The organism is Terrimonas ferruginea DSM 30193 (assembly GCF_000425585.1).
Lineage (GTDB): Bacteria > Bacteroidota > Bacteroidia > Chitinophagales > Chitinophagaceae > Terrimonas > Terrimonas ferruginea.
Genome location: NZ_KE384399.1, coordinates 115,344 through 291,968, shown reverse-complemented (window position 1 = coordinate 291,968; position 176,625 = coordinate 115,344). Strand labels below are relative to the sequence as shown.

Sequence of the window (176,625 nt, the reverse complement as noted above, 5' to 3'; positions counted from 1 at the left end):
TTGTTGGTCGGGAGACCAACAAGGGCACTAATCCGGAGATCAACAAAGGCGCAACTAAGAAGCGGGTGAGCGTATTAAGTAAAATAACCGTAATAAGTTGTAAGTTACAAGTAACAGCCGTTGACAATTCACCTGTTCCGTGGTTCGTGTATACATGAACCACGGCATTCACCTATTGACCTATTAACTTACTCACCTCTCTGACTGGTTGTGTTTTCAAACAATTCATGTAACTTCTGCTGCAGCAGCTTCTTATCCGGCAGTTGTGTGTGATATTTTGAAATCAGGGTTGGCGAAAGTGTGCGGTTCAACGCGTATTCGACTACCTCGTTATCCCGGTCTTTACAAAGTAAAATACCGATGCTGGGATTTTCATTCTCCTTCTTGACATCCCGGTCAAGCGCTTCGAGATAGAAATTTAATTTCCCTAAATGTTCTGGTTTAAAATCGTCTGCTTTTAATTCAAAGGCAATGAGGCATTGTAATTCTCGGTGATAAAATAATAGGTCGATATAAAAATCACTCTTACCGACCTGTATTTTGTACTCATCGCCAACAAAAAGAAAATCTTTTCCCAGTTCCAGGATAAAATCCCGCATCTGCTTGATCAGGCCTTTTTGTAAATCACTTTCACTGTACGAATCAGGCAGATTTAAAAACTCAAAAATATAACTGTCTTTAAAGGTCTTACTGATATCAGGATGGTTGTTTGATTTCGGTGCAATTGGTTTTTGATTGCTGATTACCATTCGTTCAAAGAGACTTGCAGATATCTGGCGGTCGAGTTCGCGTACACTGTAATTTTCTTTGACCGTCATCCGGATATAAAACTCCCTTTCTTCTTCAGATTTACATCTGGCAAAAATTGTCCGGTGATGTGTCCAGCTTATTTGACTAAGAATCGTCTTTCTGATATCCTGTTGTTCAAATTGTGGGCGCAGTGAGGCCCCAAATATATCAGGCTGATTTCCAGTCTCCTGTAATTGTCGCCGCAGTGAGGCGACAATTTGGGTATTAGCATAAACCTCATAAAATTGAATCATTCGATACAAGCTGCTTTTATTAAACCCTTTCAATTCAGGGTTGTTCTTCTGAATAAACTCAGCCAATTCCTCCACCGTTTTATCACCCCATTCTGCGGTTGACAGTTTAGTTTTTATATACCCACCGACGTTCCAATAAAGGTTTATCAACTCGGTATTTACTGCGCGTATTGCATTGTTTCTCGACTGACGTATCAGCTCAACAATGTCTAAAAATTGTTTTTCCATTTCGCAATATAGCATCACAAAATGCCGAACGCATCAAACAGCAAAACATTAAAAACTAAGCGTTTAAATATCGTTTGAATGACAAATAGTGACCGCAGTGAGGCCGCTATTACAGAGGAATGGAATAGTAGAATTTATTATCGTTGCTCAATGCAACGAAGCTTATATCATATCAAAACAACATCGTCTGAAACCTATTGGTTAAAATCATCGCACATCACCAAAGGCCTGCGCTACCGCAACTTCCGGTAAAACATGATCATACTTCCATAAACCCGCACCATCGTCAGTATCGGTTCATCACGTTGCACGGGATCCGGACCGTTTTTGCTGTCCATCAATGAACGGGTAAAATCGATCCACCCATTAGGAAGTAATACCAATCTTTTTAAGATAGCCGTGTGCGGATGATCACGGTTGGGATTGGATGTGCGCCAGGCGATAATATCTCCCGGCTGCGCTTCGAAACGATTAACACGGCGATATTCATCCGCCAGTACACGCGCCACATGCCTGCCCGAATAAACCGAATAGCCCCAACGCTCATGCGTTCCCAACGAAAACCCGTGGCACCAGGATTGGTTTTGCGCCTGCGAACCACCGTATGATACCCACGCCAGTACCTGGTTGCCTAAATCGGTACGGACTATATAGTCATTGCCGTTGGCTTCTACCGTTTCTCCCCAGGGCATTCTTTCTGCATCATAAATATTGCTATAGCCGGTATATAAAAGAGGCGACATGATTGCTGTTTTGTTATTGAAAATTACAAAAAAACAAGCATGCCGCCTATCACACAAAGTGGGGATACTATCAGGCTGAATTACGTCCGGCGTTGATGATGCCGAAGGAACAACGCATCACCAGTTTTTCATAAACCGGCCGCAAGGGCGATGTTACCAGTTGTTCTTCCATTTCCCGGATCCGCGTAAGTGCGTATTGCTGAATGGTTACCAGCGGCATCACAATGCGTTCCCGCATCTGGATAGACAGTTGGTCGATTGGGTAATCCTGCATCAGCTCGGTATGTCCGGATAGCTTAAATAAATATTGGCGCGTCAGTTCAAATTCATGGTAGATCATCTGCCAGATCTCGCCAAACTGTTTGTGTCTGGATAAATAACTCGTAAGCGGGAAGAATGATTTCATCATCGCCATCTCACAGTTATCGAGCAGCGTCTTAAAGAACAATGACTCTTTATAGAGTTTCTTCAGCTCATCCAGGCGTCCTTCTTTCTCCAGTTTCTGCAACGCGGACCCTACGCCATAAAAGCCGGTTACATTTTGTTTCAACTGGCTCCAGGAACCCGCGAAAGGAATAGCCCGCAGATCTTTCAATGATATACCCGATGACTTACCACGTTTCGCAGGACGGCTGCCGATATTCGTCTGGTTGTAAAACCGCAGAGGACTTGCATGCACAAGGTAATCGGTCAGGTAAGGATGATTTTTTAATTGTTTATACGAGTCGAATCCAGCTTCGGCAAGTTGCTGCAGCAATTCCGTTTCTTTATCGGAAAGGATCGTATTGCGACTTACAAATAAATCATTGCTGATGCCGGCATTCAACAACTGACCGATGTTGAACTCCGCCGCATCGATGGTGCCGAAGTTGGAACTTACGGTCTGTCCCTGTATGGTGAGTTGTATTTCTTTATTGGAAATATTGCGGCCCATAGATGCATAAAAACGATGTGTTTTGCCGCCGCCGCGTGAAGGCGGGCCGCCGCGTCCATCGAAGAAGATAACGTCGATGCCGTACTCGCGGGAGATGCGTGTCAGTTCTTCCTTGGCTTTGTAAATACTCCAGTTGGCCATCAGGTAACCTCCGTCTTTGGTACCATCGGAGAACCCAACCATGATCGTCTGGAAGTTCTTTCTCCTCTTGAGGTGTTCCCGGTAGGCAGGGTCGCGGTATAATTTTTCCATCACCACCGCAGCATGTTTCAGGTCTTCGATCGTTTCGAAAAGCGGAACGATGTCTATGTTCATTTCTTCTTTCTTCCAGCCCGCCAGCAGGAACAACGCGAATACTTCCATGGCATTTGCGGCGCTGTTGCATTGGCTGATGATATAGCGGTTGCAACCATCTGCGCCGTTGTATTGCTGGATCGTTTTGATCGCAGCCACGCACTCGAGCGTATCGCGTTCCACATCGTCTTTGAATAAAGACGGATCGGCGGTCTCGGTAATGGTAGAAAGAAAACTGATCTTCTGTTCTTCCGGCCATCCGGGATATTCAGCAGGTACAATGTAATTGCTTTCCGCCATCGTTTCGAAGAGATGGGTATGCACACCACTCTCCTGCCGGATGTCGAGTGAAGCAAAGTGTACACCGAAAATATGCACTTTGTTCAGCAGGCTTTCGACCAGGTGCTGAAACAATCCATTGTGTTCATGAATAATAATCTTGCGTACCTGTTCCAGTGTTTCAACGATCTCTTCTTTGGTAAGGTGTGAACGGTAGCCGGGGATGAAAAGGTTGTCGTATAATTTTTTCTCCAGTCCTATGAGCAGTGGTTCGATGCCCTGGAATGTGAGGCGGCGGCGCAGTTTACGCACATCGAGGTAATAACATTTGAGGATGCTGCCACGCAGTGAGTCGGCGACCCGCAGCGTGGTTTCGGTATTGACGAAAGGGTTGCCGTCGCGGTCGCCACCGGGCCAGAATCCCATCTGGAACACCGGGTTTTCGGTACCGACTGCATGTGGGAAAGAACCTTTCAATGCGGCAATGATGCGGCCGGCGGCCGGATAGAATACATTTTCCATGTACCATATCAGGCTCACAGCTTCGTCGTAAGGCGTAGGCTTTTCTTTTTTGAGAAAAGGTGTACGTCCGAGTTGCTGTTGCAGTGTATTAACGAGCGTGGCGTTGTTATCGGCCAACGCTTTGGAAAGATCGTGAATGATGCCGAGTACGGGACCGGGATAAAACTGCGTGGGGTGCGCGGTGAGTACCAGCCTCACGGTGAAGTCTTCCAATTTCTTTGCCAGCTCATCCTGTTTTTCGGTACGTATGATTTCCGACTCAAGGTGTTTGAGTGTACCTACTCCGTTCATGTCATGTACCTCGCGGAAAGCAGAATCTTCAAGTGCGTCGAACAGTACCACCTGTCTTTCGGCATACTGTACAAAGCGGAAAAGCAGATCGAGCTTCTCCTGTTCGTTTACGTAAGCGGTTTGTTTGCTGAAGAACTCTTCGATGATCTGTATAGGGCTTTGATTTTTTTTATAGCCGTCTTCGCAATTGCTGGACAGCAGGGAAAGGAGAATGCCTGTTTTTTCGATCTTATGAAAAGGAAGCGAAGTAAAAAGGCTGTTGTACAACTGGAATCTGATACCAACGAGATTCCTGAATTGCTGCAAAGACTGCGACGAAGTGTGATCCATGTAAACAGTGTTTTAAAAAAGCATCGTAAAAAGAGGCAAGCAGCGGGTCGATGCCTGAAGTTAAACCATTTTGTGACAAACGCCTGTACGGTTAACGCAGAAAAATGATCAAAAAAATGCCCCCGGAAATCCGGGGGCATTATCAAAACCTTGATATAGAGAATTACTCTGCGGTAGTTTCTTCTGCGGCCGGAGCAGCTGTTTCAGCAGCTGGTGTTTCTTCCGCTTTCTTTTTGGCTCCACCTGCACGACGTGTACGTTTGGTAGCGGTTTTCGCTTCATCAGCACCTTTACCATATACTTCGTTGAAGTCAACCAGTTCGATCAGCGCTTTCTCAGCGTTGTCACCAGGACGTGCGCCGAGTTTGAGGATACGTGTGTAACCACCGGGACGGCCACCAACTTTTTCAGCGACAGCGCCGAAAAGTTCTTTGATAGCTTCTTTGTCCTGCAGGTAGCTGAACACGATACGACGCTGGTGCGTGGTATTTTCTTTACCCTTAGTGATCAGTGGCTCTACGAACTTGCGCAATGCTTTGGCTTTAGCCAGGGTAGTAACGATACGTTTGTGCTGGATCAACTGGCAAGCCAGGTTAGACAGCAGGGCCTCGCGGTGTGCTTTGGTACGGCCGAGGTTGTTAATTTTGTCTCCGTGACGCATGACGTTTTAATTTGAGAATTTGATAATTTGAAAATTTGATGATTCTCATTTTATCAAACCGGGTTTTAAAATTTCGGTTGTACCGTGTCAAGGAATTACAACCTACTTACTATTTAATTAGACAATTTGAGAATTTGATAATTTGAAAATTAATTGGCTGATCTTCAAATATCAAATTCTCAAATTAATCAAAGTTCATCTTTATCAACGCCGAGTTTCTGCAGATCCATTCCGAATCCGAGACCTCTTTCGCTGAGTACTTGTTCGATCTCTGCAAGAGACTTCTGACCGAAGTTGCGGAACTTCATCAGGTCTTCCTGTTCGTATTGAACGAGTTCGCTCAGTGAATTGATTTTTGCAGCTTTCAGACAGTTGAAGGCGCGAACAGAGAGATCCAGGTCTTCGAGCGGAGTCTTCAGCACTTTGCGGAGCTGGAGTGTTTGCTCGTCTACGAGGTCTTCTTTCTTCTCTTCTTTATTGTCGAAAGTGATGTTTTCGTCGGTGATGATCATGAGGTGCTGGATCAGGATACGGGAAGCTTGCTTCACCGCTTCTTCCGGATGGATGGTACCATCGGTAGATACTTCCATGATCAGTTTCTCATAGTCGGTGCGTTGTTCCACACGGGTATTCTCGATGCTGTATTTCACGTTCTTGATCGGCGTGAAGATAGAGTCGATCGCGATGTAACCGATAGGCGCATCTTTGGGTTTGTTTTCCTCTGCAGGAACGTAACCACGACCTTTACCGATAGTCAGTTCGATATCCATTTTAGCGGAAGAATCGAGTGTGCAGATCAGCAGTTCGGGGTTCATGATCTGGAAGGAATGTGTGCCTTCTCCGATCATACCGGCAGTGAATTCAGTTTTATTCTTCAGCGACAGAACGATCTTCTCGTTGGCCACCTCGTGTTCTACGACTTTCTTGAAGCGAACCTGCTTCAGATTGAGGAAAATTTCCACAACGTCTTCGCTTACACCTTTCATGGTTGCAAACTCGTGGTCAACACCTTCGATCTTTACACCCACGATTGCATAACCTTCCAGGGAACTCAGCAATACACGACGCAGTGCATTACCGATGGTGACGCCAAAACCAGGCTCCAGCGGACGGAACTCAAACTGAGCTTCGAAATCTGTCGCCTTTTGCAGGATGATTTTATCCGGCTTCTGGAAATTCAAAATTGCCATATTTCAGATTTAATTTTTAAATGTTGGGAATCGCAGCAAAATGACGGCACGTGGCCGTCAGATTTTATTACTTGCTGTAAAGTTCTACGATCAGTTGCTCCTTGATGTTTTCAGGAACACTTTCACGCTCTGGATAAGTGATGAAAGTTCCTTTGAGCTCTGTTTCGTTCCAATCCAGCCAGCTGAATTTAGGGTTCTTACCACGTACCACGCTGGTGATAGAAGTGCGCTCGCGGCTGCCTTCTTTGATGGTGATTACATCACCGGCTTTCAGTTGGTAGGAAGGAATGTTCACTACCTGGCCGTTTACTTCAACGTGTTTGTGGCTAACCAGCTGACGCGCAGCAGGACGGGAAGGAGCAATACCCATGCGGTAGACAGTGTTGTCCAGACGGGCTTCCAGCAACTTGATGAGGTTTTCACCAGTTACGCCTTTACGACGTGATGCCTCTTCAAAAGTTTTGCGGAATTGCTTTTCCAGAATACCATAAGTGTACTTCGCTTTCTGCTTTTCACGCAGCTGAAGCGCGTATTCACCTAGGGTTTTACGCTTGCGTTTTTCGCCATGCTGGCCGGGAGGATTGCTGTTTTTACCCAACCATTTACCATTGCCCAGAATGGGCTCTCCGAAAATACGGGAAATCTTGGTCTTTGGACCTTTGTAACGTGCCATAGTAGTTGTTCATTTAAGCTTTTTTAGAAACCGGTGCAACGATCAGTAAAAAGCTTTTAAAAAATCAATCGTACACCCTTTGTTGGAAATGAAACCAAACCTGGCTCAAATATGTCTTGAGTAATAAGTGATAAGTAGTAAGTTTTAAGTATCGGTTCAAAGAACTTATTACTTATAACTTAAGACTTACTACTTTCTTACACTCTTCTTTTCTTGGGGGGACGGCAGCCATTGTGTGGCAGCGGAGTTACGTCCTTGATCATTACGATCTCGATGCCTGACTGAGACAGCGAACGGATAGAGCTTTCGCGACCGGCACCGGGGCCTTTCACGTAAACGTCTACACGCTTCAGACCAGCATCAAATGCAGTTTTAGCTGCATCGTTAGCGGCCATCTGAGCGGCATAAGGAGTGTTTTTCTTGGAACCTTTGAAGCCCATTTTACCGGCGCTGCTCCATGAAATAACCTGACCATTTTTGTTGGTCAGTGAAATAATGATGTTGTTGAAAGTAGCAGAGATATGTGCATCGCCGTAAGCGTCCACTTTCACTACTCTTTTCTTGGCAGCGGCTTTCGCGCTGTTCTGTTGTGCTTTTGCCATTTTTGTTTTTTGGAGGTAATCTTCTGTTTATTTCACTGATGATTTTCATCACCAGTCCGGACCAATCCTGCTCCCGCACCATTGGGCATCCGAATCCGGTCCGTAAAAAAGGTGCTATATCTAAACAGCAATTGGCAGTAATGCAAACGCATACTGCCAATCACTTATTTGGATTACTTCTTTGTAGCCTTCTTCTTACCGGCAACTGTCTTACGCTTGCCCTTACGTGTACGGCTGTTGGTTTTGGTACGCTGACCACGAACCGGCAGGCCTCTGCGGTGGCGCAGACCACGGTAGCAGGCGATATCCAGCAAACGCTTGATGCTCATCTGTACCTCAGAACGCAATTGACCTTCAACCTTCAGCTCTTCCGTAATGGTTGTACGGATAGCATTCAGATCATCGTCATTCCACTCATTTACTTTCTTGTCGCGACTGATATTGTGCTTGTCAAGAATGTATTTGGCAGTAGCGGGTCCGATACCGTAGATGTACGTCAGACCGATTTCGCCTCTTTTGTTTTTTGGTAAGTCAACACCGGCAATACGAGCCATAGTCTATTTGTTGTTTGTTGTTAGTTTAATTAATCCCGGAAAGTCGTCCGTCCGAAAGTCCTTTCACACAGACCTTCCGTAATTGCAGACACAACCGGTCATCTTAGCCCTGACGCTGCTTGAAGCGTGGGTTCTTCTTGTTAATAATGTACAGCTTGCCTTTACGACGTACGATCTTGCAGTCTGCACTTCTTTTTTTGATGGATGCTCTTACTTTCATGACTCAAATTATTTGTATCTGAAGTTGATTCTTCCTCTTGTCAGATCATATGGCGACAACTCGACGCCCACTTTATCACCTGGCAGGATCCGGATATAGTGCATACGCATCTTACCGGAAATCGTCGCCACGATCTCATGGCCGTTCTCCAGCTTCACCCTGAACATTGCGTTCGAAAGGGCTTCGAGGATCACACCATCTTGTTTTATAAGGGCTTGTTTCGACATATGATTTTTAGGGCTGCAAAGATATGACTATATAGATAAAAAAAGAAATAACCCGGACTCTTTTTCCGGGTTATTCCACAAATGTAAGACTTTTTGCGATAATTTAATCAAAATCAGGCATGTACGAGATCCAGCGGAACCTTCGTCATCTGCATATGAAGGTTCTGCAGCTCATGCACCGACAACGGACGGGAGAAATGACGCTTGTCTTCGCGGTACCACATCTCCACATTGGAAAAGTCATCCTTTACAGGGGTCACCAGCCGGAAAGGCCCTTTCAGGTACTTCATCCCTGCCCCTAAAGGCTCCTTTTCAAAACCCAGCCGCCCCAATTGCGCTTCATCCAGCGGAATGGCAAATAATTTGTCAGGCGCAAACCAGAATTCCTGAATTCCATTGTCTATCAGAACCTTGTGGTCGTCGTTGCTTACGCGAACCACTATTCCCTGCCGATCTACGCCCTCATCATCCACCTTCACCAGATCACCGGCCTTCATTTCGGATAACTTTACCATGGCTTTATCGTTTTTGTTTATCCGAATTTACTGCATTTACGTCAGGTTTCCTGCCCTTTTTTCCACTTTTTTACGAACGCCCGTTCATTCTGCCCAACTCATTACATATCCTTGATTTTCAATATCCAATGCTGCCTTGGTCAACATCAGCGGGTGAAAAGTGTCCACCATTACCGCCAGTTCCTTCGTTTCTTTCGCCCCGATACTTTTCTCCACCGAACCCGGATGCGGCCCATGCGGAATGCCCGCCGGGTGCAAGGTGATCATCCCGCGCGTTACATTTTTCCGGCTCATAAAATCCCCGTCTACATAATATAGCACCTCGTCACTGTCGATATTGCTGTGATTATAAGGTGCCGGAATCGCCTGCGGATGGTAATCGAACAGGCGGGGACAAAACGAGCACACCACAAAATTGTGGGCTTCGAATGTCTGGTGTACCGGCGGCGGCTGGTGCACACGCCCGGTGATCGGCTCAAAATCATGGATCGAAAAAGCATACGGATAACAGCAGCCGTCCCAGCCGATCACGTCGAACGGATGCGTACCGTAATGCAGGCCATATAAAACGCCTTTTTTCTTGGCGCGGATCAGGAAATCGCCTTTTTCGTCAAAACTCGGCAGATTTTGTGGCGGGCGTATATCACGTTCGCAGTACGGGGAATGCTCCAGCAACTGGCCATATTTACTTAAATAGCGCTTTGGATAACGGATGGGGCTAAACGACTCCACAATGAATAACCGGTTGTTGGCGTCCGCAAATTCGATCTGGTAAATGGTACCCCGTGGAATAACCAGGTAATCGCCATAGCTAAAAGGCAACTCCCCGTACATGGTGCGCAATACACCCTGCCCCTCATGCACGAAAATCATTTCGTCGGCATCGGCATTTTTATAGAAATAATCCCGCATACTTTGCTGCGGAGCAGCCAGCACGATATGACAGTCGTTGTTCACCAGCACCGGTACACGGCTTTCCAGGAAATCTGCTTTGGGTTTTACGTTAAACCCTTCGAAACTGCGGTGCTGCAACATCCGCTCTTCCGCTATTTCCGGCGCCACACTGATCTGCGGTTCGGTTTTGATGATCTGCGTGGGCGGATGAATATGGTATAATAAGGAGTAGTCGTTGGAAAACCCTTCGGTAGAGAACAATTGTTCTGAATACAATCCGCCGTCGGGTTTACGAAACTGGGTATGCCGCTTATGCGGAATGCTGCCCAGAGAATGATAATGAGGCATATGCTGATTTGAAAATTTGATAATTTGAAAATGAGGGAGTAATAAGTTTTAAGTCATAAGTAAGACAGCCATTGACTTATTCACTTATTCACCTATTGACTTATTGCCCCGCCGGACGAGTTCCAGCGACACCATGAGGAAATAATATTTCCAGCGGCGCTTATCGATGTAGTAGATAAAATTGCGATGGAAGGGCATGTTCAATCGTTGTCTTTCAAAGTTACGGTTTTCCGGTAGGACAGTTACTTTTTTACAACAGAGAATGGAGGTAATTGGCGGTGGCTTTTAAGCCTGCCTTTCGTAGTTGGTCCAGTACTTCAAATTCATCCATCGCAGGGTTTTTCTTGTTCAACACCATTTCTTTAAATGCGTCTACGGCCTGATCCTGATTGATATCGATAATATCAGTCAAAAAATCATCCGCTGATTTAGCGCTCAAACCAAACGACTGCAAATAGGCTTCAGGAAAATCCCGAAGGTTGTTTGTCACAATAAGATGAGCATTCGTTTTTATAGCTGCTGCCATTACGTGCCGGTCATCTTCATCGGGCAGTTCCAAATGATTGATTAAGGCTTTGTAATTCTCCACCAATGCATCAGGAAAAGCGGCATTAGCTTTATCAATCCTTTTATTGGAGTCCGCTATCGTAACCCCTTTCGCTATCATTACTCTCCTCCATTCATCAAAAATATTTTCACTCCATTTTGGTGTGTAGAGATTGTAATGAGCAAACCAGAATAATATATCCCGGATGATCAGCGGATAGATGACATTGGTGTCTAATACCGCAATAAATTTGACACTATGAATCATACAAACCTGATTCTTCGTCCGCATTCATTATATCGATAATATTTTGCTTTTGCAGGTCTTTCATTTGTTTCTTGTATTTGATAACGTCATCAAATTTTATTCTCCGATGTTTCCCCACTTTAATAAAAGGAATTTTACCTTCCTCCAACAGCTTTATTAAATGCGGTCTTGAACAACCGATAATTTCGGCTGCTGCCTGGGTAGTAACTTCCGTTGCAACAGGAACAATAGAAATTAATTTCCCTTGCCCCATGGCCTTTAATATCTCGCCTAAAAGTTTCAACGCACTCAATGGGATTTTGATTTTATCCCTTGTTTCTTCAATTTCAATTTCCGCCTGGTCAGCATGAATCCGCCCTATAATTGATGTCAGCCTGTTATAAGATTGGCTGGCAATTTTCTGGTCGGCTTTAGACGGCTTTTTTAGTGGCTCTGTGACGCTCATACATTCGATTTATCTAAAAATAAACGAAATATTCGAAATAAACAAAACAAACGAAACAATAGTTAACTGATAACGGCTATTTTTCCCCCATGAAACGCATAGGGCTTATTTCCGATACACATGGTTTTTTAGATGAAAATGTATTCCGCCATTTCGAAGATTGTGACGAAATCTGGCATGGTGGCGACTTCGGCAATATCGCCTTAGCGGATCAGCTCGCCGCATTCAAACCACTCAAAGGCGTATACGGCAATATCGACGGCCGCGATATCCGGGATCGTTTTCCGCTCGAAACCGTTTTTTATTGCGAAGAAGTAAAAGTATTGATGCGCCATATCGGTGGTGCACCACCACGTTACAATCCCGAAACACGTCAGTCACTCGACGAACACCAACCTTTATTGTTCATCAGCGGCCATTCGCATATCCTGAAAGTTATTTACGACCAGGACCGGTCATTCCTGCATATCAACCCGGGAGCTGCAGGCAAACAGGGCTGGCATAAAGTGCGCACACTTGTCAAACTCACCATCGACGGCCTCGATATGCGCGATTGCCAGATAGTGGAACTCGGACGCCGCGGATAATTCCGTATCTTTCTTTTATCAACTATTCGCCCATGCAAAGACGTACCATGCTCCGTCAGGCAGCCCTCACCATGGCAGCCTTTACGCTGAGCCGCGACCTGTTCGCCCGTGAAGCTTTCAACCATCCGGGGCCTTTACCTGTGGAAGAAATGATCCGTCTCGGTTCCAATGAAAATCCGCACGGCCCTTCTCCCCTTGCCCGTAAAGCCATGATGGATGCCGTTAATACCAGCAACCGCTACCCCTGGAGCACGACCTCCGCACTCATCGACAAGATCGCCGGCATGTACGGCCTGAAGGCGGAGAATGTGGTGATCGGCGCCGGCTCCTCCGAATTATTGGGATTAACTGCCGTGCTGGCCGCTTTGCAAAAAGGCAATGCCGTCACTCCCGACCCCAGCTTCCGGCTTTGGGTGCCCGCCGCACGCAACCTCGGCCTGGAAATGCGCACGGTACCACTCAACCACGCTAAACAGATCGACCTCGCGGCCATGAAAGGCAAAACAGATTCGCAAACAAGACTGATTTATATCTGCAATCCCAATAACCCCACCGGTACCGTTATTCCCGCACCCGAACTGGAAGCGTATATCCGGCAAATCCCGGCATCCTGTATTGTGTTGTTGGATGAAGCGTACACCGAATTCAGCAATGAGCCTTCCCTTGCGCGGCTCGTGAATGAATGTCCCAATCTTGTGGTGGCAAAAACATTTTCCAAAATGTATGCGCTGGCAGGTGGCCGCGTTGGGTTTGCCTTAGCGCATTCGCAAACCATCGAAAAGTTAAAGAATCTGCAGCCATGGGCCAATGCAGGCGCGGGAGCCGTATCACTCGCAGGCGCGCTCGCATCGCTGGGCGATGAAGAGTTTGTCCGTTTTTGTAAAAAAGAAAATACTGCAGCACGCGCAGTTTTCTGCGCGGCACTGGATAAAGCAGGAATGACCTATATTCCTTCAGTAACGAGTTTTGTCTATTTCAATACCGCCGGTTACGGACGCGATGTAAAAGCCTTACTCGAATCGCACAATATCACGGGTGTGCGTTCTTTCGAAGAAGGCTCAACATGGCGACGCCTCAGCGTCGGTACCGTTGCTGAAATGGAAAAAGTGGCGGCTGTTTTAAAAAGCTGATCAGGCGGCCATCCCCGGGAACAGCGGACGGGCTATCCCTTCACCACGGAAAGGCCAGGGCACTGCAACGAGGATCATCAGCAAGGCAATAAAAAACAACCAGAAAGCTCTTTTGAATTTTATGTTATCGGCCACAGGCTTTTTAGCCATGCCATAACCAAGCGTAATGAAAATGGTTGCAAGCACCATGAACAACGGATGCTCCACCCAGAAGAAACGGAAGAAAGAATTTTTCATAACCGATTCACCCTCGGGTATGGTGACCTTGAGTATACCGAAACGTCCCCACAGCAGTTGCTCGATACCAATCAGCAGCGTGGTATGTGCAGCGATCAGGGTAAACAACCATACACGGCGGTCGCCGCCGGTAAACGCTCTTTTCTGTTGCCAGCCTGTAAATGCCTTCACGATCGAAAGCAACAACAGGATTAAAATGACCCAACGGAGAAGATTGTGCAGATGGAGTAGTCCGGTATCCATAAATGTGGAGTTGATTTGCGGACAAAGCTAACCAAAAATTTATATCTGGTTCTGAAGCTCATTTTCAACGCACAAACGATTGCGGACGCAGACGTTTTTGATATTTGTCAAAAAGTGATTGACTATCACCATCGCCGATGCAAATACCCTAATTTCCTGTCAGACACAAGGAAAGTCAGGCACCCGATCCTGTCCACACTAACCAGAAAAAACCACTATGTCCTTTTTATTTCGCAAGCTTTTCGATCCATCCATCAGTCTCGCTAACCTTAAAGAAAAACCTGTTGAAAACGGTCTGCTCTATCTGAATGAATTTTTCCGCCACTTTGGTATCGAAGATGAAGAAAAGATCCAACAGGCGCTGGCCTTGTTTGAAACGCGCATTTACCGGAAAAATTCCTGGTTCCTGCGCGAAGGTGATACCGCCGACCGCATTGGCTTTATTGTAAATGGCGCCGTAGAAGCATTCTACACGCAGGACAATAAGCATCAGGTTTTGCTGCTGCTGATGGAAGAAGATTTTTTTACCGACCTGCGCAGCTTCCTGCATCGCGCACCTACCCGGCTGAACATGCGGTTCCGCGAAGACACCATCGTCCTGGAAATATCACATGAAAATTTTGCCGGTTTCATTCTGCAGAATAAACCATTTGCCGATATGTTCATGAAAGTGATGGTCGACATCATGTCCAGTATCAATGAACATAATCAGTTGCTGAAACTGCCCACCCGGTCGAGGTTTGAATACCTGCTGAAAATGAAACCTGAAGTATTCAACCGTTTCCTCCTGCAGGATATCGCATCCTTCATTGGTGTGAAACAGGAAACACTCAGCCGTGCACGGCGATATTTCAGCCGCCAGAAAAGTACGGATGTCGAAGCTCCTTCCCGCTAAATAAGCTACTCTACCCAGTCTGCAATAAAGACATTCGTGTCCCGCGTACCGCCGTTGTTGCGGTTGCTGGAAAATACGATCTTTTTGCCGTTGGGCGAGAACATCGGAAAGGCGTCAAACCCTTTATCACGGCTTACTTTATGCAGGTTGGAGCCGTCACCATCAATGGTGTAGAGATTGAAGGGAAATCCGCGTTTGTATTCGTGATTGGAGGCGAAGATGATGCGCTTGCTGTCGGGCATGAATGAAGGTGCCCAGTTGGCCTGACCAAAACTGGTTACCTGGCGGGCGTTTGATCCATCGGCATCAGCTACCCATACTTCCATGTTGGTCGGAGCCACAAGCCCTTCAGCCAGCAATTCTTTGTATTCCCTGATTTCGGCTTCGGTCTTCGGACGCGAAGCACGCCAGATGATTTTTTTACCATCAGGACTGAACCACGCGCCACCGTCATAACCCAATTGATGCGTGATGCGTTTTTCCTTACCGGATTTCAGGTCCATGATGTATAATTCAATATCACCGTCTTTATCGGAAGTGTAGATCATTTTCTTTCCGTCGGGAGAAAGCGTGGCTTCCGCATCATATCCTTTGGAATTGGTGAGTTGTTTTACGATGTTGCCGTCAAGATCGGCCATGAAAATATCATAGCTGCTGTAAAGCGGCCAGATATATTTGTTGCCGTATTTGGAACGGTCCGGAACCGGTGGACAGGAATCTCCTCCCAGGTGCGTAGAAGCATAAATAATATGTTTGCCGTCTTTGGTAAAGAAAGCGCAGGTGGTACGGCCCTTGCCGGTGCTGACCATTTTGTATTCAAACTTCTCTCCCGGTTGCTGCGGCACTTTGCCCACAAATATCTGATCGCAGTTCAAGCCCTCCTTTGGGTTGGTGCGCTGAAACACGAGGTATTTACCGTCATAACTCCAATAGGCTTCTGCGTTATCGCCGCCGAAAGTGAGCTGCTGCACATTGCGCAGGTGCGTTTCTTCCGGGTAATGCACCGTCGTATCGGAGTTGCCTCCGGCGTGCGATTGGGCCATTACAGTCTGCGATAACATTATTCCTGCCACCAGCGGCAGCATCCATTGTCCTGCAAGTTTTTTCATCTTTTCACGTTTAAATGAGCGCCGCAAAGGTATTTTGATTGACCACGCGGTTTGTCAGAGAATTGTCATAGTCCATTCTTCCCTAGTTTTGCAAAATATGAAACGTTTTATTCCAGCCCTGTTACCCGTTTTAGCGATCGCGCTTTTTTTTAGCTGTAATAATAAGGATGCACAGACGCCCCAGGAAATACTGCTGTCCCAGCCTCCCTATGATACATTGACGGAAAAAATCAGGCTTCGTCCCGAAGACCCTGATCTTTATGCCCGCCGCGGCACTTTGCTCAACGCAGATTATCCCGAGCTGGCCGTTGACGATTTTAAAAAAGCATGGGAACTCACCGGCAACGACCGCTATGCTGCCGCCGTGGGAAATATTTTACTGGAAAGAAAACCCGATTCCGCCGTTGCCTTCCTCGAGGCCGCGCGCGCGCGGCTCAAAGACGGACCGCTGACTAAATTGACGCTGGCTTATGCTTATGATGCGGCCGGTAAAACAGACCTCGCATTGAAGGAAGCCAGCGCATTGCTCGAAGCCAATCCGCAAAACATGGAGCTGCTGCTGATGAACGTAGAACTGCTGCAAAAGAAAAAAGATTCAGCTGCCGCTACTTCCCTCCTGGAAAAAATCAATCAATTGCCCACCTGGAACCAGGAGCTCGGACTGAAACTGGCTTACCAATTCGCCGAATACAAAAATCCACGCACGCTGGCACTGGTTGATACATTGATACGATACGACACGCTCAAAACCGGCGATCCGTATTATGTGAAAGGCATTTATTATACCAATACAGGCAACAAATCCGCAGCGCTTGCGGCTTTCGACGAAACCATACGCGAAAACTATAACTACCTCAATGCTTACATAGAAAAAGGTAAAATATTGCTGGAACAAAAGAACAACGCAGCCGCGCTGAAAACATTCCGCATGGCCAACACCATCAAACCTTCTTTCCCGGATGCGTATTACTGGATCGGAAGGGCGCTGGAGGCCAGTGGCGATAAAGCCGGCGCCAAAGATTATTACCAAAAAGCTTACGGGCTCGATCAGAGCTTTACCGAAGCGCGCGATGCAGCGGCTGCACTCTGACATCCGTTCAGGCATTAAACCTTATCTTGCAAAGCAAAACGATCTACATGCCCCTGGTTGCACCCTCACTGCTGGCCGCTGATTTTTTGCATTTGGAAAAAGCATGTCAGTTGCTCAATGAAAGTGAAGCCGACTGGTTTCACCTTGATGTAATGGACGGCAACTTTGTTCCCAATATCAGTTTCGGTCCCATGATCATCGCGTTTATGCGACCGATGACCAAAAAGCCATTTGACGTACACCTGATGATACAGGAACCCGGACGTTATGCAGAAGAGTTTCGCAAAGCCGGCGCTGATCATCTCACCGTACATCTTGAAGCCTGCCCGCATCTTCACCGCAACCTGCAACAGATCCGCTCACTCGGTATGAAAACCGGTGTGGCTATCAACCCGCATACACCTGTAAGTGCCCTGGCCGATGTGTTGTATGAAACAGATATCGTGTGCATGATGAGTGTGAATCCCGGCTTCGGCGGACAACAATTCATTCCGCATACATTGGAAAAAATCAGGGAACTGCGCAGCATGATCGATCAGCGCGGACTGTCAACACTCATCGAGATCGATGGTGGCGTAACCGAAGCAAATGCTCCCTCGATCGTGGCGGCAGGCGCCGGTGTGCTCGTGGCCGGCAGCACCGTTTTCCATGCAACTGATCCGATGGCCATGATCACGAAGCTGAAAGCCAGTTGAACGCAAGCCCAAAACACGTAACTTGTACTGCTGAACCAATGCAACCAACCCTTCGATCCATACTGCTGGTCCTTCTCACCTTTTGCTTTGTGCTGCCGGCGGCCGCGCAGAAAAATCCCGCTTTTGTTTCCGGCATCGTGGTAGACGAAGAAGATAAACCGCTGGCAGGCGTTTCCATTACGATATTGGGCCGTCAGACCGGCATCAGTACCAATGATTCCGGAAAATTCCGCATACAGGTTGTTCCGGAAAAAGCCTTTGCACTGGTATTCAGCCATACCGGTTTCAATACCGAACAAAAGAATTTCCTGCTCAACGAAGGCGAAGAAGAATCCATTACCGTTCAATTGCAGAAAGGTGCTGAAGTATTGAATGAAGTAGTGATCAGCGACCAGCGCGACCGCCGGGAAGCCGGACTGATCCGCCCCAATCCCAAAACCGTACTCAATCTTCCTTCCGTTACCACCGGTGTGGAAAGCCTTATCAAAATATTTGTCGGCTCCAATAATGAATTGACTTCGCAGTACACGGTAAGAGGTGGCAGCTACGACGAAAACCTCATTTATGTAAACGACTTTGAAGTGTTCCGTCCCTACCTCATCCGCAACGGACAACAGGAAGGACTGAGTTTTATCAACCCGGAAATGGTGCGCAACATCAGTTTTTATAACGGCGGTTTCGCTGCACGGTATGGCGACAAGATGAGCAGCGTGCTGGATATTCAATACAAGAAGCCTCGCCGCTTTGGCGGCTCTGCTTATGTCGGCATTCTCGAACAGGGATTACAACTCGAAGGCACCAGCCGCAAGGAAAAATTTACGTACCTCGTTGGCGTGCGCAACCGCAGCAACCGCAATCTGCTGAGCCGACAGGAAACGCAGGGCAATTACGTGCCGTCATCAACTGATATGCAGGCGTTATTTACTTACCAGATCAGTAAAAAATGGCAGGCGGAAGTGCTCGGCAACATATCGCGAAGCAAATTTTTCCTGCAACCGGCCTACAGCCAGCTCACCACTTCGGTATTCTCGCCTTTCTATACACAAAGCCTCGGGCTCGATGTATATTTCGAAGGACAGGAAAAAGATCAATACACCACCAACATGATCGGCGCATCGCTGACCAACCAGGTAAATAAAAGACTAAGATTGAAATGGCTGGCTTCCCGCTTTGAAAACGACGAAGAGGAAAACATCGATATCGCCGGCGCTTATCTTTTTGGTGAACGCGATTTCGATCAGAGCCAGGCTACTTTCGGCACCATCGTAAATCCATTAGGCGCGGGCATCTTTCATAATTTTGCCCGCAACAAACTCACGATCCGCAACTGGAATTATTCCCACAAAGGAAATTTCGATCTCGATCGTCATGCACTGCAATGGGGAATCGGCTATGACCGCACCACCATCAACGACCGTTTACACGAATGGGAATTCCAGGACTCCGCGGGTTATTCCATTCCTTATAATCCCAATACACTCGAGCTGAGCAAATTGATTAACTCGAGCGCTTCGCTGGAGGTAAATAAATTTTCCGGTTACCTGCAGGACAATATCCTGTTTGGCGATTCGGCGCGTTCGTTTACTTTATCGGCCGGTCTTCGTTTCAATTACAATTCACTCAATAAAGAATTTTTACTTGCACCGCGCATAGGTGCAAGCTGGAAGCCATCCTGGAAACGTGATATCATTTTCCGCGCGGCAGCAGGTGCCTATCACCAACCGCCTTTTTACCGCGAAATGCGTCGCTACGACGGCACACTCAATACCGGCCTGAAAGCACAGAAAAGCTGGCAGGGCGTGCTCGGATTCGATTATAACTTTATCGGCTTTGGCCGGCCGATGCGCTGGACCGTGGAAGGTTATTATAAAAACATGACCGATGTGGTGCCCTATGACATCGACAACGTTCGTATCCGTTATTTCGGAGAGAACAGTGCAAAAGCTTATGCTTACGGCTTGGAAACACGCATCCATGGCGAACTCGTAAAAGATGCTGAAAGCTGGATCAGCATCGGACTGATGCGCACGCGCGAAAACATCAAAGGCGATACCTACAAAGAATATACGCTCGACGATCAAAACCAGCCGATCGACAGCGTGACGCTGGAAAAAGGCTGGGTAAGACGCCCTACCGACCGCATGATCACTTTCGGTATGTTCTTCCAGGATTACCTGGCTACCAACAAGAACATGAAGATGTACCTCAATCTTATTTACGGTACCAATCTTCCCTATAACATTCCCAATAGCGTGAAGTACCGCAATGGTGCAGAGATACCCGCCTATATCCGTGCGGATATCGGCTTCAGCTATTTATTGCTCGACAGCGATCGCAGCAAACGCCGCAGCCACAGTCCTTTCCTGGGTTTTGATAATATCTGGGCCAGCCTCGAAGTATTCAACATCATCGACAGGGACAATACCATTTCCTATCTGCTGATCAAAGATTTTTCCAACACCACTTACCTGATGCCCAACCGGCTTACACCACGCCTGATCAATTTCAAACTCGTAGCGCGCTGGTAAAAAACCGGCAGCACAACACCTATATTTTCCCTTGTTAAGAAATGGCCGTCAAAAGGCTGGCATGGATTTAGAAATGCTTTAACAGGAATTAACATCCTGTGAATAAGTAAAGAGCGGGAATTCAACGTCAAATAAATTATATTTGGAAAGGAAGGGCAAGCTTCTGCAAATGCGCGGAAGACGCACTGGTAACCCGGTTAACCCTTCGCCGGTTTTAAGAACAAACAAGCGCCGGCAACTAACCACCCGGAGCAATTAAAAACCTAAGGAATTGACAGACACTATCATTAACCTCGAGACCGTCAACCCTATCGAGTTTTTCGGAGTCAACAACGGTAAACTGGACCTGCTAAAAAAGAAATTTCCCTTACTCAAGATCCTTTCAAGAGGCACACAGATCAAACTGAGCGGCGCCCCCGAACAGGTGGACGTGGCGAGGGAAAAGATTACCCTCATTGTTTCCTACCTGGAACGCAACGGACACATGAGTGAGAATTATTTCGAACAGATCCTCGGCGGTGATGATGCCGAAACCGTTGACCATTTTGTGGAACGCAACCCTAATGAAGTACTCGTATTCGGGCCCAACGGTAAGTCGGTCCGCGCAAGGACCGCGAACCAGAAAAAGCTGGTTCAGATCAGTGAAAAGAACGACATCGTATTTGCCATCGGACCAGCCGGTACCGGTAAAACCTACACCGCAGTAGCCATGGCCGTGCGTGCACTCAAAAACAAGAACGTTAAAAAGATCATTCTTACCCGTCCGGCTGTAGAAGCAGGTGAAAGCCTCGGCTTCCTTCCCGGCGACCTGAAAGAAAAGATCGACCCGTATCTGCGCCCGCTCTATGATGCGCTCGATGATATGATCCCCGCTGACAAACTGGGATACTACATGAGCACCCGCACGATCGAGATCGCACCGCTGGCTTACATGCGCGGCCGTACACTCGACAATGCTTTCATCATTCTTGACGAAGCACAGAACGCAACCGATCTTCAGTTGAAGATGTTCCTTACACGTATCGGTGCCAATGCCAAAGCGATCATCACCGGTGATATGACGCAGGTAGACCTTCCACGCAACCAGCGAAGCGGTCTGCAAACTGCCGTACGTATCCTGAAAAATATCGACGGCATCGGCCATGTTGAACTGGACGAAGAAGACGTAGTACGTCACCGCCTGGTAAAATCCATTCTCCGCGCCTACAACCAGGAGCACGAGAAGCAGGAAGAACAACGGGAAGAACGCGAGCATCGCGAACGCAGGTAATTCAATTAGTTGCTTACATTTGACGGCAATAGTCACATGCAGCAACGTTTTTTAAAAAATATCTGTTGGAAAAGGTGGCCGGTCGGCTGCCTTTTCTTTTTACTCACAGCGTGTAAACAACACGTGACTCCTGATTATTCAAAACAATACAAGGCTATCCATGCCGCTGCGGAGCTGGTGCATGATGGCGATCTCATCTTCCGCAACGGCACCGATGAAGTGAGTGCTGCCGCACGCAGCATGAATGAAAACGATACCAGTTATTCGCATTGCGGGCTGCTCATGATCGAAAACGACAGTGTTTTTGTTTACCACGCCATCGGCGGTCACTACAATCCAAGCCAGCGGCTGAAACGCGAACCGCTCGACAGTTTCTGCAATCCGGTAGATAATGACCGCTTCGGCATATTCCGTTACGAAATCGACAGCCTCGAATCCGGCAGGCTGAAAAAAATTGTAGCGCAGTATTATGCCTCCGGACTTCGTTTCGACCTGTTCTTCAACTTTTTCAGCGACGATGAAATGTATTGCTCCGAATTTGTGTACAAAAGTCTCAACAAGGCGCTGAAAGGCCGCTTGCAGTTCCTGATCCGCCGCGACAGATGGCCTTACGGTGTTTCGCTGGACGACCTTTTTCTGCACCCCGGCGCCAGGGCCGTTCATCAAATACGCTTTTAGGGGATTTCAGCATTCGAACCAAACGCCTACATTTGCTATTATTGAAAATTTAATAAAATGAAAAAAACAACCCAACTGTTTCTCGCCGTGGCAGCTATGGCCACTATCGTATTCGCCAGCTGTAGCGGCGGAGCCAACGAACCTAAAGCTGTAGTAAAAGCTTTCTTCGAAAAACTTTCCAAGAAAGATGTGGACGGCGCTGCCAAACATGCAACAGCCTCCAGCAAGTCGACCCTGGACATGATGAAAAAAGGTCTGGAAATGGCCGACAAAATGCCGAAAGAATCGAAAGAGAAAGACCCGGCTGAAGAATTCAAAAACATGGAATTTGGCGAAGCCCGGATCTCCGGCGACACTGCTTACGTGCCTGTTGGCAAAAAAGGCGAGAAAATGTCCGACATTCCGCTGGTAAAAGAAGACGGCAAATGGAAAGTGGATTTCAGCATGGGTACACTCATGAAAATGGGTAACGATGAAAAAGATACAGAAGGCGTTAACGAAATGGAAAACCTCAATTCAGACAGCGTTAACCAGGAACTGAACCGCATGACAGACAGCATCACCCAGCGACTCAATACCGTAACACCGAAGGAATAAAGAAAGGGTCTGATAAAGACCGCATTCAAAGATTTTGTACTTTGCAGGGATGAAAAGAAAATTTATTTCCTTTTTGTCCCTGCTTTTATTTTGTGCCGCCTGTAACGAAAGTAAAAAACAGGAACCGGGTTCCATGGACAACGATGTAGTGTCCGCTACCAGCTTTATCCGCGCCGCATTGAAGGGCAACTTCGATCTCGCACGCACCTACATGCTGGAAGATTCCGTGAATAATGACTATATGGACGTTGCCGCCCGCAGTCAACGAAGTGCCGACGATCGTCAGGGCCTGTTCGATGCATCGATCATCATTCACAAACGCGCGGAAGCCAACGACTCTACTACCGTAATCGTATACTCCAACTCCTACCTCAAACAGCGCGACACGCTGAAAATGGTAAAGAAGGGTGACAAATGGCTGGTAGACCTGAAATTTCTTTTTGACCACGACAGCGACACCTCTCTCAATAAATTCCTGGCCGCTATTCCCGATAAAGACTGACCATGCGCTACCTGTTGCTGATAGGACTCGGTGGCGGACTTGGCAGCATGGCCCGGTATCTCTGCCAGCGATGGATGGCCATCCATTATCCGCACAGTTTTCCTTTCGGAACGTTAATCGTCAACATAGCAGGTTGTTTCCTGATCGGTATACTCTGGGGACTGAGCCTCCGGCCAAATGGGATGAATGAGGGCTGGCGGTTGTTTCTGATGACCGGCATTTGCGGCGGCTTCACCACCTTTTCTGCATTCAGTATGGAAAGTCTTCAACTTTTACGTGCAGAAAAAACAGGTCTTTTCATGTTATACGTTGTTTGCAGTGTAATTTTGGGGCTCGTTGCCACCCTGGCAGCATTTCGTTTGACCCAATCTTAAATATTCTGCATGCTAACAGTGAATCACCCCTGGCATGGGGTACATTACGGTGAAAAAGCTCCGAAAGTAGTAAACGCCCTGATCGAAATCCCGCAGGGCTCGCGTTCCAAATACGAAGTAGACAAGGCCACCGGCCTGTTGAAACTCGACCGCGTTATTTATTCTTCCTTCCATTATCCCGTTAACTATGGGTTCATACCACAGACACTTGGCCAGGACGGCGATCCGCTGGACATCCTTGTATTCTGTTCACAATCCATTCAATCCCTCTGTCTGCTGGAAGCGAAAGTGATCGGCAATATGCAGATGATCGATAGCGGCCAGGTTGATGACAAAATCATTGCCGTAGCCTCGCAGGATCCATCCGTGAATCACTACGATCGCATGGAAGACCTGCCTGCACACTTCCTGCTGGAACTGCGCAACTTTTTCGAACAATACAAAGTGCTGGAAAATAAAAAAGTGGAGATCGATAACTTCCAGGACAAAGACACGGCCTGCAAGATCATATCCGAAGCGATTGATTTTTATAAGGAAGAATTTTCGAAGTAATATCCTGTTATTGTCCTTGGGTCCTTCGGCCCTTCGCCCTTCGGTCCCTGAGGCTCTCGAAGGGCCGAAGGGCGAAGGGTTAACGGATAACAGCTTTTACCATGCATAAAATAAGCCCATGAACAAAAACCGGTTGCTGCTCCTGCTATGTTTATTCTTTTCTGCTGCCGCACAGGCACAGGGAGGACTGGAGCGTCTTTGTGGCGCGTATTTCAGATCAAACCCGTACAAATTTTCCTACAGCCAGTTTGTGCCGCATCTGCTCAACGACCCCACATTGAAAAACACGCAACTGACCAGGCGTTCAGGCGATTCCCTGTTTTATTTCGGAGGAGAATACACCACGCACAAACCATTTGATTTTCCGCAGAAAAGAATTGAAATATCCCTGCGCGAAGCCCCCGTAAAAGTATCGGACACCTTATCGCTCGTAGACACAATCATTGTATACACGCTTACTTCAACCGCAGAGAACAAACCGGAAATAGTAAAGGCTGTGCAAAAGCAGGCGGAACGCATTCACCGCAAATACCGAAAGCTATTTGCAGGTACGCAATACCTTACCTTTCAGCAAGCCGGACTTAGTGACGAAGGAGGAATTTATAATTACTATGCGCCTGGTTACCGGCTCGCTCCATTCGCCGTTACCTGGGAAATAACGCCTGATAAAAAAGAAGTACAGCTTTCACTGATCTTCCGTATAAAGATCTATGAAAACGAAGCGGGCATCCCTTTTCCCTATTATAATTAAAAAATTACCAGTAACGTTTGACGGCACGTAGCCTGTGTGTGCGTTTACCGGTATCGGTATTGACAATTCCTTCCTTGTCAATCTTGTCGATCCGCACCTGTCCCGATGCGTGAATGATCTGATCATTGCCAATCATCATTCCCACGTGCACGATCTCGTCGCGGTCATCAAAGAAAGCAAGGTCGCCGGTGAGTGCGTCTTTTAATTTTTTTACAGGATGGCCTTCCTGCGCCTGTTGCCATGCATCGCGCGGAAGGGAAATGCCGATCAGTTTGAATACGACCTGTACAAAGCCGCTGCAATCCACGCCCAGCAAGGTTCGGCCACCCCAGAGATAAGGTGCATTGAGCCACCGCAACGCGATCGCCTTCACCATTTCCGAACCGGGTATCAATTTTGCCGTATCGATAAGTGTGCCTTGATATTGTACCGCGTTATCGCCTTCGGCGATGCGGAGAGAAGAGCCAAGGGGAATATGCATGGTCTGATCGCCGGTCTGCAAAGGTGCCAGCAACTCACCGGCCAGTTTTACGGGTTGTTCACGCAACAGGTTTTTAGCCACAGGTCTGATCATGTTGTACGTGAGCCATCCCTCGTAACTGTCGTAAAGACTGCGTACCTTGATCCAGTGCGCGTCTTTGGTCTTGAGGATTTTGACGGCTTCGCCAAACAATAACTGGTTGATCATTTCGGCGCGGTGACGTGGTTTGCGGCGGACCGGGGCTGCCGGTACGGTAACGAGTGCATACTCCATGCTAAAGCGTTAAGTTTGAACGAAATTACAGGGAACAATGTTATCCTTGTATGAAATTATCGGATTGCCGCATCTAAAGAAAAAATAGCAGCTTTACAGGGTGAACAAGGATAAATACAACCATATCAGTGACCAGGAGCTTCTGCAGCGCTTTCATGGCGACCATGACAACGAATGGCTCGGCATCCTGCTGCAGCGCTACACACTCCTGCTGCTGGGTGTTTGTATGAAATACCTGAAAAATGAGGAAGAAGCCCGCGACGCCGTGCAGCAGGTATTCCTGAAAGTGATCCAGGAGCTGCACAAGTATAAAGTAGATTATTTCAAGTCGTGGCTCTACATGATCGCGAAGAATCACTGCCTGATGAAACTCCGCGACCGGCAGGGCAAAATTCCGGTAGAACTCACCGATGCGCCTGCTGAAGAGACCGATACGGAAGCTTTGTTGCTAAACGATATAACCCTCGACCTGCTGGAAGAAGCGCTGGAAGAATTGAATGCCGAGCAGCAGCAATGTGTAACTTTGTTTTACCTGGAGAAAAAAAGCTACCAGCAGATAAGCGAGGAGAAGGGCTTTAGCCTGATGCAGGTGAAAAGCCATATCCAGAACGGCAAACGAAACCTTAAGATCACCCTGGAGAAAAAATTAAAAGAAAAGGCAAACCGCTGAAATGGCCGACAATAAAAAAGACATATTATCCAACCTGTCTACTGACATCGATCAGGAGAAGCTGTTGCAATACCTGCAGGAACAGTTGTCGGCCGACCAGCAACACCATGTAGAAAAAGGATTGATCGACGATCCGTTTGCAGCCGACGCCGTTGAGGGCCTGCAACAGATGCGCGATAAAAAGAAAATGGAATACATGGTGGAAATGCTGAACCGCGATCTGAAAAAGAAAACGGAGAAAAAGAAAAAACGCCGTCAGCAACTCCAGTTAAAAGATCATTCCTGGCTTTACCTCTCAGTAATCATCGTGATCATCCTGATCGTGATCTGTTATTTCGTGATTCATTACATGAAGTCACGCGGTCAGTAAGACGTTTTGTCTTTCCACTTTTTCCATGCTTCAAAAACAGCGAGTGCTTCAGGATGTGCCACGTGCATAAACGGAATTTTACGCGTTTGCATGTCGGCATTAATCTCGTTGTAAATAAATGCATCGTCGAACTCGATAGCAGCGGCCTCATCACGTGTATTGGCATAAATAACACGGCGCGGTCTTGCCCAGTAAATAGCTCCCAAACACATCGGGCAGGGTTCACAACTGGTATAAATATCACATTCGTTTAATTGAAAGGTCTGCAGACGGTTACAGGCATCTCGGATCGCCACCACTTCTGCATGAGCGGTGGGATCATTGGAAGAAGTAACGCGGTTGTTGCCCTCTCCCACTATCACATTATCTTTTACCACTACGCAGCCAAAAGGTCCGCCATGGCCGTTCTCCATTCCTTCCCGGGAAAGTTCAATAGCGCGCTCCAGGAATACTTGTTCTTCTTTAGTAAGCATGTTGAGTATTAAGTAGTAAGTTTTAAGTTATAAGCAAAGGTGTAAAGCGTAAGGCCCGACACTTCGGGCTAAGGCGTAAGGTATAGGGTTTAAGGTTATAAGCTTTTGTGTCTTTGCGTGAAAACCAGCAGCGTTCCTCTTTTGACTTTTGACTTTTGAATTTTGACTTTTGAATTTTGACTTATTTCCGTGCAAAAATCCTGAATTCCTGTGGATTTCCTGCCAGTTTCGCACAGTTTATTCACCAGAATATGGCCAATATGAAATTAATATTAATTCTTGTCTTTTGTCAAGCCCTGAGCCGCCTAAGAGTGCTACCTTTTGCCCGAGTATTGTTCTCCTAAAATACCCGTTGTATGCAATTGGAAAAAATAACTTCAGGTATCGGCGACAAAGCTTTTGCCTTGCTGAAAAACGGCAGACGGCTGTTAACCTTTGCCTTCCATCCCCGTTCAAATGCCGCGCGCATTGAGTTTGACAACGAAAGACGTGTGTTCCTGCTGCGACGCGAAGGATTGTTTCGTCACCGCATTGTACTCTACAATGAATACGGTATAAAGCTGGGACGCACCGGCATTGAACGTGGCCAGCGCTATATCGATGTAGATAACAACCGGTACTTCATCCGCTCAACAGATAAGGATAATAATGAAGAGCTGACCATCTATCAGCAATCGGCACTTCCGCTCGCCGTGTGCAGTATGGACAAAGCAGCTTCAACCGAAGATCCGGGGATGCTGATGGTCCTTTGCTGGTATCTTTTCAATCCGGCGGCATTGCGGCAACCGGCTATCTGAAAATACTACAACTGATCCCAAACCTCACGGGCAAACGTTTCGAGAGAAGGATCGCGTGCACCCATCAACAACAATACCGTGTCTTTTGTAAAATGCGGACGCATGGTGTCCAGCATGTCATTTCTATCGGCAACGAAGAATGCCTGATGCCCCGCAGCCCGCAGATCATTGATCAGGTCTTCAGCAGAGATATCTTTTACGGCGGTACCGCCGGCATAAAAAATTTCGCTCATCCATATTTCATCACCCGGACGCAAAGCCCTGCCAATCTCTTCCACGAAATCGTGACGAAGAAATTTTGTCGGGCCATAACCATGCGGCTGAAACCAGGCAATTACTTTTGACGCAACGGGTTGGCAGGAGCTGATGGCCGCCGCACATTTAACAGGGTTGTGTGCGAAATCATCCACTACCCAGATACCGTTTTTATTTCCCAATACCTGGTTGCGGCGATAAATGCCTTCATAGGAAGCGAGGGCAGTTGCTGCCGTTGTCAATTCAACACCCAGCCGCGCCGCTACCGTTGCCGCAGCTAACGCGTTTTCCATATTATGACGCCCCGCGAGTTGCAACACAAACGGCACACCATTGATCAGGAAACGTGATTCAAAACCCTGCTGTGTAAAATCTGTGGCTTTGAAAGCTGCATCAGTATCCAGTTCTGCGGCAGCAAAATCGTTTGAAGCGCCGGCAGACAATTCGCGGGCAATGGCATTGCCGCGGTTAACAATGAAATGGCGGCTATTGCTGCGGAAGGTGGCAAACACATCCACCAATACTTCGATCTCTTTGTGATCCTTGTCTACGTTGAGCAGCACACCTATCTCGGGTTTGTATTGTACGATGGAGCCGTCGCTTTCATCCGCTTCGATCACGAGCCATTCGCCGCTACCGACTGCGGCATTGCCGATCTTGCCCTGCCTGATGAGATTTACCAGTCCCGCACCGCTGATGATGCCGGGCTGAAGGCCTGCGTGTTGAAGAATGGCGAAGAGCATGCCGGTAGTGGTGCTCTTACCGCTGGTGCCACCGATAGCGATGGTCTTGCGGCTTGCAGCGATCAACGCCAGGAGTTCTGCTCTTTTTAAAATCGGTATGTTGAGCTCGCGCGCTTTTTTTACTTCGGGAACAGAATCTTCCACTGCTGTAGATACCACCACGAGATCGGTGTCGGCCGTGATGCCATCACCGTTTTGCACGAAACACTGAATGCCTTCGTTCTCGAGTTTGGCTTTTGTTTCATTAAAAACGCCGGGTTGAAAAAAACGGTCGCTGCCGGACACCTGCATGCCGGAGCCCTGCAGGTATTGTGCAATGGCACTCATGCCTGCACCGGCCACACCAATGAAAAAAGGACGTTTGAATTGATTCAGCTCAATCATACGATATGGGTTGATAAATTATTTGTGTTGCTTGTAAAAGCGGATCATTTCCGGATAACCCCAGCCTTTCGCCAACGAAGATACGGCTCTGGCGATGCGGGTTGTGCGGGTGGTATCTGTTTTTGCCGAATCGATCCATTTGCTGAAATAATTGCGGTGACCTGAAGGAAGGCTGTCGAAGAATCGTTTTGCATCGGGTTCGTCGGCGAGGCAATCCACAAAAGCCTTGTTGAGTTCATAACCTTTGGCATCTTCCGACAATTGCACCTCGATCATGGCGCCGTGTTTTTTGCCAATGCCTTTACGCATATCGGCGTTAACGGCAATAATGAAGATGCCGCCACCCATCGGTACGGTGGCTACGCCGGCAATCTTGAAATTATCGAGTTTGCCTTTGACGCGAAACGCTTTTTTAAACCCGGGTTTCAGTTCTTCAGCGAGATCGGGAGGGATTTCGAAATAAGTCCAGCCGGTTTTTTCGCCTTTGGAATCGAACTTTTTTAATTGGGCGGTAAAACGGATCATAATCGGTTGATTAATGGAAATAAAAATAGCGGATTCTGGATGTTAATGAAATACCTGATTGGAAACGCACATAATAATTTAACAGTATGGTGAAACAATTAAATAGCTGCTACGGATTAAAAGCCTTATCTTCGCGTCGTTAATTTGAGTTTGCAGCCCGGTTACTGAACGACGATATTCTGCTAAGCATCTTTTGTCTTATATAAATTTCGCTTCTTACTGCCTCTGTCTTCTCAAGATTTTTTATCGATTAATTTTTTCGAATGAACATTTACATTTCCAACCTGAGCTTCGCTGTAATTGACGAAGACCTGAGAAGTTATTTTGCCGAGTATGGCGAAGTAAGTTCAGCCAAAGTTATCATGGACAAATTCACAAACCGTAGCAAAGGCTTTGGTTTCGTTGAAATGGCTGATGACGCTGCTGCAAAGAAAGCGATTGAAGAATTGGATGGCGCAACAGTTGACGGACGTACCATTAAAGTAATGGAAGCTCGTCCTAAAGAAGATAAGCCGGCTCGTCCGTCTTACTCTAACAACAACCGTTGGTAATACTTTTAAAAAAGCCCCGATAAACCGGGGCTTTTTTAATGTGTAAATGCGGAGATGTGCCCAGCCTTCGGCTGGGGCCATGTGAAAATTAAATACGATCGCCCCTTTCACCCCCAGGTCTGCACATTTACAAACTCCGCTCTCTCCGGCTGTTTACTTATAACTTATTACTTAATACTTACAACGGCTGTTCCCTATACCCTACGCCTTCCACCTTACACCTTACACCTTCTCCCTTCCTCAAAATACCACAAACCGGTAATTGACCGGTATCAAACTATCCAATACCTTTAGCCATAACCTTAAACCTTTTCTTATGGCTAACAAATTCAACGTAGTGGTGGATGCACCGCTTACGAAGGCGCAGGCTTCTGCACTTAACAAAGACATTCAGGCACTCGTACTGAAACACGTCGCCCGCATTGACAACGGAGTCATTGCACAACGGGTAAAATTTCCCAAAGAATGGATCGGCATCTGGCTCAAACAATTTTCGACGCCTGAATTGCTGAAAAAGAATCTTAACTACCGGCAGGTACGCCGCTGATCTTTCAGTGATGATCTGATCATTATCAAATCAGCATATGAAAGCCAGCCCGCTTTTATGCCCGAGTGCCGTATGCGCCGAAGGTGCGCAACTGATAGGCATCGTTAATAACGAAGGGACGGTTGACCTGCTCGCAGATCCGCTGCCGGTAACCAGCGATTTTGTGGAAGCCGCATTTGAAGGCAGGGCGCCGGAACAACGTTTCCGGTTTGCCAACACCTGCGCCAAAAACGGTTGCCAGCAATGGAATGGTAAAGGCTGCAGCATCAGCGACATGGTAGCCGACTTTATCCGTGCAGAAGAAATTGAACTGCATTTACCGGCCTGCGGTATCCGCAAAGATTGCAGATGGTATCACCAGCACGGAGCAACCGCCTGTGCAGGATGCCACCTGGTCATTACCGATAATGCTGCTCAACCGGCTTAGTCAATCAGCAAGGCCTCAATCAAAAAAGTCCCTGCCAGGGCGGGGACTTTTACTTTATGATTTTTTAAAGCGTATTATAGCTTGTTTCAGGCGCGCTGACGTGCTGCCGGAACTTTCTTCTTCGACTTCTTCAACGCCGCATCGATAGCAACGCTGAGATTAGCGAAGGTGGGCTTGCCTTTGAACATTTCTCCATTAATGAAGAATGCAGGCACTTCTTTCACACCCAGGTCGATGCCTTCTTTCAGGTCATCCTGTACCTGCCAGCCAAATGTACCATTGACCAGGTCGTCCAGGAATTTCTTGCTTTTAACACCGGCTTCTTTGGAGTGCAGCTTCAGACTGGTAGTACCCAGGCTGTGGCGGTTCTCAAACAATACATTATGCATTTCCCAAAACTTGCCCTCCTGTGCAGCCGCCACGGCGGCTTCACCGGCTTTCAGGGCGCGCTGGTGTATACGGGTCTGAGGAAAGTGACGGAAATTAAACCGCACCTTACCATCATACTCTTCCAATACTTGTTTAACAACTTCATTCACGCGTGCACAGGCTTCACTTTCGTAGTCGCCGAATTCCATGAGTGTGACAGGAGCATCTTTACTTCCCACAAAAATTTCCTTGGGTTCTATAATAACTTCTGCTTCCTTTCTAAGTGGCATATTATCTTACTTTTTAAATCTGTTTAATCTTAACCCGCGAAAGGTATGTCAATACAACAAAATACTAGAATTTTAGTTCGCTGCAAGCCCTCATCCGGCCAACAACGCGGGTTTCAGCGATAAGAAAAGATTTTTTCTCTTTTTTAAAAACAGTAATCAACTGCAAGTCAACTCATTATCAATTATCGCTCCATTTCTTCTCTTTTTACAAAAGAAAAAAACATTCATATTTTTTTCATATTCAACGCTTGGGCATCATGAAATTTGTTGATCCAACTCAATAGCTGTCAGTACGTTGCAGTTTTATGCCAGGCCTTTAAGACACTAAAAACGGCAATAAGTTGGTTAACATACGCAGTTTTCCCACACTACTTTTACATCATCAAAGGAGCATAACACCTCCGAATCTCATTCTACGCTTGTTTGCCGCCCGGCGATTGTGACCCAGAAACGAAGTTGAAAGTATAGCCTTATTTAATTTATCAAATCAAGCAAAAAAGTAAAGTCATGAAAAACGTACTCCAATTCCCCCGCTTAGCAGTAGTAGCCCTCGCGGCCCTGTTTACCTTCGCCTTCAGCGCACCAGCTTTTGCCGGTAACGAGAATCCTACCGTAGAACTGAAATTCATCGGTAACCTCAACAGCCAGCCTGTTTACCAGCTCAACCTGAACAACATTGAAGATGGCGAATACACCATCGTGATCAAAGACATCGCCGGTGAAGTACTGTACTCTGAAAGAGCAAAAGGTACCAACATCAGCCGCAAGTTCCAGCTGAACACTTCCGAGGTTGACGAAAACGCCCTGCGTTTCGAGATCATCAACCGCAAGAACTTTGAATCGACTGTTTACGAACTGAGCAAAAACACCCGCACCGTTCAGGATGTAGTGGTGAATAAAGTGAAGTAATTCCTAACCGTCCATACTTAAGGATTATCCCTTCCGGCAACCGGAAGGGATTTTTTATGCCTGCGCTGGCAGCGTTGCCGGTATCGTTATCAGCCGTTTATTCTTGATAAAATTCTTATCAACCCCGATTTCCACTCGTTCATTTTCCATTTTTATTTGTAAAAAAATAGAAAACTTTCAATTACATACTTCCGACTTATCCGGGTTTTGATCGCCAACTTAAAAGAACGATTGTCCTCCGTCTATCGCGGAGGGTTTACTTTTAAAACTTGTCAAGATGAAAAATCGCAAAACCAACTTGCTGCATCTCGCATGCGGCGTACTTCTTCTCGGCAGCATCGGCTGTCAAAAGTCTACCAAAGATTTGCTCACAACATCTGTGAACGGCGATGGCGGTAACGAACCCGAAATGCTCGGCCTCGTCGTCACCTTGCAGAACCCAGGATTCGAATCCGACAAAACCGGATGGGGCGATCCCAATTCTTTCGCCATTTCAACCAGCGACAAAAAAAGCGGCGCCAAGTCGGCCAAACTCAGCGCTTCCGGCGATCGCATTCAACAGGCCGTAACAGTTACTGCCAACACGGACTACACACTGAGTGCCTGGATTCTCGGCAAAGGAACCATCGGCGCCAAAGCCGGTTCCACCGTACTCAACAGCCAGGGCGGCACCTACAGTACCTGGACCCAAGTAGTAGTGAACTTCAATTCCGGTTCGGCTACCTCCATCACTTTGTACGGTGCTTACAACGCCGGTGAAGGCCGCTTCGACGATTTTGTTTTGGAAACAGCAGGCAGTACACCAACTATTCCCTCTTCCCCTTCGGGCGCATCCGCCAGTGCAGGAAGCAGTTCCACCGTGCTCATTACCTGGAACGATAACAGCAGCGACGAAACAGGTTTTCAGTTGCAACAAAAAATCGGAAGCGGCGGTACCTGGAGCACCATAGCCAGTAGCCTGGCCGCCAACACCACCAGTTATTCCCAGACAGGTCTCAGCGCCAACACCACTTATTTTTATCGCGTAAGAGCGTTTAATGCCGCGGGCAACAGCACTTACAGCAATGAGGCTTCCGCTACCACGCCTTCATCGGGCGGCACAGTGCCGGCACAGATCCTCGATCTTACCAACTGGAAAATAACGATCCCCGAAGACGGGCCGGATGCTAACTCCGATGCCGACGAAATCAAACAACCTGCATTGGCTACTTATTCCATCGATCCTTATTTTAAAGTGAACAGTGCGCAGAATGGTGTCATCTTCCGCGCACACACCGGCGGTTCCACTACCAGCGGCTCCAATTATCCGCGCAGCGAATTGAGAGAGATGACTTCCAATGGCGCTACCAACGCAAGCTGGTCTTCCGGTTCCGGCACGCACACGATGGAAATCGACCAGGCCATTACCAACCTGCCTGTTGTAAAAAAACATATCGTAGCCGGACAAATCCACGATGGAAGTGATGATGTGATCGTGTTCCGTCTCGAAGGCACGAAGCTGTTCATCGACATCAACGGCACCGATGGTCCCACGCTCACCAGCAGCTATGTGCTCGGCACCCGTTTCAAAGTAAAGTTTGTGGTGTCAAATAACCAGACCAAGTGTTATTATAACGGCACGTTGATGTATACGCATAACCAGTCTTATTCCGGTGCTTATTTCAAAGCCGGTGCCTACACACAATCATCTTGTCAGCCCGGCAAAAACCCCGGCCCCACCGAGTCGTGCAGCGCATATGGGGAAGTGGTTATTTATGGGTTGTCGGTAACGCACAATTGAGGCAATAAGGCAATAAGTGAATCAGTGAATAGGTGACATGCAGCGACCTTGCGTGGTGGTTCGTGTATACACCACAACTATTCGAAACGTTTATGCGCAAGAGTCGCTTCTCATTTTTAAACGTAATGACGGCGTGAGGTATAAGTTAGTGCCCCTTGTTGGTCTCCCGACCAACAAGCAAGCGCCAGGTTTCTTTGACAGGTAAAGGCCCACTTCGTACCTGATTCAGGGATGGGCAGGTCCGTTGGTCCGGAGACCAACGGTGGCGTGAGGTCGGATTGACAGGTTATAAATATCTTCCGAACAGTTGTGTTGTCTGCACGAACCAAGGGAGATGCAGGCTGTTTTACTTATAACTTATTATTTAAAACTTGCCACTAAAAAAGCGCCCCGCGGGGCGCTTTTTCTTTTAAACTTTCTCCGGCGTTTCATTCCGGAACACCACCGTATTATCAAACACATCGACCAATACGGGCTGCGATTTATCTATGTCACCCGCGAGAATGCGCTTGCTCAACTGGTTGACGATTTCTTTTTGGATAAGACGTTTCAGCGGCCTTGCTCCAAACTGCGGATCAAAACCCTGGTCTGCCAGGAACTCCAAAGCATAGTCACTGAACTCAAGACGGATACCACTTTCTGCCACCAGTTTTTTCAGGGACTCCAACTGAATTTTCACGATGCCCATGATCTGCTTTTTGAGCAGCGGCTGGAACATGATGATTTCGTCCACACGGTTGAGAAACTCCGGACGAATGGTCTGCCGCAGCAAGTTCATTACATCCGTTTTGGCTTTATCCGTTACTTCTTCCAGGTTGTTTTCACTCACATTTTCATAGGCGTCCATGATCAGATGACTACCGATATTGCTGGTCATGATGATGATGGTATTCTTGAAGTTCACCACACGTCCTTTGTTATCGGTCAATCTTCCATCATCCAATACCTGCAGCAGCACGTTCCATACATCCGGGTGTGCTTTTTCAATTTCATCCAATAACACCACAGAATAGGGTTTGCGGCGTACCGATTCCGTCAGTTGGCCTCCTTCATCATATCCCACATAACCCGGAGGTGCACCAACCAGACGCGACACAGTATGTTTTTCCTGGTATTCACTCATATCGATCCGCGTCATCATGCTTTCATCATCGAACAGGTATTCTGCCAATGCTTTGGCCAATTCTGTTTTACCCACACCGGTAGTACCGAGGAAGATAAATGAGCCGATGGGTTTCTTCGGATCCTGCAGTCCTGCGCGGCTGCGACGGATAGCGTCTGCAACGGCAGTGATGGCTTCGTCCTGACCAACTACACGTTCATGCAGGTGTTCTTCGAGATTCAACAATTTCTCCCGGTCGCTTTGCAACATTTTGGTCACCGGAATGCCGGTGGCTTTAGCTACGCTCTCCGCAATATCATCCGCATCCACTTCTTCTTTCATGATGCGTGAATGTTCGCTGATCTGGTTGAGCTGGCCTGTATATTCGTCAATGAGTTTTTCCTGTTCTTTTATTTTTCCGTACCGGATCTCTGCTACTTTTCCGTAGTCGCCTTCACGTTCGGCTTTTTCCGCCTCCAGTTTCAGTTGCTCAATGGAAGCTTTACCATTCTGCAACTTCTCCACGATCTCTTTTTCCTGTTTCCATTTAGCGCGGAATGTATCGCGCTCAACCGCAAGATTGGCGATCTCGGTGTTCAGTTGTTTCAATTTACTTTCATCATTCTCGCGTTTGATGGCTTCGCGTTCAATTTCCAACTGGCGGATCTGGCGTTCAAGCCTGTCGAGTTCTTCGGGCATGGAATTCATTTCCAACCTGAGCTTGGCCGCACTTTCATCGATCAGGTCGATGGCCTTATCGGGAAGAAAACGATCGGTAATATAACGGCTGGATAATTCCACCGCAGCAATGATCGCTTCGTCTTTGATGCGCACATGGTGGTGCGTTTCATAACGGTCTTTCAATCCGCGCAGGATAGAAATTGCATCTTCCACGCTCGGCTCATCGATCATCACTTTCTGGAAGCGGCGCTCGAGGGCTTTATCTTTTTCAAAAAATTTCTGGTATTCATTCAGCGTGGTTGCTCCCACTGCGCGCAGTTCGCCGCGGGCGAGTGCGGGCTTCAGGATGTTTGCCGCATCCATCGCTCCTTCTCCTCCACCGGCACCTACCAGTGTGTGGATCTCATCGATGAAAAGAATGATGCTGCCATCGCTGTTGCTCACTTCTTTTACGACCGACTTCAGGCGTTCTTCGAATTCACCTTTGTATTTGGCACCGGCAATCAGCAGCCCCATGTCCAGGGCATAAATCACTTTGGATTTGAGATTTTCGGGTACGTCACCGTTAACGATACGGTGAGCAATACCTTCTGCGATCGCGGTTTTACCTACACCAGGTTCACCGACCAGGATCGGGTTGTTCTTGGTACGGCGTGAAAGAATGTGCAGGGTCCGGCGGATTTCTTCATCACGGCCAATTACCGGGTCAAGTTTACCCTGACGGGCAAGCTCGTTGAGGTTTTTGGCGTATTTGTTCAGCGCATTGAATTCCTGCGTTTGTGTTTGTGAGGTAACCGTTTCGCCTTTGCGCAGGTCTTTGATAGCCGCTACCAACCCTTTTTCGGTAAGCCCGGCATCTTTCAGCAAGCGGGCGGCGTCATCATTTCCCTGTACAATGGCGAGCAACAAATGCTCGGGTGTTACAAATTCATCGTTGAATTGCTTTAATGCGGAGCCGGCGCGCAGCACCACGTTGTTGAGGTCGCGGCTGATCTGTTGCGCCGGATCGCCCGAACTCTTCGGCAGTTTGCCGATCAGTTCTGCCAGACGGGTATTGACCAAATTCATGGTCACATTGTTTTTCTTCAGCAAGTATTCTACGGGAGAATCTTCCTGGTCCAGCAAAGCCTGCAGCAGGTGATCGGTTTCTATGTTGGGGCTTTTAGCGTCAAAAGCCAGTTGCTGTGCCTGCTGGAAAGCTTCAGCTGCTTTGATGGTAAAATTTCCTAAATTCATATCGTTGATGTTGGCCGGCAAGTGCCGGTGTATTTTTATTTATGTTTAATATGGCACAACTATTTTGCCGGATTAACCCGGCTTTTTATTTGCACCGCAACAGTGGTAACAAATCCCAATCCAGCCCCTCAATTCCCGTAACTATGTCATGTATTAGCCGTTTAAACTGCCTGAAGTGCAGTGTCTTAGTCTGTTTTCTGCTATTCTTTCAGGTTTCCCGTTCTCAAAGCTGGGCCGCACTTGACCAGTTGGTAACCGAACGCCAGGGCAAGTTGGGCAAAAATGCCGTCGTACTGGTATTGAAAGGCGATTCCATTGTTTATAAGAAAGAGCTGGGTGACTTCAACAGCAAGACCGTTGCGCCGATCGCCAGTTGTGGCAAATGGCTGACCGCGGCGTTGGTCATGCAGTTTGTGGAAGAGGGAAAAATCTCCCTTGATGATAAAGTAGCAAAATATCTGCCCGTATTTGAAAAGTACAACAAAAACTATATCACCATCCGCCATTGCCTCAGCCACTATACCGGTATAAAAAATGAAACGGTTGTCGGGAAAGTTATTGGTGCCCGCCGGTATAAAACACTGGAAGAGGAAGTGGATGCTTTTGCCGCCCGTGAGATCCGCGTCAATGCCGGAGAAGATTTCAGCTATGGCGGTATCGGCCTCAACATCGCCGCACGTGTACTGGAAGTGGTCAGTAAAAAAAAGTTTGAACAACTGGCCAAACAAAAGCTGTTTACGCCACTCGGTATGCGCAAGACCAGTTTTGCGGAGTCGGATATGATGCGCGCCACCAACCCGTCGGAAGGTGCTGTGTCGAATGCAGATGATTATATGCATTTCCTGCAAATGCTATTGAACAAGGGTGTTTACCAGGGCAAACGCATTTTATCGGAAGCATCTGTCAAACAACTGCGCACGATCCATTCCAAACCGCAGGACATGAAATTTGTACCGAAAGGCGCAGAAGGATTTGACTACGCGCTCGGTGCCTGGGTTGTTGAAAAAAATGGGACATTGGGAACGGCATTGGCCTGCCCGGGTTTGTTCGGTAGCTGGCCGATGGTAGACTGGTGTCATGGCTATGCTTACCTGGTAATCACCAAAAGCCTGCTGGGAGAAGAAAAGGCAGAGCTGCATCTCGACATCAAAAAAATTATCGACGGCATCTATCCTTCCACCTGTAAATGATCCGTGTATGTATGAACGTCACCACGAGCCATTGGCGCCATTGCATGTGTATTACAAACGCATGGCCCGCAACGTGCTCTTTGCCGGCGGCATACTGCTGGTTTGCCTGCTGATCGGCATTGCCGGTTATCATTATACGGCGGATATCGAATGGCTCGATTCCTTGCATAATGCGTCCATGATCCTCAGCGGTATGGGACCGGTAGTCGAGATCAAAACCGTTTCGGGAAAATGGTTCTCGTCGTTCTATGCCTTGTTCAGCGGCGTGGTATTTATCACCAACATCGGCGTGGTGCTCGCACCTGCACTGCATCGTATGCTGCACAGGTTTCATTTACAGGAAAAATAGATCAGAAGGCCTTTAGCGGTGTTTCTGCTTTTACCAATACCACGCGCGCGCGGTCGGCGGTATAAATATCTCCGTAAAATTTCACCAGGTCTGCATAAGAGCCAGCAGGAAATGTTCCGGTGTATTGTTCCTGCAGACGATAATAATAAAGTTTATTATCCTTCAGCACCACTTTATTGCGGTACAAACCGAAGGGTGTTTTGATCTCGGTATCTTTCGGCGCCGATTCGATGGAATAGCCCACGGGAATGTCTATTTCCACCGTATCGATATAGCGGGAAGGTGTATTCAGTTCAACCGGGTATTTACGCGTGGGATCCGGCAAAGGTTTACGGTAAAAACGGCTCATTACATTCGGAAGAATGAAAAGACGTTTGCCGGTAATCGTGGCATAGTTGCTCACCGTGATCTGGAGATTTTCCTGCACCGCAGGTATACGGCCTTTGTGTTCCTGGTAGCTGAACTGATCTACTTCGAATGTCGGGAAGTCCAGTTCCTGCTGTAATTGTTCTTTTACTTTCTGTGGAGAAAGATGGTGTATCAATCCGCTGGCTTCTTCCTGCTCGATGCCCGTGTAGAGAGTGGCAGCATTGATCTGCAGTGTAGCTTCCTGGTCCAGGCGTGCTTTAATGTTTCTGCTTTGTGTGTTGTCTTCGATTGTATACAACGGTGTGCGTACCAGCTTACCTCCGTTTTCATCTACGACCAGGGCATAGCGATTTCCCGTGAATGACCCCATATAACCGGCAGGTGTTGTCTGGCTTGTACATTCGAGCCACATGGTGTCTTTTTGCAAAGGCACGCACAAGATCGCATGATTGAATTGTGACGATGGAAATTCTTCAAACAACTCATCACGGCCGCGGCCCGCATTGATCACTGTATACAGGGAAGGAATGCCCGCTTCTTTGAGCAGGGCCGCCATGTAATTGGACAATGCCTTACAGTCACCGTATTTTTTATCTGCCACATATTTTGCTTCAAAGGGCTGCCACCCGCCGATGCCTAGTTGTATGCTGATATAGCGTGTGTGTTGCTGCATGTATTCGTACAGCAACCGCACTTTCTCCTGTGGCGTATCGATATTGTCGGTCAGTTGGTGCACGCGGTCTTTCACATTCCCCGGCAGCTCATCACGTCCGGCTTTAAGCGCATAGATAAATTTTCCCAGATCCTGCCAGCTCTGCATCGTACCACGGTAATTCTGCATTTCGAAATTGACGGGCCCGAACAATACGATCGGTGTAAGTCTTCTTGCTGCCGGCGCATAAGGTTCGCGAAGAAATGCGGGATAGTTGTTCAACTCCCATGTATACACTTTCGTTCCCTTTTCTGCCACCACCACCGGTTCTTTTTCATATTGATAAGCTTTGTAGCGGAAAGTCTGATTGTCCGGACAGGAAAAGATAAACCGGCTTTGTTGTACCGAAACCCTTTCATCCGATTGCGGAAACCAGGGAGGATAAAACATGGTGCCATTCAGTTTGATCTCGTACTCAAACTCTACGGTATAGGGATATGAACGATGATAAAACTGGAATCGTTTCATCCGGTTATCGTCGATCAGGTTGATGTCATTTACTGCGCTCAGGTCCTGCAGGTCTTTCTTCTTCATCCTGCGGATTACATTTCCCCGGGCATCGTAAAGTGTTCCTTCTACCGACCGTATTTCACGGAACTTATTATAGTACTCAGAGAAGGTTGCGTAATCGTCGCCATTCTCGTGCATAATGGTATAGGCACAATGTATACGGATCACCGCTTCGCCATCCTTCTGCAGGATGAACTGTTGATCTTCGAGTCGCTTGACCACATAAGCGCTCTTGAGAAGCGGCTGTGGTATGTTGGTGACGGAAAATGGCTCCTCTGCTTTTGTCTGTGTTACAAGTACAAAAGCAATTATTGTGAGCAAACAACGCATCAGCTTATTTCTTTTTCTTGAATACAATCTGTTCACTGTGTTTCTTTACTACCAGGTTAAAGAATTCGCGCAATGTTTCATATTCTTCCGGTGCGAAGAAGGTACGGCTGATCACCAGCCGGCAACGCAAGGCGATGGCATTGTCGGTTTGGGAAATGCGGTATTCAAACACACCATCGCCGTCTTCGTTCAGCTTCACCACCATCTGTTTGGGAATTTCATCCACTTCATAACCTTTGGGCACTTCAATGCGCAACAGGTAGGTCTGGTCCATGGCAAAAGGCATCTCGACAGGATACAGACGTTGTGCCGATTTGAATGGATTGTCTTTGAAGCGTTCGTCCAGCAGCGGGTTGAAGTAGATCAGGTCTTCGTCACCCATTGGCATGTTGAACTTGTACTTTATATCAACCGGACCTTCCATTTGTGCCAGGGAATCGATTGATTGCTCAAGGAAGGTCATTTCTGCGCCGGCAGCACGGGATATGTCGGTGAACACCGATTCCTTCCCCTTTTCTTTTACCGCTCTTCTCAACCGGGCAGATTCGAAATAGCCCGCCCGTTTCTGTACGCTGCCAAGCAGCCGGCCGGCAGAATCATTCACGATGAATACGGAAGCGAGTTGTTTTTCCGTAAGCGAATCGGCAGAAAACTCGAGCGGTGTAGCGTCAGCGTTGATCACGCGTGCGTGACCATTGTAACATTTATAAGGAAGGTGACCGAAGCCCATGGAAGGATCGGCCGCATCGAGATAATAAACACTCTCACCTATTCCTATTGCTGCGATAAGGTAATCGAAACGTTCGAGCAGCGGGTACATGGAATAAGTATATCCGTGCGAACGCGTGCTCAGGATGACCGCCTCTGCCGCTATTCCGGCTTTGCGCAACATGGCAATCAGCAGCAGGTTGATGTCTGCTACATTGCCATTCTTCTTACGCAAAACTTCTTTCATTGATTGCGTGGTGCGGTATCCATAGTTGTTGGTACAAGTAAGATTGTCGCGTACCCAGGCATAGATTTTTTTTGCCCGCTGCAGTTTGTCGGTAGTGTTGCCAACCGCTCCATCGACCGCATCGCCGAGCCAGCCGTTGTTGCCGTTGATCTGGCCGATGCCTTCGTCTTTCAGCAGTTCACCCATTACATCGGTCCAGCTGCCCATGATGCGGCGATACTCCAATGGCGGACGATGTTCGGACAACTGGAATTCGATCTTGGAAATATGATTGCGCAATGTGGAGGTAAAGCTTTCCTCTTTCAAGGCAGGCACATCTTTCATGGCCCAGCGTCTTTCCGCGATGCTCGCCTGGAAAGAATAACGTTCGGTAGCCATGGCGGTACGGCTTTCGGAAAGCGTGAAATTATCATTCTTGGTGCTGGTAGTTTCTACCGCAAAAGGATGATAACCCTGCTTCAGCGTAACATAGTTGAAAAATTGCGGAATGGCCACCTGGTACTCGCTCCAGAGGCGCGGGTTCTCACCCTGAAAATACCAGGGTTGTAAATTGAAAAGAAACGGCGATTCAATCGTGTATTCGTATTCGATGATCGAACCTTCGCGGACATTGGGCAGTGTGAACTTCTGGTGAGCCCAATACTTGTTGATCTTGTCTTTGAAAACAGACGACTTTTCGAGTTTGGTGGAAACTACTTTCCCGTTTTCAATATTGTAAGTGGAGGCGCGCAGATTAATCAATTTCTCTTCGCTTTGTGAACCGGTGTAAAGCGGAATGGTTACATCGGCTACGCCATAACCATTTTTATTGAGAATGTGGGCGCGGCGGTATACTTTGAATTCCAATGTAAAACCTCCGGAATTGTTGCCAATAAAACGAGAAATGCCGACTTCGGAAAGTATCACGGCATTGGCACTGCTGTCTACGGAATAAGCTTTTTTCTGGAATTCTTCGGCGTCTACTTTGCCGAATTTGAATTTGGGAGCGTCCTGCGAGAAGGCTGGTAAGGCACATAACAAGGTGGCCAGCAGGAGAATGGCGGAACGGTTAAAAATCATAATTAGTGGCTCGGTTGTCTTGAAAACGCAAATGTACCTCAAAAAGTATTTTCCGGCATGGCTTTTTGCCGGCACGCCGGAGGCGTTGATACATTAGACTTATCTTTACCGCATAGTGAACAGCCTATCGTATAACACCCGCCTGGTACGTGAAGCGGTCCGGGAATTGGGATTTGACTTTTGTGGTATAGCCCGCGCGCGCCGCCTCGACGACGATGCCCGCCGCCTGGAAGAATGGCTGAACCAGGGCTTTCACGGCTCCATGCAATACATGGAAAATCATTTCGACCTGCGCATCGACCCCACCAAACTTGTCCCCGGCGCCAGGTCCGTCATCACTTTATTAAAAAACTATTACCCGGAACAGCAGCAGCAAAACGATACACCCGGCATCGCCAAATATGCATACGGCAATGATTATCATGAAGTAATCAGGGCTCAACTGCGGCAGTTGCTGGAAAAGCTTTCGGCAGAGATCGGCGAGATACAGGGACGTGGCTTCGTAGATTCTGCACCCGTGCTGGAAAGAAGCTGGGCACAGCAGAGCGGATTGGGATGGATAGGACGCAATGGCAACCTGATCACGCGCAGCAGCGGCTCCTTCTTTTTTATCGCCACGCTTATTACCGACCTGGCACTCGAGTACGATGATCCGATAGCAAAAGATTATTGCGGATCCTGCCGCCGCTGTATCGATGCCTGTCCGACCCAGGCAATCCTTCCCGACAAAGTGGTGGACGGCAGCAAGTGTATTTCTTATTTCACCATTGAATTAAAAGCGGAACTGATCCCCGAAGAACAGAAAGGACAATTCAACAACTGGATGTTTGGTTGTGATACCTGCCAGGATGTTTGCCCGTGGAACCGTTTCAGCAAACCACATCATGAACCAGCCTTCTCTCCGATTCCGGAAATATTAAATCTTTCCACGCGTGATTGGGAAAACCTGACGGAGCAGCAATTCCGCGAAGTATTCCGTCACTCTCCCCTCAAGCGTTCGAAGTATAACGGTATACGGCGCAACCTGCGTTTCATCCGGGAAAAATAAGCGATCAGGGAACTTTCACTTCGATCCTGCTCAGCAACCTGATATTGTTGCGATCGGTATAATCGTATTGATAGAGTCCGTCCTGCCCGATGAGCAGCGCATGGTTTCCCGAAGCGATTACATCATAAGCATTCACATTGATGGTTTTCAGCAATACAAGATTCTGCACATCCGCCGCGTTGTACACTTTCAGCCCTGCAATGCCATCACAGATAAAAAGCAGGTCATTGTCTTTGGATAAACCATGCGGATTAGCCATTGGATAGGTCTTAACCAATTGCGGATCGGCGACACTGCCCGAAGCCAACCGGAGAACTTCTAACTGATTAATGGTGGTGTTACAGGTTGTACCGGAACGAAGGGTAACATAGGCGTAGTTGTCATCCGCAATCACGGGATCACAACTTTGCACGTGGCTGAATCGTCCTGCCGCCTGCGGCTGATCCGGATTGGAAATATTGTAAACAAACATACCCGTTGCAGATCCGATGAACAACTGGTTACGGAACGGAAAAATTGTTTCGATGTTCCAGCCAACACTAACCGTTGCGCGTACTACAGGATTCTCGAGTACACTGATATCGATCACCTCGAGGTCGGAGCGGGAAACGGTATAAAGGCGGTCACCGGCGATGGCAAAGCGCGCCATCGAGCCGCCCGTACCGAAGGGAGAACTTTTGACACCGTTGCTGCCACTGGTTGCAATAAAAACACCGCCATCCATTTCGAAGAAAGGCTGCGTACAATATTCAACAACAGAAGTATCCCGTTTTTCCCAGTCGACGATTATCTGATCTGATCCGTTTCCATCCGGATTAAATCCATTGCCATATAAACGATACGGAAAAAGATTATCGATTATTTTTTTCACCGACACCTGGAGCGGATTGGTAATATCGATCGCTACCATATCGGTATAAAGGTCGGCATAGAGCACATTGCCTTTAACGGCGATATCGATATTGCCGGGTACATCGATAAATGCTTTATTGACGGGTGCGGCCGGGTTGGTGTTGTCGATAACATGAATGCCCTTATCTATTTCATTCAGAAAAATATAATTCCCTTTGACATAGATCTTGCCGGGTCGTTCGATGGCTCGCGCAACATTACTGTGAATATTATTGCGCACGGAATCCTTGGTCCTGAATACGGGTTTGTAAATAGTGTAGGTTCGTACCTGCTGACAGTTGTCTTTTGCGCAACCGGCAAACACGAATGCACTCAGAGAAAGAAGCATGAGTCTGGCGGTAATGGCAAGTATACTTCTCATAACGCGATAGTTTAGTACAGGACTGACAACCCAAACTTTATCCGACGTTGCACCGGCGTTAAATTATCGTTGCGGCAGCAGCAGACGCAGCTTCAGCCCTCCGTAATAAAGGAACTCTTTGTCCTGTTCCGCTTTATCGAGGTAAAGGTTAGTGAGATCGAAGCCTGCCTGGGGACCGATTGACCATTGCCAGCGACCTCCCGCATTGAGACGCACGGAAAATCCGGCAGTAAGGTCGAAATGATTTTTATTAAAAAGATCTTTGTCTTTATAATAGACACCACCCTGTGCCACATTGTACAGCAATGCATTTGTATGCAATAAGCGACTGGCGGTAAAACCGATATCGAAGGTTACAGGCGGCATTTTACGTGCCTGGTTGATCTGCCAGTGATAAGCAAGCGGTATGGATACAAAATGGAAACTATTAACGTAATCGTTGTTGGGCTCTCCTACGTTGGCGCGGAACGTTGGATTATATTCCCCTGCTTTCTGAATGGTGCTTGCGTAGGAATAGCGAAGTCCGGCCGAGAAGGTGCTGCGCCGCGTGAGTTGTTTTTCCACCACGGCACCGAGGTTCCAGGCTACATAAGGATTAGCGGCAGTCGGCAGGTAAGTAACGGTACCGGGAACCAGCACGTTGGCCTGTTGTGTAAAGCCGTTGCTCAACACATTCTGCCCGGGTTCTACAGCTTTCATCGAGAGAGGCGCTGCCAATACGCCTGACATGCCAATGCCTCCGTCGATACCGAATCGCCAAGCTTTTTTCTTTTTAGCCTTCGCCTTTTTATCCGGAGTGGCGGCTGTTGCAAGGCTGTCTACCGGTGTTTCGGGCAAGGCTGCGAGCGTGGCAGAAGCTGCGCTTGTATCGGCAGGTGTTGCGCTCAATCCGGGTGCTGTTTCAGCGGTGGCGGCCGGTTCTATGGCAGGTAACTTGCTGATACTATTATCTGGCGCCTGCTGGGTAATAACAGGCTCATTGTTGTCTGCTGGTAGATTTTTGCTGTCTGTTGACGTTGTTTTCGATTGTTGTGCAGTAACCGCAGGCCGGGTATTTTTTCTTGTCCTGGTAACGGCCATTGTTACGGGCGTTGCCGCAGAAGCTTGTTGCTGATTATTGGTAGCAGGAGTAACAGCTACAGGCTGACCGGTTGTGGCGATATCTTTTTGGGTAGAGATTCCTGCATTGGAATGCTTTTCTGTTTGGTTAACAGATGGAGATTGGGTAAGGCTTTTGTTGCCGGTACCATCACCGGTGCCGGAGAAAAATTGCATGCCGGCATAACCACCGGTCAGCAGCAGGAAGAAGAATAAAAAGAAGGCCAGTACACGGCGGCGTTTTTTCTTCCGGATATCGGCCGCCACCCGCTGCCATACTTCGGCAGACGGGCGGAGCTTCAGCTCCTCCAGCCTGTTTTGTATGTCCCTTTCAAAATCATTTACCGGCATAGTTCACTTTTTTAGACGGTACAGAAACATTACGAATCCAACTGATCAGCAGGTTGCGCGCTCTTGCATATTGCGAGCGCGAGGTACTGTCGCTGATACCCAGTATCTCGCCTATTTCCACATGCGAAAAACCTTCAACCGCGTGCAGGTTAAAGATCACCTGGTAACCCTGCGGCAGTTGGCGGACAAGATCTGCGATTTCTTTTGCCTGCAATTTTACGGCAGGATCTTCTTTTTCCACCGGATGCATGTATTCTTCTGTGAAAAACATTTCATCGCGGTAGCGTTTGTTGCGTTTGAGAAAATTGAGGGAGGAGGTGACCATGATCCGGCGGATCCAGGCACCCAACTCCCCTTCAAATTTGTATTGATCTAATTTGGAATAAACCTTGACAAAACCTTCCTGGAGTACATCTTCGGCATCCCGCATGGAACGGGTATAACGGTAGCAGATACCGAGCATAGTAGCGGAATACAGGTCATACAACTGTTGCTGCGCCTGCATTTTGCCTTTGAGGCATTCCCTAACCAGTTTACGCTCGTCTATCATACCGGTGATTCCCTGACACGGGAAAATGTGATTTCGTTGCTCGGGGTAAAATTAAAAAGACCGGGCGTGAATCGTGAATGGTGAATCGTGAATGGTGAATCGTGAATGGTGAATCGTGAATGGTGAATCGTGAATGAGAACAGCCGCGGTGAACTCAGATTTCACCACGGCTGTTTATACATATAACTTAAGACCTACGCCCGAAGTATCTGGCTTAATCCTTATGCCTTAAACCTTAGGCCGACACTTCGGGCCTTACCCCTCAACCTTGTACCTTAAAAGGCACCTGCAAATTGCCCCACCAGATGGTAACCGTTCCTTTTTCATCAATTGTAAAAGTCATCTTTTCAGCGAATTGTGCTGCTTTGCCGGGTTTTACCTTTACACGAAGCGCATCTTCGTCCTGCTTGTATTTGTAAGCGCCCCATTGGTTCCAGGTCTTATTGAAGATGATGGTCCATTCGTTGGTACCGGCAATGCTGAACAGGGAATATTTACCTGCGGGCAGTGTTTTGCCTTCGATTTTTACGTCTTTGGTTACTTCAAAAGTAGTGGCCTCGTTGGCACCGGTGCGCCATACCTCTCCCGCTTTGGGCTCGAGGTCTTTGCCAATGGTTCGGCCTTTAACGGAAGGCTGACTGTAATTGATGGTTACTTCGGTTCCACCAGCCAGTGCCTGCGTAACGGTAGCCGGCGGGCTGGGACGTTTTGATTTGTCCTGATCCTGTGCGGATGCCACCATGGTTGTAACGATGGCCAGTGCGGTAAATAAGAATGAGCGCATGTTATTGTGTTTTTTTAGTACCGAAAAATTACAAATAACAAGCCAGAAGGTTCGTTCTATTGGGATAAACGGCTGCTATCCGTGAGATGACGGATATTTTCCAGTCCTTTTTCCATTTTGGGTCCGTACCAGCGGTCAAACAGGATGCTGGTGAACTTCTCCCAGGGATACCAGCGCAGATGGAAATCCATGTACCATTGTACGGTAGTTGAGTCGCTGCCGGGATGCGAGATCACGTTCCAGCCATTGATGACCGGGCGCATGCTGCTGCGGAATTCGGTGATTACTTCCGTGCCTTTGTTTTCCTGCAATACCAGGCTCACTTTACCATCCGGACTCATATTCACTCCTTTCACTACGCCATTTTCATAATAAAGCGCCGCTGAGTCCAGGCCGGGATACCATTCTTTCCAACGCGCCGGGTCTTGCAGCACCGGCATAATAGCCGAAGGCGGAGCGCCCACATTCGTTGCACGCGATATACGCACATGCGAAGGAATGAATAGTGATATCCCTGTTACCAGGATAAACAGAAAAAGAAAGCTGAAGAAGGCCAGTCGGAGCAGTCGCACGAGGGAGGTATTAAGTTGTAAGTATTAAGTAATAAGTAATAAGTTATAGGTATAAGGTATAAGGTGTAGGGCGTAAGGCGTAAGGTGTAAGGTAAATAGCAGCGGCAATCCCATTCACGATTCACTTATTGCCTAATTTTCAAATCTTCAAATTATCAAATTAACTACTCCCATTTCATGATCCTCGAGGCTACGGCATAACCGACCACCAGCCAGATACCCATGATACCGATCTCCTTCCAGCAGTCGGTGAGATGCAATCCTTCAAATGAAATCTTGCGCATCGCCGTGTTGAATTGCGTGAGCGGCAGGATCTGACAAAGGTCCTGCAACCACTTGGGAAATACTTCTATCGGGAAAAATGTACCGGACAACAACATCTGCGGAAAACCAAACAGGTTGATCATTAACGGAATGGTCGTATCATTTTTTGCCAGACTCGCGATGATCAATCCGATGCCCATCAATAGAAACAACATATAAACCGATAACAACACCATTTCTATAAACGTCAACGCACCATTGACCAGCGTGAAGTTCAAAAAGAAATGACCAAAGAGAATCAGTACGACCACGTTGATCAGTTGAAAAAACAACCGGCTCATGCCAATGCCCAGTAATATATTGATCCGCTTCACCGGCGAGGCATAAAATCTTTTTAACACCAGTTGCTCGCGCAGGCTGAAAAACACCACCGCTATACCAAACAGCGTAGAGAATAAAATGGAAAAGCCGAGCTGGCCGGGCAACACAAAATCGATCTGGCGATAGCGCTTGCCTTCGGTCACCACCGGTTGCACCGCATAGCTGCGTTCGAGATTGGTAACGCGCGCCAGTTCCGTTTTCAACCGCAAATGATCGATTACCTCTAGCAGTACATATAAGTTGGAACCACTTGCGGAAGATGAATGAACGAATACGCGGTATTGTGGAGCCGTACTATCTGCTTGTGGTTGCTTACGTATATCGAGGATGGCTGTCAGTTTTCCTTTCTCAACGGCTTCGTTCATCTTCGCCGTATCGGGATAGTCAACAATACGCAGCAAAGGACTGTTGCGGATACTGTCGAACAGTGCATTGACCGTATCGGAACCGGGTGCCACCGCCAGCGATTGTCTTCCCGGACCTCCGTTGCCAAAAGCGCCGAATATCAGGATAAAGATGATGGGAAACAGCAGGCTGAAGATCACCGACATGGGCTGGCTGAAAATTGCTTTAAAGCTGGCCCTGGTGATGGCCCACAATGCACGGGACTGACTATAGGTTCGTGACATAGAAGGAATTGGCCACAAATGTAGCGAAAACGATTGTACGGCGTGGCTTAACGGATCAGCATTTCAAATGGCATCCGCGCCTGCACGGCTTCACTCATTCGGCGCACTTTCTGCAATTGCTCATACACCCGGAAATAATCGTCACCGAGTTGCTCGCGCATTACTGAAGTATAAGAAGCAGCGGGATCCTTGCGGCCGAATAATTTTTCAAAGAAACCATAGGTTTCCGGCAATTCGCGAACGGTGTAATCGTCCAGTTTGGCCATGCGCGCCGCACATTCGACAGCCTGTTGCAGACCCCCAAAACGGTCTACCAATCCTATTTCCTTCGCGCGATAGCCGGTCCATACGCGGCCTTGCGCAATTTCTTCGATAGCGGCTGTATCTTTTTTGCGGCCTTCGGCTACGCGGTTTTTGAACATCGCATAGATCCGCTCCACATCATGTTGCGTGCGTTGTTTTTCTTCTTCCGTCATCGGGCGGCTTATACTGCCCGTATTTGCGAACGGACCCGTTTTTACTCCATCGAAGGTGATGCCGAGTTTGTTGCGGAAGAATTGCTCCATATCCGGATAAACGCTGAACACCCCGATCGATCCGGTGATGGTGGTAGGCAGGGCAAAGATGCTGTCTGCTGCGCAGGAAATATAATAGCCACCTGAAGCGGCCACATCACCGAAACTCACCACTACAGGTTTTTTGTCTTTACGGGCAAGCGATAGTTCGCGCCAGATATCTTCACTGGCCATGGCGCTGCCTCCGCCGGAGTTTACGCGCAGTACGATGGCTTTGATGTTCTGATCCAGTCTGGCTTTGCGGATGAGGTTGCGGTAGGTTTCTCCACCAATATTTCCTTCCCCGCTTTTGCCGTCGATAATATCGCCTTCGGCATAGATCAGGGCAATGTTGCCGCGGCTGCTGCTGGCCAGCGATGAAGTTGCTTCGCGATAAGTGCCGATGGAAAGGAAATTGATTTTTTCCAGTTTATCGATGTCGAGTTTTGTTTTGATCTCGTCTTTGATCTCATCATCATATTTTACGCCATCCACCAATTTGGCGGCCACGGCATCTTCTGCATAACGGATGGCGCCGGTTGTAGCGAGATTGCGCAACGTAGCGGTATCGACGCTTCGGGCTGCCGAAACAGTTGACAGCAGGTCATTGTACAGGTCATTGAGCCAGATGGTCGTTTGCAAACGGTTGGCATCGGTCATGCGATCGGAACGGAATGGTTCCGTAGCACTTTTGAATTTCCCTGCATAAAAGATCTGCGGCTTGATCTGCAACATATCCAGTGTTCCTTTCAGGAACAGGTAATCCACGCTATAGCCCGACCATTCCAGTGATCCGTGCGGGCTGAGGTAAATTTTATCGGCGGCTGTTGCAATGGAATAAGCTTTTTGCGACATGCGGTCGCCAAAGGCGATCACAAACTTTCCGCTCGCTTTGAAATCGCGGATAGCCGTGCGGAGTTCTTCGCCTGCGGCAAATCCGTTTCCGCTGCCGTTGGCTTTTATATAAAGTCCGGACACATCTTTATCGGTGCGTGCGCGGTGCAGCAACCTGACTACTTCGTATAAACCGGGTACATCTTCGTTGCCTTCTCCGCCGAGGCCAAACATTTTATCCTGCTTTTGCTCGGCAAAATGCTCGGCAAGGTCCAGCACCAGCACCGTGCCTTTGTTCACTTTTGGTACCTGGTTGCGGGCGATCTTACCAACCGTACCGGCCAGCAGGAATACACCGATCAGGGTGAAAATGATGAGAGCAAGTAAACAGGCAAAGAATACCTTAAAAAAACTGCGCATGATAAAAAATGATTTAGGCTCCGACCGATAATCCGGTCCACTACCCGTCAACATTTTGGGTAGAGGGTCAAAAATAAAGATATTTGGGGCGTTCGTGCAGATTACTATATGAATAAGGCTTATTTACTGACCGGTGGCAACCTGGGCAACCGGGAGCAAAATCTATCGCAGGCCAGGGACCTCATATCCCGGCATTGCGGCCGGCTGGTCCGTGTTTCCGCTATTTATGAAACGGCAGCCTGGGGAAAAACCAATCAACCCGCTTTTCTGAACCAGGTGCTGGCCCTCGAAACCACGCTCGCACCGCGAAAGCTACTGGCGGCTTTGCTGGCTATTGAGGCAGAAATCGGCCGCGTGCGATCGGAAAAATATGCGCCCCGCGTGATCGATATCGATATCCTGCTGTTCAACGACCTGCATTATCACGATGAGCACCTTGATATCCCGCATCCGCGCCTGCCGCAGCGGCGTTTTGTACTGACACCGCTGGCAGAAATAGCCGGTGAACAACTGCACCCGGTGCTTCATCGCACCATCCGGCAACTGCTCGATGCCTGTGAAGATCCGCTGCCGGTGGTGAAACTGCATTGATTTTTCCACAAACTATTCATCCCGCTTTTTCCGTAAAACGTATTTCTTTTACCTTGCGGGCTGCTTTATGCGTTACAACTTTATTACAATAGAAGGAAACATCGGAGCCGGCAAGACCACCCTGGCTCATATATTGAGCAAACATTACAATGCCCGGCTGATACTCGAAGAGTTTGCAGACAACCCTTTCCTGCCGAAATTTTACGAAAATCCCCAACAGTTCGCTTTTCCATTGGAATTATTCTTCATGGCAGAACGGTTCAAACAACTGAAAGAACTATTGCAGCAGCAGGACATGTTCCAGGAATTGACCGTTTCCGATTACTTGTTCACCAAATGCCTGCTGTTCGCAAAAGTAAACCTGCCGGAAGATGAGTACCGTCTTTATCAACGACTGTTCGAGATCATTCACCAGCAACTGGTACAACCCGAGCTGCTGATCTACCTGCATGCACCGGTGGATAAATTGCAGGCCAATATCCGCAAACGTAACCGCTCTTACGAACAGCAAATCCCGGATGATTACCTGTTCAACATCCAGGAAACATATACCAATTATATCCGTCAGCAAAATCCGCGGACCTTATTTGTAGATGCTTCCAATGCCGATTTTCTGGGCAATGAAAAGCATACGCAGATTATCTACGATGCGCTGGAAAAGGAGTACGAACCAGGTATTCACTATATCTCGCTTCCCTGAATTGCCGCGTTTCAGTAAATTTGCGTTAACCAATGGACGACAAAGTACCGGTAACGCAGGTTACAAATGATCCTTTTGCCGCAGTGCGGATTCCCGAATACAGATTTCTCCTCTCAGGACGCTTCTGCTTTGTTATGGGCATCCGAATGATGACCACACTCGTGGCCTGGTGGATCTATCATCTCACCAATGACCCGCTTGCGATCGGGCTGGTGGGATTATCAGAAGTCATTCCTGCTTTGTGCATGGCTTTGCCTTCGGGGCATATTATCGATCAGAGTGAAAAGCGAAAGCTGTTGCTCAAGGCCATCTCCTGTTATGTAGTGGCCGCAGCGTTGCTGCTCTTTTTTTCCACTGCTTTTTTTGGTGAACATTTCTCAGGAAGGCAGATCTCGTGGTGTATATATGGAGTATTTTTCTGCACAGGCATTATCCGCGCTTTTGCCGGCCCTACCTTTTCCTCGATGATCGCCAATATTGTGCCGCGGCAGTATCTGCAAAACGCCACTACATGGACGCAGGCCAGTTGGCTTTCCGCCTCCGTTACGGGCCACGCGTTGGGTGGATTTCTCATTGCATTCGTTGGCATTACGGGCACCTTCATCGTGGTCGTTTGCCTGATGATCTCCTCGCTGATCTTTTTGTTCCGCCTTCACCCCAAACCTCCTTCTCCGGAGAAAAAACAACAAAACTCTTTACGCAGCATACAGGAAGGATTGCAGTTTGTATTCCGGACAAAAGAACTGCTGGGCGCCATGGCGCTGGATATGTTTGCGGTATTGTTTGGCGGCGCGGTGGCCATGGTACCGGTGTACGCAAAAGACATTTTACACATCGGTCCGATGGGATTCGGGTGGTTGAATGCCGCTTCTGATATCGGTTCGGCGATCATTGTGGTATTACTCACGCTGGTGCCGATGCGCAAGGCACAGGGCAAAAAATTATTGCTGGCGGTGGGCGGTTTCGGCATCTGCATCATCATTTTCGCCTTTTCCAAATGGTTCCTGTTGTCGTTTGCCGTATTGATGGTTGCGGGTATGCTGGATGGCGTGAGCGTGGTGATACGCGGAACAGTGATGCAATTAAAAACGCCGGATCACATGCGCGGGCGCGTTGGCAGCGTAAGTTCGATGTTCGTCAACTCCAGCAATGAATTGGGACAATTTGAAAGCGGTCTCGCCGCGCGTCACCTGGGCATTATTCCTTCCGTGGCATTTGGCGGATGTATGACCCTGCTCATTTTTATCATTACATGGTTCAAAGCGCCCAAACTCCGGAAGTTCGAATACTGATCAGTAAGTCGTAAACCTGATCGTTGCGGACTTCAGTCGTTGCTGCAACCAGGCAAGCCTCCTGCGCTGCTCCGCGGCAGAGACCGGTTTGGCAAATGATGCAGTTATTGACCAAACGGTGTCATACCTGTTGGTTGCAGGACTGAACACCCGCTCGGGTTGTATGGATATCTCTTTCAGGGATGAGTCTAACGCATACATTTCTTTGGCTAGCTGTTGTTGCAGGGAGTCTGACCTGTAATCGGAACGGAGGGCGCGTTGCAGGCTGTCCATTTTAACATAAATATCTTTTATCGACAAACTCTGTAGCTGCACATCCTGGTTCAGATCATCAAACATTGTACGCGCCGCAGCCTGTGCATCGGGTCCCTGGTAGAGATGTAACTGACAACCCTGAAGCCCGTAATAACGCAGTTTTTTTTCCAACGATTGAATTCCCGAACTATCTATTACATCTCCCATTAATACTACTTCCAGCTTAGATCCGGACGGTTTGTATAAAAGTTGGCTCGTAACAACAATGTGCGTGCGATCCTGGATCTCTTCGCGCACGAAACGGGTTGCCTGCTGTTGAAAAACAGATTTTTTGATGATATGAAAAGTGAGGTAAATGCTGGGGGCAATGGTGAATAAAATAAGTGCTGATATGATCCAGGTAATGCGCTTCTGTTTGTTCTTTTCGCGCTCCGTCACTTTAGGATACCCCAATAAAGTAACCACCAGGAAAGTTGAAATGGCAATCAGCACGCTGTTGATCATGAACAGGTAAAAAGCACCGATTACATAGCTCCAGTTAAAATTGCTGAGGCCGAAACCGATTGTGCAAAGCGGCGGCATCAAAGCCGTGGCAATGGCCACGCCCGGAACCACATTACTTTTCCGCAACTTACTGGCCCCCGCTACAATTCCCGCAACCCCACCTACAAAAGCAATCAGCACATCATAAACAGTTGGGGAAGTACGGGCCAATAATTCTGAACCGGCTTCCTTTACAGGGCTTATGGCAAAATAGACAGTTGAAGTAAGCACACTTACGCCCACCATGATGGCGAAATTGCGGACGGCTTTTTTGACTAATAAAATATCGTTTATTCCCAGGCCAAGTCCGAAACCCGAAATCGGTCCCATGAGTGGAGAAATAAGCATGGCCCCGATGATTACGGCCGGGGAGTTCATATTGAGGCCCAATGAAGCAATAAAGATTGCTGCCACAAGTATCCATACGCTGGGGCCGCTGAATTCGGTTCCGCCGCGTATACTGGCAACAGTAGATTGCACATTCTCCTCGTCGGCGGGCAGTCTCAATTTACGGATCAGGTAGCGTACCGCGGAAGAACGAAGCAGGTTCATTTAGCTATTCGATTGGTGACGGCACTAAAATAGGAAAATTCTCAGCGCTGTGCAGCCATCAGTTTTTCAATCACATAATAGGTAATGGGGCAAAATTCCGTGTTTTTCAATGTGAGCACCGGTCGTTTGATCAGCACGTCCTCATCGGTGTAGGGAAAACGGCGGCAGTCAGATGGCCGGTCTTCGTAAACGGAACAGTGGTTGTCCGCGCCCAGGAAAGGGCAGGGCGATGATTTTACCACAAAATCTCCTTCCTCGTCCACGCGGAGATAGGTTTCGATGAACACGCTTTCGCGCATGCCCATCACTTTAGCGATCCTTTTTACATCGGGAGTTTTGAAGCGGGGGGAAAAGCTTTTGCAGCAGCGGGCGCAGGCCAGGCAATCCACTTTTTCGAATGCTTCTTCATGAAGATCAGGAAGTTGCCTTAAGGTTTTGTTTTTGTCGGCCCTGGCCAGAAATTGTTTGTACAATTTTCGCCGTTCACCCGATTTTTTTTGCCAGTTGTGCAACAGATCTCCCGCCATCGTGCGAAGGTACGGAGGGAATAGTGAATGGTCAATCGTGAATCGTCAATCGTGAATCGTCAATCGTGAATCGTCAATCGTGAATGGTGAATAAAACAGCCGTGAGTCGTGAATGGTCAGTTTGTTTCGAGAGCTTTAGGCCTGAAAACCCAGAACTTAATACTTATTACTTACAACGGCTGTTTTACCTTAAGCCTTACGCCTTAAACCTTTTACCTACAACCTATTACTTACTACCGCCTTATCCACATTCCCCGCCTGTACGAACAAACGCTATTTTTTGTGCTGACAGCATCGTAACTTTGCAGCGCTTTTCGCCAGCCGTCGGTCGACGCGCTGACCTTTCCCGTAGATCTTAAAAATCGCCAATTAAATGAGCTTGTTCGAACAACAATCCAATGAATTCCGTTCCCGCCATATCGGTCCGAGGGAAGGAGACTCCCGCGCCATGCTGCGCGCCATCGGCTCCGCGAGCCTGGACGAACTCATCGACCAGACCGTTCCCGCTGCTATCCGCATGCAATCTCCGCTGGACATCCCTCCCACGCTCAGCGAACATGAATACCTGCGGCATATCAAAGAAGTTTCCCTGAAGAATAAACTCTTCACCAATTATATCGGCCAGGGATATTACGATACCATCACACCCTCGGTAATCCTCAGGAATGTTTTTGAAAACCCGGGATGGTATACCCAATACACCCCTTATCAGGCTGAAATTTCACAAGGCCGTCTGGAAAGTCTGCTGAACTTCCAGACCATGGTCAGCGATCTTACGGGCCTGCCTATTGCTAACGCGTCCCTGCTCGATGAAGCAACGGCCGCCGCGGAAGCCATGAGTATGTTTTTCCATACGCTCAACAAACAGGAAAAACCTGAACGCCCGCGTTTCTTTATCGATAAGGAAATTTTTGCCCAGACAAAAGACGTAATCCGCACAAGAGCCCTGCCACTCGGCATCGAACTCACAGAAGGCGATTACAAAACATTTACACCCGATGGCAGCTTCTTTGGTGCCATTGTACAATACCCCAACGACAAAGGTGCCATAGAAGATTACCGCGCATTTACCGAAGCGGTGCATGCAGCCGGCGCTTATGTGGTAATGGCAACCGACCTGCTCGCACTTACGCTACTTACGCCTCCGGGCGAACTCGGCGCCGACGTAGCGGTAGGTTCCGCACAACGCTTCGGTGTGCCGCTGGGTTATGGCGGACCGCACGCAGCCTTCTTTGCTGTTAAAGATGATTTCAAACGCAGCATTCCCGGACGCCTGATCGGTGTGAGTGTGGATGCGCAAGGCAACCGCGCATTACGCATGGCCCTGCAGACACGTGAACAACACATCAAACGCGAAAAAGCAACTTCTAACATTTGTACCGCACAGGCACTGCTGGCCAACATGGCGGCCATGTATGCGGTCTATCACGGACCCGACGGACTGCGCAATATCGCGCGCCGCGTGGCATTGCTCGCGCAAACTGTTGGTGAAGCGATTGCCGAACGTGGATTTGAATTAGTGTCCAACGCATTCTTCGATACCATCGTTGTGCGTGTTAAAGATGTAAACATCATCCGCGAAAAAGCAGATCGTCAGCAGATCAACCTTCGCTACATCGATCATCAGCATATTGGTATCTCCCTCGACGAAACCACGCTGCCCGAAGATCTGTATGACCTGATCAATTGTTTTGAAAACGATACAGACCCCGTAGCATTCGACATTGCCCAGGATGCGGAACTCGTACATCTGCCTGCTTCACTGCAACGCAGTTCCGATTTCCTCACACATCCTGTATTCAACAGCCATCACAGCGAAAGCCAGATGATGCGCTACATTAAGTCACTCGAGAACAAAGACCTTTCGCTCAATACATCGATGATCTCCCTCGGCAGTTGCACGATGAAACTGAATGCAGCTACGGAAATGATGCCACTGAGCTGGTCGCACTGGGCGCGTATGCACCCGTTTGCGCCACTGGATCAGGCCGGAGGTTATCAATACATCGTGGATGAGTTGTCCCGCTACCTCTGCAACATCACCGCATTCGACGCGTGCAGTTTGCAGCCCAACAGCGGTGCACAGGGCGAGTACGCAGGTTTGCTGACGATCAAAGCCTACCACGAGGCCAATGGCGATCATCACCGCAACGTCATGCTGATCCCCATCTCTGCACACGGCACCAACCCTGCTTCTGCCGTTATGTGCGGAATGAAAGTGGTAGTAGTAAAAGCATTGGAAAACGGTTACATCGACATAGAAGACCTGAAAGTGAAAGCAGCACAATACTCCAATCAATTGTCGGGTATCATGATCACGTATCCCAGCACTTATGGTGTGTATGAGGAAACAGTGAAGGAAATCACCGACGTCATTCACCAGCATGGCGGCCAGGTATACATGGACGGTGCAAACATGAACGCACAGGTGGGCTTAACGGCTCCCGGTCTGATCGGTGCAGACGTTTGTCACCTCAACCTGCACAAGACCTTCGCCATTCCGCACGGTGGTGGCGGTCCTGGCATGGGTCCTATTTGTGTAAAATCACATCTTGCACCACACCTGCCCGGTCACGTATCATTGGCTGGTGAAAAAGGAGTGGTGTCGATGAGTGAAGGCCGTGGCGCGGTATCTGCTGCTCCCTATGGCAGTGCCTCCATCCTGCTGATCTCTTATGGTTATATCCGCATGCTCGGCGCGCAAGGTCTTACCGATGCAACGCGCTATGCAATTCTCAATGCCAACTACATGCGTGCGCGCCTTGCTTCCAAATACGATATTCTTTATACCAATCACCAGGGACAATGTGCACACGAATTCATCGTTGACCTGCGGCCGTTCAAGAAAACTGCCGAAGTGGAAGCGGAGGATGTTGCCAAACGTCTGATGGATTACGGCTTCCATGCGCCGACGATGAGTTTCCCCGTTCCCGGCACCATCATGATCGAGCCTACAGAAAGTGAAGACAAAGCAGAACTCGACCGTTTCTGTAATGCGATGTTGTCTATCCGTGAAGAAATTGAAGCGATTGAAGAAGGCAAAGCCGACAAAAAAGATAATCCGCTGAAAAATGCTCCGCATACGCAGGCGGTGATTTGTTCTTCTAACTGGGAGCATGTCTATTCCCGCGAGCAGGCTGCGTTCCCGCTGCAGTATGTAAGCGAGAATAAATTCTGGCCAAGTGTTGCGCGTGTGAACAATACCGTTGGTGACAGAAATCTTATCTGTACTTGTGAGCCGGTGGAGAGCTATATGGAGACTGAGGCCTGAGAAGGAAACAGCCGCCCGATACTTCGGGCCGATACTTCGGGCATAAGCTATAAGTAATAAGTTAAAAAGCCATGGTGCGTACCCTGAGGTTCTCGAGGGGTGCATATCGTGGCTTTTTATTGACACTTCACTCATTCACTGATGCCTTATTGACCTGTTCATCTTCAATGTTGTGATTCGTATAAACTCCGGCGGCAACAGCAGCAGGAACCAAAACGAAGGAACAAGCTCAAGGTACAGGTAAACAAAAAGACATGCCCACATTAAGATGGGAAATGCCCGGACCAGATAGCGGTGGTAAAAAAAAGTCCCGGGAAACAACGACAGATACCAATGAGCGGCAAAAAGCAGGATGATAAAAACCACAGTACAGATTATGGTGTAAGTAAAAGGGAGGTTGTCCAATGCGGGTTCAGTCGCATTACTCTCCGGCAGCTATAAATACGCTTCTCTGCCTTCATTATAAAATCAGAAAAGCCTCTGCTGAAAAGAACGTTCGATTCCATTGAACGATGAAGATCAGTCTATTCCCGGGTAATGTTATTACATCATTCTCCGGAATTGTTATATAATTCACACATTATTCCCCATTTACCGGACGGTCAGCCATATTTGCCGTAGTATTGTACAGCCAAGTGTCCACTGATAAAAAAGAAGATTTATTATTTCATTTTTTTTCTGATCAGGCGCTGCTGCTTTCTTCGCAGGCATATAACATATTGTAAAAATTAAACGGCTGACCGTTATGCTGTTACTGCGTTTAATGATTCATTGAAAGGAAATAATCACCTCTGCAGTTATCAGCAAAATCTGTTTATAATATTTTTCAATAGCCTCACAATTGTTTGAGATCAAGGCAAACCTGTTTAAGACTGTGGCATGGCAGGATAATTGAGTCTATATATCGAATGCACTTACTGAATCTCCGGGAATATCCGGCTACCTTATTCCTACGCTGCGGCCCAATCAACCACTCCAGTGAAATTGCACATCAAAAATATGGTTTGCATCCGTTGCACAATGGTCGTGAAGGCGGAACTCGAACAGTTGGGATTACACTATACGAACGTGGTGTTAGGCGAAGCAGATATAATTGAAAACATTTCGCCGGAACAATTGGACCAGTTCAAAAGGGCACTTTTGAAATCAGGACTCGAACTGATGGATAACAAAAAAAGTGTACTGATCCAGAAAATTAAAACTGTGATCGTAGAACTGGTACATTATTCGGAAGAGCCGTTGACCATCAAATTTTCGGAATACCTCAGCAGCAAACTGAACCACGATTACACTTACCTGGCTAATCTTTTTTCAGAAGTGCAGGGCACAACGATAGAGAAATTTTTCATAGCGCATAAGATTGAACGGGTAAAAGAGTTGTTGGTTTATAATGAGCTAACCCTTACGGAGATCGCATTCAAAATGCACTACAGCAGTGTTGCGCATTTGTCCAGCCAATTCAAGAAGGTAACAGGTCTGACTCCGACGCATTTCAGACAGCTTAAGGACAAGCGACGTTCGATGCTCGAAGACGTGTGAATTATACAATTCTTTCACAGGATACTGTAACGATAGTACGTTTAAAAAGACTCACCTTTATTACAGCTCTCCATTCAAACTAAAAAAGTGTTCGTGTTTATCATTGTTTCCGTTTCCGTACTATTAATCGTCCTGTTTTTTCTTCGCGTACTCTTCTATTCAAAAAAGAACATTTCTGAAAAATCTTTCTCGATCGCCTTGCAGAGTGAAAATAACGGAGAGTATGAAGACGCCCTGCTCAATTATGAGATCGCACTCGTTCAGGTAAAAAAAATGAAGCACCACAAAGATCTGAAGAGTAAAATACTTGAAAAGATCAAAGTGTTGCATACCGTCATTCAATACCAGAAGAACCTGTTCAATGTGAATAAGAACGCATATTAATAATCATGTACAATACTTAAAAAATGAATAAAAGCAATCTCTTACTCTCCGCACTTTTTATAAGTGCTGCAGTACATTCACAAACGTCTGTTACTACCGTGCAATATAAAACAATGATGCAGCCGGCCCTTACCCTTGAACTGGCCAACAACCAGGAAGATGTAAAAGCCACCATCCTGCAAAAGTTAAAAGATGCAGGCTACAAGCCGCAGACAGAAGGACACCTGTTCTGGAAGAACAATACAACAGACGGGTTTTATGTATTCAACAATACCCAACTTCCTTCCCTGGGCAGCCAGAAGCTGGACATGTATTTTAAAATAACGCAGAAAAACAAAGAAGAAAAAAACAACAGTCTGATCTACTTATTGATCAGCACCGGTAATGAAAACTTTACGTCACCCGAACAGGATACCGTGCTTTGGGACAATGCCCGGGTTTTTCTGAACAGCCTTATCGAAAACACTACGGCTTACAGTCTTGAAGAAGACATCAGGAAGCAGGAAGACGTTTTAGCTGCTTCACGGAAAAAGTTGTCGAATTTTCAGAAGGATGAAAAAGACATGGATGGCAAAATGAAAAAAATGCAGGACGATCTCCGGACCAACAAAGACAACCAGACCAACCAGCAGCTTGAGGTGGAAAATCAACGGCAGGCACTGGAGGCATTGAAATTAAAAAGAAAGGCATAATGGCCCAAAAGCCTGACCTACAGCCCCCTCCTTCCGATGTGGGAATTATATAACAGATCTGTTAAATCGTGTAACAACCGCAAAAAGCCCGATGCTACCTTTACACTGGTTTTTCATAGGATATTGGACTTAATACAGGGCTGGATTTTTATCCTGGCCCTTTTTTATTTTCCAGGCAACCTTACACTCAACGTATCTATAAAAATTCACTTACTGTAAAATACAATTTATGACCGACAAGCATACAGAAGACCAGGAAAACACCGAACTGGAAAAATCGAAAGCGCATATCATCGTTGAAATAATTGAATACATGGCCAATTCAGTGGTAATAAAAACAATTATCAAAAAATCGACCGGTAATATCAGCGTTATGTCATTCGATAGTGGAGAAGGGTTAACGGAAAAAATTTCCCCTTTCGACACCTTTGCCCAGATCATTGAAGGGAAGGCCGAGATCGTTATAGATAAAGTATCCCACCTGGTAGAATCTGGTCAGGGTATTATTATTCCGGCCCATTCATCCAATTATATACGCCCCAACGGCCGTTTCAAAATGATCTCAACTATTATTAAGAGCGGATATGAATAACTTTCTTCCGGTTAAAATCATCAATGGAAAAATTCAGTTTCGTCATCTTCATATTAACAGTGCTCATTACATTATCTGCACTGATAGAAAAGATAAGACTTCCGCATCCCGTCTTTTTTGTAACAGCGGGACTGGCTATCGGTTTTATTCCCATACTTCCCGACCTTGTGCTGGACCCGGAAGTGGTATTCGTCATTTTTCTACCGCCACTGCTATACGACGCCGCTTTCCATATGTTCTGCCGCACCAGCCACACTGTTTAAAGACGCATTAAAGAAAAGATACGAACACCTTGCCCGGCAATTGACCGAAGAAATACAAACACAGGCAGAAAAGGAAAGCCGGCGAAAGGATTTTCCTTCGATAGCACTCACTTCCGTAGAACAAACCCGGATAGAAATTGGCAAATTTCAGCGTCAACTGCTGCTTAAATTGCACAAGGAAGGGCATTTCACCAGTGCCGCAATAAAGCAGGTGGAGAGAAACATGGATATTGATGAACTGCAGTTGGCAAATAAGTTATAAGTTAAACGGCCGTCGTAAGTATTAAGTTACCTTATTGGTGTTGACACCATAAGTGTTCGGAATGTTTATGCCCAGGAGTTGCTTTTCATTTTTAAACGTAATGACGGCGTGAGGTATAAGTTAGCGCCCTTGTTGGTCTCCCGACCAACAAGCAAGCGTCAGGTAGCTTTGATAGGTTAAGGTCAACTTGGTGCATAACTCAACCAGGAGCAGGCCCGTTGGTCTGGAGACCAACGGTGGCGTGATGTCGGAATGACAGGTTTAAAATCTTCCGAACAGTTGTGGTGTTGACACCAACAACGGCGGAGAGCTCATTCACGATTGACGATTGACGAATTTGCTTCATTTTTCACATTTCGCTAGGCGGTAAAGGCATATTATTTGCGCTCTTACTATTAAATTTTTCGCCGGATGAACTGGATCGATTTGCTGTTGGTGGCTGTATTTCTTGTCGCTGTGTGGACAGGCTGGCACCGGGGATTTATTCTCGGCACCCTGGACCTGGTCGTGTGGGCGGGAAGTTTCCTGGTTGCCTATCTCGGATATCCGCACACTTCATCCTGGTTTGAGGATTGGTTTCCCCGTTTGGGGGTATGGCTGTTGCCCGCTGCATTTCTTTCCACCCTCGTAGTCGTGCGTGTATTGCTGGGCGTCATTGCTCACCGAGTAGTGCGCCTGATCCCGCATTCTACCATGAATACCGGCGTTAATAAATTACTGGGCATGCTGCCGGGTGCGGTCAACGGATGGATTTGCACGGTGGTGCTTTCCGCCCTCCTGCTCGCCTTACCACTCAAAGATGGTGTAACGCAGGAAACACGCGACAGCAAACTGGCGGTTACACTGGGCATGCAATCCGAGTGGGCCAACAAAAAACTGGCACCCGTATTCGACCAGGCAGTACGCCAGACAATGAACGGATTAACGGTGCAGCCCTCCTCCCACAAAACCATCCAGCTTCATTTCACCTACAATAATCCGAGAACACGTCCCTTCCTCGAAGCCAAAATGCTGGAGATGATCAATGAAGAACGGGCGAAAGAAGGACTCAAACCGTTGCAGGCCGATCCGGAAATGGCTGCCGTGGCCCGGGCCCATTCAAAGGATATGTTTGCAAGGGGTTATTTTGCCCACAATAACCCTGATGGCCAGGACCCTTTCGACAGGATGGAGGCGGCGAAGGTAAAATTCCGCACAGCCGGGGAAAATCTTGCACTTGCACAAACACTGGAAATCGCCCACACTAACCTCATGAATTCTCCCGGCCACCGCGCCAATATCATGAATCCGGCCTTTGGCCGCGTAGGAATAGGCGTGCTTGACGGCGGATTTTATGGCCTCATGATCAGCCAGGAATTCCGCGACTAACGGGAACGGCATAGTTTTTCTCCTCTTTCCCGTAAAAGGCTTTATGAAATGGGATTGGGAAAAATTTTATGACCGCGCTTACAACTGGGTATTAACCACCGGACCGCGGCTGATCATTGCCGTGGCACTTTTACTTATCGGGCTCTGGCTGATCCGTGTATTTATCGGATGGATGCGCAAGGGCCTGGAACGCAGAAATTTCAACCCCTCGCTGAGGTATTTCCTCCTCAACCTTACGGCCATTTCATTACAGATTGTATTGATCCTGATGGCCACACAGATCGTCGGCATTCAACTCACTTTCCTCACCGCTATTATCGCGGGTTTCAGTGTGGCCGCCGGTCTTGCCTTGTCCGGCACACTGCAGAATTTCGTAAGCGGCATTTTAATCCTCATGTTGAAACCTTACCGCGTCGGCGACAACATCAGTACACAGGGACAGGAAGGTAAAGTAACGGCCATACAAATGTTTTATACAACCGTGCTCACCTACGACAACAAAACCATCACTATTCCCAACGGACAGCTGTCCAACAACGTAGTCGTAAATCTTAGCAAAGAAGGCAACAGGCGTATTGATATCGATCTCAAATTCAGTTATGGCATCGATGAAAATGAAGTAAAAAAAGTAATAGAGAAAACCCTGCAGGATTCAAAGGACATTCTCTCCCAACCTAAAGTACGTATTGGCATTACACTTCTTGAGGCAGATAAATACACACTCAGCGTAAATGCATGGACATCCGCACATGGTTTCATCGATTCAAAAATAGCCTTGCAGGAAAAAATATTGAAAGACCTGCGGGAAGCTGGCATTAAGTTGCCCGGCATGTGATTTTTATGGTACAATAGTTGGTTTTTTTAATTTAAACACCAAACGTTATGAAAGTACAATCCATACTCTTTCTCTTTTTATTTACACTCGTATTCCTGAGTAGCTGCGGCGTAGTAGAAACGGTTTTCAAAGCAGGCATGTGGTGGGCATTTTTCCTTGTAGCGCTTGCCATCGTGCTTATACTCTGGATTGTCGGGCGTGCAAAAAAATAAAAGATGAAAAAAATTAAACTAGCCGGAATTTCGGGCAGTCTCCGCCGCGATTCATTCAATACACATTTATTGAAAAATGTTGCGGACCTGCTGCCGGAAAATGTATCGATGGATATTTTATCTATTGATCTTCCACTCTACAATGCAGATCTCGATATTCCCGAATCAAAAGAGCGCCCCGCCGCCGTACAACAATTCAGAGACGGACTTGCAGCAGCGGAAGGACTGATCATCGTTTCACCCGAATACAATTTTTCTATCCCGGGGCTTCTCAAGAATGCGATCGACTGGGCTTCACGTGGCAAAGATTCTCCCATGCTCAGAAAGCCTGTTGCACTAATGGGTGCTACGCAGGGATTGTGGGGCACCGCCAAAATGCAAGTGGCATTTTTTCCCGTATTCCAGTTCATGGATATGAAGGTTGTTCAACAACCGGAAGTGCTGGTGGCAAAGGCCCAGGAAAAGTTTGATAAAAATGGTAAATTGACCGATGAAACGTCGGTCAAGCTAATCAGGCAGAAGATTGAGGCTTTGCTGAACTTAGTTGCAACCCGATAAATGTCCCCTTGGTGGGCCTCAGAGACCTCATTATATTGACCATTCACGATTCACGTTTGACCATTCACTTAAAAAAACCGATATGAAAAAGAACCAGACTCCCGATAAAGACTCAACCGTCACCAAAGAAGAAAAAGAATTACTGGATGATGCTGCCGACTCTACCGGTTCCGAAGACGATCAGCAACTCAAAGATGCCCGTCTCGACGACACCGATGAGGACGGAGAACCGCTTAATGAACATTCCGAAGACCTGACCGGCGACGACCTCGATGTACCCGAAGATGACGACGACCAGGAAAGAGGAACGGAAGACGATAGTGATGAAGAAAACAGTTCCTACAGCCTCAGCGATGATAAAGAAGACGACATCAATACCCGGCAGTAAACCGTCTCAAAAAATTAACCGGCCCCCGAACCATCGGGGGCTAATTTTGTTGTACCTTTTTTATCAGATAAATTAACTGAGAAATGACTCCCACTAACGCCTATGCAGCACCAGCCGCCGGAGCGGCTCTTGCTCCCTTCCAGTTCAACCGCCGCAATACCGGTCCGAATGATGTTAAAATCGAAATCCTCTATTGTGGTGTTTGCCACTCAGATATTCACCAGGTAAGAGACGAATGGGGCGGCTCCATTTTCCCAATGGTTCCCGGCCATGAGATCGTAGGCCGCATCATCGAAACCGGCAGCGATGTTACCAATTTCAAAGTCGGCGACCTCGCAGGCATTGGTTGCTTCGTAGACTCCTGCCGTACTTGTCCCAGTTGCGCCGCAGGGGAAGAACAATATTGTGATAACGGCATGACCGGCACTTATAACAGCTACGAACGCGATGGCCGCACCCCCACTTACGGCGGTTATTCCACGCACATCGTAGTGGATGAAAAATATACACTTCACATTTCCGATAAATTACCACTCGAAGCGGTAGCTCCTTTGCTCTGTGCAGGCATCACCACCTACTCACCGCTGCGTCACTGGAAAGTGGGCAAAGGTTCTAAAGTAGCCATCGTGGGTCTCGGAGGCCTCGGGCACATGGGCGTAAAATTCGCCGCCTCTTTCGGCGCAGAAGTAACGGTGATCAGTACCTCAGCCGGGAAAGAAGACGATGCACGCAAACTCGGCGCACACCATTTTGCCGTAAGCAAAGACAGCGCGCAGATGCGCAAACTTCGCGGCGAATTCGATTTCATTCTCGATACCGTTTCCGCAGAACACGACTACAATGACTACCTGCAACTGCTGAAGCTAAACGGCACACTGGTAGTAGTAGGCATTCCACCGAACCCTTCAACCGTAAATGCGTTCAACGTTATCGGCAAACGCCGCTCACTCGCAGGCTCCATGATCGGCGGCATCCGCGAAACACAGGAGATGCTGATCTATTGCGCAGAACACGGCATCACCTCCGATATCGAGCTCATTAACATCGACCAGATTAACGAAGCGTACGAACGCATGCTGAAAAACGATGTGCGCTATCGTTTCGTAATAGATATTGCTTCGCTCAACAAAGCCTGAGGGCATTGAGCTTCTGACGATTGCCGGCCTTTTTAAAACAATCAATTATGGAAAAAAGAAAACTTGGCCAGTCTTCGCTGGAGTTGTTTCCCCTTGCTTTGGGCACCAATGTGTTCGGATGGACCGTTGATGAACCTTCTTCGTTTGAATTGCTGGACGCATTCACCGGAGAAGGTTTTAGTTTTATTGACACTGCCGATGTTTACTCCCGGTGGGGTGAAGGAAATAAAGGCGGCGAGTCGGAAACCATCATTGGCAACTGGCTGCGAAAAAGCGGCAAACGCAAGGAGGTGATCATTGCCACGAAAGTTGGCAGCGACATGGGGCAGGGTAAAATCGATTTGACGAAAGAGTATATTATCCGCGCCGCTGAAGATTCCCTGCGTCGTTTGCAGACAGATACCATCGATCTCTATCAAACCCATTTCGACGATAACACCACGCCCGTAGAAGAAACACTGGCCGCTTACGACCAACTGATCCGTGAAGGCAAAGTGCGTTACATCGGTGCGTCCAACCTTACAACCGGCCGCTTGAAGGATTCACTGAAAGCTGCTGAGGAAAAAGGTTTGCCGCGTTATGAATCCTTCCAGCCGGAATACAACCTTTACAGCCGCGAAAGTTTCGAAGGGGAATTGCAGCAACTATGTATCCGTGAAAATCTTGGCGTGATCACTTACTTCTCATTAGCCGCAGGATTTCTTACCGGTAAATACCGCGGCGAAGCCGATCTGCATAAAAGTAAACGAGGCCATGGGATGGATAAATATTTTACACCACGCGGCTTCCGCATTCTCGATGCATTGGACCAGGTAGCAACCCGTTATTCCGTTACGCCCGCTACCATTGCATTGGCGTGGCTGATTGCGCAACCGGGCGTTACCGCGCCCATTTCAAGCGCTACCAGCCTGAAACAATTGAACACATTGACCGAAGCGGCGAAATTGCAACTCGATAAAGAAAGTTTGCAACAACTGACGGATGCAAGTGCATACTAGAGCAGCGACGCAAAGAATTACCTACACCCCACACCTCTATGCCCTCAAAGAATAAAAACGAAAACCTCGCTTACCTGCTCGCACGCGTGGCTGTGGGCATAAGCCTGTTTGGACATGGCGTTGTGCGGCTGCCGAAAGCCGGCGCTTTCAGCGAATGGATGCGCGACCGCTTTGAAAAGAGTTGGCTGCCCGCTCCTGTTGTGGGCACTTTCGGTTACGTATTGCCCTGGATCGAATTCGGTATCGGGCTGTTATTGATCATCGGTTTGTTCACACGATCGGCATTGATCGGCGGCGCCGTGCTCATGATTGCATTGATCGGCGGATGTTGCCTGATCGAAGACTGGTCCGCCATTCCCTCGCAATTGATGCATGCCGGTTTTTGTGCGCTGTTGCTGGTTTTTCTTGAACGATATAATTATTATTCCTTTGACCGTCGCTTTCTGTCGGACAATCCTTAAAATGATTTGTAAAACATGAGCCTGCTCTTTTCACCTTATAAGCTACGTTCGCTGACATTGCGCAACCGTATTGTCGTTTCGCCCATGTGCCAATATTCCGGCGAAGATGGATTTGCCAATGACTGGCACCTTGTACACCTCGGAACACGCGCCACCGGCGGTGCCGCGCTGGTGATCCAGGAAGCAACCGCTGTAACGCCGGAAGGAAGGATCTCTCCGCAGGACCTGGGTATCTGGAAAGATGAACATATTGACAAATTGAAATCAATCACCGGCTTCATCCATAGCCAGGGAGCGGTGGCAGGCATCCAACTCGCCCATGCCGGTCGCAAAGCCAGCACGGCACGCCCATGGGAAGGCGGCAAACAATTGAACACAGCAATGGGTGGCTGGACAAGCGTTGCACCTTCCGCCATTCCTTTTTATGAAAATGATATTGCCCCGGAGGCGCTGAGCGAAACCGCCATTGAAGAATTGATACAGGCTTTTGGCGATGCGGCTTCCCGCGCATTGAAAGCCGGTTATAAACTGGTGGAAATTCATGCGGCCCATGGCTACCTGATTCACGAGTTTCTCTCACCACTGAGCAATCAACGCACCGACCAATGGGGCGGCTCATTTGAAAACCGCACACGCTTTTTACTGCGCATCGTTGATGCCGTGCGTAAAGTATGGCCGGATGAACTGCCGCTGTTTGTCCGCATTTCCGCTACCGATTGGGTAGAAGGCGGGTGGGATCTGGAAAGCTCTGTTAAACTAGCCGCGATACTGAAAGAAAAAGATGTTGACCTGGTAGATTGCTCTTCAGGTGGATTGGCACCGAATGCCATTATTCCCGCTGGTCCGGGTTACCAGGTGGGTTTCGCGGAAACTATTCGTAAAGAAGCCGGTATAGCTACCGGTGCCGTTGGCATTATCGTAACCGCGGCCCAGGCCGAAGCCATTTTGGAGGAAGGGAAAGCCGACCTCATCTTCATGGCGCGTGAACTGCTGCGCAATCCTTATTTCCCGCTGGAAGCGGCACAACAACTTGGGGATGAGATTGAATGGCCCGCGCAGTACGCAAGGGCACGCCGTCCACTCAAATAGCAGGATTTCGTATCTTCGCCACTCATTTCACCTCACCAAGTTGCTCGCCATATTTACCGTAAAGGCAACTTTTTAATATGAAAACCGCTACCGGATTTGTTTCCCGTGTTTATCAACGTTTACTCGCACCCGTGGTCGCCTCGGTGACGCAGCCGGCAACGGATGAAAAAGAGATTCCCCAAAAACATACACGCCTGCAGATACGTATTGCCGTATCCGCTTTTTTCTTTTGCCAGGGAATCAGTTTCGCTTCCTGGGCCAGCCGCATTCCCGACATCAAGTATAACCTGCAACTGACCGATGCCGCATTGGGCAGCCTGTTGTTATTGCTCCCTGCCGGCCAACTTTCCGCCATGCCATTTTCCGGTAAACTGGTCACCCATTTCGGCAGCAAAAAGATCATGCGCATATTCCTCGTGTTGTATGTACTCGCATTGACCAATATCGGTTATGCCTCTTCTGCCTGGCAACTGGGTCTTGGACTTTATTTATTTGGTGTATTCGGCAACATGGCCAATATTTCCGTCAACACACAAGCGATCGGTGCGGAAAAAATGTATGGCCGTACCATCATGACCTCCTTTCACGGCACCTGGAGCGCTGCGGGACTTACCGGCGCATTGATCGGTATGTTGATGATGTCGCTCCGGGTAACGCCGCATGTTCACTTCTGGATCGTGGCAGGTTTTGTGATCTGCACAGTGATGATCGCACAGAATTACCTCGCACCGGGCCGCAGCGCCAGTGCCACTGCGGAAAAAAGACGTTTCTTTTCTTTACCCAATAAAGCATTGGCACAACTGGGCCTTATCGGTTTTTGCAGCATGGCCAGCGAAGGTGCCATGTTTGACTGGAGCGGTGTTTACTTCAAGCAGGTAGTGCATGCCCCCAACGCCTTTGTATTGCTGGGCTATCTGGGCTTCATGGCCACCATGGCAACAGGCCGCTTCCTCGGCGGCAACCTGCTTACCCGTTACGGACGTAAAAAAGTATTGCGTGTCAGCGGCATCATGGTGTCAACAGGTTTATTTATTTCCGTACTCTTTCCTTACCTCCTCACCGCATCACTTGGTTTCATCATTGTCGGACTGGGTGTATCATCCATTGTTCCCATGGTGTACAGCAGCGCAGGAAAAGTGTCCAATGTCTCTCCCGGCATAGCACTTGCATCTGTATCCAGTATCAGTTATCTCGGTTTCCTGATGGGACCACCCCTGATCGGGTATATCGCTGAACTCGCCAGTCTCCGCTGGTCGTTCGCCGTTATTGGTCTCGCAGGATTTACCATTGCTTTGCTCGTATCAAAACTGAAAGTATTGAACGACTGACAACCGGGATAGCCTGTATTTATTCACTTTATTAAAATGCCTGCTATGCGTTATGTTATCGCATTAGGGTTGCTGCTGACAATGGGAACCTTTACCCATGCACAACAATCGACGCCGGTTAACGGCACCAATCTTGAAAACGTATCCTACCCTTTCGACGTGCACTACCTGTCGCTGAACGTGCAGGGTGAACCTCTTCGCATGGCCTATATGGACATAAAACCCGCCAGCCCGAATGGTCGTACGATTGTGCTTTTACATGGAAAAAATTTCAACGGCGCATACTGGGAGCAGACGGCGCGCGACCTCCAGCAGGAAGGCTACCGCGTCATCATTCCCGACCAGATCGGCTTTGGCAAATCATCCAAGCCCAACCGTATTCAATACAGTTTTCCCTTGCTGGCTTCGCAAACAAAAACATTACTTGATACATTGAATGTGACAAAAACCATTGTGCTCGGACATTCAATGGGTGGTATGCTGGCAACGAGGTTTGCCCTGATGTATCCGTCCCTTACCGAAAAACTTGTACTGGAAAACCCAATCGGGTTGGAAGACTGGCGCCAATACGTGCCTTATATGCCGGTGGAAGAATGGTACCAGGAAGAATTGAAGCAGACATACGAAAGTATCCGCCAATATCAACTTACATTTTATTATGATAATAAATGGAAGCCGGCCTACGACCGTTGGGTGAATATGCTTGCCGGCTGGACTACCAACATCGATTATCCACGCATTGCCTGGAACTCCGCATTGCTGTATGACATGATCTTTACGCAACCCGTATGTTATGAATTTGATCAACTGCGTATGCCGGTATTGCTGATCATCGGTCAACGCGACCGCACAGCCCTGGGCAAGAACAAAGCGCCTGCCGGTGTACGCGGGCAGTTGGGTAATTATCCCGTACTGGGTAAAAAAACAGCGGCCCTGATCAAGGGTTCGACACTGGTGGAAATCGACGGCATCGGTCATCTCCCGCATATAGAAGCGTATGAAAAATTTATCGCACCTTTGAAGGCATTCCTGAAAAAATAAAAGCGTATTGAAGAGCACACTCGCAAGATGGGGGATTGATGGTTTTCTGCTGGCGATCGTTGCCATGATCATACTGGCTTACCTGGTGCCCGGGCCCGGCCTGGCCAAAGAACCTTTTTCACTCGAAGAAGCGGCCAACTATGGCGTATCAATCATTTTCTTTTTTTATGGCCTGCGGCTTAGCCCCAGGGCCATGCGCGAAGGACTGGCTAATTGGAAAATGCATGTGCTGATCCAGGCTACCACTTTTATCTTTTTTCCTTTACTGGCATTGGCCGTAAAACCATTTTTCCATTCGGAAGATGGTATACTGCTATGGCAGGCTATTTTCTTTTTAGCGGCCTTGCCTTCCACCGTATCTTCTTCCGTGGTAATGGTATCGATCGCACGGGGAAATATTCCTGCTGCCATTTTTAACGCAGGCATTTCATCGTTGCTGGGTCTTGTGTTTACGCCTTTATGGACCGGATTGTTCATTACCTCCAACAGCGAAGTACATGCGGACACAAGCCAGATCGTTGGCAAACTTTTATTACAGGTTTTGCTCCCGGTAGTATTGGGATTGTTATTGCATCGTTATTGGGGAGCTTTTGCAGAAACCCATAAAAAGAAACTGAAACTGTTTGATCAGACCGTAATCCTGATCATTATTTATACCTCCTTCTGTCATTCTTTTTACCTTCATTTGTTTGACAATTTTACCGCAGGCGGATTGCTGTTGCTGGGTGCGGGTATGCTCACCCTTTTCCTGGCGGTAATGGGCATTGTATATGGCATTTCGCAACTGCTTGGTTTTTCTGCAGCGGATCGTATTACCGTTATTTTCTGCGGTTCAAAAAAATCGCTGGTGCACGGAACGGTAATGGCGAATGTATTATTTGCAGGAAGCGCGGCAACCGGTATCTTGTTGTTGCCACTTATGTTTTATCATGCCTTGCAGTTAATAGCGGCCAGCATACTGGCGCAGGCTGCGGCAAAAAGACAGATCAACTGATATGGCTGCTTTTATCCTGATCGGCATTTGTATTTTGGCGGGATTCCTATTCCGCCGCTCGGGGCTGTTACCGGAAGGATCGCACAAGAGCATTAATGTCTGGATTATTTATCTCGCGCTGCCTGCCGTTTCTTTTAAATATTTACCGCATATCCGCTGGAGCCCTGAATTGATCTTTCCTGCGGTAAGCCCGTTGATCATCTGGCTGGCGGGCTGGTTATGGGTAAAAGTTTATGCATCCCAACGCCGTTTACCCAAACCCGCCGAAGGCGGATTGAAACTGACCGCCGGATTGGCCAATACCTCTTTTGTTGGTTTTCCATTGGTAACGGCCTGGTTTGGGGAACACGAATTGGGAACGGCCATCATTTGCGACCAGGTAACTTTTATTCTCTTATCTACTGCCGGTATCATCGTTGCGATGAATTCCTCCGAATCGCATACGCTGCAACCGAAAGTGCTGGTGCAAAAGCTTATCAGGTTTCCACCGCTGATCGGTTGTATTGCAGCATTGATACTGCCGCATTTTTTTAATCTGCAACCACTGGATCCGCTGTTCAATACATTGGCCGCTACGGTGGGGCCGCTGGCGCTTTTCTCTATCGGATTACAATTGAATTTTCAGGGTTGGCGGGAAGAGGTACACCCTATCGCATTTACTTTATTATACAAACTGATTGCTGCACCGCTCATCCTGTTGCTGATCGCTTTCTTTTTACAAATGAAAGGAGTGATTGCGCAGGTAACCGTGTTCGAAGCGGCCATGCCTACCCTGCTATCTTCCGGCATCATTGCCGATCAATACAATCTGCATCCAAGACTGGCCAGCCTGGTGATTGGCATCGGTATTTTATTGGCGTTTATCACTACAGCGGGATGGTTCTGGGTTATTCAGCAGGTGCTCACCTGATTATTGTGTATTGAAACGTACCAGGTATTCTCCGGTTGTTTGTCCTTCGGCCATCAGATTGGGCGCCAATACAAGCCGGTAGGTTCCGGTTTTCCCCAATTGATAGGTAAGTGTGTTGCCGAACGGACCGTCGGCCGTACTATCGGGTATAAACAATTGATTGAAGCGCAGGTTGAGACCAGGTGTAAGAGCGACCAGTTCCGCTTCGAGGTGAACGGGTTTGTCTACCCGCAGGTAACAGCTTACCACCTTGCCGCTGTCGAGATATCCGTAAATGGGACCGACCGCGGTGTCGGGAGTCAATACGACTGTAAAGCTTGTATCATGAAGAGGTTTCATGGCAGTAACGCCCTCAGGATCCGGAATCGTGGCCTTGGATGGTCCCTTATCGCGGCAGGCGAAAAGACCAAACAGCAGGAGGAATGGCAAGAAGTTTTTCATAACGTTTTTACCACAAATAACTTGCCGTTATCCCGCTACCACTTCGTCGCGACGTTCACCGATCTGCTGCCGCCACATGGCATAATACAGGCCTTTTTGTTCTACCAGTTCTGCATGGGTGCCTTGCTCCGCCACCTTTCCTTTTTCCAGTACAATAATCTTATCGGCATGCAGGATGGTCGATAAGCGGTGGGCAATGAGTATGGTCATAGGATCCCGCTGACTGGAAATAGTCCTGACGGTTTCGGTAATGGCCTGTTCTGTCAGGGAATCCAATGCCGATGTAGCTTCGTCAAATATCAATAAGCGCGGGTGACGCAGCAATGCCCTGGCAATAGCGATGCGTTGTTTTTCACCGCCGCTCAACTTCATGCCTCCCTCTCCCAGCAATGTATCGAGCCCGCGCCCGGAGCGACTTAACAAGCCGTCACAGGATGCGCGATGAAGCGCTTCGATCATCTCTTCTTCCGTCGCTGATGGTTTTACAAAAAGCAGGTTATCCCTTATCGTTCCAAAGAAGAGTTGTGTTTCCTGCGTTACAAATCCGATCTGCCTGCGCATATCATTATAGCGGATACCATCAGAAGGCAGGTCATTGAAATAAATATGTCCCTCGACAGGAAGATACAAACCCACCAGCAACTTCACCAGCGTCGATTTGCCCGAGCCTGAAGGACCGACAAATGCGATGGTCTCCCCTTTTTTTATTTTGAACGACAACCCGTCGATGGCATTCTGGTGTGAGCTCTGGTGGCGGAACACCACTTCTTTAAATTCCAATGTTTCCAACTCGCCCAGTTGCAGCGGTTCCGCCGGGCGCGCTTCAACAGGTTTTTTCATCAGTTTATCAAAATTCATCACCGATGCTTCTGCTTCGCGATAAGTAAGAATAATCGTTCCCAGGTCTTGTAAAGGCCCGAAGATAGTGGTGGAAATAAACTGCATACTGATCAGTTCACCGGTGGTCAATACATGACGAAAAATAAGCCACAATAGAATAAACAGGATAGATTGCCGGAGTAAGGTAAGCGCAGAACTTTGCAGGAAACTCAGCGTGCGCACCTTTCTTACTTTCGTCATCTCCAGATCAAAGATCTTCTGTGTTTGCAACCGCAATCTTTTTACTTCGGGATAAGTAAGCCCCAGGCTTTTTACCAATTCGATATTGCGCAATGATTCAGTGATCGCACCAGACATCTGGTTTGTTTCGCGGTTGATGGAGCGTTGGATCGTTTTTATTTTTTTACTGAGCAATCCGGTCAGGCCACCGAGTACCAGCACGCCGATAACAAATACGGGAATCAGCAACCAATGTTTGGTAACAGCATACCAGATCAGGAAACCTATTCCGATCACGGATGAAAACAGCACGTTGATGAAAGCGCTGATAAAACGTTCGGTGTCTGTGCGCACTTTCTGCAGCATGGACAGGGTTTCGCCGCTGCGCTGGTTCTCAAATTCCTGGAAGGAAAGCCGGAGTGTTTGTTTGAGTCCATCATTAAAAATCTGCAACCCGAAACGTTGCACGGCCAGCCGCATTACGTATTCCTGGAATGTCTTTGCCAGGCGTGCGAGCAAAGCTATGCCCACTGCTACGATCAGCCAGAACAGTACGCCTTTCACAAGTTCATTTTCGGGCCTGTCGCCGGGATGCAGGGCGTATTCATCGATGATTTTTCCGAAGATAAGCGGATCAACCAGCGTGAGCAATTGCGCCAATCCGGCCAGCAGCAGCGACCATATGATCAGGACCCTTTGGGGGCGGAGATAATGCCAGAGTGTTTTCAAAAGTCAAAAAGTGAATGGTGAATGGTGAATCGTGAATCGTCAATCGTCAATGGTGAATAAGTCAATAAGTGAATAGATGTCTACCTACTACTTATTACTTACTACTTACTACTTACTACTTACTACTTACTACTTACTACTTACTACTTACTACTTAATACTTACTACTTACTACTTATTACTTACTACTCAACTAAGGTACAAAAAAAGCCGCCCTTAACAGGACGGCTTTACTAAAGTAAAAAAAACTGCTAGCCTCTTCCGAAGCGGCGTGCGCCACCTCCGTCATTACCTCTGCGTTCGCCGCCACCACTGCGGTTCTCCATGCGCGGCTGCTCACGACGTTCAAACTGCGGGCGCGATTGCTGCTGTGGTTGACGCGGCTGTTCTGTTCTGATCTCGCGGCGCGGCGGCTGTTGCTGCTGCGGGCGATCAAATGTATTGTTACGTTGCGGTGTTGCATTCTCCTGGCGATTGCCGCGGTTGGGCCGGTCAAATACATTGGGCCTGTCTGCGGGACGGTTGTTATCCGTTTGCTCACGACGCGGAGGAGTTGTACGTTCCGGTCTGTTGTTATTGTTGTTATTTCCCCGGTCAAATACATTCCGTCCCGGCGTGTTGCCGCGATCAGGTGTAGCCGGTGTGTTGTTGTTATCGTTTCTGTTACCACGATCGAAACGGTTGGGACGATCGTTGTTGTTATTGCCGCGATCGTTGTTATTATTTACGTCACGGTTAGGGCGGTCAAATACATTGCTGCGGCCCGGACGATCATTGCCATTTGCTCTTTCGTTTCTGTCGTTATTATTACGATTAGGTCTGTCAAATGTGTTACCACGATTATTACCGGCTGTGCGATCATTGCGGTCATAGCGATCGAAACGTTGCGGAGCGAAATTGCGGTTGTTGTCGCGGTTCACCGAAGGTCTGTAGACAGACACCTGGTTGTTGCGGAATCCTGCGCGGCCGGGACGGTCTGCATCACGGAAACGTGCAGGGCGGATGGTGCCTGCATAACGCTCGGCATCTCTTCTCCCCGGACCGCCGGATATAAACACATTCGAACGGCGATTGTAATTATTGATGATGGTTGTGTTATTAATGATCGTTACGTTGCGGCTGCGCGGTACGCAGTAATCATAAATGCGTGGAGAAGAAATATAACGGCGTGGCGCAAAACACCAGTAAGAGGAAGGAGGATTATATCCACCAAATCCTACACTGATGCTGATACCAGGACGAAGCGGAGCCCATCCGTAGTAGTCGCCACCATCGCGCCAGGCAACCCAGGCGGGCGACCACTCATAACCCGGCATCCACATCCAGCCACCATAACCGGCATCATAAAACCAGCGGCCGTAGTGGAAAGGCGCCCATCCCCAATCATAATCAGACACCCACATCCACTCATATTCATCCGTCCATACCCAGTGCCCGCCGGTGCTGTAAGGCTGGAACTCGGGTCCCATATTGGGCATCCACACATATCCGTAATCCGGATAATCGATCCAGCGTCCGTGAGGACTCAGCTCATCGTAGAACGTCTGGTAAGTTACGCTGACACCTACCTGGGCATTCGCCTGCTGTCTGACAGATCCTGCCAGCAAAAAGGCCAAAGCGAGCGTGAGTGTTGCAAGTACGCGTTTCATGGTTAAAAATTTATTTGTTTAAAATCACCGGGGTCGCCGGCAGGCATCGTTGAATTAAAAAGAGCTATTATTATGCCATGCGGTTGCACCTAAAACATCCAGTAACAAGTGTTAGCAAAACTTTTGGCTAATTTTTTTAACAGCCCGAATGTGGTAACTTTAAGTCAAACGAATTGTTAACAGCCCTCGCTAAAAACGTTAAAATAATCAGCATGGATCAGCGTATTATCGACCTCTATGACGAATATACCCACCGTCCGCTGACGCGGCCGGAATTTCTCCGCCGCCTGGCCCTGCTGGCCGGCGGCATGACAGCCGCACTTGCCCTGTTACCGCGCATTGAAGTAAATGCCGCCAATGCCCGCATAACCAACGATGCGGATCTTTTTACCGAACGCATCAAATACAAAGGCGTAAACGGGGAAATGGAAGCCTATGTGGCAAGACCCAAAGAAGAAAAACGCTATCCCGCAGTTGTTGTTATTCATGAAAACCGCGGCCTCAATGCACACATCGAAGATGTAGCGCGCAGGGCCGCGCAGGCAGGTTACCTGGCCATTGCACCCAACGCATTGGCGGTACTGGGCGGTACACCTGCAAACGAAGATGACGCAAGACAGCTTTTCCAGAAACTGGAGCAGAAAGACAGCATTGAGAACTTCGTGCTCGCATTTCCCTATTTAAAAACCAGAAAAGACTACAACGGTAAAGCTGGTTGTGTAGGTTTTTGCTGGGGAGGTGCCATGGCCAATACACTGGCGGTAAGACAGGCGGAAGGTCTGCTCGCGGCAGTGGCATTCTACGGTCGCCAGCCGGCAACAGCCGATGCAGGAAAAATAAAAGCCGCTGTTCAACTGCATTATGCCGGCCTCGATACCCGCGTCAACGAAGGAATGGAGGCGTATGAAAAAGCATTGAAAGAACACAAGATCAACTACGAACAATATGTGTATCCTGATGTAAACCACGCTTTTCATAACGATACGGCTCCCACACGTTATGATGCAGCGGCTGCCAAACTCGCCTGGTCGCGCACACTGGCCTTTTTTGAGCGTTATCTCGCCTGAGAAAAAGGGGCGGGTTATATTTGCGTATGCAACCGCTGATGGATCATTATAAAATCCTCGAGCTGCAACCACCTGTGACGCTGGACGATGTAAAAAAAGCTTACAGGAAAATGGCGCAGAAATATCATCCCGATAAAAACGGCGACGACCCTTATGCACGCGCTTATTTTTATGCGGTAAAAGAAGCCTACGAAACACTGACCGACCCGCATAAAAAACAGGAATACCTGCAACAGCGCTGGTACGAAAAAAGTACCGGCCGCAAACCGGAAGCGACCATCATCACGCCGGAATATATTCTTCAGCAATTCATCAAACTGGAAAAGAATGCAGGAGGTATGGAAATGGCTCCGCATCAGGCAAAAGAAATAAGCAGCCGCATTCAGCAACTGCTTACTTCTGATATTATCGAAAGATTGAATGATTTTAATGAAAGGCAGATCAACGATACCATCGGCGATCTCATTCTCCGCATCACGGTGCGTATGCCCTGGCCTGTGATCAATGAAGCCACTGCCCCTCTCTCCAAATTGCAGGTTTCTTCCCGGATACGCTCATCAGTCGACAAGCAAACTTCGGGCGCTTTGCAGGATTATCGCTGGTCGAAGTTCCGCGTGGCAGGCATCCTTCTCGTCACCGCACTGGTGAGCCTGTTGATCTGGCTGGTGGCTTCTGTATAATTATTCGTCACTTCCCGACAAGGTGTTACCGATCTTGTGCATGATGTTGGAAACCGGACCTTCCATCTTATTGGTGCGGTCGTCCAATGTTTCGTCTTTTAATACGGTGCCCAGCTGTAATGCTGCGGGCAAATGCGCCAGTATATCGTGACGTTCGCCGTTCAGCAAATCTTTCACATTATCGGGTGTTGCGTTATCCCCCAGCCTTTTCTTGATCTCGCTGATGGCTTCGTCGGCAATATTTTCCATATGGCGCTCTGTTTCATCGGCGCCCGCGCCGGCGTAATTCGCCACTTTTTCGACGGCTTGTTTTTCGCGACCATCATAAAGAATATGCAGCCAGTCTTCATTTGTACCGCTTTGAAGCAGGCTTTGGCAATTTTCATGATTACGTGTAAACTTGAATATGCCGGTAAGAACAGCGGGTAACGCAGCCTGTGCAAGATTTTCGCCAACGGTCTGGTGCCATTTTTCCCTGGTCTCCTGGCTGTTGGGACTGATCTTATGCAGTGGAGCATATCCCAGCGTTTCCTGTATTGTTTGAATAAGATGTGTTGCCATAACAAATGGTTTAGAATATATATAATAAAAAAACTGTGCCACAAACCCGGCATGCCGGAAACCGTAAGTCCTTCGTTATCTTTGCGCCATGCATTATGTATCGGTTGAGAATCTCTCCAAATCTTATGGCATCCAGCCTTTGTTCAGCGACATTTCCTTTCACATTGAAGAAGGTGATAAAATTGCCCTGGTGGCCCGTAATGGTTCGGGCAAATCCACCCTCCTTAAAATACTGGCCGGCAAAGAAACGGCCGACAGTGGTAAAGTGTGGATACACAAAGACGTAGACGTAGTTCTCTTTGAACAGGAACCTCAATTCGACGAAGGAAAAACAGCGCTCGACAATATTTTCTTCCATAATCACCCGGTGATCAACGCCATCCGGGAGTTCGAGCGGCTGAGCGAAGCCAATGAGGAGGAAAAGCTGACCGCTGCTATTTTAAAAATGGACGAACTGGGCGCCTGGGATTTTGATGCCAAGGTGAAACAGATTCTCGGCCGGTTAAACATTCAGCCACATCTGAATCAGAAAGTATCTACGCTCAGTGGCGGGCAGCGTAAACGCATAGCATTGGCTAAAACACTGATCGATATCGGCTTCGAGCACAAACACGTGCTGCTGATCATGGACGAACCCACCAACCACCTCGATGTGGAAATGGTGGAATGGCTCGAACATTACTTCGATAAAGAAGGTGTGACATTGCTGCTGGTGACGCACGACCGCTATTTCCTGGATGCGGTATGTGATGAAATATGGGAAATGGAAGGCAGCAACCTGTACGAACACAAAGGCGATTATGCCAATTACCTCGAAAAAAAAGCCGCCCGCCAGGAAAGTGAAGTGGCCAGCATCGATAAAGCGCGCAACACTTATCGCAAAGAACTGGAATGGATGCGCAAGCAACCGCGCGCCCGTACCACTAAATCCAAAAGCCGCCAGGACAATTTCTACGAAATTGAAAAGAAAGCCAAACAACAACTGGAAGACCAGCGGCTGGAATTGCAAATGAAGATGAGCCGCCTCGGCGGAAAGGTGGCCGAGATGAAAAAAGTATACAAAAGCTTTGGTGATAAAACTATCCTCAAAGGCTTCGACTATACATTTTCCAAAGGAGAACGCATCGGTATCGTTGGTAAAAACGGCGCGGGCAAATCCACTTTTATCAATCTGTTGCAGCACCTGGAAGAACCCGACAGTGGCAAGATCAACATCGGTGATACTGTTATTTTCGGCAACTATTCGCAGCAGGGACTGGTGATAAAAGAAGACGTGCGCGTGATCGAGTATGTAAAAAACATAGCCGAACATTTTCCGCTGGCCGACGGCTCCACGATGAGTGCCGCACAATTCCTTCAACTCTTTCTTTTTGAACCGGACAAACAATACACGTTTATCAGCAAACTGAGTGGTGGCGAAAAAAGACGCCTGCATTTGCTGACTATCCTGTTCAGAAACCCCAACTTCCTGGTACTCGATGAACCGACAAATGATCTGGATCTTCCCACACTGAGTGTATTGGAGAATTTCCTGTCAGACTTTCCGGGTTGTTTATTAATTGTATCGCACGACCGTTACTTTATGGACAGACTGGTGGATCACCTTTTTGTGTTCGAAGGTGATGGCGTTATCAGGGATTTCCCGGGTAACTACTCTCAATACAGAGCAGAAGAGCTGAAACCTGCCGCCGCAAAAGCAGCAATGCAGCAAACGCCGGCACCGGTTGCCGAAACAAAACCTGCCGCTGCACCCGCACCGCAACGCCGTCTTTCCTTCAAGGAAAAACATGAACTGGAAAATCTCGATAAAGACATTGCGCGGCTTACTGCGGAGAAAGCGCGTATAACTGCCCTTCTAAATGATAGCAATACACCATTTGAAGAAATGCACCGGTTATCCACAGAAATCGGGGATATAAGCAGTCAACTCGATGAAAAGGAAATGCGCTGGCTGGAACTCAGCGAATTGGATGGAAGATGACAATCCAAATACAACAAGTGGGAAAAAAATCACCACAATTGATACAGCCTGATCGCACAACGTGATCAGGCTTTTTTATGTGCTAACGTTCTCATAATGTTCCAACTGCACTTTCCGGATGCCTGTATCCCGTCTCCCGGCATTCCATTTGCCTTTGCATGAGTGATGACGAAAACAACTGTTTTCGCTAACCCATAAAATTCCAATATCCCTGGTTTATTGTTTTAAATAAATGTTACGTGTATGAACAGGGATTATTCAACAGACAGCCAACTGATCGATAGAATGCAGACAAATGATACGGCTGCGTTCGAAGAAATCTATCATCGTTATTGGTTTTCGCTTTACAATTATTGCTGCGGCAAACTTCACAGCCAGGAAGAAGCCCGCCAAATCGTAAAGAAAATATTTGTTGACCTCTGGGAAAACAGATTTACGATTCCGGTTGACTTCTCAGTGAACCGTCATTTATATAGCTGTGTACGCAGCGCTGTTATTGCTGCCTTGCATCATCAACTCGATGAGGGCACGGCCGTCGAAGAAGAAATTCTGCCCACGTTTGCCACACAGGCATTGCAGCAGGCGCGCAAACCTGTTACGGCTCCTGTCAAAACACGGGAACGTGAAGACACCGTAGTACGCCCCATTCTCTTTTCCCTTCGACCTGAAGAATCTTCTTTTGGATTCCGTCAACTGCGGAAAGCACTTCAAATGATGATGAACTTTTAAATCCCTGCTTATGAAAAAAGAAATCTTACATAAAAAATTATCCCGCTATCTCGATGGCGAAGCTAAGCCGGCAGAAACACGCCAGATTCAGAATTGGCTGGCCTTAGTGGATAAAACAACGGCCGTTGCGTCCGAACAAGAAAAACACCAAATCGGAGAAGAAATCCTGAATGAGATCAAAGCCGAAACAGCGTACCCTCTGTTATACCCACAACAGAAATCGTGGTGGGATCAGCTAACCGATCGTTTCAAATAATGGAGTAAACGCGTGCTGCGATCAAGGCGGGAGTAATGCCTTCCATGCATCCTTCACAGGGCTTGTTGCCGAATACGGAACTTGGCCTGGAAGGATGTTCGATTTGTATAGCTAATGAAGGATCCTGTCCCCAACCATAGAAACCCAGATAAGGATGTGTACCACCCCAGATGGAAACAACCGGTACACCATACAAAGAAGCCAAATGCATATTGGCTGAGTCCATGCTTACCATCGCTTTCAATTGGGCAATGATGGCGAGTTCTTCGGCAAAACTTATTTTACCCGCCAGGGATTTTACACCCGGAATTTCAGCTGCCCAATCCTCCAACAATGCAGCTTCCTGTTTGCTTCCGAACAACAACACTTTTGTGTCAGGGAATCCTGCAATTCTTTTCACCACTTCTTTCATATCATCCAGCGGATACATCTTCGCCGCATGTTTGGCAAAAGGTGCAATACCAACTGTTTTTCCTGAATCCGTTTTAGTAACCGGGTTTATTCCCTCCTGGATGATTAGCTTAACCGGACGTTCCAATGTTGCAAAAACTTCCGCGTGCCGTTCAAACATCGTCGGCAATTGGCGTAGTACTTTGTTGTGTGCTCTTGTCAGTTCTTTCTTCTCTGCGCGGCCTTTGTCGACTACAGCCAAAGGACCCCGTCGGCAGAACTGGCGAAGAATCTTTGTACGCAGCACATCGTGCAGGTCGGCTACGGCATCATAAGCCACTTCTTTTTTCAACCTGCGTGAAAGACGCCACAATCCACGTATGCCTTTGTATTCGCCGCGGATGTCCGCACCCATAAAATGCAAACGTGGAATATGATCAAATAAAGGTTTGACAAAAGGAACCGAGACCATTGTAATGGTGAGGTTCTCGTGTTGCTGCAACAGGCAGCGAAGCACGGGAACGGTCATGGCGATATCGCCCAACGCGGAAAAGCGAAATACCAGGATATGACGAGGTGCCGGCATCAACTATTCTTCTGCTGGTACAATACCGGGTTCAGGCTTTCATCATTGTACATCTTCATCTGCTTATACACTTTCATGTATTTGCGGCCCGCAGCAATGTCTTCGATAAGTTCATCGATGGCTTGTGTAAGATCCTGCCGTTGCGTGAGCAGCACATTTAGTTTGGCCTGGCAATTCTGCCGGTGTTCTGCGGAAGCGTCGGTGCGTTCTGCTTCCACCTGCATATGATAAATCTTGAGTTCGAGGATGGAGAGGCGATCGATGGCCCATGCGGGGCTTTCGGTATTGAAACGAGCGTCGGCTGCGGGAACAACGGTACTGTATTTTTCCAGGAACCAGCTATCAATATATTCGACCAGATCGGTACGGTGTTGATTGGAGGCGTCGATGCGACGCTTGAGGAGCAGCGCTTCTGCGGGATCGATGGCCGGATTGCGGATAATATCTTCGAGGTGCCACTGCACGGTATCCACCCAGTTTTTGAGATAAAGAAGATGCTCCAGCGTACTGGCGGCAAAAGGGTTGTTTACTGGCGTATCCACTGAATCAGCAACGTGATAGTCACGTATACTTTGCTGAAAAATAGTAACGGCTTCGTTGATCTGCATGGAGCAAAAGTAGCATAATAAGTGAATCAGTGAATAGGTGAATGGTGAATCGTCAATCGTCAATCGTGAATGGTGAATAGGTGAATAAGTCAATAAGTGATTGTGCTCCCTGAGCCTTACACCCTACAACTTAAGCCTTAAGCCTCACTTACCACTTATTACTTATTACGGCTGTTTCACTCCTCCACATAATTCAGATCCTTATGAAACGTCTCCTCCGTAAAATATGCCGCCACCAGGGTTATACTCATTACCAGCACTCCCGTGGTAATAGCACTGTTGATCACCGACCAGCCCCAACTCTTCTGCAGCACATCGAGATAAAGCATATTGATCAGCGGTAATGCACCACGTACCATATTGGGAATACTAGTAGCCGCTGTCGCGCGGAGATTGGTACCAAATTGTTCCGCTCCCATCGTAACAAAAATTGCCCAGAAGCCCGTACTGAAACCAAGCATCGCGCAGGCCAGGTACATCGTGGAGTCTGATCGGACAGCACCGCTGAAAAAGAAAATGCCGGATAGAATCGTGAACAAATAAAACAGGTACAAGGCTTTTTTCCTGCTTTTAAAATATTGACTCACCAGCCCTACCAGGATATCGCCCACCGCAATAGCAGCATAGGCGTACATGATAGCACGACCTGAGTCCACTTTGTTATCACCATAAAAAGCTTTTGCAAAAATATTACTGAAGTTGACCAATACGCCAATCACAAACCATGTCGGCAACCCGATCAGTATCGCGAGAATGTATTTCCGGAAACGATGCTTATTCTGAAAAAACATGAGCAGGTTGCCACGCTTCACATTCGTTTGTTTTACCTGGTGAAACATACCACTCTCCGCCACACTGATACGCAATAATAATAAACCAACGCCCAGCCCTCCGCCTATCTTGTAACACAAACGCCAGTCCTGCGTATATTGAAAGGTAAAATAGGCAAACACGGCTCCGAACAAGCCGATCCCCGCCACCAGCGACGTGCCAATGCCTCTTTTATTTTTGGGTAATAATTCACTGACCAACGTGATGCCTGCACCGAGTTCGCCTGCCAGGCCAATACCGGCCGCAAAACGTGCCCACGCATATTGATCAGTGTTTTGCACAAAGCCGGTCAGAAAATTAGCGATAGAGTATAATACGATAGAACCAAACAAGACTGAAAGCCGTCCTCTTTTATCGCCCATAATGCCCCAGCAGATCCCTCCTATCAGCAACCCTACCATCTGCCAGTTGATGATCTTGGCACTTGCGGCCTGCACCGCTTTTAAATCATCCATCGGCACACCCAGATCGCGGAGACTCGGGCCACGTACGATGGTAAATAAAAGCAGATCGTAGATATCTACAAGATAGCCCAGTGCCGCCACTACAACGGCAATGTTGAAGACAGAAGTTTTGTTAGAAGGGGCAAGCGGTTGCATAGTTATCAGGAGGCTTTGTCGGTATCCGGCGTTTCAGGTGCCGGAGGAACAGGCGGATCGATCTTCTTCTTCCCTCCAAACAATTTGATCAGTACCGGCGCTGTGGTAATGAGTACAATACCGATGATAATGATCTCCAGGTGTTCTTTCAGATCAAAGCCGAAGGAAGAAAGTATCCATTTCTGCAGGAAGTGTCCCGCAAAGACCATACTGAATACCCAGGCCAGACAACCAACGATATTATAAAACATGAACTTCTTACGTTCCATTTTTACAATGCCTGCAATGATCGGTGCAAAGGTTCTGATGAAGGGAAGGAAACGCGCAACGATAATCGCTCCGCCGCCGTTCTTTTCATAAAAGTCGTGCGCCTGGTGCAGATACCTGCGTTTGAAAAAGAAGTTTTCCCGCCAGGTATACATGGAAGGGCCGACTTTGCGTCCCGTCCAGTAACCCACGGCATTTCCTACAATGCCACACAAAGAGATCAATCCCCACAATACAAAAAGGTCAACCCATTCATTGTGCACGTTGCCCATGCCCACATGCTTCAGGAACTGGTGCGTCAATCCGGGTTCTCCGTTGTCCAGTTTATGTGCATAGATACCGGCAACAAAAAGCAGCGTATCACCGGGCAGAAAGAAGCCGGCAAATAATCCGGTTTCGGCAAACACCACAAAAAGCAGGAGCCACAACCCTCCGTTCTCAACATACCATTGAGGTTGCAACAATTGTGTCCAGTGAAATCCTGCATCGAGCAATAAATGAAACATTCTTTAAACTTTTAATTCGGAAGTTTTAGGGATAGTAGTTTGATTTAGCCAACAATCGCATCGGCTTTTTGTTCATCGAAGGCGAGGGCTTTTTCATCATCGAACTCTCCTTCCCAGCGTGCGATTACGCAACTGGCAAGTGTATTTCCGATCACATTCACAGATGTACGGGCCATGTCCATCAGCTCGTCGATACCGTAGATCGCCATGATCGGCCAAATGGGAAATTTGAATGAATCGGCTGTGGCAATCAGGATCACGAGCGATGCCCGCGGCACAGCCGCCACCCCTTTGCTGGTAAGCATGAGGGTCAGGCCGATCAGTAATTGTTCGCCAATCGAAAGATCGATACCTGCCGCCTGCGCCACAAAGATGGATGCAAGGGAAAGATATAAAGTAGTACCGTCGAGGTTAAACGTATAGCCGGTAGGAATAACAAATGAAACGATCTTACGCGGCACACCAAATTTTTCCATATTCTCCAACGCCTTGGGCAATGCCGAATCGGAACTGGTGGTGGCAAAGGCTATCGACACCGGCTCGCGGATGGCTTTGATGAATTGTTTGATCGGAATGCGGGCAATGAACAGAGCAACCGGTAAAAGCACGAGTAATATAAAAGCAAACAAGGCCAGGTAAAGCGTAACCAACAGCAAAGCCAGGTTCTTCAGCACATCAATACCAAGGTGGCCAACCGTTACGGCAATAGCGGCTCCAACCCCAAACGGAGCGAAATACATGATGATGTTTGTAAACTTGAACATCGTTTCCGCCAGGCTTTCGGTAAAATCCAGCATTGGCTGTTTCCGTTTTTCCGACAGCAGGGCCAGTGCAATACCAAAGATGACACTGAATACCACGATCGGCAGCACGTTGCCTTCGTAAATAGACTTGATAATATTTTCAGGGAAAATATCAATGATATGATCCTGCCATCCTTTGCCGGGAGCATCGGGCAGCCGGTCGATCAGGCGCGGCGGTACATCAATGCCCGCACTGTCGAGGATAGAGATCATTTTTTGCTGCAATTGTTTCTCCGAAGATTTTGGCAACTCCAGTTTTTCGGGCACCACGATGCCATCACCGGCGCGCGTTACGTTGATAAACACCAGACCTATCACCAACGCGAGTGTGGTAACAATTTCAAAGTACACGAGCGATTTCCACCCCATGCGCCCTACCTGCTTTAGATTGGAATGACTGGCTATGCCCACCACCAGGGTGGCAAATAATAACGGCGCTACGATGGTCTTTACCAGTCGCAGGAATATTTTACTGAGGAATTGCAGGTTTTGAGAAAAATCGCGGAAGTCCAACCCTATTTCAATGCCGATGGCCATGGCCACCAGGATCCAGGTAGTAAGCGATTTTTTATATAAGGCAAAAACGACGAGGCTGGCAACAACCACCCACCGCGAAGCCATCGCAACAGTTGGTGAAATGGCAGCCCACTTATAGAGGTATACCAAATGCAGCAGGGCCACAAGCGTAAAAAGCGCGAGAGAAAGCAGGCCGGCGATGCGTTTGTTCATAATATCAAACTAAGTAGGGTTTCAAAACTAGGGGATTCGGGTGAAATAAAGCCAAAAAACGAACTTAATCACAAGACAAGCAAAAGTTTGTAAAACTTTTGTCTGCCATTTGACAGAAATCACTATTTTTCAGGCTGTTTTTGATAAAACTGCATATTCTCAAATACAATCAAAGCACTTATGAGTTTATTTGTCCGAAAGCCTATCGGCTCACTGCTTAATGAAGCTGGGGAAACGGGAAGTCACACACTTAAACGTACCCTGGGAGCCTGGGGGCTGGTTGCGCTTGGTATCGGAGCCATTATCGGCGCAGGCCTTTTCTCGATTACCGGCATGGCGGCAGCGAATCACGCTGGTCCTGCCATTACCATTTCCTTTATTGTTGCGGCCCTGGGATGTCTTTTCGCAGGGCTTTGTTATGCCGAGTTTGCGTCCATGATCCCCGTTGCGGGTAGTGCGTATACTTATTCGTATGCCACCATGGGCGAGTTCATCGCCTGGATCATCGGATGGGACCTGGTACTGGAATACGCCGTAGGTGCCGCCACGGTTGGCATCAGCTGGAGCCGTTACCTCGTTAAATTCCTCGAAGGATTCGACGTACATCTTCCCCACGACCTTACCGTTGGCCCCTGGGACGGAGGTATTGTAAACCTGCCTGCCGTATTTATCATTGTACTGATGAGCCTGCTGCTGATCAAAGGCACCAAGGAAAGCGCCTTTGTCAATGCCATCATCGTGGCACTGAAAATTGCGGTAGTGCTGATTTTCATCATTCTCGGCTGGAAATACATCAACACCGCCAACTACAACCCTTACATCCCCGACAACACCGGTAAATTCGGCGACTTTGGTTTCAGCGGTATCATCCGTGCTGCGGCCATTGTATTCTTTGCCTATATCGGTTTCGATGCGGTGAGTACGGCCGCGCAGGAAGCCAAAAATCCCAAGCGCGATATGCCGATCGGTATTCTCGGCTCACTGGCTATCTGTACATTACTCTACATCCTCTTTGCCCACGTAATGACGGGTGTAACCAATTACACCACCTTCGCCGGCAAAGATGGAATCGCTCCTGTTGCACTTGCTATCGAAAAAATGGGTACGCCGGATGCAACGGGCATGGTACAACCCGATTATCCCTGGCTGAACCGCGCCATCGTGGTGGCGATCCTGGCAGGTTACGCATCGGTAATCCTTGTAATGCTCATGGGTCAGAGCCGCGTATTCTTCAGCATGAGTAAAGACGGACTGATCCCCAGAATATTCTCTACTGTAAACCCCGTTACACAAACACCGGCCAAGAGCAACCTGCTGTTCATGCTTTTCGTAAGCTTGTTCGCGGCATTCGTACCGGCTCGTGTGGTTGGGGAAATGACCAGTATCGGCACCTTGTTCGCATTCATCCTGGTATGTATCGGTGTATGGGTCATGCGCCGTAAAATGCCGGAAATCCCCCGCTCATTCCGTACACCGCTGGTACCGCTGGTTCCCATCCTCGGCATCTTTGTATGCCTGTTCATGATGGTGTTCCTGCCAATGGATACCTGGATCCGCCTGCTGGTATGGATGCTGATCGGTATGGACATTTACCTCGCTTATGGCGCTAAGAACAGCCACCTCGGCAATGGCACCACGCAGCGTAAGGGCATGAAAATGGCACACATCGTCGGCATCGGCCTCAGCCTGTTGCTGGTAGTGGCGGGTTTCCTTCACCAATACACGGTAGGATTTGAAACTGACCATACACTGTTGTATATCTCTATCATCTTTGCGGCCGTCCACCTCGTGTTGTTCGGCGCCAGAATAGGCAAAGTGACAAAATAACCACCGTTCAACAACGGAAAAAAGCGTCCATCACGGACGCTTTTTTTATTCTCCCGATTGACCAGTAATTTTAACTTACAATCAAAAAAACATGATCCAGACAACAACCGGCAACATTGAAGGCAGAACCATCGAACAATACATGGGCGTGATCTCTGCCGAAGTGATCATCGGTGCCAACGTAATCAAAGATTTCATGGGCGGCCTGCGCGACTTTTTCGGCGGGCGCAGCAACACCTATGAAAGAGTATTCGAGGAAGCACGCAATACCGCACTCAGCGAGCTGTCACAGAAGGCCCAGCAAATGGGTGCCAATGCGGTAGTAGGCGTAAAACTAGACTTTGAAACCGTCGGCCACGGCGGCAGCATGATGATGGTAATAGCCAGCGGCACAGCAGTTCGTTACAGCTGATGCGCGAAAAAGCACTTGTTTTTAGTACATTTGCGCCCGTGAAGAGGCCTGAAGAGGTGGAAGGTGTAGGGTTTAAGGTTATAAGCGGAGCTAGTTATTGACGATTCACGATTCACCATTGACGATTCACCATTGACCATTGACTATTCACACTTTTGACTTTTGAATTTTTACTTTTGAATTACTATGGGACGCATATTTGAAGTACGTAAAGCCACCATGTTTGCCCGCTGGGACCGGATGGCAAAACAATTTACCCGGATCGGTAAAGAAATCGTGATCGCCGTAAAAGCCGGCGGCACTGACCCCAACAGCAACGCCGCTCTCCGCCGTTGCATCCAGAACGCACGCAGCGTCGGCATGCCGAAAGACCGCGTGGAAGCCGCTATCAAACGTGCACAGGGTAAAGAACTCATTAACTACGACGAAATCCTCTACGAAGGATATGCGCCACACGGTGTAGCCATCCTCGTGGAAACCGCTACCGACAACCACGTGCGTACCGTTGCCAACGTTAAAAGCCATTTCACCAAAGGCCACGGCGCCATGGGCAACAGCGGCAGCGTATCCTTTCAGTTTAAAAAAATGGGGGTATTCAAACTGAAACCCGAAGGATTGAACACAGACGATCTCGAACTGGAACTCATCGATTTCGGCCTGGAAGAACTGGGCGAAGGCACCGGCGAAAACGGTGAAGACATCCTGATCATCCGCGTGGGCTTTACCGACTTCGGCAATATGCAGAAAGCGCTGGAAGAAAAAGGCCTCACGCCTATCAGCGCAGAAGTAGAATGGATTCCCTCCACCACAGTCCCTGTTTCCGACGAACAGGCTGAAGATGTGAGTAAACTAATCGAACGCCTCGAACAGGACGACGACGTACAAAAGGTATTTCATAACATGGGCTGATCCCAGTTATTCACGTATAGAAATGCACTCCGGATGGGGTGCTTTTTTTTGTCCTAACTTTGCCGCATGAAACCCGTTATACTATTCGACGGCGTTTGCAACTATTGCAATTTCATGGTCAACTTCGCCATCCGCCATGATAAGAAAGCGCGTTTGCAATTTGCACCGCTTCAATCTGACACCGGCAAAGCCCTGCTTCAACAATACCAGCTTCCGCCAGATACCGACAGCGTAGTTTTTATTGACCAGGGAAAAGCCATGCTGCACTCAGACGCCGCGCTGGGCATAGCACGTTACCTCGACTGGCCCGCTAAAATCCTTTACGGGTTCATCATCATTCCGCGTTTCATCCGCAATCCTTTTTATAAATGGATCGCGAAAAACCGCTATCGTTTTTTTGGAAAAAAAGAAACTTGTATGATACCTACGCCCGACGTCAAAAGCAGGTTTCTTGACTGATCAGAGTGTGATCTCTCCCTTCATATAAAAAACACAATGACCCCCAAGCGATACACGACCGGCTAATTGCTCAACCACCAATTCGCCGCCGCGATGGGAAAGCTGCGCCGCCTTCATTTTTTTCTTTCCAAGTTTATCGCTCCAGAACGGGATCAATTGCGCATGCGCAGAACCTGTAACCGGATCTTCATTCACCCCTACGCCGGGCGCAAAGAAACGTGACACGAAATCATGCTCCCTGCCCGGTGCCGTAATGATTATTTTCAGACCTGTTGCTTTGATGCGCGTGAAATCAGGATCCGCGTTGCGCACATCATTTTCGGTTGGCAATTCAACCAACAAATCCCTGTATTGATAAACGCCCACTATTTCCTTTACGCCCAACATCTCCGCGAGGCCATCCGGCATTTCCTCCAGGCGCTCGGGCTTCCAGGAAGGAAAATCCATTTTGATCAGCCCGTCCTGTTCGCGTGTAACCGTAAGCGGACCACTCTGCGAATGAAAGATGATCTGCGGCCTGTTGTAACCCAATAGTTCATACAACACATAAGCGCTCGCCAGCGTGGCATGTCCGCATAAGTTGATTTCCGCTTCAGGAGTGAACCAGCGTATCTCGTAATCATTTCCCGAAGGGACAAAAAAAACAGTCTCGGAAAGATTATTCTCCAAAGCAAGTTGCTGCATCAATGCTTCATCGATCCATTCATTCAGCGGGATAACGGCTGCAGGATTGCCTTTGAATACTTTTTGGGTAAACGCATCTACCTGGTAAAGAGTAAGCTTCATACGTTGTGTTTGTCGGGATAAAAGCGGGGAAGCGATAACTTAAACCGGAAGGCCACTACCCGCACCGTAAAAATAAACAATATGCAAAGTATCCTGCTGATAAGCGGCTCGAGTACGGTAAGATGAAGGATAAAGTATAAAATGCCGCCGGCGATACAAGCCATTGCATAGATTTCCCGGCGAAAAAGTAGGGGTACATTGTTCAGCAACACATCCCTGATCACCCCACCGAAACAGGCCGTGATTGTACCCAATGCGATACAGGCACCCACACCTAATTCTTTGGTGAGTCCCATTTCAATACCGATTACGGTAAACAGGCCAAGTCCTAATGCATCGAAGAGGAATAAGGTGGTGGTGAGTTGACGCAGGTAACGCCCAAACAGCATAGCGGCTATCGCGGCAAAGAAAATCACCAGCGCTGCCGTTTCATTTTGCAACCAGCTCACCGGCATTTGTCCGATCATGATATCGCGGAGGGTACCTCCACCAATAGCCGTTACGAAAGCGAGCACCAGCACGCCGAACGGATCCAGCTTTTTTTGCATGGCCAGGAATGCTCCCGACACGGCAAAAGCAAAAGTGCCCAGGATATCGATCAGGGTTAGAAAATTGGTTGGCATGATATAGACAGCTATCCTTTTATTCGGCCATCATCTGCCGGATCACATCTTCGATCTCTTCCGCATTGGGTTTGCTGAAGTAATCGCCATCACTTCCGTATGCGGGACGATGCGCTTTTCCGGTAATCGTACGCGGCGACACATCGAGGTAGCGATAACCTCCCTGCTCTTCCATCACCTTGTTAAACATGTAAGCCGCTGCACCGCCCGGTACATCTTCGTCAACAAAAACGATACGGTTGGTTTTCTTCAGCGATTCCAGGATCACATGATTGATGTCGAAAGGCAATAAGGTCTGCACATCCACAATCTCGCAACTGATGCCTTGTTGTTCAAGACTGACAACCGCTTCCTGCACGATACGTAAGGTAGAACCATAACCAACAATGGTAATGTCGGTTCCTTCTTTGAGTATTTCCGGAATACCGAGCGGCACGGTATATTCGGTCAGATTGGCCGGCACTTTTTCCTTGAGACGATAGCCATTGAGACATTCGATCACAATCGCCGGGTCATTTGCTTTCAGCAATGTATTGTACATACCTGCAGCCTGCGCCATGTTGCGCGGCACACATACATGCATTCCGCGAAGCGAGTTAATGATCATACCCATGGGCGAACCGCTGTGCCAGATCCCTTCAAGACGGTGACCGCGTGTACGTACGATCAGCGGGCAGCTTTGCTGACCAGCCGTGCGGTAATGCAGCGTAGCCACATCATCACTCAGCGGTTGCAGACCATATAAAAGATAATCGAGGTACTGAATTTCGGCGATCGGGCGCAGGCCGCGCAAGGCAAGACCGATACCTTGCCCCATGATCGTGAGTTCGCGAATGCCCGTATCAAAAATGCGGTCTTTGCCGTGTTTTTCCTGCAGACCTGCAAAGCCCTGGTTTACGTCTCCGATCTGTCCAAGGTCTTCACCGAATGCGAGTACTTTACTGTTTTCCGCAAACAGTTGATCGAAATAACGGTTGAGCAACTCGTAGCCATTCAGCAAAGGCATTTCATTGTCGAAACGCGCCTTTACTTCTTTCACTTTGAGTGCGCTCTTTTCACCTTCGTTGTAAAGTTGGGAATTATAATAACGCGCATTCTCTTTGCGTAATTCTTCGTAATAATCGCGGGTCCAGAAAGCGCTGTCGTGTGCGCCGGCGATCTGCAAAGCATTGTGCAGGGCTTTCATCACGGAGCGGCGCAGCGGTTCGCGGTTGGCCTGCAAACCGGCAACGATCTTTTTAAGTCCCGTTGCCTGATCGGGTAAGGCATTAGCCATCGCCGCGATCAGTTCAGTGGCGCGGTTCACCTGTGCTTTAACAGGTGTCAGGAAATTTTCCCATGCGCTGTTCTTGCTATCTTTTACAAAATTCTTGGCCTCCGCTTCAATGCGCTCCAGTTCCTCGTTATCGGAAAGTGCATTGGCCACCACCCATTCTTTCATTTTGCGCAAGCCGTCCCACTCGCGCTCCCAATCGAGACGTTCGGGTGTTTTATAACGTTCGTGGCTTCCGGAAGTGGAATGCCCTTGCGGTTGCGTGATCTCTTCAACGTGGAAAAGAACAGGTACGTGTGTTTCGCGGGTCAGGCGGATACCCTGTTCAAATGCCTCGCACATACCGGCATAATCCCATCCTTTCACTTTCACGATGCGGATGCCGTTGGTATCTTCTTCTTTTTCCATACCGCTGATGGCGGTGGAAATAGAACCTTTGGTTGTCTGGTATTTTTTGGGAACGGAAATGCCGTATCCATCATCCCACACAAAAACAGCGAGTGGCACCTGCAGCACGCCTGCGGCATTGATGGTTTCCCAGAAATGTCCTTCGCTGGTGGAAGCATCGCCGATGGTGCAGAAGCAGACCTCATTACCATTATCGGAAAGATGTTTCAGCGATTGCAGGGCAGGTATATGGCGAAAAGCACGGGATGCATAAGCAAGGCCGAGGGAACGCGGCATTTGTGCGGCGGTTGGTGCCATATCCGACGCAATGTTCTTACGTTCGGCCAGCGGCAGCCACTCTCCCGCTTCATCGGTCAGCGGTGTAGCAAAATGACAGTTCATCTGTCGTCCGGCGCTGAAAGGCTCATTCTCCGGATTGGGGTCGGCATATAATTGGGCAAAAAACTGTTCAACGGTAGCGAGTCCGGTTGCGAACATGAAGGTCTGATCGCGGTAATAGCCGCTGCGGAAATCGCCGGGCTGGAAAAACTTGGCCATGGCGATCTGTGCGATTTCTTTACCGTCGCCGAAAATGCCAAACTTGGCTTTACCGGTCAATACTTCTTTACGGGCAAGTAAACTTGCTTCGCGGCTAATACAAGCTACGCGATAGTCGTTGAGCACTTCTTCTCTAAACCGTTCAAACGATAGTTCGGAAGTGGCAGGCATCGTTGCTGGATTTGTATTTTCCATGCGGCAAAAATAGGGATAAAAAATAAGTGACCCCGAATACCGCAAAATCCTGCAAAACAGGGCATTCGGGTAGTGTAAAGAATCACAGAAAATGTTAAAAAAAAACCGAAATGCCTGCAACCCTCATTGGCGGGGAATCATCTTTTAACTAAATTTGACGGCTTCAAACCTCACGGTATGCAAAGAATATTTACCCTATTGCTTGTAATGCTGGCTTTCGGCGCTGCCCGGGCCCAGCAATTACCGGCTACGACTCCTCCTGCAACGCCCGAAGTATTGACTCTCAAAGAGGCCGAGCATGATTTCGGCAAAATTCCGCAGGGCAAGCCTGTTTACTACAATTTTGAAGTGGTCAACGCAGGCACCACGCCGCTTGTACTCGATGATATCCATGCGAGTTGCGGATGTACAACTCCCGAGTGGAGCCGCGACCCCATTGCTCCCGGAGCAACTGCTACCATCAGGGTTGGCTACAATGCGATGGCGGAAGGCTATTTTGAAAAGCCGATTACCATTAATGTGGCGGGGCAAATGAAACAATTGAAAATTAAAGGCACGGTATGGCGGGCGCCTGAAGGACCTGCTCCGGCCAACTCCTCTGTACAATTCTTAAAAAAACAAACGCTCTAAAAATTTCATCATGAAAAAACTGGCATTATTAACTGCAGCCTTTGTATTCAGCGTAGCCGCAATGGCGCAAAGCAAGTCTGACGACGTAGCAAAATTCAACACCGAGAAGCATGACTTCGGTAAAGTAAAGCAGAACAATCCCGCTACTTATTACTTCGAGATCAAGAACGTAGGCAACAAGCCATTGGTAGTGGAGAATGCATCTGCGAGCTGTGGTTGTACCGTTCCTGAAAAGCCGAAAGAGCCGATCATGCCTGGTAAATCTGACAAGGTGAAAGTTGTATACAATGCTGCTGCATTGGGACCTATCAATAAAGAAATCACTATCAAATTTGCGGGTATCGACCAACCTAAGGTTGTTCGTATCACAGGTGAGGTAGTAACGGCTGAAGCATTTGATGCAGCTGCCAAAGGTTCTAAGAATAAATAATCAGGTCAACTGATTTTAACCGAAGAAAGTCCCTGCAGCGATGCGGGGATTTTTTTTAATTCAAAAGCGTGAATAGGCAATGGTGAATGGTGAATGGTCAATGGTGAATAATGCTGCGCATCCCGAAGACGTCGTGGTTTCTGAAGGCTCAATGAATGAAGAAGCGGCGACCGCCTACTTAATACTTATAACTTAATACTTAAAACTGCTGTTTTCACCTTACTTCATACTCCTTACGCCTTCTACCTCCCGCCTTTTCTCCCTTTACCCGAAATGGGGAAAAAAAGCGCATGCATTATGCTTTTATGAAATCAGGTAATTGATGATCAATGGGTAAAGAATGGCCTGTAATTTTCAATAATAATTACCATAAAACGATTACCATGCATGCCATATTTCAGCCGGTAACAGGGCCGGTTAACATAAAAAAAGAAGATCTCTTCAAAACACTCCGCGAGATCGATCATGAATTCTCCTTTGCTGATTTGCGGATAACGACGATTTACCCGGAAGCGACCGAGGTCTATGCGCGCCTGGAAATGGAGGCGCTGATGATGGGAAAGGCCGGGCCGGAGATGGAGGAGAATTATTGAGTGGAAATAGAAATAACTTATTTATTAGCCTTTATCCGGCCGCCGTAAAATAAATAAAGGTTCCTCAACAAGGAGCCTTTTCTCTTGTACAGGAAAGCATCCCGATTCATTTGGATATCAGCCCACAAACAAAAAAGGTCGCCGTAAAACGACAACCTTTCTTTGGTACCGGAGAGCATCCCGTCCCGAATAGTCGGGATCGGGATTGAACTGCCGACCTTCGGGTTAATTTCCAAAAACAAAATCCCCTCCAAAAAGGAAGGGACTTTTATCTTGTACCGGAGAGCAGACTTGAACTGCCGACCTTCGGGTTATGAATCCGATGCTCTAACCAGCTGAGCTACCCCGGCATCCATCGCCAACCTCGGTTGGCGGGGTGCAAAAATAGCTATATGAAGCTGAATTCTGAAAAGATTTTTAGATTATTCCTGCTTTTTTAACCTGCCACACGCTCCGCCGCAACCACCGCCTTCTCCACACGACCAGGATACACTTCCAACGCTTTTTCCAGGCAATCCATCGCTGCATCGATCGCTTCCAGGTTCAATACATAGGCCAGGCGCACCTCATCTTTCCCCAATCCCGGAGTGCCGTAAAAGCCTGTCGCCGGCGCCAGCATCACTGTCTGGTTATTGTATACAAATTCCTCGAGCAACCACTGACAGAATTTATCACTGTCGTCAATCGGCAAACGGGCAATCGCATAAAATGCCCCGCCCGGATTGGGACAGAAAACACCGGGCATCGCATTCAGCCTGCTCACCAGCTTGTCGCGGCGACGCTGGTATTCTGCTTTGGGTTCGTCAAAATAACTATCCGGAAGGTCTACCGCTGCTTCGCCCATGATCTGCGCCAGACCCGGAGGACTCAACCTCGCCTGCGCAAACTTCATGGCAGCATCATACACCTTTTTGTTTTTGGTAACCAAAGCCCCGATACGCGCACCACAGGCACTGTATCGTTTGCTGATCGTATCCATCAGCACCACATTTTCTTCCAGCCCGTCCAGTTGCATGGCACTGATATACTCGCCATCATAACAAAACTCACGATAAGCTTCATCACTGAAAAGGTAAAGATTATGCTTCAGGCATATTTCGCGCAGCGCTTCCATTTCTTCACGGCTATATAAATAACCGGTTGGGTTGTTAGGATTGCATACCACGATCGCACGGGTGCGCGGTGTGATCACTTTTTCAAATTCAGCGATCGGGGGAAGGGCAAACCCGGTTTCGATCCGTGATGTGATCGGTACTACCGTTACACCTGCGGTGCAGGCAAAACCATTATAATTCGCATAAAACGGCTCGGGGATGATCACTTCGTCACCCGGGTTGAGGCAGGTGAAGAATCCGAAAAGGATCGCTTCCGATCCGCCGGTCGTGATCATGATCTGATCATGCGTAACCTCGATTCCTACCCTTTTATAATATTCCACCAGCTTGCGGCGATAGCTTTCATTACCCGCACTATGGCTGTATTCCAATACTTTAATGTCTGCATGTTTTACCGCATCCAGGATCGGAGCCGGTGTTTCAATATCGGGCTGACCGATATTGAGGTGATACACACGGGTACCTTTCTTCTTGGCAGCCTCGGCAAATGGCACCAGTTTCCGGATGGGCGAGGCAGGCATCTGCTGCCCGCGGTCTGAAATTGTAAGCATGCGCCAAAGGTACGCAAGCGCAGCAAGTTGCCAATAATCCGCGGGGACAGATTTTCCTTTGAATCAAAACGTGAAAAAAATAAGATTAAGTGTTTTTCTGTATTGTTTACTTGCCAAACTTCTACAAGGGTATAAGAGCTGTTTTGACAAATGAATCACATCGCGGTCTATTTCCAGCGGCTTGCCACCGCCGTTACTTTGCTGTACAAATTCAACCTTATGCGACAGCTGAAAATCTCTACCTCCATTACCAACCGCGAATCTCCCAGCCTGACCAAATACCTGCTGGAGATCGGAAAGGAAAAAATGCTCAGTACAGAAGAAGAAGTGTACCTCTCTGAACGCGTGAAAAAAGGTGACCGCCGCGCCATCGACCAATTGGTTAAGGCCAACCTCCGCTTTGTAGTGTCGGTTGCCAAACAATACCAGGGTCACGGCCTGCCCCTGCCCGACCTGATCAATGAAGGCAATATCGGCCTGCTGACAGCCGCCAGCCGCTTCGATCATACCCGCGGTTTTAAATTCATCTCTTTCGCTGTATGGTGGATCCGTCAAAATATCCTGCAGGCTATCGGTCAGCAATCACGCATGATCCGCCTGCCACAGAATAAAATTGTCCTGAAAAACCAACTCTCGAAGGCCATGGCCAGCCTCGAGCAGCAACTTGACCGTCAACCCACCGAAGACGAACTGGCCGAAGCACTCAACGCTGATACCGATGATATCAAAGAAATCCTCGGGCACAGCGAATACCACATGAGCCTCGATGCACCGTTCAGCGATGAAGAAGACGGCAGCCTCCTGGATACCCTTGAAAATACCGGATCCGAAAGCACCGACGGTGATCTCGACCACCGCGAATCACTGAAACTTGAATTGAGCCGTTCGCTAGCCTCCCTGAATGAACGCCACCAGCAAATGCTCTGTTCCTATTTTGGAATTGGAGTAGATCACCCGATGAGTTTGGAAGACCTGGGTAAGAAGTATGAAATCTCAACCGAACGTGTACGCCAGATCCGCGACAAAGCCCTGAGCCAGCTTCGCGCGAGCAAAAATCTGAATGTACTCCGCACCTTTCTGGCCGCCTGATCAATAAGCCACCAACTCTTCCAGTATTTTCTGCACCTGAACGGGACCGGGAAGCATTGCTTTCTCGAGTCCCATGTTCATGGGCACCGCCGGCAAATTAAGAGCACCAAGTACACGCACGGGCGCATCCAGGTATCGGAAGCAGGTTGACGCGATCCTTCCGGCCAGCGCCTCTGCAAATGAATTATTTTGTTGCTCTTCCGTCAGCACCAGGCATCGTCCATGACGTTTAACAGTTTCGAAGACCAGCTCTTCATCCAGCGGATAAAGCGTCCGCAGGTCGATGATCTCCACTTTTCCTCCCATTTTTTCTGCGGCTTCCAATGCCCAATACACCCCCATCCCATAAGTGATCACCGCACAGGATTCCCCCGCTTCCAGTGCCGAAGCATCCGCTTCTTTAACAACCCGTCCTTTTCCGAAGGGTAAAATATAGTCTGCATCCGGCTCCGGCGTTTTTGCGCCCTCAGTACCCGGCACTTTGCTCCAGTAAAGCCCTTTGTGCTCAAGCATGATCACCGGGTTGGGATCATAATAGGCGGCTTTCATCAGCCCCTTCATATCTGCTGCGGTAGAAGGATAAGCGATCTTGATGCCCTTGATGGAAAGTAATGTAGACTCCACCGATCCGCTGTGATAAGGCCCACCGCCACCATACGCACCCGTAGGCACCCGCAGGATCATCGATACGGGAAATTTGCCGCAACTCAGGTACGATGATTTGGCTACTTCTGTCACCAGTTGGTTAAGCGCGGGATAGATATAATCGGCAAACTGCACCTCCACGATCGGCCTCAGTCCGGTGGCACTCATACCTGCGGTCGATCCTACAATATAAGCTTCCTGTATGGCCGTGTTGAATACGCGATGGTCGCCGAATTGTTCGGCCAGGGTGGCCGCTTCGCGGAAAACGCCGCCCAGCCTGCGCCCCACATCCTGCCCGTATACAAGCGCCTCGGGATGTTGCTCCATGATTTCACGGATGGCAAATAAAGCTGCATCTACCATCACTATTTTCTCTCGCCCGGCAGGTGTACGCTCACCTTTTTCTTCGGTTACCGGTGTCGGCGCAAAAACATGCGTAGCAACGGTAGCAGGATCAGGTTCTGCAGCAGCCATTGCATCGGCAAAATCTTTTTCCACGATAATGCGGGCTTCTTCTTCGATAGCCTGCAACTCATCCTCTGTTATGCCATTTTCCAATAAATATTTTCGCAGCAACGGACCGGGATCCTGCCTGCGGTGGTTGGTGAGGTCTTCCGCTGAACGATAAAATTCGCGGCGCACGCCGGATGTATGATGCCCCAGCAAAGGAACATTGGCCTGGATGAGGAAAGGGCCTTGCCCGTTACGTACTTGTTCGCATACCTCCCCTATCACACGATACGATTCTTTGAAATCAGTACCATCTACACGCACACGTCCGAGACCGGGAAATCCTCCCGCAAACGTGTAGGCATCCATTACGCGCGCCTCCTGCGCCGTTACGCTGATGCCCCAGTTATTGTCCTGCACCAGGTAAATGATGGGCAGCTTTTTCAATACGGCAAACTGTAATGCTTCGCTCACTTCTCCCTCCGTCATGCTGGCGTCGCCGAGCGAACATACCACCAGCCCGTCCGTTTTACCTTCGTGCAAAGCCGGCATTTTATTCTGACGGCTGTACAACAAACCCTGCGCAATACCTGTGGCGGGTATCACCTGCATGCCGGTAGCACTGCTTTGATGAATGATAACAGGTTTATCAGCTGAGCGAAAATTAGGGTGGGAATAATAGGCCCTGCCCCCGGTAAAAGGGTCATCGCCTTTTGCCAGTAACTGAAGCATCAGCTCGTATGGACGAAAGCCCAAACCCAGCATAATACTCTCATCGCGGTAATACGGGCTGACAAAATCCTGCGGTTGTAAATGAAAAGCAGTTGCAAGTTGGATGGCTTCGTGACCACGGGAAGTTGAATGCACATATTTGCAAACCTGCCGGTTGGCTTCGTATGTATCGGCCATAAAACGGGCCTGCATCATCAGGTGATAGGCCTTGCGGAAAAGGGAATGATCATTCATTGGAAGAGCAAGCTGGAAAACTGCAAATTTAAGGTAAAGCCTGCCGCAAAAACCAACGTTAGTTCATGCTTATTTTACTTCGAGTTTGAATACGCTTTCTTTCTCCACAAAACCTTCGAGTTCATCGCCTACCACTACTTCGCCTACGCCGGCCGGAGTACCTGTGAAGATGACGTCACCAATGTTGAGGGAAAAATAATTGGAGATATAAGAAACCAGGCTATCGAAATCGTATAGCATATCGGCGGAATTGCCTTTTTGGACAGTTTCCTGGTTTTTATTGAGGCTGAAATCAATTTCTCTTTTGTTTTTTAGCCCGGTAACAGGCAGCCATTTACCGATCACGGCAGAGTTGTCCCATGCTTTGGCTTTTTCCCAGGGAAGGCCTTTTGCTTTGAGTTCGTTCTGGATATCACGTGCGGTAAAGTCGATGCCGGCAGAGATGGCATCGTAATATTTGCTGGCAAATTTGTCCTGAATATATTTTCCGTTCTTACAGATACGAAGCACCAACTCGCACTCGTAGTGCAGTTCGTTGGTAAACTCCGGGTAATAAAACGGTGTATGAGCCTGGAGCAAAGCGCTCTTCGGCTTCATAAAGATGACCGGCTCATCCGGGATAGCATTATTCAGTTCTTTAGCATGATCTGAATAATTTCGGCCTACACAAAAAATCTTCATAATAAAAGGTGCTTATTGGTAAAAATACTCACATACCACGGCAAAGGCGCTTTCACCTCTTCTCTTGCTAGTTCATCATTATTGCTACTGGATTTCCGGAAACAGACGGGGGCGCTAAATTAAGTAATCGCCGGGACATCTCATAATGAAAAATCCTTATGGTTTATTTCATTCATGGCGGCGGTTATGCCCCTGGTGGCAAAAGTTTCGATCGTTTCAACCGACTTCCCTATTTTATGCAGGACAAGGGGTTCCTCTTCTTTCTTCCATTTTCCCAATACAAAGTCGGCCTGCATGCCTTTGGGATAGTCGTTACCTATCCCGAAACGCAACCGTGGGTAGGCTGTCGTGCCCAGCAATTCCTGCATACTGCGAAGGCCATTATGACCGGCATCGCTGCCATCTGCCCGCAGCCGCATACGGGAGAGCGGAAGCGCCAGATCGTCCACAATGGTCAAAGTATTTTCCAACGCTATTTTTTCTTTATCCACCCAATATTTAACGGCTTTGCCGCTGAGATTCATATAAGTGGTGGGACAAATGCAGATAAATATTTTGCCTTTCCATTTTACATCGGCTACATATGCCAGCCTGTCTGACCGGAAGCTCCCGCCATGTTTCTGGACAAAAGCATTGACTACATCAAAACCTATATTGTGCCGGGTGTGGGCATATTCATTTCCGATATTGCCCAACCCGATCAGAAGAAACTTCATGGGTTAATTTTAAAAACTGAAACCGCTTGCAAGTTAATCTGGAAATCCGGCATAAAAAAACCCCGCCGGGCGGGCGGGGCTTCTTTTGCTATTGCAGCTTATTTTTTTCCTTTCTCTGCAGCGGCTTCTTCCTGCTTCAACTGGCGGGTCATCACCACAGAAGCGATAGGAATACGGGGAGAGTTCAGTACTTCGTAGTTATCAGCTTTCACATCTTCTACACGGATGTTACCGTTCAGTTCCAGGTCGTCAATAGGAACTTCGATCTGCTCCTGCAGGAACTTGGGATAGGTTTTCACTTTCAGTGACTTGAATTTAGCCACGAAACGACCACCTTCTTTCACACCTTTGGAAGTACCCACGAACTTCAGCGGAATAGTAGCGACAACTTTTTTGTCTTCTACCAGTTCCAGCAGATCGATGTGGATCAAACGGTCAGTTACTTTGTCGAACTGAAGATCTTTCAGGATCGTGCGGTAAGTTTTACCGTCAACGCTAACTTCTGCAATCTGGAAGCTGGGCGTGTATACCAGGTTTTTGAACGCAGCAGCCGGAGCAGTGAAATTCACTTCAGCCGCACCCCCATAAATTACACCAGGCACCAGATCCTGAGAGCGCAGTTGGCGGGTGGCTCCTTTGCCAAAGGCGGTCCTCAGTTGTCCTTCGATAGTAATTGTTTTCATTGTTGTTTGTTTTGCCCTGCCGTAAAAAATTACCGCAGGTTATTATAAATAAAAAAATTGCGCTGTTACAGGCTCTGGCGGCGTTGCGAATGCACAAACAGGCTGGTGATACTTTTATTTTCAAAAGCATTCCGGATAGCTACTGCAAAAAGTTCTGCTACGGAAATCACTTTGATCTTGCTGCCTTTTTCGGGCTGAACCGGAATGGTATCACACACTACCAGTTCTTCCAGGACACTGTTCTCGATATTCTCATATGCCTTGCCACTCAACACGGGGTGGGTGATCAGGGCTCTTACGCTGCGTGCTCCTTTTTCTTTGAGCAGTGCCGCGCTTTTTGCCAGTGTACCGCCGGTATCGCAGATATCGTCAATAATAACGATGTCTTTGCCGGTTACATCACCGATTACCACCATGCTGGCAATCTCGTTGGCACGTTTACGGTGCTTGTCGCAGATTACCATTTCCGCTCCGAAGTAGCTTGCTATCTCCCGGATACGGTTGGTAGCGCCCACGTCGGGGGCCGCAAAGGTAAGGTTTTCCAGCTTTAAATTCTCTACGTAGGGGATAAAAACTGCATGACTGTCGAGGTGATCCACCGGGATGTCGAAATAACCCTGAATCTGGGGAGCGTGGAGGTCCATGGTAATGACCCGATCTGCTCCGGCGGCAGTTAACATATTGGCTACCAGCTTACTACCGATGGCCACCCGGGGGCGGTCTTTCCGGTCCTGGCGGGCATAACCATAATACGGGATGACAGCGATAACCTTGTAAGCAGATGCACGGCGGGCCGCATCGATCATCAGCAGCAATTCCATAAAGTTCTCGGCCGGCGAATAGGTACTCTGTACCAGAAAAACATAATCACCGCGGACACTTTCGAGAAAACTCGGAGAAATCTCTCCGTCGCTGAAGCGCTGTACATGGACTTTTCCAGGCTGGGTTCCGTAACGTTTACAGATTTCCGCGGCCAGGTGTTGAGAGCCGGTTCCGGCAAAAATTTTGGCTGATTCCATGGGAAAACAATGTATGCGGGGTTTGCCCCTTTGGGGGGCGAAGATATTACTATCAGCCCAATCCGCCTTCCCGGATGTCCGGAAAATCAAGAAAAAGATTACCGGAGGGCAACAGCCGCAGTGCTGACCTGTAAAGGCAGATCTTTCTTGATCGTCATCGAGGGTGTTGAATGAGAAGAATTCTGGGCCTCGCCGTTTTCATCCTGAAGACTGTAGAAGATGGAGGAACAGATAAAAATAGACAGAAACAAGGCTACCACATAAACGGTAACGAAAAAAAACAGCGGGTGAAAAGCACCCATGGCGGGGAAAGCGCGATTTTTCATGATCTGGATATTTGGTTTTTCGAAAAAGGAAAATCGTGAACAATGGTGGTGTAAAGACCATTGAAAGAGTAAAAGTAGACCCTAATTTAGTTTCATGCAAGAGCAGAAATACGCAATAAAGGATTGGGCAAAAGACGACCAACCAAGAGAAAAATTACTAATGTTAGGGGCGCCGAGGCTGAGTAATGCCGAGTTGCTGGCTATTCTCATCCGTAAAGGGAACAGGCAGAAAAATGCCCTGGAACTGGCCCAGGACGTCATGCGACTGGCAAAAGACAATGTCGCCGGTCTGGGCAAGCTGACCATCAGCGACATTACCCACGCTACCGGACTGGGCCAGGTAGCGGCCATCAGCCTGATAGCCGCCCTCGAACTGGGGCGAAGGCGCCAGGTGGCAGAACTGGAACCGGGTGAAGAGAAGCCGGTAAAGAGCAGCAGGGATGCGGCGGAATGGCTGCAGATCAAGCTGAAAGACCTGACACACGAGGTGTTCGGACTGCTGCTGCTCAACCGCGCCAACAAGATCATCCGCTTCGAAATAGTCAGCGAAGGAGGCATCACCGCTACCATCGCCGACCCAAGGGTCATTTTTAAAAAGGCCTTGACAGGCAACGCCACAAGTTTGATCCTTTGTCATAATCATCCGTCCGGCAACCTAAAGCCCAGCCGGGCAGATGAAGAACTGACACAAAAGCTGGTACAGGCCGCAGGATTGCTGGATATCCGCGTACTCGATCATCTCATCGTCAGCGATTCCGGTTATTACAGCTTTGCAGATAAAGGATTGATCTGATGTGAAGAACCAGTTACATGATTACGTCTTAAAAAACACAACCCCGTCGTTTTTTGACGGGGTTGTGTTTTTATCAGTGTAATACTATCCGTAAAATTTGTCAGGCTTGTGCAGTAGGACCGCCGAAGTTCAACGGCACCTGGATTTCCTCCAGGTCTTTGATAGTGCCATTCACCGATTCATATTTATTGATATTCTCAATCATCGCTTTCATGAATCGCTTTGCATGTTGAGGCGTAAAGATGATACGGGATTTCACTTTACTTTTCGGAGTTCCGGGCATCACGTTCACAAAGTCGATTACAAATTCCGCATGCGAATGCGTAATAATTGCCAGGTTGGCATAAGTACCTTCCGCCGTTTCTTCCGAGATCTCTATGTTGAGCTGATTGGGCTGTTGCTGATCTGTCATAACATTTTTTTTCAAAGTTAGGCCAACCAGCGCGTGTTACCTAGTTTTAAACCCAACGATACGACGTTACTTTCCGTTGACGGCTGCAACAAGACTGCGCACACCCGCTTCTTTTTTAAAGTTTGTTTTTTGCTCCTCGGCAGTTTTAGCTGCTTCCGGAACACCAGACAATGCTTCTTCAATTTCCTTTTTACTCAGCTTCACTTTTTTGATTGAACCTGTTGCAGGAATATAAATATAGTAGTCTGCATCCTTCACAAATTCTTTTTTATCCGGCACACCCATTCTTTTCTGTTCTGTGATGTAACATCTGTGAAATTTCAATAAATGAACTTTTGGACCTGAAGCCAATATTTCATACAATGAGTTTGTTGTATGACCGTCAATAGCCGGATAACCGCTTTTCAATACGGTTGAAATTTTGGCACCGCCCTCAGCTATGGCCAGGTAGGCAGCAGAGTCCACATCGGGCATCACCATTTCTTTGCCATCCTGGATAAACTGCAATTCATTGTTCATGACCTCAAAACGCAACTTCACCGATTGATAGGTCTGGCCACCGCGAACTTTTACAAATCCCTCGGAATAGTCGTTGAACAAATAAGGACTTCCGTCAACATCGGTTCTATCTAATATAGTGGCAGGACGACCATTGATCATCCGGTTGAGTTCAGATACAGTAGTTGCATTATTGCTACCACCGGTACCTGTGGGGGTCTGTCCCTGCGCACACTGTACCAGGAACATGCCTGCTAATAAAAAGCCTAAACGCATGATTTAATATTTTGCTATAAATATACAAAAAAAGGACGGCCACTGCCCGCCGTGTGCGTTAATGCTTTCTATAAGTTTCCACCCCGTTATTTGCTGCCAAGAGGCCGGTGCGGTCCTTCACCAGACGTTAATCGCATCAGGCACTGCGGTTAACGCAGTCATAGCTTCTTTTTTACTCATCTTTATCTCACGCATTTGGGCTCGTAACATACCGTTCTCATAGACCCGAAAACCACCACTATATTAAAATCGACCACGGACCTGCACAGCCACCGTCACCGGAAGCGGCCCGTTCGTAATTGCGGCAACTGTTCCTGCCCGTAAATGTCCGGCGCATCTTACCGCCACCGACAACTGTTTCGTCAGGTCATAATCTGTCACTACATTCCAGCGATACCCACTTCCATATACCGCAGGGATTCCATAGTTGTAGGGAAGATCTTGTTCGTAAGCGTAGATGCGGGAGTTATACCCTTCGGTCTGATAATATTGCACACGAACGCTCAGCGACCAGGGTTTCATTTTGGGACGAAGCAACGCTTCAACAAAAACAGCATAACCCGTTTCTGCCGCCGTTCCGCCCGGATCATACCACAACATTTCCGAACGCTGACGAAGCTGTAACAGTTTATTTACCATTAACGCAAGGTGGCAACGCAGTGTATACCGCGTCAACAGCGTTCGCATTTCGGAGAATGATGTAAAATTTCTCTCAATTGTTTGTGCCCTGAACCGCAGATAATGCTCTATCCCTTTGGCAGGCGTATGCGTAAGCTGAATAAAAAAATCTTTGCCGGCAGAAGGTGCGTGAACGTTGTATTTCAACCATGGAAACCGGAAGACATCAGCATAACATTCCATCTTCCAACCAGACGAGGGTTTCAATACCACACCGCCAAATAACCCGGTTTCATTACTCACGCTGCTGCTCTCTGTAAAAGCTTGCCCGCCCGGTGCCTGGTATGCCGGAGGAATCCGTCTGTACACAAACGAAAAATCCATTTCTCTTCCTACACTGATAAGCAAGCCTTGCAACACCGCAAGATCACCCTGCGGATCCACGGCCAACTCTCCGTAATAGTGTATGTTTTTTACCGTCCCTGCATGATCAATGCTCAGATTATACCAGCGGTCTCCTGTCTGCGCGTAAAGATTGTAGGGCACATCACGTTTTTGTAATGAACGATTATACAGATGACCGATCGCATTGACCCCTATCTGTAACGAAGGCAATTGATAGCGCATTACCACACCTGCAGAAAGTTGACGGAGATTTCCCTTATTCATCAATTCCCTTGCCGTACGATGATAACCTGAAGTGATAAAGGAGGAAAACCCCATGGTATCACCGGTAATGCCTGCATCCAACGATCGCATCGATGCGAACATCGCTGCTTCACAATTTCCCTTTCTCAACACGGCTGCGGTGCCCCTCATAAACCTGCTTTCTCCTGTACCGGTATATGCACGGACTAACGCATTGCGCTTCGCCACAGGCGCTGCCGATGCCCCTTTGCCCCAACCGATACCTTGCCAATGGACCAGCCCCTGCCCCATGCTGACGGAATAGTCACCAAGTGCCAGGCCAGACAGCAGTCCGTTGCCTTTTTTAAATACATGAAAAGAATAAAAGTCGAACCCACTTTTTTGTTTTCCACGGAAAAACTGTTCGCCACTATCCTTCTCCCCTGTCAGGCCCCATTGCCATCCCGCATCGGTGTATTTGTATCTCACAAGCAATCGTAACGGACTTCCCAGGTAGGATGATTGATCTTTCCGTTGCGCATTCGTCATGGACAACGCTCCTGCCGCCTGCAACACTATCAAATGTTGTCCGGCTGTAAAAGACGGTCGCTCCAATACCGGACGCACACAGATCAACGGAAGTAGCTGCCTGATTTTTTCGCGTTCCAGACCAGGAACTGCCAGCATCTCATATACGCTGATAAAATCTCCCATCAATTGCCGGTAACGCAACACCTGCTGAATCTCTTTTTCATCCAACACCTGTAATTCGCGCCACTCCGCAGCCCCCGATGCGTTGATGTTTAACGGATGCCGCTGGTAATATTGCCACTGCAACAACAAACCATCCGCATCTGCTAACAAACTTTCATCTGCTTCGGCCATTTGTTCTAATTGATTTGACATACCAGCCGGCAGTTCCTGCCCGTAACCGATCAGACATCCACCCACCAAACATCCTGTGATCAACAACTTTTTCATTCTCCATTGGTTGGTTTTCCCTGATAAACAATTCCAACTCCCGGCGATAAACCAAGACGCATGTGATGCGACGTAAATGCATCCACCCTGCAGCCACCTTTATTCCAGGCCATACTCAATCCCCAGCTTCCACGCAAGGCAGAAAAGGAAAAACGTAAACGCAGATATTTTTTTATGCAATAATCAACTGCCGTCAACAGATCTGGCTTCATACTATTTACCGCCAGCATCACACAGCCGAATGCCGCTTCTTCCGTTACCCTGTATGACATACCCAACCTGTATACGGATCGTACCAATGCAACATTAGCTGAACCAGGCGGCACATAGGATACATAGATATCGCTGTTCACTTTCCCGGAAAGCCTGAAGAGCAGCCCGAGCATGGCATCTGCCACACCCGCACGGCCATATTCGCTTATACGCGTACGGGTGTAGCGGAATCCGACGCCGACATCTACCGTGTTACCCAAAGGCCTGCCGTATGCAAGACATGCTTGCTGCCAGTTGAACAACGCCCGACCCTGCATCCGCCATTGCAGTGCGAAACTGCCTTTTCCGGCTGGCACAATTACACCGCCGAGATAATCGGTTAATGCTGCCAGACCGAAACGTTGTTCGCCTAACACACCTGCCTGCCATCTGTCATGCCCGGCCAGTCCGGCGGGCTGCGATAAGGATGCCCATATATCCGGCCCGTCGTTGGCCATCACCACAGGAAGCGAATGCAACATCGCCGGTGGCAGCACCAATGATTGACAACGGCTTACCCAACCTGTCAGAAAAAATCCTGCGAAAAGAAATGCCCTTTTTATCATACTTATTATTTCTCCCAAAATACAGTTGGGAGGTACCGTATTCAAAATATTTGGGCTTAGAAAACCACGCGGATAAAGACGTTAAAAAAACTTTGTGTAGGTTTGCGCATGGAAATTTTAGACGGTAAGAAAGCCGCCCAGGCCATTCGCGATGTTTTAAAAATCGATGTGGCCCAACGCGTGAACGAAGGCAAGAAAATCCCGCACCTCGCTGCCATTTTAGTAGGTAATAACGGGGCCAGCGAAACCTATGTGGCCGCAAAAGTCAAGGCCTGTGAAGAAACTGGTTTTAAGTCCACCCTCATCCGCTTTGAAGGAGATACCTCCGAATCCGCACTGCTGGAAAAAATAGATGAACTCAACCTCGACCCTGATATCGACGGCATCCTGGTACAACTGCCTTTGCCGAAACATATCGACGATAAAAAAGTGATCAACGCCATTGCTCCTTCGAAAGATGTGGACGGTTTCCATCCCGTCAGCGTGGGGAAAATGGTGGAAGGACTGCCAACATTTGTCCCGGCCACGCCTTACGGCATTATGCTGCTGCTGCAACATTATAAGATCGATACCAAAGGCAAACACGCAGTAGTGATCGGTCGCAGCAACATCGTTGGCCGCCCGATCAGTATTCTCCTGAGCGGCAACAGCAACCCGGGTAACTGTACCGTAACCATCTGTCACTCGCATACCGTTAACCTGAAAGAAATCTGTCTCCAGGCAGATATCATCGTAGCCGCCATCGGCATACCGGAATTTGTGAAAGCTGACATGGTGAAAGAAGGAGCAGTAGTGATCGACGTGGGAATCACGCGTGTGGAAGATGCAACCCGCAAAAGCGGATTTCGTCTTAAAGGCGACGTCGATTTCACCGGAGTATCGCTGAAAAGTTCCTTTATTACGCCCGTTCCCGGCGGCGTAGGCCCTATGACCATCGCTGCCCTGATGAAAAACACGTTCCTGGCTTGTGCGACAAAGAATTAATGAAATGACGACAACACCTGATTTAAACGTTTCCGCAATTACTTATCCAGTGATGGAGCAGTTTTATACGCTCCAGGGAGAAGGTTATTACCAGGGAGCGGCGGCCTATTTCATACGGCTGGGAGGTTGCGATGTGGGATGCGTATGGTGTGATGTGAAAGAAAGCTGGGACGCAGCCGCTCACCCCCATCAATCGGTGGAAGAGCTGGTAGCACTAACCAAAAACTCCGGCACCCCACGTGCAGTAATCACGGGCGGAGAGCCGCTCATGCATAACCTGGATGAACTGACCTCGGCACTTCAGGCCGCAGGCATTCAAACTAATATTGAAACCTCCGGTTCATCACCGCTCAGCGGACATTGGAACTGGATCTGTTTGTCTCCCAAAAAGTTTAAAGCCCCATTACCCGAAGTGGTAGCTGCTGCCGACGAATTAAAAGTTATTATTTATAACAAAACCGATTTTGCATGGGGAGAAAAGTTCGCCGCCGGTGTAAAACCATCCTGCCGGCTTTATCTTCAGCCGGAATGGAGCCGCGCCGGCGAAATGACGCCGCAGATCGTTGAGTATATAAAAGCGAACCCCCAATGGGAACTCAGTCTCCAGATTCATAAATATATCAACGTTCCGTAACTGCATGAACACGGGCACTGGATGCTGACTAAAATAAATAATGGTTAGATTCGTTACCCGATAATACCATGTTCATGAAAAAACACTGTCTGTTCATCGCTTGCCTGTTCCTGTCTCTTATTGTGTACGCACAGGGATATGATCCCAGCCGCGTTAATAAAAAAGCAAAAGCGTTATATGACCAGGCGATTGAACGGGCCAACGACGGTGCCTATCCCAATGCTATTGCGTTATTGCAACAATGCATTGCGCTCGATAAAAATTATGTCGATGCCTATCTTTCCATCGCCGGCGTGTATGCTGAATTGAAAGATCATGGACAAAGCGTGCGGTATTACGAAGAAGCCTTTGCAAAAGACAGCTCCTATACGCTCGACTATAAACTTCCCTACTCCATTAATGTTGCAGCACTTGGTCAGTTTGAAAAAGCTTTGGCTGCCATCAACGATCTGCTCACCAAACGTCCGCCGCGCAATCCAAACTCACTTAAAGCTGCGCAATACCGGCAACGTTGTTTTGCTTTCGCAGTTGACTATGCACAGAAACATCCGATGGGGCAATACAATTTTGCACCGGTAAATGCGGGGCCGGCCATCAATACAAAAGAATCTGAATACTTTCCTTCACTAACCATTGATCAGCAGGAATTGATTTTTACAAGACGGCTTAATGGACGAAATGAGGATTTCTTTTCCTCACAGAAAAAAGAGGGTGAATGGACCAACGCACAACCTGCGCGTGGTAATGTGAACACGCCTGACAACGAAGGCGCACAGAATATATCACAGGATGGTGAATGGTTGGTATTCACGGCTTGCAATCGTACCGATGGATTCGGCAATTGCGACCTCTACATCTCCTATCGCACAGCCGGAGGCTGGAGTGAAGCAATCAACCTGGGCGGCTTTATCAATTCCGATCAGTGGGAATCGCAGCCATGCCTTTCACCTGATAAAAAAGACCTGTATTTTGCAAGCCGCCGTCCGGGTGGATACGGGGGCATCGATATATATGTATCACATCTGCGGGAAAATGGTAAATGGAGCGAGCCGGAAAATCTTGGTCCCGAAATCAATACAACCGGCGACGAGCAATGTCCGTTTATGCATGCGGATAACCAGACCTTATATTTCACCTCGAACTACTGGCCCGGATATGGTGAGGACGATATTTTTCTTACACGAAAAAAACCGGGTGGCGGCTGGACCAAAGCACTTAATCTTGGTTACCCGATCAATACGATCAAACACGAAGGAACGCTGTTTGTAACGGCCGATGGAAAAACAGCGTACTACGCCAGTGACCGCTCCGACAGCCGGGGTGGCCTGGATATCTACAGCTTTGAGTTGAGAGAAGATATCCGGCCCGTGCGCACCTTGTGGGTGAAGGGCAAAGTATCGGATAAAAAAACGGGTAAAGGATTGCCTTCGTCAATCGAATTGACGGATTTGGCAACGCGTGAAACGGTATCGCATGTACAAACGGATGAGCAGGGCAATTACCTGGTAACCTTACCGCTGGGCCGTGATTATTCGTTTACCGTTAACCGCCGTGGATACTTGTTCTATTCCGATCAATTTTTGCTGCGCGAATTAGCACCGGATTCAACGTATCGAAAAGACATCCCGTTGCAGCCCCTGGAAGTGAATGCCAACATTGTGTTGAAGAACATTTTCTTCGATGTAAATAAAACGGAGCTCCGGCCTGAATCGCAATTGGAACTGGATAAGGTGGTGCAATTACTGAAAGAAAATCCGGGACTGAAAATTCAGATCGAAGGACATACGGACAATGCGGGTAAGCCGGCGGACAATCTGCAATTGAGTAATAACCGGGCGGCGGCAGTGGTCACTTATATAAAAGGAAAAGGTATTGCGCCAGCGAGACTGGTGGCAAAAGGATTTGGTGAAACCAGACCAGTGTCGGATAACGGAACGGAAGAAGGTCGCGCACGCAACCGCCGGACTGAATTAAAAATTACTTCCCTTTAAAATAAAATTACCCGGTTTTCATCCGGCTATCGCTTCCCTTCGATGTTATCATTGCATTCATCCTGTTTGCAATGTATCCAGATATTGTTTACCAGATAGCACTTACACGTATACCGCAGATTGGTCCGGTGCAGGCCCGTCTTTTATTGGCGAGATTATCCCTTCGGGAAATATTTACGGTAAGTGAGCATGTATTGGAAAAGATTGAAGGCGTCGGCCGGGTCAGAGCCGCAAGCATCCGTCAGTTTCGTCAGTTTGCAGAAGTGGAAGCCGAATTGCGTTTTATGGAACGGCATCGAATCCGTCCATTATTTTTTACGGATCAGGATTATCCGCAGAGGCTTCTTCATTGTTATGATGCACCGCTGCTGCTTTATTACAAAGGCAGTGCAGACCTTAACAACAACAGATCCCTGTCGATTGTGGGATCGCGGAGAGTGACAGATTATGGTCAGCAGGTTACCAAAGACCTTATCCGCAACCTCGCCGGGGAATCAACGCTGATCGTAAGCGGGTTAGCCTATGGCATCGATGCGCTTGCACATCGCGAAGCCCTTGTTCACGGATTGCCGACAGTAGCCGTATTGGCGCACGGTCTTGACCGGATATATCCGGGTGTGCATGCCGGGCTGGCCCGCGATATGCTGACCAATGGCGGCGGACTGCTTACCGAATTTCCCAGTAATACGCTGCCTGACCGCTATAACTTTCCGCAGCGCAACCGGGTCGTTGCCGGATTAACGGATGCCACGGTCGTTATAGAAACGGCCTTGCGCGGAGGCAGCATGATCACTGCCGATCTTGCCTGGGATTATCACCGGGAAATATTTGCCGTGCCCGGACGCATAACCGATAAACGAAGTGCCGGTTGCAACGAACTCATCCGTTCCAACAAAGCACATTTATACACTAACGCGGACACCTTATGCAACGTCATCGGCTGGCATGCGGGTGCCGGCCCCGCACCGGCAACATCCTGTCTTTTCCCTGACCCCGGCCCCGACGAACTGGCGGTAATAAACCTGCTGCGCGAAAAACCTTTGCTGCAGGTCGACGAAATTAGTTTCATGACCGGACTGGATTTTTCACGGGTTGCGGGCGCTATTTTAACATTGGAACTGCAAAACAGGGTATTATCTTTACCCGGCAAGCGTTACCGTCTGTCCTGAAGGCAACGAAATGACCATTGTGATTGTCAGACAGAGTTATACCAGATAAAAATGAAACTGTTCCGAACTACTGCTTTATTCTTTATACTCATTGCTATTAGCCAACAGGCAACTGCGCAGGCCTGTACCACACTCGGTCAGAACCCGTCAACAGCTTTTCCGGTTTGCGGAACCACCACTTTTCATCAGAACAATGTACCCATCTGCAGTTCGAACGATCTGTTTGTTCCGGGTTGTTCAGGTTCCGGCAACGCTGATTATGAAAACAAAAATCCCTTCTGGTATAAATTCACCTGCTACCAGGCAGGCACACTGAATTTCATTATCTCTCCTGCCAATCCGAACGATGACTATGACTGGCAGCTTTATGATATAACCGGTCTCAATCCCGATGAGGTTTACACCAACCGCAATATCATTGTAGCAGGCAACTGGTCTGCTACTCCGGGCAATACGGGTGCCTCCCCATCGGGTTTTAACGGTATTCAATGTGCCTCCGATCCAAGCGAAGGCAAACCCAACTTTTCCCGTTCGCCGAACCTGATCGTCGGACATGAATACATTCTGCTGGTCAGCCACTACACCAATTCTCAGAGTGGGTATGATCTTTCTTTCGGAGGAGGCAGCGCCGTCATCACCGATCCCAAAGACCCGCACCTCGACAAAGCATCCGCCAGTTGTGATGGCACCAAAATCACCCTCAAGCTGAATAAAAAAATGAAGTGTGCCTCCCTGACAGGATCAGGGTCGGAATTCAGCCTGGTACCCGCCAACGCCACCATCACAAGTGCCACCACCCGCACCTGTGCCACCGGCTTCGACATGGATGAAATAGAACTTACACTCAGCAATCCATTGCCCGGCGCGGCTTATCAATTAGTGATCGGGGCCGGCACAGACGGCACAACACTGGCCGATGCCTGCGACAGACAAATCCCTGTGGGCGAACAGGTGTCCTTCACTTATACCACGCCACAACCCATTCCCATCCAAAGAGTCGAGGTACCTGCCTGCAAAGCCACGCGCATACTTTTCTATTTCGATAAAAAGATAAACTGCGCCACCATCGCAGCGGACGGAAGCAATTTTACCATCACCGGTCCTACTACCGTTAATGTGATCAGTGCAGCAGGTACACTCTGCCAGAACGGGCTATCCGATGGCATCGTTGTTACAGTCAGCTCACCATTTTATACAAAAGGGACTTACACACTTACTCCGCGGTTAAGTCCGGGTGGCGGTGCCGTACAGGATGAATGCGGGCAGATCATACAGCCGAATCCCATTACATTCAATACGGCCGATACGGTTAACGCCAATTATACATTTACCAATCGTATGGGTTGCCGATTTGATACACTTACCTTTTCACACAACGGTGCCCATGATGTAAACAGTTGGCGCTGGTTATTCGGCAACGTTGAAAAAAGCAATACACAGCAGTATACAGTAGTGCTGCCCGCAACCAGTTCACAGGATGTCAAGCTTGTAGTACATAATGGTGTTTGCTCCGATTCGGTAACCAAAACAATCGTGCTCAACAACGAAGTGAAGGCCGACTTCCAGATGCCCGCTGATATCTGCCCGGAAGACAAACTTACACTTGTCAATACCAGCAAAGGGTTGATCGATATTTATAACTGGGACTTTGGTGCGTTAGGCAGCACCAGCGCCCAAACGCCTGCACCGCTCACATTTATCCAGGACAACCGCGAACGTTCTTATACTATCCGGTTGAGAGTAAATAATATAGCCCTGGGCTGCTCTGACGAAATACGGAAGAATCTTCGCGTGCTGAATAACTGTTATATCGCAGTGCCCACAGGTTTTACGCCAAACGGTGACGGACTTAACGATTACCTGTTCCCCAATAACGCCCTCAAAGCCCAGAATATGCGCTTCAGTATTTTCAACCGTTGGGGACAAATGGTATTCTCCACCGCAAACTGGCAGGAAAAATGGGACGGCCGGGTAAACGGACAACCTCAGCCAGCCGGTGTATATGTGTGGTTTCTCAGCTATACGCACAGGGATACCGGTGAAAAAGTGCTGCAAAAGGGTACATCGACGCTCATCAGATAAATTGTGTATAGCCACAGTTTTGCCCGGTATTTGCTAAAGCCAAAGCCAGGGTTCTTTGCGCTATCCTCAATTTTACCGAAATTGAGTGGCGCTGACCGGAACACCAGCCAAATAAAACTGTATGCGTCTAAAAAACTGCTTTCTTTTCATACTGCTACTGCTATCGATTGTAAACATATCAGAAGCCCAGACCTGTTCGGCTCTCGGCCAGACACCGGCAACAGCTTTCCCCGTATGTGGCACTACTTCGTTTACACAAACAAGAGTACCGATCTGCAGCGGGCGGACATTGCAGGTGAACTGTACCAACAACGTTTACGAAGACGTCAATCCGTTTTATTATCGCTTTACATGTTACACAGCCGGTACGCTTGGGTTTACCATAGCGCCTGTCAACGCCAATGATGACTACGATTGGGTACTTTATGATATTACCAATCGCAATCCAAGTAATATTTATACGAACCGCACCTGGGTAATTTCCGAAAACTGGTCCGGCGAGTTGGGCAGTACCGGCGCTTCGGCAGCAGGCACCAGAAATACCAATTGCGCGGGCGGAGGCATTCCACGCTTCAACTCAATGCCCAACCTTGTCGTGGGACATGAATACCTGTTGATGGTGAGTTATTTCACCGCCTCCACTTTCGGCTATTCACTCAACTTCACCGGCGGCACCGCGGTAATCACAGATCCATTGGATCCGCACCTTACCACCGCCAGCATTAATTGCGATGGCACGCAGGCTACCGTCCGTTTCAATAAAAAAATGCGTTGTAGTTCACTTGCAGCCAATGGTTCCGATTTCACCGTTGCCGGAGCAACGATCGTTAGCGCCACGGGATTTGGTTGCACTACCGCATTTGACATGGACTCGGTACTTCTTACATTTTCTGCACCACTTGCGCCCGGCACCTACAACGTAGTGATGGCCACCGGTTCAGATGGCAATACCATACAGGATAACTGTGCCCGTGAAATCCCCTTGGGTGAAAGCGCGGCGTTTACGGTAACAGCCAATGCACCTTTGCCAATGGGCACGGCCAATGCACCTGCCAGTTGTATTCCCTCATCGATCACCTTGCAGTTTGCAGAACCTGTCCGCTGCAATACCTTAGCGGCAAATGGTTCTGACTTTACGATTAGCGGTCCGCAGGCAATAAGTATTACGGGGGCTACTGCTACCTGCAATGCGTCAGGCGAAACGCAAAGCGTAACCTTGCAGTTCAATACACCTGCCGCAGCGGCGGGCTCCTACCAGATCACGATGGCTACCGGCTCAGATGGCAATACCTTACTCGGTGCCTGCAGCAGAAGTATAAATGCCGGAGAATCTACGTCCTTTACAGTAGCTGCGCAAACGCCGTTGCCTATGGGCACGGCCAATGCACCTGGCAATTGTACTCCTTCTTCGATCACCATACAATTCCCCGAAGCATTTCTTTGCAACACGCTCGCAGCCAACGGCTCCGATTTTGTAATAACAGGTCCCTCTGCCGTAACCATTGCCGGCGCCACTGCCACTTGCAACGGAGCCGGTGAATCGCAAACAGTGACATTGACATTCAGCGCGCCAGTGCTGACTTCCGGCACTTACCAAATTGCCATCGCCAATGGTTCCGATGGCAATACATTGACAGGCGCGTGCAACAGATCCGTGACCGCCGGACAAACCACTTCATTTACAGTGGCTCCGCAAACACCGCTGCCAATGGGAACTGCCGATGCGCCTACCGACTGTATACCATCGATGATCACCATACAATTCCCCGAAGCATTTCTTTGCAACACACTTGCCGCAAACGGATCTGATTTTGTGGTAACAGGTCCCGAAACGGTGACCGTTACCGGCGCCACTGCCACCTGCAACGGTGCCGGTGAATCACAAAGCGTGGTGCTCACGTTCAGCGGACCCGTTCTCACACCCGGCAATTACCAAATCGCTATGGCCGTTGGTTCCGATGGCAATACGCTGACAGGTGCCTGTAACAGATCAGTGACCGCGGCGCAAACCACGTCCTTTACCGTTGCGCCCCAACCGCCGCTTCCGATGGGAACTATACCCGATCCCGGTTGCGCACCCAATTCCATCACCATCACTTTTACAGATCCCTTGCTTTGCGCTTCCATAGCTACCGATGGTTCGGACTTCCAGATCACCGGACCTTCTGCCGTCACCATCACCAGCGCCACCGGCAATTGCAATGCGACCACTACATCGATCACCATTCAACTATCAGGGAATATTCTCACAAGCGGAATCTATAATCTTATTGTTAACAACGGAACAGATGGTAATACACTGATCGGAACTTGTAACCGACGTGTTCCGGCAGGGAGCTCGGTTTCCTTCACCATTGCACCACAACCGCCGCTTCCTGCAGGAACGCTGGCACCCGTTTCCTGTGCGCCCACAACATTGACGATCAACCTGCCTGAACCTGTTAACTGCGGTTCGATCAACGTCAGTGATTTTCAAATAACAGGCCCTGCACCCGTCACAATCACTGACATAACGAATGTCTGCACGGGTCCCGCTACCACACAAACCATCACTCTAACGCTCGACGCTCCGGTATCGACACCGGGCACCTACCAGCTTGAATTTGTAACAGGAACCGATGGAAATACATTGGTAGGACCGTGTATGCGTACGGTACCAGCCGGCAGCACACTTAATTTCACCATCCCTGTTGTTCCACCGGTTCAGATGAACAGCATTGCTCCCATTACCTGCTCGCCTACCTCACTGCGTTTGATCTTTGATGACAATGTCCGCTGTGCATCGGTTGCCGCAAACGGATCAGACTTTTTGCTCAACGGCCCTCCCGGCATCAACATCACGGGAGCGAGTGCTACCTGCGATGCAGCAGGTCTGACCAAAGAAGTAAACCTTCAGCTCTCGGCACCAATCGTACTTGGTGGCAATTACAGCGTACAACTTACTACCGGCTCCGATGGTAATACAATTTTGAGTGAATGTTATCGCCCGACACCTGCAGGTACTTCTGTAAACTTCCAGGCATGGGATACTGTATCGGCACGGTTTACTTATACGATCGCGTATGACTGCGAACAGGATCAGCTCACCTTCACACATGATGGTGCGCATCAGGTAAATAATTGGTCATGGCAATTGAATGGAGCCACTGCGTCAACTGCGGCATCGTTTACCGCTACGCTTCCAGCTTCCAGCACGAATACCGTAGCGCTGACCGTATCAAATCCCGGATGTACGGCCACGCATACCGAACAAATTGTACTCGACAATAAAGTGACGGCCGGTTTCACGATTGATCCAACAGCTTGTCCTGACGACAGCGTAAGCGTTGTCAACACGAGTACAGGACCCATCGATATCTGGGAATGGAATTTTGGCAACGGCATGAACAGTACGCAGCAACAGCCACGTCCGGTAACCTATCCGCTTACCGGAACGGAAATCAATTACACCGTAACATTAACCGTTTCCAATGCAGCAGGTTGCCGCGCGAGTGTATCCAGGCCCGTGCAGGTGCTCAGCAGTTGCCTGATTGCGGTGCCGACCGGATTCACGCCAAACGGAGACGGGCTGAACGATTACTTCTATCCGTTGAATGCCTTCAAAGCCGACAACCTTCATTTCCGTGTATACAACCGTTGGGGACAAGTAGTATTTGAATCGCGCGACTGGACAAAGAAATGGGATGGCCGCATCAATGGTTTACTGCAACCGACCGGTGTATATGTATGGATGCTGGAATATATTCACCGCGATACGCGTCAGAAAATATCGCAGAAGGGAACAACTACATTGATCAGGTGATAAAAAAAGTCACCTCAGCTAGTGAGGTGACCCAAGGGCGTGGATTAAGGAGCCGTCCGTCCATCGTTATTACCAAAACAGTGATGAAGCGGTGGTAAAATTGCGGCAATTTGCAACCGGAGACAAGGCGTATTTTCTGGCAAATGCACCCGTTTTTTCACCCCCTTTTGTCTTTGGCAAAATGTGAAGATGCGCCCGCCTTCGGCGGGGCCATGTGGAAATGTGAAAATTTCAATGAGTGAAAAAACACACTTCCTATACACTGCCAACCATTTTCATATTTCCACATTTCCATATTTGCACATTTCGCCGCAGGCGAGCGCTCTCTATCAAAAAATTTGGCGCATAACGGGGTGTCGTACTATCTTTGCACATGGCAACAAGAATTTCTTCCGCTTCCTCAAGCAAATCCCCCAAAGTATTAGGCGAAGGTTTAACATTTGACGATGTATTGCTGGTTCCCGGCTACAGCCAGGTGCTGCCCCGCGACGTCAATATCCATAGTAAACTGACTCGCGATATTACCCTGAAAGTTCCTATTCTGTCTGCTGCAATGGACACCGTTACCGAAGCAGGACTGGCCATGGCGCTGGCCCGCGAAGGTGGCCTCGGTATCCTGCACAAAAACATGACCATTGAAAAACAGGCTGAGCAGGTACGCAGAGTAAAACGTAGCGAAAGCGGAATGATCCTCGATCCGATAACACTCGACGAAAATGCCACCATCGGAGACGCCCTGCGGTTGATGAAAGAAAACAGGATCGGCGGCATTCCCATTGTTGACAAAGCCGGACGACTGGCAGGTATCCTCACCAACCGCGATCTGCGCTTTGAAGAAAACAAAAGCCGGAAAATCCGCGAAGTGATGACCACCGAAAACCTGATCACTGCTCCCGAAGGCACCGACCTCAAGAAAGCCGAGAACATTCTACGCAATTATAAAATCGAAAAACTTCCGGTAGTCAACCGCTCGCGCAAACTGATCGGACTGATCACCTACCGCGATATTCTGCAATTACAAAGTTTTCCCAACGCATTGAAAGATTCGTTCGGGCGCCTCCTCGTCGGTGCCGGCGTTGGTATCACCAGCGATCTGATGGACCGTGTTGCGGCCTTGCAGCATACCGGCGTAGATGTAATTGCGCTCGACAGTGCACACGGCCACAGCAGAGGAGTGATCGACGCACTGAAAAAGGTCAAGAAAACATTTAAAAATATTAATGTCATTGCCGGCAACGTAGGTACGGCCGCAGGCGCCAAAGCCTTGGCCGATGCAGGAGCCGATGCTGTGAAAGTGGGCATCGGGCCGGGTTCCATCTGTACTACGCGTATTGTGGCCGGTGCAGGTGTACCACAACTTACTGCCGTCATGGAAGCTTATTCCGTGCTCAAAGCGAAAAATATCCCGATCATCGCCGACGGCGGCATCCGTTATACCGGCGACATGGTGAAGGCCCTCGCCGCAGGCGCCAATTGCGTAATGATGGGCAGCATTTTCGCCGGCACCGAGGAAAGCCCCGGTGAAACCATTATATATGAAGGAAGAAAATTCAAGGAATACCGCGGAATGGGGTCACTCGGAGCCATGGCTACCGGCAGCAGCGACCGTTACTTCCAGGATCCGGAAGATGATGTGAAGAAATTCGTTCCCGAAGGCATTGAAGGCCGGGTAGCTTACAAAGGCACTTTGAAGGAAATCGTTTACCAATACGTTGGCGGCCTGCGTGCCGGTATGGGATATTGCGGAGCAGCCAGCATTACCGATCTGAAAAACGCCCAGTTTATCAAGATCACCAACGCCGGTATGCGCGAAAGCCACGCGCACGACGTGGAAATCACCAAAGAATCTCCGAACTACAGCCGTCGCTGATCCTGTTGATACCGACCCGGTTGCTTATCATGCTTTGCTGGTAACCGGGTTGGTATTCGTTTACATATCTAAGCTCACGCATATTTGTCCCTCCTTTTTTCGAATTAGTCTCTTATCTTCGCTACATTGCCTGTTCGTCAGGGACAAGCATCTGCGTTAGAATGAATTGCAGAATAAACCCTATTCATTTTGGAACAAATTAAACAACAGATTCATGGACCCAATCGTCATATCCCTCATCATTGGAGCAATCGCCCTGGTGGTGGGCGTTGTTGCGGGTAAATTCATTTTTGCCAAAAACACCCAACAAAAAATAGAAGAAGCTGAATTACACGCCCAAAATATTACCAAAGAAGCGCAGCTCAAAGCTGAAAACATCCGGAAAGAGAAGGAATTAGAAGCGAAAGAGAAGTTTGTTCAACTGAAAGCCGCCCACGAAAAAGAAGTAACCGAGCGTAACCGGAAAATAAACGATTCTGAAAACCGGATCCGCCAGAAAGAGCAGACGCTCAGTCAGAAAGAGGCCAGCCTGGAAAAACAACTCAAGGAAAACGATACCATCAAGGAAAACCTGAACCGCCAGATCGAGGTAGTCAATAACAAACGTACAGAACTCGAAAAGCACCAGGAAGAGCATATCCGCCGGCTTGAAAAGATCGCTGGTCTTACAGCCGAAGAAGCCAAAAACCAGATCGTGGAAAGCCTGCGCAATGAGGCGCACACACAAGCTATTGGCATTCAACAGGAAATAATCGACGACGCCAAACAAAAAGCGAATAAAGAAGCCCGCAAGATCATTATCCAAACGATCCAGCGTACTGCTGCGGAACAAGCTATCGAAAACTCCATTACCGTTTTCAACCTGGAAAGCGATGAGGTAAAAGGTCAGATCATCGGCCGCGAAGGGCGTAATATCCGCGCGCTCGAAGCCGCTACCGGCGTAGACCTGATCGTGGACGATACCCCCGAGGCAATCCTGCTGTCTTGCTTCGACCCGCTGCGCCGCGAGATTGCACGCCTCAGCCTTCAGCGCCTGGTAACCGATGGCCGTATTCACCCGGCACGTATCGAAGAAGTGGTGGAAAAAACCCGCAAGCAGATCGAAGAACAGGTAATGGAAATCGGTGAGAGAACCGTAATCGAACTCGGCATCCATGGCATGCACAAAGAACTGGTGCGCATGGTGGGACGGATGCGTTTCCGCTCCTCATACGGACAAAACCTGCTGATGCACAGCCGCGAAACTGCGAATCTCTGTGCGATCATGGCATCTGAACTCGGATTGAATGTGAAACTGGCGAAAAGAGCCGGTCTCCTGCACGATATCGGTAAAGTACCGGATGAAGAAAGTGAACTGAGCCACGCACTCCTCGGAGCCAAGCTGGCAGAGAAATATGGTGAAAATCCTGCAGTAGTAAACGCCATTGGTGCCCACCACGATGAAATGGAAATGCAATATGTGATTTCCCCCATCGTACAGGCCTGTGACGCCATCAGCGGTGCCCGTCCCGGCGCCCGCCGAGAAATCATGCAGCAATACCTGCAGCGGATCAAGGACCTGGAAAACCTGGCCATGAGCTACAACGGTGTGGAAAAAGCCTACGCGATCCAGGCCGGCCGCGAACTGCGGGTAATCGTGGAATCAGAAAAAGTAAGCGACCAGGACTCCGACCGCCTGTCTTTTGAAATAGCGCAGAAGATCCAGACCGAAATGACATTCCCCGGTCAGATCAAAGTAACGGTGATCCGGGAAAAAAGAGCAGTAAACGTTGCCAGATAAGTAACTGGCAGTCAAATAACATCAAACAAAAAAGAGAAAGGACGGTAAAATGATTTTAGTTTTTTAAATCTTTTCCCCTACCTTTGCCATCCTTAAAAATAAGCATCATGAGCGCTGTAGCATACGTACACGAGCAGTTAACCGGAAAGAAAGAATTCCCCCGCTTTAAAGCAGGTGACAACGTAACTGTAAACTATAAAATCATCGAAGGAAGCAAGGAACGTATCCAGTCTTTCAAAGGTGACGTTATCAAAAAACAGGGAACTGGCGCTACAGCGAGCTTCACCGTTCGTAAGATTTCTGACGGAATCGGTGTTGAGCGTGTATTCCCTTTCTACTCTCCGAATGTTGAATCAGTTGTACTGAATAAAACAGGTCACGTTCGCCGCGCCAAGCTGTTCTACCAGCGTAAGAGAAGCGGTAAAAGCGCACGTATCCGCGAAAAGCGCATGGCTGTTGCTACTGCTGCGAAATAATTCAGCTACACACCCAACGAATACAAGGTCCCCGCATTTACTGCGGGGATTTTTTTTGTGTAAAACTTAAACCGGAAAGCTGACGTATATGTTAGAAGAATTTAAAAGTCAAAATTGAAAAGTCAAAATCGGCGTGAATGGTGAATAGTCAATCGTGAACAGGTTATTGAATTAAAAACCGATAACGGCTGTTCACCTTAGGCCTTAGCCCGAAGTGTCGGGCCTTACACCTACAACCTATTACTAAAACGTATAACTATCCTTTAAAACAATCCCAAAAGCCAGGAGCAAAATATATCCCCCGATAATTAAACCTCTTAGTATCTTTGGGCTCTAATTTGGAAATTATGGCACAGTTTAATCTCCTCGGTGTATTAGGCACCAATGAAATCATCATCATCCTCATCATCGTGCTGCTGTTGTTCGGAGGTCGTAAAATTCCCGAACTGATGCGCGGCCTGGGTAAGGGTGTGCGTGAATTCAATGACGCCAAGACAAATGTGAAGAAAGAAATTGAGGAAAGCTCTAACGATATCCGTAACAGCACAGAAGTTAAATAATCCTCTTCGGCGTAAACGCTTAGGTTTTTGTTCGTTTATTCTTCCATTTCCCACTACCAATCCCAACTGACACAGGGTCACACGACCTGTGTCGAAGCGGTCGAGCATTACCTCCGCCAGATAGCTGCTACCCGGCACTTAAATGCCTACGTGGCAGTGTACGAAGCGGAGGCCCTTGCACGTGCAAAAGAACTCGATACACTCCGTAAAGAAGGGAAAACTACCGGACGCCTCCACGGCGTAGTAATCGGGGTAAAAGACGTTATCTCCCACGAAGGTCATCCGCTTACCGCAGCCTCGGGAATTCTCCAGGGCTTCGAAGCCATTTATTCCGCTACCGCCATTAAAAAATTACTCGACGAAGAAGCCATTATCATCGGCAGCCTCAACTGCGATGAGTTTGCAATGGGTTCTACCAACGAACACACCGTTTACGGGCCTGTGCTCAACGCCGACGACGAATCCCGCGTACCAGGCGGATCTTCCGGCGGAAGCGCCGTTGCCGTTCAGGCCGGCCTCTGCATGGTTTCCCTGGGCAGCGATACCGGAGGCTCAGTGCGTCAGCCGGCAGATTTTTGTGGCATAGTGGGCTTTAAACCGGGCTACGGACGCATTTCCCGCTACGGACTGATCGCTTATGCCTCCTCCTTCGATCAGATCGGTATTTTTTCTACCAATATTCCCGATACCGCCCTGCTCCTCGAGATCATGGCCGGTCCGGATGTAGCCGACAGTACCGCCAGCCGCCAACAACCCGATGCCTATTCCAAAGAGCTCGATACGCCCAAAACACCCTACCGCATCGCTTATTTCCCCGAAGCCCTCGACCATCCCAGCCTCGATCCCGAAATAAGAGACGCAATTTATAAACGTCTCGAATCCCTGAAAAACGAAGGACACCATGTGCAACCGGTGAACTTTGATCTCATGGATTATATCGTTCCCTCCTATTATGTGCTCACCACTGCGGAGGCGTCCTCTAATTTGTCACGCTACGATGGCGTTCGTTATGGCCACCGGACGGAAAAACCGGTAACCGACCTGGTGGATTTTTACAAGAAAACAAGATCCGAAGGCTTCGGCAAAGAGGTGAAACGCCGCATCATGTTGGGCACCTTCGTCCTCAGCGCCGGTTACTACGACGCATACTTCACACGTGCACAAAAAGTAAGGAAACTTTTAACAACTAAGATAGAGCTGATTTTCAACGACTTCGACTTTATTATCCTGCCAACGGCCCCAACTACCGCTTTTCGCCGCGGCGAGAAAACCGAAGACCCAATAGCCATGTACCTGGCTGATATTTATACAGTTATGGCTAATCTTGCGGGCATTCCGGCCATTTCACTCCCCCTTTTCCGGCATAATAATGGCATGCGGTTCGGCCTGCAGGCTATGGCAAGCCGGCAGAATGAGTTATCTTTGCTGCGCTTTTCCCATGAGTTGCTGACGAACCGGGAAAACTGACCAGAGCATCTGCGACATCGCATTTAAGAGATTAATTTCAAAAAATTAAATTTTCGAAGGCATGTTCAAAAGAATGGCAGTTTCGGCTGTTTTTACCGTTTTGTTCGCTTCCTTTTCAGAAGCTAAAGGAGTTGAGACAAGAGACATTACTGTTCCGCAGGACAGTATCCATCTTTCCGATACAGCGGGCATAAACGATTCCCTCCCTGCCGTGCATGCGCTGCAGGATCCAAAAAAAGGTTTTTCAGATCTTTTTATTAATAGTACTGCTGCCGTTGGTGTCAACACCATGCAGCTGAATCCCCTTGCAGTAAACTTCGTGGAAGATTACGTTGACCGTTTCGGTGAAAGCCTGGAAGACATGAAAGGCTGGGGCAAACCTTATTTCGACATGATGGATGGCATCCTCACGCAATATGGCCTTCCTATCGAACTGAAATACCTCGCTGTTATTGAGTCCCAACTCAAAGCCAATGCCCGCTCCTGGGCCGGTGCGGTAGGTCCCTGGCAGTTTATGCCGGCAACCGCCCGCAACATGGGATTACACGTTTCCAAAAAATACGACGAACGCCGCGACTACCAGAAGAGCACACATGCCGCGTCTAAATATCTTACCAAGCTCTATGACATGTATGGCGACTGGCTGCTGGTCATTGCCGCCTACAACGGAGGTCCCGGAAAAGTAAATTCAGCAATTGCCAAAAGCGGCAGCCGCGATTTCTGGATGCTGCAGCAATACCTGCCCGCCGAGTCGCGCAATCATGTAAAGAAATTCATCGCCACACATTATATCATGGAAGGTCAGGGCGGCATTACCACGCTTACCAAAGCGGAAGCAGGTGAATGGCTCGCTGGCGGAGGCAACACCGATATAGCAGCAACACAGGCTGTATTCAAGACCTCTGAAAACAACGGCACCAACCTGAAAACGCACAACATCAGTGGCCGTTACAATTCCCGCGCAATTGCCAAGTATGTGGAAATGGATGAGCAGGCTTTTAACCGCCTGAATCCGACGCTCGACAGAACGCTGGGCTCTTCCACCAATTACCAGATGCGACTGCCCGAAGAAAAAATGGAATTGTTCCTCGCCCGCAAGAATGATATTCTGCAGGCATCTGTACAAATGCTGTTGAATCCCGACTTCAAGCTTTAAGACAAAACGGCGTTCAGTCCCTTGACCTTAAGCAGGCATTCCTCCCATTCATTATCCGCATCACTGTAAAAAGTAATGGCAGAGCCGGCCGGTGCCGAAAGGTAGCCTGTATGTGCATTGTAAAGCAGACTGCGGATCACCACGTTGAAATCGAAATCGCCGCCCGGTGCCATATAGCCAACAGCTCCCGAAAATATTCCGCGGCGCATGGTCTCATACTGATCGATCAGTTCCATCACGCGCTGTTTGGGAGCACCGGTCATGGAGCCCATCGGGAAACAGGCGCGGATGATATCGGTGAAACTCTTCGTGCGATCCACCTTTCCGCTAATCGTTGAGATCATCTGATGCACCTGGGGATAAGAATAAATACCGAATAATTCATCCACGCCTACCGAGCCCTGTTCGCACACACGCGAAAGATCGTTGCGCATCAGGTCTACGATCATCACGTTTTCCGCTTTGTCTTTTTCACTGTTGCGTAATGCTTCGCGGCTTTGTTGATCGGCTATTGCATCACCGGCAACACGCGGAGCCGTCCCTTTTATCGGCTGCGCGATGAGCCGGTCACCCTGCCGGAGTAAAAACCGTTCCGGACTGGCGCTCATGAGCCATGCATCCCGGTGGCGGTAAAAAGCAGAAAAAGGGCTCGGTGATATTTCTCCCAGGCGTTGGTAAAGATGTAATGGATCAAGACCTTTTTTCTCTGCATAAAATTCCTGGCAGAAATTGATCTCGTAGCAATCGCCTCTGCGGATATGCTCCTGCAATTGCCGTACGGTACGCACATACTCTTCGCGGCTCAGTCGCTGCGAAAGCCGGAGCGGCTCGTGTATGGACAGAAGTTCTGCGGGTTGCGCTTCTATCGCTTTATATATGTCATCCGGGTCATCGGCATATATCCGGATTTCTTCGCCGGTGAGTTTTACCACAACAGCCGGTTCAAAAAAATACAGACCGGGGAAACCGCTTTTGTCTGCATAAACGCTGCGAAGCGGCGCCAGTTCATTTTTTATGTCGTAGGAAAGGTGTCCGAACAGCCAGGCATCGTTTTCTTTTTCTTTTAAAAAACGTTCAAGCGCTTCCAGGGCATGTCCGACAGGCGCCGATAATTCGCGGCGTATGCCTGCACCGGCAAGGCATTCCTGCGCATGCGGTGTTATTTTATAATGATGACTATCCAGAAAGCAGAAGGTGCCGAACTGTTGAAGCCAGTTCAGCACCTTTTGTTTCGTTTGCCGGAAGTCACCGGCGGGAAATTGTTTGACTGAATACATTTATAGAAATGATGCTCGCGCAACGGTTAACGTCGTCGGTTAAAAGTCATCATCTTCGTTGTCGTCAAAATCGTCGGAATCGTTGAAGAGATCTTTGAATTCGTCATCAATTTTGAAATCATCATCCTCTTCTTCTTTACGACTACCGCCGCCACCGGCTGCTTTCTTGCCTTTTGATTTCGGAATATCGAACTCATCAAAGTCAGGATCCCAGCTATCTTCTTCTTCTACTTTTTCCCAATCGTCTTTGTCGTCATCAACGTCTTCATCGTCCTCGTCCTCATCATCACCTGACTTTTTCGAAGAAGCTTTTGCACCTTTCTTTGGCACTTCTACATCGTCTTCATCATCCAGCAATTCATCGTCTTCCAATTCTTCCTCACGCTCTTTCTTGGGTTTGGAAGATGCTTTCTTTACCGACTCTTTACCGGTCTCTGCTTGTTCTGTTGCTTTTTTTGCCTTTGCCATGGCCAAATATAGTTTGATGTAAAATTTCAGCGAAGTTTTTAATCCGCCAAATTTTTAAAACAGATTTTTTCTATTTTCTGCCTCAGGGAAATCCGCTTTTGCTGCATTTGCATTTCTGCCGTTTCCCCGTAATTTATTTCATCATTTTCAGGAGTTTATCTCCTTTTCAGGTCAGATAGCGATCAATTGATCCCGTCCGGGACCATTGGAAATAAAATGCACGTCTACACCCAGGTATTGGTTGATGAACGCTACATATTCTTTCATGGTCTGCGGCAACGATCCGAAATCTCTTACTTCGCTGGTAGGTGTGTTCCAGCCTTTGAATTGCTCGTATACAGGTGTCAGCTTTTGTTTTTCGAGACGGAAAGGAATCTGTTTCGACTGTTTTCCGTTCAGATCGTAAGACGTACACACCTGTAATTCTTCAAATGCGTCAAGGACATCCGCTTTGGTCATCACAATTTTCGTAACGCCGTTGATCATGCAGGCGAAATTCAGCGCCACCAGGTCGATCCAGCCGCAACGGCGCGGACGTCCTGTAGTTGCCCCAAATTCATTGCCAATCTTGCGCAGGCGCTCACCTGTTTCGTCTTCCAGTTCTGTAGGGAACGGTCCGCTCCCTACGCGGGTGCAATAAGCTTTGGTTACACCAAATACGTCGCGGATCTTTTGCGGAGCCACACCAAGGCCGCTGCATACGCCTGCAGACACCGTGTTGGAAGAAGTTACGAAGGGGAATGTGCCGAAGTCGATATCCAGCATACTGCCCTGTGCTCCTTCTGCCAATACTCTTTTGCCATTGGCAAGTTGTTCGTTGATGAAATATTCTCCGTTTACAATGTTCAGTTCGCGCAGAAACTCGAGCGCCTCGAAAAATTCTTCTTCCCAGCTCGAAATATCCTCATTAAACTGGAAGTTATCCAGCAACTTCTGGTGTTTCAAACGCAGTTTGATGTATTGCGTGGTAAAATTTTTATCCAGCAGATCCCCCACACGCAGACCGTTGCGGCCTGTTTTATCCATATAGGTCGGTCCGATACCTTTCAGCGTGGAACCGATCTTGTCGTTTCCTTTTGCCAGTTCCGCTGCTTTGTCGAGTGCGCGGTGTGTCGGCAGGATCAGATGTGTGCGTTCGGAAATAAACAGGTTTTTCTTCAGATCGATACCAAAAGAAGACACGGTGGCGCATTCTTTACGCAGGGTAACCGGGTCCAGCACTACGCCGTTGCCGATAAGGTTCAGCTTGTTGGCGTGAAAAACACCTGAAGGAATCTGATGCAGGACCACTTTTTTGTCCTGTACATACAGGGTGTGGCCGGCATTCGGGCCTCCCTGAAAACGGGCGACCACGTCATAGTCTTTCGCGAAATAATCTACGATCTTTCCTTTTCCTTCATCGCCCCACTGGAGGCCGAGAATTACGTCTACCATGTTGATGTATTTATGAGCCGTACGACATTGAACGGCCGGTACAGTTCGGAGTTTGGAATACATTGCTGTTCCGGCGCAAAAATAGGCGATCAGCAAAAAGCCACCGAATAAAAATCCGGTGGCTTGCAAAATATTCAGTAAAAATTTTTCTCTCACTAACGAATGAGGGTTACGGAGCCCTTTCTCGTGATTTTCTGCCCGTCGAGGGTCACACCTTCTGCCATCCAGACATACACGCCGGTGGGCTGGTCAACGCCGCCGAATTTACCGTCCCAGCCTTTGTTGAGCGTGGTAGTGGAGAACATCACTTGTCCCCAGCGGTTGTACACCCTGAAGTAGTTAAGTGTTTTCACACCAACCGGGAATGGGAAGAATGTATCATTGCGTCCATCATTGTTTGGTGTAAAGCCTGTGGGCGTATAGAGTTCCGGTCCTTTGTACACTTTGATCGTTACAAAACCTTTGCCCTGGCAACCCGCCGGTGTGGACGCCGACACGGTGTAGGTGATCTCGTCGCCGATAGCCGAACTGGTAGCCTCCGGATCAGCAATACCCGGATTGTTCAGGCCCGTTGCCGGCGACCAGTTATAACTCACGGTTGAGGCATCAAATGTGGGTGAAGGATCGTAAGCCACTGCCAGCAATGGCACACGCACGTTGTCATATACCACTGTATCGCGCGGGTAAGTGAGTACCTGGAAAGGAGGCGTTACCGTCAGTTTGACCTGATCGCTGATCAGCGACGGACAGCCGTTCGCATCTGTTACATTCAATGTGTAGGTGATCGTTTTGTCAGGATGCACCACGCGCGGATTAGGATCGGTTGCAGAACTCAGGTAGTCTGATGGCGTCCAGGTGTAGGTTGCGCCACCGGAACCATTCAATTGGAAATCCTGACCAAAGCAGATCTCGCCATCTGCCCCGGCATTCGGAACCGGTGCGGGCCATACCGTCACCACCACATCATCTGTGCGCGTACAAACGCCCAGTGTCATCGTCACCGAATAAGTGGTGGTAGTGGTTGGGTTGGCAACAGGATTAGCAACACTTGCACTACTCAGTTTATTGGTTGGTGTCCACGCAAATTGCGTGGCATTAGATGTAATAGAAAGCTGCACCTGCTGGCCTTCGCAGATTGGCGCAGGATCGACCATTGGTGTATAGGTAAGATTGTCATTCAATCCAACCGTTACACCGGTGATCTGGAAAGTACAACCATTGGCATCACGCACATTGATGGTATAAGTACCTTGCGCTGCATTCAACGTATTGGAGCTTTGGAGCGTTCCGCTTCCTATCGCATATTGATAAGGAGCCGTGCCACCGGTAGCCGCTACCTGGATAGTACCGTCTGCACCGCCCGCACAGGTTGCTGGCGTAACGGCTGATACAGTTGCGTTGAGTGCGTTCGGCTGGGTTACGGTTACGTTTGCAACAGAAACAATACACCCTTTTGCGTCGCGCACATAAACAGTATATCCTCCGGCAGCAACAGTGAATGTATTACCCGGTTGCCATGTTGTACTATTGAGAGAATATTCATACGGTGTGGTGCCACCTGTTGCGGTAACGGTGATCTGACCGTCAGCAGCACCATTACATTTCACTGCCTGCGTAGCTGCTGTTGCCGCAAGTACCGGCGGTTGCGTAACATTGATATTGTCGATACGGAATGTACATCCCGCATTATCAGTGATCACCACATAGTTGTTAGTACTTGCTGCCAGTCCGCTGAAGGTAGCGCTTGTTGCCGTGGTACCACCAGGTGCCACAGTGCCATTCAGCAGATAAGTATACGGCGCTGTTCCCGCGGTACCTATTGTTACGGTAATGCTTCCGTCGTTACCTCCCGAACAAGACACATTGCTTACAGCCGATGTAGCAGTGAAACCTGTACCCGTTGCTATCATGGCATTCACGGGCGTAGTGGTGATACATCCGCTTCCATCCATGATGGAAATAGTATGTGGGCCGGCAGCAAGACCGGTAAATGTATAAGGTGAATTGCCGGTCACCGGTGCGCCGCCATCCAGCACAAAACTGAACGGAGCAGTACCATTTGTGGTAACCGTGATCTGGCCATTGTTGATACCCGAACAGGAAGTAGCCTGCGTGGTAGCCGAAGCGATCAGTCCTGTACCGGAAGTAACGGTAACGGCAGATGAAGTATAGGTACATCCATTGACATCCCTGACAGTCACCACATAGTTAGTGGCAGGCGCCAGGCCGGTAAAGGTGGCGGTATTGCCCGTTTGTATTATTGCGCCCGGGTTCAATTCAAACGTAAATGGTGCCGTACCCGGTGCCTGTGGTTGCACGGTAATCTGACCATTGTTAACCCCTGCACATCCCGTAGGACTTGGCGTAACGGTAGCCGTATAACCCGTACCGGTTGCCACGTTGGTAGTGATAGCCGCTGCTGTGGCACAACCATTCGCGTCGGTAATGGTTACCGAATGGCTGCCCGCTGCCACGTTAGTAAATGTATAGTTGGCAGGCTGACCCGTAACAGGTGTACCGCCGTCCAGCGTATAAGAATAAGGTGCTGTACCATTCGTGCCCGTTACCGCCACTGCAATCTGACCATTAGTAACACCCGGACAGGTTGTACCTGTTGGTGTAAGTGTAGCGGTAAGACCGGCGCCTGATGTCACGGTGGTGGTGAGTGCCGCTGACGTAGAACAACCATTGGCATCTCTTACTACAACTGTATGGCTGCCGGATGATACGTTCGTAAAGGTATAGTTGGCAGGCTGGCCTGGAACAGGCGTGCCTCCATCCAATGTATAGGAATAAGGAGCCGTACCATTGGTTCCGGTAACAGCCACCGCGATCTGTCCATTGTTAACTCCCGCGCAGGTTGTACCGGTTGGAGTGATGGTAGCTGTCAACCCGGCACCTGCTGCCACTGTGGTAGTAACTGCTGCGGTGGTAGTACAGCCATTGGCATCACGCACCGTTACCGAGTGACTGCCGGAGGCAACACCGGTAAACGTGTAAGGTGAAGGCTGACCGGCAACCGGCGTGCCTCCATCCAACGTATAGGTATAAGGAGCCGTACCATTTGTACTGGTTACATTCACCACGATCTGTCCGTTGCTTACGCCCGCGCAGGTTGTGCCGGCCGGTGTAAGTGTAGCAGTCAATCCTGCACCTGCTGCCACCGTGGTAGTTACTGCTGCGGTGGTAGTACAACCATTGGCATCACGCACCGTTACCGAATGACTGCCGGAGGCAACACCGGTAAATGTGTAAGGCGAAGGCTGACCGGTAACCGGCGTACCTCCATCCAATGTATAGGTATAAGGAGCCGTACCGTTTGTACTGGTTACATTCACCACGATCTGTCCGTTGCTTACGCCTGCACAGGTTGTACCGGTTGGTGTGAGTGTAGCGGTCAATCCTGCACCTGCTGCCACGGTGGTGGTCACTGCTGCGGTGGTAGTACAACCATTGGCATCACGCACCGTTACCGAATGACTGCCCGGCGCAAGACCTGTAAAGGTGTAAGGCGAAGGCTGGCCCGTAACGGGTGTACCACCATCCAGGGTATAAGTATACGGTGCCGTACCGTTTGTACTCGTAACATTCACCACGATCTGTCCGTTGTTGACACCCGCACAGGTTGTACCGGTTGGTGTCAGCGTTGCCGTGAGGCCACTGCCTGCGGTAACCGTTACTGAAATATTTACCGAAGTACAAAGGCCGTTTTCGCGAATGAGCACCGTGTAGTTGCCCGGCGCAAGACCTGTAAACACGTTGCTGGTCTGCCAGGCACCTCCGTTGATATTGTATTCATAAGGCCCGCTTCCATTGGTGGGCGTTACCGTAATCGTTCCGTTGTTTACACCCGCACAGGATGTAGCGGTAGCAACAGCGGTTCCGGTCACCGTTCCCGTACCTGCATCAACAGTTACCGGAATAAAGCTGGCCGTACAGCCCGCACCATCGCGCACATCGATGAAGTAGGTGCCGGGTGCGAGACCGCTGAAAATATTACTGGTCTGCCAGGGACCGAAGTTGATGCGGTATTCAATGGTGGGTGTGCCACCGGGAACACTTATTTCAATGCGGCCATTGTTGGCCCCTGTGCAGGATGTGGCATAAGGAGTAGCCGTTACCTGTAATGCAGGACCCTGCGTTACTGTTACCGGAATATTGGTGGCTCGGCATCCTGCAGCATCCACCACCGAAACAAAATAGTTACCGGGCGCAAGACCTGTAAACACGTTATTGCCGGTTTGTACTACGGGTGCAGTTGGCGTGGCTTCAGGTGTAAGTGTATAAGTAAGCGGTGCAATGGAATTGGGGGCATTTACCGTAACGGTTCCCGAAGGTGAACCTACACAATTGGTAGGAGTAGGTGTAACTGTCGTAGCTAATACACCTGTTGAAGTAACCGTGATGTTGACCGTGCTGCTGCATGATCCGTCTGCATTGGTTACAAGAATAGTATGCGGGCCACCGAGCAATCCGGTGAAGGTATAGGGAGATGGCCCGGTTACAGGTGTGCCGCCATCAAGTGTGTAAGTAAATGGTCCTGTTCCGGAAACAGGAGGAACCGTAACGGTGATGGTGCCGGTGCCGGTGGCACCGCAAGCCGTTTGCGTCATGGTGGCGGAGGCCAGCAAGGTGCTTTTGTTTACCGTAATAGTATCCAGGCTTACGAGCTGCGTGCCCGGACCGTCGCAGGCGGCGAATGTAGTGCGGATCACAAAACGTTCCGTATTGGCAGTCGGACAAAAAGAGGGGAAAGTGACATCCAGCATGCCCTGTACCGTGGTAACGGTATCGCCAAGGGCTATAAAATTGTGGTTGATATCGAGTACTTCACATCGCACAAAACGCGATGTGCCGCCTGACGGAACAAAAGTGTAGGCAGTATTATGTTCGTTCCATACAGTAGCATTTTTACCGGGGGCGGCGGTGGCGAGTGTTGCATCTTTCTGTACGCCGAGAATAGCCAGGTTATCATTCCAGTCACCCGGATCAGTTGGCTTGTCTTTGATGAATACATCGATCACACCGGTAGACTCATACATCACTATTTGTGAGGTATGAATCGAATCTTCGTCACCGAAGAGAGGCACTTCATTGAAACTGACGATCAGGCGACGGCAGGGTGCTGAACCTTCTACCCTCCATTCAATCTTGCGGCCGGGCGGCGGGTCGCTGTTGGGGTCTATATCATGAAAGACACCAAAAATCGCCAGCGGCGGATATTGTTTGTCACTCTGACTTGCACAGGTGCCCGTTCCGATAAACGGGATCGGGTTCGTGCGGATATCCCAGTCGTTTTTACAATCGGCCTTCGTGGCATCAAAGGTTACCACGCCATTGGAGCCGATTACGAACTGATTATACGTATTGCCATAAAAACAAAAATTAAACGGCAGCGAAAGCAGGTGGCTGAATTGGTCATCCACATAGGTTTCTGTTGGCACGTTTCCGCCCGGTGTAACATAAGCATACGGAGTATACGGCCTTGGTGCCACGCTATAATCCGTTGTCGCTTTCAGGTGTGGAATCCGCACCGGAACATTTACACAGTTTTGCCCGCATGGCAGGTTGACAACTGTATTGTTTAAGCCGGTATTAAAGCAGTTTTGTGAAGAAGAGAGATTAACCAGACCCATCAAAAAGAGAATAGTCATGGTTAGTCTTACCAGTTTCAATCTCATAGCAGCGATGTGTAGTGTGTGTGTTTCGTGTATTTTTCAGCCCCTAAAGGAGTTCTGAAGTTAAGGAAAAGTTATTACTACACCTCAATACCAGCCTGATTTGTAAAGAAAAGGTTATATTTTTTTTACCCATTTTACGGGCTTCATAAAGGGACAAAAAAAATAACGACCTGATCGCTAGGTCGTTAAGTTCAAAAGCCGGTTTGTATTCTTTTAATTTGGAATATCTTCTGTATCATATCGCTCCACTGACTCGATACCTGGCAGCGCCCGCAGGCTTTGCACCAGGTGATCCAGCTCTTCCTTATCGTGCACGTATAAGCGGATATTACCTTCGAAAAGACCTTCTCGTGCTTCAATCGTAAGCGCAGCAATGTTTACACGCAGTTCCCCGGATATCAGCATCGTAATCTTATTTACCACGCCCACATCATCCATTCCTACAATCTTCACGCCCGTAAGAAAGGATATCTCTTTATTCTTCGCCCATTTCGTTTTCACCACGCGATGTCCATAGTTCGACAAGAGCTTAGTAGCATTGGGACAATTGGTCCGGTGAATAGTAAGCCCTTTACCGGTTGTAACAAATCCAAATACATCATCACCCGGAATAGGCTTGCAGCAGTTAGCCAGGTTGTACACGATTTTGTCGCTGCTTTCGCCGAAGATGATCAGCTCCGCATCTTTCTTGTTGTTGTTGTGAGCGAGCTGCGATGGAAGGTTGTCGTGCTTATGTTCCGTCACTGGTTTCAGTGGTTTCGGCGCTTCTATCCGGTCGCCGGTCACTTTGAAATCCTTCAGCTCTTTCAGGTCGATGTTCTTGATTGCGATCTGGTAAAACAGTTCGAGATTCGATGACAGTTTGTAATGCTGCACCAGTTCGTCTATATTCGGTTGCTGCATGCTGGCGCCAATGCCTTCGAGCTTGCGTTGCAGCGTGTATTTGCCTTCATCGGCTACTTTCTTTTTTTCCTCTTTGAGCGCGTCCTTGATCCGCCCTCTTGCTTTGGCCGTTACCACAAACGACAACCAGTCCTCAGACGGTTGCTGTTTGCTGCTGGTGATGATCTCTACCTGGTCGCCACTGCGCAGCTTGTGACTGATAGGCACTAATTTATGATTCACCTTCGCGCCGATAGTTTTCACACCAATGGCACTGTGGATTGAGAAGGCAAAGTCCAGCGCGGTGCTGTCAACCGGCAGCATTTTAACATCCCCTTTCGGCGTGTACACATAAATCTCTTCTGCAAGAAAGCTTGTTTTGAAGTCCTGCAGAAAATCAATACTGTCGGTTTCCTGGTTGCCGATCATTTCGCGGATCTGCTGAAACCATTTATCGAAGCGGCTTTCATCGGCCGCACCTTCTTTGTATTTCCAGTGGGCAGCCAGGCCTTTTTCTGCGATTTCATTCATCCGTTTGGTGCGGATCTGTACTTCCACCCATCTGCCCTGTGGTCCCATTACCGTTGTGTGCAAAGCTTCATACCCGTTTGATTTCGGATTGCTCAACCAGTCGCGCAGTCGCTCGGGTGACGGTGTGTATTCATCAGTGATCATCGAGTACACTTTCCAGCAATCCTCTTTTTCTTTTTCCGGAGGAGAATCGAGGATGATGCGGATAGCAAAGAGATCATAGACCTCCTCGAAGCTGACACCTTTCTTTTTTATTTTATTGGAAATGGAATGAATGCTTTTGGGACGGCCCTGTATCTCAAAATTGAAATGTCCTTTCTCGAGTTTTTCTTTGATAGGCCGGATGAACTCATTAATGTATTTGGTGCGCTCACGTTTGGTTTCAGCCAGTTTGCGGGCAATTTCCTTATAGGTTTCCGGCTCCATGTATTTCATGGCCAGATCTTCCATTTCCGTCTTGATGTTGTACAACCCCATCCGGTGTGCGAGCGGTGCGTATACGTACACGGTCTCTGACGCGATCTTGAGTTGTTTTTCGCGTTTCATGCTTTCGAGTGTACGCATGTTGTGCAGGCGGTCGGCCAGTTTGATCAGGATCACCCGCGGATCATCCGTGAGGGTCAGCAGAATTTTCTTGAAATTTTCCGCCTGCGCCGAAGCATTCACATCGATGACGTTGGAAATTTTGGTAAGACCGTCCACGATCCTGGCGATTTCGTTGCCAAATTCGCGTTCCACATCTTCAAGGGTTACATCGGTATCTTCAACCGTATCGTGCAGCAATGCACAGATAGAAGAGCGTACCCCCAATCCAATTTCTTCCACGCATATTTTGGATACGGCCAGCGGGTGCAGGATGTACGGTTCACCGCTTTTGCGGCGCATGGTCCTGTGAGCGTCGGCGGCCATTTCAAAAGCCACGCGCAGCAGGTCTTTGTCGCCGGGCTTTAATTTCAGCTTCAGCGAGCGCAACAGTGAACGGTATTCCCTCAGAATCAGCTTTCTTTCCTGTTCTTCATTGAGGTTATAGCGGGGGACTTGAGCAACAGTTTCCATCAACTACGAATTTACTGAAAACAGGTGAATTGTGAATGGGCAATCGTGAATGGTGAACAACACAGCCGTTCCCACTGGCCCTTCGATAACTTCAGGGGCCAGTTGGAACGGCTGCTTCACTTATTACTTACAACTTATAACGGCTGCTTTACCCTGCACTCATTTCAAAAAATCATACCTCAGCAGGATCTCATGCGCATTGCTCCCGCGGTCATAAATACTCAGCGGCGTACTGTAGATATCAAACGAATAGCCTAATACCAGTTTTTTCTTCACTTTCACCCCGGCTGAGAGCATCCAGCTCTGGCGCAAACGCATACTCACGCCCCACCAGAATACTTCACGGTGCTCCACCCTTGCGCCGCCCTGGAATTCAAGTGGCGCATTCGGCAGATAAATGAATAAAATATTCGGCGTGATCACCGTATTGCCATCCACATCCCAATTGTAGCGGCTGTGGAAATAGTAGTGGCGGTAAAGCCGTCCCGTCTCCGAGCGCGACAGATTGCCGGAATAAAAATCAAGTTTGGATTGGATCAGGTTGGCCACCGATGCGCCTGCCTGAAATTTCCGGGAGGTATAGCTCAGGCCAAAACCCGCGTCAGCAGAAAAACGGTTGCCCGCGCCCGCCAGCACCGGATCATTGGCGCCAAGCGATTCACTCAGCTTTCCTTTGTCGATGCTGTATTGCTGAAAACGACCTTCGATGCCCAGTGAAAAACTTGCGTCATTCTGCAAAGGCACATGATAGGCATAGGCCATCTGTAAACCCGTCCGCCGCGTTGGTCCCGTTACATCGTTGTAGAGATAACCGCCCAATCCGAGTTTTACGGAAGGCAGGTAAGCCGAACCAAATACGGTTGTTGTTTTGGGACTGCCATCGATGCCGCTCCACATACTGCGGTAAGTAGCACCAATAGAACCATACTTATTGACGCCTGCCACGGATGGATTGTGAAATACACCCTGCATGTCGTAAAGAGAGGATGTTGCGATCTGCTGCGCCCGGGTATCCGAAACACCCAGCACCAGCACTGATATGATTGCGATAAAACGTTTCATGTCGTGTGTTTTGCTTGGTTGACAATAGGGTTAGCGGAGAATGGTGAGGTTTCCTTTGAGATGCTCTTTTTTACCGTTGACAAGCTCATAGCTGATCACGAAATAGTAGGTTCCGTCAGCCAGTGGTTTGCCTTTATAGGTGCCATCCCATGTATTCCGGTAGTCCCTGGATTCATACACTTTGGCGCCATAACGGTTGAACACCTGCACGTCTGCGCTCTTCAGGCAGGAGCCGGTTGTCACCAGCCAGAGATCATTCACGCCATCACCATTGGGTGTAAAGGCTTCCATCGGGCGCAGACAGTTGGGCAGCAGCGTAAGTGTTACCTGGTCTGTTGCTTTACATCCCTGTGGTGTGGTCACTTCCAATGTATACGTGGTGGTTTGGTTGAGGGAAACGGTTGGATTCAATACCGTGGCGGAACTCAGTCCCGCAGAGGGCGACCACAAATAAGAACCGGTGGAACCGCTGGCCTGCATCGTGTATTGCTGGCCGGTAATGACGAATGCATCCGGACCGGCATCGATCGTGGCGCCCGGCGCTACGGTCACAACAAATGCGTCTGTAGCCGTACAGTTAGCCGTGCTCGCCGTTACCGTATAGGTGGTTGTTTGTGTTGGAGAGAATACGGGTGCCGGCGATGTAGGCGCACTTACTCCGGTGGTTGGTGACCAACTGTAAGTGGTGGCATTGGAAACGGCTCCGCGCGTGAAAGATGCGCCGGTACATATGGCAGTGTCGGCTCCGGCATTCACCGTAACCGCCCCCTGCAATGTAAGGGTTGCGGTTTGCGTGAAACGGCAGAAGCCCGCTGCATCGGTTACAACCACATTGTAAGTACCCGCCTGTACATTGCTGAATACGTTACCCGGCTGTGTGGTGGTACCGTTGTTGATGCTGTAGGATAGCGGGGGCGCACCGCCGCTCGCCTGAACAGTGATCGATCCGCCTGCGGTACAGGTTGGATTCACCGAGGTTACACTGGCCACGATGGGTACGCTTTTCTTGACGTAGATGGTATCAAGGAATGACACCTCGATGTTGGGATTGCTACAGGAAGCATATACCACCCGCACACCGTAAGCCGTGCTGTCGGCAGTGGGACATACGTTGGCAAAATTCACATTAAGCATCGCACCTGCGGCAGACGATGTATCAGTAGTATTGGTCGCAATGACGACGTTGTTGAGCAGTAATTCTGCTCTTTTAAACATAGGTGTGCCGCCCGAGGGTACAAAGCGGAAACAGGAATCCATGCCTGCACGCCCCCATACGGTGGCATTTTTGCCGGGGGCCGTCACGGCATTGTCGCGCGTTGCATTCTGTACACCAAGAATGGCAAGACCAGAATTCCAGCCCGGGCAAATTGGTTTGTCCTTTACATATACTTCAACGATCCCTGTATTTTCATAAATAACCATCTGGCTGGTAGCCGTAATATCTTCGCAATCGAACAAAGGCACCTGGTTGTAGCTGGCGATAAAGCGGCGTTTGGGCGCTGTGCCTTCCACACGCCATTCAATTTTTCGTTCGCCCCCGTAGGTATTGGTGGGATAAACATCATGGTAAGGGCCCATAATACTGGCACCCGGATAATAAGCGGGAGACGCTGTATTCGATGAACCTCCGGCATAAGGAATAGGTATCGGTGTACCATTTCCGGAATTGGTGGCCAGCGGCCATGCATTGGTCTGCCCGGCGTGGCTGGCATTGAAAGTGATAATGGAATTGGAACCGACCACGGCGGAACTGTAATCGATGCCGTAGAAGCAAAAACTGAAACCAATCGGAAAAGGAATGGCCGCACTGAAGCGGTCATCGGTGTAAAGCGCTGTGAGTTCGGTACCCGCAGCGGTTTTGTACGCGTAAGGCAGGTACTGTGGATTAGTGACCGTGTACGTACTGGTCTGTTTGATGTGTGGCACCTGGAAACTGATGGTGGCACAACTGGCACCGCAGGGAACGCGCACGGTGTCATTGGCAATAAAAAAAACGGTAGCAGGATTTTGTGATTTTGCCGTCACGACAATACAAATGACGGCCAGGAGTAAAGTTACTTTTCTCATGTGCAGTGTGTGTATTTGTTTAAAACGCTATTAGTCAAGCGGTTTTTCCGGATCGGATTCCTCTGGAGGTGGAAAGCAGGCAGTAGTGAACGGTAGCTGCGTTTGCTGATGGCTTGACCTAAACCTACAACTTTTTAACTTATTGTTAGGTTTTGTTGAAAATTTTTTACTCCCATAAAAAAATTGAAAGCCATTTCGCCGGAAAAAGGTTGTTCCCCGCAAAAATCCTACATTTGCAGCCCGTTTCCCGGATGTGGTGGAATTGGTAGACACGTCAGACTTAGGATCTGATGCCGCAAGGTGTGGGGGTTCGAGTCCCTCCATCCGGACAGCAAAAACAGTTCCCTTCAGGGGGCTGTTACATTTATATAAATTATTTTATGGCAACGATCACGAAAGAGAGCATTGGCCCATTGCACGAAAAGATCTCCGTAAAGCTGGAGAAATCTGATTACCTCCCTTCTTTTGAGAAGGCGCTTAAGGAATACAGTAAAAAAGCAAACATTCCCGGTTTCCGTAAAGGAATGGTGCCCGCCGGTCTGATCAAAAAGATGTACGGCCCTTCTTTGTTCACCGACGAAGTACTGCGCTCCGTTGACCGCGAGCTGGTAGGTCATCTTCAGCAGGACAAAGTAGAGATCTTCGCTCAACCATTGCCCCTCGACACTGATATCAGCCAACTCGACGTGAATAATCCCAGCGACTATACGTTCCATTTTGAAGTAGGACTGAAACCCGATTTCCAACTGCCCGAACTGTCCAAAGCAGCTATCACCAACTACAAGGTGAATGTAACCGACGAAATGATCGACAACGAGATCACCCGTTTGCAGAACCGTTACGGCAACATGAAAGACGAAGAAACCGTTAACGCTGACGACAACGTACTGAACGTAACCTTCGTTGAAACGGAAAACGGCGCAGAAAAAGAAGGCGGTGTAAATAAAGAAAACTCCTTGCTCGTAAAATATTTCAGCGAAAGCTTCCGCCCTTCACTGCAAGGAAAGAAAGCCGGCGATGAAGTAACGGTTCAACTGGAAAAAGCATTCGACGATAAAGAACTGGAAGTGATCCTGGGCGATCTGGGTCTGACCAAAGAAGACGCCGGCAAAGAGTTCAGCATCCGCATCACCAAAGTTGGCCTGCTGGAAAAGAAAGAACTGGAAGAAGGTTTCTTTGAGCAACTCTATCCCGGTCAGGACGTAAAAACTGAAAGTGATTTCCGCAACAAAATCCGCGAAGAAATCGAAGCATATTGGGCTGGCCAGTCACGCAACCAGATCCACGACCAGGTATTTCACCAACTGGTAGATCATACTGCAGTGGAGTTCCCTGAAACCTTCCTGAAGAAATGGCTGCGCACACAACCGGAAGCGGAAGGCGGTGCTCCCAAAACGGAAGAAGAAGTTGAAAAAGAATTCCCCACTTTCCGCAACCAGTTGAAGTGGACCCTGATCTCTGACAAGATCGTGAATGACAACGGTATCCAGGTACAGCCTGATGAGTTGCGTTCATTCGCCAAACAGCAATTGTTTGGTTACATGAGCAACATGGGCGCAGGTGCAAATGGCATGGAAGATCAGCCCTGGGTAAATGATTACGTGGAGAAGATGATGAAAGACCGCAAGTATGTGGAAGATGCTTACAACCGCATCCAGGCGCAAAAAATATTCGAATGGGCTGAAACCAAGGTAAATCCTGCCGACAAAGCGATCGGTGCGGAAGAATTTACTGAAATGGTATCTGCGCACCAGCACAGCCACCATTAATCGTTTCATTACCCCGATTTTCATAAAAAAGGCTGACCTCCGGGTCAGCTTTTTTCATGTTCTGTCTTGCCGGCTCTGCCAGATTAGCGTGCGCAGAAGCATTTTTACCCGCTTTTTATTAGGTAAAAATGATATACTGTCACCAATTTTGTGGTTTTGGCATTTGGACGGATATTTGATAAAAGTAGACTGGTCCGCGTAATCCGGTTGCAACTGTCTGATCAACTATTGATTGGCTTTCTTGTTAGAACTGTAGTACCTGACCCAAAACGATTTAAAAAACAGCTTTATTCATTTATTATGGGCTTAAATTCCGAATTCGAAAAATACGCGGTCAAACATCGCGGATTATCCAGCAACACACTTCATAGTTATGCTTCTCATATGGTGACGGCCCTGACGCCGAACATCATTGAAGAGCGTCCGATGAATGTGGCTGTCATGGACGTTTACAGCCGTCTGATGATGGACCGGATCATTTTCCTGGGCTATCCTATCAACGACGAAGTGGCCAACATTATCACGGCCCAGTTGCTGTTCCTCGACTCTACCGACCGCACACGCGATATCAATATGTATGTAAACAGTCCCGGCGGAAGCGTTTACGCAGGTCTGGGTGTTTATGACACCATGCAATATGTCAGTCCCGATGTGGCTACTATCTGCATAGGTATGGCGGCCTCTATGGGCGCTGTATTGCTCGCAGCCGGCACCAAAGGCAAACGCGCAGCACTCCGTCACGCCCGTGTGATGATGCACCAACCAAGCGGCGCCATCGGCGGACAGGCAAGCGATATCGAAATCACCGTGAATGAGATCCGTAAACTCAAAAGAGAACTCTACGACATCATGCACTATCATTCCGGCAAATCGATCGAAGAAATCCAGCGCGACTTTGAGCGTGACCACTGGATGACTGCCACAGAAGCCAAAGAATACGGCCTGGTAGACGAAGTACTTCTGCTGAATCCGCGTAAAGAACGCAAGGACAGCTAATCCATTTTCAAAAAATTAATACAAACGAATATGCGATATCACAATAACGACTGGCGTATGGATGATGAGGAAGTACAGGAAAGAGAAGACAAACGCGACGACCTTGTCATGCTGAATAAAAAACTGGAGCGCCTGTTTTTCGAAAAAAGAGCGGTATACCTCTGGGGCGTGGTAGATGATAAATCTGCCCGTGAAGTAACTACCAAACTCCTGTTGCTCGAAGCCGATAATCCCGGAAAAGAAATTAATTTTTATATCAACAGTCCCGGCGGTGTGGTCACCAGCGGCATGGTGATCTACGATACCATGCGCATGATCTCCAGCCCGGTGAACACCATTTGTATGGGCCTGGCCGCGTCCATGGGCAGCATTTTGCTCAGTGGCGGTGTCAAAGGAAAACGCTTCATCTACCCGCATGGTGAAGTGATGATCCACCAGCCTTCTCTGGGCGGTTATATTCAGGGAGTGAGCTCGGATCTGGAAATCCAGGCGCGTCAGACAGCCCGCGTAAAAGAGATCGGTGCCCGCATTCTCGCTGAGAATTGCGGCAAAACGATCGAACAGATTTACCGGGATTTTGACCGCGATTACTGGATGGACGCCAAAGAAGCCATCGAATATGGCATTGCGGATCAGATCGTTGACAAACTCTAAAATCCTGAAAATTAGTCCGGTAAAATCTTAATGGTTTACCGGTTAATGGATAATAAAATAAAAACTCCTCTGTCAGAGGGGTTTTTTAATTTTGCAGTCAGCACTTTGCTGACCTAAAAAGTAAAGCACGAGGAGAAATTCATGGCAAAAAACCCTTTACACTGTTCTTTCTGTGGCCGCAACCGGGATGAGGTTAAGATCCTGATCGCGGGACAGGAAGGGCATATCTGTGAAAATTGTGTGGAGCATGCCCGCGAGATCATTGAACAGGAACTGATGGTACGGGACGAAAAAACCGCGCCTTCTTCCTTCAAACTCACGGTGAAGAAACCAATGGAGATCAAAAAATTCCTGGACGAATACGTGATCGGCCAGGATGAGGCAAAGAAAGTATTGTCGGTGGCCGTTTACAACCACTACAAACGTCTCCAGCAGAAAAGCGAGAACACCGGTTCTGAAATCGAAATTGAAAAAAGCAATATCGTCATGGTGGGCGAAACCGGCACGGGCAAAACCCTGCTGGCCAAAAGTATTGCCCGCATGCTCAACGTACCCTTCGCGATCGTGGATGCAACCGTATTCACCGAAGCAGGTTATGTAGGCGAAGACGTGGAAAGTATTCTTACCCGTTTATTGCAGGTTTGTAACTACGATGTGCATGCAGCGGAACGTGGTATCGTTTACATCGATGAGATCGACAAGATCGCCCGCAAAGGCGACAACCCGTCCATCACCCGCGATGTGAGTGGTGAAGGGGTGCAACAAGGTATGCTGAAACTCCTGGAAGGCACCGACGTACTGGTACCGCCACAGGGAGGTCGTAAGCACCCCGAGCAGAAGCTTATAAAGATTAACACGCAGAATATTCTCTTTATCTGCGGTGGTGCATTCGACGGTATCGACAAGATCATTGCCCGCCGCGTGCAGACCAACACGATTGGTTTCAACGTAGACAAAGACCTCCAGGAAAATATGAAAAAGAACCTGCTGCGTTATGTAAATGCGCAGGATCTGAAAACATTCGGCCTGATTCCCGAATTACTGGGACGTTTGCCGGTCACCACGCATCTCGATCCGCTGGATGCGCCTACCCTGCGCGCTATCCTTACCGAGCCGAAGAATGCATTGATCAAGCAATACAAACGTCTCTTCGAACTTGAGGGCATTCACCTGCAGATCGAAGAAGATACGCTTGATTTTATGGTGGAAAAAGCGCTCGAATACAAACTGGGTGCCCGTGGGCTGCGCAGCATCTGCGAAGGCATACTGACCGATGCCATGTTTGAATTGCCGTCTTCCAAGGAAACGACTTTCACCCTTACGCTGGAATATGCCAAACGTAAATTTGATAAGAGCAAGCTCAGTCTGCTGAAAGTAGCCTAAGCAATGTGAAGATGTGTAAATAGGTAAATGTGCAAATGCAGCAGCCATTCACTATTCACTATTGCCCATTCACTTTTGAATTTTGACTTTTGAATTTTTAATTAATAATCATGCAGGAACTCATTGAAAAGCTCAAGGCAGAAGCCGGGCTCACCGACGAACAAGCCAAACAAGCCATCGAAGCCGTAAAAAACTACGTAGTGGAAAAATTCCCGATGCTGGAAGGCGCGGTAGGTAACCTTTTTGGTTCCAACTAAGCGATCAGCGGATTGTTCTGCATTTTTTACCACGCGGATGATTGGCCGCTTCGTAAGGCGACATAGCACGGTGGCAGGATTGCAGAATAAAAATGAGGGCGAGGCAAAAGAGGAAGAAATAAATTCGTTTCATAGATAACCGGATTGGGTTCTAAGGTAGAAAAGGTTCTGCATTTTTTCAAGTGAAAAAAAACTCACCCGCGTCGTTGAAATAATACCAAATCCCTTATTTTTGCCTCCCTTTCGGGGAATTAGCTCAGTTGGTAGAGCGCTTGCATGGCATGCAAGAGGTCAGCGGTTCGACCCCGCTATTCTCCACTAAAGCGGGGATATTATCTTTATAAGATGTATCCCCGCTTTTCTTTTGTGCTAAAGTCCTTGCCAGTTCACTCATACAGAGAAAAACACTGTTTACCCTCAGGGTTCGACACTCATCATTTTTGCGGTTATAGACAATCCCCTCCGGGAACACCAGCTTTTGCAGCTTTTGTTTTTGAACATATCCTCCGGAAGCCCATAGTGGCTTGAGATTGGAGCCAAAATGTAATGCTTTTTCGATGATATTTTCAAAGTTCGACAGCCTGCTATCTGCGTTCAGGAGATTTTGTTCCAGTTCCCTTCTTTCAGCTACAAACTTTTGCTTATAACGCCCGATAAATCCCTGTCAATTTCCTCATTGATATAGCGCTCTTCCAGCCGCTCGATCTTCTTCTCGCACTCCTGAAGTTGTTTATTCAGGCGCTCACTATCGCGCTGTTTTTCTTTGGTAAGCTGGTTATAGGTGGCGATCATCTGAGCACTAATAAGCTTTGCCACATCTTCATTAACATTTAATTGCTGCTGTCCCAGTAAAACAAAGAACTTCTTATGTACCTCATCCGCCCTGCGGTTGCACGAACAGCCCCTGGTGTTGCACTTGTAGTAATACTGCTGGTTTTTCCAGGCCTTATAAGCCCTCAGAAACGCCCCGCATTCATCGCATTTAATAAAGCGTTTCAAAGGGCTGTCGTCATTTTCGGGCTTTATTCCATAGCCCTGCTGCCGGGAAGCAAGAATACCATTTACCTGTAAAAAAAAGTTCTTTGGATACCGCTTTCTCCTGTATGCACTCTACCACTTTTCCCTCCAGTGCATTATGCACTAGCAGGCCACAATAAAACGGGTTTTTCAAACAATCACTTACCCGGCGGCTGTCCATTTTAAGGCCCTTTTGGGCAAGCCTGTCCTTTATGGCCTCAATAGATAGTCCCTCGGCTTTCCAGTAAAAGGCCTTCTGGATCAGTTTGCCCTTACTATTGAGTTCAAAGCTTTTTCTACCAGCGGTTCTTACAATAGAGTAGCCGATGGGCGGCACACTCACCCAGATACGCTGAGCAGCTTTTCCTTTACCCCTGCCATACATTTTTCACGGCGAAGCTGGTTATCGTATTCAGAGAAAATGAACTGTATGTTTTGCTGAAGGCTACCGCTTGCCGTAGTAGTGTCAGTTGGCTGCGAAACTGCAAAAACTGTAATCCCAACTTCCTTCAACTGCTCCGCAATATAAATGGCATTGGCACCGGAACGGCTGAACCTGTCCACACTGTAAACAATGATATGGGATATTTTATCCCGGCTCTTTTTTACAAATGAGAGCATGGCATTAAAATGACGGCGTTCATCTGTTTTGGCACTTTCATAAGTGCCGCCAAAATGCCCAAGTATGCTGTAATTGTTTTTCCGTGAATACTGCTCACAGGCTTTACGCTGGGTTTCCAGCGAAAGATTGTTATCAGCCTGCTCTTTGGTGGGCAGGTAAATTCTTTAATCACCCTGGCTATCAGCGGCCTGGGTTTCTGTAAGGTTTTTAAAACTGGCTGATTGCAGAATTTCAGCCGGAGCGATGTCTTCTATTCGGTTTTGGTTTGCCGTTATGAGCGGCTGGAAAAAAGGTTTCTCGATCAGGGTGGTATCGGTTTTCATAAGGATTGGATCAATGCTTGATGCTGTTTATTTGGTTATCCCTCTATTGGGTCAGTTCAATAGACAAAAATATTACAGCAGAAAAGCTCGGCTTTCCACTTTAGGCCGGTTTGTAGCAGTTGTTAACAGAAGCTGTTAGTAATCGTCAGTTTGGGATGATATTGTCCGATTCTGTCCGGTAAAAGTTTTTGTGAAACATTCAAGGAATCATCATAGTGTAATTTTGGGGGGATTGCGGAGAGATTACGGAGCGATTGGGAGTGATTGAGGATTGTAACGTACCTGTATAATTACCTGCAAAGCCCTATTTTTTGTATCTTTAAAAGTGCAACCATTAACTTATTTCGCTTATGAAAAGGGTAATCAGTATCGTAAATAAACCCTGGGATTTAGTGCCTGCTTTCAATGTTTTTTCAACAAGCAAATTCCCCATTTAAACTTTTATAGTACTAATGCCAAAGCAGGGCGACTTATTTACTGTTAATTATAAGCATAACTGGCCTTTACAGGGTGAGTTTCCAATAAATAATGATACCCATGAACGTACCATTAAGTCTGTCTTGCTGTCGGATATTCAGGTATCTTCTGAATACCTGGTTGTAACAGGCTTTACCTCACTTGCAAACCTTATTGAAATTTTTGGGACAGAGGGGCATTTTCAACTTCGTAACCTAAGAGTGGTCCTGGGGTTTGAGCCTGAAATTATCGGCAGAAAGAAATGGCCCACTTATAATCTTACCACTGAAGTTAAAAATTATTGGCTGCGACAGGGAGTATCTATCATTCTGGGTGGGGCAATTTTAAATTTGATTGACAATATTGAAAGAAAACGTTTTGATTTCAGGTTGCTTGATAAACTCCATGCCAAAATATATATTGGCGAAACCCATGCAATACTTGGCTCTGCAAACTTTAGCAAAAATGGAATTACAAAACAACAGGAAGCCAATATCCGTGTAACTGCTGCCGCCGGTGATAGTAAAGAGGAGCATCAGTATAGCGAAATAAAACTGCTGGCTGAAAACTTTTATGACCTTGCCGAAGATTATAACGACAAACTTATTGAACTGCTCAATAAACTTTTAAAAGATGTTACCTGGCAGGAAGCATTGGCAAGGGCTGTTGCGGAAGTTACAGAAGGTGAATGGCTAAAAGAATATCCGGAGCTTTACCAGGCAGTTATTAATACTGAACTATGGCCCACTCAAAAAATGGGGATTGCCAAAGCCATGTATGTTATCCAAAACCAGGGTAATGTTTTAATTGCCGACCCAACAGGTTCGGGCAAAACAAAATTGTGTACAGCTTTAGCCTATACATTATTTCACTGGTTGCTGGCCAATGGCAAGAAAGGCACATCAAATGCCCTCATAATTTCTCCAAAACAGATAATGGACAACTGGCAAAAAGAAGAAAAATCGTTCAAGATTTTTAACAACATAAAATCTATGGGCATTTTAAGCACTAGCAAGGAGAAAAACAGGAAACTGGTACAGCAGGATATTGACAAAGCAAGTATTTTAATCGTAGATGAAGCCCATAATTATCTGAACAGAACGTCCATCAGAAGCAGGTCTATCACTCCGACGGGGTCTTCGCATATAATCCTCTCTACGGCAACACCCATAAACAAGAAAGCGGAAGATTTATTAAGGCTGATTGAGTTGCTTGATATTGATAATCTGAGTGACGATGATTTAAGTGAGTACATACGTTTAAGAAGCTCCAAAGCAAAAGTATATGATGAAGCATATATTAATAAACTGCGGAGCTACATAAACCAGTTTATTGTAAGGAGAACAAAAAGAAAATTAAATGAGTACATTCATAAAGAGCCGCAGAAATACCACAACAGTGATGGCAAGTTGTGTAAATACCCAACAACAATTTCAGATACATATGCCACCGGCGAAACAGATGAAGACAAGAAAATAGCATCCCGGATTAAAGATTTTTGCAGCAAGCTCAAAGGAATAAACTACCTGCAAAAAATTAATCATCCTGAATTTCCGTTGGAAACAGAGGAAGACAAGCAGAAATATATAACACAACGGCTAAACTCTGCACCAGCACTGGCCGGTTACACAATAAGGTCTGCTTTGCGTTCATCAAGATGTGCTTTAATGGAAGTGTTGGCAGGCTCGGAGTATGCAATGGAGTTTTATAAGTTTGAATCAGTAAAATCCAAAACGGGCAATGTAATCCAGCGGATAAGGGATTGCAAAAAGAAACTTCCGGTAACCGATTTTGAAAAATCCCTTTTGCCGGATTGGTTAACTGATTTTGATAGTTACAAACAGGCTTGTGATGAAGAAATCACCATTCTGGAGCAAATACTTTCGCTAACCAAAAAACTGAGTAAAGCAAGGGATAGTGCAAAAGTTGAACTGCTGTATAATAAAGCCAATCAGTACCAAAAATTACTGGCTTTTGACTCTACCATTATTACCCTAGATTATTTGAAGAAGAAACTTAACAGCAGGCATACCGATATTGAAGTGATTGTTGCAACTGGGCAAAGTGAAAAGAATAAAGACCTGGTGAAAGAAATTTATGGCCGGGGAAGTATTTTTCAAAAAAAATCAATTGCCCTTTGCTCTGATGCCATGTCTGAAGGTGTGAATTTGCAGGATGGAAAGGCGTTAGTTCTACTTGACACCCCGAGTGTGCTCCGGCTGATTGAGCAAAGGATTGGCAGACTTGAAAGAATGGATAGCGAACATGATAGAATCCATGTATATTGGGCTGATGATAGTCCGGAGTTTTCGCTTAACGGAGATAAGAAGATACTGGATATACTTGCCATGACTGACAGTCTGATTGGGAATAATGTTGAGATACCGAAAGCCCTATATGAAAAACACCTAAAAAATTCAGCTTCCACAAAAAATTTAATAAAGGCATACGAAGAATATTCTTCTGATGAGTTTGCCTGGGAGGGCATCAAAGACAGTTTTCAGTCATTATATGATTTAGTAGAGGGTAAAGAAGCTATTATTTCGCCAGATATTTATGACCAAGTTAAGGATGTGGAGGCCGCCATTAAAACTAGGGTGAGTTTTGTCGAATCTGACAATGAGTGGAGTTTCTTCGCCATAAGGGGTGATAACGTACGGAGCCCGAAGTGGTATTTTATTGATGATACAGGAAAGGCTTCAACTGATTTTGCCGAAATAAGTGAATTGCTAAGGATACACTTGCAAAAGCCAACACTGAAGCAGGAAAAGTGGACTACCGAAACCAATGAATATCTTATAGCTGCAGTTAGAAAGTTAAGGCGAAAAGAAATTGAATTATTGCCGTATAAAAAGAAAAGGGCGTTGGATATTGCAAAAAAGACACTGGATTATTTTTTTACTCATGAAAAAGGGCTGGAACGAAAGAAGCTGATTAAAGACGTTCTTGATATTTTTAACATAGACAATGCCAGTGACTATATTCTTGACTTTAACCATTTTGCCGACCTGTGGCTGGAGATTTTACAACCTGTATTAGATAAGAAGCGGAAAGCACAGCTAAGAAGCCGAAAAGTAATAAGCCTGAGAGATATAAAACCCAAAGAGCTTAGCCTGAGTACCGAAACATTACAATGGCTGCTGGAAAGCTGCCAATATAATAATAACCTTGATGAAATGATTGTGTCTTGTATAATTGCAATTAAAAGGGGTAGATAACCCATTAAGTACGGACCAAAGCGTTTTAGACTTCTGATTGAAAATCCAATAAGCGTACTAAATATTTTAGCGTATTTTAGTAAATTTGGTTTATGAAAAAAGGCAAGGGAAATATTTCTGGAGAAGTAGCTGCTGTATCTGGCATGGATTTTCAGTATTCAATATTTGCAACTGAGATTTATAATGCCTTGCTTACTGATGACAACTCAATTGAATGGATTGAGTTTGCCAGTACAGAGGCAGGAAAGATTGATGATGTTTTAATAGGGTTAAGAAATAGTGTTCTTGCTTTTCAAGTAAAAAACATAAACTCATCAAAATTTAGCTATTCAAGCTTTACTATATCCGATACACAAAGCATTTTACAGGGTATGTTTGCCGGATGGCGAAAACTTCTTTCAGCCAATCCTGGGAAATCAATAGATGTCAGACTTATAACTACACAAAATGCTTCTAATAATGATAAAATAAATTCTTTCAAGGGGGATGAAAAAGCTTCTTTCAAGCAACTTATAGAAAATTTTTGGATTCCAATTCATAATGGAAAATATGATGTCACTAATATCCCCGAAGAATGGGGGAATACCTTCCAGGAACTTTTAGCCATAACTAGCTCCTATCCAAAGGAATTTATTGACTTTATTCAAAGCACACAATTAATTTTTAATTATTCATTGCCTCTACTTTTTGACAGCTATACCGAGCAACAAAGGAGAATTGATATTGAAGAAATTGCAAAAAATATTTTCAATACAGTCGGAAAGTTTGGGAATGTACGCTATACCAAAAATGAATTTCTTGAAAAGTTTCATTTGAAAAGTCGCTATGAAAGCTATTTCAGACATACTTTTTTTGTTGATGACGCACATTTTCAGCCTATTACAGAAACTATTGACCAAATTGAAAAACTATTAAGAGATAAATCAAACGGATACTTGGCACTGATAGGGAATGCGGGTTCGGGAAAATCTACTTTACTTACAAAATGGATACAGCAGAGCAACTATCATATCTTGAAATACTATGCTTATGTAAACACAGAAATGAACTATGAATTTGGTTTTAGGGGTGAAGCCAGAATTTTTTTGCATGACCTGCTTGTTCAGATGCGTCAATCGCCATTCTTTCCCCAAAATAGGCTTCTGACTGAAAACTTTAATGATTTGCAGAAACATTTTGGTGAGGAACTAAATAAACTTTCCTATCACAACCAAAAAACTATAATTATCGTTGATGGTTTAGACCATATTGTAAGAGAACAAGACGTAGAAAAAAGTTTAATTGGAATACTTCCGTCACCTGATAATATACCAGAGAATATTTATTTCATTTTAGGGTCAAGGACTGTTGAGAATTTAGATAAGTTAAATCCACGGATATTTAACTCCCTTAAAACCGAAAAAAGGATTATTCATATAAACCCATTGACTAAAAACCGAGTCCAGAATTTTTTAAATTCCTACAACATAAATATTGCCGAAGAAACGTTTGAAAAATTATATACTAATACATTGGGGCATCCGTTATTTCTCCGCTATACTATCGAAGAGATAAAAAACCTGCCGCAAGAAGATTTACATCAAATTATTTCAGAGAGGGTTTTTAGTGGTGATATTTACAAAGAATACCAGGTGTTTTGGGAAAAAAATAAAAGACAAGATGACTTTGTTGAAATTCTCGGGGTTGTATCAAGGTTCAGGCATTCTGCTTTTGATATAAGCATTTTTAATTCATTTCCAAAAATTACAAGAGAAGATTTTCTTAGGATTAAATTACTTTCAGAGAACTACTTTTATAAAATAGGAACAGTTTGGCAGTTTTTTCATAATAGTTTTAAAGAATTTCTTGTTGCAGAAACAGCAAAAAATATTCTAACAGGAGAATATGACTGTAATCTTGATAAAGGCTTTCATTTAAAAATTTGTGAAGTTGCAAAAAAAATAGATACTGGCTATAAATGGAATGAACTGTATCATTTATACAAGGCTGAAGAATTTGAATCTGTTTTATTGTTAGGAACCCAGACTTATTTCAGAAAGCAATGGTTTGACTTTAGAAACTACAGGCTTATCAGAGAAGACATTCAGCTTGCAATTGAAGCAGCACGAAAAACAAAAGAAATTTATTGCTTGTTTGGGCTTATGCTGGCTAATTTTGAGATAAAGCAACGCTATAATAATTTTACACCCGGCGATTACTTTAGCACTTTTTACGAGCTAGGGCAAACAAACCTTGCGAACTCCTTTGTTTATGACAATGTTGAGCTTCTTGTTTCTGAAAAAACTGCTTTAGAATATTGCAGTAATATGTATCAAAAGGATTTTAAGGAACTTGCTTATTCGATTTTCCAAAAAGCCAGCCCCTCGTATATATTAAATCATTCAAAAACCGTAAGCCCAAGTAGATATGACAGAAAAAATTACAGTCAAGTTGATGAAATAGAACTTATATGTGCTTGGGCTAAAGCGGCTTGCTTGTTTTTACCAATAGAGAAAATCCTGGAACAAGTTAGTTCCATTTCGATAGAGGAAGGATATGATTCCCGGAGTAGAAACCTGTATTCAGAGGTGTTTTCTGAAATGTTGGATGTAAGTATTTCAAGCAATAATGAAAATAATTTAAAGTTCCTTGAGGAAATTCTATTGCGAAGAAATGATAAAAACAATTTATTTTATTTTTACTTTGATATTGCTACTGAGCTTCCAGAGCATATTCCTTTCTATACGCATTCTATTGAAAAACTAAGTTTATGGGAGATCTCAGAGAATAATCCAATAAATAGACGCCTTCTTTGGGTTTATCTTTTTAAATACAAGAGTATTGAAAAGGCGATGCCCATTTTTGATAAGTTGCTTCCGCCTGTTAATATACCGAAACAGGAATTATCATTTGATGACACCAGTATTCTAAATTATATCTTTGACTATTCAGCTTTTTATTATATCATCTACAAACAATTTTCTGAATCCCAGTTTCGTTTTTTACCGACCGAAGATAAATACACCAAAATTGCATTTTATAACGCATTTGCTGAACTTGGTAAATCTTATGCTTACATATATCACAATTACAAAGACGCCGCTTTAGGGTTTTATACTCATTTTGAAAATTTTCTCCACCTATTTAGGTATGATCAAACGGATTATGGGTATGAATATTCTATTTCGGAGAACAAATCTATACTCATCAATCTGGTTCTTAAAATCTCCTCTAAGCTCTCAACAGATAACTTCAATGAGATACTGTCAAGACTGGAAGTGGAATGGGATACACAACAAGCATTTTGGAGAATAAATCAGATTCAAACAATTATTGATTATGTTATTGAATTGTGCTTGAATAATGAGTGGTGTAAAAACCAACTTAAAAAAATAGATAAACATCTTTTTGAAAGGGGCTATTTAGATGACAGAATTGATAAAGCAATACGGCAAATTAATTTGTGGTGTCAATTAGGCGAGACTGAGAAGGGCAGCGAACTTATGCAAAAAGTCATGGAGATTTCTCTTAGTGTTAGAGGCGAAAAGGACAATCAGCTTGATTATATCGTTGGTTTCTTGCATAAGATGTCAGGGGATATTTCGAAGGAAATAGAATACTATTTAGCGAAAATTAATTCATTGTTAGAGAAGGTAAATTCAAGAACCCATACCCCGTCTATTGAGCTGCTTGCACTTGCCTTGAAATACGGTAATGGATTTGAGGTTTTTAAATACTTACTTTTTGAAGGCTTAATATCATTTTGCGATGCAGTTGAAATATTACTAGCACATCTAGTAACCAAGTTGCCTGAACAAAGGGTTATAATAACAAAACTATTTACGAGAGTGGTGATGGCATTTGACAATAATCATGGGGCAAGATGGAGATTTTTTGAAAAGCTATTAAACCCGATAGCCACTTTGGATAAAGCAGAGCTTGAAGAAATCGTAAACGAGATTTCTATTTGTTCTATTCAAGAATATAGAGACGACTATTTGGTAAAAATTCAGGAGTATGCAAATTCAAAAGAAATTAATTGCAAGGATGTGGGCTTACATCATGCGATAAAAGAAAAGGAAGGGTATAATTCTGTAGATACGAAAGTTATCGAGTTAAGTAATGGCAATAAAATGACTTCTGATGAGGTTTGTGCGCAAGTTAAAGATATGAAGCACTTGACAGAGTTGAAGATAAATGCAAAATATTATAGCACCTTTGATTGGAGCCCAACTTATGCCAAGCTGTTTCAAACAGCGTCAGATGAGGAAATTTTAACATTTATTGAAAATGGCAAACATGAAGCGAGAGAGCTTTCAAACATTGCAAAAGAGCTTATTAAAAGCAATAAGATAGAAATAGCAAAGGATATATTATACAGAGCCATTAAAGCGGGAGAAAAAAGTGGGTGGGTTACATTTTATGATGGCGGTAGCAAAATTGTCCCTTTTGAATTGCTATCACAAATTGAAGAAAAAAAATTTTTTCAACAGGTTGTTTTTGATGATTATTCAAATAGTGTTTCTTCTTTTGAGATTGAAACCACAGAAATTCAAATTAAAGATGTAGCTAAAATATGGGGGCTCTTTTCCGATGAGCCCGATTTCCAGAAATTATTTACAGACATAAAAGAATTTCGAACCGAACTTTTAAAAGGGGAGGCAGTAGATTTATCCACCCCAGTTGTAACTGGAAATTTAGATGATACAACTTTGCTTAGCGAGTTGCTATTTTTTGTATTAACATGTCCAAGTGACTTTAATTATTCCGTTTACGAAATACTATCTACCAATTACCCGATAACAGGATGTATTACCAAAAACCTTCTTGAAAAATTATATGAAAATAAATTCTACTCAAAGTATGTTAAGCTGTTAGCAGTGTTAAATAATAGGACTGATTTTACAGTAAAAGAATATTCAGAAAACCTCATAGCCTTGCTTAGTAATAGCAGGTATGATATTTCAACAATTGCTTATAGAATATTGGAAAGTGCCAATATCAACCCTGAACATTATATAAAGCTACAAACAAAAGAGCTTCCGTTTATTTATGGTATAGAACTTGATTATAAACCTTCTTTTTTTGGTTCAAAAGATTCTGAACTCAAGAACATTAATAAGAAAGGCTTTTTAAAGGATACTGATGATATCTTAATTTTAGTGAAGCTATACCTTACAGAGATAAAGCTGCTTAGTCATGAAACAAATATCCCTGTCATCAACATTGCACAGAGAGTAATGCAACTCGCAAAAGACATGGAATTCCCTTCATGGTGTAGTTCAATTTCAGAGGAGGAAATAAGAAAAATTTACAGTGGTAGATTTGATTTGGAAATCTCTTACAAAAGGCCACGAAATCAGTTGGTTTGGGATGGGTTAATGAAAGTAATCAAAGAATTTGCGGAACTTGAATTAATCGATAGTGAAATGGCAGACGAATTAGCAGATAATTTTGATGAAGATGCTTTTTTATTTAACACAAAACCTAAGCCTGATTTTATAGGGTCAATACTTGAAGGGACATCTTTAAGGGCACCTTCTTCAAGGAAAGAATGGGTGACAGAAATTGGCGACGAGTATCTTGAGCAGGCTCTAATGTTTAGAAAAACCCATAATATTTTTATTCTAGCGGAACATTCAATTATAAAAGGTATGGGATGGGGCCATAACGAAGAATTAAGGCAAAGTTTTATAAGCTTTGACCCTGATATTGATTTTGGAAATGATCGAACTTTGATTTTTAATCTTACTTCCAAAAACAGAGTTAAAGATTACCTCTCTTTGCAAAATAGGGGCATTATTCTATATAATGGATTACTAACAATAAATAAAAAAAGGAATTGGCTGGCAATTAACCCGCTGCTGTGCAAAGATTTAGGATTGCTATTAAACCATAATGAAGGCTGTTTTAGGTGGGATGATAAAGATGGCAATAAAATCTTTGAATCTGTTTATTGGCAATTACATTCGTTTGATAATTATAGCAGAAACCATGATTCAGAAGCAGGATATGGTTGGTATGTAATTATGTATGAGCAGGGATATAAGTTGCTCAAGGATATTGTTAGAGATAAGGTTTTATATCAACATAAGAAAATCTCAAGACATATAACCTATCGCCAGGATAGGTACAATACCGATATTGATGAAAGCAATTTTGTAAATAAATCAGTGAAACTAATCCTCTGAAACTTTACCCGCTGCCATTCAAATCGCCCTTGAATAAATTACAACACAATATCAGAAAGCTCACTAAATACTTATTTGCAAGGCCAACGGTAGTTAATCATTTTAGCATACTTTTCTTTGTGCCAATTTTGAAACATAATAACTAATACAATCTTCTTCATTTGAATAAAAATGGTTGCTACAAAAGTCTGCTTCTATACCATACCCGCAAGTCCGCGAAAAAGGGATTATATGCCATAGTAAATACCCTGAAAAGGTGGTTCAGGCATTGTTTTGAATAGTTCAGCAGCTTTGCTGCCATCCGAACATGCGCTGTTTATTATTTTTAAACCCTAACCTATTACGAAGTTTATGCAGAAGTATTATAAAGGATGGCTTTTAATGTTGTTTTCAGCAATAACCTTACACATCTCCGCGCAGACAACGATGTCTGCTATTCAAAATAATGACAAACTTGTTCCCTTTACCCAGCAATACCTGCAGTATACCGAGACCAAAGAAGGCCTGATTAATTTCAATGCTATTCTTACACGTAGCGTAGAAAAATCCACTTACCAGGGACAACCGGCCTGGCTCATCATACAAACCTATCAGACGAACAAGAACATTAATAAAGATTCAAGCTTCTGCCATTTGCAGACACTGGCGCCCATAGCCTACTTCACGGATATAAAAACGGAGAGTTATAAAGAAAACGTATTCTTTGCCGGCGATACCATCGCCAACAACATTTATTTTAAAGACAGTATACAACAGTTTACACGAAAAGCCGCCGATGTGTTTAACGGCGTAATGACGGATGACCTGGTAAGCGTGCTCCCTTTCGCCCCTGGCAAAGAGTTCCAACTGAAAACAGTCAACCCCGGACTGCACTATTTTGAATATACCACCCGCATTGTGGTAGATGACAAAGAAGAAATAACCTTACCTGATGATAAAAAAGTGGTGTGTTGGAAGTTGCGCGTATACCAGGGCGCGGGCAATAGTTTTGCGACACATTGGTATTCCGTCGACAATCATCGTCAGTTAAAAACGAGATCAGTTTTTAAAAACGGAAATGCCTTTGTACGGGCAGCTATTGCCGGTTAATTCAAATGGCTTGCTTATTCACGCAAAGTGGTAGAAAGAAATTTTACGCTGCCCGCTTATCAAATTAACCTGCCGTTCCCGCCTTGTCAAACTTCAACCCCTTGATGCCGTTCGCTTCGGCAAAATCAATAAATTTATCTGTACAGAAATAAAAGTTGTTGATCTTTTCATCGCGGAACAGGATCTGATCTTTTACTGCCGGGAGACGGAAATTGATATCTGTTCCGCGCAGCATTTCCATCGATTGTTTGAAATCCATTCCATCCAGATTGATGGCAGGGACGATATTCAATACATTTACATAAATAAATTTACCCGGCACTTCCTGTATCGATATGGGCAGACATTGAACCTGTCCCGGTAGCAACGCTTCGAGTGCTTCCTGGAATTCCTGTCTTATTACCAGCGTGGCTGCATAACAACGGGCATCAAAATCATTTACTTTTCCCTTTTGCAATTGATCATGTGACAGTCCGAACACTTCCTCTGTCCAGGAGCCACCCGCTTCAACCGGCTGCCCCTTGTAACCTGCAAACCTTCTCACATCTTCCTTTTCAATAAACGTCAAATCCGTATACTTAAAGTCTGTGCCCAGTTTGAATATAGTCATAGTACTACCAAATCTTATTATTAAACAATAGATCGTTTTGTATCGATTCCAGTTCCGACAGCACGCCGTCACGCCCTCCGAGCGTTTCAGCCATTTCCAATCTGTCCGCCACATTCTGGAAGTACTCATTGGTGTGGATCTCTCTGTGGTATGCACCAGGCTGTGTACTGTTCGGATCCATGTGCCGCAGATAGATACCATTCTCTGCACTGTTTACATCAATGTTGTTGCGATCAAGGATATCCCGCGCTCTTTGTGCATCCACGTTGGTATGATCACCGGCCACGATGTGGTGTGCCGCCGATCCTTTTTCTTTCCGCCATGCGCGCTTCATGTATCCCTTCTTCTTCAACTCCCGCTGCGCCTTGTTGATGTTCTTCCGTAATGCTTTTGTACAGGAGAAACCAAACGGATCGATCCAGCCTGCCGGGTCATGCACATATCCGTACAATGCCATACCTCCCGCCAGCCGCAGATCATCCTGGCTGATATACATGCCTTCCTCGGGCGCATAGTACCGGAAGCGGTTATAGGCCAGTCCCGTTTCCGGATCTTCGTATTGCCCCTGATAAAGATAGTTACAAAATCCTTCTTCGCCTTTCAGCATCACCGCCTGACCATAACTGTTCAATTCACGGCTCCAGACCATGTCGCCGGCTTCATTATAACTTTTGATCGGCGTTCCAAGGTGATCGGCTATAATACTGTATGATTTCCCGCCTTTGATTTTACCCACAGGCACCATGCTGTCCTGTTCAAAGATCCAGGTAATGAGATCATTGGCATTGCTTTCCCTTGCTTCGAATTCTTTCCATTCATGCAAGGGTACATTTGCATCCCATATCCAGCGCGTGATCGTGGATTTGTATCTTTTCCAAATCCTGCGTCCCAGGGCATCGTAGCCGAATGTCACTTCTCCTTTGTCCGGACGGATTACTTTTTGCAACATACCGGCGCCGTTCCATTCATATTCCCACACACCGCCGTTGCGTTCCGTTTTACGGACCAGGCGGCCTTCTTCATCATATTCGTAAGTACCATGCCGGGATGTGAGCAGACGACCGCCTTTGCCGTATTTCCTGTCATGACGGTCCCTTGTTTCAAAGAGATTACCTGCTACGTCCGGCACACGGTATTCAACATTGCCGCTGCTGTAAATCACTTCCGCCAGGTTGCCATGCACATCGTGTACGAGTTGTTTTTGTCCTGTTTCCGTGTCAACTACTTTTTTCAAACGGTTGCTTCCCTCCCAGGTATACTGGCGGCGATGACGTGTACGCTTCTCCTGCAAGGTTTCCTGGTTAACCAGCCGTCCTTTTTTATCGTATTCAAATTTCTCGCGGATATCGCCGTTCATTTCCCTTTCAATGAGCTGGCCTTTCTTATCATACCGCATCCGCGCTTCATACGAACCTGCTCTTACCAGCTCAGGCAGTCCGGTTTGTATATTCAGTTGCGCGATGATGTCTGCACCAAGACTACTCTGTAGTCGCTCACGCACGCCATTTTTATTGAAAACATTTTTGATCCAGTCTTCACCTTGTGTTTCTTTGATCACACGGCCCAGCAAGTCGCGCTGAAAAGCAACAGTCTGCTGATCATTGATGGCCTGCAACATATTACCCATCACATCGTATTCAAAACTATCACGCGTACCGTCGGAATATAAAATATGAATAGGTTTGCCGTCGCTGTTATAAGCATAGCGGGTATTCCTGCCGCCGGGCTTTTCCACCTGCACCACCTGACCCGAGAGATCGCGGAAGTAGCGGCGTGTTAATCCATCAAACCCTGTTTCGCTGATCACATTCCCATCGCCGTCATATTCGTAGAGATAATATTCATTGAATTCATTCCGGACATATTGCAGCTGGCCTTCCTTGTCGTAAGCGAGGTTCACTTCAATACCACCCTGAATTCTCTTTACAATGTCACCAAAGAAATTATAAGCTACCTGTACGTTCACATAGTTGTCTGTTGCCGACACAATGTTGTCATTGGCATCGTAAGCAAAGCGGCGCATATCGCCGTCGGGATCGATCAGTTGTGTTACACGGCCTTTCAGATCATAACGCCTGATATGATGGTTATTCTGCGGATCGGTGATCTTGACGCAATTGCCAAGCTCATCGTAGGTAAATTTTACCAATCCTTTTCCTGCCGGCAGTTTTGCTTCCGCCAGGTTGTACTGCCTGTCGTACCAGAATTCAGTAGCCGCTTCATTGGCGGAAATGGTTTGCAGCAATCCGTTGTGGTACGTATATTTCATCGTTTCGCCCTCGGGATTGATCGTCTCCAGTACATTCCCGGCTTCATCATATTTGTATTCCCATGTTGCATTGTTGGGCAACCTGGTAGAGGTTAGCAAATGCTTGTCATTGTAGGTCATGGATGCTTCCCCTCTGCCGGGAAGTCCCATTTTCACCACGTTGCCGGCCTCGTCGTATTCAAAAGTATGTACAATGCCAATCTCATTTTTTTCCGCCATCAGGTTATGGTCGCCATCGTAGGTAAATATTTTTTCTCCGCCTTCGGGATTGATCTGGCGGATCACCAATCCCTTGCGGTGATAGTAATGACTTTCTTTGCCGAGGCTGTTGGTAACGATCGTATGACCGGGCTGGTAGTCGAAGAAATAGCTGAACAAACCTTCCGGTCCTTCCGCTGCCGTACATCTTCCTTCGCGGTCATAGGTAAAGGAGAACTGCGTTCCTTCTTTGAATTTCCGCGTTACCATGTATGTTTTATCCCATCCGAACTCATCACTGTACCCATCTGCATCCGTCATGCGGATCATGCGGCCTTCTGCATCGTAAGTGTATGCGATCGGCGTAAAGGTTCCTTCTCCCGATGGATGCGGAATTTCCAGTGAAGCGATCCGGCCATTGTCATCGTTGTGCACCAATATCTGACGGCCCGCACTGTCGGTAATTTCTTTCAGGCGGCCGTTGGTATCGTATTGAAAACGGATGGCAAATCCATTGCGGTTAACGATACTGCGAACGGGCTTCAATCCGTCTTTATCTGCCGCATTATGGAAATAAAAATAAAGTCCTTCTTTGTTATTGACATAATACTCTCCGTTGTCGATATCGCGGTGCAATTGGTATTTTTCAACCGCGTTGAATTCGCTTTGCCCGGGCGACAAAGCGGAGAAAGCGATACCTCTTCCGTGTGAGTCGTTGATCAATACCAATCCTTCCTCTTCCAGTATTTTCATACTGATATCGTAGGTATGAATAATACTTTTACCAAGGCTTCCTTCGTAAGCGGTATCACTGTAGTAGTTTGCTTCCCAGGTAAAGGGAATAGGTCCGGGTAATGAAAATCCTTCGAGGCGGCTGGCCATGTGACCACTCGCTGCGTCCACCGGTTCGCCGAGGTATTTACACAACTTCGGTTGTATGCGGGCGCCGAATTTACTGTACTTCGGAAATTTCTTGCTGAGTGCTTTGTTGAGTTTGGTCAACGCTTTGCCTAATCCTTTGCGCGCCAGTTTGCCGCCACCTTTCAGAATGCCCATCATGATCAGCGCATTGATCAGATCGGCCAATCCCATTTCGGGATATACACGTGCACCACCAACGATCACAGGCCGTCCGAGCGGCAGCACGATCATGATGCGCGTAGCATAGTCGTTGTACAGCGCCGTGGGACTGTTCATCAAAATTTTTCCCAGCTCATTGCAACTCCAGGCCGGATCCATGTGTGTGCTCTGCTTCAAGCCCTGGGAAATAACGGTTGAACTGCCCATGCTGATCTGTCCGTCATGTGGTGCAAGAAAAGGGAACCAGAATAAAGGTTTGGGTAGTACCAGGTGCAGCAGGCTCAGTTTTTTGGCGATGGCGCTGGCACCTTTGAATTTCGCAGGGATCGGCGGCATGGTCGGTGGCATACCGAGCAGGCTGGTAGTGGCGCCACCTCTGTAAAAACCATTTACCGTAACGGTTCCTCCCATGGGCGCGGGCTGCAGCGAGAAGCCTTTGCCTTCGGTATAAGTGGGCATTGCCGGAATGGTTACGTGGATGTAATCCATCGGATCAAATACCAATGCACCAAACGGTGTGATGGGACAAGGCGTGATAAAGAACGGTACTCGTAACATATGAAAGTCGAGGCCGAGCACAATATCAAAATGCTTGGCAGCCGTCATCGGTTGTACGGATGGCTGCTTAACCGGAGGGGGAACTGTAATACGTAATGCCATAACGCTTTTCAGAGGTTGCCAGTAAAAAAACTTATTTCACATCCGTCACTACATCCGCTGGATTGGCCGGGTTGTAGAAAATGGGAACGGTTTCACCTTTCTCATAATCTTTTAACACCAGTTTCGCATCCACGGTCAATGGTTTGTCGGTACCAGGCGGTGTGTACACCACACGATAACCCGGGTCCGTATAACCACGTTTGGTTCTGATAGCGCCACCATATACATAAGAAACTTTTCCTTCAGCCGGTTGGTAACCGGAGAAATCTTTCGCAGGTGTTTTATTGGTACAACCAAAAAATCCCGCTATGGCCGCTATCAGAAAATATCGTTTTGAAAACTTCATACGTTCTTTTTATTGATCCACCAGCAGTGCATCGTCGAAGATCTGCTGCTCTCTTTTTTTCATGCTTTGTTTGCCGTCCGGCATTTGCATATACCAGCGTTTGCCCCAGCGTTTTTCCAGGTCTTCGAACCAGTCGCGGTATTCTGCAATACGGTCCATACCGGCTTTCATCATCTGTTGTGCATAGAAACGCGACATGGCATTTCCATCCACATAAGCTTTATCATCTTTCACCAGCAACCAGCCATCGGCAAAGGTTTTGCGTGCGGCTTTTACTTTTCCCTGTTTGCGCTGACACATGCCCATCATCTGGTGAATGCCTGTGAGCACCACGTTGTCGCCACTGTCGCGATACTTTTCGATGCATTCGGCATAACCGTTTTCTGCCTCTTCGTATTTTTCGCGCAGCAAAAACATATTGGCTTTGGTAATCCTGTATTGTACGATCAATGCCTTGTCTTCGATCTTTGCCTCGGCTACGGCTACATCGGCGCGGCTTATTGCCTGATCGATTTCGGTAGCGGCACGTTCGTATTTTTCGGTGGCCATAAAATAGCCGTGTGTGAAAAAATGTACCACGGCTTCCATGTGCGGCCATTGTTGCTGAATAGCGATCCGCAAACATTCGTCGCGGTACAATTCAATATCTCTTTCTTCGCCACGGCCGATCGCTTTGTTTAATTCCAACAAGTTTTTCTGAAAGGAGGCAATGGCTTTGTCTTCCGGCCTTACCGCGGTAACCATGGCCTGTTCGGCTATCTGGCTCATCGCCCCCGGCATATCGAGATCGGGATAAAGCCGTACGAAAATGTCTTTATAACTTTTCTCCAGTCCTTCGTATAAATGACTACCATAGAGATCGAAAACGAGTAGGCGGACTTTGCCGCTCACACCAGCTTTCAATATGGCATCGAGCCATTTTACAAATTCTGTTGGCGCGTAGTTGGGCTCCGGCATCAAGGCCATTACCAGGTAATCTTCGCCTTCGCCGGTAACCTGCAATGATTCGGCGAGTTTATTGAGGTTACGGGTAAAATAAACTTCATCGGCATCCTGTTCGTCACCTTCGGGTGACCATTCCACTTTGCCATGTTCGTCGCTGAGTGCATGCTGGTTCCAGGCATCGATATAATCCTTCATGCCGTTCACCAATTGACGTCCGTAGTTTTCCGGGGAGCGGAATGGGTGATGACTGCAAAGGAATACATCAGGCAGACCGGCTTCCACGGTCATCTGCACCATTACAAATCCTTTGATCATGCGGTAGTCGACTGTGCCGGTGCCCATCATACAGGCAAGGCGCATGTGTTCGCGCCCAGGCTGGCGTGATTCTTCTTCCCATAACGCCTCGAGAAGGCGTACCCGTTGTTTAACAGCATTCTCCTGCATGGATCATCAGTTGATATTAACCTTGGCACCTTGTACGTTGGTGTCGCCGGATGCCGCCACTGTGATGGTGCCGCCGGTAACATTGGTTTCTGTTTCCCCCATAATGTTGACGGATTGCTTACCGAGTACATCCACGGAATCGGGCACCACGGTGAAGCCGGAGTTCGAACTTTCAGAACCGGAAGCGGCGGTAACCGACTCGGTACCCACGATCGTCACATTTTTACCCATGATGTCGATAGTGCCGTCTTTCTTCATGGTAATAACGCTCAGCCCATCTTCACCGCAGGTGAATGTCATCGTTTCCTTACTGAACACATTCAGGTTGCCCTTACCGTCGATCAGAATGTTGTTGCCATTCTGATCTTCGATGAACACGCTACCGTCTTTATCGTTCAACACTACTTTGTTTCCGCTGCGGCTTTGCAATGCTTTTACATCGTTGCCGGCATTACCAAAAGCATTGTTGGCTTTGCTGTGATAGACCGCACCCACCACATAAGGTTTGATGGCACTGTCGCCTTCAAAACCGGAGATAATCTCCTCACCTACTTCGGGAATGAAATACATCCCTTTACCACCGCCGGCATGCGGCGTGGTCACGCGGATCCAGGGACTTTTCTCCGCGCCGTTCATCCAGTGATATTTAACACGCACACGTCCGATGCCGCGCGGATCGTTGTTGTCGGTAACGATCGCGCTTTGTGTTTCGCAATGTGGTTCGGGGAAAGGCGATACCGGCGGCAGTTTGATGCTTGCCGGTATGGCTACAAAATCATTGTTGTAATTGCCCTGGCCATCCACAAAGTGATTGGCCGCAATGACGGTAAACTCACCGTAGGCTTCCGAGCTGGCATCGAAGGCATTGTTGCCCGATACTTCCACCTGTCCGCCCAATGCCACACCGGGATGACCGCTGTTGCCATTGAAACGTACATGGCTGCTGCTGCGCATGGCTGAACGGATGTTCACTACATCGTCCAGTTGTTTTTTATTGGTAAGGAAATGATTGTTCCATGATTTGGGTTGAGAACCGTACACAGTACGGCTTGCCTGCAGTACGTGTTTGCCAAGATCATTAAGACCGGCTTTGTTCTCGATACCATCGGGCGAACTCGTATATACTTCACTGTTCATGTAATCCCAGGCCATCATCTGCATATCAGCGGGGCGCACCTGCAACGCCATGTTGAAACGGCTGAGGTTGCTGCCGAAAACCAGCGAAGCTTTTTCGGAAGCGGCGGGCGGGCCAACGATCAGTTTTTGTCCATCGTAAAAAAACCACTCACCATAGGTAGCGCAAAGACGTTGCAGAAACTGCCAGGCAGTTTCCTTGTATTGCACGGTATAGGCCAATGTTTCGGGGTACAGCGGTGCTACTTTGGGATTGAGCAGGTTTTGCGGAAAAAACTTCAGCACATCCTGCGCGATATTTTTAACGGCTTTCTTTTCCCAGCTTTTGCAATGCGGGCCGCTGTCGAGTACAATGGTGGGACTGAATCCGGAGATCACCACATCACCATGATAACTGCCGAAGCGGGCCGTTTCCACCTGGGTAACGACACCGGAGAATTTGAGTTGTGCACCGGAGAGATCGTCGGCTTTGATCTGCGCGGTGAGCGTAGCGCCCATCATATCGCGCGAAGAAGTGAATACGCCGGAAGTGCCGTCAACGGATTCGGCAGGGCAGATCAGTCTGAATGTGTGGTGTTCAAATATACCCTGTGACAGGGTAAAAGACGAGAACTGGCTGATCGGAGTTCCGTTGATGCTGATTGTGCTATCTACGAGCTGCGCCATAAAAAAATGTATCGTTTATGGTTTTAAAATATATACCCGGGAGGCTGGTAGCAGGTTTTTGCCAACAATTATATCATAGGCAATGTCCGGATGCTACCGGCCCGGCCACAGGTTATTCATGTTTATGTTATTCAAATTAATGCCTGCTTTTGCAGCCTCTGCCTGTTGCCAGGCTTTGAGCTGATCGGGTGTCATCGACTGGAAGAACTCTGTCATCTGATCTGCATGAGTCAGTTCCGGCCGCATGGACTCCAGGGTTGATTTCAGTTTCTGTTCGCCGATATTCAGATCGTTGAGTTCGCGATGCTGATCGAGGAACTGTTGTAATGTTTGTGTCTGAAAACGTTCAGGCCGGTAGCTTTCCATTTGCACACCCAGTGTGGATTGACAATCGCGGCGGATGGCTTCCATCAGTTGTTCTTTCAAAGAAGGGTCTTTGAAGTAGCTGGATGGCGAAAAGAGTGTGTCGTTGAACATTTTCTGGTAACGCGCTTTGAGTGCTTCAAAACTCAGCGTGGTAGCGGGATTGCGGCGGAGATTGGGATATTGCCGCACTTTCCGCTGCATCACTTCATACAGGTTAAAAAGATACAGAAAAAAAATTCCCTGGCGCAGTAGCGGATTGTCGGGAAAAGTCAGGTGCGTACCGTGTCCGAGGTTGTCATCTTTTAAACCTTTTACCGGCACACAATCCCAACGTGTATCGCGCGTACTGACGGTATACATTTCTTTTGAGTTCTCGATACGGCTGTGCGAGTAGGAATCGCCAAGCCTGTGCAGCAACATACCAAACTTCAATGAAGCGGGATGTTCTGCATCGAGTTGTTCTGTTGTTTTTTTCCGTTGGAAATCAGAGCTGCGTACAAGGTTGCTTGCATTGTTGGGTGCAAGTGCGTGCAGGTTGTATTCAACCGAATGCCGCCAGTCATTGGGGATCGATTGGCTGGCGCCGCCGAGATTTGTTTCCCTGTCGTTCAGGCCCTCGCGTACGGGTTTCGTTACGCGGTCGATCTGATCGGATACAAAATTGCGCGAGCGTTCCCATATCGATTGGCCACCGCCTGAGGCGGAAGACTGCGTAGAAGACAAGGCCCGGCTGGCAGGTGTTTTGCAATAAAGTATATGAATATGCGCGGCATCGAACCAGGCTACCTCATCGGGCATCTGGGCCAGCACAGCATGGCGGTAAGCGAGCTTCTCGTCGAAGCCTGCGGCCAGTGAAGTGTAGTAGACGGTGTAGTAGTGACCTGATTCTTCCATTGTGACTTGCGTTTATCGAAGGGAGATAAAAATCAACCCGGCCAGTTGTTCTTGAAACTGGAATCGTTCAGCTTCAGTTCTTTTGCGCTGAGCAATACCGTTACCTGCATGGGAAACTGTCCGTCGTGGCGGTATTCTTCCTGGTAATCGACGCAATGAGCGTCGGAGAAATTGAGCGTTTTAAGTTTGCTCATCGTATCACGCCGGTAAAAAGTGATGATACCACTTTTTGTCTGCGTGGGACTGATCATCCAATCGAAGAGATCAGCTTTGCCGGTGCTTTCCACGGTGAGTGCAATAGAACCTCCCTGAGGTTTGGATGAGGGCCGGCCTGTTGCATCGGTTACCTGTGTAAACCGGAAATTGCAATAGAGCACATTGCTGTCCTCCCCGTCGATCGTAAGTTTTGCAATAAATGACATACACCAATGCTTTAAAAATTCCGGCCGGAAGACGGCCGCTTGGAATGGTTGAGTGGAAAACAACAGGCAGTTAAAAACTGCCTGTTGCATAAAAAGCGCTTATTAGTTCTTCACCCATTCGTTGGCGTGAGAACCGTTGCCTGCTGACATTTCACGGGCACTGATGGTGAATGTCTCTGTGATGGGATTAGCACCACCCGCGTCATAATTTTCGCGGTACTCGATCAGGTATCCTTCCGTGAACTTCAGCTCCTTCATGGTAGCTTCAGAATCTCTTTTGTAGAATACGATCGATCCGTCCTTTCTTTCGAAGTTGTTACACATCCACTCGAAGAACTTTGTATCACCGGTAGACTCTACGGTCAGGGTGATCTTACCGCCTCTTGTGATAGAAGAAGGACGACCTGTTGCGTCGGTTTCCTGTTTCATTGCATAGTGACAGTTAAGCACGTTTACTTCGGCTCCCGCCACTTTCAGTTTTGCTTTGAATGACATAAATGTGAGATTTAAGGTTAAAAAATAAATGGTATAAAGACCAATAAAAAATAAAAACATGGTTGTGAAGCGGGTGAATAGTGAATAGTGAATCGTCAATCGTCAATACTTCTGTATTCACTTACTACTTACTACTTACTACTTACTACTTACTACTTACTACCCGCCTGTGATCGCCGGCTTTACGCAAACGCTGCTTCCTGTTGATATCTTGATGTCCAATCCGTTTTTTCCTGACTTTCTTTCTCTTTATGTCCTTCCAGTTTGAGCAAAAATGTTTTGGCAGGAAAATAAGGTGTTAGATGAATATCCAGGTACACCCTGTCCTTTCTTGCCGGATCCTGTTCAAATCTTCTGATCGAAAAATTCTCAATGAGCTTGCCTGCCCCCGTTACGTTATCCAGGAAACGAACGATCTCGGCATTCAGTTCCTTTCTCGTGCGTGAGTTAAAGTTTTCGAAGGACTTACGATTTAAATAATCCATCAATACTTTAATCACATAATCAAATACACGCACCACTGAGTAGGTTTGCAGTCCAAGGTTTTCTCCTGTAAACAAGGTACGCGCCGAGAATGCAATGATCTGGTTCTGTTCTTTTACCATCGGTATCAATCCCAGCTTTTCCAGTCCGGCTACTTCTTCTTTCCGCAAGGGAAACCTAACGCCCCGTGCGTCATGAATGATGCCAAAACGCCGGCCGGCTACTACCTGCGACATTACCGTTTTGTAAAGCCTTCCGGCCAGTGCCGCCGAAGGTGGTATGTATAAATGTTCTTCTTCTCCATATATAGTATATCGCCCGCGGCCTACCAGCCAGTTGCAGGTCATGATCACATTCGACCGGAAGACATCCGGGCCTGTGAGTCCGGCTTCGTCAAACAATTCCATCACGTCATCCGGCTTATCCAGGTTGGCAAAATCTGTGATCAGCATCACCTTGCTGCCATGTGCCACTTTCGCCCAGCGATCGACAGCCGCGGTACTTCCCAGGTAGCCGGGTATCACCAGCATGCTATAATTATCACTCAGATCGAGACGGTCATATTTATCAATGAACTCTTTGCTTACGGCCTGTAAAAACGAAACATTGTCTGCATCAGCTAACTGCTCCAGCGAAGCATTCAGAAAAACTGCATGTGTAACTTCCTGTTCACCGGCATTTTCAAAAAACATGGCCGCACTGCGGTAGCCTGTTTCAATTGGCCTCACCGCGTCGAGCAATTGTTTGCGGGCCAGTGTCAGTGCCTGTTCTGTAGCATAAAGCTCTTCGTGGCAATAGCCGATCAGTTGTTCTACAGTGCCTTTTTCCTGCAGCAATGCCGTCCATAATTGTATCGCTGATTGTTGTTCCTGCGCGGCAGCGCTATCCTTTTCTTCAGATACGCAAGACAGTTCACCTGTTACCGGATCTTCCGTTAAAAAGATACTCACATCATTGAAGAGTGTCTGCAGCAGTGACTGCAGTTGATCGCCGATGGTGTCAGTATAGGTTGCTGTTGATTGCATATTAATATATAATGCTCAGCGTTTCATTTTCTTAGACAACGACAACAATTTCTCGCGGAGCGCTTCCCACTGCTCCGGATCGTTGAGTACCTGTTGCAGTTGTGTATTGGAACGAAGCTGACGTATCATTTTCTGTTGCTGCGCCCGTTTCGTTTCCAATGCACTGATATAATTACTCTGACCTTCCATTGCCCGTACGGCAAAATCATCGATCGAATGAAACCGGAATGATTCAGTGACAGTCTTTCCTGCCGCATTGCGGAAAGGAACCTTTACAACGGGTTTATAATATTCAAACAACTGAGAAAGGGAGCGCACCTCCTGTGCGAGCTCCGGTTTGGTGGGATTTACATCGGTAAACTTACCGGTAAATAAAACGCGGTTAAAAGGGATCTCCACAACTTTTTCATACGGTGATTCGAAGAAATCATGGCCGTCGATTCCATATGATTCAAGCTGTGGCATGCTCTTTAGCGTTGGTTTTATAAAGAGTAGCTTGTGTATACAAGATAAACGAACTAGCTATAGCAACAAAAAAATTTTGTTGACGGAAACTTGTCGTTCATATATAGTCAAGCTTCTGAATATGAATGAGGTTTAACTCGCCAATTGCCAAACAGGAATTATGCCACAAACAATAATTGAGGGTTTTTCCCGATAATAATCAAAATGTTCTAAAACACTTTTTCAAGCAGGTTCTCGCGCTTTTTGAGGTTTACGACAAGCGCCACAATGCAGTTGGAGCGCTCGTTTTTCACCAGTTGTACATTTAACCGCTTGATCTTCTTGGAGCTTTTCAATGATGCGATCTTGTTACATAATTCGGTGAAAGTGACTTCGGAGCCGTTGAGACTCACTTGTATATTGAGGTTGTCGCAGAGGTATTTGGCAAAGCTTTCGGCGTTCTTGTAGCCGTTCGCCACCGCTTTCAATTCCGTTTCAAATTGTTCGCGTGAGATATCCGGGGCGCGCACGATCTGGGGCGGCGCTGCGGGTTGCGAAGTAGTGGGCAACTGTTCATTCAACGGACTGGTACTGGGTTTGGCTGGAACGATGATCACCCCTCCTCCACCCGATGGCTTCGGTGCCTGTTTGGGTAATGGATCCGGCGCGGGCGTGTTCACTACAATCTTGCAGATAGCGGTCTGTCGCGGATCGTTATTCACGATCAGCGAAACGGTTTTCAATCCGGGGGAAGTATATACATAAGAGGCTGACCGGCTGGTGGCATCGATGGTGGCCGTTTCACCAAAGCGCCATTCCCACTGACCTGCACCAACGGTGCTGTCGGAAAACACAACAGGCTTGCCCACTTCAGCAGATTGGGGACAGAGGATCTTCGGTGTCAGCAAAGGGTCTTTTACCACGGGAGCCGGCGATATCAGCACCGTTCTGTATTCGGTACAACCGCCGTCAACGGTTACTGTCACCGTGTATTCGCCGGGCACATCATAGGCATGCGCTACCGAACCGACTGTTGTTTCATTACTTTGGTCGTCACCGAAATTCCAACGCCAGCGGGAGAAATTCTTACTGGTCGTTTCAAAACGAACCACTTCGCCTGCGTGATAATGCAACGCATAACTGTTGATGGTAAAATCGCCGCAAGGCTTGTGCGTCTTGAATTTATATGCCATAACAAAAAAGGATACGACGGCCACGGCGATCATCGACAACACAACTTTTTCGTCGAGGTAGGATCCTGTTAATTTTCTTTTAGGCATAAAATCAGATTTAACAGCAATTCGTAAATTTGGTATGTTATTGGTTTCGGGAAACCCGCTACGGTTTTATAATGAACGTGGTAACTATCAAACAACCTCTCATGCGAACCATTACTCTTATCGTTCTCAGCCTCGTGGCCTTCACTCAATTTTCCTGCCATTCATCGCGCAAAGCGCAGAAGGATTACAGTACCATTATCATCAAAACAGAAGACACGCTTTATGCGGCGGTACCGGAGCCCAAGGCGGTGTTGTCTGCCGAAGACCAGGCCATCCAGGCGAAGTATTCGGGTTATCTCAAAACACCACCGGACAGCGCACTCAATCTCAAACTCTACCGCTTCATCGACTATTGGCTGCATACGCCGTATCTCTGGGGCGGCACTACTAAAAAAGGCATCGACTGTTCCGCTTTCATCCAGCGCCTTCTCTCAGATGTATATGCCATCGAAATTCCACGCACCTCTGTTCAACAATTTTTCACCGATAATATAGAACCTTTCGGCAGCCGTCACTATTTAGCGGAAGGCGATCTCGTTTTCTTCCGCACCATGAAAGGCAAAGTGATTTCACATGTCGGACTTTATCTCGGCAACCGGCGGTTCGTCAATTCTTCCTCCACTTATGGTGTAAGCATTGCCAATTTGGATGAACCTTACTGGAAATCTAAATATGTGGCGGCGGGAAGAGTAAAACTCAAAACGCCTCCCAACCATGCCACCGCTAAAAATCCGTAGCGGCAT

The 176,625-nt window shown here is 47.7% G+C and carries 162 protein-coding genes and 3 tRNA genes (1 of these 165 cut by a window edge); 84 read left to right on the top strand and 81 right to left on the bottom strand.

Features of this window, described 5'->3' with window-relative positions; translation table 11 throughout:
• Positions 1–188: 188 nt before the first annotated feature.
• From H608_RS0115825 to H608_RS0115765, 14 genes are all read right to left on the bottom strand, one after another.
• On the bottom strand, positions 189–1,271 hold the full coding sequence (locus H608_RS0115825; protein WP_028788533.1) for a PDDEXK nuclease domain-containing protein: 1,083 nt from the start codon (positions 1,269–1,271) through the stop codon (positions 189–191).
• A gap of 233 nt (positions 1,272–1,504) precedes the next feature.
• Positions 1,505–2,014 (bottom strand): hypothetical protein, encoded by a 510-nt coding sequence (locus tag H608_RS0115820; RefSeq protein ID WP_028788532.1) that lies wholly within the window; start codon positions 2,012–2,014, stop codon positions 1,505–1,507.
• A gap of 70 nt (positions 2,015–2,084) precedes the next feature.
• Entirely contained in the window at positions 2,085–4,664 is a 2,580-nt protein-coding gene (locus H608_RS0115815; RefSeq protein ID WP_028788531.1) for a phosphoenolpyruvate carboxylase, read from the bottom strand.
• Between the two features lie 163 nt (positions 4,665–4,827).
• Entirely contained in the window at positions 4,828–5,325 is a 498-nt protein-coding gene (rplQ, locus tag H608_RS0115810; protein ID WP_028788530.1) for a 50S ribosomal protein L17, read from the bottom strand.
• Between the two features lie 188 nt (positions 5,326–5,513).
• Entirely contained in the window at positions 5,514–6,515 is a 1,002-nt protein-coding gene (locus tag H608_RS0115805) for a DNA-directed RNA polymerase subunit alpha (RefSeq protein ID WP_028788529.1), read from the bottom strand.
• 67 nt (positions 6,516–6,582) lie between these two features.
• Entirely contained in the window at positions 6,583–7,188 is a 606-nt protein-coding gene (rpsD, locus tag H608_RS0115800) for a 30S ribosomal protein S4 (RefSeq protein ID WP_028788528.1), read from the bottom strand.
• 197 nt (positions 7,189–7,385) lie between these two features.
• A complete protein-coding gene (gene rpsK / locus H608_RS0115795) occupies positions 7,386–7,790 on the bottom strand; it encodes a 30S ribosomal protein S11 (protein ID WP_028788527.1) in 405 nt (134 codons plus the stop codon).
• A gap of 173 nt (positions 7,791–7,963) precedes the next feature.
• Positions 7,964–8,344: a 30S ribosomal protein S13 gene (gene rpsM, locus H608_RS0115790; protein WP_028788526.1), complete on the bottom strand. Its 381-nt coding sequence runs from the start codon at positions 8,342–8,344 to the stop codon at positions 7,964–7,966.
• Positions 8,345–8,447: 103 nt separating this feature from the next.
• The gene (ykgO, locus tag H608_RS24160) at positions 8,448–8,564 is read right to left on the bottom strand and encodes a type B 50S ribosomal protein L36 (RefSeq protein ID WP_071836964.1); all 117 of its coding nucleotides are present in this window, start codon (positions 8,562–8,564) and stop codon (positions 8,448–8,450) included.
• Positions 8,565–8,572: 8 nt separating this feature from the next.
• Positions 8,573–8,791: a translation initiation factor IF-1 gene (gene infA, locus H608_RS0115785; protein WP_028788525.1), complete on the bottom strand. Its 219-nt coding sequence runs from the start codon at positions 8,789–8,791 to the stop codon at positions 8,573–8,575.
• Positions 8,792–8,904: 113 nt separating this feature from the next.
• Positions 8,905–9,306 carry a hypothetical protein gene (locus tag H608_RS0115780; protein ID WP_028788524.1) on the bottom strand — a complete coding sequence of 134 codons (402 nt, stop codon included), beginning with the start codon at positions 9,304–9,306 and terminating at the stop codon, positions 8,905–8,907.
• 84 nt (positions 9,307–9,390) lie between these two features.
• Positions 9,391–10,548, bottom strand: a complete 1,158-nt coding sequence (locus H608_RS0115775; RefSeq protein ID WP_028788523.1) for a homogentisate 1,2-dioxygenase — start codon at positions 10,546–10,548, stop codon at positions 9,391–9,393.
• Between the two features lie 250 nt (positions 10,549–10,798).
• Positions 10,799–11,362, bottom strand: a complete 564-nt coding sequence (locus H608_RS0115770) for a PIN domain-containing protein (protein WP_028788522.1) — start codon at positions 11,360–11,362, stop codon at positions 10,799–10,801.
• Positions 11,352–11,807: a helix-turn-helix domain-containing protein gene (locus tag H608_RS0115765; protein ID WP_028788521.1), complete on the bottom strand. Its 456-nt coding sequence runs from the start codon at positions 11,805–11,807 to the stop codon at positions 11,352–11,354. The genes H608_RS0115770 and H608_RS0115765 overlap by 11 nt, the downstream gene beginning before the upstream one ends.
• Positions 11,808–11,896: 89 nt before the next feature.
• On the opposite strand from H608_RS0115765, the gene H608_RS0115760 reads away from it, so the two are divergent.
• Positions 11,897–12,394, top strand: coding sequence for a metallophosphoesterase family protein (locus H608_RS0115760; protein ID WP_028788520.1), 498 nt, complete (start codon positions 11,897–11,899; stop codon positions 12,392–12,394).
• Positions 12,395–12,426: 32 nt separating this feature from the next.
• Positions 12,427–13,524 carry a pyridoxal phosphate-dependent aminotransferase gene (locus tag H608_RS0115755; RefSeq protein WP_038008683.1) on the top strand — a complete coding sequence of 366 codons (1,098 nt, stop codon included), beginning with the start codon at positions 12,427–12,429 and terminating at the stop codon, positions 13,522–13,524.
• Here the strand turns inward: H608_RS0115755 and H608_RS0115750 are convergent, their stop codons facing one another.
• Complete coding sequence (locus H608_RS0115750) at positions 13,525–14,004, bottom strand: hypothetical protein (protein ID WP_028788518.1); 480 nt, start codon at positions 14,002–14,004, stop codon at positions 13,525–13,527. It abuts the gene before it with no gap.
• Positions 14,005–14,221: 217 nt separating this feature from the next.
• Here H608_RS0115750 and H608_RS0115745 point away from each other — a divergent pair, with 217 nt between their 5' ends.
• Positions 14,222–14,899 carry a Crp/Fnr family transcriptional regulator gene (locus tag H608_RS0115745; protein WP_028788517.1) on the top strand — a complete coding sequence of 226 codons (678 nt, stop codon included), beginning with the start codon at positions 14,222–14,224 and terminating at the stop codon, positions 14,897–14,899.
• Positions 14,900–14,904: 5 nt separating this feature from the next.
• Here H608_RS0115745 and H608_RS0115740 read toward each other — a convergent pair whose 3' ends face one another.
• The gene (locus H608_RS0115740) at positions 14,905–16,008 is read right to left on the bottom strand and encodes a TolB family protein (protein WP_028788516.1); all 1,104 of its coding nucleotides are present in this window, start codon (positions 16,006–16,008) and stop codon (positions 14,905–14,907) included.
• A 97-nt stretch (positions 16,009–16,105) separates the two neighbouring features.
• Between H608_RS0115740 and H608_RS0115735 the strand changes: the two genes are divergently transcribed.
• From H608_RS0115735 to H608_RS0115690, 10 genes are all read left to right on the top strand, one after another.
• On the top strand, positions 16,106–17,098 hold the full coding sequence (locus H608_RS0115735; protein WP_028788515.1) for a tetratricopeptide repeat protein: 993 nt from the start codon (positions 16,106–16,108) through the stop codon (positions 17,096–17,098).
• A 47-nt stretch (positions 17,099–17,145) separates the two neighbouring features.
• Complete coding sequence (gene rpe / locus H608_RS0115730; RefSeq protein ID WP_028788514.1) at positions 17,146–17,793, top strand: ribulose-phosphate 3-epimerase; 648 nt, start codon at positions 17,146–17,148, stop codon at positions 17,791–17,793.
• 38 nt (positions 17,794–17,831) lie between these two features.
• A complete protein-coding gene (locus H608_RS22625) occupies positions 17,832–20,321 on the top strand; it encodes a TonB-dependent receptor (protein WP_081658916.1) in 2,490 nt (829 codons plus the stop codon).
• Between the two features lie 271 nt (positions 20,322–20,592).
• The gene (locus tag H608_RS0115720; protein ID WP_028788513.1) at positions 20,593–21,591 is read left to right on the top strand and encodes a PhoH family protein; all 999 of its coding nucleotides are present in this window, start codon (positions 20,593–20,595) and stop codon (positions 21,589–21,591) included.
• 123 nt (positions 21,592–21,714) lie between these two features.
• Entirely contained in the window at positions 21,715–22,269 is a 555-nt protein-coding gene (locus H608_RS0115715) for a YiiX/YebB-like N1pC/P60 family cysteine hydrolase (protein ID WP_038008680.1), read from the top strand.
• Positions 22,270–22,326: 57 nt separating this feature from the next.
• A complete protein-coding gene (locus H608_RS0115710; protein WP_028788511.1) occupies positions 22,327–22,866 on the top strand; it encodes a DUF4878 domain-containing protein in 540 nt (179 codons plus the stop codon).
• A 49-nt stretch (positions 22,867–22,915) separates the two neighbouring features.
• Complete coding sequence (locus H608_RS22620; RefSeq protein WP_051268377.1) at positions 22,916–23,368, top strand: nuclear transport factor 2 family protein; 453 nt, start codon at positions 22,916–22,918, stop codon at positions 23,366–23,368.
• A gap of 2 nt (positions 23,369–23,370) precedes the next feature.
• On the top strand, positions 23,371–23,742 hold the full coding sequence (gene crcB, locus H608_RS0115700) for a fluoride efflux transporter CrcB (RefSeq protein WP_038008679.1): 372 nt from the start codon (positions 23,371–23,373) through the stop codon (positions 23,740–23,742).
• 9 nt (positions 23,743–23,751) lie between these two features.
• Positions 23,752–24,294 carry an inorganic diphosphatase gene (locus H608_RS0115695; RefSeq protein WP_155990202.1) on the top strand — a complete coding sequence of 181 codons (543 nt, stop codon included), beginning with the start codon at positions 23,752–23,754 and terminating at the stop codon, positions 24,292–24,294.
• A gap of 118 nt (positions 24,295–24,412) precedes the next feature.
• Positions 24,413–25,045 (top strand): hypothetical protein, encoded by a 633-nt coding sequence (locus H608_RS0115690; RefSeq protein ID WP_028788508.1) that lies wholly within the window; start codon positions 24,413–24,415, stop codon positions 25,043–25,045.
• 4 nt (positions 25,046–25,049) lie between these two features.
• Here the strand turns inward: H608_RS0115690 and H608_RS0115685 are convergent, their stop codons facing one another.
• The gene (locus H608_RS0115685) at positions 25,050–25,799 is read right to left on the bottom strand and encodes a C40 family peptidase (RefSeq protein ID WP_028788507.1); all 750 of its coding nucleotides are present in this window, start codon (positions 25,797–25,799) and stop codon (positions 25,050–25,052) included.
• A gap of 100 nt (positions 25,800–25,899) precedes the next feature.
• Here H608_RS0115685 and H608_RS0115680 point away from each other — a divergent pair, with 100 nt between their 5' ends.
• Both H608_RS0115680 and H608_RS0115675 read left to right on the top strand, forming a co-directional pair.
• The gene (locus H608_RS0115680; RefSeq protein WP_028788506.1) at positions 25,900–26,469 is read left to right on the top strand and encodes an RNA polymerase sigma factor; all 570 of its coding nucleotides are present in this window, start codon (positions 25,900–25,902) and stop codon (positions 26,467–26,469) included.
• Between the two features lies 1 nt (position 26,470).
• Positions 26,471–26,839: a hypothetical protein gene (locus H608_RS0115675; RefSeq protein ID WP_028788505.1), complete on the top strand. Its 369-nt coding sequence runs from the start codon at positions 26,471–26,473 to the stop codon at positions 26,837–26,839.
• Here H608_RS0115675 and H608_RS0115670 read toward each other — a convergent pair.
• On the bottom strand, positions 26,833–27,312 hold the full coding sequence (locus H608_RS0115670) for a nucleoside deaminase (protein WP_028788504.1): 480 nt from the start codon (positions 27,310–27,312) through the stop codon (positions 26,833–26,835). The genes H608_RS0115675 and H608_RS0115670 overlap by 7 nt on opposite strands.
• Before the next feature lie 356 nt (positions 27,313–27,668).
• On the opposite strand from H608_RS0115670, the gene H608_RS0115665 reads away from it, so the two are divergent.
• Positions 27,669–28,109, top strand: coding sequence for a hypothetical protein (locus tag H608_RS0115665; RefSeq protein WP_028788503.1), 441 nt, complete (start codon positions 27,669–27,671; stop codon positions 28,107–28,109).
• Positions 28,110–28,114: 5 nt separating this feature from the next.
• Here H608_RS0115665 and H608_RS0115660 read toward each other — a convergent pair whose 3' ends face one another.
• Complete coding sequence (locus tag H608_RS0115660; protein ID WP_028788502.1) at positions 28,115–29,491, bottom strand: UDP-N-acetylmuramate--L-alanine ligase; 1,377 nt, start codon at positions 29,489–29,491, stop codon at positions 28,115–28,117.
• A gap of 18 nt (positions 29,492–29,509) precedes the next feature.
• Positions 29,510–30,016 carry a YdeI/OmpD-associated family protein gene (locus H608_RS0115655; RefSeq protein ID WP_028788501.1) on the bottom strand — a complete coding sequence of 169 codons (507 nt, stop codon included), beginning with the start codon at positions 30,014–30,016 and terminating at the stop codon, positions 29,510–29,512.
• Between the two features lie 263 nt (positions 30,017–30,279).
• On the opposite strand from H608_RS0115655, the gene H608_RS0115650 reads away from it, so the two are divergent.
• From H608_RS0115650 to H608_RS22615, 3 genes are all read left to right on the top strand, one after another.
• Positions 30,280–30,567, top strand: coding sequence for an RNA recognition motif domain-containing protein (locus H608_RS0115650; RefSeq protein ID WP_028788500.1), 288 nt, complete (start codon positions 30,280–30,282; stop codon positions 30,565–30,567).
• 316 nt (positions 30,568–30,883) lie between these two features.
• Positions 30,884–31,114, top strand: a complete 231-nt coding sequence (locus H608_RS0115645) for a hypothetical protein (protein WP_028788499.1) — start codon at positions 30,884–30,886, stop codon at positions 31,112–31,114.
• Positions 31,115–31,151: 37 nt separating this feature from the next.
• Positions 31,152–31,541: a hypothetical protein gene (locus H608_RS22615; RefSeq protein WP_038008675.1), complete on the top strand. Its 390-nt coding sequence runs from the start codon at positions 31,152–31,154 to the stop codon at positions 31,539–31,541.
• An 86-nt stretch (positions 31,542–31,627) separates the two neighbouring features.
• Here the strand turns inward: H608_RS22615 and H608_RS0115635 are convergent, their stop codons facing one another.
• Positions 31,628–32,200, bottom strand: coding sequence for a DsbA family protein (locus H608_RS0115635; RefSeq protein WP_028788498.1), 573 nt, complete (start codon positions 32,198–32,200; stop codon positions 31,628–31,630).
• Positions 32,201–32,707: 507 nt separating this feature from the next.
• On the opposite strand from H608_RS0115635, the gene H608_RS22610 reads away from it, so the two are divergent.
• Together H608_RS22610 and H608_RS24775 are read left to right on the top strand one after the other, a co-directional pair.
• On the top strand, positions 32,708–33,109 hold the full coding sequence (locus H608_RS22610; RefSeq protein ID WP_051268376.1) for a hypothetical protein: 402 nt from the start codon (positions 32,708–32,710) through the stop codon (positions 33,107–33,109).
• A gap of 277 nt (positions 33,110–33,386) precedes the next feature.
• Entirely contained in the window at positions 33,387–34,889 is a 1,503-nt protein-coding gene (locus H608_RS24775; RefSeq protein ID WP_245565767.1) for a polysaccharide lyase family 7 protein, read from the top strand.
• A gap of 409 nt (positions 34,890–35,298) precedes the next feature.
• Here H608_RS24775 and clpB read toward each other — a convergent pair whose 3' ends face one another.
• A complete protein-coding gene (gene clpB / locus H608_RS0115615) occupies positions 35,299–37,908 on the bottom strand; it encodes an ATP-dependent chaperone ClpB (protein WP_028788497.1) in 2,610 nt (869 codons plus the stop codon).
• A 143-nt stretch (positions 37,909–38,051) separates the two neighbouring features.
• On the opposite strand from clpB, the gene H608_RS0115610 reads away from it, so the two are divergent.
• Positions 38,052–39,098, top strand: a complete 1,047-nt coding sequence (locus H608_RS0115610) for a serine hydrolase domain-containing protein (protein ID WP_162142886.1) — start codon at positions 38,052–38,054, stop codon at positions 39,096–39,098.
• A 7-nt stretch (positions 39,099–39,105) separates the two neighbouring features.
• Positions 39,106–39,447, top strand: a complete 342-nt coding sequence (locus H608_RS0115605) for a hypothetical protein (RefSeq protein WP_028788495.1) — start codon at positions 39,106–39,108, stop codon at positions 39,445–39,447.
• A 1-nt stretch (position 39,448) separates the two neighbouring features.
• Here the strand turns inward: H608_RS0115605 and H608_RS0115600 are convergent, their stop codons facing one another.
• Together H608_RS0115600 and H608_RS0115595 are read right to left on the bottom strand one after the other, a co-directional pair.
• Entirely contained in the window at positions 39,449–41,368 is a 1,920-nt protein-coding gene (locus H608_RS0115600; RefSeq protein WP_051268375.1) for a DUF3857 domain-containing transglutaminase family protein, read from the bottom strand.
• Positions 41,369–41,372: 4 nt separating this feature from the next.
• Complete coding sequence (locus tag H608_RS0115595) at positions 41,373–43,382, bottom strand: transglutaminase family protein (protein ID WP_051268374.1); 2,010 nt, start codon at positions 43,380–43,382, stop codon at positions 41,373–41,375.
• A gap of 115 nt (positions 43,383–43,497) precedes the next feature.
• Between H608_RS0115595 and queG the strand changes: the two genes are divergently transcribed.
• Complete coding sequence (gene queG / locus H608_RS0115590; RefSeq protein WP_028788492.1) at positions 43,498–44,430, top strand: tRNA epoxyqueuosine(34) reductase QueG; 933 nt, start codon at positions 43,498–43,500, stop codon at positions 44,428–44,430.
• A 4-nt stretch (positions 44,431–44,434) separates the two neighbouring features.
• Here queG and H608_RS0115585 read toward each other — a convergent pair whose 3' ends face one another.
• The 7 genes from H608_RS0115585 to sppA form a co-directional block, all read right to left on the bottom strand.
• Entirely contained in the window at positions 44,435–45,703 is a 1,269-nt protein-coding gene (locus tag H608_RS0115585; protein ID WP_155990201.1) for an LVIVD repeat-containing protein, read from the bottom strand.
• Between the two features lie 63 nt (positions 45,704–45,766).
• A complete protein-coding gene (locus tag H608_RS0115580; RefSeq protein WP_028788490.1) occupies positions 45,767–47,152 on the bottom strand; it encodes a porin family protein in 1,386 nt (461 codons plus the stop codon).
• Complete coding sequence (locus H608_RS22600; protein ID WP_038008672.1) at positions 47,139–47,702, bottom strand: RNA polymerase sigma factor; 564 nt, start codon at positions 47,700–47,702, stop codon at positions 47,139–47,141. Before H608_RS22600 ends, H608_RS0115580 begins: the two co-directional genes overlap by 14 nt.
• A 262-nt stretch (positions 47,703–47,964) precedes the next feature.
• Positions 47,965–48,486: a DUF2911 domain-containing protein gene (locus tag H608_RS0115570; RefSeq protein ID WP_028788489.1), complete on the bottom strand. Its 522-nt coding sequence runs from the start codon at positions 48,484–48,486 to the stop codon at positions 47,965–47,967.
• 56 nt (positions 48,487–48,542) lie between these two features.
• Complete coding sequence (locus H608_RS0115565; protein WP_028788488.1) at positions 48,543–49,058, bottom strand: SRPBCC family protein; 516 nt, start codon at positions 49,056–49,058, stop codon at positions 48,543–48,545.
• A gap of 164 nt (positions 49,059–49,222) precedes the next feature.
• Complete coding sequence (locus H608_RS0115560) at positions 49,223–50,332, bottom strand: ABC transporter permease (protein WP_028788487.1); 1,110 nt, start codon at positions 50,330–50,332, stop codon at positions 49,223–49,225.
• A gap of 47 nt (positions 50,333–50,379) precedes the next feature.
• A complete protein-coding gene (gene sppA / locus H608_RS0115555) occupies positions 50,380–52,140 on the bottom strand; it encodes a signal peptide peptidase SppA (protein WP_028788486.1) in 1,761 nt (586 codons plus the stop codon).
• Positions 52,141–52,248: 108 nt separating this feature from the next.
• On the opposite strand from sppA, the gene folK reads away from it, so the two are divergent.
• The 3 genes from folK (at position 52,249) to H608_RS0115540 (ending at position 54,723) form a co-directional block, all read left to right on the top strand.
• Positions 52,249–52,731: a 2-amino-4-hydroxy-6-hydroxymethyldihydropteridine diphosphokinase gene (gene folK, locus H608_RS0115550; RefSeq protein WP_028788485.1), complete on the top strand. Its 483-nt coding sequence runs from the start codon at positions 52,249–52,251 to the stop codon at positions 52,729–52,731.
• Positions 52,732–52,798: 67 nt separating this feature from the next.
• On the top strand, positions 52,799–53,431 hold the full coding sequence (locus tag H608_RS0115545) for a deoxynucleoside kinase (protein WP_028788484.1): 633 nt from the start codon (positions 52,799–52,801) through the stop codon (positions 53,429–53,431).
• Positions 53,432–53,463: 32 nt separating this feature from the next.
• Positions 53,464–54,723, top strand: a complete 1,260-nt coding sequence (locus tag H608_RS0115540) for an MFS transporter (protein WP_051268372.1) — start codon at positions 53,464–53,466, stop codon at positions 54,721–54,723.
• Here H608_RS0115540 and H608_RS0115535 read toward each other — a convergent pair whose 3' ends face one another.
• A complete protein-coding gene (locus H608_RS0115535) occupies positions 54,724–56,073 on the bottom strand; it encodes a DUF389 domain-containing protein (protein ID WP_028788482.1) in 1,350 nt (449 codons plus the stop codon).
• Between the two features lie 41 nt (positions 56,074–56,114).
• Entirely contained in the window at positions 56,115–56,600 is a 486-nt protein-coding gene (locus H608_RS0115530) for a YkgJ family cysteine cluster protein (protein WP_028788481.1), read from the bottom strand.
• Positions 56,601–56,973: 373 nt separating this feature from the next.
• Between H608_RS0115530 and gcvP the strand changes: the two genes are divergently transcribed.
• From gcvP to H608_RS0115425, 20 genes are all read left to right on the top strand, one after another.
• The gene (gene gcvP / locus H608_RS0115525) at positions 56,974–59,871 is read left to right on the top strand and encodes an aminomethyl-transferring glycine dehydrogenase (protein ID WP_028788480.1); all 2,898 of its coding nucleotides are present in this window, start codon (positions 56,974–56,976) and stop codon (positions 59,869–59,871) included.
• A 978-nt stretch (positions 59,872–60,849) separates the two neighbouring features.
• Complete coding sequence (locus H608_RS0115515; RefSeq protein ID WP_211227072.1) at positions 60,850–61,410, top strand: helix-turn-helix domain-containing protein; 561 nt, start codon at positions 60,850–60,852, stop codon at positions 61,408–61,410.
• Between the two features lie 93 nt (positions 61,411–61,503).
• Positions 61,504–61,794: a hypothetical protein gene (locus H608_RS0115510; protein WP_155990200.1), complete on the top strand. Its 291-nt coding sequence runs from the start codon at positions 61,504–61,506 to the stop codon at positions 61,792–61,794.
• Between the two features lie 23 nt (positions 61,795–61,817).
• Positions 61,818–62,486 (top strand): hypothetical protein, encoded by a 669-nt coding sequence (locus tag H608_RS0115505; RefSeq protein ID WP_028788477.1) that lies wholly within the window; start codon positions 61,818–61,820, stop codon positions 62,484–62,486.
• A gap of 229 nt (positions 62,487–62,715) precedes the next feature.
• The gene (locus H608_RS0115500; protein ID WP_038008668.1) at positions 62,716–63,078 is read left to right on the top strand and encodes a cupin domain-containing protein; all 363 of its coding nucleotides are present in this window, start codon (positions 62,716–62,718) and stop codon (positions 63,076–63,078) included.
• Positions 63,079–63,101: 23 nt separating this feature from the next.
• Entirely contained in the window at positions 63,102–63,341 is a 240-nt protein-coding gene (locus H608_RS0115495; protein WP_028788475.1) for a cation:proton antiporter domain-containing protein, read from the top strand.
• Positions 63,342–63,381: 40 nt separating this feature from the next.
• Positions 63,382–63,603, top strand: a complete 222-nt coding sequence (locus H608_RS0115490; protein ID WP_028788474.1) for a hypothetical protein — start codon at positions 63,382–63,384, stop codon at positions 63,601–63,603.
• Positions 63,604–64,014: 411 nt separating this feature from the next.
• Positions 64,015–64,971: a CvpA family protein gene (locus tag H608_RS0115485; protein WP_028788473.1), complete on the top strand. Its 957-nt coding sequence runs from the start codon at positions 64,015–64,017 to the stop codon at positions 64,969–64,971.
• A gap of 43 nt (positions 64,972–65,014) precedes the next feature.
• Positions 65,015–65,806 carry a mechanosensitive ion channel family protein gene (locus H608_RS0115480; protein ID WP_028788472.1) on the top strand — a complete coding sequence of 264 codons (792 nt, stop codon included), beginning with the start codon at positions 65,015–65,017 and terminating at the stop codon, positions 65,804–65,806.
• Positions 65,807–65,853: 47 nt separating this feature from the next.
• On the top strand, positions 65,854–66,018 hold the full coding sequence (locus tag H608_RS24585; protein WP_169395539.1) for a hypothetical protein: 165 nt from the start codon (positions 65,854–65,856) through the stop codon (positions 66,016–66,018).
• A 3-nt stretch (positions 66,019–66,021) separates the two neighbouring features.
• On the top strand, positions 66,022–66,576 hold the full coding sequence (locus H608_RS0115470) for an NADPH-dependent FMN reductase (RefSeq protein ID WP_028788471.1): 555 nt from the start codon (positions 66,022–66,024) through the stop codon (positions 66,574–66,576).
• A gap of 82 nt (positions 66,577–66,658) precedes the next feature.
• The gene (locus H608_RS0115465; RefSeq protein WP_028788470.1) at positions 66,659–66,964 is read left to right on the top strand and encodes a hypothetical protein; all 306 of its coding nucleotides are present in this window, start codon (positions 66,659–66,661) and stop codon (positions 66,962–66,964) included.
• Between the two features lie 83 nt (positions 66,965–67,047).
• A complete protein-coding gene (locus H608_RS0115460; protein ID WP_028788469.1) occupies positions 67,048–68,100 on the top strand; it encodes an NAD(P)-dependent alcohol dehydrogenase in 1,053 nt (350 codons plus the stop codon).
• Positions 68,101–68,147: 47 nt separating this feature from the next.
• A complete protein-coding gene (locus tag H608_RS0115455; protein WP_028788468.1) occupies positions 68,148–69,098 on the top strand; it encodes an aldo/keto reductase in 951 nt (316 codons plus the stop codon).
• 38 nt (positions 69,099–69,136) lie between these two features.
• Complete coding sequence (locus H608_RS22595; protein ID WP_038008665.1) at positions 69,137–69,559, top strand: DoxX family membrane protein; 423 nt, start codon at positions 69,137–69,139, stop codon at positions 69,557–69,559.
• 15 nt (positions 69,560–69,574) lie between these two features.
• Positions 69,575–70,648: an NADPH dehydrogenase NamA gene (namA, locus tag H608_RS0115445; RefSeq protein ID WP_028788467.1), complete on the top strand. Its 1,074-nt coding sequence runs from the start codon at positions 69,575–69,577 to the stop codon at positions 70,646–70,648.
• 77 nt (positions 70,649–70,725) lie between these two features.
• Complete coding sequence (locus tag H608_RS0115440; protein ID WP_081658914.1) at positions 70,726–71,976, top strand: MFS transporter; 1,251 nt, start codon at positions 70,726–70,728, stop codon at positions 71,974–71,976.
• A 45-nt stretch (positions 71,977–72,021) separates the two neighbouring features.
• Entirely contained in the window at positions 72,022–73,017 is a 996-nt protein-coding gene (locus H608_RS0115435; protein ID WP_028788465.1) for an alpha/beta fold hydrolase, read from the top strand.
• A 7-nt stretch (positions 73,018–73,024) separates the two neighbouring features.
• Positions 73,025–74,011 (top strand): bile acid:sodium symporter family protein, encoded by a 987-nt coding sequence (locus H608_RS0115430; protein WP_028788464.1) that lies wholly within the window; start codon positions 73,025–73,027, stop codon positions 74,009–74,011.
• A gap of 1 nt (position 74,012) precedes the next feature.
• A complete protein-coding gene (locus tag H608_RS0115425) occupies positions 74,013–74,921 on the top strand; it encodes an AEC family transporter (protein WP_028788463.1) in 909 nt (302 codons plus the stop codon).
• Here H608_RS0115425 and H608_RS0115420 read toward each other — a convergent pair whose 3' ends face one another.
• The 3 genes from H608_RS0115420 to H608_RS22590 form a co-directional block, all read right to left on the bottom strand.
• Positions 74,922–75,362 (bottom strand): hypothetical protein, encoded by a 441-nt coding sequence (locus H608_RS0115420; RefSeq protein ID WP_028788462.1) that lies wholly within the window; start codon positions 75,360–75,362, stop codon positions 74,922–74,924.
• 27 nt (positions 75,363–75,389) lie between these two features.
• Positions 75,390–77,150, bottom strand: a complete 1,761-nt coding sequence (locus H608_RS0115415) for an ABC transporter ATP-binding protein (protein WP_028788461.1) — start codon at positions 77,148–77,150, stop codon at positions 75,390–75,392.
• Between the two features lie 251 nt (positions 77,151–77,401).
• On the bottom strand, positions 77,402–78,799 hold the full coding sequence (locus H608_RS22590; RefSeq protein ID WP_051268371.1) for a DUF6600 domain-containing protein: 1,398 nt from the start codon (positions 78,797–78,799) through the stop codon (positions 77,402–77,404).
• A 212-nt stretch (positions 78,800–79,011) separates the two neighbouring features.
• On the opposite strand from H608_RS22590, the gene H608_RS0115405 reads away from it, so the two are divergent.
• Entirely contained in the window at positions 79,012–79,866 is an 855-nt protein-coding gene (locus H608_RS0115405; protein ID WP_028788460.1) for a dienelactone hydrolase family protein, read from the top strand.
• A gap of 26 nt (positions 79,867–79,892) precedes the next feature.
• Positions 79,893–80,546 (top strand): J domain-containing protein, encoded by a 654-nt coding sequence (locus H608_RS22585; RefSeq protein WP_038008664.1) that lies wholly within the window; start codon positions 79,893–79,895, stop codon positions 80,544–80,546.
• Here H608_RS22585 and H608_RS0115395 read toward each other — a convergent pair whose 3' ends face one another.
• Entirely contained in the window at positions 80,547–81,107 is a 561-nt protein-coding gene (locus H608_RS0115395; protein WP_028788459.1) for a hypothetical protein, read from the bottom strand.
• A gap of 88 nt (positions 81,108–81,195) precedes the next feature.
• Between H608_RS0115395 and H608_RS0115390 the strand changes: the two genes are divergently transcribed.
• The 3 genes from H608_RS0115390 to H608_RS0115380 all read left to right on the top strand — a co-directional run bounded on the left by H608_RS0115390 (position 81,196) and on the right by H608_RS0115380 (position 84,073).
• Positions 81,196–83,088, top strand: a complete 1,893-nt coding sequence (locus H608_RS0115390) for an ABC-F family ATP-binding cassette domain-containing protein (RefSeq protein ID WP_028788458.1) — start codon at positions 81,196–81,198, stop codon at positions 83,086–83,088.
• Between the two features lie 243 nt (positions 83,089–83,331).
• Complete coding sequence (locus H608_RS23785) at positions 83,332–83,817, top strand: sigma-70 family RNA polymerase sigma factor (RefSeq protein ID WP_051268370.1); 486 nt, start codon at positions 83,332–83,334, stop codon at positions 83,815–83,817.
• A 10-nt stretch (positions 83,818–83,827) separates the two neighbouring features.
• Positions 83,828–84,073: a hypothetical protein gene (locus H608_RS0115380; protein ID WP_028788457.1), complete on the top strand. Its 246-nt coding sequence runs from the start codon at positions 83,828–83,830 to the stop codon at positions 84,071–84,073.
• On the opposite strand, the gene H608_RS0115375 is transcribed toward H608_RS0115380, so the two are convergent.
• The 5 genes from H608_RS0115375 to H608_RS0115355 form a co-directional block, all read right to left on the bottom strand.
• Positions 84,066–85,049 (bottom strand): glycosyltransferase family 9 protein, encoded by a 984-nt coding sequence (locus tag H608_RS0115375; protein ID WP_028788456.1) that lies wholly within the window; start codon positions 85,047–85,049, stop codon positions 84,066–84,068. The genes H608_RS0115380 and H608_RS0115375 overlap by 8 nt on opposite strands.
• Positions 85,049–85,657, bottom strand: a complete 609-nt coding sequence (locus H608_RS0115370; RefSeq protein WP_028788455.1) for a DUF4254 domain-containing protein — start codon at positions 85,655–85,657, stop codon at positions 85,049–85,051. The genes H608_RS0115375 and H608_RS0115370 overlap by 1 nt, the downstream gene beginning before the upstream one ends.
• 176 nt (positions 85,658–85,833) lie before the next feature.
• Positions 85,834–87,087, bottom strand: a complete 1,254-nt coding sequence (locus tag H608_RS0115365) for an MFS transporter (protein WP_155990199.1) — start codon at positions 87,085–87,087, stop codon at positions 85,834–85,836.
• Positions 87,088–87,092: 5 nt separating this feature from the next.
• Complete coding sequence (locus tag H608_RS22575) at positions 87,093–87,860, bottom strand: DedA family protein (protein ID WP_051268369.1); 768 nt, start codon at positions 87,858–87,860, stop codon at positions 87,093–87,095.
• Positions 87,861–87,904: 44 nt separating this feature from the next.
• On the bottom strand, positions 87,905–89,392 hold the full coding sequence (locus tag H608_RS0115355) for a dicarboxylate/amino acid:cation symporter (protein WP_028788453.1): 1,488 nt from the start codon (positions 89,390–89,392) through the stop codon (positions 87,905–87,907).
• Between the two features lie 180 nt (positions 89,393–89,572).
• On the opposite strand from H608_RS0115355, the gene H608_RS0115350 reads away from it, so the two are divergent.
• The 4 genes from H608_RS0115350 (at position 89,573) to H608_RS0115335 (ending at position 92,999) form a co-directional block, all read left to right on the top strand.
• On the top strand, positions 89,573–91,219 hold the full coding sequence (locus H608_RS0115350) for an amino acid permease (RefSeq protein ID WP_028788452.1): 1,647 nt from the start codon (positions 89,573–89,575) through the stop codon (positions 91,217–91,219).
• 91 nt (positions 91,220–91,310) lie between these two features.
• Positions 91,311–91,631, top strand: coding sequence for a YbjQ family protein (locus H608_RS0115345; RefSeq protein ID WP_028788451.1), 321 nt, complete (start codon positions 91,311–91,313; stop codon positions 91,629–91,631).
• Positions 91,632–91,817: 186 nt separating this feature from the next.
• On the top strand, positions 91,818–92,540 hold the full coding sequence (locus tag H608_RS0115340) for a YebC/PmpR family DNA-binding transcriptional regulator (RefSeq protein WP_028788450.1): 723 nt from the start codon (positions 91,818–91,820) through the stop codon (positions 92,538–92,540).
• Positions 92,541–92,606: 66 nt separating this feature from the next.
• Positions 92,607–92,999: a thiol-disulfide oxidoreductase DCC family protein gene (locus H608_RS0115335; RefSeq protein ID WP_028788449.1), complete on the top strand. Its 393-nt coding sequence runs from the start codon at positions 92,607–92,609 to the stop codon at positions 92,997–92,999.
• Here H608_RS0115335 and H608_RS0115330 read toward each other — a convergent pair whose 3' ends face one another.
• From H608_RS0115330 to H608_RS0115320, 3 genes are read right to left on the bottom strand one after another with little or no spacing between them, the layout of a single operon-like run.
• Positions 93,000–93,785 (bottom strand): PhzF family phenazine biosynthesis protein, encoded by a 786-nt coding sequence (locus H608_RS0115330; protein WP_028788448.1) that lies wholly within the window; start codon positions 93,783–93,785, stop codon positions 93,000–93,002.
• Positions 93,782–94,408, bottom strand: a complete 627-nt coding sequence (locus tag H608_RS0115325) for a trimeric intracellular cation channel family protein (protein ID WP_028788447.1) — start codon at positions 94,406–94,408, stop codon at positions 93,782–93,784. The genes H608_RS0115330 and H608_RS0115325 overlap by 4 nt, the downstream gene beginning before the upstream one ends.
• 19 nt (positions 94,409–94,427) lie before the next feature.
• Positions 94,428–96,821, bottom strand: a complete 2,394-nt coding sequence (locus tag H608_RS0115320; RefSeq protein WP_028788446.1) for an alpha-ketoacid dehydrogenase subunit alpha/beta — start codon at positions 96,819–96,821, stop codon at positions 94,428–94,430.
• Positions 96,822–96,998: 177 nt separating this feature from the next.
• Here H608_RS0115320 and H608_RS22570 point away from each other — a divergent pair, with 177 nt between their 5' ends.
• The 3 genes from H608_RS22570 (at position 96,999) to H608_RS0115300 (ending at position 98,474) form a co-directional block, all read left to right on the top strand.
• Entirely contained in the window at positions 96,999–97,451 is a 453-nt protein-coding gene (locus tag H608_RS22570; protein WP_081658913.1) for a DUF1573 domain-containing protein, read from the top strand.
• Positions 97,452–97,461: 10 nt separating this feature from the next.
• Positions 97,462–97,881: a DUF1573 domain-containing protein gene (locus H608_RS0115310; protein ID WP_028788445.1), complete on the top strand. Its 420-nt coding sequence runs from the start codon at positions 97,462–97,464 to the stop codon at positions 97,879–97,881.
• Positions 97,882–98,264: 383 nt separating this feature from the next.
• Positions 98,265–98,474, top strand: coding sequence for a hypothetical protein (locus H608_RS0115300; protein ID WP_155990198.1), 210 nt, complete (start codon positions 98,265–98,267; stop codon positions 98,472–98,474).
• A 276-nt stretch (positions 98,475–98,750) separates the two neighbouring features.
• Here H608_RS0115300 and H608_RS0115290 read toward each other — a convergent pair.
• Both H608_RS0115290 and H608_RS22565 read right to left on the bottom strand, forming a co-directional pair.
• Positions 98,751–98,824: transfer RNA gene (locus H608_RS0115290), tRNA-Met, on the bottom strand.
• Positions 98,825–98,910: 86 nt separating this feature from the next.
• On the bottom strand, positions 98,911–100,140 hold the full coding sequence (locus tag H608_RS22565; RefSeq protein ID WP_038008661.1) for a pyridoxal phosphate-dependent aminotransferase: 1,230 nt from the start codon (positions 100,138–100,140) through the stop codon (positions 98,911–98,913).
• Positions 100,141–100,359: 219 nt separating this feature from the next.
• Between H608_RS22565 and H608_RS0115280 the strand changes: the two genes are divergently transcribed.
• Positions 100,360–101,229 (top strand): sigma-70 family RNA polymerase sigma factor, encoded by an 870-nt coding sequence (locus tag H608_RS0115280; RefSeq protein ID WP_028788442.1) that lies wholly within the window; start codon positions 100,360–100,362, stop codon positions 101,227–101,229.
• Here H608_RS0115280 and H608_RS0115275 read toward each other — a convergent pair whose 3' ends face one another.
• The 6 genes from H608_RS0115275 to H608_RS24445 form a co-directional block, all read right to left on the bottom strand.
• Positions 101,230–103,290, bottom strand: coding sequence for an alpha-ketoacid dehydrogenase subunit alpha/beta (locus tag H608_RS0115275; protein WP_028788441.1), 2,061 nt, complete (start codon positions 103,288–103,290; stop codon positions 101,230–101,232).
• 69 nt (positions 103,291–103,359) lie between these two features.
• On the bottom strand, positions 103,360–103,971 hold the full coding sequence (locus tag H608_RS0115270) for a fumarylacetoacetate hydrolase family protein (RefSeq protein WP_028788440.1): 612 nt from the start codon (positions 103,969–103,971) through the stop codon (positions 103,360–103,362).
• 140 nt (positions 103,972–104,111) lie between these two features.
• Complete coding sequence (gene pth / locus H608_RS0115265; protein WP_028788439.1) at positions 104,112–104,687, bottom strand: aminoacyl-tRNA hydrolase; 576 nt, start codon at positions 104,685–104,687, stop codon at positions 104,112–104,114.
• Positions 104,688–104,785: 98 nt separating this feature from the next.
• Entirely contained in the window at positions 104,786–105,370 is a 585-nt protein-coding gene (locus H608_RS0115260) for a 50S ribosomal protein L25 (RefSeq protein ID WP_028788438.1), read from the bottom strand.
• Between the two features lie 65 nt (positions 105,371–105,435).
• Entirely contained in the window at positions 105,436–106,389 is a 954-nt protein-coding gene (locus H608_RS0115255) for a ribose-phosphate diphosphokinase (RefSeq protein WP_028788437.1), read from the bottom strand.
• Between the two features lie 98 nt (positions 106,390–106,487).
• The gene (locus H608_RS24445; RefSeq protein WP_155990197.1) at positions 106,488–106,715 is read right to left on the bottom strand and encodes a hypothetical protein; all 228 of its coding nucleotides are present in this window, start codon (positions 106,713–106,715) and stop codon (positions 106,488–106,490) included.
• Positions 106,716–106,809: 94 nt separating this feature from the next.
• Here H608_RS24445 and radC point away from each other — a divergent pair, with 94 nt between their 5' ends.
• Complete coding sequence (radC, locus tag H608_RS0115240) at positions 106,810–107,508, top strand: RadC family protein (RefSeq protein WP_028788435.1); 699 nt, start codon at positions 106,810–106,812, stop codon at positions 107,506–107,508.
• A 100-nt stretch (positions 107,509–107,608) separates the two neighbouring features.
• On the opposite strand, the gene H608_RS0115235 is transcribed toward radC, so the two are convergent.
• The 4 genes from H608_RS0115235 to H608_RS0115215 form a co-directional block, all read right to left on the bottom strand.
• Positions 107,609–107,920, bottom strand: coding sequence for a DUF3467 domain-containing protein (locus H608_RS0115235; protein ID WP_028788434.1), 312 nt, complete (start codon positions 107,918–107,920; stop codon positions 107,609–107,611).
• Positions 107,921–107,986: 66 nt separating this feature from the next.
• Positions 107,987–108,694 carry a hypothetical protein gene (locus tag H608_RS0115230; RefSeq protein ID WP_028788433.1) on the bottom strand — a complete coding sequence of 236 codons (708 nt, stop codon included), beginning with the start codon at positions 108,692–108,694 and terminating at the stop codon, positions 107,987–107,989.
• Positions 108,695–108,937: 243 nt separating this feature from the next.
• A complete protein-coding gene (locus H608_RS0115220) occupies positions 108,938–110,920 on the bottom strand; it encodes a ComEA family DNA-binding protein (protein WP_028788432.1) in 1,983 nt (660 codons plus the stop codon).
• Complete coding sequence (locus H608_RS0115215) at positions 110,917–111,738, bottom strand: hypothetical protein (RefSeq protein ID WP_028788431.1); 822 nt, start codon at positions 111,736–111,738, stop codon at positions 110,917–110,919. Before H608_RS0115215 ends, H608_RS0115220 begins: the two co-directional genes overlap by 4 nt.
• A 108-nt stretch (positions 111,739–111,846) precedes the next feature.
• Here H608_RS0115215 and H608_RS0115210 point away from each other — a divergent pair, with 108 nt between their 5' ends.
• The 12 genes from H608_RS0115210 to H608_RS22560 all read left to right on the top strand — a co-directional run bounded on the left by H608_RS0115210 (position 111,847) and on the right by H608_RS22560 (position 129,709).
• Positions 111,847–112,722, top strand: coding sequence for a bifunctional 5,10-methylenetetrahydrofolate dehydrogenase/5,10-methenyltetrahydrofolate cyclohydrolase (locus H608_RS0115210; RefSeq protein WP_028788430.1), 876 nt, complete (start codon positions 111,847–111,849; stop codon positions 112,720–112,722).
• A 52-nt stretch (positions 112,723–112,774) separates the two neighbouring features.
• Positions 112,775–113,356 carry a 7-carboxy-7-deazaguanine synthase QueE gene (locus tag H608_RS0115205; protein ID WP_081658912.1) on the top strand — a complete coding sequence of 194 codons (582 nt, stop codon included), beginning with the start codon at positions 112,775–112,777 and terminating at the stop codon, positions 113,354–113,356.
• A gap of 74 nt (positions 113,357–113,430) precedes the next feature.
• Positions 113,431–115,347 (top strand): OmpA family protein, encoded by a 1,917-nt coding sequence (locus tag H608_RS0115200; RefSeq protein WP_038008751.1) that lies wholly within the window; start codon positions 113,431–113,433, stop codon positions 115,345–115,347.
• 71 nt (positions 115,348–115,418) lie between these two features.
• Positions 115,419–116,516, top strand: a complete 1,098-nt coding sequence (gene dprA, locus H608_RS0115195; protein WP_028788427.1) for a DNA-processing protein DprA — start codon at positions 115,419–115,421, stop codon at positions 116,514–116,516.
• Positions 116,517–116,567: 51 nt separating this feature from the next.
• Positions 116,568–118,598, top strand: a complete 2,031-nt coding sequence (locus H608_RS0115190) for a T9SS type B sorting domain-containing protein (RefSeq protein WP_051268365.1) — start codon at positions 116,568–116,570, stop codon at positions 118,596–118,598.
• 121 nt (positions 118,599–118,719) lie between these two features.
• On the top strand, positions 118,720–122,400 hold the full coding sequence (locus tag H608_RS0115185) for a T9SS type B sorting domain-containing protein (protein WP_081658911.1): 3,681 nt from the start codon (positions 118,720–118,722) through the stop codon (positions 122,398–122,400).
• Positions 122,401–122,773: 373 nt separating this feature from the next.
• Positions 122,774–124,270 (top strand): IMP dehydrogenase, encoded by a 1,497-nt coding sequence (gene guaB / locus H608_RS0115180; protein ID WP_028788424.1) that lies wholly within the window; start codon positions 122,774–122,776, stop codon positions 124,268–124,270.
• 214 nt (positions 124,271–124,484) lie between these two features.
• Positions 124,485–126,050 carry a ribonuclease Y gene (gene rny / locus H608_RS0115175; RefSeq protein ID WP_028788423.1) on the top strand — a complete coding sequence of 522 codons (1,566 nt, stop codon included), beginning with the start codon at positions 124,485–124,487 and terminating at the stop codon, positions 126,048–126,050.
• Positions 126,051–126,157: 107 nt separating this feature from the next.
• Positions 126,158–126,526 (top strand): 50S ribosomal protein L19, encoded by a 369-nt coding sequence (rplS, locus tag H608_RS0115170; RefSeq protein WP_038008659.1) that lies wholly within the window; start codon positions 126,158–126,160, stop codon positions 126,524–126,526.
• Positions 126,527–126,873: 347 nt separating this feature from the next.
• Positions 126,874–127,086 carry a Sec-independent protein translocase subunit TatA/TatB gene (locus tag H608_RS0115165; RefSeq protein WP_028788421.1) on the top strand — a complete coding sequence of 71 codons (213 nt, stop codon included), beginning with the start codon at positions 126,874–126,876 and terminating at the stop codon, positions 127,084–127,086.
• A 27-nt stretch (positions 127,087–127,113) separates the two neighbouring features.
• Positions 127,114–128,553 (top strand): Asp-tRNA(Asn)/Glu-tRNA(Gln) amidotransferase subunit GatA, encoded by a 1,440-nt coding sequence (gene gatA / locus H608_RS0115160; protein ID WP_028788420.1) that lies wholly within the window; start codon positions 127,114–127,116, stop codon positions 128,551–128,553.
• A gap of 61 nt (positions 128,554–128,614) precedes the next feature.
• Positions 128,615–129,709 (top strand): lytic transglycosylase domain-containing protein, encoded by a 1,095-nt coding sequence (locus tag H608_RS22560; RefSeq protein ID WP_245565766.1) that lies wholly within the window; start codon positions 128,615–128,617, stop codon positions 129,707–129,709.
• Here H608_RS22560 and H608_RS0115150 read toward each other — a convergent pair.
• The 7 genes from H608_RS0115150 to H608_RS0115120 form a co-directional block, all read right to left on the bottom strand.
• The gene (locus H608_RS0115150; RefSeq protein ID WP_028788419.1) at positions 129,706–130,986 is read right to left on the bottom strand and encodes an anthranilate synthase component I family protein; all 1,281 of its coding nucleotides are present in this window, start codon (positions 130,984–130,986) and stop codon (positions 129,706–129,708) included. The two genes, H608_RS22560 and H608_RS0115150, sit on opposite strands and share 4 nt — an antisense overlap.
• Before the next feature lie 39 nt (positions 130,987–131,025).
• A complete protein-coding gene (locus tag H608_RS0115145) occupies positions 131,026–131,454 on the bottom strand; it encodes a hypothetical protein (protein ID WP_028788418.1) in 429 nt (142 codons plus the stop codon).
• 171 nt (positions 131,455–131,625) lie between these two features.
• Complete coding sequence (locus H608_RS0115140) at positions 131,626–132,888, bottom strand: adenylosuccinate synthase (protein WP_028788417.1); 1,263 nt, start codon at positions 132,886–132,888, stop codon at positions 131,626–131,628.
• Positions 132,889–133,043: 155 nt separating this feature from the next.
• Complete coding sequence (locus H608_RS0115135) at positions 133,044–138,569, bottom strand: T9SS type B sorting domain-containing protein (RefSeq protein ID WP_081658910.1); 5,526 nt, start codon at positions 138,567–138,569, stop codon at positions 133,044–133,046.
• Between the two features lie 213 nt (positions 138,570–138,782).
• The gene (locus H608_RS0115130; RefSeq protein WP_028788415.1) at positions 138,783–141,038 is read right to left on the bottom strand and encodes a RelA/SpoT family protein; all 2,256 of its coding nucleotides are present in this window, start codon (positions 141,036–141,038) and stop codon (positions 138,783–138,785) included.
• A gap of 159 nt (positions 141,039–141,197) precedes the next feature.
• Positions 141,198–142,100, bottom strand: a complete 903-nt coding sequence (locus tag H608_RS23780) for a PorP/SprF family type IX secretion system membrane protein (RefSeq protein ID WP_028788414.1) — start codon at positions 142,098–142,100, stop codon at positions 141,198–141,200.
• Positions 142,101–142,130: 30 nt separating this feature from the next.
• The gene (locus H608_RS0115120) at positions 142,131–144,167 is read right to left on the bottom strand and encodes a T9SS type B sorting domain-containing protein (RefSeq protein ID WP_028788413.1); all 2,037 of its coding nucleotides are present in this window, start codon (positions 144,165–144,167) and stop codon (positions 142,131–142,133) included.
• Positions 144,168–144,414: 247 nt separating this feature from the next.
• On the opposite strand from H608_RS0115120, the gene H608_RS0115115 reads away from it, so the two are divergent.
• The 6 genes from H608_RS0115115 to H608_RS24580 all read left to right on the top strand — a co-directional run bounded on the left by H608_RS0115115 (position 144,415) and on the right by H608_RS24580 (position 149,226).
• Positions 144,415–144,496 (top strand) — tRNA-Leu (locus H608_RS0115115).
• A gap of 51 nt (positions 144,497–144,547) precedes the next feature.
• Positions 144,548–145,936 (top strand): trigger factor, encoded by a 1,389-nt coding sequence (tig, locus tag H608_RS0115110; RefSeq protein ID WP_028788412.1) that lies wholly within the window; start codon positions 144,548–144,550, stop codon positions 145,934–145,936.
• Between the two features lie 300 nt (positions 145,937–146,236).
• On the top strand, positions 146,237–146,932 hold the full coding sequence (locus H608_RS0115105; protein ID WP_028788411.1) for a ClpP family protease: 696 nt from the start codon (positions 146,237–146,239) through the stop codon (positions 146,930–146,932).
• Positions 146,933–146,962: 30 nt separating this feature from the next.
• Positions 146,963–147,586 (top strand): ClpP family protease, encoded by a 624-nt coding sequence (locus tag H608_RS0115100; RefSeq protein ID WP_211227070.1) that lies wholly within the window; start codon positions 146,963–146,965, stop codon positions 147,584–147,586.
• A 141-nt stretch (positions 147,587–147,727) separates the two neighbouring features.
• A complete protein-coding gene (gene clpX, locus H608_RS0115095) occupies positions 147,728–148,969 on the top strand; it encodes an ATP-dependent Clp protease ATP-binding subunit ClpX (RefSeq protein WP_028788409.1) in 1,242 nt (413 codons plus the stop codon).
• Positions 148,970–149,079: 110 nt separating this feature from the next.
• Complete coding sequence (locus H608_RS24580; protein WP_169395536.1) at positions 149,080–149,226, top strand: hypothetical protein; 147 nt, start codon at positions 149,080–149,082, stop codon at positions 149,224–149,226.
• Between the two features lie 4 nt (positions 149,227–149,230).
• On the opposite strand, the gene H608_RS24850 is transcribed toward H608_RS24580, so the two are convergent.
• Positions 149,231–149,359: a hypothetical protein gene (locus H608_RS24850; RefSeq protein WP_281169183.1), complete on the bottom strand. Its 129-nt coding sequence runs from the start codon at positions 149,357–149,359 to the stop codon at positions 149,231–149,233.
• 112 nt (positions 149,360–149,471) lie between these two features.
• Between H608_RS24850 and H608_RS0115085 the strand changes: the two genes are divergently transcribed.
• Positions 149,472–149,544 (top strand) — tRNA-Ala (locus tag H608_RS0115085).
• Positions 149,545–149,853: 309 nt separating this feature from the next.
• Here H608_RS0115085 and H608_RS0115080 read toward each other — a convergent pair.
• Genes H608_RS0115080 through H608_RS24440 form a run of 4 tightly spaced genes read right to left on the bottom strand, consistent with a single transcriptional unit; the run spans position 149,854 to position 151,188 of the window.
• A complete protein-coding gene (locus H608_RS0115080) occupies positions 149,854–150,225 on the bottom strand; it encodes a recombinase zinc ribbon domain-containing protein (protein WP_028788408.1) in 372 nt (123 codons plus the stop codon).
• A 10-nt stretch (positions 150,226–150,235) separates the two neighbouring features.
• A complete protein-coding gene (locus H608_RS0115075) occupies positions 150,236–150,628 on the bottom strand; it encodes a recombinase family protein (RefSeq protein WP_028788407.1) in 393 nt (130 codons plus the stop codon).
• The gene (locus H608_RS24270; protein ID WP_245565772.1) at positions 150,583–150,984 is read right to left on the bottom strand and encodes a recombinase family protein; all 402 of its coding nucleotides are present in this window, start codon (positions 150,982–150,984) and stop codon (positions 150,583–150,585) included. Before H608_RS24270 ends, H608_RS0115075 begins: the two co-directional genes overlap by 46 nt.
• Positions 150,985–151,029: 45 nt before the next feature.
• Entirely contained in the window at positions 151,030–151,188 is a 159-nt protein-coding gene (locus H608_RS24440) for a hypothetical protein (RefSeq protein ID WP_155990195.1), read from the bottom strand.
• Between the two features lie 452 nt (positions 151,189–151,640).
• On the opposite strand from H608_RS24440, the gene H608_RS0115065 reads away from it, so the two are divergent.
• From H608_RS0115065 to H608_RS0115055, 3 genes are all read left to right on the top strand, one after another.
• Positions 151,641–154,862, top strand: coding sequence for an SNF2-related protein (locus H608_RS0115065; protein WP_028788406.1), 3,222 nt, complete (start codon positions 151,641–151,643; stop codon positions 154,860–154,862).
• Between the two features lie 92 nt (positions 154,863–154,954).
• The gene (locus tag H608_RS0115060; protein WP_028788405.1) at positions 154,955–161,032 is read left to right on the top strand and encodes an NACHT domain-containing protein; all 6,078 of its coding nucleotides are present in this window, start codon (positions 154,955–154,957) and stop codon (positions 161,030–161,032) included.
• Between the two features lie 351 nt (positions 161,033–161,383).
• On the top strand, positions 161,384–162,121 hold the full coding sequence (locus tag H608_RS0115055) for a DUF3108 domain-containing protein (RefSeq protein WP_028788404.1): 738 nt from the start codon (positions 161,384–161,386) through the stop codon (positions 162,119–162,121).
• A 64-nt stretch (positions 162,122–162,185) separates the two neighbouring features.
• Here the strand turns inward: H608_RS0115055 and H608_RS0115050 are convergent, their stop codons facing one another.
• The 11 genes from H608_RS0115050 to H608_RS0115000 all read right to left on the bottom strand — a co-directional run bounded on the left by H608_RS0115050 (position 162,186) and on the right by H608_RS0115000 (position 175,882).
• Entirely contained in the window at positions 162,186–162,731 is a 546-nt protein-coding gene (locus H608_RS0115050; RefSeq protein WP_028788403.1) for a hypothetical protein, read from the bottom strand.
• Between the two features lie 4 nt (positions 162,732–162,735).
• On the bottom strand, positions 162,736–166,938 hold the full coding sequence (locus H608_RS0115045; RefSeq protein ID WP_028788402.1) for an RHS repeat-associated core domain-containing protein: 4,203 nt from the start codon (positions 166,936–166,938) through the stop codon (positions 162,736–162,738).
• A gap of 31 nt (positions 166,939–166,969) precedes the next feature.
• On the bottom strand, positions 166,970–167,284 hold the full coding sequence (locus tag H608_RS0115040) for a DUF3592 domain-containing protein (protein ID WP_028788401.1): 315 nt from the start codon (positions 167,282–167,284) through the stop codon (positions 166,970–166,972).
• Between the two features lie 9 nt (positions 167,285–167,293).
• Positions 167,294–168,673: a hypothetical protein gene (locus tag H608_RS0115035; RefSeq protein ID WP_028788400.1), complete on the bottom strand. Its 1,380-nt coding sequence runs from the start codon at positions 168,671–168,673 to the stop codon at positions 167,294–167,296.
• A 6-nt stretch (positions 168,674–168,679) separates the two neighbouring features.
• Positions 168,680–170,473 carry a type VI secretion system Vgr family protein gene (locus tag H608_RS0115030; protein ID WP_028788399.1) on the bottom strand — a complete coding sequence of 598 codons (1,794 nt, stop codon included), beginning with the start codon at positions 170,471–170,473 and terminating at the stop codon, positions 168,680–168,682.
• A gap of 93 nt (positions 170,474–170,566) precedes the next feature.
• A complete protein-coding gene (locus H608_RS0115025; protein WP_028788398.1) occupies positions 170,567–171,733 on the bottom strand; it encodes a hypothetical protein in 1,167 nt (388 codons plus the stop codon).
• Positions 171,734–171,765: 32 nt separating this feature from the next.
• The gene (gene tssD / locus H608_RS0115020; RefSeq protein ID WP_028788397.1) at positions 171,766–172,155 is read right to left on the bottom strand and encodes a type VI secretion system tube protein TssD; all 390 of its coding nucleotides are present in this window, start codon (positions 172,153–172,155) and stop codon (positions 171,766–171,768) included.
• Positions 172,156–172,257: 102 nt separating this feature from the next.
• Positions 172,258–172,650 (bottom strand): type VI secretion system tube protein TssD, encoded by a 393-nt coding sequence (tssD, locus tag H608_RS0115015; protein ID WP_028788396.1) that lies wholly within the window; start codon positions 172,648–172,650, stop codon positions 172,258–172,260.
• 182 nt (positions 172,651–172,832) lie between these two features.
• Positions 172,833–174,158 (bottom strand): hypothetical protein, encoded by a 1,326-nt coding sequence (locus H608_RS22550; RefSeq protein WP_051268363.1) that lies wholly within the window; start codon positions 174,156–174,158, stop codon positions 172,833–172,835.
• Between the two features lie 15 nt (positions 174,159–174,173).
• Positions 174,174–174,623, bottom strand: coding sequence for a hypothetical protein (locus H608_RS0115005; protein WP_038008654.1), 450 nt, complete (start codon positions 174,621–174,623; stop codon positions 174,174–174,176).
• Positions 174,624–174,832: 209 nt separating this feature from the next.
• On the bottom strand, positions 174,833–175,882 hold the full coding sequence (locus H608_RS0115000) for a PKD domain-containing protein (RefSeq protein WP_028788394.1): 1,050 nt from the start codon (positions 175,880–175,882) through the stop codon (positions 174,833–174,835).
• A 101-nt stretch (positions 175,883–175,983) separates the two neighbouring features.
• On the opposite strand from H608_RS0115000, the gene H608_RS22545 reads away from it, so the two are divergent.
• Complete coding sequence (locus H608_RS22545) at positions 175,984–176,619, top strand: C40 family peptidase (protein WP_081658921.1); 636 nt, start codon at positions 175,984–175,986, stop codon at positions 176,617–176,619.
• On the opposite strand, the gene tssO is transcribed toward H608_RS22545, so the two are convergent.
• Positions 176,606–176,625 carry the end of a type VI secretion system TssO gene (gene tssO, locus H608_RS0114990; protein ID WP_028788392.1) on the bottom strand. Its footprint extends 505 nt past the window's final position, so only the last 20 of its 525 coding nucleotides appear in the window; its start codon lies off the right edge, out of view — the gene reads right to left on this strand; it ends in the stop codon at positions 176,606–176,608. The genes H608_RS22545 and tssO overlap by 14 nt on opposite strands.

Bases quoted from the DNA above. Each gene is read 5' to 3' on its own strand.
- H608_RS0115825 (WP_028788533.1), bottom strand. From the start codon at position 1,271: ATGGAAAAACAATTTTTAGACATTGTTGAGCTGATACGTCAGTCGAGA.
- H608_RS0115820 (WP_028788532.1), bottom strand. From the start codon at position 2,014: ATGTCGCCTCTTTTATATACCGGCTATAGCAATATTTATGATGCAGAA.
- H608_RS0115815 (WP_028788531.1), bottom strand. From the start codon at position 4,664: ATGGATCACACTTCGTCGCAGTCTTTGCAGCAATTCAGGAATCTCGTT.
- rplQ (WP_028788530.1), bottom strand. From the start codon at position 5,325: ATGCGTCACGGAGACAAAATTAACAACCTCGGCCGTACCAAAGCACAC.
- H608_RS0115805 (WP_028788529.1), bottom strand. From the start codon at position 6,515: ATGGCAATTTTGAATTTCCAGAAGCCGGATAAAATCATCCTGCAAAAG.
- rpsD (WP_028788528.1), bottom strand. From the start codon at position 7,188: ATGGCACGTTACAAAGGTCCAAAGACCAAGATTTCCCGTATTTTCGGA.
- rpsK (WP_028788527.1), bottom strand. From the start codon at position 7,790: ATGGCAAAAGCACAACAGAACAGCGCGAAAGCCGCTGCCAAGAAAAGA.
- rpsM (WP_028788526.1), bottom strand. From the start codon at position 8,344: ATGGCTCGTATTGCCGGTGTTGACTTACCAAAAAACAAAAGAGGCGAA.
- ykgO (WP_071836964.1), bottom strand. From the start codon at position 8,564: ATGAAAGTAAGAGCATCCATCAAAAAAAGAAGTGCAGACTGCAAGATC.
- infA (WP_028788525.1), bottom strand. From the start codon at position 8,791: ATGTCGAAACAAGCCCTTATAAAACAAGATGGTGTGATCCTCGAAGCC.
- H608_RS0115780 (WP_028788524.1), bottom strand. From the start codon at position 9,306: ATGGTAAAGTTATCCGAAATGAAGGCCGGTGATCTGGTGAAGGTGGAT.
- H608_RS0115775 (WP_028788523.1), bottom strand. From the start codon at position 10,548: ATGCCTCATTATCATTCTCTGGGCAGCATTCCGCATAAGCGGCATACC.
- H608_RS0115770 (WP_028788522.1), bottom strand. From the start codon at position 11,362: ATGATTCATAGTGTCAAATTTATTGCGGTATTAGACACCAATGTCATC.
- H608_RS0115765 (WP_028788521.1), bottom strand. From the start codon at position 11,807: ATGAGCGTCACAGAGCCACTAAAAAAGCCGTCTAAAGCCGACCAGAAA.
- H608_RS0115760 (WP_028788520.1), top strand. From the start codon at position 11,897: ATGAAACGCATAGGGCTTATTTCCGATACACATGGTTTTTTAGATGAA.
- H608_RS0115755 (WP_038008683.1), top strand. From the start codon at position 12,427: ATGCAAAGACGTACCATGCTCCGTCAGGCAGCCCTCACCATGGCAGCC.
- H608_RS0115750 (WP_028788518.1), bottom strand. From the start codon at position 14,004: ATGGATACCGGACTACTCCATCTGCACAATCTTCTCCGTTGGGTCATT.
- H608_RS0115745 (WP_028788517.1), top strand. From the start codon at position 14,222: ATGTCCTTTTTATTTCGCAAGCTTTTCGATCCATCCATCAGTCTCGCT.
- H608_RS0115740 (WP_028788516.1), bottom strand. From the start codon at position 16,008: ATGAAAAAACTTGCAGGACAATGGATGCTGCCGCTGGTGGCAGGAATA.
- H608_RS0115735 (WP_028788515.1), top strand. From the start codon at position 16,106: ATGAAACGTTTTATTCCAGCCCTGTTACCCGTTTTAGCGATCGCGCTT.
- rpe (WP_028788514.1), top strand. From the start codon at position 17,146: ATGCCCCTGGTTGCACCCTCACTGCTGGCCGCTGATTTTTTGCATTTG.
- H608_RS22625 (WP_081658916.1), top strand. From the start codon at position 17,832: ATGCAACCAACCCTTCGATCCATACTGCTGGTCCTTCTCACCTTTTGC.
- H608_RS0115710 (WP_028788511.1), top strand. From the start codon at position 22,327: ATGAAAAAAACAACCCAACTGTTTCTCGCCGTGGCAGCTATGGCCACT.
- H608_RS22620 (WP_051268377.1), top strand. From the start codon at position 22,916: ATGAAAAGAAAATTTATTTCCTTTTTGTCCCTGCTTTTATTTTGTGCC.
- crcB (WP_038008679.1), top strand. From the start codon at position 23,371: ATGCGCTACCTGTTGCTGATAGGACTCGGTGGCGGACTTGGCAGCATG.
- H608_RS0115695 (WP_155990202.1), top strand. From the start codon at position 23,752: ATGCTAACAGTGAATCACCCCTGGCATGGGGTACATTACGGTGAAAAA.
- H608_RS0115690 (WP_028788508.1), top strand. From the start codon at position 24,413: ATGAACAAAAACCGGTTGCTGCTCCTGCTATGTTTATTCTTTTCTGCT.
- H608_RS0115685 (WP_028788507.1), bottom strand. From the start codon at position 25,799: ATGGAGTATGCACTCGTTACCGTACCGGCAGCCCCGGTCCGCCGCAAA.
- H608_RS0115675 (WP_028788505.1), top strand. From the start codon at position 26,471: ATGGCCGACAATAAAAAAGACATATTATCCAACCTGTCTACTGACATC.
- H608_RS0115670 (WP_028788504.1), bottom strand. From the start codon at position 27,312: ATGCTTACTAAAGAAGAACAAGTATTCCTGGAGCGCGCTATTGAACTT.
- H608_RS0115665 (WP_028788503.1), top strand. From the start codon at position 27,669: ATGCAATTGGAAAAAATAACTTCAGGTATCGGCGACAAAGCTTTTGCC.
- H608_RS0115660 (WP_028788502.1), bottom strand. From the start codon at position 29,491: ATGATTGAGCTGAATCAATTCAAACGTCCTTTTTTCATTGGTGTGGCC.
- H608_RS0115655 (WP_028788501.1), bottom strand. From the start codon at position 30,016: ATGATCCGTTTTACCGCCCAATTAAAAAAGTTCGATTCCAAAGGCGAA.
- H608_RS0115650 (WP_028788500.1), top strand. From the start codon at position 30,280: ATGAACATTTACATTTCCAACCTGAGCTTCGCTGTAATTGACGAAGAC.
- H608_RS0115645 (WP_028788499.1), top strand. From the start codon at position 30,884: ATGGCTAACAAATTCAACGTAGTGGTGGATGCACCGCTTACGAAGGCG.
- H608_RS22615 (WP_038008675.1), top strand. From the start codon at position 31,152: ATGAAAGCCAGCCCGCTTTTATGCCCGAGTGCCGTATGCGCCGAAGGT.
- H608_RS0115635 (WP_028788498.1), bottom strand. From the start codon at position 32,200: ATGCCACTTAGAAAGGAAGCAGAAGTTATTATAGAACCCAAGGAAATT.
- H608_RS22610 (WP_051268376.1), top strand. From the start codon at position 32,708: ATGAAAAACGTACTCCAATTCCCCCGCTTAGCAGTAGTAGCCCTCGCG.
- H608_RS24775 (WP_245565767.1), top strand. From the start codon at position 33,387: ATGAAAAATCGCAAAACCAACTTGCTGCATCTCGCATGCGGCGTACTT.
- clpB (WP_028788497.1), bottom strand. From the start codon at position 37,908: ATGAATTTAGGAAATTTTACCATCAAAGCAGCTGAAGCTTTCCAGCAG.
- H608_RS0115610 (WP_162142886.1), top strand. From the start codon at position 38,052: ATGTCATGTATTAGCCGTTTAAACTGCCTGAAGTGCAGTGTCTTAGTC.
- H608_RS0115605 (WP_028788495.1), top strand. From the start codon at position 39,106: ATGTATGAACGTCACCACGAGCCATTGGCGCCATTGCATGTGTATTAC.
- H608_RS0115600 (WP_051268375.1), bottom strand. From the start codon at position 41,368: ATGCGTTGTTTGCTCACAATAATTGCTTTTGTACTTGTAACACAGACA.
- H608_RS0115595 (WP_051268374.1), bottom strand. From the start codon at position 43,382: ATGATTTTTAACCGTTCCGCCATTCTCCTGCTGGCCACCTTGTTATGT.
- H608_RS0115585 (WP_155990201.1), bottom strand. From the start codon at position 45,703: ATGAGAAGTATACTTGCCATTACCGCCAGACTCATGCTTCTTTCTCTG.
- H608_RS0115580 (WP_028788490.1), bottom strand. From the start codon at position 47,152: ATGCCGGTAAATGATTTTGAAAGGGACATACAAAACAGGCTGGAGGAG.
- H608_RS22600 (WP_038008672.1), bottom strand. From the start codon at position 47,702: ATGATAGACGAGCGTAAACTGGTTAGGGAATGCCTCAAAGGCAAAATG.
- H608_RS0115570 (WP_028788489.1), bottom strand. From the start codon at position 48,486: ATGCGCTCATTCTTATTTACCGCACTGGCCATCGTTACAACCATGGTG.
- H608_RS0115560 (WP_028788487.1), bottom strand. From the start codon at position 50,332: ATGTCACGAACCTATAGTCAGTCCCGTGCATTGTGGGCCATCACCAGG.
- sppA (WP_028788486.1), bottom strand. From the start codon at position 52,140: ATGCGCAGTTTTTTTAAGGTATTCTTTGCCTGTTTACTTGCTCTCATC.
- folK (WP_028788485.1), top strand. From the start codon at position 52,249: ATGAATAAGGCTTATTTACTGACCGGTGGCAACCTGGGCAACCGGGAG.
- H608_RS0115545 (WP_028788484.1), top strand. From the start codon at position 52,799: ATGCGTTACAACTTTATTACAATAGAAGGAAACATCGGAGCCGGCAAG.
- H608_RS0115540 (WP_051268372.1), top strand. From the start codon at position 53,464: ATGGACGACAAAGTACCGGTAACGCAGGTTACAAATGATCCTTTTGCC.
- H608_RS0115535 (WP_028788482.1), bottom strand. From the start codon at position 56,073: ATGAACCTGCTTCGTTCTTCCGCGGTACGCTACCTGATCCGTAAATTG.
- H608_RS0115530 (WP_028788481.1), bottom strand. From the start codon at position 56,600: ATGGCGGGAGATCTGTTGCACAACTGGCAAAAAAAATCGGGTGAACGG.
- gcvP (WP_028788480.1), top strand. From the start codon at position 56,974: ATGAGCTTGTTCGAACAACAATCCAATGAATTCCGTTCCCGCCATATC.
- H608_RS0115505 (WP_028788477.1), top strand. From the start codon at position 61,818: ATGAATAAAAGCAATCTCTTACTCTCCGCACTTTTTATAAGTGCTGCA.
- H608_RS0115500 (WP_038008668.1), top strand. From the start codon at position 62,716: ATGACCGACAAGCATACAGAAGACCAGGAAAACACCGAACTGGAAAAA.
- H608_RS0115495 (WP_028788475.1), top strand. From the start codon at position 63,102: ATGGAAAAATTCAGTTTCGTCATCTTCATATTAACAGTGCTCATTACA.
- H608_RS0115485 (WP_028788473.1), top strand. From the start codon at position 64,015: ATGAACTGGATCGATTTGCTGTTGGTGGCTGTATTTCTTGTCGCTGTG.
- H608_RS0115480 (WP_028788472.1), top strand. From the start codon at position 65,015: ATGAAATGGGATTGGGAAAAATTTTATGACCGCGCTTACAACTGGGTA.
- H608_RS24585 (WP_169395539.1), top strand. From the start codon at position 65,854: ATGAAAGTACAATCCATACTCTTTCTCTTTTTATTTACACTCGTATTC.
- H608_RS0115470 (WP_028788471.1), top strand. From the start codon at position 66,022: ATGAAAAAAATTAAACTAGCCGGAATTTCGGGCAGTCTCCGCCGCGAT.
- H608_RS0115465 (WP_028788470.1), top strand. From the start codon at position 66,659: ATGAAAAAGAACCAGACTCCCGATAAAGACTCAACCGTCACCAAAGAA.
- H608_RS0115460 (WP_028788469.1), top strand. From the start codon at position 67,048: ATGACTCCCACTAACGCCTATGCAGCACCAGCCGCCGGAGCGGCTCTT.
- H608_RS0115455 (WP_028788468.1), top strand. From the start codon at position 68,148: ATGGAAAAAAGAAAACTTGGCCAGTCTTCGCTGGAGTTGTTTCCCCTT.
- H608_RS22595 (WP_038008665.1), top strand. From the start codon at position 69,137: ATGCCCTCAAAGAATAAAAACGAAAACCTCGCTTACCTGCTCGCACGC.
- namA (WP_028788467.1), top strand. From the start codon at position 69,575: ATGAGCCTGCTCTTTTCACCTTATAAGCTACGTTCGCTGACATTGCGC.
- H608_RS0115440 (WP_081658914.1), top strand. From the start codon at position 70,726: ATGAAAACCGCTACCGGATTTGTTTCCCGTGTTTATCAACGTTTACTC.
- H608_RS0115435 (WP_028788465.1), top strand. From the start codon at position 72,022: ATGCGTTATGTTATCGCATTAGGGTTGCTGCTGACAATGGGAACCTTT.
- H608_RS0115425 (WP_028788463.1), top strand. From the start codon at position 74,013: ATGGCTGCTTTTATCCTGATCGGCATTTGTATTTTGGCGGGATTCCTA.
- H608_RS0115420 (WP_028788462.1), bottom strand. From the start codon at position 75,362: ATGAAAAACTTCTTGCCATTCCTCCTGCTGTTTGGTCTTTTCGCCTGC.
- H608_RS22590 (WP_051268371.1), bottom strand. From the start codon at position 78,799: ATGAAACGCGTACTTGCAACACTCACGCTCGCTTTGGCCTTTTTGCTG.
- H608_RS0115405 (WP_028788460.1), top strand. From the start codon at position 79,012: ATGGATCAGCGTATTATCGACCTCTATGACGAATATACCCACCGTCCG.
- H608_RS22585 (WP_038008664.1), top strand. From the start codon at position 79,893: ATGCAACCGCTGATGGATCATTATAAAATCCTCGAGCTGCAACCACCT.
- H608_RS0115395 (WP_028788459.1), bottom strand. From the start codon at position 81,107: ATGGCAACACATCTTATTCAAACAATACAGGAAACGCTGGGATATGCT.
- H608_RS0115390 (WP_028788458.1), top strand. From the start codon at position 81,196: ATGCATTATGTATCGGTTGAGAATCTCTCCAAATCTTATGGCATCCAG.
- H608_RS23785 (WP_051268370.1), top strand. From the start codon at position 83,332: ATGAACAGGGATTATTCAACAGACAGCCAACTGATCGATAGAATGCAG.
- H608_RS0115380 (WP_028788457.1), top strand. From the start codon at position 83,828: ATGAAAAAAGAAATCTTACATAAAAAATTATCCCGCTATCTCGATGGC.
- H608_RS0115375 (WP_028788456.1), bottom strand. From the start codon at position 85,049: ATGCCGGCACCTCGTCATATCCTGGTATTTCGCTTTTCCGCGTTGGGC.
- H608_RS0115370 (WP_028788455.1), bottom strand. From the start codon at position 85,657: ATGCAGATCAACGAAGCCGTTACTATTTTTCAGCAAAGTATACGTGAC.
- H608_RS0115365 (WP_155990199.1), bottom strand. From the start codon at position 87,087: ATGCAACCGCTTGCCCCTTCTAACAAAACTTCTGTCTTCAACATTGCC.
- H608_RS22575 (WP_051268369.1), bottom strand. From the start codon at position 87,860: ATGTTTCATTTATTGCTCGATGCAGGATTTCACTGGACACAATTGTTG.
- H608_RS0115355 (WP_028788453.1), bottom strand. From the start codon at position 89,392: ATGAACAAACGCATCGCCGGCCTGCTTTCTCTCGCGCTTTTTACGCTT.
- H608_RS0115350 (WP_028788452.1), top strand. From the start codon at position 89,573: ATGAGTTTATTTGTCCGAAAGCCTATCGGCTCACTGCTTAATGAAGCT.
- H608_RS0115345 (WP_028788451.1), top strand. From the start codon at position 91,311: ATGATCCAGACAACAACCGGCAACATTGAAGGCAGAACCATCGAACAA.
- H608_RS0115340 (WP_028788450.1), top strand. From the start codon at position 91,818: ATGGGACGCATATTTGAAGTACGTAAAGCCACCATGTTTGCCCGCTGG.
- H608_RS0115335 (WP_028788449.1), top strand. From the start codon at position 92,607: ATGAAACCCGTTATACTATTCGACGGCGTTTGCAACTATTGCAATTTC.
- H608_RS0115330 (WP_028788448.1), bottom strand. From the start codon at position 93,785: ATGAAGCTTACTCTTTACCAGGTAGATGCGTTTACCCAAAAAGTATTC.
- H608_RS0115325 (WP_028788447.1), bottom strand. From the start codon at position 94,408: ATGCCAACCAATTTTCTAACCCTGATCGATATCCTGGGCACTTTTGCT.
- H608_RS0115320 (WP_028788446.1), bottom strand. From the start codon at position 96,821: ATGGAAAATACAAATCCAGCAACGATGCCTGCCACTTCCGAACTATCG.
- H608_RS22570 (WP_081658913.1), top strand. From the start codon at position 96,999: ATGCAAAGAATATTTACCCTATTGCTTGTAATGCTGGCTTTCGGCGCT.
- H608_RS0115310 (WP_028788445.1), top strand. From the start codon at position 97,462: ATGAAAAAACTGGCATTATTAACTGCAGCCTTTGTATTCAGCGTAGCC.
- H608_RS0115300 (WP_155990198.1), top strand. From the start codon at position 98,265: ATGCATGCCATATTTCAGCCGGTAACAGGGCCGGTTAACATAAAAAAA.
- H608_RS22565 (WP_038008661.1), bottom strand. From the start codon at position 100,140: ATGCTTACAATTTCAGACCGCGGGCAGCAGATGCCTGCCTCGCCCATC.
- H608_RS0115280 (WP_028788442.1), top strand. From the start codon at position 100,360: ATGCGACAGCTGAAAATCTCTACCTCCATTACCAACCGCGAATCTCCC.
- H608_RS0115275 (WP_028788441.1), bottom strand. From the start codon at position 103,290: ATGAATGATCATTCCCTTTTCCGCAAGGCCTATCACCTGATGATGCAG.
- H608_RS0115270 (WP_028788440.1), bottom strand. From the start codon at position 103,971: ATGAAGATTTTTTGTGTAGGCCGAAATTATTCAGATCATGCTAAAGAA.
- pth (WP_028788439.1), bottom strand. From the start codon at position 104,687: ATGAAGTTTCTTCTGATCGGGTTGGGCAATATCGGAAATGAATATGCC.
- H608_RS0115260 (WP_028788438.1), bottom strand. From the start codon at position 105,370: ATGAAAACAATTACTATCGAAGGACAACTGAGGACCGCCTTTGGCAAA.
- H608_RS0115255 (WP_028788437.1), bottom strand. From the start codon at position 106,389: ATGGAATCAGCCAAAATTTTTGCCGGAACCGGCTCTCAACACCTGGCC.
- H608_RS24445 (WP_155990197.1), bottom strand. From the start codon at position 106,715: ATGAAAAATCGCGCTTTCCCCGCCATGGGTGCTTTTCACCCGCTGTTT.
- radC (WP_028788435.1), top strand. From the start codon at position 106,810: ATGCAAGAGCAGAAATACGCAATAAAGGATTGGGCAAAAGACGACCAA.
- H608_RS0115235 (WP_028788434.1), bottom strand. From the start codon at position 107,920: ATGACAGATCAGCAACAGCCCAATCAGCTCAACATAGAGATCTCGGAA.
- H608_RS0115230 (WP_028788433.1), bottom strand. From the start codon at position 108,694: ATGCGTTTAGGCTTTTTATTAGCAGGCATGTTCCTGGTACAGTGTGCG.
- H608_RS0115220 (WP_028788432.1), bottom strand. From the start codon at position 110,920: ATGAAAAAGTTGTTGATCACAGGATGTTTGGTGGGTGGATGTCTGATC.
- H608_RS0115215 (WP_028788431.1), bottom strand. From the start codon at position 111,738: ATGATAAAAAGGGCATTTCTTTTCGCAGGATTTTTTCTGACAGGTTGG.
- H608_RS0115210 (WP_028788430.1), top strand. From the start codon at position 111,847: ATGGAAATTTTAGACGGTAAGAAAGCCGCCCAGGCCATTCGCGATGTT.
- H608_RS0115205 (WP_081658912.1), top strand. From the start codon at position 112,775: ATGGAGCAGTTTTATACGCTCCAGGGAGAAGGTTATTACCAGGGAGCG.
- H608_RS0115200 (WP_038008751.1), top strand. From the start codon at position 113,431: ATGAAAAAACACTGTCTGTTCATCGCTTGCCTGTTCCTGTCTCTTATT.
- dprA (WP_028788427.1), top strand. From the start codon at position 115,419: ATGTATCCAGATATTGTTTACCAGATAGCACTTACACGTATACCGCAG.
- H608_RS0115190 (WP_051268365.1), top strand. From the start codon at position 116,568: ATGAAACTGTTCCGAACTACTGCTTTATTCTTTATACTCATTGCTATT.
- H608_RS0115185 (WP_081658911.1), top strand. From the start codon at position 118,720: ATGCGTCTAAAAAACTGCTTTCTTTTCATACTGCTACTGCTATCGATT.
- guaB (WP_028788424.1), top strand. From the start codon at position 122,774: ATGGCAACAAGAATTTCTTCCGCTTCCTCAAGCAAATCCCCCAAAGTA.
- rny (WP_028788423.1), top strand. From the start codon at position 124,485: ATGGACCCAATCGTCATATCCCTCATCATTGGAGCAATCGCCCTGGTG.
- rplS (WP_038008659.1), top strand. From the start codon at position 126,158: ATGAGCGCTGTAGCATACGTACACGAGCAGTTAACCGGAAAGAAAGAA.
- H608_RS0115165 (WP_028788421.1), top strand. From the start codon at position 126,874: ATGGCACAGTTTAATCTCCTCGGTGTATTAGGCACCAATGAAATCATC.
- H608_RS22560 (WP_245565766.1), top strand. From the start codon at position 128,615: ATGTTCAAAAGAATGGCAGTTTCGGCTGTTTTTACCGTTTTGTTCGCT.
- H608_RS0115150 (WP_028788419.1), bottom strand. From the start codon at position 130,986: ATGTATTCAGTCAAACAATTTCCCGCCGGTGACTTCCGGCAAACGAAA.
- H608_RS0115145 (WP_028788418.1), bottom strand. From the start codon at position 131,454: ATGGCAAAGGCAAAAAAAGCAACAGAACAAGCAGAGACCGGTAAAGAG.
- H608_RS0115140 (WP_028788417.1), bottom strand. From the start codon at position 132,888: ATGGTAGACGTAATTCTCGGCCTCCAGTGGGGCGATGAAGGAAAAGGA.
- H608_RS0115135 (WP_081658910.1), bottom strand. From the start codon at position 138,569: ATGAGATTGAAACTGGTAAGACTAACCATGACTATTCTCTTTTTGATG.
- H608_RS0115130 (WP_028788415.1), bottom strand. From the start codon at position 141,038: ATGGAAACTGTTGCTCAAGTCCCCCGCTATAACCTCAATGAAGAACAG.
- H608_RS23780 (WP_028788414.1), bottom strand. From the start codon at position 142,100: ATGAAACGTTTTATCGCAATCATATCAGTGCTGGTGCTGGGTGTTTCG.
- H608_RS0115120 (WP_028788413.1), bottom strand. From the start codon at position 144,167: ATGAGAAAAGTAACTTTACTCCTGGCCGTCATTTGTATTGTCGTGACG.
- tig (WP_028788412.1), top strand. From the start codon at position 144,548: ATGGCAACGATCACGAAAGAGAGCATTGGCCCATTGCACGAAAAGATC.
- H608_RS0115105 (WP_028788411.1), top strand. From the start codon at position 146,237: ATGGGCTTAAATTCCGAATTCGAAAAATACGCGGTCAAACATCGCGGA.
- H608_RS0115100 (WP_211227070.1), top strand. From the start codon at position 146,963: ATGCGATATCACAATAACGACTGGCGTATGGATGATGAGGAAGTACAG.
- clpX (WP_028788409.1), top strand. From the start codon at position 147,728: ATGGCAAAAAACCCTTTACACTGTTCTTTCTGTGGCCGCAACCGGGAT.
- H608_RS24580 (WP_169395536.1), top strand. From the start codon at position 149,080: ATGCAGGAACTCATTGAAAAGCTCAAGGCAGAAGCCGGGCTCACCGAC.
- H608_RS24850 (WP_281169183.1), bottom strand. From the start codon at position 149,359: ATGAAACGAATTTATTTCTTCCTCTTTTGCCTCGCCCTCATTTTTATT.
- H608_RS0115075 (WP_028788407.1), bottom strand. From the start codon at position 150,628: ATGTATGGCAGGGGTAAAGGAAAAGCTGCTCAGCGTATCTGGGTGAGT.
- H608_RS24440 (WP_155990195.1), bottom strand. From the start codon at position 151,188: ATGAAAACCGATACCACCCTGATCGAGAAACCTTTTTTCCAGCCGCTC.
- H608_RS0115065 (WP_028788406.1), top strand. From the start codon at position 151,641: ATGCCAAAGCAGGGCGACTTATTTACTGTTAATTATAAGCATAACTGG.
- H608_RS0115060 (WP_028788405.1), top strand. From the start codon at position 154,955: ATGAAAAAAGGCAAGGGAAATATTTCTGGAGAAGTAGCTGCTGTATCT.
- H608_RS0115055 (WP_028788404.1), top strand. From the start codon at position 161,384: ATGCAGAAGTATTATAAAGGATGGCTTTTAATGTTGTTTTCAGCAATA.
- H608_RS0115050 (WP_028788403.1), bottom strand. From the start codon at position 162,731: ATGACTATATTCAAACTGGGCACAGACTTTAAGTATACGGATTTGACG.
- H608_RS0115045 (WP_028788402.1), bottom strand. From the start codon at position 166,938: ATGGCATTACGTATTACAGTTCCCCCTCCGGTTAAGCAGCCATCCGTA.
- H608_RS0115040 (WP_028788401.1), bottom strand. From the start codon at position 167,284: ATGAAGTTTTCAAAACGATATTTTCTGATAGCGGCCATAGCGGGATTT.
- H608_RS0115035 (WP_028788400.1), bottom strand. From the start codon at position 168,673: ATGCAGGAGAATGCTGTTAAACAACGGGTACGCCTTCTCGAGGCGTTA.
- H608_RS0115030 (WP_028788399.1), bottom strand. From the start codon at position 170,473: ATGGCGCAGCTCGTAGATAGCACAATCAGCATCAACGGAACTCCGATC.
- H608_RS0115025 (WP_028788398.1), bottom strand. From the start codon at position 171,733: ATGGAAGAATCAGGTCACTACTACACCGTCTACTACACTTCACTGGCC.
- tssD (WP_028788397.1), bottom strand. From the start codon at position 172,155: ATGTCATTTATTGCAAAACTTACGATCGACGGGGAGGACAGCAATGTG.
- tssD (WP_028788396.1), bottom strand. From the start codon at position 172,650: ATGTCATTCAAAGCAAAACTGAAAGTGGCGGGAGCCGAAGTAAACGTG.
- H608_RS22550 (WP_051268363.1), bottom strand. From the start codon at position 174,158: ATGCAATCAACAGCAACCTATACTGACACCATCGGCGATCAACTGCAG.
- H608_RS0115005 (WP_038008654.1), bottom strand. From the start codon at position 174,623: ATGCCACAGCTTGAATCATATGGAATCGACGGCCATGATTTCTTCGAA.
- H608_RS0115000 (WP_028788394.1), bottom strand. From the start codon at position 175,882: ATGCCTAAAAGAAAATTAACAGGATCCTACCTCGACGAAAAAGTTGTG.
- H608_RS22545 (WP_081658921.1), top strand. From the start codon at position 175,984: ATGCGAACCATTACTCTTATCGTTCTCAGCCTCGTGGCCTTCACTCAA.